202 protein-coding genes, 6 rRNA genes, 4 pseudogenes and 1 riboswitch (2 of these 213 only partly in view) are annotated in these 227,673 nt (G+C 70.3%); of the genes and pseudogenes, 96 read left to right on the forward strand and 116 right to left on the reverse strand.

Annotated features, from left to right (window positions below; genetic code table 11):
• The 4 genes in view from LIV37_RS22340 to LIV37_RS22355 are tightly spaced (at most 32 nt apart) and all read right to left on the reverse strand, a layout consistent with a single transcriptional unit that may run on beyond the window.
• Positions 1-735, reverse strand: partial view of an NADH-quinone oxidoreductase subunit D gene (locus LIV37_RS22340; RefSeq protein ID WP_020869378.1) — the 5' portion only. It extends 600 nt beyond the left edge of the window; the window shows 735 of its 1,335 coding nt (coding positions 1-735); the start codon lies at positions 733-735; the stop codon falls past the left edge of the window.
• Positions 735-1,478: an NADH-quinone oxidoreductase subunit C gene (locus tag LIV37_RS22345; RefSeq protein ID WP_020869379.1), complete on the reverse strand. Its 744-nt coding sequence runs from the start codon at positions 1,476-1,478 to the stop codon at positions 735-737. The genes LIV37_RS22340 and LIV37_RS22345 overlap by 1 nt, the downstream gene beginning before the upstream one ends.
• Entirely contained in the window at positions 1,475-2,029 is a 555-nt protein-coding gene (locus LIV37_RS22350) for a NuoB/complex I 20 kDa subunit family protein (RefSeq protein ID WP_020869380.1), read from the reverse strand. Before LIV37_RS22350 ends, LIV37_RS22345 begins: the two co-directional genes overlap by 4 nt.
• Before the next feature lie 32 nt (positions 2,030-2,061).
• A complete protein-coding gene (locus LIV37_RS22355; protein ID WP_020869381.1) occupies positions 2,062-2,421 on the reverse strand; it encodes an NADH-quinone oxidoreductase subunit A in 360 nt (119 codons plus the stop codon).
• Positions 2,422-3,133: 712 nt separating this feature from the next.
• On the opposite strand from LIV37_RS22355, the gene LIV37_RS22360 reads away from it, so the two are divergent.
• Complete coding sequence (locus tag LIV37_RS22360) at positions 3,134-3,949, forward strand: C40 family peptidase (protein WP_121824637.1); 816 nt, start codon at positions 3,134-3,136, stop codon at positions 3,947-3,949.
• 92 nt (positions 3,950-4,041) lie between these two features.
• Here LIV37_RS22360 and LIV37_RS22365 read toward each other — a convergent pair whose 3' ends face one another.
• Positions 4,042-4,461, reverse strand: a complete 420-nt coding sequence (locus tag LIV37_RS22365; RefSeq protein WP_020869383.1) for a CBS domain-containing protein — start codon at positions 4,459-4,461, stop codon at positions 4,042-4,044.
• A 270-nt stretch (positions 4,462-4,731) separates the two neighbouring features.
• On the opposite strand from LIV37_RS22365, the gene LIV37_RS22370 reads away from it, so the two are divergent.
• The gene (locus LIV37_RS22370; RefSeq protein WP_020869384.1) at positions 4,732-5,514 is read left to right on the forward strand and encodes a VOC family protein; all 783 of its coding nucleotides are present in this window, start codon (positions 4,732-4,734) and stop codon (positions 5,512-5,514) included.
• 180 nt (positions 5,515-5,694) lie between these two features.
• Here the strand turns inward: LIV37_RS22370 and LIV37_RS22375 are convergent, their stop codons facing one another.
• The 6 genes from LIV37_RS22375 to LIV37_RS22400 all read right to left on the reverse strand — a co-directional run bounded on the left by LIV37_RS22375 (position 5,695) and on the right by LIV37_RS22400 (position 12,345).
• On the reverse strand, positions 5,695-7,005 hold the full coding sequence (locus LIV37_RS22375; protein ID WP_020869385.1) for a geranylgeranyl reductase family protein: 1,311 nt from the start codon (positions 7,003-7,005) through the stop codon (positions 5,695-5,697).
• Positions 7,006-7,128: 123 nt separating this feature from the next.
• A complete protein-coding gene (locus LIV37_RS22380; RefSeq protein ID WP_121824636.1) occupies positions 7,129-7,821 on the reverse strand; it encodes a demethylmenaquinone methyltransferase in 693 nt (230 codons plus the stop codon).
• Positions 7,822-7,875: 54 nt separating this feature from the next.
• Positions 7,876-8,325 (reverse strand): imidazolonepropionase-like domain-containing protein, encoded by a 450-nt coding sequence (locus LIV37_RS22385; RefSeq protein WP_020869387.1) that lies wholly within the window; start codon positions 8,323-8,325, stop codon positions 7,876-7,878.
• Positions 8,325-9,524 (reverse strand): cyclic dehypoxanthinyl futalosine synthase, encoded by a 1,200-nt coding sequence (mqnC, locus tag LIV37_RS22390; protein WP_020869388.1) that lies wholly within the window; start codon positions 9,522-9,524, stop codon positions 8,325-8,327. Before mqnC ends, LIV37_RS22385 begins: the two co-directional genes overlap by 1 nt.
• 125 nt (positions 9,525-9,649) lie before the next feature.
• On the reverse strand, positions 9,650-11,446 hold the full coding sequence (locus tag LIV37_RS22395; protein WP_121824635.1) for a serine/threonine-protein kinase: 1,797 nt from the start codon (positions 11,444-11,446) through the stop codon (positions 9,650-9,652).
• Positions 11,447-11,526: 80 nt separating this feature from the next.
• Positions 11,527-12,345, reverse strand: a complete 819-nt coding sequence (locus LIV37_RS22400; RefSeq protein WP_020869389.1) for a menaquinone biosynthetic enzyme MqnA/MqnD family protein — start codon at positions 12,343-12,345, stop codon at positions 11,527-11,529.
• Positions 12,346-12,740: 395 nt separating this feature from the next.
• Between LIV37_RS22400 and LIV37_RS22405 the strand changes: the two genes are divergently transcribed.
• On the forward strand, positions 12,741-12,944 hold the full coding sequence (locus LIV37_RS22405) for a cold-shock protein (protein WP_014054052.1): 204 nt from the start codon (positions 12,741-12,743) through the stop codon (positions 12,942-12,944).
• Between the two features lie 132 nt (positions 12,945-13,076).
• Here LIV37_RS22405 and LIV37_RS22410 read toward each other — a convergent pair whose 3' ends face one another.
• Complete coding sequence (locus LIV37_RS22410) at positions 13,077-13,526, reverse strand: cupin domain-containing protein (protein ID WP_020869390.1); 450 nt, start codon at positions 13,524-13,526, stop codon at positions 13,077-13,079.
• Positions 13,527-13,711: 185 nt separating this feature from the next.
• Between LIV37_RS22410 and LIV37_RS22415 the strand changes: the two genes are divergently transcribed.
• Together LIV37_RS22415 and LIV37_RS22420 are read left to right on the forward strand one after the other, a co-directional pair.
• On the forward strand, positions 13,712-14,818 hold the full coding sequence (locus LIV37_RS22415; RefSeq protein ID WP_020869391.1) for an AraC family transcriptional regulator: 1,107 nt from the start codon (positions 13,712-13,714) through the stop codon (positions 14,816-14,818).
• A gap of 99 nt (positions 14,819-14,917) precedes the next feature.
• Complete coding sequence (locus LIV37_RS22420; RefSeq protein WP_020869392.1) at positions 14,918-16,087, forward strand: lipase family protein; 1,170 nt, start codon at positions 14,918-14,920, stop codon at positions 16,085-16,087.
• Between the two features lie 77 nt (positions 16,088-16,164).
• Here the strand turns inward: LIV37_RS22420 and LIV37_RS22425 are convergent, their stop codons facing one another.
• Positions 16,165-16,779 carry a TetR/AcrR family transcriptional regulator gene (locus tag LIV37_RS22425; RefSeq protein ID WP_020869393.1) on the reverse strand — a complete coding sequence of 205 codons (615 nt, stop codon included), beginning with the start codon at positions 16,777-16,779 and terminating at the stop codon, positions 16,165-16,167.
• 222 nt (positions 16,780-17,001) lie between these two features.
• On the opposite strand from LIV37_RS22425, the gene LIV37_RS22430 reads away from it, so the two are divergent.
• Positions 17,002-18,018, forward strand: a complete 1,017-nt coding sequence (locus LIV37_RS22430; RefSeq protein WP_020869394.1) for an alpha/beta hydrolase — start codon at positions 17,002-17,004, stop codon at positions 18,016-18,018.
• Between the two features lie 8 nt (positions 18,019-18,026).
• Positions 18,027-18,090, forward strand: a riboswitch (guanidine-III (ykkC-III) riboswitch).
• 33 nt (positions 18,091-18,123) lie between these two features.
• On the forward strand, positions 18,124-18,444 hold the full coding sequence (locus LIV37_RS22435) for a DMT family transporter (RefSeq protein ID WP_020869395.1): 321 nt from the start codon (positions 18,124-18,126) through the stop codon (positions 18,442-18,444).
• A 61-nt stretch (positions 18,445-18,505) separates the two neighbouring features.
• Here LIV37_RS22435 and LIV37_RS22440 read toward each other — a convergent pair whose 3' ends face one another.
• Complete coding sequence (locus LIV37_RS22440; RefSeq protein ID WP_020869396.1) at positions 18,506-18,640, reverse strand: hypothetical protein; 135 nt, start codon at positions 18,638-18,640, stop codon at positions 18,506-18,508.
• A gap of 67 nt (positions 18,641-18,707) precedes the next feature.
• Here LIV37_RS22440 and LIV37_RS22445 point away from each other — a divergent pair, with 67 nt between their 5' ends.
• Positions 18,708-20,147 carry a recombinase family protein gene (locus LIV37_RS22445; RefSeq protein ID WP_020869397.1) on the forward strand — a complete coding sequence of 480 codons (1,440 nt, stop codon included), beginning with the start codon at positions 18,708-18,710 and terminating at the stop codon, positions 20,145-20,147.
• 141 nt (positions 20,148-20,288) lie between these two features.
• Here the strand turns inward: LIV37_RS22445 and LIV37_RS22450 are convergent, their stop codons facing one another.
• The 4 genes from LIV37_RS22450 to LIV37_RS22465 form a co-directional block, all read right to left on the reverse strand.
• Complete coding sequence (locus tag LIV37_RS22450) at positions 20,289-21,692, reverse strand: replication initiator (protein ID WP_020869398.1); 1,404 nt, start codon at positions 21,690-21,692, stop codon at positions 20,289-20,291.
• 282 nt (positions 21,693-21,974) lie between these two features.
• Positions 21,975-22,172 carry a hypothetical protein gene (locus tag LIV37_RS22455; protein WP_020869399.1) on the reverse strand — a complete coding sequence of 66 codons (198 nt, stop codon included), beginning with the start codon at positions 22,170-22,172 and terminating at the stop codon, positions 21,975-21,977.
• Complete coding sequence (locus tag LIV37_RS22460) at positions 22,169-23,482, reverse strand: FtsK/SpoIIIE domain-containing protein (protein WP_020869400.1); 1,314 nt, start codon at positions 23,480-23,482, stop codon at positions 22,169-22,171. Before LIV37_RS22460 ends, LIV37_RS22455 begins: the two co-directional genes overlap by 4 nt.
• Positions 23,482-23,841, reverse strand: coding sequence for an SCO3933 family regulatory protein (locus LIV37_RS22465; protein ID WP_020869401.1), 360 nt, complete (start codon positions 23,839-23,841; stop codon positions 23,482-23,484). Before LIV37_RS22465 ends, LIV37_RS22460 begins: the two co-directional genes overlap by 1 nt.
• Positions 23,842-24,009: 168 nt before the next feature.
• Here LIV37_RS22465 and LIV37_RS22470 point away from each other — a divergent pair, with 168 nt between their 5' ends.
• Positions 24,010-24,780: a GntR family transcriptional regulator gene (locus tag LIV37_RS22470; RefSeq protein WP_020869402.1), complete on the forward strand. Its 771-nt coding sequence runs from the start codon at positions 24,010-24,012 to the stop codon at positions 24,778-24,780.
• A gap of 433 nt (positions 24,781-25,213) precedes the next feature.
• Here LIV37_RS22470 and LIV37_RS22475 read toward each other — a convergent pair whose 3' ends face one another.
• Positions 25,214-25,504, reverse strand: coding sequence for a hypothetical protein (locus LIV37_RS22475; protein WP_020869403.1), 291 nt, complete (start codon positions 25,502-25,504; stop codon positions 25,214-25,216).
• Positions 25,505-26,556: 1,052 nt separating this feature from the next.
• On the opposite strand from LIV37_RS22475, the gene LIV37_RS22485 reads away from it, so the two are divergent.
• Entirely contained in the window at positions 26,557-27,909 is a 1,353-nt protein-coding gene (locus LIV37_RS22485; RefSeq protein ID WP_121824632.1) for an NsdA family TPR-like regulatory protein, read from the forward strand.
• Positions 27,910-27,974: 65 nt separating this feature from the next.
• On the opposite strand, the gene LIV37_RS22490 is transcribed toward LIV37_RS22485, so the two are convergent.
• The 6 genes from LIV37_RS22490 to LIV37_RS22515 all read right to left on the reverse strand — a co-directional run bounded on the left by LIV37_RS22490 (position 27,975) and on the right by LIV37_RS22515 (position 33,179).
• The gene (locus tag LIV37_RS22490; protein WP_020869404.1) at positions 27,975-29,303 is read right to left on the reverse strand and encodes a dicarboxylate/amino acid:cation symporter; all 1,329 of its coding nucleotides are present in this window, start codon (positions 29,301-29,303) and stop codon (positions 27,975-27,977) included.
• 375 nt (positions 29,304-29,678) lie between these two features.
• Entirely contained in the window at positions 29,679-29,966 is a 288-nt protein-coding gene (locus tag LIV37_RS22495; protein WP_020869405.1) for a DUF4229 domain-containing protein, read from the reverse strand.
• Positions 29,967-30,075: 109 nt separating this feature from the next.
• Entirely contained in the window at positions 30,076-30,600 is a 525-nt protein-coding gene (locus tag LIV37_RS22500) for a GNAT family N-acetyltransferase (RefSeq protein WP_020869406.1), read from the reverse strand.
• 123 nt (positions 30,601-30,723) lie between these two features.
• The gene (locus tag LIV37_RS22505) at positions 30,724-31,383 is read right to left on the reverse strand and encodes a UdgX family uracil-DNA binding protein (protein ID WP_020869407.1); all 660 of its coding nucleotides are present in this window, start codon (positions 31,381-31,383) and stop codon (positions 30,724-30,726) included.
• Positions 31,384-31,493: 110 nt separating this feature from the next.
• The gene (mqnE, locus tag LIV37_RS22510) at positions 31,494-32,672 is read right to left on the reverse strand and encodes an aminofutalosine synthase MqnE (protein WP_020869408.1); all 1,179 of its coding nucleotides are present in this window, start codon (positions 32,670-32,672) and stop codon (positions 31,494-31,496) included.
• A 45-nt stretch (positions 32,673-32,717) separates the two neighbouring features.
• Positions 32,718-33,179 (reverse strand): Lrp/AsnC family transcriptional regulator, encoded by a 462-nt coding sequence (locus LIV37_RS22515; protein WP_020869409.1) that lies wholly within the window; start codon positions 33,177-33,179, stop codon positions 32,718-32,720.
• Between the two features lie 112 nt (positions 33,180-33,291).
• Here LIV37_RS22515 and LIV37_RS22520 point away from each other — a divergent pair, with 112 nt between their 5' ends.
• Positions 33,292-33,468, forward strand: a complete 177-nt coding sequence (locus LIV37_RS22520; protein ID WP_020869410.1) for a hypothetical protein — start codon at positions 33,292-33,294, stop codon at positions 33,466-33,468.
• On the opposite strand, the gene LIV37_RS22525 is transcribed toward LIV37_RS22520, so the two are convergent.
• The 3 genes from LIV37_RS22525 to LIV37_RS22535 form a co-directional block, all read right to left on the reverse strand.
• A complete protein-coding gene (locus LIV37_RS22525; RefSeq protein ID WP_121824631.1) occupies positions 33,465-34,139 on the reverse strand; it encodes a UbiX family flavin prenyltransferase in 675 nt (224 codons plus the stop codon). The genes LIV37_RS22520 and LIV37_RS22525 overlap by 4 nt on opposite strands.
• Before the next feature lie 81 nt (positions 34,140-34,220).
• The gene (gene mqnP, locus LIV37_RS22530; protein WP_020869412.1) at positions 34,221-35,144 is read right to left on the reverse strand and encodes a menaquinone biosynthesis prenyltransferase MqnP; all 924 of its coding nucleotides are present in this window, start codon (positions 35,142-35,144) and stop codon (positions 34,221-34,223) included.
• Positions 35,141-36,592 carry a menaquinone biosynthesis decarboxylase gene (locus LIV37_RS22535; RefSeq protein WP_020869413.1) on the reverse strand — a complete coding sequence of 484 codons (1,452 nt, stop codon included), beginning with the start codon at positions 36,590-36,592 and terminating at the stop codon, positions 35,141-35,143. Before LIV37_RS22535 ends, mqnP begins: the two co-directional genes overlap by 4 nt.
• Positions 36,593-36,682: 90 nt before the next feature.
• On the opposite strand from LIV37_RS22535, the gene LIV37_RS22540 reads away from it, so the two are divergent.
• Positions 36,683-37,165: a PLD nuclease N-terminal domain-containing protein gene (locus tag LIV37_RS22540; protein ID WP_020869414.1), complete on the forward strand. Its 483-nt coding sequence runs from the start codon at positions 36,683-36,685 to the stop codon at positions 37,163-37,165.
• Between the two features lie 85 nt (positions 37,166-37,250).
• Here the strand turns inward: LIV37_RS22540 and ccsB are convergent, their stop codons facing one another.
• The 7 genes from ccsB to hemL all read right to left on the reverse strand — a co-directional run bounded on the left by ccsB (position 37,251) and on the right by hemL (position 45,130).
• Positions 37,251-38,345: a c-type cytochrome biogenesis protein CcsB gene (ccsB, locus tag LIV37_RS22545; protein WP_020869415.1), complete on the reverse strand. Its 1,095-nt coding sequence runs from the start codon at positions 38,343-38,345 to the stop codon at positions 37,251-37,253.
• On the reverse strand, positions 38,342-40,177 hold the full coding sequence (gene resB, locus LIV37_RS22550) for a cytochrome c biogenesis protein ResB (RefSeq protein ID WP_020869416.1): 1,836 nt from the start codon (positions 40,175-40,177) through the stop codon (positions 38,342-38,344). Before resB ends, ccsB begins: the two co-directional genes overlap by 4 nt.
• Before the next feature lie 3 nt (positions 40,178-40,180).
• Positions 40,181-40,945, reverse strand: a complete 765-nt coding sequence (locus LIV37_RS22555; RefSeq protein WP_020869417.1) for a cytochrome c biogenesis CcdA family protein — start codon at positions 40,943-40,945, stop codon at positions 40,181-40,183.
• Between the two features lie 6 nt (positions 40,946-40,951).
• Positions 40,952-41,569 (reverse strand): TlpA family protein disulfide reductase, encoded by a 618-nt coding sequence (locus LIV37_RS22560; RefSeq protein ID WP_121824630.1) that lies wholly within the window; start codon positions 41,567-41,569, stop codon positions 40,952-40,954.
• 120 nt (positions 41,570-41,689) lie between these two features.
• Positions 41,690-42,877, reverse strand: a complete 1,188-nt coding sequence (locus LIV37_RS22565; protein WP_121824629.1) for a polysaccharide deacetylase family protein — start codon at positions 42,875-42,877, stop codon at positions 41,690-41,692.
• Positions 42,878-43,118: 241 nt separating this feature from the next.
• Entirely contained in the window at positions 43,119-43,805 is a 687-nt protein-coding gene (locus LIV37_RS22570; RefSeq protein ID WP_020869420.1) for a histidine phosphatase family protein, read from the reverse strand.
• Positions 43,806-43,813: 8 nt separating this feature from the next.
• Complete coding sequence (gene hemL / locus LIV37_RS22575; protein WP_121824627.1) at positions 43,814-45,130, reverse strand: glutamate-1-semialdehyde 2,1-aminomutase; 1,317 nt, start codon at positions 45,128-45,130, stop codon at positions 43,814-43,816.
• 117 nt (positions 45,131-45,247) lie between these two features.
• Here hemL and LIV37_RS22580 point away from each other — a divergent pair, with 117 nt between their 5' ends.
• The gene (locus LIV37_RS22580) at positions 45,248-45,796 is read left to right on the forward strand and encodes a hypothetical protein (RefSeq protein ID WP_223864596.1); all 549 of its coding nucleotides are present in this window, start codon (positions 45,248-45,250) and stop codon (positions 45,794-45,796) included.
• Positions 45,797-45,903: 107 nt separating this feature from the next.
• Here LIV37_RS22580 and LIV37_RS22585 read toward each other — a convergent pair whose 3' ends face one another.
• Genes LIV37_RS22585 through LIV37_RS22595 form a run of 3 tightly spaced genes read right to left on the reverse strand, consistent with a single transcriptional unit; the run spans position 45,904 to position 48,342 of the window.
• Entirely contained in the window at positions 45,904-46,440 is a 537-nt protein-coding gene (locus LIV37_RS22585) for a DinB family protein (protein WP_020869423.1), read from the reverse strand.
• Positions 46,441-46,486: 46 nt separating this feature from the next.
• The gene (locus LIV37_RS22590; protein WP_158634893.1) at positions 46,487-47,911 is read right to left on the reverse strand and encodes a caspase family protein; all 1,425 of its coding nucleotides are present in this window, start codon (positions 47,909-47,911) and stop codon (positions 46,487-46,489) included.
• On the reverse strand, positions 47,908-48,342 hold the full coding sequence (locus LIV37_RS22595; RefSeq protein WP_158634892.1) for an effector-associated constant component EACC1: 435 nt from the start codon (positions 48,340-48,342) through the stop codon (positions 47,908-47,910). Before LIV37_RS22595 ends, LIV37_RS22590 begins: the two co-directional genes overlap by 4 nt.
• Before the next feature lie 95 nt (positions 48,343-48,437).
• On the opposite strand from LIV37_RS22595, the gene LIV37_RS22600 reads away from it, so the two are divergent.
• A complete protein-coding gene (locus LIV37_RS22600; protein ID WP_020869425.1) occupies positions 48,438-48,770 on the forward strand; it encodes a YnfA family protein in 333 nt (110 codons plus the stop codon).
• Here the strand turns inward: LIV37_RS22600 and LIV37_RS22605 are convergent.
• A complete protein-coding gene (locus LIV37_RS22605; protein WP_020869426.1) occupies positions 48,760-50,097 on the reverse strand; it encodes a hypothetical protein in 1,338 nt (445 codons plus the stop codon). The genes LIV37_RS22600 and LIV37_RS22605 overlap by 11 nt on opposite strands.
• Positions 50,098-50,296: 199 nt before the next feature.
• Here LIV37_RS22605 and LIV37_RS22610 point away from each other — a divergent pair, with 199 nt between their 5' ends.
• From LIV37_RS22610 to LIV37_RS22625, 4 genes and pseudogenes are all read left to right on the forward strand, one after another.
• Entirely contained in the window at positions 50,297-51,052 is a 756-nt protein-coding gene (locus tag LIV37_RS22610) for an SDR family NAD(P)-dependent oxidoreductase (protein ID WP_020869427.1), read from the forward strand.
• Between the two features lie 161 nt (positions 51,053-51,213).
• Positions 51,214-51,450, forward strand: a complete 237-nt coding sequence (locus tag LIV37_RS22615; RefSeq protein ID WP_020869428.1) for a ferredoxin — start codon at positions 51,214-51,216, stop codon at positions 51,448-51,450.
• Positions 51,440-52,072 (forward strand): annotated as a pseudogene (locus LIV37_RS22620) (FAD-dependent oxidoreductase); the annotation flags it as partial. The gene LIV37_RS22615 and the pseudogene LIV37_RS22620, both read left to right, overlap by 11 nt.
• A 4-nt stretch (positions 52,073-52,076) precedes the next feature.
• Positions 52,077-53,138: pseudogene (locus tag LIV37_RS22625) on the forward strand (cytochrome P450); the annotation flags it as partial.
• Between the two features lie 48 nt (positions 53,139-53,186).
• Here LIV37_RS22625 and LIV37_RS22630 read toward each other — a convergent pair.
• The 5 genes and pseudogenes from LIV37_RS22630 to LIV37_RS22650 all read right to left on the reverse strand — a co-directional run bounded on the left by LIV37_RS22630 (position 53,187) and on the right by LIV37_RS22650 (position 57,542).
• Positions 53,187-53,720: a hypothetical protein gene (locus LIV37_RS22630; protein WP_020869429.1), complete on the reverse strand. Its 534-nt coding sequence runs from the start codon at positions 53,718-53,720 to the stop codon at positions 53,187-53,189.
• Between the two features lie 260 nt (positions 53,721-53,980).
• Positions 53,981-54,673, reverse strand: a pseudogene (locus LIV37_RS22635) (FhaA domain-containing protein); the annotation flags it as partial.
• A 275-nt stretch (positions 54,674-54,948) separates the two neighbouring features.
• A pseudogene (locus tag LIV37_RS22640) lies at positions 54,949-55,198 on the reverse strand (RtcB family protein); the annotation flags it as partial.
• A 49-nt stretch (positions 55,199-55,247) separates the two neighbouring features.
• Positions 55,248-55,769 (reverse strand): hypothetical protein, encoded by a 522-nt coding sequence (locus LIV37_RS22645; protein WP_148717811.1) that lies wholly within the window; start codon positions 55,767-55,769, stop codon positions 55,248-55,250.
• Between the two features lie 516 nt (positions 55,770-56,285).
• Positions 56,286-57,542 (reverse strand): RtcB family protein, encoded by a 1,257-nt coding sequence (locus LIV37_RS22650; RefSeq protein ID WP_020869432.1) that lies wholly within the window; start codon positions 57,540-57,542, stop codon positions 56,286-56,288.
• A 163-nt stretch (positions 57,543-57,705) separates the two neighbouring features.
• Between LIV37_RS22650 and LIV37_RS22655 the strand changes: the two genes are divergently transcribed.
• From LIV37_RS22655 to LIV37_RS22665, 3 genes are all read left to right on the forward strand, one after another.
• Complete coding sequence (locus LIV37_RS22655; RefSeq protein WP_243146178.1) at positions 57,706-58,650, forward strand: DUF3558 domain-containing protein; 945 nt, start codon at positions 57,706-57,708, stop codon at positions 58,648-58,650.
• Between the two features lie 147 nt (positions 58,651-58,797).
• Positions 58,798-59,502, forward strand: coding sequence for a hypothetical protein (locus tag LIV37_RS22660; protein WP_020869434.1), 705 nt, complete (start codon positions 58,798-58,800; stop codon positions 59,500-59,502).
• A gap of 97 nt (positions 59,503-59,599) precedes the next feature.
• Entirely contained in the window at positions 59,600-61,054 is a 1,455-nt protein-coding gene (locus LIV37_RS22665; protein ID WP_214663046.1) for a DUF2637 domain-containing protein, read from the forward strand.
• A gap of 82 nt (positions 61,055-61,136) precedes the next feature.
• Here the strand turns inward: LIV37_RS22665 and lysS are convergent, their stop codons facing one another.
• Positions 61,137-62,885 (reverse strand): lysine--tRNA ligase, encoded by a 1,749-nt coding sequence (gene lysS / locus LIV37_RS22670; protein WP_121824626.1) that lies wholly within the window; start codon positions 62,883-62,885, stop codon positions 61,137-61,139.
• A gap of 156 nt (positions 62,886-63,041) precedes the next feature.
• Here lysS and argS point away from each other — a divergent pair, with 156 nt between their 5' ends.
• A complete protein-coding gene (gene argS, locus LIV37_RS22675) occupies positions 63,042-64,829 on the forward strand; it encodes an arginine--tRNA ligase (protein ID WP_020869437.1) in 1,788 nt (595 codons plus the stop codon).
• Positions 64,830-64,907: 78 nt separating this feature from the next.
• On the opposite strand, the gene LIV37_RS22680 is transcribed toward argS, so the two are convergent.
• Entirely contained in the window at positions 64,908-66,401 is a 1,494-nt protein-coding gene (locus tag LIV37_RS22680) for an alpha/beta hydrolase (protein WP_020869438.1), read from the reverse strand.
• Positions 66,402-66,616: 215 nt separating this feature from the next.
• Between LIV37_RS22680 and LIV37_RS22685 the strand changes: the two genes are divergently transcribed.
• Complete coding sequence (locus LIV37_RS22685) at positions 66,617-67,204, forward strand: AMIN-like domain-containing (lipo)protein (protein ID WP_121824625.1); 588 nt, start codon at positions 66,617-66,619, stop codon at positions 67,202-67,204.
• A gap of 86 nt (positions 67,205-67,290) precedes the next feature.
• Here LIV37_RS22685 and LIV37_RS22690 read toward each other — a convergent pair whose 3' ends face one another.
• From LIV37_RS22690 to ilvD (LIV37_RS22705), 6 genes are all read right to left on the reverse strand, one after another.
• On the reverse strand, positions 67,291-68,172 hold the full coding sequence (locus LIV37_RS22690) for a D-alanyl-D-alanine carboxypeptidase family protein (RefSeq protein ID WP_121824624.1): 882 nt from the start codon (positions 68,170-68,172) through the stop codon (positions 67,291-67,293).
• 197 nt (positions 68,173-68,369) lie between these two features.
• Complete coding sequence (locus LIV37_RS22695; protein ID WP_020869441.1) at positions 68,370-69,737, reverse strand: MFS transporter; 1,368 nt, start codon at positions 69,735-69,737, stop codon at positions 68,370-68,372.
• Between the two features lie 490 nt (positions 69,738-70,227).
• Positions 70,228-70,359: a hypothetical protein gene (locus LIV37_RS51790; RefSeq protein ID WP_020869442.1), complete on the reverse strand. Its 132-nt coding sequence runs from the start codon at positions 70,357-70,359 to the stop codon at positions 70,228-70,230.
• A gap of 16 nt (positions 70,360-70,375) precedes the next feature.
• Positions 70,376-70,819 carry a dihydrodipicolinate synthase family protein gene (locus LIV37_RS52625; protein WP_121824623.1) on the reverse strand — a complete coding sequence of 148 codons (444 nt, stop codon included), beginning with the start codon at positions 70,817-70,819 and terminating at the stop codon, positions 70,376-70,378.
• Between the two features lie 77 nt (positions 70,820-70,896).
• Complete coding sequence (locus tag LIV37_RS22700; RefSeq protein ID WP_254807110.1) at positions 70,897-71,604, reverse strand: GntR family transcriptional regulator; 708 nt, start codon at positions 71,602-71,604, stop codon at positions 70,897-70,899.
• On the reverse strand, positions 71,601-73,244 hold the full coding sequence (ilvD, locus tag LIV37_RS22705) for a dihydroxy-acid dehydratase (RefSeq protein ID WP_020869444.1): 1,644 nt from the start codon (positions 73,242-73,244) through the stop codon (positions 71,601-71,603). Before ilvD (LIV37_RS22705) ends, LIV37_RS22700 begins: the two co-directional genes overlap by 4 nt.
• Before the next feature lie 139 nt (positions 73,245-73,383).
• On the opposite strand from ilvD (LIV37_RS22705), the gene LIV37_RS22710 reads away from it, so the two are divergent.
• The 3 genes from LIV37_RS22710 (at position 73,384) to LIV37_RS22720 (ending at position 75,676) form a co-directional block, all read left to right on the forward strand.
• Positions 73,384-74,067 carry a haloacid dehalogenase type II gene (locus LIV37_RS22710; RefSeq protein WP_020869445.1) on the forward strand — a complete coding sequence of 228 codons (684 nt, stop codon included), beginning with the start codon at positions 73,384-73,386 and terminating at the stop codon, positions 74,065-74,067.
• Between the two features lie 128 nt (positions 74,068-74,195).
• A complete protein-coding gene (locus LIV37_RS22715) occupies positions 74,196-74,816 on the forward strand; it encodes a nucleoside/nucleotide kinase family protein (protein WP_020869446.1) in 621 nt (206 codons plus the stop codon).
• Complete coding sequence (locus tag LIV37_RS22720; RefSeq protein WP_243146176.1) at positions 74,816-75,676, forward strand: LysR substrate-binding domain-containing protein; 861 nt, start codon at positions 74,816-74,818, stop codon at positions 75,674-75,676. Before LIV37_RS22715 ends, LIV37_RS22720 begins: the two co-directional genes overlap by 1 nt.
• Here the strand turns inward: LIV37_RS22720 and hemB are convergent.
• Genes hemB through LIV37_RS22745 form a run of 5 tightly spaced genes read right to left on the reverse strand, consistent with a single transcriptional unit; the run spans position 75,615 to position 81,562 of the window.
• A complete protein-coding gene (gene hemB / locus LIV37_RS22725; RefSeq protein ID WP_243146307.1) occupies positions 75,615-76,568 on the reverse strand; it encodes a porphobilinogen synthase in 954 nt (317 codons plus the stop codon). The two genes, LIV37_RS22720 and hemB, sit on opposite strands and share 62 nt — an antisense overlap.
• Positions 76,569-76,627: 59 nt before the next feature.
• Positions 76,628-78,292 (reverse strand): bifunctional uroporphyrinogen-III C-methyltransferase/uroporphyrinogen-III synthase, encoded by a 1,665-nt coding sequence (locus LIV37_RS22730; RefSeq protein WP_020869449.1) that lies wholly within the window; start codon positions 78,290-78,292, stop codon positions 76,628-76,630.
• Positions 78,289-79,278, reverse strand: a complete 990-nt coding sequence (gene hemC, locus LIV37_RS22735) for a hydroxymethylbilane synthase (RefSeq protein ID WP_020869450.1) — start codon at positions 79,276-79,278, stop codon at positions 78,289-78,291. The genes LIV37_RS22730 and hemC overlap by 4 nt, the downstream gene beginning before the upstream one ends.
• Positions 79,275-80,762, reverse strand: a complete 1,488-nt coding sequence (locus tag LIV37_RS22740) for a glutamyl-tRNA reductase (protein WP_020869451.1) — start codon at positions 80,760-80,762, stop codon at positions 79,275-79,277. The genes hemC and LIV37_RS22740 overlap by 4 nt, the downstream gene beginning before the upstream one ends.
• Positions 80,759-81,562, reverse strand: a complete 804-nt coding sequence (locus LIV37_RS22745; protein WP_121824622.1) for a redox-sensing transcriptional repressor Rex — start codon at positions 81,560-81,562, stop codon at positions 80,759-80,761. The genes LIV37_RS22740 and LIV37_RS22745 overlap by 4 nt, the downstream gene beginning before the upstream one ends.
• Positions 81,563-81,914: 352 nt before the next feature.
• On the opposite strand from LIV37_RS22745, the gene LIV37_RS22750 reads away from it, so the two are divergent.
• The 4 genes from LIV37_RS22750 (at position 81,915) to LIV37_RS22765 (ending at position 86,031) form a co-directional block, all read left to right on the forward strand.
• The gene (locus tag LIV37_RS22750) at positions 81,915-82,193 is read left to right on the forward strand and encodes a glutaredoxin family protein (RefSeq protein WP_121824621.1); all 279 of its coding nucleotides are present in this window, start codon (positions 81,915-81,917) and stop codon (positions 82,191-82,193) included.
• Positions 82,194-82,321: 128 nt separating this feature from the next.
• Positions 82,322-83,245, forward strand: a complete 924-nt coding sequence (locus tag LIV37_RS22755; protein WP_020869454.1) for an HAD family hydrolase — start codon at positions 82,322-82,324, stop codon at positions 83,243-83,245.
• Positions 83,246-83,762: 517 nt separating this feature from the next.
• The gene (locus LIV37_RS22760) at positions 83,763-84,569 is read left to right on the forward strand and encodes an ECF subfamily RNA polymerase sigma factor, BldN family (RefSeq protein ID WP_020869455.1); all 807 of its coding nucleotides are present in this window, start codon (positions 83,763-83,765) and stop codon (positions 84,567-84,569) included.
• A gap of 217 nt (positions 84,570-84,786) precedes the next feature.
• Positions 84,787-86,031 (forward strand): DUF5667 domain-containing protein, encoded by a 1,245-nt coding sequence (locus tag LIV37_RS22765; RefSeq protein WP_020869456.1) that lies wholly within the window; start codon positions 84,787-84,789, stop codon positions 86,029-86,031.
• 51 nt (positions 86,032-86,082) lie between these two features.
• On the opposite strand, the gene LIV37_RS22770 is transcribed toward LIV37_RS22765, so the two are convergent.
• The 11 genes from LIV37_RS22770 to LIV37_RS22820 form a co-directional block, all read right to left on the reverse strand.
• Positions 86,083-87,129 carry a lysophospholipid acyltransferase family protein gene (locus LIV37_RS22770; protein WP_020869457.1) on the reverse strand — a complete coding sequence of 349 codons (1,047 nt, stop codon included), beginning with the start codon at positions 87,127-87,129 and terminating at the stop codon, positions 86,083-86,085.
• Between the two features lie 14 nt (positions 87,130-87,143).
• Complete coding sequence (locus tag LIV37_RS22775) at positions 87,144-88,187, reverse strand: NAD-dependent epimerase/dehydratase family protein (protein WP_020869458.1); 1,044 nt, start codon at positions 88,185-88,187, stop codon at positions 87,144-87,146.
• Positions 88,188-88,399: 212 nt separating this feature from the next.
• Positions 88,400-88,498 carry a 30S ribosomal protein bS22 gene (locus tag LIV37_RS22780; RefSeq protein WP_003948845.1) on the reverse strand — a complete coding sequence of 33 codons (99 nt, stop codon included), beginning with the start codon at positions 88,496-88,498 and terminating at the stop codon, positions 88,400-88,402.
• A gap of 128 nt (positions 88,499-88,626) precedes the next feature.
• Positions 88,627-88,836 carry a helix-turn-helix domain-containing protein gene (locus LIV37_RS22785; protein ID WP_014053989.1) on the reverse strand — a complete coding sequence of 70 codons (210 nt, stop codon included), beginning with the start codon at positions 88,834-88,836 and terminating at the stop codon, positions 88,627-88,629.
• A gap of 129 nt (positions 88,837-88,965) precedes the next feature.
• Entirely contained in the window at positions 88,966-89,781 is an 816-nt protein-coding gene (locus LIV37_RS22790; protein WP_020869459.1) for a phosphatase, read from the reverse strand.
• Positions 89,782-90,159: 378 nt separating this feature from the next.
• Positions 90,160-91,332, reverse strand: coding sequence for an acetoin utilization protein AcuC (locus LIV37_RS22795; protein WP_121824620.1), 1,173 nt, complete (start codon positions 91,330-91,332; stop codon positions 90,160-90,162).
• Complete coding sequence (locus tag LIV37_RS22800; protein ID WP_121824619.1) at positions 91,301-92,509, reverse strand: MFS transporter; 1,209 nt, start codon at positions 92,507-92,509, stop codon at positions 91,301-91,303. Before LIV37_RS22800 ends, LIV37_RS22795 begins: the two co-directional genes overlap by 32 nt.
• Positions 92,510-92,533: 24 nt before the next feature.
• Positions 92,534-93,190, reverse strand: a complete 657-nt coding sequence (locus LIV37_RS22805; protein WP_020869462.1) for an HAD family hydrolase — start codon at positions 93,188-93,190, stop codon at positions 92,534-92,536.
• A 76-nt stretch (positions 93,191-93,266) separates the two neighbouring features.
• A 5S ribosomal RNA gene (gene rrf, locus LIV37_RS22810) occupies positions 93,267-93,383 on the reverse strand.
• A gap of 104 nt (positions 93,384-93,487) precedes the next feature.
• A 23S ribosomal RNA gene (locus LIV37_RS22815) occupies positions 93,488-96,609 on the reverse strand.
• 282 nt (positions 96,610-96,891) lie between these two features.
• A 16S ribosomal RNA gene (locus LIV37_RS22820) occupies positions 96,892-98,418 on the reverse strand.
• The 16S, 23S and 5S rRNA genes sit together here, the layout of an rRNA operon.
• 729 nt (positions 98,419-99,147) lie before the next feature.
• Between LIV37_RS22820 and trpS the strand changes: the two genes are divergently transcribed.
• Positions 99,148-100,167 carry a tryptophan--tRNA ligase gene (trpS, locus tag LIV37_RS22825; RefSeq protein WP_020869463.1) on the forward strand — a complete coding sequence of 340 codons (1,020 nt, stop codon included), beginning with the start codon at positions 99,148-99,150 and terminating at the stop codon, positions 100,165-100,167.
• Between the two features lie 28 nt (positions 100,168-100,195).
• On the opposite strand, the gene proC is transcribed toward trpS, so the two are convergent.
• Positions 100,196-101,005, reverse strand: coding sequence for a pyrroline-5-carboxylate reductase (gene proC, locus LIV37_RS22830; protein ID WP_020869464.1), 810 nt, complete (start codon positions 101,003-101,005; stop codon positions 100,196-100,198).
• Positions 101,006-101,313: 308 nt separating this feature from the next.
• Between proC and LIV37_RS22835 the strand changes: the two genes are divergently transcribed.
• Positions 101,314-101,700, forward strand: a complete 387-nt coding sequence (locus LIV37_RS22835; protein WP_121824617.1) for a hypothetical protein — start codon at positions 101,314-101,316, stop codon at positions 101,698-101,700.
• 178 nt (positions 101,701-101,878) lie between these two features.
• On the forward strand, positions 101,879-103,435 hold the full coding sequence (locus LIV37_RS22840; protein WP_020869465.1) for a SulP family inorganic anion transporter: 1,557 nt from the start codon (positions 101,879-101,881) through the stop codon (positions 103,433-103,435).
• Positions 103,436-103,552: 117 nt separating this feature from the next.
• Here LIV37_RS22840 and LIV37_RS22845 read toward each other — a convergent pair whose 3' ends face one another.
• On the reverse strand, positions 103,553-103,885 hold the full coding sequence (locus LIV37_RS22845) for an SH3 domain-containing protein (protein ID WP_121824616.1): 333 nt from the start codon (positions 103,883-103,885) through the stop codon (positions 103,553-103,555).
• A 119-nt stretch (positions 103,886-104,004) separates the two neighbouring features.
• Here LIV37_RS22845 and LIV37_RS22850 point away from each other — a divergent pair, with 119 nt between their 5' ends.
• Both LIV37_RS22850 and LIV37_RS22855 read left to right on the forward strand, forming a co-directional pair.
• The gene (locus tag LIV37_RS22850) at positions 104,005-106,404 is read left to right on the forward strand and encodes a protein kinase domain-containing protein (RefSeq protein WP_121824615.1); all 2,400 of its coding nucleotides are present in this window, start codon (positions 104,005-104,007) and stop codon (positions 106,402-106,404) included.
• Positions 106,405-106,479: 75 nt separating this feature from the next.
• Positions 106,480-108,696, forward strand: coding sequence for a protein kinase domain-containing protein (locus LIV37_RS22855; RefSeq protein ID WP_020869468.1), 2,217 nt, complete (start codon positions 106,480-106,482; stop codon positions 108,694-108,696).
• Between the two features lie 94 nt (positions 108,697-108,790).
• Here LIV37_RS22855 and ilvD (LIV37_RS22860) read toward each other — a convergent pair whose 3' ends face one another.
• The 4 genes from ilvD (LIV37_RS22860) to LIV37_RS22875 all read right to left on the reverse strand — a co-directional run bounded on the left by ilvD (LIV37_RS22860) (position 108,791) and on the right by LIV37_RS22875 (position 113,326).
• Positions 108,791-110,641 carry a dihydroxy-acid dehydratase gene (gene ilvD / locus LIV37_RS22860; RefSeq protein ID WP_121824614.1) on the reverse strand — a complete coding sequence of 617 codons (1,851 nt, stop codon included), beginning with the start codon at positions 110,639-110,641 and terminating at the stop codon, positions 108,791-108,793.
• 187 nt (positions 110,642-110,828) lie between these two features.
• Entirely contained in the window at positions 110,829-111,458 is a 630-nt protein-coding gene (locus tag LIV37_RS22865; protein WP_020869470.1) for a TetR/AcrR family transcriptional regulator, read from the reverse strand.
• Entirely contained in the window at positions 111,455-112,300 is an 846-nt protein-coding gene (locus LIV37_RS22870; RefSeq protein ID WP_121825328.1) for a sugar phosphate isomerase/epimerase family protein, read from the reverse strand. Before LIV37_RS22870 ends, LIV37_RS22865 begins: the two co-directional genes overlap by 4 nt.
• Before the next feature lie 96 nt (positions 112,301-112,396).
• Complete coding sequence (locus tag LIV37_RS22875; protein ID WP_020869472.1) at positions 112,397-113,326, reverse strand: Ppx/GppA family phosphatase; 930 nt, start codon at positions 113,324-113,326, stop codon at positions 112,397-112,399.
• A 212-nt stretch (positions 113,327-113,538) separates the two neighbouring features.
• Here LIV37_RS22875 and LIV37_RS22880 point away from each other — a divergent pair, with 212 nt between their 5' ends.
• Positions 113,539-114,402 (forward strand): DUF3109 family protein, encoded by an 864-nt coding sequence (locus tag LIV37_RS22880; protein ID WP_252505748.1) that lies wholly within the window; start codon positions 113,539-113,541, stop codon positions 114,400-114,402.
• Between the two features lie 558 nt (positions 114,403-114,960).
• Here LIV37_RS22880 and LIV37_RS22885 read toward each other — a convergent pair.
• Positions 114,961-116,664 carry an RNA polymerase sigma factor gene (locus tag LIV37_RS22885; RefSeq protein WP_254807111.1) on the reverse strand — a complete coding sequence of 568 codons (1,704 nt, stop codon included), beginning with the start codon at positions 116,662-116,664 and terminating at the stop codon, positions 114,961-114,963.
• A gap of 174 nt (positions 116,665-116,838) precedes the next feature.
• On the opposite strand from LIV37_RS22885, the gene radA reads away from it, so the two are divergent.
• On the forward strand, positions 116,839-118,263 hold the full coding sequence (gene radA, locus LIV37_RS22890) for a DNA repair protein RadA (RefSeq protein WP_020869476.1): 1,425 nt from the start codon (positions 116,839-116,841) through the stop codon (positions 118,261-118,263).
• 315 nt (positions 118,264-118,578) lie between these two features.
• Positions 118,579-119,637, forward strand: coding sequence for a DNA integrity scanning diadenylate cyclase DisA (gene disA, locus LIV37_RS22895; RefSeq protein WP_044581604.1), 1,059 nt, complete (start codon positions 118,579-118,581; stop codon positions 119,635-119,637).
• 51 nt (positions 119,638-119,688) lie between these two features.
• Here disA and LIV37_RS22900 read toward each other — a convergent pair whose 3' ends face one another.
• Positions 119,689-120,549: a hypothetical protein gene (locus LIV37_RS22900; RefSeq protein ID WP_121824612.1), complete on the reverse strand. Its 861-nt coding sequence runs from the start codon at positions 120,547-120,549 to the stop codon at positions 119,689-119,691.
• 292 nt (positions 120,550-120,841) lie between these two features.
• Between LIV37_RS22900 and LIV37_RS22905 the strand changes: the two genes are divergently transcribed.
• The 5 genes from LIV37_RS22905 (at position 120,842) to cseC (ending at position 125,379) form a co-directional block, all read left to right on the forward strand.
• Positions 120,842-121,768 (forward strand): HhH-GPD family protein, encoded by a 927-nt coding sequence (locus LIV37_RS22905; protein WP_020869479.1) that lies wholly within the window; start codon positions 120,842-120,844, stop codon positions 121,766-121,768.
• 234 nt (positions 121,769-122,002) lie between these two features.
• Entirely contained in the window at positions 122,003-122,614 is a 612-nt protein-coding gene (locus LIV37_RS22910) for a SigE family RNA polymerase sigma factor (protein ID WP_020869480.1), read from the forward strand.
• 26 nt (positions 122,615-122,640) lie between these two features.
• Positions 122,641-123,336, forward strand: coding sequence for a hypothetical protein (locus LIV37_RS22915; RefSeq protein WP_020869481.1), 696 nt, complete (start codon positions 122,641-122,643; stop codon positions 123,334-123,336).
• Positions 123,337-123,345: 9 nt separating this feature from the next.
• Positions 123,346-124,053, forward strand: a complete 708-nt coding sequence (gene cseB, locus LIV37_RS22920; protein ID WP_020869482.1) for a two-component system response regulator CseB — start codon at positions 123,346-123,348, stop codon at positions 124,051-124,053.
• Between the two features lie 6 nt (positions 124,054-124,059).
• Positions 124,060-125,379: a two-component system sensor histidine kinase CseC gene (cseC, locus tag LIV37_RS22925; RefSeq protein WP_121824610.1), complete on the forward strand. Its 1,320-nt coding sequence runs from the start codon at positions 124,060-124,062 to the stop codon at positions 125,377-125,379.
• A gap of 22 nt (positions 125,380-125,401) precedes the next feature.
• Here the strand turns inward: cseC and LIV37_RS22930 are convergent, their stop codons facing one another.
• The 3 genes from LIV37_RS22930 to LIV37_RS22940 all read right to left on the reverse strand — a co-directional run bounded on the left by LIV37_RS22930 (position 125,402) and on the right by LIV37_RS22940 (position 128,184).
• Positions 125,402-125,863, reverse strand: coding sequence for a VOC family protein (locus LIV37_RS22930; protein ID WP_020869484.1), 462 nt, complete (start codon positions 125,861-125,863; stop codon positions 125,402-125,404).
• A gap of 77 nt (positions 125,864-125,940) precedes the next feature.
• Positions 125,941-126,477, reverse strand: coding sequence for a helix-turn-helix transcriptional regulator (locus tag LIV37_RS22935; protein ID WP_020869485.1), 537 nt, complete (start codon positions 126,475-126,477; stop codon positions 125,941-125,943).
• A 69-nt stretch (positions 126,478-126,546) separates the two neighbouring features.
• Complete coding sequence (locus LIV37_RS22940) at positions 126,547-128,184, reverse strand: MDR family MFS transporter (protein ID WP_020869486.1); 1,638 nt, start codon at positions 128,182-128,184, stop codon at positions 126,547-126,549.
• A 160-nt stretch (positions 128,185-128,344) separates the two neighbouring features.
• Here LIV37_RS22940 and LIV37_RS22945 point away from each other — a divergent pair, with 160 nt between their 5' ends.
• Entirely contained in the window at positions 128,345-128,923 is a 579-nt protein-coding gene (locus LIV37_RS22945; protein WP_020869487.1) for a TetR/AcrR family transcriptional regulator, read from the forward strand.
• 52 nt (positions 128,924-128,975) lie between these two features.
• Here LIV37_RS22945 and LIV37_RS22950 read toward each other — a convergent pair whose 3' ends face one another.
• Positions 128,976-129,602 carry a M23 family metallopeptidase gene (locus tag LIV37_RS22950; RefSeq protein WP_121824609.1) on the reverse strand — a complete coding sequence of 209 codons (627 nt, stop codon included), beginning with the start codon at positions 129,600-129,602 and terminating at the stop codon, positions 128,976-128,978.
• A 322-nt stretch (positions 129,603-129,924) separates the two neighbouring features.
• Here LIV37_RS22950 and LIV37_RS22955 point away from each other — a divergent pair, with 322 nt between their 5' ends.
• The gene (locus LIV37_RS22955) at positions 129,925-132,981 is read left to right on the forward strand and encodes an NACHT domain-containing protein (RefSeq protein ID WP_020869489.1); all 3,057 of its coding nucleotides are present in this window, start codon (positions 129,925-129,927) and stop codon (positions 132,979-132,981) included.
• A 163-nt stretch (positions 132,982-133,144) separates the two neighbouring features.
• On the opposite strand, the gene LIV37_RS22960 is transcribed toward LIV37_RS22955, so the two are convergent.
• The gene (locus tag LIV37_RS22960) at positions 133,145-133,579 is read right to left on the reverse strand and encodes an ATP-binding protein (protein WP_020869490.1); all 435 of its coding nucleotides are present in this window, start codon (positions 133,577-133,579) and stop codon (positions 133,145-133,147) included.
• Positions 133,580-133,760: 181 nt separating this feature from the next.
• On the opposite strand from LIV37_RS22960, the gene LIV37_RS22965 reads away from it, so the two are divergent.
• Both LIV37_RS22965 and LIV37_RS22970 read left to right on the forward strand, forming a co-directional pair.
• A complete protein-coding gene (locus LIV37_RS22965) occupies positions 133,761-134,648 on the forward strand; it encodes a helix-turn-helix domain-containing protein (RefSeq protein WP_020869491.1) in 888 nt (295 codons plus the stop codon).
• Between the two features lie 10 nt (positions 134,649-134,658).
• Positions 134,659-134,853 (forward strand): DUF397 domain-containing protein, encoded by a 195-nt coding sequence (locus tag LIV37_RS22970; RefSeq protein WP_020869492.1) that lies wholly within the window; start codon positions 134,659-134,661, stop codon positions 134,851-134,853.
• 220 nt (positions 134,854-135,073) lie between these two features.
• On the opposite strand, the gene LIV37_RS22975 is transcribed toward LIV37_RS22970, so the two are convergent.
• Both LIV37_RS22975 and LIV37_RS22980 read right to left on the reverse strand, forming a co-directional pair.
• The gene (locus LIV37_RS22975; protein ID WP_121824608.1) at positions 135,074-136,042 is read right to left on the reverse strand and encodes a methyltransferase domain-containing protein; all 969 of its coding nucleotides are present in this window, start codon (positions 136,040-136,042) and stop codon (positions 135,074-135,076) included.
• Positions 136,043-136,379: 337 nt separating this feature from the next.
• The gene (locus tag LIV37_RS22980; RefSeq protein ID WP_020869493.1) at positions 136,380-136,967 is read right to left on the reverse strand and encodes a TetR/AcrR family transcriptional regulator; all 588 of its coding nucleotides are present in this window, start codon (positions 136,965-136,967) and stop codon (positions 136,380-136,382) included.
• A 119-nt stretch (positions 136,968-137,086) separates the two neighbouring features.
• On the opposite strand from LIV37_RS22980, the gene LIV37_RS22985 reads away from it, so the two are divergent.
• The 6 genes from LIV37_RS22985 (at position 137,087) to LIV37_RS23005 (ending at position 143,116) form a co-directional block, all read left to right on the forward strand.
• The gene (locus tag LIV37_RS22985; RefSeq protein WP_020869494.1) at positions 137,087-137,635 is read left to right on the forward strand and encodes an NAD(P)H-dependent oxidoreductase; all 549 of its coding nucleotides are present in this window, start codon (positions 137,087-137,089) and stop codon (positions 137,633-137,635) included.
• 75 nt (positions 137,636-137,710) lie between these two features.
• The gene (locus LIV37_RS22990; protein ID WP_020869495.1) at positions 137,711-138,844 is read left to right on the forward strand and encodes an NADH:flavin oxidoreductase; all 1,134 of its coding nucleotides are present in this window, start codon (positions 137,711-137,713) and stop codon (positions 138,842-138,844) included.
• A 111-nt stretch (positions 138,845-138,955) separates the two neighbouring features.
• A complete protein-coding gene (locus tag LIV37_RS22995) occupies positions 138,956-139,216 on the forward strand; it encodes an RNA recognition motif domain-containing protein (protein WP_020869496.1) in 261 nt (86 codons plus the stop codon).
• A gap of 101 nt (positions 139,217-139,317) precedes the next feature.
• Positions 139,318-140,616 (forward strand): LmeA family phospholipid-binding protein, encoded by a 1,299-nt coding sequence (locus tag LIV37_RS23000; RefSeq protein WP_020869497.1) that lies wholly within the window; start codon positions 139,318-139,320, stop codon positions 140,614-140,616.
• Positions 140,617-140,928: 312 nt separating this feature from the next.
• Positions 140,929-141,057 carry a hypothetical protein gene (locus LIV37_RS51795; RefSeq protein WP_020869498.1) on the forward strand — a complete coding sequence of 43 codons (129 nt, stop codon included), beginning with the start codon at positions 140,929-140,931 and terminating at the stop codon, positions 141,055-141,057.
• A gap of 115 nt (positions 141,058-141,172) precedes the next feature.
• Positions 141,173-143,116, forward strand: a complete 1,944-nt coding sequence (locus tag LIV37_RS23005; protein ID WP_243146305.1) for an ABC transporter ATP-binding protein — start codon at positions 141,173-141,175, stop codon at positions 143,114-143,116.
• A gap of 309 nt (positions 143,117-143,425) precedes the next feature.
• Here the strand turns inward: LIV37_RS23005 and LIV37_RS23010 are convergent, their stop codons facing one another.
• The 4 genes from LIV37_RS23010 to LIV37_RS23025 form a co-directional block, all read right to left on the reverse strand.
• Entirely contained in the window at positions 143,426-144,847 is a 1,422-nt protein-coding gene (locus LIV37_RS23010; protein ID WP_020869500.1) for a HAMP domain-containing sensor histidine kinase, read from the reverse strand.
• Positions 144,844-145,584, reverse strand: coding sequence for a response regulator transcription factor (locus LIV37_RS23015; RefSeq protein WP_020869501.1), 741 nt, complete (start codon positions 145,582-145,584; stop codon positions 144,844-144,846). The genes LIV37_RS23010 and LIV37_RS23015 overlap by 4 nt, the downstream gene beginning before the upstream one ends.
• 87 nt (positions 145,585-145,671) lie before the next feature.
• The gene (locus tag LIV37_RS23020; RefSeq protein WP_020869502.1) at positions 145,672-146,811 is read right to left on the reverse strand and encodes a S1C family serine protease; all 1,140 of its coding nucleotides are present in this window, start codon (positions 146,809-146,811) and stop codon (positions 145,672-145,674) included.
• Between the two features lie 97 nt (positions 146,812-146,908).
• Entirely contained in the window at positions 146,909-147,517 is a 609-nt protein-coding gene (locus LIV37_RS23025; protein WP_020869503.1) for a TetR/AcrR family transcriptional regulator, read from the reverse strand.
• Positions 147,518-147,633: 116 nt separating this feature from the next.
• On the opposite strand from LIV37_RS23025, the gene LIV37_RS23030 reads away from it, so the two are divergent.
• Positions 147,634-148,347, forward strand: a complete 714-nt coding sequence (locus tag LIV37_RS23030) for an SDR family oxidoreductase (protein ID WP_020869504.1) — start codon at positions 147,634-147,636, stop codon at positions 148,345-148,347.
• Between the two features lie 19 nt (positions 148,348-148,366).
• On the opposite strand, the gene LIV37_RS23035 is transcribed toward LIV37_RS23030, so the two are convergent.
• Together LIV37_RS23035 and LIV37_RS23040 are read right to left on the reverse strand one after the other, a co-directional pair.
• Entirely contained in the window at positions 148,367-149,389 is a 1,023-nt protein-coding gene (locus LIV37_RS23035; RefSeq protein ID WP_020869505.1) for a LacI family DNA-binding transcriptional regulator, read from the reverse strand.
• Between the two features lie 23 nt (positions 149,390-149,412).
• A complete protein-coding gene (locus tag LIV37_RS23040; protein ID WP_020869506.1) occupies positions 149,413-150,252 on the reverse strand; it encodes a response regulator transcription factor in 840 nt (279 codons plus the stop codon).
• 254 nt (positions 150,253-150,506) lie between these two features.
• Here LIV37_RS23040 and LIV37_RS23045 point away from each other — a divergent pair, with 254 nt between their 5' ends.
• Positions 150,507-151,472 (forward strand): alpha/beta hydrolase, encoded by a 966-nt coding sequence (locus LIV37_RS23045; RefSeq protein WP_121824607.1) that lies wholly within the window; start codon positions 150,507-150,509, stop codon positions 151,470-151,472.
• A gap of 20 nt (positions 151,473-151,492) precedes the next feature.
• On the opposite strand, the gene LIV37_RS23050 is transcribed toward LIV37_RS23045, so the two are convergent.
• The gene (locus LIV37_RS23050) at positions 151,493-153,451 is read right to left on the reverse strand and encodes an ABC transporter ATP-binding protein (protein ID WP_020869508.1); all 1,959 of its coding nucleotides are present in this window, start codon (positions 153,449-153,451) and stop codon (positions 151,493-151,495) included.
• Entirely contained in the window at positions 153,448-155,190 is a 1,743-nt protein-coding gene (locus LIV37_RS23055; protein WP_158634891.1) for an ABC transporter ATP-binding protein, read from the reverse strand. Before LIV37_RS23055 ends, LIV37_RS23050 begins: the two co-directional genes overlap by 4 nt.
• A 121-nt stretch (positions 155,191-155,311) precedes the next feature.
• Between LIV37_RS23055 and LIV37_RS23060 the strand changes: the two genes are divergently transcribed.
• The 7 genes from LIV37_RS23060 to LIV37_RS23085 all read left to right on the forward strand — a co-directional run bounded on the left by LIV37_RS23060 (position 155,312) and on the right by LIV37_RS23085 (position 159,703).
• Positions 155,312-155,587 carry a MoaD/ThiS family protein gene (locus LIV37_RS23060; protein WP_020869510.1) on the forward strand — a complete coding sequence of 92 codons (276 nt, stop codon included), beginning with the start codon at positions 155,312-155,314 and terminating at the stop codon, positions 155,585-155,587.
• Positions 155,588-155,598: 11 nt separating this feature from the next.
• Positions 155,599-156,948 (forward strand): hypothetical protein, encoded by a 1,350-nt coding sequence (locus tag LIV37_RS23065; RefSeq protein ID WP_121825322.1) that lies wholly within the window; start codon positions 155,599-155,601, stop codon positions 156,946-156,948.
• A gap of 85 nt (positions 156,949-157,033) precedes the next feature.
• Positions 157,034-157,720 carry an LmeA family phospholipid-binding protein gene (locus tag LIV37_RS23070; protein ID WP_020869511.1) on the forward strand — a complete coding sequence of 229 codons (687 nt, stop codon included), beginning with the start codon at positions 157,034-157,036 and terminating at the stop codon, positions 157,718-157,720.
• A gap of 211 nt (positions 157,721-157,931) precedes the next feature.
• The gene (locus LIV37_RS52630; RefSeq protein ID WP_351229977.1) at positions 157,932-158,012 is read left to right on the forward strand and encodes an Ms5788A family Cys-rich leader peptide; all 81 of its coding nucleotides are present in this window, start codon (positions 157,932-157,934) and stop codon (positions 158,010-158,012) included.
• A 157-nt stretch (positions 158,013-158,169) separates the two neighbouring features.
• On the forward strand, positions 158,170-159,009 hold the full coding sequence (locus LIV37_RS23075; RefSeq protein WP_020869512.1) for a sulfurtransferase: 840 nt from the start codon (positions 158,170-158,172) through the stop codon (positions 159,007-159,009).
• A 33-nt stretch (positions 159,010-159,042) separates the two neighbouring features.
• A complete protein-coding gene (locus LIV37_RS23080) occupies positions 159,043-159,330 on the forward strand; it encodes a DUF1416 domain-containing protein (protein ID WP_020869513.1) in 288 nt (95 codons plus the stop codon).
• Positions 159,331-159,445: 115 nt separating this feature from the next.
• Positions 159,446-159,703, forward strand: coding sequence for a DUF3099 domain-containing protein (locus LIV37_RS23085; RefSeq protein WP_014053929.1), 258 nt, complete (start codon positions 159,446-159,448; stop codon positions 159,701-159,703).
• Positions 159,704-159,916: 213 nt separating this feature from the next.
• On the opposite strand, the gene LIV37_RS23090 is transcribed toward LIV37_RS23085, so the two are convergent.
• Positions 159,917-160,282 carry a DsrE family protein gene (locus LIV37_RS23090; protein WP_014053928.1) on the reverse strand — a complete coding sequence of 122 codons (366 nt, stop codon included), beginning with the start codon at positions 160,280-160,282 and terminating at the stop codon, positions 159,917-159,919.
• A 272-nt stretch (positions 160,283-160,554) separates the two neighbouring features.
• Between LIV37_RS23090 and LIV37_RS23095 the strand changes: the two genes are divergently transcribed.
• From LIV37_RS23095 to ygfZ, 3 genes are all read left to right on the forward strand, one after another.
• Positions 160,555-161,118, forward strand: a complete 564-nt coding sequence (locus tag LIV37_RS23095) for a heme-binding beta-barrel domain-containing protein (RefSeq protein WP_020869515.1) — start codon at positions 160,555-160,557, stop codon at positions 161,116-161,118.
• 148 nt (positions 161,119-161,266) lie between these two features.
• Positions 161,267-161,776 carry a Fur family transcriptional regulator gene (locus tag LIV37_RS23100; RefSeq protein WP_121825321.1) on the forward strand — a complete coding sequence of 170 codons (510 nt, stop codon included), beginning with the start codon at positions 161,267-161,269 and terminating at the stop codon, positions 161,774-161,776.
• Positions 161,777-161,785: 9 nt separating this feature from the next.
• Positions 161,786-162,751 (forward strand): CAF17-like 4Fe-4S cluster assembly/insertion protein YgfZ, encoded by a 966-nt coding sequence (ygfZ, locus tag LIV37_RS23105; RefSeq protein ID WP_121824606.1) that lies wholly within the window; start codon positions 161,786-161,788, stop codon positions 162,749-162,751.
• 53 nt (positions 162,752-162,804) lie between these two features.
• On the opposite strand, the gene dtd is transcribed toward ygfZ, so the two are convergent.
• Entirely contained in the window at positions 162,805-163,230 is a 426-nt protein-coding gene (dtd, locus tag LIV37_RS23110; protein WP_121825320.1) for a D-aminoacyl-tRNA deacylase, read from the reverse strand.
• A 146-nt stretch (positions 163,231-163,376) separates the two neighbouring features.
• On the opposite strand from dtd, the gene LIV37_RS23115 reads away from it, so the two are divergent.
• Positions 163,377-164,015 (forward strand): RsiG family protein, encoded by a 639-nt coding sequence (locus LIV37_RS23115; protein WP_020869519.1) that lies wholly within the window; start codon positions 163,377-163,379, stop codon positions 164,013-164,015.
• 183 nt (positions 164,016-164,198) lie between these two features.
• Positions 164,199-165,446: a GNAT family N-acetyltransferase gene (locus LIV37_RS23120; RefSeq protein WP_020869520.1), complete on the forward strand. Its 1,248-nt coding sequence runs from the start codon at positions 164,199-164,201 to the stop codon at positions 165,444-165,446.
• 12 nt (positions 165,447-165,458) lie between these two features.
• On the opposite strand, the gene soxR is transcribed toward LIV37_RS23120, so the two are convergent.
• The gene (soxR, locus tag LIV37_RS23125; protein WP_121824605.1) at positions 165,459-165,920 is read right to left on the reverse strand and encodes a redox-sensitive transcriptional activator SoxR; all 462 of its coding nucleotides are present in this window, start codon (positions 165,918-165,920) and stop codon (positions 165,459-165,461) included.
• A 52-nt stretch (positions 165,921-165,972) separates the two neighbouring features.
• Here soxR and LIV37_RS23130 point away from each other — a divergent pair, with 52 nt between their 5' ends.
• Positions 165,973-166,611, forward strand: coding sequence for an NADPH-dependent FMN reductase (locus LIV37_RS23130; RefSeq protein ID WP_020869522.1), 639 nt, complete (start codon positions 165,973-165,975; stop codon positions 166,609-166,611).
• 90 nt (positions 166,612-166,701) lie between these two features.
• Here LIV37_RS23130 and LIV37_RS23135 read toward each other — a convergent pair whose 3' ends face one another.
• Both LIV37_RS23135 and LIV37_RS23140 read right to left on the reverse strand, forming a co-directional pair.
• Positions 166,702-167,445, reverse strand: a complete 744-nt coding sequence (locus LIV37_RS23135) for an ABC transporter permease (RefSeq protein WP_020869523.1) — start codon at positions 167,443-167,445, stop codon at positions 166,702-166,704.
• Positions 167,438-168,457: an ATP-binding cassette domain-containing protein gene (locus LIV37_RS23140; RefSeq protein ID WP_020869524.1), complete on the reverse strand. Its 1,020-nt coding sequence runs from the start codon at positions 168,455-168,457 to the stop codon at positions 167,438-167,440. The genes LIV37_RS23135 and LIV37_RS23140 overlap by 8 nt, the downstream gene beginning before the upstream one ends.
• A 121-nt stretch (positions 168,458-168,578) precedes the next feature.
• Between LIV37_RS23140 and LIV37_RS23145 the strand changes: the two genes are divergently transcribed.
• Together LIV37_RS23145 and LIV37_RS23150 are read left to right on the forward strand one after the other, a co-directional pair.
• The gene (locus LIV37_RS23145; RefSeq protein ID WP_020869525.1) at positions 168,579-169,328 is read left to right on the forward strand and encodes a TetR/AcrR family transcriptional regulator; all 750 of its coding nucleotides are present in this window, start codon (positions 168,579-168,581) and stop codon (positions 169,326-169,328) included.
• A gap of 89 nt (positions 169,329-169,417) precedes the next feature.
• Positions 169,418-170,239: an NAD(P)H-dependent oxidoreductase gene (locus tag LIV37_RS23150; RefSeq protein ID WP_167525801.1), complete on the forward strand. Its 822-nt coding sequence runs from the start codon at positions 169,418-169,420 to the stop codon at positions 170,237-170,239.
• Here LIV37_RS23150 and LIV37_RS23155 read toward each other — a convergent pair.
• The 4 genes from LIV37_RS23155 to LIV37_RS23170 form a co-directional block, all read right to left on the reverse strand.
• Positions 170,236-170,796 carry a GNAT family N-acetyltransferase gene (locus LIV37_RS23155; RefSeq protein WP_020869527.1) on the reverse strand — a complete coding sequence of 187 codons (561 nt, stop codon included), beginning with the start codon at positions 170,794-170,796 and terminating at the stop codon, positions 170,236-170,238. The two genes, LIV37_RS23150 and LIV37_RS23155, sit on opposite strands and share 4 nt — an antisense overlap.
• A 142-nt stretch (positions 170,797-170,938) precedes the next feature.
• On the reverse strand, positions 170,939-171,841 hold the full coding sequence (locus tag LIV37_RS23160; RefSeq protein ID WP_121824604.1) for an oxidoreductase: 903 nt from the start codon (positions 171,839-171,841) through the stop codon (positions 170,939-170,941).
• Positions 171,842-171,910: 69 nt separating this feature from the next.
• Entirely contained in the window at positions 171,911-173,200 is a 1,290-nt protein-coding gene (locus tag LIV37_RS23165; RefSeq protein ID WP_243146175.1) for an RNA polymerase sigma factor, read from the reverse strand.
• A 47-nt stretch (positions 173,201-173,247) separates the two neighbouring features.
• Positions 173,248-173,604, reverse strand: coding sequence for a YciI family protein (locus LIV37_RS23170; protein ID WP_020869530.1), 357 nt, complete (start codon positions 173,602-173,604; stop codon positions 173,248-173,250).
• A gap of 255 nt (positions 173,605-173,859) precedes the next feature.
• Between LIV37_RS23170 and LIV37_RS23175 the strand changes: the two genes are divergently transcribed.
• The 3 genes from LIV37_RS23175 (at position 173,860) to LIV37_RS23185 (ending at position 175,440) form a co-directional block, all read left to right on the forward strand.
• Entirely contained in the window at positions 173,860-174,273 is a 414-nt protein-coding gene (locus LIV37_RS23175; protein ID WP_020869531.1) for a helix-turn-helix domain-containing protein, read from the forward strand.
• 18 nt (positions 174,274-174,291) lie between these two features.
• On the forward strand, positions 174,292-174,975 hold the full coding sequence (locus LIV37_RS23180; RefSeq protein WP_020869532.1) for a hypothetical protein: 684 nt from the start codon (positions 174,292-174,294) through the stop codon (positions 174,973-174,975).
• 120 nt (positions 174,976-175,095) lie between these two features.
• Positions 175,096-175,440, forward strand: coding sequence for a DUF2516 family protein (locus tag LIV37_RS23185; RefSeq protein ID WP_243146304.1), 345 nt, complete (start codon positions 175,096-175,098; stop codon positions 175,438-175,440).
• A gap of 82 nt (positions 175,441-175,522) precedes the next feature.
• On the opposite strand, the gene LIV37_RS23190 is transcribed toward LIV37_RS23185, so the two are convergent.
• Positions 175,523-176,749 (reverse strand): PP2C family protein-serine/threonine phosphatase, encoded by a 1,227-nt coding sequence (locus LIV37_RS23190; RefSeq protein ID WP_020869534.1) that lies wholly within the window; start codon positions 176,747-176,749, stop codon positions 175,523-175,525.
• A 232-nt stretch (positions 176,750-176,981) separates the two neighbouring features.
• Between LIV37_RS23190 and LIV37_RS23195 the strand changes: the two genes are divergently transcribed.
• Positions 176,982-177,506, forward strand: coding sequence for an O-acetyl-ADP-ribose deacetylase (locus LIV37_RS23195; protein WP_020869535.1), 525 nt, complete (start codon positions 176,982-176,984; stop codon positions 177,504-177,506).
• Between the two features lie 17 nt (positions 177,507-177,523).
• Here LIV37_RS23195 and LIV37_RS23200 read toward each other — a convergent pair whose 3' ends face one another.
• Positions 177,524-178,603, reverse strand: coding sequence for a C40 family peptidase (locus tag LIV37_RS23200; RefSeq protein WP_020869536.1), 1,080 nt, complete (start codon positions 178,601-178,603; stop codon positions 177,524-177,526).
• Positions 178,604-179,074: 471 nt separating this feature from the next.
• On the opposite strand from LIV37_RS23200, the gene pstS reads away from it, so the two are divergent.
• From pstS to pstB, 4 genes are all read left to right on the forward strand, one after another.
• Positions 179,075-180,196: a phosphate ABC transporter substrate-binding protein PstS gene (gene pstS / locus LIV37_RS23205; RefSeq protein WP_020869537.1), complete on the forward strand. Its 1,122-nt coding sequence runs from the start codon at positions 179,075-179,077 to the stop codon at positions 180,194-180,196.
• Between the two features lie 115 nt (positions 180,197-180,311).
• Positions 180,312-181,301: a phosphate ABC transporter permease subunit PstC gene (gene pstC / locus LIV37_RS23210; RefSeq protein ID WP_020869538.1), complete on the forward strand. Its 990-nt coding sequence runs from the start codon at positions 180,312-180,314 to the stop codon at positions 181,299-181,301.
• The gene (gene pstA, locus LIV37_RS23215; RefSeq protein WP_020869539.1) at positions 181,298-182,362 is read left to right on the forward strand and encodes a phosphate ABC transporter permease PstA; all 1,065 of its coding nucleotides are present in this window, start codon (positions 181,298-181,300) and stop codon (positions 182,360-182,362) included. Before pstC ends, pstA begins: the two co-directional genes overlap by 4 nt.
• A 26-nt stretch (positions 182,363-182,388) precedes the next feature.
• Positions 182,389-183,165, forward strand: a complete 777-nt coding sequence (pstB, locus tag LIV37_RS23220) for a phosphate ABC transporter ATP-binding protein PstB (protein ID WP_020869540.1) — start codon at positions 182,389-182,391, stop codon at positions 183,163-183,165.
• Between the two features lie 136 nt (positions 183,166-183,301).
• Here pstB and LIV37_RS23225 read toward each other — a convergent pair whose 3' ends face one another.
• Complete coding sequence (locus LIV37_RS23225; RefSeq protein WP_020869541.1) at positions 183,302-184,300, reverse strand: inorganic phosphate transporter; 999 nt, start codon at positions 184,298-184,300, stop codon at positions 183,302-183,304.
• A gap of 8 nt (positions 184,301-184,308) precedes the next feature.
• Positions 184,309-184,929, reverse strand: a complete 621-nt coding sequence (locus tag LIV37_RS23230) for a DUF47 domain-containing protein (RefSeq protein ID WP_121824602.1) — start codon at positions 184,927-184,929, stop codon at positions 184,309-184,311.
• Positions 184,930-185,121: 192 nt separating this feature from the next.
• Here LIV37_RS23230 and LIV37_RS23235 point away from each other — a divergent pair, with 192 nt between their 5' ends.
• Complete coding sequence (locus LIV37_RS23235; protein ID WP_020869543.1) at positions 185,122-185,526, forward strand: metal-sensitive transcriptional regulator; 405 nt, start codon at positions 185,122-185,124, stop codon at positions 185,524-185,526.
• 280 nt (positions 185,527-185,806) lie between these two features.
• Here LIV37_RS23235 and LIV37_RS23240 read toward each other — a convergent pair whose 3' ends face one another.
• Complete coding sequence (locus LIV37_RS23240) at positions 185,807-186,046, reverse strand: hypothetical protein (protein WP_167525768.1); 240 nt, start codon at positions 186,044-186,046, stop codon at positions 185,807-185,809.
• A 199-nt stretch (positions 186,047-186,245) separates the two neighbouring features.
• The gene (locus LIV37_RS23245; RefSeq protein ID WP_020869545.1) at positions 186,246-187,163 is read right to left on the reverse strand and encodes a hypothetical protein; all 918 of its coding nucleotides are present in this window, start codon (positions 187,161-187,163) and stop codon (positions 186,246-186,248) included.
• A gap of 113 nt (positions 187,164-187,276) precedes the next feature.
• On the opposite strand from LIV37_RS23245, the gene LIV37_RS23250 reads away from it, so the two are divergent.
• Both LIV37_RS23250 and LIV37_RS23255 read left to right on the forward strand, forming a co-directional pair.
• Complete coding sequence (locus LIV37_RS23250; RefSeq protein WP_121825317.1) at positions 187,277-187,462, forward strand: hypothetical protein; 186 nt, start codon at positions 187,277-187,279, stop codon at positions 187,460-187,462.
• Between the two features lie 168 nt (positions 187,463-187,630).
• Positions 187,631-189,241, forward strand: a complete 1,611-nt coding sequence (locus LIV37_RS23255; RefSeq protein ID WP_020869546.1) for an FAD-binding oxidoreductase — start codon at positions 187,631-187,633, stop codon at positions 189,239-189,241.
• Positions 189,242-189,389: 148 nt separating this feature from the next.
• On the opposite strand, the gene LIV37_RS23260 is transcribed toward LIV37_RS23255, so the two are convergent.
• Both LIV37_RS23260 and LIV37_RS23265 read right to left on the reverse strand, forming a co-directional pair.
• Positions 189,390-190,103, reverse strand: coding sequence for a phosphatase PAP2 family protein (locus tag LIV37_RS23260; RefSeq protein ID WP_020869547.1), 714 nt, complete (start codon positions 190,101-190,103; stop codon positions 189,390-189,392).
• A 236-nt stretch (positions 190,104-190,339) separates the two neighbouring features.
• On the reverse strand, positions 190,340-191,347 hold the full coding sequence (locus LIV37_RS23265) for a bifunctional lytic transglycosylase/C40 family peptidase (RefSeq protein ID WP_037954960.1): 1,008 nt from the start codon (positions 191,345-191,347) through the stop codon (positions 190,340-190,342).
• Positions 191,348-191,571: 224 nt separating this feature from the next.
• Here LIV37_RS23265 and LIV37_RS23270 point away from each other — a divergent pair, with 224 nt between their 5' ends.
• The 7 genes from LIV37_RS23270 (at position 191,572) to LIV37_RS23300 (ending at position 199,859) form a co-directional block, all read left to right on the forward strand.
• Entirely contained in the window at positions 191,572-191,826 is a 255-nt protein-coding gene (locus tag LIV37_RS23270) for a DUF397 domain-containing protein (RefSeq protein WP_020869549.1), read from the forward strand.
• Positions 191,827-192,135: 309 nt separating this feature from the next.
• The gene (locus tag LIV37_RS23275; protein WP_009716148.1) at positions 192,136-192,444 is read left to right on the forward strand and encodes a hypothetical protein; all 309 of its coding nucleotides are present in this window, start codon (positions 192,136-192,138) and stop codon (positions 192,442-192,444) included.
• A gap of 319 nt (positions 192,445-192,763) precedes the next feature.
• Entirely contained in the window at positions 192,764-193,651 is an 888-nt protein-coding gene (locus LIV37_RS23280; RefSeq protein ID WP_020869550.1) for a DUF8175 domain-containg protein, read from the forward strand.
• On the forward strand, positions 193,641-194,948 hold the full coding sequence (locus tag LIV37_RS23285) for a hypothetical protein (protein WP_020869551.1): 1,308 nt from the start codon (positions 193,641-193,643) through the stop codon (positions 194,946-194,948). The genes LIV37_RS23280 and LIV37_RS23285 overlap by 11 nt, the downstream gene beginning before the upstream one ends.
• A gap of 2 nt (positions 194,949-194,950) precedes the next feature.
• The gene (locus LIV37_RS23290) at positions 194,951-196,507 is read left to right on the forward strand and encodes an SCO6880 family protein (protein WP_121825316.1); all 1,557 of its coding nucleotides are present in this window, start codon (positions 194,951-194,953) and stop codon (positions 196,505-196,507) included.
• Positions 196,508-196,606: 99 nt separating this feature from the next.
• Positions 196,607-198,010, forward strand: coding sequence for an ATP-binding protein (locus LIV37_RS23295; protein WP_214663724.1), 1,404 nt, complete (start codon positions 196,607-196,609; stop codon positions 198,008-198,010).
• A 1-nt stretch (position 198,011) separates the two neighbouring features.
• Positions 198,012-199,859, forward strand: coding sequence for a type IV secretory system conjugative DNA transfer family protein (locus tag LIV37_RS23300; protein WP_020869554.1), 1,848 nt, complete (start codon positions 198,012-198,014; stop codon positions 199,857-199,859).
• 185 nt (positions 199,860-200,044) lie between these two features.
• Here the strand turns inward: LIV37_RS23300 and rrf (LIV37_RS23305) are convergent.
• From rrf (LIV37_RS23305) to LIV37_RS23320, 4 genes are all read right to left on the reverse strand, one after another.
• Positions 200,045-200,161 (reverse strand): 5S ribosomal RNA (gene rrf / locus LIV37_RS23305).
• 104 nt (positions 200,162-200,265) lie between these two features.
• Positions 200,266-203,387, reverse strand: a 23S ribosomal RNA gene (locus LIV37_RS23310).
• Positions 203,388-203,669: 282 nt separating this feature from the next.
• Positions 203,670-205,196, reverse strand: a 16S ribosomal RNA gene (locus tag LIV37_RS23315).
• Between the two features lie 539 nt (positions 205,197-205,735).
• Complete coding sequence (locus tag LIV37_RS23320; RefSeq protein ID WP_020869555.1) at positions 205,736-206,287, reverse strand: MarR family winged helix-turn-helix transcriptional regulator; 552 nt, start codon at positions 206,285-206,287, stop codon at positions 205,736-205,738.
• A 159-nt stretch (positions 206,288-206,446) separates the two neighbouring features.
• Between LIV37_RS23320 and LIV37_RS23325 the strand changes: the two genes are divergently transcribed.
• Complete coding sequence (locus LIV37_RS23325) at positions 206,447-207,757, forward strand: MFS transporter (protein ID WP_020869556.1); 1,311 nt, start codon at positions 206,447-206,449, stop codon at positions 207,755-207,757.
• A gap of 130 nt (positions 207,758-207,887) precedes the next feature.
• On the opposite strand, the gene LIV37_RS23330 is transcribed toward LIV37_RS23325, so the two are convergent.
• Together LIV37_RS23330 and LIV37_RS23335 are read right to left on the reverse strand one after the other, a co-directional pair.
• Entirely contained in the window at positions 207,888-209,867 is a 1,980-nt protein-coding gene (locus LIV37_RS23330; protein WP_020869557.1) for an ATP-binding SpoIIE family protein phosphatase, read from the reverse strand.
• Between the two features lie 235 nt (positions 209,868-210,102).
• Positions 210,103-211,458 carry an NAD(P)/FAD-dependent oxidoreductase gene (locus LIV37_RS23335; protein WP_121824600.1) on the reverse strand — a complete coding sequence of 452 codons (1,356 nt, stop codon included), beginning with the start codon at positions 211,456-211,458 and terminating at the stop codon, positions 210,103-210,105.
• A gap of 321 nt (positions 211,459-211,779) precedes the next feature.
• On the opposite strand from LIV37_RS23335, the gene LIV37_RS23340 reads away from it, so the two are divergent.
• Positions 211,780-212,505, forward strand: coding sequence for a TetR/AcrR family transcriptional regulator (locus LIV37_RS23340; RefSeq protein WP_044572074.1), 726 nt, complete (start codon positions 211,780-211,782; stop codon positions 212,503-212,505).
• A 139-nt stretch (positions 212,506-212,644) separates the two neighbouring features.
• Here the strand turns inward: LIV37_RS23340 and LIV37_RS23345 are convergent, their stop codons facing one another.
• Positions 212,645-216,640, reverse strand: a complete 3,996-nt coding sequence (locus LIV37_RS23345; RefSeq protein ID WP_020869560.1) for an AfsR/SARP family transcriptional regulator — start codon at positions 216,638-216,640, stop codon at positions 212,645-212,647.
• Positions 216,641-216,963: 323 nt separating this feature from the next.
• A complete protein-coding gene (locus LIV37_RS23350; protein WP_020869561.1) occupies positions 216,964-219,051 on the reverse strand; it encodes an asparagine synthase-related protein in 2,088 nt (695 codons plus the stop codon).
• Positions 219,052-220,032: 981 nt separating this feature from the next.
• On the opposite strand from LIV37_RS23350, the gene LIV37_RS23355 reads away from it, so the two are divergent.
• The 6 genes from LIV37_RS23355 to LIV37_RS23380 all read left to right on the forward strand — a co-directional run.
• Complete coding sequence (locus LIV37_RS23355; RefSeq protein ID WP_020869562.1) at positions 220,033-221,496, forward strand: NsdA family TPR-like regulatory protein; 1,464 nt, start codon at positions 220,033-220,035, stop codon at positions 221,494-221,496.
• A 348-nt stretch (positions 221,497-221,844) separates the two neighbouring features.
• Positions 221,845-223,059 (forward strand): L-2-hydroxyglutarate oxidase, encoded by a 1,215-nt coding sequence (lhgO, locus tag LIV37_RS23360; RefSeq protein WP_020869563.1) that lies wholly within the window; start codon positions 221,845-221,847, stop codon positions 223,057-223,059.
• A gap of 508 nt (positions 223,060-223,567) precedes the next feature.
• Positions 223,568-224,350: a tRNA (guanosine(46)-N7)-methyltransferase TrmB gene (gene trmB, locus LIV37_RS23365; RefSeq protein WP_121825315.1), complete on the forward strand. Its 783-nt coding sequence runs from the start codon at positions 223,568-223,570 to the stop codon at positions 224,348-224,350.
• Between the two features lie 359 nt (positions 224,351-224,709).
• Positions 224,710-226,392: a PrsW family intramembrane metalloprotease gene (locus LIV37_RS23370; RefSeq protein WP_185058075.1), complete on the forward strand. Its 1,683-nt coding sequence runs from the start codon at positions 224,710-224,712 to the stop codon at positions 226,390-226,392.
• Between the two features lie 65 nt (positions 226,393-226,457).
• Positions 226,458-227,027, forward strand: coding sequence for a SigE family RNA polymerase sigma factor (locus LIV37_RS23375; protein ID WP_121824599.1), 570 nt, complete (start codon positions 226,458-226,460; stop codon positions 227,025-227,027).
• Positions 227,020-227,673, forward strand: partial view of a hypothetical protein gene (locus LIV37_RS23380; protein ID WP_020869567.1) — the 5' portion only. The gene runs 189 nt beyond the window's last position; the window shows 654 of its 843 coding nt (coding positions 1-654); it begins with the start codon at positions 227,020-227,022; its stop codon lies beyond the right edge, outside the window. The genes LIV37_RS23375 and LIV37_RS23380 overlap by 8 nt, the downstream gene beginning before the upstream one ends.

Here is a 227,673-nt window from a genome sequence, read left to right on the forward strand (position 1 = left end):
GAGGTCGAGGTAGCCCACGTCCTGCAGCCGGGCCTTGAAGATCGGGTTCCCGGTGGCGAGCTTGTCGTACTCGGGCAGGTTCTTCCGCATCGTCTTCAGAAGGGCCCGGATCTGGTCGACCGCACCGGGCGGCAGGTCCTGGGCGAGCCCGCCGGGCCGGATGTACGCGTGGTTCATCCGCAGACCGGTGATCAGCTCGAAGATGTCCAGGATCAGCTCGCGGTCCCGGAAGCCGTAGATCATGATCGTGGTCGCGCCGAGCTCCATACCGCCGGTGGCGATGGCCACCAGATGCGAGGAGAGCCGGTTGAGCTCCATCAGCAGCACCCGGATCACCGAGGCGCGGTCCGGGACCTGGTCCTCGATGCCGAGCAGCTTCTCGACGCCCAGGCAGTACGCCGCCTCGTTGTAGAAGGGCGTCAGATAGTCCATACGCGTCACGAAGGTGGTGCCCTGCGTCCAGTTCCGGAATTCGAGGTTCTTCTCGATTCCGGTGTGCAGATAACCGATTCCGCAGCGGGCCTCGGTGACCGTCTCACCGTCGATCTCCAGGATCAGCCGGAGCACCCCGTGGGTGGAGGGGTGCTGCGGACCCATGTTGACGATGATCCGCTCGTCGTCGGCCTTCGCCGCGGCGGCCACGACCTCGTCCCAGTCGCCGCCGGTGACGGTGTAGACGGTGCCTTCTGTGGTCTCGCGCGCGGAGGCGGAAGGCGTTGCATGGGGGGCAGTCATCAGCTGTACGACCTCCGCTGGTCCGGAGCCGGGATCTGGGCGCCCTTGTACTCGACGGGGATGCCGCCGAGCGGGTAGTCCTTGCGTTGCGGGAAGCCCTGCCAGTCGTCGGGCATCATGATCCGCGTCAGCGCGGGATGGCCGTCGAAGATCAGGCCGAAGAAGTCGTAGGTCTCGCGCTCATGCCAGTCGTTGGTCGGATAGACATCGACGATCGACGGGATGTGCGGGTCGTCGTCCGGAGCGCTCACCTCCAGCCGGAGCACCCGGCCATGGGTGATCGACCGCAGGTGGTAGACGGCGTGCAGCTCACGGCCCTTGTCGCCGGGGAAGTGCACTCCGCTGACGCCGGTGCACAGCTCGAAGCGGAGCGCCGGGTCGTCGCGCAGGGTCCGGGCGACCCGCGGCAGGTGCTCCCGGGCGATGTGGAAGGTCAGCTCCCCGCGGTCCACGACGGTCTTCTCGATCGCGTTTTCCGGGAGCAGCGACTGCTCCTCGAGCGCACCCTCGAGTTCGTCGGCGACCTCGTCGAACCAGCCCCCGTACGGCCGGGTGGCCTCGCCGGGCAGCCGTACGGGGCGCACCAGCCCGCCGTAGCCGGTGGTGTCGCCGCCGTTGTTGGCGCCGAACATCCCGCGCTGGACGCGGATGGGCTCACCCTGGTCGCCGCGGCGGCCGGGGAGGTTCTCGGCGTTGAGGTCCTTGTCCGGGTTGACCCCGTTGGACCCATTGGCCTCGGTCAACGCAGAAGCCCCTTCATCTCGATCATCGGCAGCGCCTTCAGCGCCGCTTCCTCCGCCTCACGGGCCGCACGCTCGCGATTGACGCCGAGCTTCTCCTCGCGGATCTTCTCGTGCAGCTTGAGGATCGAGTCCATGAGCATCTCGGGCCGTGGCGGACAGCCGGGCAGATAGATGTCGACCGGGACGATGTGATCGACGCCCTGCACGATCGCGTAGTTGTTGAACATCCCCCCGGAGGAGGCGCAGACGCCCATGGAGATGACCCACTTCGGGTTCGGCATCTGGTCGTAGACCTGCCGCAGCACCGGGGCCATCTTCTGGCTGACGCGCCCGGCGACGATCATCAGGTCGGCCTGGCGGGGCGAGCCGCGGAAGACCTCCATGCCGAAGCGCGCGAGGTCGTAGCGCCCCGCGCCGGTGGTCATCATTTCGATGGCGCAACAGGCCAGGCCGAAGGTGGCCGGGAAGACGGAGGACTTACGGGCCAGCCCGGCGGCCTGTTCCACGGTGGTGAGCAGGAACCCACTCGGGAGCTTCTCTTCGATACCCATGCGATGTTTCCCCTATCTCCTCTAGAGCCCCTTTAGTCCCACTCCAGGCCGCCGCGCCGCCACACGTAGGCGTAGGCGACGAAGACCGTGAGCACGAAGAGGAGCATCTCCACGAGCCCGAACAGGCCGAGGGCGTCGAAGGTGACGGCCCAGGGGTAGAGGAAGACGATCTCGATGTCGAAGACGATGAAGAGCATCGCCGTCAGGTAGTACTTGATGGGGAAGCGCCCACCGCCGGCCGGATGCGGAGTCGGCTCGATGCCGCACTCATAGGCTTCGAGCTTGGCCCGGTTGTAGCGCTTGGGGCCGATGATCGCGGCCATGAAAACCGAGAAGATCGCAAAACCTGCCCCGAGGGCTCCCAGTACGAGGATGGGCGCGTATGCGTTCACCGTCCTCGCTCCCTTCAGTCGACGATGACTGCTTGGCGGACCGCACGGACATGCCGCCGCCCCACGAAGATCGCGCACATGTGAGGCAGTTCACAAGCCCGTTTCGCCTGCATCCTATGCCCGTCGGTCTGTGATCTGCGACACGGGGTACGACAACGTCTTTGTGATCTCCACCACCTGACGAAGGATCATGAAGTCGGATGAGCGGTGATCTTGTACATGAAGCATCCGAACGGCCACGATAAGTGACATTCGGAGACGTCATCACAGGTGAGCGCGTTGCGCCCCTACCAAGACATGGTACATACATGCAAATTTGCTCTGGATGACGTCACCTGATATGCGCCTTCCATCCTCATGAGTGACCTTCGTCCCGGGACGATCGATCACGGGTTCGCGCACGTTCGCGATCAACGCTCCGCGCACGCGTTCACGAGCGGGTCGGGGCGAGTGAGGTATCCCACGCCCGAACGGGTTGTGGATCTAGATTTCATGGGAATCCTTTGTACGCGGGCCAGATCGGTGGTAGATCCCGCGCTGCCCCGGTTTAGCCGTCAAATGCCGTGCGTAGACACATGATCGCGAAATGCGGGCAAGCCAGCCGAGTGGGCCGTAGAGATCATTTGGCCCGGTTTTTGGGCGTGTGCACGTCAAATGTGGCGCACCCCACTTTTGTTGATCTGGGCCTTAGGGCCCTGGTAGCCAGTGACCTATGTCCCCAGTCGCACACATACCCAGCCACCGGAAGCCCCGCCGTGCCGCGTCGACGCGCGCGCTCCGCGCAGGGGTGACCGGTGGCTTCCTCACCCTCGCGGTGGCCGGTGCCGCCGTGCCCGCCTCCGCCACGGAGAACAACGCCGCTCCCGCCGAGTCCACCCTGGAGATGCCGACCGTCAGCGCCACGCTGGCGAGCACGGCCGCCCAGACCGCGGACGCCACCCAGCAGGCGGCCTCCGACTACGAGCTCCAGGCCCAGAAGGACCAGGCAGCCGCCCACGCGAAGATCGCCGCCAAGAAGGCCAAGGCGGAGGCCGACCGCAAGGCGAAGGAAGCCCGGGAGGCGGCTCGTAAGGCGGCCGCCGAGCGGGCGGCCGAGGCCAAGGCCCAGGCGGCGAAGGCGTCGCGCTCCGCCGAGCGCACCACGCTCTCCACCACCAGCGTCAGCAACGCCTCCGGCAATGCCGCGGCCCTGATCAGCTTCCTCAAGGCACAGCTGGGCAAGGCGTACGTGCTCGGCTCCAGCGGTCCGTCCTCCTACGACTGCTCCGGGCTGACCCAGGCCGCCTTCAAGCAGGTCGGCGTGAGCCTGCCGCGGGTCTCGCAGGACCAGTCCACCGCCGGCACCCCGGTCTCGCTGGACTCCCTGCAGCCGGGCGACCTGCTCTACTGGGGCAGCGCGGGCAGCGCGTACCACGTCGGCGTCTACGTCGGCGGCGGCAAGTTCATCGGCGCCCAGAACTCGAGCACCGGGATCGTCGAGCGCCCGCTGGACTACGACATGCCCACCGGGGCCGTGCGCGTCCTGTAGGACGCCCGCCGGTCAGCTGGATCCTGAGGCCGCCGTTCCCGCCGTGGACGGCGGCCTCACGTCCTTCCCTCCCTACTGCGCGTAGACCTTCCCTACTGTGCGTAGACCTTCTCCAGGAACTCTCCGAGGAGGTCGTCGCTGAGGTGATGGGCAAGATCCGCCTCGGAGATCATTCCGACCAGCCGCTTGTTCTGGTCGATCACCGGAAGCCTGCGGATCTTGTGCTCCTCCATCTCCCGCAGGACGTCCCTGACATCGGCGTCCGCGGGAATCCAGCGCGGGGTGCCCTTGGTGAGCGCCCCGACGGGCGTCCCCGAGGGGTCGGCGCTCTCCGCGATGCAGCCGACGACGATGTCGCGGTCGGTCACGATGCCGCACAGCCGCTCGTTGGCGTCGCTGACCGGCAGGGCCCCCACGCCCAGCTCCCGCATCAGCTGGGCGGCACGCAGCACCGTCTCGTTCTCCGGTACCCACTGCGCGCCCGGGTGCATGATGTCCGCTGCCTTCGTCATGGTGTACCTCCTGCCAGGCCCACCGGCGGTGGATCCGGCCCTGTGGGCCCCATCGGTCCGGCGTCGCCGCGGCTGGCGCACACGGCGCCCCCTGCCTTCATTGTCACCACCGCCGCGCGGCGACGTCATGTCGAGCCCCGGCGGCGGCTGTCGGTACCCGGTGCCAGACTGAGTAACGAGGCAGTCCCGGACAGAACGAGACACATCCCGGCAGAACACTCCCGCAGAACTCTCCTGCGCCTTCGCGCCCGACCGTCGAAGGAGCACCCCATGCTCACCACCGATTACGTCCCCGGCGCCCCCAACTGGCTCGATCTGGGCGCCCCCGAAACCGAAGCGGCCGTGGCCTTCTACGGCTCCCTGCTGGACTGGCGCTTCGAGTCGGCAGGCCCCGAAGCGGGCGGGTACGGCTTCTTCACCCTGGACCGGAAGACCGTCGCGGCCGTCGGGCCGCTCACCGAGGAGGGCGCGCGCCCCGCCTGGACGCCGTACTTCCACACCCCCGACGCCGAGGCGACCGCCAAGACCGTCGAGCAGGCGGGCGGCACGGTGCGGCTCGCTCCGTTCGACGTCTTCGAGGAAGGACGGATGGCCCAGTTCACCGACCCCGGCGGCGCCCGCTTCGCCGTCTGGCAGCCCGGCAGGACGGCGGGGCTGGACGCGGTCACCGACCCCGGCACCCTGTGCTGGACCGAGCTGCACTCCCCCGACCCCGCCAAGGATCTCGCCTTCTACCGCAAGATCTTCGGCTGGGACACCGAGGAGATGTCCTTCCCCGGCGGGTCGTACACGGTGCTGATGACGTCCGGCGCCGGCCGGGAGGGCTCCTTCGGCGGCGTCGCCCAGCTCCAGGAGGGGCATTCGACACCGCCGCAGTGGCTGCCGTACTTCGAGGTCACGGACTGCGACGCGGTGGTGGCCAGGGGGCAGGACCTTGGCGGCTCGGTGCTGATGCCCGCCATGTCGGCCGAGGGGATCGGCCGGATGGCCTGGCTGACGGATGCGGGCCGGGCGCCGTTCGGCGTCATAGCGAGCGGCGGCCCCGGCGCGTAGCGCTCCGCTGGGAGTGCCGCAATACGTCTGGAAGTGCCGCGATGCGTTGTCGGTCGGCTGCGGCGCCGTTGTGGCTGGGCGCGCAGTTCCCCGCGGCCCGTCGGGGCGCCGCCGTGGCTGGTCGCGCCCCGCGGCGGAGCCGCATATCGATACAGCCCCGCGCCCCTTCGGGCGCTGGTGTCAGGCGCGTGGGGTCACCTTGGTGAGGCCGTTGATGATGCGGTCCATGGCGTCGCCGCCCGTCGGGTCGGTCAGGTTCGCCAGCAGCTTGAGCGTGAACCGCATCAGCATCGGATGCGTCAGCCCGCGCTGCGCCGCCAGCTTCATGACCTTCGGGTTGCCGATCAGCTTCACGAACGCCCGGCCCAGCGTGTAGTAGCCGCCGTAGGTGTCCTTGAGGACCTTCGGGTAGCGCTGGAGGGCCAGTTCGCGCTGGGAGGCGGTGGCGCGGGCATGGGCCTGGACGATCACGTCCGCGGCGATCTGCCCGGATTCCATCGCATAGGCGATGCCCTCCCCGTTGAACGGGTTGACCATGCCGCCCGCGTCCCCGACGAGCAGCAGCCCGCGGGTGTAGTGCGGCTGGCGGTTGAAGGCCATGGGGAGCGCGGCGCCGCGGATCGGGCCGGTCATGTTCTCCGGGGTGTAGCCCCAGTCCTCCGGCATCGAGGCGCACCACGCCTTGAGGACCTCGCGCCAGTCGAGCTCCTTGAAGGAGGACGAGGTGTTGAGGACGCCCAGGCCCACATTGCTCGTGCCGTCGCCCATGCCGAAGATCCAGCCGTAGCCGGGCAGCAGCCGGTCCTCCGCGCCGCGCCGGTCCCACAACTCCAGCCAGGACTCCAGGTAGTCGTCGTCATGGCGGGGCGAGGTGAAGTACGTCCGCACGGCCACGCCCATCGGGCGGTCCTCGCGGCGGTGCAGCCCCATGGCGAGCGAGAGCCGGGTGGAGTTGCCGTCGGCGGCGACCACCAGGGGCGCGTGGAAGGTGACGGGCGTCTTCTCCTCGCCCAGCTTGGCCTCGACGCCGGTGATCCGGCCGGTGCGCCCGTCGATGATCGGGGCGCCGACAGTGCAGCGCTCGTACAGCCGGGCCCCGGCCTTACTAGCCTGCCGGGCCAGCTGCTCGTCGAAGTCGTCGCGCTTACGGACCAGGCCGTAGTCGGGGTACGCGGCCAGCTCCGGCCAGTCCAGCTGGAGCCGCACCCCGCCTGCGATGATCCGCAGGCCGCGATTGCGCAGCCAGCCCGCCTCCTCGGAGATGTCGATGCCCATGGACACGAGCTGCTTGGTGGCGCGCGGGGTCAGGCCGTCACCGCACACCTTCTCGCGCGGAAAGGCCGTCTTCTCCAGCAGCAGCACGTCCAGCCCCGCCTTGGCGAGGTAGTACGCGGTGGTGGAGCCGGCCGGTCCGGCGCCGACGACGATCACATCGGCGCTGCGCTCCGAGATCCCGGAGGACGCGCTCTCGGTGGGTGCGGTCTCGCTCACGCGGGGTCTCCCCAAGCCTCGGTAACGGCGTGCCGGTCGCGCCGGTCACTGGACAGCTGCAGTCTATGGGGGGCGCTGCTCCGGCACTCGCGAAGGGCCGCCCTGTCCCGGTTACCGGCCGCCTTACGGCTTGTACGCCCGGTGGAGGGCCACCACGCCGCCGGTGAGGTTGCGCCAGGCCGGGCGCTCCCAGCCCGCCGACCGCAGCCGGGCGGCGAGACCGGGCTGGTCCGGCCAGGCGCGGATGGACTCGGCGAGGTAGACATACGCGTCCGGGTTGCTGCTGACCGATGTCGCGATCGGCGGCAGTGCGCGCATCAGGTACTCGGTGTAGACCGTGCGGAACGGCTGCCATGTGGGGTGGCTGAACTCGCAGATGACGATCCGTCCGCCGGACCGGGTCACCCGCAGCATCTCGCCCAGCGCACCCTGGGTGTCCTGGACGTTCCGCAGCCCGAAGGAGATGGTGACGGCGTCGAAGGCCCCGTCCGCGAAGGGCAGCCGGGTCGCGTCGCCCGCCGTGAGCGGCAGCCCGGGATGGCGCTTCTTGCCCTCGCGGAGCATCCCGAGCGAGAAGTCGCACGGCACCACGTACGCGCCCGCCTCGCGGAACGGCAGCGAGGACGTCCCCGTACCGGCGGCCAGGTCCAGCACCCGCTCACCGGCGCGCGCGTCCACGGCCCGGGCGACGGCCTTGCGCCACTGCCGGGCCTGCCCGAGCGACAGCACATCGTTGGTGAGGTCGTATTTGGCCGCCACGTCGTCGAACATGGCGGCGACTTCGTGCGGCTGCTTGTCCAGGGATGCTCGGCTCACGCCCCCATTGTTCACCTCGCGGGCCCCGCGCCCCCGGCCGGGGCCCGGCGTGCCTCAGCGGCGCCGGTGCACCAGCCGCCCGGCCACCACCGTGGCGAGGCACGTTCCGTCCGCGTCGAAGACGGCCAGGTCGGCGCGGCCCGCCGGGGCGAGGGCGGGCGGGCGCGGCCGGTCCAGGACGGCGATGCCGCCCCGGTGGGCGGCCGCGCGCAGTTCGGCGTCGCCGAGGTGGTGGGCCAGGACGGCGGTCGCGCCCCGCCGCAGCAGGGCGTGGATCCGCTCCCGCGGGCTGGGCGCGTCCGGCACCGGGCCCTCGTGGACCAGGGCCGGACCGAGCTCCCCGGGCCACTCCCGCACCCGGGCCCGCGGATAGGTCTCGCGCAGCTCCGCCAGGGGGCCGATGGCCGTGATGCGGTCGCCGTCGACCGCGACGGCGGCGTCGTGCAGCGGCGCCGCGTCGCCGGGGGTGACCCGGACGACGGGCGCCGCGTGGAGCGTGAGCATCAGGACGCCTGGATCACCGTCAGCTCGGGGTGGGCCGTGCCACCGTCGATCGCCGTCGAGGACAGGTGCGAGACGACGTGGTCGTCGACCGGGTCGTTCGCCGGGTCGTCGTGCACCACCAGGTGCTCGTACGTCGTGGCGCGCTGTGCGGGGACCCGCCCGGCGGCGCGGATGAGGTGGAGCAGCTCCATCCGGTTGGACCGGTGGCGGGCGCCCGCCGAGGAGACCACGTTCTCCTCCAGCATCACCGAGCCGAGGTCGTCCGCCCCGTAGTGCAGGGCCAGCTGGCCGGCCTCCTTGCCGACGGTCAGCCAGGAGCCCTGGATGTGCGCCACGTTGTCGAGGAACAGCCGGGCGATGGCGATCATCCGCAGGTACTCGAAGACGGTGGCCTGCGTCTGGCCCTTCAGATGGTTGTTCTCGGGCTGGTAGGTGTACGGGATGAAGGCGCGGAAGCCGCCCGTCCGGTCCTGCACGTCGCGGATCATGCGGATGTGCTCGATCCGCTCGGCGTTGGTCTCGCCGGTGCCCATCAGCATGGTGCTGGTGGACTCCACGCCGAGGTTGTGGGCGATCTCCATGATCTCCAGCCAGCGCTCACCGGACTCCTTCAGCGGCGCGATGGCCTTGCGCGGCCGCTCCGGGAGCAGCTCGGCGCCCGCGCCCGCGAAGGAGTCGAGGCCGGCCGCGTGGATGCGGCGGATGGCCTCCTCGGCCGAGACGCCCGAGATCCGCGCCATGTGCTCGACCTCGGACGCCCCCAGCGAGTGGATCACCAGCTGCGGGAACGCCTGCTTGATCGCCGCGAAGTGCTTCTCGTAGTACTCCACCCCGTAGTCCGGGTGGTGGCCGCCCTGGAACATGATCTGCGTGCCGCCCAGCTCGACGGTCTCCGCGCAGCGGCGCAGGATGTCGTCGAGGTCGCGGGTCCAGCCCTTCGCGGTGTCCTTCGGAGGGGCGTAGAAGGCGCAGAACTTGCACGCCGTCACGCAGACGTTGGTGTAGTTGATGTTCCGTTCGATGATGTACGTCGCGATGTGCTCGGTGCCCGCGTAGCGACGGCGCCGGACCGTGTCGGCCGCGGCCCCCAGCGCGTGCAGCGGAGCCGAGCGGTAAAGGTCGAGCGCCTCTTGTGGGGTGATCCGGCCCCCGTCGGCGGCGCGGTCGAGGAGTGCCTGCACCTCTGCGTTTGCGGTCACCGGGGCGTACCTTTCGGAGGTTTATGGATGGACCGACCCAGAGTACGCCAGGGCCTGTACGGCTGTACGAGTACGTGTCAGGCACATCCGTAACCCCGGCACCCGCCGCATCCGTCGCTCCGCGCTCATTTGAGCTTGCGGAGGGTGCCCGTGGGATCGCCTGCCTGTTCGTCCTTCGCCTGGTAGCTGATCGTTCCGTCGGACGTGAGGGTGAACTGCTCGTCCGTGGAGGCGTCGCTGCACCCCTGCTGGGGCTCGGAGCCCTTGAGGCGCGCGTCGAGGTGGAGCTGTTTCGGGGCCGCCGAGACCAGCTTCCATGTGAAGTCGCAGCGCAGTACCGACAGCTTGACCCGGCCACTGGCGACCTCCCGCCCGGTGGGCCCCTGCCGGAAGGTGATGGTCAGGGCGCCCACCGGGATGCCCGAGTCGGAGGTCAGATCGCCCTGCCAGGTGCCGATGAACGCCTTGGACACATCACCCTTCTCGGATCCGGTGTCCCCGGCTCCCGGCTGCCGCTCCGTGGCGGACGGACGGGGTTTGGCGCCGGCGTTCTGGTCGGAACTGTCGTCGGAGCCGCCGGGGAGCACCTGGAAGAGCACGGCGGCGGTCGTCGCGGCGGCCAGCGCGCCCGCGACGGACAGCACCAGCGTGCAGCTCAGCGCCTTGGGGCGCTTCTTACCGCCGACGGCGGCGGAGAGCGAGACGCTGCGGCCGCCGCCCGGCTTCGACGGCGGCGGGGCGGGGAGCGGGTGGGCGGCGGACCGGTCCTCCCCCCGCGGCCTGTCGGCGTACGACTGCGGCCTGTCGGCGTACGACGGGTCGGGCGGGCCGAAGGCGCCCAGCACGGGCGCGGCCGGTCCCGGGGCCGGGGTGGGCGGCGGGGTCGGACGGTCCTCGGCGGGCGGGGCGGCGTCGGAGGGCTCGGCGGGCGGCTCCGTGACGGGCCACCCGGCGCCGGACGGCCGGGCATCGGCCGGCCGGGCATCGGCCGACTCGGGCGCGGACGGCGGGGCCACGGCCTCCGCCTCCAGGTCGAGCAGCTCCACCACCCGCCGGCTCACCCGCTCGACCAGCGCCCCCGGCAGCCAGCCCGGCCGCGCCAGCCCCGAGGCGCCGTCCTCCGGGGCGAGGCGCCGCACGATCTGCTCGGGGGTGGGGCGGTCGGCCGGGTTCTTGGCGAGGCACGCGGCGACCAGATCGCGCAGCTCCCCGGTCAGCTCGCGGCCGAACCGGGGCTCGTCGTGCACCACCTTGTACAGCAGCGCGGCCGAGGTGTCGCCCGGGAACGGCGGTTCACCGGTCGCCGCGTACGCCAGCACCGCGCCGAGCGAGAAGACATCGGCCGCGCCCTCGACGTTCTCGCCCAGGATCTGCTCGGGCGCCATATAGCCGGGCGAGCCGATGGAGGCGCCGGTCGAAGTCAGCGACACCGTGCCCTCGGTGGCCCGGGCGATACCGAAGTCGATCAGCCGCGGACCGTCGAGCGCGAGCAGCACATTGGACGGCTTGACGTCGCGGTGGACCAGGCCGAGGGCGTGCACCGCGGCCAGTGCCTCGGCGAGCCCCGCGCCCAGCGCCCGCACCGACGACTCGGGCAGCGGCCCCTCGTCGGTCACGGCCTGGTTGAGCGGAGGGCCCGCCACATAGCCGGTGGCCACCCACGGAATGCGTGCTTCCGGGTCGGCGTCCAGGACCGGTGCGGTGAAGGCACCGCCGACCCGGCGCGCGGCGTCGACCTCGCGCCGGAAACGGGCGCGGAACTCCTCGTCCAGCGCGAAATGGGCGTGCACGACCTTCACCGCGACCGTGCGCCCGCCCGCGCTTCGGCCCACAAAGACCCGGCCCATACCGCCCGAACCGAGCCGACCGAGCAGCCGATAGGCGCCGATGACCTGCGGATCGTCCGCTCCCAGCGGATCCATCGCGTTGCCTCCCCCTCCGTGCGCCGGTCCAGCTTAGGGGGTGTTCCGGCCATCCACCGCAGGTCGTGCGGCCGGGGAGGTCAGCTCAGCAGCTCGACCCGGACGTCCGCGGGGTACCCGGTCGTCGGCCCCGTACGGCGGGCGAACTCGGCGATGCCCTCCAACTGCGCCTGGCCGAGGCTGAAGTCGAGGGTGGTGAAGTACCGCTCCAGCACCGACGCCTCGAGTTGCTCCCAGCGCGCCGCCTGCTCGGCGACCTTGCCGACCTCCTCCAGCGAGAGGTTCCGCGAGGACAGGAACGCCTCGTGGACCTGCCGGACGATCTCCGGCTCCCGCTCCAGGTACTCGCGGCGGGCGGCCCACACCGCGAAGACGAAGGGGAGTCCGGTCCACTCCTTCCACATCTGGCCCAGGTCGTGGACCCGCAGGCCCAGCCGGGGCGCGTCATGGAGGTTGGCCCGCAGCGCGGCGTCGCCGATCAGCACCGCCGCCTCGGCCTCCTGCATCATCAGGCTGAGGTCGGGTGGGCAGGTGTAGTAGTCGGGGGCGAGTCCGTACCGCTCGGCGAGCAGCAGTTGGGCCAGGCGTACGGAGGTGCGCGAGGCGGAACCGAGTGCGACGCGCGCCCCGTCAAGCTGCTCGAGCGGCAGCTGCGAGACGATCACACAGGACATGACGGGCCCGTCACAACCCACCGCGATGTCCGGGAGCGCGACCAGATCGTCGGCATTGCGCAGATACTCCACCAGGCTGATCGGGCCGATGTCGAGATCGCCGCGGACCAGCAGGTCGTTCAGGGCGTCGGGAGACGCCTTGGTGAGGTCGAAATCCAGGAGGGATCCGGTCCTGGCGAGGCCCCAGTACAGCGGCATGCAATTGAGGTACTGGATGTGCCCCACTTTTGGCCGACTCAGCCGATGGCCGCCGGGCGGTCTGAGGCTTTCTGAGGCGTCCTGTGTACTCCGCGAGGGGGAACTCGGTGAATTGTCCACGTCTCGGAGGCTAGCCCCGCTCGCCCCGGGTAATGGCGGCGGGGTGGTCGGCCGGCCTTGCGCTGACCGACCGGTAAGCGCTCGACCTGCGATCTTATCCATCCTGGAGGCCAGGGAAACCCCTCGTTTTCGTGATCTTCGGCTCTTTCCTCGTGCACACGGAGCGTGCTAGGCTCGCCGCAAGTTGCAGTTTGGTTTCCTTGCAGTACAGAGCCTGCGGAGCATGTAACCGCAGGCTTTTGTAGTTTTCAGACTTCTTGCAGGTTCTGGAGCAGGGCAACCCTTTGGCCCAAGGAGGGCTTATGGCTACCGGAACCGTCAAGTGGTTCAACGCCGAGAAGGGCTTCGGCTTCATCGCCCAAGACGGCGGCGGCCCCGATGTCTTCGTTCACTACTCCGCGATCAACGCGACCGGCTTCCGTTCTCTCGAGGAGAACCAGGCCGTGACCTTCGACGTCACTCAGGGCCCGAAGGGCCCCCAGGCGGAGAACGTCAGCCCCGTCTGATCAAGCAGCACCACCCAAGGAGCCCTGCTCCCCGCCCAGCGGGGAGGCGGGGCTCCTGCCTTTTGGGGCTCCTGCCTTTGGGGCCCGTGGTTTCGGAGCCTGTGGCTCTCCGGGACCTGTGCCCGGATGTGATCAGTCCTCCAGCAGCCGGAAGTCGGCGAAGTCGAAGCCCGGGGAGACCACACAACTCACCAGGACCTCCTCGTCCGTCTCCGGACGGGCCGCCTGCCAGACGCCCGGCGGGATGACGACCTGGGGGCGCTGGCCGGAGGCGACATCGGGGCCCAGGAGCACCTCGGTTGGGGCCGCCGCCTCCGGGGTGTCGCCCGTACCGCCCAGCCGGAGCCGCAGCGGGCCGCCGCTGTGCCACAGCCACAACTCGGCCGAGCGCACCACATGCCAGCGGGACTCCTCACCGGGAGTCAGCAGGAAGTAGATCGCCGTGGCGGTCGCGCGCTCGCCGTCGTACCCCGGCGGCCGCACCGTGACATCGCTGCGCCAGGTCTCCCGGTACCAGCCGCCCTCCGGATGGGGCTCGAGACCGAGCCATTCGGCCGTCGCGGGCCGTCGGGTCGTGGCCATGTCGTTCCCCGCTCTCACACGTCCGTCCGGGCCCGTCGAGGATAGCCCGTGGGGACCGCACGCCCTTCTCCAGGCGCTCATACCGCCCCTGAAGCGCTCATGTCGTCCTTACGGTGCTCACGGCGCGTAGGGGCCCGGCGACGCACCGCTGACGCGGCGCGCCCGCTCGGGCTACGGTTTTGCCCATGGGGCACGGGCGGCGGACGGTGACGGTGCACCATGTGCGGGCCGCGCTGCGCGGTGCGCAGCGGCTCGGCCTCGACACCGTCCCCCTTCTCCAGCGGGCCCGGATACCCCCACTGCTGCTCACCGACGACCGCGCCCGCGTCTCGCCCGAGCAGTTCGCCCGGCTGGTGCGCGCCCTGCACCGGGCCACGGGGGACGAGTTCCTGGGGCTGGGGACCATCCGCAGCCGGCCCGGCACCTTCGCGATGATGTGCTACGCCTCCCTGGGCTGCCCCGACCTCGGCACGGCGGTGGAGCGCGGCGCCCGCTTCTACCGGCTCTTCCCGGGCGGCCCCAATCTGGCCCTGGAGCGCGGCGCGGGCCGGGGCCGGGAGGCGGTGTTCGCCCTGCGCGGCGGACTGGGCCCGCATGAGGACGCCCTCACGGCGGCCGAGAGCCATATCGTCGCCGAATGGCTCATGCTCATCTGGCACCGGGTCGCGGGCTGGCTGATCGGGCGCCGGATCCCGCTGCTGTGGGCCCAGTTCGCGTATCCCCCGCCCCCGTACGCCGAGGACTACGAGCCCTTCTTCGGCTGCCCGCCCCGCTTCGGGGCACCGCGCACCGCGGCCGGTTTCGACCGCCGCTGGCTGACCGCCCCCGTCGTCCAGGACGAGTCCACGCTCCAGACGCTGCTGCGGCACGCGCCCGCCGGGCTGCTCAGCCGCCGCGACTACGGCACGACCGTCGCCGAGCAGGTGCGGCACGCGCTCACGGGCGCGCTGCGGACGCGCGGCGGCCCGGCCGACGTGCCGGGGTGGCGGCCAACTCGCGCCCGGCACACCGCGCGGCTCCCGGAGTTGCCCGAGGTCGCCGCCCGGCTGGCGGTCAGCCCGGCCACGCTGCGGCGGCGGCTGCGCGAGGAGGGCACGTCCTTCCAGGAGCTCAAGGACACCGTGCGGCGTGACGAGGCGGTCAGCAGCCTGGCCGAGGGGGGCGAGCCCATCGCCGATCTGGCCCTGCGGCTGGGCTTCTCCGAGGACACGGCGTTCCACCGGGCATTCCGGCGCTGGACCGGGACAACACCGGGCGCATACCGACATGAGACGTGGAGTCAGCACATCTGAGCGCCGCGGTCAGCCACAGACACCCCGCTCGTCCCTACGGTCCTCGCAGAGCGACTCAGCATCGCCAAGGCGCACCGCCCGCACCGTTGGGAGAGCCGTATGCGCGTCCGCACCACCGTGCTCGCCAGCCTCGCCGCCCTCGCCCTGACCTCGGCGCTGCCCGCCGCCCCGGCCGCCGCCGCTTCGGGCACCCCGGCCGCCGGCACCGGCAGACCCGGTGACATCGTCACCTCCGCCCCCACCGTCTTCCACACCCGGCCCGGGGTGCCGACCGCCACCAAGGCATGGCACATCACCTACCGTTCGACCACCGCCACCGGCCGCCCCGACGTCGTCTCCGGCACGGTCCTCGTCCCCGACGACGGCAAGCGGGGCTCCCGGCCGCTCCTCACCTGGGGCATCGGCGCGGTCGGCCTCGCCGACGACTGCGCGGTGTCCGGCCGCTTCCCGCGGGGCACCTCGAGCGAGGCCCAGCTGATCGACCTCGCGCTGCGCCGCGGCTGGGCCGTGGCCGTCACCGACTACGAGGGCCTGGGCACCCCGGACGACCACACCTATACGGCCGGACGGTCCGAGGGCCATGCCGTCCTGGACGCGGCGCGCGCCGCCCAGCGGCTTCCGGAGGCCGGGCTCTCACCGGACGCGCCCGTGGGCATCATGGGCTACTCCCAGGGCGGCCAGGCGGCCGGCTGGGCCGCCGAACTGCATGCCTCGTACGCCCCCGAGCTGCGGCTCAAGGGCACGGTAGCCGGAGGCGTGCCCGCCGACCTCCCCACGACGCTGGAGTACAACGACGGCGGACCGGGCGCCGGGCTCGCCCTTATGGCGCTCACCGGACAGGACGCGGCCTTCCCCGCGCTGCGGCTCGACTCGTACCTCAACGACCGGGGCCGCGGCTATGTGGACTTCATGCAGCGGAACTGCGTGTCGCTCAGCACCATCGGCGGGCTCTTCCAGCACAGGTCCGAGGTGACCGTAAGGGACCCATTGGCCAGCCCGGCCTGGCAACTGGCGCTCCGCGCCTCCTTCTTGGGCACCCGCTCCCCCGACCGTCCCGTCTACCTCTACCAGGGCACGCTGGACGAGCTGATCCCGTACCGGGTCGGCGCTGCGCTGCGCGACCGCTGGTGCGCCCGGGGAGTGCCGGTGGAGTGGAAGGACTACCCACTGGACCATGTCACCACGGCGGTGACCGGGATACCGACGGCCCTGGAGTGGATGGCCGGACGGCTGGCGGACGAGCCGAGGCGGGGCGACTGCGCCGCATGAGGCCCGGCGGACGGGCCCGGCGCGGGGTAACCGCACCGTGTGGGCCCGGCTGACACCGTGGGACGCCGCCCCACCCGTCAGCCGACCCGCTCGGGCGACCACCCGTGCCCCTGGAGCAGATTCCCCAGCCCGGCCCAGGCGAAGTTCATCAGGGTGGCCGCGGCCTCCTTGGCCGACGGCCCACCCGCTCGCCCGTCCGCCGTCCAGTCCGCGAGCGACTCGGCCGCGCCCACCAGCGCGTGCGCGAGCCCGGACACCTCGGTGCCCGCGAGGGTCCGGGCGCGCGCCTCTCCGCGGGCCTGCTCCCGCGCCGCCGCGCCTATCAGCTGCGTCACGAACTCCACGATCTCCGCCCGCATCGCGACCACTTCGCGGGCGAAGGACCGCCCCTGCGTACGGGCCTGCACATGCAACAGCGTCCAGCCGTCGGGATGTTGGGCCGTGTGCGCGAAGAAGCCGCTCAGCCCGCTCCACAACTGCCGGTCGGCGGGCGCGTCCCGCTCCACGGCGGCCCGGACCGCCGTCACCAGCGCCGCCGCCTCCCGCCGTATGCACGCCGTGAACAGCTCGTCCTTGGAGTTGAGGTAGAGATAGACCAGCGGTTTGGAGACCCCGGCCAGCTCGGCGATGTCGTCCATCGAGGCGTTCTGATAGCCGCTGCGCGCGAAGGCCCGCACCCCCGCGTCCAGCATCTGCTGCTCCCGCACCGCCCGTGGTACGCGCTTGCTCCCCGTCGCCCCGCCCACGCAGGCCGCCCCCTTCGATCGTGCCCCCGCACACATATCGCGGACAAGCCTACGTGGGACCACCGTCAGCGCTCTTGCCACGGCCGCCCGACGACATCAAAGTTTCAACTGACCACGCACCGTGCCCCGTTCAGCTCCGTAACGCAGTGCCGCGAAGGAGAACGAACGATGCCGAACCGCCGTCGCACGCTCGCCGCGCTGACCGCGCTGGCCGCCGCACCGCTCCTCCCCGCCCGCGCGGAAGCCCGTTCCCCGGAGCCCGGCTCCTCGAAGGCCCGGTCCCCGGAAGACCCTGCCGGACGCACGGCGTCCACCCGACCGCGCCTCGTCGCCGCCCAGCGCGTCGACGAGCGCGTCCTGGACCTGACGATCGACTCGCCCGCCCTGGGCCGCGAGGGCCACGCCCGCGTCCTGCTCCCCACCGGCTACGACCGCAGACCCCACCGCCGCTGGCCCGTCCTCTACCTGCTCCACGGCTGCTGCGACCCGGGCCCCGGCTGGGAGGCATGGACCCGCAACACCGATGTCGAGGCCATCACCGCCGCCACCCCGGCCCTGATCGTCTCCCCCGAGGGCGGCCCCGCCGGCTTCTACTCCGACTGGTGGAACGGCGGCCACTACGGCCCACCCGCCTGGGAGACCTTCCACCTGGCCGAGCTGCGCCCCCTGCTGGAGCGCGCCCTGCGGGCCAACGGCCGCCGGGCGATCGCCGGGCTGTCCATGGGCGGCTTCGGCGCCCTCTCCTACGCCGCCCGCCACCCCCGCCTCTTCCGCGCGGCGGCCTCCTTCAGCGGCGTCATCCACACCACCCTGGACCCCGCCGGCGTCCAGGCCATCCTTACCGGCCAGGGCGCCGACCCGACGGCCCTCTGGGGAGACCCCACCGCCCAGTCCGCGCTCTGGGACGCCCACAACCCGTACGCCCTCGTCCCCCGGCTCCCCCGTGGCTACCCGCTCTACGTCGCCTGCGGCAACGGCACCCCGGGCCCCCTCGACCCGCCGGGCCGCCCCGAGGACGGCCTGGAGCGCGGCCTCGGCGAGATGGCCCAGCGCTATGTGCGCCGCGCCCGCGCCCGCGGCCTGGACATCACCGCCCACCTCTACGGCCCCGGCACCCACACCTGGCCCTACTGGGAACGCGAACTCACCCGCGCCCTCCCCCTGCTCACCGCCCGGCTCGTCTGACGCGGGAGGTTTGCTACGGTCGGGAGGACCCGACGAGACGCGCCGTACCGGGACCCGCAAAGACGACGCACCCCCGTAATCGAGAGACTTCACGGAGGTGCCGTCATGGCATGGGTCCTGCTGCTCACGGCCGGGCTGTTCGAGATCTGCTGGTCGATCGGCATGAAGCTGAGCGACGGCTTCACCCGGCTGTGGCCCAGTGTGTTCACCGTCGCCGGTCTGATCGTGAGCATGGGGCTGCTGAGCGTGGCGGTGAAGAGCCTGCCCATCGGCACGGCCTACGGCGTCTGGGTCGGCATCGGCGCGGTCGGCACCGCCCTGCTGGGCATGCTCCTCTTCCACGAACCGGTCACCCCGGCCCGGATCTTCTTCCTGCTCCTGCTGCTGGTCGCCATCGTGGGCCTGGAGGCCACGGCGGGCGAGTGAACGGCACGGTGCCCCCGGACCGAGGAGAGGTCCGGGGGCACCGCCTGTCGCCCGGCAGGTGTTACGCGGCGGCCAGCTGGGGCTCCGGCTCGTCGTGGTCGTCCAGCGGCGAGGCGCTGGCGTGGGCGTACGCCTCGTGGTCGAGGATCTTCTCGCGAGCCGAGACGATCACCGGTATCAGCGACTGCCCGGCCACGTTCGTAACCGCTCCCCGAGTATGTACGTTGCTCAGTGCGGGAGCGGCCAACGGAGGGGACACGAACATGGCCAGGCCGACGCGGGTGGGGATCTACGTCCGCATCAGCAAGGACCGCAAGGGGCAGGAACTCGGCATCCAGCGCCAGGAGAAGGCGTGCCGCGAACTGTGCGAGCGGATGGGGTGGGGCGTACTCAAGGTCTACCCGGAGAACGATACGTCGGCGTCGACGACGAGCAAGCGGCGGCGTCCCGCGTACACCGAGATGCTGCGCGACGCCCGCGAGGGGCTGATTGACGGCATCGTCGTCTACTCGATCGACCGTCTGACGCGCCGCATCACCGAGCTGACGTACTTCCTGGAAGAGCAGAAGGAACACGGTTTCGCCTTCGCCACGACAGAGGGCGAGGACACAGCGACCGCGAACGGGCGCATGATCCTGACGATCAAGGGCGCAGTAGCCCAGCAAGAGACTGAGCGCATGTCGGAACGGGTCAACAACTCCCTGCTCCAGCGTCGCGAGCAGGGCAAGCCCCACGCCGGTGGCAGCCGTCTGTTCGGCTTCAAGGAAGGGTCGAACTTGCAGGAGGTGGAGCCCGGGGAGGTGGAACTGATTCGCCTCGGCTACCAAATCCTCCTGGACCGGGGCACGCCCGGAGATGTGGCCCGTGCGTGGAACGAGCGAGGGGCACGGACCCCGGAAGCCGGAACCGCCTGGGACATCCAGAAGGTCAAGAGGGTGTACCGCTCGGAGCGCATCGGCGGCATCGTCTCCTACAAGGGGCAGGACATCGGAGACAGTGTCTACCCCCACCCGCTCACGCGGGAGGAGTGGGAGAACGTACAGACCATCCTTGACAGCCGTGCCACTCCCGCCCGGAAGGGCTCCGGGAAGCGAAAGCACCTGTACTCAGGCTTCCTGAAGTGCGGACACTGCGGATCGACCATGCGGATTCAGTGGGCGACCATCCAGGGGCGCACCTTCCGTCGGACGGCCTGCCACTCCTCCCAGGTCGGGGCCAATGGCGAGAGAGGATGCGGCAAGGTCATTCGTCGCTTGGACTGGATCGAGGCTCGTATCAATGAGGTAGTAGAGGCCGCGCTGGCGAAGCGGAGGCCGCAGGCGCAGGCAGCACCCTCCGAAGACCTGTCTGGCGAGATCAAGATCTTGGAGGAACGCATCCGAGGGCTGCGCAATCGTTGGAAGGAGGGACGGATGGAGGACGAGGACTACTACGACTCGTTGACCCACCTCCGCAGCGATCTGCAAACGCTCCGGACTCGCGAAGCGGCTTCGGTCGTCAGGGAGACCCGCACCGAGACTGATGCCCTGGCCGTGTGGAAGGACGAGGACATGCAGAACCTCGAACGCCGCCGGGCCATCGTGGCGAGTGTCATCGATCACGTCGAGGTCTTCAGCGTGGGCAGGGGGCGGAAGAAGCCTCCCGAGCTCGGCTCGATCAGGATTTGGCCGGTCGGGGCCGAGCCGGATGGTTCGCAGGGTTGATCTTCTTCACTTGATCGGCAAGGTAACCGTCCACCACGGCCGATAGCCGAGCGTCGTAGTCCGGCGGCGGTATCCACCGGGCCAGGATCTCGGCGATCCACTCCGGCGGCTCCTGAGGGTTGGTGCCTGTGGCAGGTTCTGTCACAGGCACCCGCCCCACTCCCGGCACGCGTCCCTGGCGGCTTCGCGGTTCAAGGCCAGGTCTTCAGCGATCCCAGCGGCGATGAGGGCCGCGCCGGGGGTGTGGCCGGAGCCGACGTAACGCCAATGGGCTTCCGTGATCAGGTCGGGATCGGCAAGTTCGGTCCCGCCAGATTGGTGGTCGGCTCGTTCGGCGCGCAGTGCGGTGTAGGTGGTGGAGTAGGCGCGGGATTTGGTGAGGATGTGGCCCCGGTAGCCGAGCGTGTGAGCCCAGGCGCGTAGCCGTAGCGGTTCCAGTTCGGGGAGGCCGCCGAGGCGCCAGCAGGCACGCATGAGGGCGCGCACGTGTGCCGACACGGGGGCGGCTGTGATGTCGTCGGGGGTGGTGATCTGGTGGTCGAGTCCGGCCCCGGTGTCGGTGGCCCCTTTGGTGACGTACTTGGCAACGTAGGCGGCTACCGCGTCATCAGCCAGGCCCTCACCGCTGCCGAAGGCCCGCAGCGGCCGGGCGTCGAGTTCGGCGCCCCAGCGCAGTTCGTGTTCCCCCAGGGCCGCGCTGAAGGGGGTACGGAGGCGTACGGCCGCAGCTGCGGTGCGGACCACGGCCGTGAGCACGTCGGCCGTTGCCCAGGCCGGGGGCGGATCATCCGGCCCGCGTGCGCCATCGAGCCGCACCACAGCGTGGATGTGGACGGCTGCGCGCTGTTGGTACTCGGCGACTTTGGCGTAGGAGATGCGCAGGCTGCGCCGCAGGCCGGTACGCGTGCGGCCGACGCGGGCCGCCAGGTGGTTGTACAGGTTGTCGGTGAACGCCTTCCACAGCCGTCCCGCGTGCGCGTGCCACAGGACGTGTGCCGGGTAGTCGTAGCAGTCGGGGCACAGCGGCTGTCCGGTGAGCGGGTCGTCTGCGTCGTGGACGGCCGGGCAGCCGAGGGGACGGCCGTGATCGCACCGCCCGCCGTCGCGTCGCGGTCGGCAGCGCTGGCCGTCGGCGGTGACGTGGTGGACGGGTCCGAAGCTGGGGGCCGTGAGGGTGAGGAAGAGCCGGGGCCGCTCCCGTACGTCCGCCGGTACGGTCTTGCCGCCGACGAGTCCGGTACGCACCAGGTGGAAGGTGTCGCCCGCGTGCAGGCGGGAGCAGGGGGCGCAGACGGTTTGGCGGCGGTTGCGGCAGCGGATCAGAAGCCGTTCGCCAGGCTCATCGCGGGTGTCGTAGTGGTGCAGTACCTCACCGGTGAGCGTGTTGCAAGTGGTGGTCGAGCCGGTGAGGTGGATCGGGTGAGCGCAGCCGCCGGTAGTGGCGATCTGCTCTACCCAGCGGTCGAAGCGGGGATCTTGGACTAAGCGGATCAGGTCTTGGTCAACTTCGGAGAGCTGACGCAGGCGCGCCGCACGGTCGAGCACGGCGCGCCTGTCAGCCGAGGTGATCTCGGCGGTGATGGTGGGGACCTCCCAGGGTGGGCCGCCGCAGCGGCACGGATGGATGTGGATGGGTGGGTGTCGTCCATGGCGATCACTCCCGTTCGTGAGCGGGGCCTGGTGGTGTGGGTTAGCGGATGGTGCCGGTGCCTCGGCAGCAGCGGCAGCGCCGCCGTCGGCCGGTGCGGGTCCTGCGGTAGCGCTCCCCCTTGCAGACGGGGCAGCGGACACGACGCATGGTCATCTGGTGGGGCCTCCCGAGAGTGTCTAGCCGTTGTGGGCGAAGCCGGAGAGGAGCCAGTTCACGAGGCCATCGGCGGTGAAGATGACGGGTGTCTGGCCCAGGTACATGCCGAACAGACCGATCAACAGCGCTTCCCACCACCGCACCTCACGGGAGCGGACCAGCAAGACCGTGGCGAGCCCGAACAGCAGCGCCAGCGGAAGAGCCGCAGACTCGCTCATGCGCTCTCACCTCCGTCCAGGTCTTCCAGGGCACGGGCGACCCCGGGCAGACGGAACGCCAGCCCCGCGTACTCGGCCGCCGTCACCTGGGCGGCGGCGGGGGTGGTCAGGTGAGACCGCCCGCGCATCCAGCCGCCTGTACCGCCCGTGGTTACGGCGACGCCCTGTTCGGCTTCCCCGATGGACTGCGCCACCGCCACGGCATCCTTGTTCAGGTCACCCAAGGTCATCTCGGCCGTTCCCGGATCGTTGACCCGATGGCAGACGCGGCCGCTCAGCTGGGCCCGCAGCGCCGTCACCCCCGGCCCGAGATCGGAGCCGACCCGCTGTCCGGCCACCACCAGATGCACCCCCAGCGCCGCCCCGAGTTGCGCCAAGCGGAGCAGATAGGTCGAGCACTGCTCAGCCTCGGCCCGCTGTTCCCTGGCCCCGTTGGTCAGGTACAGCTCGGCCATCTCATCCACGACCACGACCACCGGCACCGGGCGTTCCTTCTCCGGGAGCTCCCATATGGAGCGCGCCCCAGTCGCACGGCACGTGCGCATCCGGTCCTGGACATCGACCACCAGTGCCCCGAGCACGGCGACCGCTTCACTGCGGCAGGTAGCCAGAGCCGAGAGCCGCTGGGCGAACAGCCCCAGTTCCATGCCGCCTTTGCAGTCGATACCGACGATGGCGACGGGTTGCGGGGCCAGCTCGGTGATCAGCCGGGCGATCAGGGTGGACTTGCCCGTCCGGGTTGCGCCGACGATCAGCCAGTGCGGCACCTGGCGGAAGTCGATCACCCACGCGCCACCGGTCTCCAGCGCGCCGACCACCGCCGACAGCAGCGACCCAGGCACCTCCCCCGTGGGCTGCTCGGGGTGTTCCAGCGGATCAGCCGCCGTCGCGGTGATCAGCACGACGCCGCGTTCGGGAGAGACGACCCGCACCGCGTGCACCCGCCAGGCGTGCGCTAACGCCTCAGCCGCCGCCAGGAACGGAGCCGGAGTCTGCCCCGGATGCAGCCGCACCCGCACCGACAGCCCGTTCGGCAGCGGGCGGGGGATGGAGCAGCGGGGGGCGTGGGAGCGCAAGGGGTCCCCCTTGACTGCCAGGTCACCCAGCAGGCGACGGTTGGGCTTGTGGGAGACAGTGAGGTCATTGAGGTGAGCGACCTTGCGCCAGGTGACCATCACCCGCAGCGCGGTATGCGGGTACCCGGTCACGTACCAGCGCCAGTTGGGCCACCGCTCCGGCAGACGGGTGGCGAAGGCGAGCGTCCAGGCCAGTGCCACCAGCGCGAGGGGCAGGAGAAGCTGACTCAACATCACGCGCCACCTCCCTTACCCGCCGCCGTTGCCGACGAGGCGGAGGCCGGTACGGGGGTGATGGCAGCGGCGCGGAAGCTGATGCCGTGACGGTCGCCCATGGCCCAGGCGAACGCCTCCAGGCCCGTCACCCGCACCTCAGAGCCCTCCACGACTCCCTTGGGCTCTCCGGGGACGGCGATTTCGATCACCGAGACGCGCCGCCCGTCCTGCCGCACCGTCACGGCGACGGTGTAGATCGTGTTGCCGTCCCGGTCCTTCTTGACCTCCTTGCTCTCAAAGTCCGCGATCTTCGGTTCAGGCCCGACCGCGCACCGCAGTACGCCGAGTCGGGTGGTGTCCACAGGGATGGACTGCATGGGTTGTGGGCCTCCTTGACCAGTCAGACGCCACACGTCACGTGACGTCACTCGTGCTTACGAGTTTCGACTATGCCTGCCTTGACGGCGGGAGGCAAGTACTTATGCTTACGAGTGACATCAGCTCACGTCAGAACCGCAGACGACAGGTGACGAGGAGAGCCCGGCATGGGAGAGATCCAACGCCCCGGAGCGCTGTACCAGCAGGTAGCAGCCGAGATCCGCAGCGGCATCGCCGCAGGCGAGTACAAGCCCGGGAGCCCGCTCCCCTCAGAGGCCCAGCTCATCGAGCGCTACAAGGTCAGCCGCCCCACCGTCCGCAAGGCCATCGCCGCACTCCGAGCCGAAGGACTCATCGAAGTCATCCACGGCAAAGGCAGCTACGTCCGCGCCCTGCCCGCCCCGGCGGTCACCATCGAGCGCACCATCACTCGCAGCGGCAAGACTTTCCGCACCGGCCACCACGCATGGGAGCGGGCCGAGACTCCGGCCATCTACCGCACTGCGACGACCGCGATCACGGGCCCACTGCTCGAACTCGCCGAGGGGGAAGCCCTCTTCGGCGTTGACCGACTGCTGACCGACCCCGACACCGGAACCCGCGCACTACACAGCGTGCTGATCCCGCTCGCCACCGCCGACCAAGCCGAGCAGTTGGCAGAGGCTCCGGACACCGAACCGGAACAGATCTACGCCATTCTCACCGCCGCCGGACTCAAACTCACCTGGCACGAAACCGTGAGCGCCCGCATGCCCCTGCCCGACGAGCGCAGCACCCTGGACATCCCCGACGCGACCCCGATCCTCCACACCGCCCGCGTCACCCACGGCACCGACGACCGCCCGCTGATCCTCGAAGAACTCCGCGCCAGCGCCGACCGCGCCCAACTCGGCTACCGCGTCACCGCCGACAGCCCCCGCCAACTCCGCGCCGTCTGAGCCCCCGAGCGGCGAGGTGTCGAAACCTGTCTTCACTTACTCAAGGGCGCGCCTTGCGGCGCGCCGGGCGGTCTGGCCGCCCCGCCGGGCTGCGGCGTGGCCGCCGGTCCCGTCGGACGCCCACCGCCCGCACGGGTCAGCGCACCCGTGATCGTTCGCCGAGGAGCCGACCGCCGTTCGGGGCGAGGGCGTTGTGGCTGGGGCCGACGGCCTACGCGGCTTTTAGGCAGCCACCACGGGGCGAGCCTCTAAGAACAGGGGGCCGATCGGTCGCAAACGCGGGCAGGATCACAGACCCGCCCGATTCGCCGGGCCAGCGTAAGGCCCCCTGTTCTCTCGCCCCGTGGCAGCTCCCGCCCAAAAGCCGCTACGGCCAGCGGCGTGCCCACAGCGCGCCGATCCAGCACCGCACGCCCGCCACCGGCCACCCCGATCAGCCCGCCCTGCCCAGCCGGGCCGCCGTCACCCGCGCCAGCATCGCCACCTCACGCGCCGACGCCGCCGACAGCTCAAGCCGCACCACCCCGGAGCCGTCCGTGCCCGAAGCGGCACGCAGCCGCAGCCCTGCCGCCTCCACGCCGACGAGGCTCAGCGCGTCGCCCAGCTCGGCCGCAGCCTCCCTCGCATCCCGCCAGCCGCTCAGGTAGTCCACCCCGCGCACCCATATCCCCGCCTCCAGGTCTGCCGCCTCACCGTCGAACCCGTCGTCCCCAGGGCCGCACATTGGTCAAGTTCCCTTCTCTGCAAGCCACCTGACAAAGCCTCACCCGGGCACGTCGAGCGGAAGCACGACGACAGCCCCGGTACCATCGGGCACCGGGGTTCGTGATCGATCCCCAGCCGGACCACCCCAGGAGCTGACCAGGCGCAGGGGTGGTCCGGTGTTGCTTCTTCAGTTGTTGCGCGTGATTCCGTCCGAACCGACCTCAGTACTTCTGTCGGCCGCCCGGGTAACGAACCGGCTTACGGCACTCCGGCGCATCCTCAGGCGCAGGCTCACCGCCGAGCGCGTAACACAAGGCGGCATGCAACTGCTCTGCCTCCGCCACCGTCAGCACCAGCGGCGCAAGCGCGAGGTGCCTTCCGCAGCGGGCCACCGCCAGAGGCAGCACAAGGTGGCCGTCCTTTTCACGGCGCAGACCCCGCCCCGGCACTGGACCGACGTGCCACTCCTTCGAGGCCCCGGGCAGAGCCCTACTCATTCGGCCTCCCGCTCTCATGCGCAGAAGGGCCATCGGGGCGATCGTGCGGCTCACCGTCAGATAAGGCAGGCAGCCGCCCGCCCCGGCTTTCGGCGACCCTCAGTGTGTCCCGCAGCCCTTCACACAGGCGCTTGACCAAGAACCGCATCTCAACCTCGCCCGCTTGGGGGTCAGCAAGCAACATGCCCGCGCGGCCCAGGAGTTCAGATGCGGTGTGGAGTTGTACTGCCTCCATCTCGTCAGCCAGTTGCGACAGAGGACTGTCGCTGTCATCCGTCACCAGGTAACAGGGCCGCCCTGCCGTGTTCGGCCACGGCAGTAAACGAGGCCGCTTATTCATCGCGTGGTCACGTTGCCGGGTTTCCCTCGCGTTCACGACACGGACCGCCGTCTCTGATCACATCTGCCGAGACCCTCCCGGCAGGGTGACCCGAGGTTGCACCCCAGGTCCCGGCCGTCGCTCCCCCCTCTTGGGGACCCCCCTCGTGGGTACACTCGCGAGACGAGAGGGCACACAGATCAGAACGAAGATCGGACCAGAAGAGACGTAGGTCAATCACGATGGGGAAGTGAGATGACCGAAGCTGCACCGACACCGGCAGCTCTGCCGCCTCATGTACTAGAGCGCGCAGACGTGCGGTCGGCGATCGCCAACCATGACTTCGGCGAAGTCTTCAGACTGGCCAAGATCCACGGAAACATCAGCTACGCCAAGATCGCCGAGGCCGTCGGCTACAAGCGCGAGCACATCGGCAAGATGGCCCGGCCCGAGACCGACGGCAAGGGCGCTCGCCCACGGATCACTCAGTTCCACAAGATCCTTGAAGTGGTGGACGGTCTACGCATCCCCGGTCACCTCGCGGGAGTCGCCCCGCGCCCCTGGGAGCTGGAGCGACCCGCCAGGACCACTCACCTGGAAGATCCAAGCACCCTGATCTCACAGGGGGGCGCTGGCATCTGGGATATCGCGGAGATGCTGCGGCGCACGGAGATGTCCAGTATCAACAGCGCGGCCCTGGAATCGATCGAGGAAGGCATTGACCAACTGGCCCGTGCCTACCCCTACGCCGATGCCGACTACCTGCACGACCGCACCCGGAACGGCTTGCAATACGTCACCAAGCAGCTCGAAGGCCGGATGACCCTCCGCCAGCACCGGGAACTCCTCGTGGACACCGGATGGCTGTTCCTGCTGAACGCGTGCGTCCAGTACGACCGGGGCCAGCGCGAGGCCGCCAATCTCAGCAAGGCCGCCGCACTCCGGATAGGCGAGGAGGCAGGGCACAGCGAGATCAAGGCTTGGGCGTGGGAGATCGAAGCGTGGTTCGCCCTGACACAGAGCCGTTGGCAAGACATGCTCGATGCTGTCGAGGCCGGACACACGGCGGACCAGACACATTCTGTCGGCGTCCAGCTCTACGCCCACAAGGCACGCGCCGCCGCGCGCATGGGAGACGCCCGACTCGTACGCCAGTCCCTCGACGCCGGGCGTGCCAGGCTGGACCGACTTCCCAGGCCGGACCACCCCGAACACCACTTCATCATCGACCCGGACAAGTGGGACTTCTACGAGATGGACGCCTACCGTCTCCTCGGAGACGACGAGCGCGCCGCCACCCACGCCCGCTCAGTGATCCGCATCAGCACTGGCCCTGACGGCACCGAGATCTCTCCCATGCGCGCCGCAGAAGCCCGACTCACGCTCGGAGTCGCCGCCGCCCGCACGGGCGAGATCGAAGAAGCGATCGGCATGGGCACCACGGCCCTGGAAGCCGACCGCAAGTCCCTCCCGTCGCTGCTTTTAGTCGCCGACGAGTTGGACAAGGAACTGCGCGCCAGGTACCCGCGCGAGGCCGCTGCACGCGACTTCCATGAGCAGATCATGACCATCAAGCGCGGCACCGCCAGACCCGAACTTCCGTTCTGAACCCAGCGCACATGATCAGGGCCCCGCATCCTCATGGAGCGGGGCCCTGATCATGTGTGGGCAGGCTAGGCAGCAGCCGCGACCGGCTGCGGCTCGACGTCCGCGTCCTTCACGTCCACGCCCTTCACGTTGTTGTACGCGTCACGATCGAGGATTCCCTCACGCGCGGCCACCACCAACGTGCATACTGATTGTCCAGCAACGTTGGTGGCGGTCCGCATCATGTCCAGGACCGGGTCGATGGCCATCAGCAGGCCGACGCCCTCCAGGGGGAGGCCCAGGGTGGAAAGGGTCAGGGTCAGCATGACCGTGGCGCCCGTAAGGCCGGCGGTGGCGGCGGAGCCGATCACCGAGACGAAGGCGATCAGGAGGTAGTCGCCGACGCCGAGGTTCACGTCGAAGATCTGGGCGATGAAGATGGCGGCGATCGCCGGGTAGATCGAGGCGCAGCCGTCCATCTTCGTCGTCGAGCCGAAGGGCACCGCGAAGGAGGCGTACTCCTTGGGAACGCCCAGCCGCTCGGTGACCTTCTGGGTCAGCGGCATGGTACCGACCGAGGAGCGGGAGACGAAGGCGAGCTGGATGGCGGGCCAGGCGCCCTTGAAGAAGTTCAGGGGGTTGACCTTGGCGACCGTCGCGAGCAGCAGCGGGTAGACGCCGAACATCACCAGCGCGCAGCCGATGTAGATGTCGGCGGTGAAGGTCGCGTACTTGCCGATCAGGTTCCAGCCGTAGTCGGCGATGGCGGTGCCGATGAGGCCCAGGGTGCCCAGCGGGGCGAGGCGGATGACCCACCACAGGGCCTTCTGGAGCAGTTCGAGCACCGACTGGCTCAGGGTGAGGATCGGCTGGGCCTTCTCGCCGAGCTGGAGGGCGGCGACGCCCGCGACGGCGGCGATGAAGACGATCTGCAACACGTTCAGCTCGGTGAACGGGGTGATGACGTCCGTCGGCACGATGCCGGTGAGGAAGTCCAGCCAGGAGCCCGCGTGGTCGGGCTTGGCGCCGTCCTTGGGGGTCAGGTCGGTGCCCGCGCCCGGGTTGGTCACCAGGCCGATCGCCAGGCCGATGGCGACGGCGATGAGCGAGGTGGCCATGAACCACAGCAGGGTGCGGGTCGCCAGCCGGGCGGCGTTGTTGACGTTCCGCAGATTGGTGATCGAGATCAGGATCGCGAAGAACACCAGCGGGGCGACGGCCAGCTTCAGCAGCTGGACGAAGATGGTGCCGATCTTGTCGAGCGTGGTCACCAGCCAGCCGACATCACCGCTGCGGGCGATCCAGCCGAGCACCACACCGAGGACGAGGCCCAGCAGTATCTGCGCCCAGAAGGGCACCTTGGGCAGGCGGAAGGACGACGACCCCTGGGGGGACGCCTTGAGGGCGGACGACAACGGACACACTCCGGTGGAGGTAAGAGGGGGAGAAAGCCAGGAGTCCGTACGGGATCTCCGGCCGCTGTGCGCGAGATGGATCAGCGGCGACGACAGGCCGCGGACAGGCAGCGGCAAAGATCGATGTGCAGGCGCGCCACGAGCGGAACGCTCGCTGCGATGTGGGGCGCGGCTGCTGTCTTCATGACAAGTACGTTAACACCGCCGCTTTGGGGAACCCAAAGGAAATCTTTGACTTCCGGGGGTGCCTGAGGGCATCTGGGGGCGCCTGAGGGGCGAAAAGACATCAACGCCCCTTGCACCAGCGGAAACTGGCCCAAGGGGCGTCGGTGAAGTGTGTGGGGTGGTGTGAGGAGGGTTACAGGCCGGCGCCGGTCAGACGCCGTCCTCCTGGCTCTGGTTCGCCGCCAGCCGCTCCTTGGCGCGGTCCACCCTCTCGGCGACCTCGACTGCCATGGCGTCCCGCTGCTTGCGCAGCATCACCCAGCTGAGCGGCGCGGAGACGACCAGCGCGAGCAGCATCACCCAGAAGAGATTGGCGCTGCCGAGGCCGGAGGGCAGCACCCGGAAGTAGACCAGGCCCCAGATGGCCAGGAACGAGCCGACGAAGATTCCCAGGCGCATGAGGGTGTAGCGGAACGCGGCGCTCGGCGTGAAGGACACGACTCGTCCTCTCTCTCCTGGGAGTTCTGTGGGGAGTTCGCTTACGAGGTCTTCCGGGGGCTACCGCCGGAAGAATCCGTCCTCCCAGTGAACCACGGCCGGTTTCTGATCAATTCAGCGGCAGCCACATGGTGACGTCGTCCCGGAAGTCGTCGTCCGCGACCTTGATCGCGCCGGGCACCCGTCCGACCTCCTTGTAGCCGCACCGCTCGTAGAACAGGTCCGCCCCGCTGCCGCCGCGGCAGGTGAGCCGTATCCCCCGGATGCCGTCCATATCGCGCGCGGCGTCCTCGGCGGCCGCCATAAGGGCGCGGCCGTATCCCTTGCCCTGGTGGGAGGGGTGCACCATCACGGTGTAGAGCCAGCACCAGTGGCGCATCAGCCGGTGGGTGTTGAAGGTGAAGAAGGCGGTGGCGGCCACCGCGCCGTCCTCGTCGCGGCCGAGGAGCAGACGGGTCCGGCCCTCCGCCATCGCGGCGAGGTGCTTGAGCAGCTCGAGGCGTATGTCGTCCTTGACCACGGGCGGTACGAAGCCGACGGCGCCCCCCGCGTTCGAGACGTCGGTCCAGAGGGCGCAGACGGAGTCGAGCAGCTCGGGGGTGGTCTCGGGGTCGAGTTCACAGCGCAGGGGCATGCGATCGACGATACCCAGGAGGTCTGTCGGCGCCCCCGCGCGGCCCGAGCGCCAGCGCGGCCCGAGCCCCCGAGCGCCCCGCGCGCCCGCGCCCCGAGACCGTGCGCACCGCGGTCCGGCCGCTCAGCCCAGCGCCTCCCCCGCGACCCTCAGATCGGCCACCAGCCCCTCGTACACCGCGTCCCGGTCATCGGCCCGCAGCACCGCGGAGGGGTGGATCGTGGGGACGATCAGGGCGCCGCGCGCCGGTCCCGACGGGTCGCCCTCCAGCCGTGTGCCGCGCTGTTCGGTCACCCGGAACGACGAACCCAGCAGCGCCTTCCCGGCCGTGGCGCCGAGCGCCACGACCACTTCGGGCTCGATCAGCTCCAGCTCGGCCTCCAGCCAGGGCCCGCAGGCGGAGAGCTCGCGCAGGCTCGGCGGCTTGTGGATGCGCCGCTTGCCGCGCTCGGGGACGTGGATGAACTTGAAGTGCTTGACCGCGTTGGTGATGTACGTCTCGTCCGGGTCGATCCCGGCCTCGTCCAGGGCCCGGTCGAGGACCTTGCCCGCCGGGCCCACGAAGGGCTTGCCCTGCCGGTCCTCCTGGTCGCCCGGCTGCTCGCCGACGAGCACGACCCGGGCGGCCGGGTCCCCGGCGCCGAAGACGGTCTGCGTGGTGTCGCGGTGCAGCGGGCAGCCGTGGCATCCGGCCGCCGCTTCCCGGAGCGCGCCGAGGTCGGCGCCCTCCGGGACGAAGGGGGCGGCGGTGTACGCGTCCTCGGGGCTCTTCGTACCGGCCATGGCCCCCGAGTGCCCCGCCCGGCGGCCGTCAGACAGCGGCCGCCGGGCGGAGGGCGATACGGGTCACACCGGCGGTACGCCCGCGATGCGTGTCATGCCCGCCGTACGGATCACACCCGCATCGGCTGCGGGCTCTCGCGGCGGGCCTGGTCCGGGCCCTCGAACTCGCGGATGACCTCGTAGCGGGTGTTCCGCTCCACCGGCCGGAACCCGGCGTCCCGGATCAGGTCGAGCAGATCGTCACGGGTGAGCTTGTTGGGCGTCCCGTAGGAGTCGGCGTCGTGGGTGATCTTGTACTCGACGACCGACCCGTCCATGTCGTCCGCGCCGTGGTTGAGCGCGAGCTGCGCGGTCTGCACGCCGTGCATCACCCAGAAGACCTTGACGTGCGGCACGTTGTCGAAGAGCAGCCGCGAGACCGCGAAGGTCTTCAGGGCCTCCGCGCCGGTGGCCATGGTGGTGCGGGCCTGAAGGCGGTTGCGGATCTTGCCGTCCTTCATGTCCACGAAGTCGTGCTGGTAGCGCAGCGGGATGAAGACCTGGAAGCCGCCGGTCTCGTCCTGGAGCTCACGCAGGCGCAGCACGTGGTCCACCCGGTGGCGGGGCTCCTCGATATGCCCGTAGAGCATCGTGCAGGGCGTCTTGAGCCCCTTCTCGTGCGCGAGCCGGTGGATGCGCGACCAGTCCTCCCAGTGGGTCTCGTGGTCGACGATGTGCTGCCGGATCTCCCAGTCGAAGATCTCGGCGCCGCCGCCGGTGAGCGACTCAAGTCCGGCGTCGATCAGCTCGTCGAGGATCTCCGAGGCCGGCATGGAGGAGATCTTCTCGAAGTGGTGGATCTCGGTGGCGGTGAACGCCTTGAGGGAGACCTGCGGAAGGGCCTCCTTGAGCGCCTTGAGCGACCGCGGGTAGTAGCGCCAGGGGAGGGTCGGGTGCAGGCCGTTGACGATGTGGAGCTCGGTGAGGTTCTCGTTCTCCATCGCCTTGGCGAGGCGGACGGCCTCCTCGATGCGCATCGTGTAGGCGTCCTTCTCGCCGGGCTTGCGCTGGAAGGAGCAGTAGGCGCAGGACGCGGTGCACACGTTCGTCATGTTGAGGTGACGGTTGACGTTGAAGTGCACGACGTCGCCGTTCTTACGGGTGCGCACCTCATGGGCGAGACCGCCCAGCCAGGCCAGATCGTCGGACTCGTAAAGGGCGATGCCGTCCTCCCGCGAGAGCCGCTCGCCCGCGCGGACCTTCTGCTCCAACTCCCTCTTGAAACCCGCGTCGTGTGTGGTCCCCGTCACCCCGGTCGCCTCCCATACGTCTGCTGATGTCAGCCTTCGCCGAGACTACGCCTCGATGTCCTCGGGAAGCTCGCCGACCCGGTTTTCCCACTTCGTGGACAGCACGATCGTGGTCCGGGTGCGGGAGACGCCCTTGGTGCCGGAGAGCCGGCGGATGGTCCGCTCCAGGCCGTCCACGTCGGATGCGCGCACCTTGAGCATGTAGGAGTCGTCGCCCGCGATGAACCAGCAGTCCTCGATCTCGGCGAGTTCGCGCAACCGGTGGGCCACCTCCTCGTGGTCGGTGGCGTCCGAGAGCTGGATGCCGATCAGCGCGGTGACGCCGAGGCCCAGGGAGGCGGCGTCCACGGTCGCGCGATAGCCGGTGATCACCCCGGCGGCCTCCAGGCGGTTGATCCGGTCCGTGACGCTGGGCCCGGAGAGGCCGACGAGCCTGCCGAGCTCCGCGTAGGAGGCCCGGCCGTTCTCCCGCAGGGCCTGGATGAGCTGCCTGTCCACCGCGTCCATAAGCACGTACGCCTTCCATTATTCAAAGTTCGAGCGAGATTACATGTAGAATCTAAGGCATCAGGGCCACAAGCCCTGTAAATCTTTTAGGCGATCGACCATCCCTCAGGAGATGAGACTCACCGTGTACACGATCGAGGGCCTTGAGGCCCGCATGCTCGAGCTGCGGGACCTGGCCAACCGCTCGCGTGCAGCCCGTACCACCGACCGGCCCGTCTCCCGCGCGGCCCGCCGTGCGGCCGTCGTCGCGGCCCGCACCGCGCGCACCAGGCGGCGCTGGACCCGCTAGGCCGCTCCCCGGTCCCGGTCCCCACCGAGTTCCCCCTCCCACCGGCGGTACAGCTTGTGCGGCACCCCTGCCGCGTCCAGCACCCGCCCCGCGACGAAGTCCACCAGATCCTGGATGTGCGTCGCCCCCGCGTAGAACGCCGGCGAGGCGGGCAGCACCACCGCGCCCGCCTCGTCCAGCGTCACCAGAGCCTTCAGCGTCTGTCCGCTCAGCGGTGTCTCGCGCACCGCCACCACGAGCTTGCGCCGCTCCTTGAGCGTGACGCTCGCGGCCCGCTGGAGCAGATCCTTCGACAGCCCGAGCGCCACCCCGGCCACACACGCGGTGCTCGCCGGGACGATCAGCATCCCCTTGGCCGGATACGAGCCGGAGGACGGCCCGGCCGCCAGGTCCCCGGGCGCCCAGTGGGACACGTCCGCCACCTCGGCGGGCACCTCGAAGGCGTCGGGCGTGCCGTCCGCGCCGCGCGCCAGCCAGCGGCACAGATCGTCGCGCCAGTGGGCGTCCCGGAACCCGATCCCCGTCTCGTCCAGCAGCGTCAGCCGTGACGCCCGGCTGACCACCAGGTCGACCGCCTCGCCCGCCGCCAGCAGCGCGCGCAGCACCGAGGCGGCGTACGGCGTCCCGGACGCGCCGGACACACCGACCACCCAGGGACGGCGCCCGCTCACTTCTTCGTGCGGCCCGTACGGCTCATGCGGCCCGTAAGGCTCGTGCGGCGTCTCCACGTCACCGAGCCTATCCGGCGGGTCTCACAGGCCGAGGCCCCGCACCACCAGGTCGAGGAGCGCGCAGCAGAACAGGGCGATCCCGATGAAGCCGTTGACCGTGAAGAAGGCGCGGTTCAGCCGGGACAGATCGCCCGGCCGCACGATGGTGTGCTCGTACGCGAACGCCGCCGCGACGATCGCCAGCCCGGCCCAGAAGAACGCCCCGGCGTCCGTGGCCAGCGCGTACCAGACCAGCAGGGCCGTGGTGACCACATGGCAGACGCGCGCCCCGTAGAGCGCGCCCGCGATACCGAAGCGGGCCGGCACCGACCGCACCCCGTGCGCCCGGTCGGCCGCCACGTCCTGGCAGGCGTAGATCAGGTCGAAGCCGCCGATCCAGATGCCGATCGCGAGCCCCAGGACGGCCGCGTCCCACGACCATTCGCCGGTGACCCCGATCCAGGCGCCGACCGGGCCGATGGCCTGGGCCACGCCCAGGATGGCGTGCGGATAGTCGGTGAACCGCTTGCCGTACGGATAGACCACCATCGGCACCACCGCGATCGGCGCCAGCGCCAGGCAGAGCGGGTTCAGGAGCGCCGCCGAGCCCAGGAAGACGGCGAGCGCGATGAGGGCGCCGGTCCACGCGGTGCGCACCGACACGGCGCCGGTGACCAGCTCACGGCCGGCGGTGCGCGGATTGCGGGCGTCGATCTCGCGGTCGATGATCCGGTTGCAGGCCATGGCGAAGGTGCGCATGCCCACCATGGCGATCGTGATCAGCAGCAGCCGCGTCCAGTGGACGGTGCCGTCCCACAGGTGCATCGCGGTCAGCGCGGCGATGTAGGCGAAGGGCAGCGCGAAGACCGAGTGCTCGATCATCACCAGCCGCAGAAACGCGCGGACCCGGCCGGGCGGCGCCGGTTCGGGGCCGAAGAGATCGGGGGTCGCGGAATCGGCGCTCACAGCCCGTACTCCTTCCATCGCTTTGTCACCCGATCGGCGGTCTCCGGATCGGACATGACCATGCGCGGCCATCCGCCGTCGCGCGTATAGCCCTCCTCGGGCCATTTCGCGGTGGCGTCGATGCCCGCCTTACCGCCCCAGAACTGCTGGTACGAGGCGTGGTCGAGATGGTCGACGGGGCCTTCGACCACGGTCAGATCGCGGGCGTAGTCGGTGTTCCCCAAAGCGCGCCAGGAAACCTCGTGCAGATCGTGGACATCGCAGTCGGCGTCGACCACGACGATCAGCTTGGTGAGCGACATCATGTGGGCGCCCCAGATGGCGTGCATCACCTTCTGCGCGTGTTTGGGGTACTTCTTGTCGATCGAGACGATCGCGCAGTTGTGGAACCCGCCGGACTCGGGGAGGTGGTAGTCCACGATGTCCGGGATGATGATCTTGAGCAGTGGGAGGAAGAACCGCTCGGTCGCCCTCCCCAGCGGTCCGTCCTCGGTCGGCGGACGGCCCACCACGATGGACTGGAGCAGCGGCCGCCGCCGCATCGTCACACAGTCGATGGTCAGGGCCGGGAACGGCTCCTGGGGCGTGTAGAAGCCCGTATGGTCGCCGAACGGGCCCTCCGGCAGCGTCTTCCCGGGCTCCAGCCAGCCCTCGATGACGACCTCTGCGGCCGCCGGGACCTGGAGCGGCACCGTCTTGCAGTCGACCATCTCGACCCGCCGGCCCTGGACGAACCCCGCGAAGAGGTACTCGTCGATGTCGCCGGGCAGCGGCGCGGTCGCGGCGTAGGTCACGGCGGGCGGCGCGCCGAAGGCGATCGCCACCGGGAGCTTCTCCCCGCGCCGGGCGGCCACTTGGTAGTGGTTGCGGCTGTCCTTGTGGATCTGCCAGTGCATGCCGATGGTGCGGCGGTCATGGCGCTGGAGGCGGTAGAGGCCGAGGTTGCGCACCCCGGTCTCCGGGTGCTTGGTGTGGGTCAGGCCGAGGTTGAAGAACGACCCGCCGTCCTCGGGCCAGGTGAACAGCGCCGGAAGCTGGTCCAGATCGACGTCCTCACCGGTGCGGACCACCTCCTGGACGGGCGCCTCCTTCACCTTCCGCGGCGGCACATGGGCCACCGAGCCCAGCTTCCCGAACGCCTCGCGCAGGCCCACGAACCCCTGCGGCAGTTCGGGCTTGACCAGCCCGCCGATCTTCTCGCTGATCTCGTCGTACGAGCGCAGTCCCAGCGCCTTCAGGAGGCGGCGGTCGGTGCCGAAGACATTCATGGCCAGCGGCATCGCCGAGCCCTTGACGTTCTCGAAGAGCAGCGCGGGGCCGCCCGCCTTGTTGACCCTGTCGACGATCTCCCCGACCTCGAGATGGGGATCGACCTCGGCCTTGACCCTCTTGAGGTCGCCTTCCCTGTCGAGCGCCCGCAGAAAGGAACGAAGATCGTCATAAGCCATACGTCCCAGTATCCGGTACGCACTACCCTGGTCCCGTAACTGGGGGCCCGAGCCACCGCCCCGAACACCACACGCAGGGGGAATCGCCTCATGCTACGGGTGCTGATGATCCTGGTGCCGCTGGCACTGAGCATCTACGCGTTCATCGACTGCATCACCACCGACGAACAGGACATCCGCTATATCCCCAAGCCCATCTGGGCGATCCTCGTCCTGCTGTTCCCCGTCGTGGGCTCCGTCTCCTGGCTTATCGCGGGCCGCAAGCGCGCCGCCTCCGGAGGCACCGGCCGGCCCGGCGTCCGGCGCACGGGCGGCGGCGCGGGCGGCTGGGTCGCGCCGGACGACAACCCCGAGTTCCTCAAGTCCCTGAACGACAAGGGGCACAAGCACGACCCGAACGAACCGGCCGACACGCCCGGTGGCCGCGAGAGCGACGAGGAGCGGCTGAAGGACTGGGAGGCCGACCTCCGCCGCCGCGAGGAGGAGCTGCGCCGCAAGGGCGAGGGGCCGGGCTCCGGTTCGGGTTCCGGCTCCGGGTCCGGTCCGGAGGACACCCCGCCGGCCACGTCCTGAGGCGCGGCCAGGCGGCCGGAGAAGCGCGACGACGGCCGGTTCCCCCGACATGAGTCGGGGGAACCGGCCGTCGCGTTGTGCGGTGTCAGACCCCGGCGTAGGAGTGCTTGCCGGTGATGAAGATGTTGACGCCGTAGTAGTTGAACAGGTAGCAGCCGAAGGCGATCAGCGCCAGGTAGGCGGCCTTGCGGCCCTTCCAGCCCGCGGTGGCGCGGGCGTGCAGGTAGCAGGCGTAGGCGACCCAGGTGATGAAGGACCAGACCTCCTTGGGGTCCCAGCCCCAGTAGCGGCCCCAGGCGGCCTCGGCCCAGATCGCGCCCGCGATGATCGTGAAGGTCCACAGCGGGAAGATCGTGGCGTTGATCCGGTACGCGAACTTGTCCAGCGACGCCGCCGAGGGCACCCGCTCCAGAACGGACTTGGCGAACCGGCCGAACTGCTTGCCCTCCGGGTTCTCCAGCTGGACCTCGTAGCGGTCGCGGAAGAGGTAGAGCAGCGTGGCGACGGCCCCGATGTAGAGCGAGGCGCCGGAGACGATCGCGCAGCTGACGTGGATCCACAGCCAGTACGAGTGCAGGGCCGGAACCAACTGGTCGCTCGCGGTGTACAAGACAGAGACGGCGAGACCGAGGTCGAGGAGGACCGTGGTGACGAGGGGCAGCCCGATCCAGCGCACATTCTTCTTCAGCGCCAGCAGCACGAGATACGTGGCCACCGCGACCATGGCGAAGGTCGTGGAGAACTCGTACATGTTGCCCCACGGCGCCCGCTGCACCGACAGCGCGCGGAAGAGGACGCCCACGGCATGAAAGAGGAAGGCCAGTACGGTCAGGCCCACCGCGATCCGGCCGTACACATCGCCCTGTTCGGTGCCGCCCGCGGCGCCCGGTCCGTCCGGGACGTCGCGGCTGCCCGCCGCGGAGCGGGTGACGATCTTCGGCCGGTCCAGGACGGCGGTGCCACCGCCCTGCCCGCCGACCCGCACGGTCACCTTGGCGCGCTGGGCGGCCTCGGCCTCGGTGGTGATCGCGGCGGCGGTGCGGCCGACGGCGCTGCGGCTGCCGAACACCCACTCGGCGATATGCGCCAGGAAGGCGAGGGTGTAGACCGCCATCGCCGAGTAGATCAGCACGTTGCTGTAATGAGCCAGGTTCTCGTTGACTTCGGCGGCGAGGTTCACGCGCGCGCTCCTTCGGCAGGATCTGCGGGATCTGCGGTGTCGGATGCGGATTCCGAGGCGGAGTCCTTACCGGAATCCCCGGTGGAGTCCTTACCGGATTCCTTGGTGGAGTCCTCGGTGGAGTTCCGGTCGGGCTCCGGGTCGGGTTCCGCTTCCGGGGCCGGGGGTGCGTCCGTCTGGAGACGGACGGCCAGATCGGCGAGTTCTTCGGGCAGCTTGGCGTACTCACTACGGCCGAGCCCCGCCATCTCGACCACGGTGGTGCCGTCGTCGCCCGTCACCGCGCGCACCCACACCCGGCGGCGCTGGATGAACAGGGAGGCGGCCAGGCCCACCAGGGCGGCCACGGCACCGATGAGGGCGCCCTGGTCACCCGGCTTGTGCGAGATCTGGAAGCTGGCCCATTCCTTGACGCCGTCGAACGACAGCGTTCCGGCGCCGTTCGGCAGCTTCATGGTGTCGCCGACCTTGAGCGCCCGGGCGAACTTGGTCTTGCCGTCGGGCTCCAGGAACTGCTTCATCCGCGACTTGTCCAGCTGGTACACGCTCTGCGGAGTGCCGCCGTCCACGCCGAGGCTGCCGTGGTAGGCGGTCAGGACCAGCGTCGGATTGTCCAGCGCCGGGAAGACGGAGAACATGCCCTGGCTGCGTACCCAGGTCGGCAGGAACTGCCCCTGGAAGCCGATTTGGTCCTTCTTGCCGTTCTTGTCCCGATAGTCCGGGACCTTGATGACCATGCTCTCGGTGAGGTTGGCCCCGTCGATCGGCAGCCCGACCACCGGGCCCTGGTGCACCACATCGCCCTTGCCGTCCCGGATGGTGACGACCGGCGAGTAGCCGTGGTTCAGCAGGAAGACCTTGTAGCCCTGGATCTCCAGCGGCTCGTTCACCTTGATGGAGGTCTTGCGGCTGGCGCCGTCCGCGCCGTCCCAGTAGCTCACATCGGCGCGGAAGGTGCGCGGGGTCCGCATCTGCGGACCGCTGCGTTCATAGGTCGCGGTGAAGCGGTCCAGCTGGAAGCCGAAGGGGGCGAGATCGTCGCTGTTGAACAGCTGCCCCGTCTTGATGTCGTCGTACTGGGTGAGGCTGTTGGAGAAGCCGCCGCCCTCGGTGATCAGGCTGCTGCCCTCGGTCTTCCACAGCTGTCCGGCGGCGAAGGACACCAGCAGCACGATCAGCGCGCTGTGGAAGAGCAGATTGCCCACCTCGCGCAGATAGCCCTTCTCCGCGGCCACCGCGTCACCCGAGGCCTCGATGCGGAAGCGGCGCCCCTTCATGATCTTCCGGGCGGCCGCCAGCACCTGCTCCGGCTCGGCCGCACTGCGCCAGGTGGTGTACGCGGGAAGCCGGGTCAGCCGGCGGGGCGCGGCCGGCGGGCGGCCGCGCAGCTGGCCGATGAACTGCCAGGTGCGCGGCACGATGCAGCCGATGAGCGAGATGAACAGCAGGAGGTAGATCGCCGAGAACCACACCGAGCTGTAGACGTGGAACAGCTGCAGCTTCTCGTAGATCGGGGTGAGCGTCGGGTGCCGCTCCTGGAAGTCCTGCACCTTGAGCTGGTCGATGCTGGTCTGCGGGACCAGCGAGCCGGGGATCGTGGCGAGGGTGAGCAGCAGGAGCAGCAGCAGCGCCACCCGCATCGAGGTCAGCTGCCGCCAGAACCACCGGGCCCAGCCGAGCGGCCCCAGCGAGGGGACGTTGATCTCCTCGGCCGGGGCGGTGGACAGCTGCGACCCCGCGGCGCCGAGCTCGCGCTCCTCGGCGGTCGCGCCACCCTCGGGCGGCGCGCCGGCCTCCTTGCCGGCCGCGGTGTCGGTATCGGTGGTGGACATCGATCAGATCCCAACGTTGAAGCCCTGAGCCCAGGTCTGCATGGAGCCCATCATGGTGTCCCAGACACCTGTGAGCAGCAGCACCCCCAGGGCGACGAGCATGCCGCCCCCGGCTCGCATCACCCAGACGTAGTGCCGCTTGACCCACCCGAAGGCACCCAGCGCCCGGCGGTAGGCCACGGCGACCACCACGAACGGCAGTCCGAGCCCCACGCAGTACGCGGCGGTGAGCAGGGCCCCGCGCCCCGCACTCGCCTCATTGAACGCCAGGGCGTTGACGGCGGTGAGCGTCGGCCCCAGGCACGGCGTCCAGCCGACGCCGAACAGGGCGCCCAGCACCGGCGCGCCCGCGAGCCCCAGCGTGGGCTTGATGTGGAAGCGGAACTCCCGCTGTCCGAAGCCCCCCAGCACCCCCATGAAGGCGAGGCCCATCACGATCGTGACAACCCCGAGGATCTTGGAGATGGTCTCCTTGTGCTCCTGGAGCGTCCAGCCGAAGTTGCCGAAGAGCGCGCCCCCGGAGACGAAGACCGCGGTGAAGCCGAGCACGAAGAGCGAGGCGCCCGCGACCATCCGGCCGCGCTTGGCCTCGGCCAGATCCGTGCCCGTGACCCCTGTGACGTACGACATATAGCCGGGCACCAGCGGCAGCACACAGGGGGAGAAGAAGGAGACCAGTCCACCGAGCAGGGCGACCGGAAGCGCCAGCAGCAGCGCCCCGGTCAGGACGGTCTCGTTGGGATCGGTCGCGGCGGCCAGCGTGTTCACGAAAGGTCACTTCTCCGCGATCAGCGGGGTGACCATCGAGCGCAGGCGCTCCTCGCTGAGCGGCGTCAGAGCGCGGGCCGCGATCCTGCCCTCCCGGTCCAGCACGATCGTCGAGGGGATGGCCTGCGGGTTGAGGCTGCCCTTGGGGAAGCGCAGCATGAGCTTCCCGATCGGGTCGTACAGACTCGGGTAGTCGACGCCGTATTCCTTCTCGAACCTGAGCGCGGGGGCGCGGTTGGAGTCACGGGTGTTGATCCCGATGAACTGCACACCCTTGGCCTTGGTGTCCTTGGCCACCTTGGCGAGGTTCGACGCCTCGGCCCGGCAGGGGGCGCACCAGGAGCCCCAGACGTTCAGGACCACGATCTTGCCCTTGTAGTCCGCCACCTCCAGCGGCTTGCCCTCCAGGGTCTTGCCCGAGAGCTGGGGTGCGTCCTTACGGTTCTCCTTGGCGACGGTGTCCACGCCGCCCTTGCCCTGGACGAACTTGGTGTCGGCGGAGCCGCCCGAGGCGCCGCCCCCGCCGCAGGCGGTCAGGGACAGCGCGGCAACCGTGGCCCCGACGGCCAGCACAGTTGCGCGACGACGGGTCACGAGGCCCCGAGGGGCACGGCAGGCACTCATGTGAAAAGTTTCGCATGGCCCTTTTGGGGATCTTCGCCACCCCCCTCCGGGCGCCCGGCCGGGCCCCGCGGGGCCCCGCCCCCGGCTCACCCCTGGCTCGCCCAGCGCCCACCGGCGCCGTCAGCCGCCGTTCGCGCTCCACGCCTGACCCACGCCGAGCCCGCCCAGTTCGGCCAGGACCGCCGGGTCCTGTGCGTCCAGCCAGTCGGTGAGCTGCTTGAAGGAGACCAGCCGGACGTCCTTGTGCTTCTCGTCGGCCATGTGCTTGAGCGCTTCCTCGACGGCGTCCATATAGATGCCGCCGTTCCACTCCTCGAAGTGGTTTCCGATGAAGAACGGGGCGCGATTGGTCTCATAGGCCCGCTTGAAACCGGCTATGTACGCCTCGGCGGCCTGCTTGCGCCAGCCCGGGTAGTTCGCGGGCGGGGCATTGGTGGAATTCTGCGACTGGTTCGCCAGGATGTTGTAGTCCATCGACAGCACCTCGAAGGTGTGCCCCGGAAAGGGAATCTGCTGCAGCGGGAAGTCCCAGATGCCCTGCTTCTTCGACGGCCACACCTGGAGTCCGCCGGGCGAACTGGCGTCATAGCGCCAGCCGAGTTCCCGGGCGGTCGGCAGCAAATTGGTCTGGCCCTTCAGACACGGAGTGCGGCCGCCGATGAGCTCCTTGTGATAGTCGAAGGGCAGCGGATCCACATCGGTGAACCGGGTATTCGTCTTCCACTCCGTGACGAAGGACATGGCCTGGTCGATCTCGGACTTCCACTGCGCGGACGTCCAGTTCTCGACCGAGCCGCTTCCGGAGCAGAAGTGGCCGTTGAAATGGGTGCCGATCTCATGGCCCTCGAGCCACGCCTCGCGCACGTTCCGCAGCGTGGCCTTGATGTGGTCATCGGTGAGATAGCCGATGTCGGAGGCGCCCACCGGGTTGTTCGGCGGCCGGTAGAGCGACTTCTTGGACTCCGGAAGGCAGTAGATACCGGAGAGGAAGAAGGTCATGGTCGCGCCGTGGTCCTCGGCCAGCTTGCGGAACCGCGGGAAGAGACCGTTCCCGACCTCTCCCGCGCCGTCCCACGAGAACACCACGAACTGCGGCGGCTTCTGCCCCCGTTCCAGCCGCTCCGGCTTCGGGGCCTCCTTGCGCCGCTCACCGTGCGAAGTGGAGCCGTCACCGATCGGCTTCGCCTGGGTCGTCTTCGCGGGTTTCGGCGTACCGGATCCGGACCCCGAGGAACAGCCGGCGACGGCCAGTGATGCCGCCGCTCCCATACCAAGACCGAGGATCCCCCTCCGGCTGACCTCACGCATAACGTCCTCAATTCGCACTCGCCGTTCTGATTGCCCGGGGTGTCCGGACAACCCTGGAGATGGCGAGGCGAATAGCGAGGTTCCGAAAGAACGCGGTCAATTACACGGCGGACACAATGTCTCCATTCGGTGCCACCCCGCACGACCCGACGGCCACCCCACGGCCATGCGCCCGTCACGCACACCGCGGGCCGCACACGGCGGCCCGCACCCCCGGCCCGGCCGCGGCCGGGCGCACCGCTCAGGCGCCGTAGCCCTTGGAGGCCCCCTTCACCGGCTTGGCGCCCGCGCGCAGATGGGGCGGAACGAGATCACGGGCCGGTTCGCTGTAGCCCACCGAGACGATCCGGTCGCCGCGGAAGGTGAAGCTGGTGAGGCTGGCCAGCGTGCACTGCCGCCTGCGCGGGTCGTGCCACAGCCGCCGCCGCTCCACGAAGCTGCGCACGATCCAGATCGGCAGCTGATGGCTGACGCACACCGCCTCGTGCCCGCGCGCGGCGTCCCGCGCCCGGCCCAGCGCCGCCATCATCCGCACCACCTGGTCGACATAGGGCTCACCCCAGGACGGGCGGAACGGGTTGGTCAGATGGCGCCAGTTGCCCGGTTTGCGCAGCGCGCCGTCGCCGACACCGAAGGTCTTGCCCTGGAAGACGTTCGCCGCCTCGATCAGCCGCTCGTCCGAGGCCACGTCCAGGCCGTGCGCCTTGGCGATCGGCGCCGCCGTCTCCTGCGCCCGCTCCAGCGGGGAGGCGACCACATGGGTGATGTCACGGTCGGCGAGGTGCTCGGCGACCCGGTCGGCCATCTGCCGCCCCAGATCGGAGAGGTGGTAGCCGGGCAGCCTGCCGTAGAGCACGCCCTCCGGGTTGTGGACCTCGCCGTGGCGCATCACATGGACGACGGTGATGTCGTTCTCGCTCTGTGTCATGTCATCCATCATTCAGTGGCCTCGGCGGCGGCCCGCGCCGCCCCCGGCAGAGCCGCCGCCACCCGCTCCAGCGCCTTCTCGTCGTGCGTCGTGGAGACGAACCACGACTCGAAGGCGGACGGCGGGAGGTAGACGCCCTGGGACAGCATCGAATGGAAGAAGGCGGTGAAGCGGAACGCCTCCTGCGCCTTGGCCTTCTCGTAGTCGGTGACCTCGTCGGCGGTGAAGAAGACCGAGAACATGTTGCCCGCGACCTGGACCCGGTGCGCCACGCCCTCCTTGGAGAGCGCCTCGGTCACCATCGCCCGCAGCCGCTCGGAGGCCGCGTCGACCCGTGCGTACGCCGCGTCGTCCAGCAGCCGCAGCTGGGCGACGCCCGCGGCCGTGGCGACCGGGTTCCCGGACAGGGTGCCCGCCTGGTAGACCGGGCCGGCCGGGGCCAGGCGTTCCATGACGTCGGCGCGGCCGCCGAAGGCCGCGGCCGGGAAGCCGCCGCCCATGACCTTGCCGAAGGTCATCAGGTCCGGCTCCACGCCGTCCAGCCCGAACCACCCGGCCCTGGAGACCCGGAAGCCGGTCATGACCTCGTCGGAGATGTAGAGCGCGCCATGGTCGGCGCAGAGCTGCTTGAGGCCCGCGTTGAAGCCGGGCAGCGGCGGCACCACGCCCATGTTGCCCGCCGACGCCTCGGTGATCACACAGGCGATCTCCCCGGGGTGCGCGGCGAAGGCCGCCCGGACCGCCTCCAGGTCGTTGTACGGCAGCACCACGGTCTCCCCCGCCTGCGCTCCCGTCACCCCCGGAGTGTCCGGCAGCCCGAAGGTCGCCACCCCGGACCCGGCCGCGGCCAGCAGGGCGTCCACATGCCCGTGGTAGCAACCGGCGAACTTGATCACCTTCGACCGGCCGGTGTACCCACGGGCCAGCCGGATCGCCGACATCGTCGCCTCGGTGCCGGACGACACCAGGCGCACCTGCTCGACCGGGGCGACCCGCGCCACGATCTCCTCGGCGAGTTCGACCTCGCCCTCGCCCGGCGTGCCGAACGACGTACCTCGGGCGACGGCGGCCTGCACGGCCGCGGTGACCTCGGGGTGGGAATGGCCGAGGATCATCGGTCCCCACGAGCACACGAGGTCCACGTACTCGCGTCCATCGGCGTCGGTGAGGTACGGACCGTCCCCGGACACCATGAACCGGGGCGTACCTCCCACGGCGCGGAACGCCCGCACCGGAGAGTTCACGCCGCCGGGCGTCACGGCGGCCGCGCGATCGAAAAGCGTCTGCGAAACTGGGGCTGCGTACGGATAGCTCACGCACGCCATGTTGTCAGAGGCGGACGTATCCCCGCGGCCGGGCGTTTCACAGCTCTATGGTGGGGGAGGTCTCTGTGAACAGAGATCGGGTTGCGCGGTAATGGCCGCGAGTGGTCGGGTGGAGATATGCATCGCGGTGGCGAACTGGGTGAAGGGACTGACGACCGAGGCCCCGAGCGTGCCCGGCCCGGACGCCATCGGCGGGACGAGGCGGGCAGGGCAGGCAGAAGCGGGGGCCGCATGGGGGTGACCTACAAGTACTTCGGTGCGCCGGACGGCGCCACCGCGGCCAGGGTCCCCATCTCCATGCGCCCCGAGGAGCTCGGCGGCGATGAGCTCGGCCACGGCATGTTCACGAAGATCAAGCCGGAGACGGTGGCGGCGATGGTCCTCACCGGCATCGAGGGCGTCCCGCTGCACAAGGTCCCCCCGCTCGAACTGGTCGTCCTCCACCCGGACTACGCCGTCGTCAAACTCCCGATGACCGCCGTCGATCCGCTGCGCGGTGTCGGCGAGGAGGCCGTGGGCGCCGCGGCCTTCATCTGGTCCACGGTCCCCGACCGCGGCGGCCCCCGGGACGCCTTCACGGTCTATCAACTGCTTCACGAGTGGCAGGACTTCAGCCACCGGCTGCACGAGGCGGGGCATCAGCCGTACTGCCTGGTCTGGCCCTGAGCCGAGGGCCGTGGCCCTGAACGGGGGCTATGGCCCTGAGCCGGGGCCGTGGCCCTGAGCACGGGCCGTGGCTCCGAGCACGGGCCGTGGCCCTGAGGCCATGGCCCCTACGGCGCGGAGGCGGCGCGCAGCAGGCGGAGTTGGCCGATCTCGGTCGCGTTCTTCATCAGCTCGGCGTTCACCCAGGCGGCCATGTGGGCGATGGTGTGCTCGGGGTCCCGGTCCCAGGGGAACGGCGCCATGGCGTCCAGGTCCTCCTCGGTGAGCCGGTCCAGTACGGCCGTCCACTCCGCCCGCAGACCGCGCAGCCACTCGATGGCCGCCTTACCGTCGCCGGGCCAGCCGACCTCGATACGCTCCCGCGGCACGCGTCCCTCCGCGTGGTCGATGGTCACGCTCCACCACCAGCCGATATGCCAGGTCAGCCAGCCGATGGTGGGGACGGGCACGGGGTCGGGCTCGGTCTCCGCCCAGTCCGGCAGCCACGACCCGTCGGCGCCCTGCCGCACCGTCCAGCAGTGGCCCGTGGGCTCCCACAGGAAGTCCTCGGGCTCCAACCGCTCCAGGTGGTACTCGAAGAGCGACCAGGTCAGGTCGAACTGCCAGCGGAGTAAGGCGCGGCGGGAGGTCGTCGGAGTCGTCATCGGCCGACCCTGGCACACGCGTGGACGCGCGCAAAGGGAATTTCGTTCAGCGGGGCCCGCAGGCCGGGTGGTCGGAGTCCGGGCCGTCGCAGAGGAAGTAGCCCGTCCAGCGGTAGTGGCTGTCGGGCACGGTGCCCGGGCCCCGTTGCCAGATGGCCACCTGGTCACCGTTGGAGAACGTCAAGCCGCCCTGGTCGACCGTCGGTTCGCTCTCCAGCAGGGTGGCCAGGCCGTGGAGGAAGGACGCTTGGTCCGAGCGCTTCTCCCAGGACGCGATGACCTTGTCCGGGGCGGCGGCCGAGAAGCCCGTACCGTCGAAGCCCCCGCGGTCCATGGCCACTTCCATGGTGTCGAAGTCGCCCCGGCACGCCGCGTCGTGCACCGAGTCGACGGATGGCTCACGGCGTTGGGTGCCGTCTCCCGAGTCGAAGGTCGAGTGGGCCTTGCCGCAGCTCAGGCCCTTGCCGTCGGCCCCGTGCCCGCCGTCGCCGTTCGGCAGGAGCCAGAAGGTCAGGCCGACGGTGGCGGCGAGGGCCAGGGTGGCCGCGGCGAGGGCGCGTTGGCGTGTGCTCAGGCCGTGGGATTCGGGGGCGGCGTCGGTCTCGTCCGGTTCCGGGGGTTCCCGGCGGGGAGCGCGGTTGCGGGCGATGGAGATATGGGCGCCGCGGTCGCGGTTCAGCTGTTGGGGGCGCGGGCGGTTCTTGCGCATCAGGGCGCGGTCCACGCGGTCGTAGACGTCGGCCATGGTGAGCAACTCCGGCGCGTCCGGGTCGCCCTCTTCGAGGAGGGCGATCAACTCGCCGGTGAAGGCCGGGTACCGCTCCCCCGGGGGCGCCAGCGCCTGCTTGGTGGCGTGGGAGGCGGCGAGGACCGAGGTGCCTTCGACGTCGGCCAGCCGGATCGTGTCACCCCCGGCGGACAGATGGCCGCGCAGGGCGGTGCCGCTGAAGCAGCAGTCGAGGATGACGACCTTACGGCGGACACGGGTGGCGCTCAGCAGGATCTCGCGCAGGTCGTCGTACTTCACCGCGGTGAACGACTTGTCCTTCGTCGTCTCCGGTACGGCCAGGTGTAAGCCGCCGCTGAGCGGATAGAGCAGGCCGTGGCCCGCGTAGTAGACGACAAGCGTGTCCGTGGCCTCGGCGGCCGCGCGGTGGACGGCCTCCAGCATGCTGTCGCGCGTCGGCTGCGAGACGAGCGAGCAGTGCTCCTCAGGGAGGCCCCACACCCCCGGATCCCGGAACAGCTCGGCCAGCCGCCGACAGCCCGCCGCCACGGACGGCCGGTCGTCCAGATGCCGCCGCCGGTCCCGGGAGGCGGCCCCGCCCCGGGTGAAGGCATGGGCCTCGATGAGGACGGCCGGGGACGCCGAGGGGTCGGAGAGGCGTGCCGCCGGTGCCGTGGTCTCGCCCGTCGTACGGGAGGTGCGGGAAGTACGGAAGGTGCGGGAGGCACCGGAGGGCCAGGTCATGCCGGGTTCTCGGGGTGGTCGGAGTTCCCCGGGTGGTCGGAATCCTCCGGGCGGTCGGAGTTGTCCGGGGACTCCTCTGGGGGCCGGGAGCCCTCCGGGGACTCCAGTTGCCGGAGAAGGCGGCGGATCGTCTCCGGGTCGGTGCTCTCGACGCGCAGGGAGACGCCATCGCGTTCCACCCGGGTGTCCGCGCCGCGCGCCCGTGCGTCGCGCCAGGTGGCCGCGGCGAGCAGCAGATTGCCGAGGGACGTGAGGTTCGAGATGACGATGGAGATGGCCTCGAGGCCGCCCAGGGTGTCGTCGCGGTCCTCCACGTCCACCAGCGCCACCTCCGCGGCGCCCGCGACGTCGGGGTCCCCGGTCAGCCAGCGATAGAGGTCGAGGACGCCCGGAGACCCCTCGGTGGCGTCGACTCGAAGGCGGAACTGCACGGCACCCATCCCCCGGTGTGATCCTGTGGTGGGCGCCGATCGTAGCGTTCCGCTCCGCTACGGGGCCTCGCATGGGCGGGCCGTACCCTTCCCCCATGCTCATCGCACGTTCCATCGCTCTGTTCGCCGTGGCCGCGCTCCTGGAGATCGGCGGCGCATGGCTCGTCTGGCAGGGCGTACGTGAGCACAGGGGGTGGGCGTGGATCGGCGCCGGGGTCATCGCCCTTGGTGCCTATGGGTTCGTGGCCACGCTCCAGCCGGACGCGGAGTTCGGCCGCATCCTCGCGGCGTACGGCGGCGTGTTCGTCGCCGGATCGCTCGCCTGGGGCATGGTCGCCGACGGCTACCGGCCCGACCGCTTCGATGTGCTCGGAGCGCTGATCTGTCTGGCCGGAGTCGCTGTGATCATGTACGTGCCTAGGCGGTAACCATCGGCCGGCCGTGGCCGCCCTTGCCCTCATGGTCGCCGTGGTTGTCCTTGCCCTGCTTGCCGTGGTCACCGTGGTGGCCGTCCTGCTCCTGCTCCGTGCCGAGGACGCAGCCGGTGTCCGGGTCGATGAAGACGGTCGTGATGGTGTGGTCGCACTCGACCTCCACGACCCACACCTGCTTGACCTCCTTCTTGTGCGGGTCCTTGTGCTCGTCCTTGCGCTGCTCGTCCTTGCGCTGGTCGTCGTGGTGGCGCGGGTCCTTGTGGTCGTCCTTACGGCCGTCCTCGTGCTTGCCGTTGTGGTGCGGGTCGTCCTCGGGGCAGTCCACCAGCTCGGCGCTGACCGCCTGGCCGCCGACCTCGCATTCGGCGATCTCGACCGCCTCGGCGAGCGTCACCGGGTCGTTCTTCTTCTGGTCCTGCTGCTCCTTGTGCTCCTGGCCGTGGCGCACCTGGTCGTCCTCGTGGACGGGGACGGCGACGGGACGGACGGCACCACGGTCCTGGGCCTCCTCACCGGTCTGGGCGGCCTCGTACGGCTGCGCGGCCTGCTCGGGCTGAGCCACCTGCTCGGACTGCGACGCCTGCTCCGGCTGCGCGGCCTGCTCCGGCTGCGCTACCTGCTCGGGGCGCGCCGCGCTGCGGCCCTGGATGCCGTGCCAGTACTTCCCGGTGGGGAAGTAGCGGGTCGGGTCCTGACGGCCCTGGTCCTCGCGCTGGCCGTTCTCCTCCTTGCCGCTGTCCTCCTTACGGCTGTCCTCCTTGCGGCTGTCCTCCTTGCGGCCGCTGTCCTCACGACCGCTGTCCATCTTCTCGTCGTACCGGCCGTGGTCCTCGCGCTGGCCGTGGTCCTCGCGCTCGTCGCTCTCCTCGCGCGGGTCGCTCTCCTTCTTCTCGTACCGCCCGCCCTCGTCGTCACGGCCGCCCTGGTCGTCCCGGGCGTGGTCATCGTGGCGGCCGCCGTTGGGGTCCTCGTGGCTGTTCGCCTCGTAGCGGCCGTGCTCGTGACCGTTGTCCTTGTCCTCGTGACGGCCGTTCGGGTCCTTCGCCTCGTAGCGGCCGTGCTCGTGCTCGCCCTTCTTGTCCTCGTGACGGCCGTTCTCGTGGTTCCCCTTGTCGTGGTTCTCCTTGTTGTCACCGTGCGCCCGGTCCTGGGGACAGTGGTTGCCCTGGGACGAGTGCGGGTCGGGGGTGCTGCCCGAGGCCCATGCGGTTCCCGGGGCACCGGCGACCAGAGCCGCCGCCGCGATGGCGCCCGCCGAGGCCACGCCCCAGCGCCGGAAAGAACGACGGGACCGCTGAAGGAATCTGCTCTGCTGGGTCATTACCTGAATTCACTCCTTGGGCATGGGTGCTCCAACTACCGGCGCCGCGCCGGACGCAGTGCACCCTTCCCCGAGCCCGAGAGCCCCTAGCAGATTCCTATCTTCAGTCCCCCGGTTGGAGGTAAATCGGGCCGTCATATCCTGCGTATGGATCATGCGCACACACCACCGTTTGCGCCACGTCGCCACTGGAGGGCCGATGACCACCCGTACCGCAGTCATCACCGGCGCGAGCAGCGGGATCGGAGCCGCGACCGCGCGCCGCCTGGCGGCCGCCGGATTCCGCGTCGTCCTCGCCGCCCGCCGTAAGGAGCGCATCGAGGCGCTCGCCGCCGAGCTGACCGAGGCGGGGCGCCAGGCCGAGGCGTACGTCCTGGACGTCACCGACCGCGCCGCCGTGGAGTCCTTCGCCGCCGGTCTGGACCGCTGCGACGTCCTGGTGAACAACGCGGGCGGGGCGGTCGGCTCCGAGACCGTGGCCACCGCCGACCCGGCCGACTGGCGGGCGATGTACGAGGTCAACGTGGTGGGCGTGCTCCAGGTGACCCAGGCGCTGCTGCCCGCCCTCACGGCCTCCGGCGACGGCACGATCGTCGTGCTGTCCTCCACGGCGGGCCATGTGGCGTACGAGGGCGGCGGCGGGTACGTGGCGGCCAAGCACGGCTCCCACGCCATCGCGGCCACCCTGCGCCTGGAGCTGTGCGGTGAACCGGTGCGGGTGATCGAGATCGCCCCGGGCATGGTCAGGACCGACGAGTTCGCGGTGAACCGCTACCGCGGCGACGAGAGCAAGGCCGCGGCCGTCTACGAGGGCGTGGCCGAGCCGCTGACCGCCGACGACGTGGCCGACACGGTCGAGTGGGCGGTCACCCGCCCCTCGCATGTGAACATCGACATGATGGTCATCCGCCCCCGCGCCCAGGCCGCCCAGCACAAGGTCCACCGCGAGCGCTGAGCCCGCCCGCCCTCCACAGCCCCGCACAACCCCCTCACGGCCGTGCCGCAACAGCCCGCCGTCCCCCGTTCGGCTCAGTGTGTGTGCGCCGCCCCGGGGCGCTCCGATGCTGGCAGTGGCCGTCACCTCGCGGTGATTCCTCACGGTGAAGCGGAGGCGTCATGAGGGTTGTCGTCGATCTCAACCGGTGCCAGGGCTACGCGCAGTGCGCCTTCCTCGCGCCCGATGTGTTCGCGATGCACGGTGAGGAAGCGCTGCTGTACGACGCGCGGCCGGACGACGCGCGGCGCGCGGACGTGCTGCGGGCGGTGGCGGCGTGCCCGGTCAGGGCCATCACCGTGGAGGGCGCGGGCGGCAGGTGGACGGCGGACCGGGTGGGTGCCCCCGATGGCGCTTGACGGCTCCGTGGAGCGGCTCCGGCGCGAGGGCCACATCGTCGTCGTGGGTGCCTCCCTGGCGGGGCTGCGGGCCGCCGAGACGCTCCGGGAGGAGGGCTCCACCGGCACGCTCACCATGATCGGTGACGAGCCGTACGAGCCGTACGAGCCGTACGACCGTCCGCCGCTGTCCGAGCAGGTCCTGCTCGGCCTGGTGCCGGTGGACCAAACGGCCCTCCCCCGGCGCCGCGCGATCGACGCGCGGTGGCGGCTGGGCGTCGCCGCGACCGCGCTGGACATGGCGGCCAAGCGGGTGGCGCTCGCCGATGGCACCTCGGTGGAGTACGACCGGCTGCTGATCGCCACCGGTGTGCGCTCCCGCCCGTGGCCGAACGAGCTGGAGGCCGGACTGGACGGCGTCTTCGTGCTGCGGACCACGGACGACGCCGCCCGGCTGGTCCACCGGCTGCGGGCCGGGCCCCGCCGGGTGCTGGTGATCGGCGCCGGGTTCACCGGCTCGGAGATCGCCTCCGTCTGCCGTGAGCGGGAGCTGCCCGTCACGGTCGCGGAACGCGGCCCGGCTCCCCTGGTGGGCGCCCTGGGCGGCGTGATCGGCGAGGTGGCCGCCGAGCCACAGCACCAGCGGGACCCCGGTGGTACGGGACGAGTCCGGCCCCTACCTGGTCAGCACCTACTGGGAGATCCACAGCCTGCTCCACGACCCCAGGGTCAGCTCCGACGTCCGCCATCTCGCCCCCGGGGCGAGAACCGTCGCCGGCACCGACCTGCCGCCGAGCTTCATCCGGCTCGACCCGCCCGACCACGACCGGCTGCGCCGGCTGATCATGCGGACGTACGGTCCTCCGCACGCGCCCCGGCGCGTCTACGACCTGCGCGGCGAGATCTCCGGAATCGTCTCCGGCCTCATCGACCGCTTCCAGGGGCGGGACCGGATCGACCTGGTCGAGGGCTTCTCCTACCCCTTCCCCGTCACCGTGATCTGCCGTCTGCTCGGCGTCCCCCCGGAGGACGAGCAGCGCTTCCACGGCTGGGCCGACACCGTGGCCACCGCCATCGAGCCGCCCGCCGGCACGCCCGAGGAGCGACAGGCCCACCGGGAGACCGTCCGGGAGGCCCGGCATCAGCTCGCCGCGTATCTCTCCGGCCTGATCGACCAGCGCCGCCGCGCGCCCCGGGACGACATGATCTCCGGTCTGGCCACCGAGCGCGGGGCGGCGAGAGCCCGATGTCCCTGTCCGAGATGCTCAGCAATCTGACGCTGCTGCTGATCGCGGGCCATGAGACCACCGTCAATCTGATCACCAACGGGATGCTCACCCTGCTGCGCCACCCCGACGCCCTCAAGCAGCTGCGCGAGGACCCCGAGATGATCTACCCGCTGGTGGAGGAGCTGCTGCGGTTCGAGCCGCCCGTACAGCTGCTGCCCGAGCGCACCACGCTGGACGACATCGAGATCGGCGGCACCACCATCCCCAGGGGCGCCTCCCTGTGGCTCGCCCCGGCCTCGGGGAACCGGGACCCCCAGCGCTTCCCGGAGCCGGACCGCTTCCTTCCCGACCGCCCTGACCGAACTCGTGCGTCGGCTGGACAACCCGCGCCTCGTCCAGGACCCGCCCCCGTACCGCCGCAACGCCGTCCTCAGAGGGCCGCGGCACCTGGCCGTCGCCTACGACGGCCTCAGGCGTTAGGCGGTGCCCGACGGGTCTCGCCGCCTGCGGCACGGAAGGGCGCGCGACTTACACAGCGCCTTGCGGGGGCTGTGGGGGAGCAACCGCGGTGGCGGCCTCCCGGGCCGCCCGCTCCGATGCCCTGATGTCGCCCGCGTCACTGCGCCGCAGGACAAAGATTTTCGCGAGGGCGAGGAGACTCGGCCCACACAGACACGCCGACAGCCACGGCTGAGCGGGCGCAACCACGACACCGGCGCTGAGCAGCGCCAGCGACAGCACAACTCCGGATATCAGCCCGCTCATCCGGTACACATGACTACGTCGCCGCTCAGCGTCACGAGCGGCTCGTTCCCCCGCGGACTTCTCCATCGCGGCCGTCCGGCTCGCGGCGGCTTCGGCCGCGGCATGCCGCTGTTCCGCCAGGGCACGCTCATTGTCGAGCTGCTTCATGCGTGCCTGATGCTCCCGCTTGAGCTGGGGTTCAAGCGCCTTCAGAGCGATTTCGAGCTTTTCCGCCCCAAGAGCCTCGCCCCACTGCGCGGCGATAGCAAACCCGGCATGGATGCTCGGATCTGGAAGGTTGTCAGCCGGGTCTGTCACTCCTGTGCCCCTCCATCATCAGACCCCACAGGGGTGAATTGACGACCCGTCGGCTCAGGCGGGGGGCCCAGCCGAAGGAAGAGTCGCGCGAGCGCACTGTCCAGCGAATCGGCGGCCGGGATGATGTCTTCGACGTCATAGCCGCCGCGGGCGCCTTGGCCCATAGCCGGAATAGCCGGAACGGAGCGCTCGGGGCCTCGCGTCTCCTGCTGCTGGCCTCGCGTGTCCTGCTGGTCCATGCCGGGGGTGAGCGTTGGCTCCTCGGTTTGCCGGTAAACGACGGTGGTGGTGCCCATGACGATTCGCGAACCGTCGCGGAGCGTAGCGCGGGTGGTGTGCTGCCCGTCCACCACGATGCCGTTGGTGGACCCGAGATCCTGGATCGTCGTGGGCGTTCCGGTCCGGATCTCGCAGTGCCGACGGGAGACGCCGAAGTCGTCGATCCGCACATCGGCTTCGGTACCGCGGCCCAGCACCACCGTCGGGCGGGAGATCTGGTGGCGGGTGCCGTTGATCTCGATCCAGTGGCGCACCTGGGCGTGGGAGACCGGGGCAGGCCCGGGAGCCTGGCGGTCGGTGGAGCCGACGAGCGTACGACTGCGCACCCGGTACCGGCCGGTGCCGAGGTCGTTCGCCTCCTCCAGGCGGACCTCGACGCGGCCCATGAAGGCGTACCGCTGCTGATTGGCGTAGGCGTGCACCATGTCGGCGAGCTCGTCGCCGAGTTGGTCGGCGTAGGGGCTGAGGCGCTGGTGATCCGCCGCGCTCAGCTCCACGACGAAGTCGTTGGGTACGACGGTCCGGCCGCGGTTCCAGATCGTGGCGTTGTCGTCACACTCGCGCTGGAGCGCTCCCACGATCTCGACGGGCTGGAGCTCGGAGTGGAAAACCTTGGCGAAGCCGCCGCTCATCAGACCTTCGAGACGCTGCTCGAAGCGTTTCATTCCCCCCAATGAGCACCTCCCTGGCCGCGTGCCACCGGCCTCCTGCCCACCCGACAACGTGTCATCGCCGCCAGACTCGGACATACCCCGGCCGCCGCCGACGGGAACGTGGCATCACCACCACCGCAATCGCGCACCGCGCCACGTCGCAGGGCACTCGGCCGCAGCAGGCAGAAGCCCCGGACCGTCGCCGGTCCGGGGCCTGTCGATCACGTGCGGTCCGGTACGTACGGTCCGGTGTGTACAGTCCCGCACGTACAGTCCGGTACGTACGGTCCCGCAGCTCAGCCCTTCACGCACACCACCTGCTTGAGCCTCGCCACCACCTCGACAAGGTCCCGCTGCTGGTCGATGACCTTCTCGATCGGCTTGTACGCCCCCGGGATCTCGTCCACGACGCCGGAGTCCTTACGAACCGGTGCCCATCGAGCCCGGGATGATCCCGTAGTCCCCGCCCCCGGCGCGGATGGCGCCCTTACGGGTCACGAGAAGGTCCATGCCCTCGTAGCGCTCCTCCGCCACGTAGTTGTGGTGTCAAGAACTGCCCTCCACTCTGTCGGGGGGAGGCCAGCCGGTGTGGCGTTCAAGTCACGTCCACACAGGGGTCGTAGTCCTTCTTCTTGGAACAGGACTCGAACCGCTTGGCGTACTCCTTGACGGCTGACTCGAACACGTCCGTGGAGGAGACGATCGTCCACTCCGTTTTCACGCCGAGGTCATGGTCGAGCGTTAGCCGGGTTCGATCTTTGGAGAGGGTGCCCGTGACGACCCCATATTCGCTCAGGCCGTCGAACTCAAACGTGCTGGCCGACCCGCGCCCGTTGAAGTCGGTCTCTCTCCGGTACTCATGGCCATCGTCGCCGAAGCGCACCAGCGTGTACTTCCCGATCACCTGGCCGCCCTCGGGGTGGACCTGGAATGCCAGCATGGCGTGCTTGAGCTTGACGTACTTGCTGCCATCCACGGCCACGGCGACATACTTGCGGGGTTGGGCCGCCTGCGTCGTACTTGTGGCTCGGCTGTCGGCGGCCGAACTCGCGTTAGCAGCAGGTTGCTTGTCGCCGCCGGAGCAGCCAGCGGCCGATGCAACTAGCAGCGCGGTCAAACCCCCGATGCTGACAGCATGCATCCGCACGCGCAAGAGCAAACGCCGTAACTTCGTTACTCGACCCACGAGCCCCCCGGTGTTGCAGTCGCTGGTGTTACGTTCTATGGCCCAGCAAAGTAGCAGCGGCGCCGACTGGCGTCGACACTCGCTTCGTCGGTCGGCTTGCCACGTGTGAAGTTCTGTGCTGGCTTGACGGCAGCCGTTGAGGTGGTGGTCAGTGGTTGCTGTACAGCAGCGAAGTACAGCAACCACCGCAACCACAGCCGACCGCCACCAGCCTCAGCCGACCGGCTGACCAGCCCGACAGACCTCAGCGACCGCCCCGCGCGTAGTTCGCATCGAGGGGGTCAGGGGGTCAAGTCCCCCCAGGTCGACCGCAACAGCGCACCGCAGCCGCAGATCAAAGCCCTCGCCGAAGATATCCGGCGGGGGCTTTTACTCACGGTGACGAAGCGGGCAGACTTCCGGACCGTCGCCAGTCCGGGGGCCGTCGATCACGTGCAGTCCTGGAGTTCAGCCCTTCACGCAGATGACCTGCTTGAGCTTCGCGACCACCTGGACCAGGTCCCGCTGCTGCTCCATGACCTGTCCGATCGGCTTATACGCGGCAGGGATCTCATCCACCACACCGGAGTCCTTGCGGCACTCCACACCCCGCGTCTGCTCCTCCAGATCCCGCGCCGAGTACCTCTTCTTCGCAGCGTTCCGGCTCATCCGGCGGCCCGCACCGTGCGAGGCAGAGTTGAACGACCCGGGGTTGCCCAGGCCACGGACGATGTAGGACTCCGTTCCCATGGAGCCGGGGATGATCCCCCACTCCCCCGAGCCCGCGCTGATGGCTCCCTTGCGGGTAACCAGCAGATCCATCCCCTCGTACCGCTCTTCACTGACATAGTTGTGGTGGCAGCTGATCACACCAGGGCGGTACTCGACGGTCCTCATATGACCTTCGGCATCTTCCTGCTGGCAGCTGATCACCGGATCGAAGACCGGGCGGGCCTTCTTGAACTCCTTGCGCACCACGTCCTGGAAGAGCGCCATCATGATCGCGCGGTTGTACTTCGCGTACTCCTGCGCCCAGAAGAGATCGTGCCGGTACGCGGCCATCTGCGGGGTGTCCGCTATGAAGACGGCCAGGTCGCGGTCGACCAGACTCTGGTTGTGGGGCAGCTTCCGGGCCTCGCCGATGTGGTACTCGGCCAGCTCCTTGCCGATGTTGCGGGAGCCGGAGTGCAGCATCAGCCAGACCGAGCCCTCGTCATCGAGACAGAACTCGATGAAGTGGTTACCGGATCCGAGCGAACCCATCTGCTTGACGGCCCGCTCCTGGCGGAACCTGACCGCCTGGGCCACTCCCCCGAACCGGCTCCAGAAGTCGTCCCACCCCGTCGTCGGAAACGCGTGCAGCCGCCCCGGGTCCACCGGGTCGTCGTGCATACCGCGCCCCACCGGGATCGCCCGCTCGATCCGGGACCGCAGCCGGGAGAGATCCCCCGGAAGGTCGTTGGCGGTCAGCGACGTCTTGACGGCCGACATCCCGCAGCCGATGTCCACCCCGACCGCCGCCGGGCACACCGCGCCCTGCATCGCGATCACCGAGCCGACCGTGGCACCCTTCCCGTAATGCACATCCGGCATCACGGCGAGGCCCTTGATCCAGGGCAGGGTGGCCACATTGCGCAGCTGCTGCATGGCCACGCCCTCGACCGTCGAGGGGTCGGTCCACATCCGGATCGGCACCTGCGCGCCGGGCACCTCGACATACGACATGATGCACTCATTCCCCCGTAAAAGACTGATAACGCAAAAGCCGGGCCAATGCCTCATAGGCGGCGGGCGACCGGCAGGCACGGCAGTGCGTGCGATAGACATTGTGTCCAGCCACCGCCCGCGGGCGGCAAGGAGTTTTCCGTCGCTCGAAGGGACACGGACAGTGCAGCCAGCGCAGCGAAGGGCGTACGGACGGCGGGCCACCCCGGCCGTAGCCGTGCTCATCACCGTGCTCGCCGTCGCGGGGCTCGGCGGATGCACCGGCTCCGATTCGGCGACCGACCCGGACGACGGCGCCTCCGGCGACTCCGGGACGGCCGTCTCCGCCGAGCCCGGCCGCTATCGCACGCTGCCCGAGGCGTGCGGCGCGGTGAGCCGCAAGACCCTCCAGGCCCTGCTGCCCGGCGCCGAGCAGGACGACAAGGTGTACGACGGCCAGGCGGCCGTGACGTATGACATAGACCGCCGGGACGGCTGCCGCTGGAAGGTGGAGACCACGAGCGGCACGCGCTATCTCACGCTCGACTTCCAGCGGGTGGTCTCGTACGACCCCTCGGTCAGCGATGACGACCGGGCCCAGGAGACGTACGAGAAGAAGGCCGTCGCCGCCGACATCCCGGACGCCACGAGCACTCCCGCGAGCCCCTCCGGCTCGGAGAGCGGCTCGGGCGGCGACGCGGGCGGCGAGGGCGGCTCCTCCGCCTCCGCCAGTTCGAGCGCCGATGAGCCCGGCAAGAGCAGCAAGGGCGACAAGGGCGATGAAGCGGGCACGGGCGACAAGGCCGACGAGGGGGGCAAAAGCGCCGATAGTCCCTCCGCGGGCGCCGATGCGAGCGGCGGAAGTGACGAAAGTGACACCGACTCGGAGGACACCGCCCCGCGCCGGCTGGACGACCTCGGTGACGACGCCTTTCTCAACGACCAACTGATCACCAAGGACTCGGGTATCCACCGCGACATCACCGTCGTGTTCCGGTCCTCGAATGTGATCGCCACCATTGAGTACGACCAGTGGACGACCGACAAGAAGCACATTCCCAGCAGCCAGGAACTGCAGGAAAGCGCCCAGGACTTGGCCGATGAACTGACCGGTCGCCTCAACGAATAACGGGTCCTCGCCGCACCCCCGCGAGCCCCCCGGCCCCTCCCCGCGGAGACCTCGGAAATTGGGACGCCCGCGCGTCGGCCGCGTACCGTGCCGACTAATGACGCGGGCGGCACGTCCGCCCATCGACAGAGAATGAGCGAAGGACCCATGCACCGTTCAGCCCCGCGACTCGCCCGAATACTCGCCTGCGCGACCGTACCGGTGGTGCTCGTCGCCGGCTGCTCCTCCGGCTCGGACAAGAAGGACGACAAGAACGCCGGTGGCTCAGCGAGACCCAGCTCGCCCAGCGCTTCACCCACCGTCGCGGCAGCGAAGTTCGGCAAGCTGCCCGATGTGTGTTCCACGCTTTCCGGGAAGACGGTCGACGATCTCGTCCCCAAGGCGCAGAACAAGAAGGGCAAGGCCCTTCCCTCGGCCGACACCAATACGTCGGCCAGTTGCCTGTGGAGCGGCCTCGACAAGTTCGACTACCGCTCCCTGACCGTTTCCCTCAAGCTGTTCCACTCCGACCCGGGGCTCGGCTCCGGCGACAAGCGCGCCGGGGAATACGCCGCCCAGCAGGCGAGCAGGGCCGCCACCGCCGGCAAGGTGACCGACCCCAAGACCGAGAAGGTCGCGGGCATCGGCGACGAGGCGACCACGGTCAGCACCAAGGAGAAGAAGGACGGCGACGACTTCCGCGACCAGACGGTCGTGGCCCGCACCGCCAATGTCGTCATCACCCTCCAGTACGACGGCGCGGGCTATGAGACCGCCAAGGCCCCGGACGCGGCCGACCTGCTCAAGGACGCCAAGTCCGCGGCCAAGGAGGCCGTCGGCGCCATCGGTAAGGGCGCCAAGAGCGGGGCCTGACTCGCCGACACGACCCCTTCCCGCCCATGAGCCTTGACGTGTATGCGACTCTGATGCGGCTGTTGTTGAGGACGGGGAGGGGTCGCGGGTGGCCGCGATGCAACTGACACGGATGCACCGAATACTGGCCGGGGTGGTCGTCACCGGGGCGGTGGTGATCGCCGGGATCGGCTTCGCCGGTTCCTACGCCGCGGTGCGCGATCTCGCCCTCGACAAGGGCTTCGGCAAGTTCGCCAATGTCTTCCCGATCGGCATCGACGCGGGGATCGTGGTCCTGCTCGCGCTGGATCTGCTGCTCACCTGGATCCGCATTCCCTTCCCGCTGCTGCGCCAGACCGCCTGGCTGCTGACCGCGGCCACCATCGCCTTCAACGGCGCGGCCGCCTGGCCGGACCCGGTCGGCGTCGGCATGCACGGCGTGATCCCGATCCTGTTCGTCGTCTCCGTCGAGGCCGCCCGGCACGCGGTCGGCCGGATCGCGGACATCACCGCCGACCGGCACATGGAGTCGGTCCGCATCGCCCGCTGGCTGCTCGCGCCGGTGCCCACCTTCCGGCTGTGGCGCCGGATGAAGCTGTGGGAGCTGCGCAGCTACGAGGAGGTCATCAGGCTGGAGCAGGACCGGCTGGTCTACCAGGCCCGGCTGCGGGCCCGCTACGGGCGGTCCTGGCGCCGCAAGGCGCCCGTGGAGTCGCTGATGCCGCTGCGGCTGGCGCGGTACGGGGTGCCGCTGGCGGACACCGCACCGGCGGGGCTCGCGGCGGCCGGTCTGGACCCGTCCACGGTGTCGGCGACCGCGCTTCCCCCGGGCCGGTCGGCCGCGGCGGACGGGACGGGGCCCAAGAGCGCGTCCCTGGAGGCCCAGCCGGGCCCGTACGGCGCGCCGGGGGCCGTGGCGGACCTGGGGCCGCAGCAGCACCCCCAGCAGCCCCAGACGCAGGAACTGCCGCTCTCGCTGCCCCTGCCGGTGTACCAGCAGCCCGCCGGGCAGGGCCATGACGGCCGGAACGCCGTGCCCTTCGACCCGGCGGCCGCCCACCCCGCGCCGGTCGAGCAGCAGCCCCAGCAGCTCCAGCACCCGCAGCAGGCACAGCAGCCGCAGCAGCAGCTCCAGCCGCAGGACCAGCAGGTCCCGGGCCAGGCGCCGCATTCCGAGCAGCAGCCGCAGTTCCAGCAGCCCCAGCCCGCGCAGCCCCAGCTGACCGTGCCGGTCGGGCCCGGCGGCCGGGTGCGGCCGCTCGGCGGTGAGGGCGTGGGGAGCCATCAGGGCGTCTACGTACCGGAGCAGCGCGAGCCCGAGCGGTTCGCGTACGAGGAGCTGCAGCCGGAGCAGCAGCTGAACCAGCTGCCGGACGACGTGCCGCGCGAGGAGGTCTACTACGCGACCTTCCGCCAGTTCCTCGCCGACCACAGCCGGTACCCCTCCGCGTACCAGTTCGGGCAGCGGCTGCGGGAGACCTACGGCGTGACCGACCTCAGCAACAGCGAGCTTGCCGGGTACGTCGAGGACTTCAAGGAGCGCGTCCGCCTGGAGCGCGAGGCCATCCCGTAGCCATCCCGCAGCCGCCCCGGGAAGCCGGAACGCCGGGCGGCGGCCGTAGGGCCATCCGCCCGGCGCCCGGGAGTCGCGGAGGTCAGGCCGCGAGCAGCTTGCGCACCCGGTCCGCGCCCACCGCCAGCAGCAGCGTGGGCAGCCGCGGGCCGGTGTCCCGCCCGACCAGCAGGGTGTAGAGCAGCGCGAAGAACGACCGCTGGGCGACCTTCAGCTCCGGCGTCGGCTTGGCCTCCGGCGACAGCCCCGCCTGGATCTTGGGCACCCCGTAGACCAGCGTGGTGAGGCCGTCCAGCGACCAGTGGTCGTCCAGGCCGTCGAGCAGCAGCCGCAGCGACTCCCGCTCGGTGTCGCCCAGCGCGGCCAGCCGCTCCGTGTCCGGCTCGTCCCGGACCCGGGTGCGCTGATCGGCCGGGACCTGGGTGGTGATCCAGCGCTCGGCCTTGTCGAGCCGGGGCCGGGTCTCCTCCAGGGACTTCACCGGATTGTCGGGGTCGAGCTCACCGAGGATGCGCAGCGTCTGCTCGTCATGGCCGGTGGTGATGTCCACCACCGAGGCCAGCGTGCGGTACGGCAGCGGGCGCGGGGTGCTGGGCAGCTCGCCGGTGGCGGTGCGGGTCGCGCGGCGGTACGCGGCCGCGTCCGCGGGCTGGGCCGTGGACTCGGTGATCTTCCGCTCCAGCGCGTCCCACTCGTCGTAGGTGCGCTGGATCTCCTGGTCGAAGGCGATCTTGAAGGACTGGTTGGGCCGGCGGCGGGCGTACAGCCAGCGCAGCAGCGGGGCCTCCATGATCTCCAGCGCGTCGGCCGGGGTGGGCACACCGCCCTTGGAGGACGACATCTTGGCCATGCCGCTGATGCCCACGAACGCGTACATCGGGCCGATGGGCTGCTCCGCGCCGAAGACCTCGCGGACGATCTGGCCGCCGACCACATAGGACGAGCCGGGCGAGGAGTGGTCGACGCCCGAGGGCTCGAAGACCACGCCCTCGTACGCCCAGCGCATCGGCCAGTCGACCTTCCAGACCAGCTTGCCGCGGTTGTGCTCGCTCAAGCGGACGGTCTCGCCGTGGCCGCACGCGCAGGTGTACGCCAGCTCGGTGGTCTCGTCGTCGTAGGAGGTCACCGTGGTCACATCGCGCTCGCAGACCGAGCAGTACGGCTTGTACGGGTAGTAACCCGCCTCGCCCGCGCTGCCGTCGTCCTCGGCGGCCGCGCCCGAGCCCTCGGCGGCGGCCAGCTCGGCCTCGTCCACCGGCTTCTGCTGCTGCTTGGGCTTCTTGGCGCCTGGCTTGTCCTTGGTGCGGTACCGGTCCAGGACGGCGTCGATCTCCCGGCGGTGGCGCATCGCGTGCAGGATCTGCTCCCGGTACGCACCCGAGGTGTACATCTCGGTCTGGCTGATGGGGTGGAACTCGATGCCCATCTCCCGCAGCGCCTCGGCCATCGGCGCCTTGAAGTGCTCCGCCCAGTTCGCGTACGGCGAGCCGGGCGGGGCCGGGACCGAGGTGAGCGGCTTGCCGATGTGCTCGGACCAGGAGGGGTCGATCCCGGCCGGGACCTTGCGGTACCGATCGTAGTCGTCCCAGGACAGGATGTGAACGCACTCGCGGCCCCGGCGCCGGATCTCGTCGGCGACCAGGTGCGGGGTCATGACCTCGCGCAGATTGCCGAGGTGGATCGGGCCGGACGGGCTGAGGCCCGAGGCGACGACGACAGGTTTGCCCGGGGCGCGGCGCTCCGCCTCGGCAATGACCTCGTCGGCGAATCGGGAGACCCAGTCGGTCTCGGTGCTCTGAGCCACGGTCGGCACTTCCTTCCTAGCGGTCATGGCACCGCCCATTGTCCCAGACGGAACAGACCCCTCCGGATTCACCCACAGGGCCCGCCGGGCGAGCCCGGGTTGTCCACAGGCCGGGGAAATCGTTGGACCCGCCGTGAAATACTGGGTTGCCCATACCACCACTATCGGAATGGCACCTCATCCATGGCATCGGTCCTTTCCCTCGCCGCTACGGTCCATCAGCGCGTCGCGGACGCCCTCTCGGCTGCTCTGCCGGAGGCCGGCTCCGCGGACCCGCTGCTGCGACGAAGCGACCGGGCCGACTTCCAGGCCAACGGGATGCTGGCGCTGGCCAAGCAGCTCAAGGGAAACCCCCGTGAGCTGGCCGCCAAGGTCGTGGCGCACCTTCCGGTCGCCGCCACCTCGGCCGACCCCGATCCGGTGATCGCCGACATCGAGGTCTCCGGCCCCGGCTTCCTCAACATCACCATCGCCGACTCCGCGATCACCGCGACCCTCGCCGCCCGCGCCGCCGACGACCGCCTCGGCGTGCCGTTCGCGCAGGCGCCCGGCACCACCGTGATCGACTACGCCCAGCCCAATGTGGCCAAGGAGATGCACGTCGGCCATCTGCGCTCGGCGGTGATCGGCGACGCGGTGGTGCGGATCCTGGAGTTCGCGGGCGAGCAGGTGATCCGCCGCCACCACATCGGCGACTGGGGCACCCAGTTCGGCATGCTCATCCAGTATCTGATCGAGCACCCGCACGAGCTGGACCACAAGGACGCCTCCTCCGGCGAGGAGGCCATGTCCAACCTCAACCGGCTCTACAAGGCCGCGCGGGCGCTCTTCGACTCCGACGCGGAGTTCAAGGAGCGGTCCCGGCGGCGGGTGGTGGAGCTCCAGGCGGGCGACGAGGAGACCATCGCCCTGTGGCGGAAGTTCGTGGACGAGTCGAAGATCTACTTCTACTCGGTCTTCGACAAGCTGGACATCGAGATCCACGACCCCGACGTGGTCGGCGAGTCGGGTTACAACGACATGCTGGCCGAGACCTGCCGGCTGCTGGAGGAGTCCGGTGTCGCCGTGCGCTCCCAGGGCGCGCTGTGCGTCTTCTTCGACGACATCAAGGGCCCCGAGGGCAATCCGGTGCCGCTGATCGTCCAGAAGTCCGACGGCGGCTTCGGCTACGCGGCCACCGACCTCTCCGCGATCCGCGACCGGGTGCAGCACCTGAAGGCCGACACCCTGCTGTACGTGGTGGACGCCCGGCAGTCGCTGCACTTCAAGATGGTCTTCGAGACCGCCCGCCGGATCGGCTGGCTCAATGACCAGGTGCACGCCGTGCAGCTCGCCTTCGGCACCGTCCTGGGCAAGGACGGCAAGCCGTTCAAGACCCGCGCGGGCGAGACGGTGCGGCTGGAGGACCTGCTGGACGAGGCCACCGAGCGGGCCGCGGCCGTGGTCCGGGAGAAGAGCGAGAAGCTCGGCCTCACCGAGGAGGAGGTCCTCGAGCGCGGCGCCCAGGTCGGCGTCGGCGCGGTGAAGTACGCGGACCTGTCCACCTCCGCCTCGCGGGACTACAAATTCGACCTCGACCAGATGGTCTCGCTCAACGGGGACACCTCGGTCTATCTCCAGTACGCGTACGCCCGGATCCAGTCGATCCTGCGCCGCGCCGATGAGGGACAGCGGGCGCTGGCCCACCCGGAGCTTCCGCTGGCCCCGGCCGAGCGGGCGCTGGGCCTGCACCTCGACCAGTTCGGGGAGACGCTGCGCGAGGTGGCCGCCGGGTACGAGCCGCACAAGCTGGCCGGGTATCTCTACCAGCTGGCCTCGCTCTACACGACCTTCTACGACCAGTGCCCGGTCCTGAAGGCGGAGGGCGGCCCGGCCCAGGTGGAGAACCGCCTCTTCCTGTGCGACATCACGGCGCGCACGCTGGGGCGGGGCATGTCCCTGCTGGGCATCCGCACCCCCGAGCGCCTCTGAGCCCGCCGAACGTGAGGAGCCCCGCCCCGGAAAGACGGGGCGGGGCTCTCCGCGTTCATCGGTGGCTCGTCACAGGCGTCACCGGCAGAGCACATCGCGTTTCGGCCGCTCGCCGGTCAGCAGGAAGTCCGTCACCCTCCGGTCCGCGCAGGCGCTGCCGTTCTCCATGTACGCCGCGCCATGCCCCATCGCGTCCACGCTGACCATCCGGGCGCGGTCCCCATAAGAGCGCCGGAGGCCCCGCGCACCGCTGTACGGGGTGGCCACATCGCGCTTGTTCTGCACCAGCAGGACGTTCGACGGCCCCTGGCCGGTGATCCGCACCGGCTTGTCCCTCGGCTCGTCGTGCCAGAACGTGCACGGCGTGACGTTCACCGGCATGCCCGCGGTGAGCGGGTGGCTCTTACGGCTGGCGGCGACATCCCGCGCGTAGCCGGGCAGGGAGGTGGGCCACGCCACGTCGTTGCAGATGGTCGCGAGGGACACGGCCGCGGCGTCCTGCGGGGGGTCGGCCGGTGCCTCGGCGGGCGCCTTGCCCGCGTCCGCGTCGACGATCAGCCGGGCCAGGCTCTCGAAGTCGTCCCGGGAGTACAGGGCGTCCAGCACGGACTGGCGCAGTGCGTTGCCGTTCAGCTCGGGCGGGTTGGCGCCGGGCCACGGCAGCGGCTTCGCGTCCAGCCGGGCGGCGAGCTCCAGGACCCGCCGCCGCACCCCGTCGGGGGTCCCGGCGAGCCGCACGGGGCTGTCGGGGGCGGAGGCCCAGCGGGCGAAGTCGGGGAAGGTGTCCTCGACGCCCACGGCGTAGTTGGCCAGCCAGCCGCGCTCCACCCGCTCCGGGTTCGGGTCGTCATTGCTGTCCAGCACCCAGCGGTCGGTGTGCTCGGGGAACATCTGCGCGTAGACGGAGCCCACATACGTCCCGTACGAGACGCCCCACGCGGACAGCTTCCGCTCGCCGAGCGCCCGGCGGACGCTGTCGATGTCCCGCGCCTCGTTGACGGTGCTGATGGTGCGCAGCAGTTCGCCGCCGTTGCGGGCGCAGGTGTCGGCCATGCGGCGGCCGGTGGTGATGTTCCGCGTGATGTCCCCGCCGGGGGCGGGCCAGGGGCGGGAGGCGAGCAGCGAGAGATCGCCGGGGTTCAGATCGCATCCGGTGTGCGTGGACTTCCCCAGGCCGCGGGGGTCGAAGCTGACGATGTCGTACGCGTCCCGCACCGGCTTCGGCAGCCGCTTGCCGAGCGTGCTGGGCCGGTCAAGACCCGGCGATCCGGGGCCGCCCGGGATCAGCAGCAGAGTGCCGCGGCGGGCCTGCGGCCGTTCGCTGGGGATGCGGGAGACCGCGAGGGAGATCCGCTTGCCGCCGGGGTCGCGGTAGTCCAGCGGCACCTTGAGCGTGGCGCATTCCTGACGGGGGTCGAGCCCGGTGCCCTCGCAGGCGCCCCAGTCGGGCGCGGCGGCGGTCGGGTCGGCCGGCGGGTCCGGGGTCGCGTTCGCGGACGCGACCCCGAGGAGGGAGGCGGTGGCGGCGGTGGCGAGGGCCAGTGCGGCGGTTCTGCCGGTCGTCGGTCTCATGTGCGCAAGCCTTGTCGAACCGGCCCCGCCGTCCCATCCGGGCAACCGGCCGACCCGCTCGGGGGAAAACCCCCGGGCGACTGCCATGAGCACCCTCCGCGCACGTAGCATTCGGGACACATTTCCCGGACCGGGACAACCTCTCACCGCCCCGGCCCGTCCAACCCCGTGAATCACCTGTCATCAACGGACAACAGACCATTGGGGGCTCGACCATGCGACGGTGGGGGACCGCACTCGCGGCGATGGCGCTCGCGGGCGGCGCGCTGGCGGCGACGGCGGGGGCGGCCGCGGCCGTCACGCCGACCGCGGCCAAGGCGGCGACGACCTGTGAGACCGGCTGGGGCAGCGGCGAGAAGACGGCCCAGCCGGCGGGACACGCACCGCTGGGGGACATCAGGACGGGCCGGCACGCGTGCTACGACCGCATCGTGTTCGACGTGAAGGGGGCCACGGCCGCCGATCGCGTCGGCTACCGCGTGGGCTATGTGAACACCCTGTACCAGGACGGCTCGGGCGAGGAGATCCCGGTCCGCGGCGGCGCGATCCTGGACATCCATGTGTCCGCGCCGAGCTACGACCCGGGCAGCGGCGCGGAGTCGTACCCGGGGCGGGCGCGCAAGCCGCTGCCGGGCGTGGACGTCTCCGGCTACCAGACCTTCCGGGACACCCGCTTCGGCGCCAGCTTCGAGGGTGAGACCCAGGTCGGCCTCGGGGTGCGGGCGCGGCTGCCGTTCCGGGCCTTCCAGACCGACGGGCATGTCGTGGTGGACGTGGCGCACTCCTGGAACGCGGTGCGCTGAGCACGGCGCCGGGACGACGACAAGGGCCTGCCCCGCGGCCCGATGGGTTCGCGGGGCAGGCCCCCTCGCTGTGCCGCGGGTGACGGCTACCTGCTGAAGCCGTAGTCCATCAGCTTCTTCGCGTCCTTTGTGCGGTTGTCCACCGAGGTGGAGGCGAGCACGGTGCCGATCATCGTCTTCCCGCTCCGGGTGGCGGCGAAGACCAGGCAGTACTTGGCCTCCGGACCCGAGCCGGTCTTGACGCCGATGGTGCCCGAGTAGCTGCCCAGCAGGTTGTTGGTGTTGGTCCACGACATGTAGCGGTAGCCGCCGCTCTTCGTGGTCACCTTCTGCTTGGTCGACTTGGTCTTCACGACCGAGCGGAACGTGGAGTACTTCATCGCGCTGCTGGCCAGCTTGGTCAGATCGCGCGGCGTCGAGTAGTTGGCGCCGTGCCCGATGCCGTCGAACGAGTCGAAGTGGGTGTTCGTCAGCCCGAGGGACTTGGCGGTGGTGTTCATCTTCCCGATGAACGACTTCACCCGCGCGGCCCGGGTGGAGCCGGTGCCGAACTTGTCCGCCAGCGCGTACGCCGCGTCACAGCCGGACGGCAGCATCAGCCCGTACAGCAACTGGCGGACGGTGACCTTGTCGCCGACGATCAGCTTGGCCGACGAGGCCCAGTTGTTGTCGACGATGTAGTCGCTGTACGCCTTCTGGACCGTGACCTTGGCGTCCAGGTTCAGGTTCGGCTGCGCGAGCACCACCCGGGCGGTCATGATCTTGGTGGTGGAGCCGGTGGAAAGACGGCCGTCCGCGGCCTTGGTGAACAGGCTCTTCCCCGTGGCGTTGTTCATCACGAACCCGCCCTTGGCGGCGATCGTGGGACTTGCGGTCGTCGCGGCCTGCGCGGAGGCGGTGAACGCCCCCGCCGCCAGCACGGCTCCAGCGGTGATCGTGACCGCGGAAACGCGACGTAGACCCTTCATGCCGGTTTTCAACGTAAATATCTCCAAATGAACCTTATGTGCGGCCGCATCGTACGGTCGCTCACCGATGAGACGCGGGAGAGGGGTCGATAGATGTGCCTCTCTGCCGAGATTTCCAGGAAATTTCCCGGGCTGTACGCCTGGCGCCCCCGGCCACGGGGGGCGAGGAGGAACCGCGCAGAGAGTGCGGTTCACCGTCACATGACGTGATGCGTGGATCGAGGCTCAGCGTTGGCGGTCGCCGGTTCGGCCAGAGCAGCGGATTCGTGGAGGGCCAGGCCATGCGTCTCCGGGGCCCATCGCATCGAGATGCCTGCTCCGAGCAGGGTGATGGCCGCTGCCACGAGCATCGTCGGGCCGATTCCCCACGAGGTCAGGGCGAGCGGGACGAGATAGGTACCGATCGCCGCGCCGATCCTGCTCAGCGACGAGGCGAGGCCGACAGCGGTTCCCCGAACTTCGGTGGGGAACAGTTCGTTCGGGTAGATCCACTGGAGGTTTTGGGCGCCTCCGATGAGGACGGCGTAGGCGGCGAACAAGATAATGATCACGGCGGCGGGGGCGGAGGGGAACAGGCCGAGCACCAGAAGTGCCAGACCGGACCAGGTGAAACTGTGGATGATCAGGGCCCGCCGGCCCATGCGGTTGATGACCACCATGGCGAGGACACAGCCGACCACGAAGAAGACCGTGATCAGGGCCGAGCCGATGTTGGCCAGGTGGCCGTTGAGGTGGAGCGCGCCGAGGATGCGGGGTCCGAAGGCATACACCGCGAACAGCGGCACGATCGAGCATGTCCAAAAGGCACTGACGAACAGCATGCGTCCGACGTAGCCGGACCGCCACAGCAGCATCAGGCCGACGCTCTCGTGCTCTTCTTCGGGCAGGTCAGAAATGCTGGCCTGGTCGCCGAACACCTTGCGCATCACGGCATTGGCCTCGTCGACGCGCCCCTTCTTGGCCAACCAGCGCGGGGACTCGGGAGTGCCCAGCCGAAGCAGCACGATGAGGAGGGCAGGCAACGCGGCGCTGGCAAGCATCCACCGCCAGCCGGTGCCGTCGACGGTCAACAGGGCTTCGCCGACGACATAGGCGGTCGCCGCGCCGACGAACCACATCACCATCAGGCCGCCGAGGAGCGGGCCTCGGTAGCGGCGCGGCGTGAACTCGGCCAGGAGCGAGGTGGCGATCGGGTAGTCGGCGCCCACGGCCATGCCGATCAGCAGGCGCAGGACGAACAGCCATACCGGATCGGTGGCCCAGAACTGCGCCACCGAGCATCCGATGATGGCGATCAGATCGATGGTGTACAACACCTGCCTGCCGAACTTGTCGGTCAGGTATCCGCCGAGGAAGGCGCCGAAGAAGATGCCTATGAGGGCGGAAGCGCCGATCAGCCCCAGGGCGGCGTCGGAGAGATGCATCTGCGGCCCCAGTTGCACGATGGCAACGCCCACGACGCTCAGGATGTAGCCGTCGAGGAAGGGGCCTCCGGAGGAGTACAGGGCGAGTTTCCTGTGGAATCCGTTCAGCGGCGCATCGTCCAGGACGCTTGATGTTGTCATGGGGAACTCCTGTGCTGTTGCCGGGCGAGGAAGCCCGATCGGGCCGGGAGGAGGTGAGTGTGGTGCGGATGCGGCTCTCTTCGTGGCGCCTCGTGGCACCAGTCAGGAGGCTGAGGAAGTTCGGTCACCGTCGCCGTCCGCCCAGCGCGGAGAGGACGCGCCCATTGCGGAGAGGACGCGCCCATTGCGGAGATGACGCCGGTGTTCTCACGACCGGGCTTCACACCGGCCGGCACTTCGCCGGTCTCGGCGACAACCTCGGGCAAGCCGTCGGGGACGTACCCCGTCGACGCGGGCAGCTCGTGTTCCCCGATGCTGTCGACGATGGAGGTGTCGGCGCGTTGGGCGGTGCGGGGACCCGGAAGTGTGTTCAGGTCGCACGGGAGGAACGTCAGGTGTCAGGGGCAGCGGCGCTGTCCCGAGACGTACAGCAGGTCACCTGGTGTCCGCGACGGCCGATCGCGCACCACCGCGGCGTGCGGGAACGCTCCTACGCGACGTGCTCGACGTACGCGACGTGCTCGACGTACGCGACGTGCTCGACGTACGCGACGTGCTCGACGTACGCGACGTGCTCGACGTACGCGACGTGCTCGACGTACGCGACGTTTGCTGTGGTCACAGTGGCCTTGCAGGCTTCACTGGGGTAAGTGGGGTAACGCTCGCCGGGGCCGCTGCGTCGGAAGTGCCCGCGCCCCGCCTCCCGGATGCGGTCGACGAACTACGGCGGGACGACCAGTGCCGCGTCCGCACCGACCGCCCGGGTCGCGAGGGAGGCCGCCAAGGTTCCGCCGGTGCGGATTCCGCTGGGGCCCCGGGCGAGTTGGGCGTCCGGGCCGACGGCGTCGCCGGTCCAGGGCGCGCAGCCGCGTCTTCTCCTCCTGATCCAGCCGCGTCTTCTCGTTCCGTTCGGGGGCCCGGACCTCGCCGGTCGAGCCTTCGACGAGAACGCCATCGGCACCCTTGCCGAGGAGATGCCCCCCGTGCTCGACAAAGACCTCCTCGTCGATCTCGCCGGATGGGTGGAACGGCGTGACGGCGGCGACGATCGAGCCGCTCGGTGCGGGATTGCTGTTGTTCATGGTGGCGAACCCTTTCCAGGCGGCGATGCCCGATCCGGCAGCTGGGGGCGGCGCGGGCCGGACCGGCACAGCCCGCCCTAGTGGCCGTCGTCTGCCGACGGTTCGGGGAATCCGAGCACCGAGCTCCGGTTCTCCTCGATATGGCCGAGCATGGTCGTGCGGAATCGCTTCGCGTCGCGCCTCTCGAGCGCGTCGATGATCGGCCAGTGCGAGTCGCTCACCGACAGGCTCAAGGCGAAGGTCCGGTCACCGATCGACTGGAACAGCATCAGCTTGCCACTCAGGATGGTCCAGGTGCGCCTCGCGGTGTCGGTCGAGGCGATGTCCATCAGGTCCCGGTGGAACTGGAAGTCCAGGCTCACCATGTCGACGAACTCCCGGTCCTGTTCCGCCCGTCGCATGCGTTCGGTGACATCACGCAGGTGGCCGATCTGTTTGGGGGTGATGACCTCGCACAGGTCTTCGGCGGCCATCGTCTCCAGCAGCTCGCGGATGGCGAGCGCCGCGAGCGCTTCCCGCTGGTCGACCTCCACGACGCGCGCTCCGCGCTGCGGGATGAGCGTGATCATCCCTTCCTGCGCGAGCTGGCGGAGTGCCTCCCGGATGGGCCCGCGGGAGAGGTTCAGGGTCCGCGAGATCGACACCTCGTTGAGGCGTTCGCCGGGCTGGAAGTCGCCGTTCAGGATGGCCTGTCGCAGCGTGTCCGCCACCGATTCGAACAGCAGCTTGTGCTCGACCTTGCGCATCACCGCACCGTGCCTCTCCTCGTCCCGCCCGCCTGTCACTGGTTCGTTGTGACGGCGCCATCACATGCTTCCGATACCGACCGTGCGTAGCGTGCCAACACGCCCTTCTCCGGGACCTGACGGCCGGGCGACGGCGTGCGGGCCCGCAGGGTCGCCTCGTCGACGTCGATGTCGAGCCGTCCGTCAACAAGATCGATCGAGACCTGGTCGCCCTCCCGGACGAAGGCGATGGGCCCGCCGGAGGCCGCCTCCGGGCAGACGTAGCCGATGGCCGCGCCGTGCGAAGCGCCGGAGAACCGGCCGTCCGTGATCAGTACGACGGTCTCGGCCAGCCCCATGCCGACGATGGCCGCGGTCGCGCCCAGCATCTCACGGAAGCCGGGGCCACCCCGGGGGCCCTCATTGCGGATCACCACCACGTCGCCGGAATGGATCCGGCCGCCGTGGATGGCGACGATCGCGTCCTCCTCGTTCTCGAACACCTTGGCCGGGCCCGTGTGGCGCAGCAACTGAGCCGGAACGCCACCGCTTTTGACAATGGCGCCACTCGGGGCGAGCGAGCCGCGCAGCACGGTCAGCCCGCCCGTCGTGTCCAGCGGCTCGTCCAGCGGCGCGATCACGCCCTCGGTCCAGCCCGGGTCGGCGTCGGCGACCGGGCGGATCCGCGCACTGTCCTCCAGTAGCGGGGCCAGCTCGCGCAGGAGCGCCTGCACACCCCCGGCCCGGTGGAACTGCGGCAGCGAGACCTCGCCGGACGGGCGCAGCTTGACCAGCGTCGGCGTGCTGGCGGCGAGCGACCCGAAGTCGTGCCAGTCGAACTTCACCCCCGCCTCGTGCGCGATCGCCGGCAGGTGCAGCGAGATGTTCGTCGAGCCGCACACTGCCAGGGCCACCCGGGCCGCGTTCCGGATCGCCTCGGAGGTGACGACCTGGTCGATCGTGAGCTCCTTCTCGAGCAGGGAGACGATCTCGCGCCCGCTGGCGTAGGCGATCCGCAGGTGCTCGGCGCTGCCTGCCACGACGCTGCCCGCACCCGGGAGCGACAGGCCCATCGCCTCGGCGCACAGTGCCATCGTGTTGCCGGTGTACGCGCTCGCACCGCCCCCGGCGCCGGGCATCTGCGCCAGCTCGAGGCGGGCGAGCTGGGCCGCGTCGATCTCGCCGGCGTGCACGCGGCCGATACCCTCGAACACGGTCTCCCAGGAGAGCTCCTCCCCGTCGAGGACTCCGGTCTCGGTGGTGCCCGCGTAGACGTAGACGGTCGGCAACTCGCAGCGCAGTGCCCCCATGAGCATGCCAGGGGTCACCTTGTCGCCACCGGCGATCACGACCAGCGCGTCGAACGCGTGCGCCTGGACCATCAGCTCCACGGAGTCCGCGATCGTCTCCCGGGCAGGCAGGACATAGCGCATCCCCTCGCTGGCCTCGCTGAGGACGTCGGTCGCGTGGATGACCCCGAACTCCATCGGGGTCGCGCCCGCCGCAAGCACCCCGTCCTTGACCCGGCGGGCGACCCGCTCGAGGTGGACATTTTCGGCGGCGATCTCGTTCCATGCACAGGCCACGGCGACCAGGGGGCGCCGCAGCTCCTCCTCGGTGCGTCCGGTTCCGTAGAACCACGACCGGGCGAACGCACGGTCGGTGCCCTGGTACCGGACCCAGCTGCGGCGCGAATTCATCGGCTCCGTCTCCACTTCGTCAAGGCGTCAATCACTGTCCGACGACGCTAGGAGTGGACATGGAAAATGTCAACACTTTACTTTTTACAGCCGGGGCACGCAGAATCGCCCCCCAACCGATGACGCATATGGGAGAGCCATGCCGCCCCTGCACGACGTTGACACGATCGTCTTCGACATCCTGGGCACCCTCGTGGACGACACCGCGGGCCTGCGCGCCGCCCTGGCCGAGCTTGTCCCCGACCCCGGGCGGGTCGACGACCTGGTCACACTCTGGGGTCGCCACATCTCCACCGAGCACCGCCGGATCGTCGACCTCGAGCGGGCCTATGTGCCCGGCGCGGTGCTGGACCGCGAGGCCGCGCAGGTGGTCGTCGACGCCACGGGTCTGTCCGACCCGGCCGTCGTCGACACGCTGGTCCGCGCCGCCCGGCAGCGGCCCGCCTGGCCGGACTCCGCGGACGCGCTGGCCCGGCTCGGCGCCGACCACGAGCTGATCGGCCTGTCCAACGCGGATGTGACGGCACTGCTGCGGATGAACGCGGCCGCCGGTCTGCGCTGGCACACTGCGCTGTCCACACAGGCCGTCGGCACCTACAAGCCCGACCCGGCCGTGTACCAACTGGCGATCGACTGCGCGGGCGGGTCCCCGGACCGGATGCTGATGGTTGCCGCGCACGCCTGGGACCTGCGCGGCGCGCAGGCGATCGGCCTGCGTACCGCCTACCTCGAGCGGCCCGGCGGCGACCCGCCCGCCGCCGGGGACCGGTTCGACATGCACCTGGGCTCGCTCGCCGAGCTGACTGGCACCCCGCGCCCCTGACGTGATCCGGAGCCGCTGGGGGGGTCGTCACGACCCCGTCGGCCGGCTGCGATGTGCAGCAGGGACGAAGGCGAAAAGAGGGGAAGCTCACCACGACAGAATCTCCGAAACCGCCGAAAGCACCCGCCATGACTCCCCAGCAACTCCTTGAGCGTGCCCAGCGCCTGGCCGACGCAGGCGGCCGCCGCCTGCTCGGCATCGCCGGACCGCCCGGGGCCGGTAAGACCACCCTCGCCGCGTACCTGGTCGACGCCCTCGGCGCCGACCGGGCCGCCCTGGTGCCGATGGACGGCTTCCACCTCGCCGACGCCGAACTGCGCCGACTCGGCCTGATCAGCCGCAAGGGCGCACCGGAGACCTTCGACCCGTACGGCTACACCGCACTGCTGCGGCGGCTGCGGGCGCCGCGCACCGGGGAGGTCGTCTACGCGCCGGGGTTCGACCGCGAGCTCGAGCAGCCGGTCGCGGGCTCCATCCCGGTAGCGCCGGAGATCCCGCTGGTGATCACCGAGGGGAACTACCTGCTGCTCGACGAGGCGCCCTGGCTCCCGGTCCGCGAACTGCTGGACGAGACCTGGTGGGTCGACCTGGACACCGAGGAGCGGGTGCGCCGGCTGATCGACCGCCATGAGCGGTTCGGCAAGCCGCGCGAGGAGGCCGAGCGCTTCGTCCTCAGCTCCGACGAGGCCAACGCCCGGCTGGTCGCCCCCGGGCGGGCGGCCGCCGACTTCGTGGTCGGGGACCGATGATGACCGGCGCCCCGAATCTCGGAGCCGTCGACTGGTCCCTGCTCACCGTCTCCTTCGGCGCGATCACCGCCATCGGCCTGATCACCAAGCGGGCCGGCCACACCACCGGTGACTTCTTCCTCGCCGGGCGCTCAATGCCCAACCCTGGGCCCCCGCCCCGCCGGCCGGGGCCGGAGCCGGGGGCCACGCACGGGGCTTGGGCCGGGGCTGGGGGGCCGCGGCCGGGAGCCGCGGCCTCGGCGCGGCAGGGGTGGGTGGACGTCGAACTGGGCGTCCTCGGACCCCTGGACCCGGAGATCCGAAGCCGACCGCTCACCCGGATGACGATGGCCGGCATCGCCCGCGGCGGTCATCCCCTCTTCGACGGGCGGATCGACGCCCGCCGTTACGCCGCCGCCGACCACATCGGTATCTCCCGGCACGGCAAGCGCCTCGGCCCCATTGACAGCGCACTCGCCGAACGCGGACTGCGGCGCCGGATCGCGGTCGTCGTACCCAGCCACACGAGCGCGATGATGCTCGCCCGGGACACCGACCTCGTCGCACTCACCCTGGGCGACTGGCTCCCCGACGCCACCTCGGCCCTGGGGCTGCGCACCTTCGCCATCCCCTCGACCTGGCACCCGTCGACCTCGCCATGGCCTGGCACCCCCGCAACTCGGCCGACCCGGGGCACCGCTGGTTCCGCGACCACCTGGCGGCCACCGTCCTCGCCCCGTCGGCCACGGACCCAGGCCGATCAGGCACGGGAGACGGCCGCGCCGGGTGAGCCTCAGGCACGGCGGCGACGACTCCAGGTCAGCCGCCGGGCTGCTCCCCGCGGTTCAGCCGCTGGGCCACCTCGGTCGCCCAGTACGTGAGGATCATTCCCGCGCCCGCGCGCCGCACCGAGGTCAGCGTCTCCATGATGGCGCGGTCGCGGTCGATCCAGCCGTTGGCCGCGGCCGCCTCGACCATCGCGTACTCACCGGAGATCTGGTACGCGGCCACCGGCACGTCCACGGCGTCGGCGATCTGCCGCAGGATGTCCAGGTACGGCAGGGCCGGCTTGACCATGACCATGTCCGCGCCCTCGGCCAGGTCCAGCTCCAGCTCGCGCAGCGACTCGCGGGCGTTGGCCGGGTCCTGCTGGTAGGTCTTGCGGTCGCCCTTCAGCGAGGAGCCCACCGCCTCGCGGAACGGGCCGTAGAAGGCGGAGGCGTACTTCGCGGTGTAGGCGAGGATCGAGATGTCCTGGTGCCCGGCGCCGTCCAGTGCCTCGCGGACCACCCCGACCTGCCCGTCCATCATTCCGCTGGGGCCCACCGTGTGGACGCCCGCGTCGGCCTGGGCGCGCGCCATCTCCGCGTACCGCTCCAGCGTGGCGTCGTTGTCGATCCGGCCCTCGGCGTCCAGGACCCCGCAGTGGCCGTGGTCGGTGTGCTCGTCCAGACAGAGGTCGGACATGATCACGAGGTCGTCGCCGACCTCGGCGCGCACATCGCGGATCGCCACCTGGAGGATCCCGTCCGGGTCCGTGCCGGGGGTGCCGACCGCGTCCTTCTTGGACTCCTCCGGCACCCCGAAGAGCATGATCCCGCCGAGCCCCGCGGCGACCGCCTCGGCCGCCGCCTTCCGCAGCGTGTCCCGGGTGTGCTGGACCACGCCCGGCATCGACTGGAGCGGCACCGGCTCAGTCACGCCCTCGCGGATGAACGCGGGCAGGATCAGCTCGGCCGGGTGCAGCCGGGTCTCCGCGACCATGCGCCGCATCGCGGGCGTGGTGCGCAGCCGGCGCGGCCGCGTACCGGGGAAGCTGCCGTACGAGATGCTCAAGAGCGTGCCCTCCTTCGCGAACCAGGCCGTCGCTCGCTCGGGCGGGTGACCGGCTCCCCGGCCTCGATCGCGGCCTGCCGCCGCGCCGCCCCGAAGTCCGCGAGCGCCTCGGCCAGCTTGAGCACCGAGGGCTCGGGCGACAGCACATCCACCCGCAGTCCGTGCTCCTCCGCGGTCTTCGCGGTGGCCGGGCCGATACAGGCGATGACAGTGACATTGTGCGGCTTGCCCGCGATGCCGACGAGGTTCCGCACGGTGGACGACGAGGTGAAGAGCACCGCGTCGAACCCGCCGCCCTTGATGGCCTCCCGGGTCTCGGCCGGCGGCGGCGAGGCGCGCACGGTGCGGTACGCGGTCACGTCGTCGACCTCCCAGCCCAGCTCGATCAGCCCGGCGACCAGGGTCTCGGTGGCGATGTCGGCACGCGGCAGGAACACCCGGTCGATCGGGTCGAACACCGGGTCGTACGGCGGCCAGTCCTCCAGCAGCCCGGCCGCGGACTGCTCACCGCTGGGCACCAGATCCGGCTTCACCCCGAAGTCGATCAGCGACCTCGCGGTCTGCTCGCCCACCGCCGCGACCTTGATCCCGGCGAACGCGCGGGCGTCGAGCCCGTACTCCTCGAACTTCTCCCGCACCGCCTTGACCGCGTTGACCGAGGTGAAGGCGATCCACTCATAGCGCCCGGTGACCAGGCCCTTGACCGCGCGCTCCATCTGCTGCGGGGTGCGCGGCGGCTCCACGGCGATGGTCGGCACCTCACTGGGCACCGCGCCGTAGCCGCGCAGCTGATCCGAGAGCGAGGCGGCCTGCTCCTTGGTGCGCGGCACCAGGACCTTCCAGCCGAACAGCGGCTTGGACTCGAACCATGACAGCTGATCGCGCCGGCCGGCCGCGCTCTGCTCGCCGACCACGGCTATCACCGGCTGGGCGCCCTGCGGTGACGGCAGCACCTTCGCCGCCTTCAGCACCTGGGCGATGGTCCCCAGCGTCGCGGTCCAGGTCCGCTGGCGGGTGGTGGTGCCCGCGACGGTGACGGTGAGCGGGGTGTCCGGCTTGCGGCCCGCGGCCACCAGCTCACCCGCCGCGGCGGCCACCGTCTCCAGCGTCGCGGAGACCACGGCGGTCGCGTCGGACGAGCCGATCTCGCTCCAGCAGCGCTCGTCGGCGCTCAGGGCGTCCACGAAGCGCACATCCGCGCTGTGGGCGTCCCGCAGCGGCACCCCCGCGTAGGCGGGCACGCCCACCGCGGCGGCCACACCGGGCACCACCTCGAAGACGATGCCCTCGGCCGCGCAGGCGAGCATCTCGTCGGCGGCGTATCCGTCGAGGCCGGGGTCGCCCGCGACCGCGCGCACGACCCGCTTGCCGCCGCGCGCGGCCGTCATGACAAGATTGGCGCTGTCCCTGAGTACCGGGATGGTGGCGGTGCCTGACGACCCATCAGCGTCCGCCGGCTGCGGCGTGCCCTGAGCCTCCGCGGCCACGCCCGGCCTGACGTGCTGGCGCACCACGTCGAGCACTTGAGGGTCGGCGATCAACACGTCCGCGGTGGCGAGTGCCTCCACGGCGCGCAAGGTCAGCAGGCCCGGATCTCCGGGGCCCGCACCGAGGAAGGTGACGTGTCCGCAGCCGGGGTGATTCGGGGCGGTGGGGTTCAAAGTGCTCGCTCCCCCATAAGACCGGCCGCACCCTTGGCGAGCATCTCGGCGGCGAGTACGCGACCGAGGTCCGCGGCCCCACTGGGCGATGCGGGTACGGGACCGGTGGTGGACAGCTGCACCAGCGTCGTGCCGTCGAGCGTGCCGACGACGCCGCGCAGGCGCATTTCGGTGACAGCCTGACCGTCGCCCAACAGGTCGGCCAGCGCCCCCACGGGTGCGCTGCAGCCGGCCTCCAGGGCGGCGAGCAGGGATCGCTCGGCGGTCACGGCGACCCGTGTGGACGGGTCGTCGATCTCGGCGAGCCGGGCAGCGAGCGCCACGTTGGACGCGGCACACTCCACTGCCAGGGCCCCCTGGCCGGGGGCGGGCAAAACATGGTGGGCATCGAGCAGCTCGGTCGCCTCGCCGATCCGCCCCAGACGGATCAGACCGGCGGCGGCGAGCACCACGGCGTCCAGCCGTCCCGAGCGGACGTAGCCGATGCGGGTGCCGACGTTGCCGCGTATCGGCACGGTCTCGATGCCGAGGCCGAAGGAGCGGGCCCACGCGTTCAGCTGGGCCGCGCGGCGCGGGGATCCGGTGCCTATCCGGGACCCCGGCGGAAGCTGGCCGAAGGTGAGCCCGTCCCGGGCGATCAGCGCGTCGCGCGGGTCCTCGCGGCGCGGGACCGCGGCCAGCGTCAGCCCCTCCGGCTCCGCGGTGGGAAGGTCCTTCAGCGAGTGCACGGCCAGGTCGATCTCGCCCCTGAGCAGCGCCTCGCGCAGCGCCGAGACGAAGACGCCGGCGCCGCCGATCTGTGCGAGGTGCTCCCGCGAGGTGTCGCCGTACGTGGTGATCTCGACGAGCTCGACGGGGCGCCCGGTGACCTCGCGGACCAGGTCCGCGACCAGGCCGGACTGGGCCATGGCGAGCGCGCTGCGGCGGGTGCCCAGGCGCAGCGGCGGAGCGCCGCCGGAGGCGGCGGGTGAGGGGGTGGGGTTCATGCCCGGCCTCCCTTCGGATCGTTCGGTTCTGCGGTGCGGGCCGAGCCGTCGGCGCGGCTGACGGCGGCGACCGCCTGCGGATCGAGGTCGAAGAGCTCCCGCAGCGCGTCCGCGTAACCGGCGCCTCCCGGAGTGCTCGCGAGCTGCTTGACCCGCACGGTGGGCGCGTGCAGCAGCTTGTCGACGACCCGGCGCACGGTCTGCGTGATCTCGGCCCGCTGCTTGTCGTCCAGATCGGGAAGCCGCCCGTCGAGGCGGGCGATCTCACTGGCGACGACGTCCGCCGCCATGGTACGCAGCGCGACCACCGTCGGGGTGATGTGCGCGGCGCGCTGGGCCGCCCCGAAGGCGGCCACCTCCTCGGAGACGATGGCCCGCACCCTGTCCACGTCGGCGGCCATCGCCCCGGCGGACGAGCCCGGCGCGCCGGACGGCTCGGCGGCCGCCTCGGCGAGGGACTCGATGTCGACCAGGTGCAGCCCCTCGATCCGGTGCGCCGCCGCGTCTATGTCGCGCGGCATCGCCAGGTCGAGCAGCGAGACGTCCGCCGCGGCGGGGTGCGCCCCGGGCGGGCAGGCCGCGCGCTGGGCGAGCGCGGTGCGCAGCTCGGCGGCGCTCAGGACCAGCCCGGTCGCTCCCGTACAGGACACGACGATGTCGGCGTGCGGCAGCTCGGCGGAGACCCGGTCCCGGGGCACGGCGCGGGCCACCAGGCCCTCGCGCAACGTTTCCGCACCGACGGCGGCCTCGTCACCGGCAGGGGTGATCGCGGCCGGGGTGGCGGCGTGCTGCTGGGCCAGGGACTCGGCCAGGCGCAGCGCCCGCTCCAACGTCCTGTTGGCGATCACCAGTTCTGATACACCGGCGCGCGCGAGCGTCGCCGCGGCCAGCGAGGACATCGAACCGGCGCCGATCACCAGGGCACGCTTGCCCCGGGCCCACTCCGCCACCGGCGCGCCCTGGGCCAGCTGCTCCAGGCCGAAGGTGACCAGCGACTGGCCCGCCCGGTCGATCCCGGTCTCGCTGTGGGCGCGCTTGCCGACCCGCAGCGCCTGCTGGAAGAGATCGTTCAGCAGCCGCCCGGCGGTGTGCAGCTCCTGCCCCAGCGCCAGCGCGTCCTTGATCTGGCCGAGGATCTGGCCCTCGCCCACGACCATCGAGTCCAGCCCGCAGGCCACCGAGAACAGGTGGTGGACGGCCCGGTCCTCGTAGTGGACGTAGAGGTACGGGGTGAGCTCGTCAAGGCCGACGCCGGTGTGCTGGGCGAGCAGCGTGGACAGCTCGGCGACCCCGGCGTGGAACTTGTCCACGTCGGCGTAGAGCTCGATGCGGTTGCAGGTGGCCAGCACCGCGGCCTCGGTGGCGGGCTCGGCGGCGAGGGTGTCCTGCACCAGCTTCGCCTGCTCGTCCCCCACCAGGGCGGCGCGCTCCAGCACGCTCACGGGCGCGCTGCGGTGACTCAGTCCGACGACGAGGAGGCTCATGCCGGCATCACGGCGGGCACGTCCCCGTCAGGTCCTTGCCGGCCGCTGTCGGCGCCGGGGGCGCCGGAGGGCGCTCGATGGGGCGCCACGGGCGGCGGTGGAACCGCCCCCGCGGCCTCCTCGGGGGCGGCGACCTCCTCGCCCGCCTTGCGCTGCTCGTGGAAGGCGAGGATCTGCAGCTCGATCGAGAGATCGACCTTGCGCACGTCCACCCCGTCCGGAACGGACAGCACGGTGGGCGCGAAGTTGAGGATCGAGGTGATCCCGGCGGCCACAAGCCGGTCGCAGACCTGCTGGGCCGCGCCCGCCGGGGTGGCGATGACGCCGATCGAGACGCCGTTGTCCGTGATGATCTTCTCGAGCTCGTCGGTGTGCTGCACCGGGATGCCCGCTACCGGCTTACCGGCCATCGCGGGGTCGGCGTCGATCAGCGCGGCGACCCGGAAGCCTCGGGAGGCGAAGCCGCCGTAGTTGGCGAGCGCGGCGCCGAGGTTACCGATGCCGACGATCACAACCGGCCAGTCCTGGGTGAGCCCGAGCTCCCGCGAGATCTGGTAGACGAGGTACTCCACGTCGTAGCCGACACCGCGGGTGCCGTACGAACCGAGATAGGAGAAGTCCTTGCGCAGCTTGGCCGAATTGACGCCGGCCGCGGTGGCCAGCTCCTCCGAGGACACTGTGGGCACCGAACGCTCGGAGAGAGCGGTCAGCGCACGCAGATACAGCGGTAGCCGGGCGACGGTGGCCTCGGGGATCCCTCGGCTGCGGGTCGCCGGTCGGTGAGTTCGGCCAGTTGCCACGGTGCTCCTGCGGGTAGAGCGAGGCTGCGGGCGGCCGGGTGTTTCATGACCGCCCCATCGACAGCAGGCTATGTCTTTGTGAACGCGTGCACAAAGATGGTGTCCGTTTTGTCCTGGCAAAGTGACCGGTGTCACGCGCCCTATCGAGCCAGCCACGGAACCACTACCTGCGTCGCACCGTTCCCCGCGGGCTCGCTCGCCCCGCTGGGCCGCCGACGGGAGCACAGGCCCTCACTCCTCACCTTTTTACCCCCGGACAGCAACAAAACGCCCACGATCGTAATCGACCGGGAGCCCACTTCCGAACTCGTCGGCAGCGGGCCCGCTCACGCGAGCGGGCACACTTGTAGCCATGAGCCCGTTGCTGCGCCGCACCCCGCGGAAGAAGCCCACCGAGCGCACGGTCACGCTGATCGGCAAGCCCGACTGCCATCTGTGCGAGGACGCCGAGGCCGTGATCGAGGAGGTCTGCGGCGAGCTGGGCACCCCCTGGGAGAAGAAGGACATCACCCAGGACGAGGAGCTGTACCGCGCCTACTGGGAGCAGATCCCGGTGGTGCTCATCGACGGCGAGCAGCACGACTTCTGGCGGGTGAACCCCCAGCGGCTGCGCTCCGCGCTCGGCGGCTGATTCCGGCCCCCGCACCGGGCCCGTACCACCTTGCGTGCCTCCCCTTCACGCCTCCCTTTCGCCTAACCTGAATCGGCCCGACACCCGGGCTTGACGGGATGCGCCGGAGCGCTGGCTATGCTCGCCCCATGGCCGCACTGGGATGGTTCACCCGACGTCGACGACCCGCCACCGAGCGGAGCGTCCTCGCCGGAGAGGCATCGGCCGAGGCCGCGCGCAAGTCGTCGGCCGAGACCCCCGCGGCGCAGCCCCCCGCCGAACCGGAGTTCCCCGTCGTCGGGGACGAGCGGGCCGCCGCCTTCTTCGACCTGGACAACACGGTCATGCAGGGTGCCGCGCTCTTCCACTTCGGCCGCGGCCTCTACAAGCGGCACTTCTTCCGCAAGCGCGAACTCGCCCGCTTCGCCTGGCAGCAGACCTGGTTCCGGATGGCCGGGGTCGAGGATCCGGCGCACATGGAGGACGTGCGCAGCAGCGCCCTGTCCATCGTCAAGGGCCACCGGGTCTCCGAGCTGATGTCGATCGGCGAGGAGATCTACGACGAGTACATGGCGGACCGCATCTGGCCCGGCACCCGCGCCCTCGCCCAGGCCCATCTGGACGCCGGGCAGCGGGTCTGGCTGGTGACCGCCGCGCCGGTCGAGACCGCGACGATCATCGCCCGGCGGCTGGGGCTGACCGGGGCGCTGGGCACGGTGGCCGAGTCGGTCGGCGGCATCTACACCGGCCGGCTGGTCGGCGAGCCGCTGCACGGCCCGGCCAAGGCCGAGGCCGTACGGGCGCTGGCGGGGGCCGAGGGGCTGGACCTGACCCGCTGCGCGGCCTACAGCGACTCCGCCAACGACATCCCGATGCTGTCGATCGTGGGCCATCCGTACGCGGTGAATCCGGACACCCGGCTGCGCAGGCACGCCCGTGAGCACGGCTGGCGGCTGCGCGACTACCGCACCGGACGTAAAGCGGCCAAGATCGGCATCCCGGCGGCGGCCGGGGTGGGCGCGGTGGCGGGCGGCACGGCGGCCGCCGTGGCCCTGCACCGCCGGCGCCGCTGACCACCGGCGGCCAACCCTCGCCCAGGCTCCCGGTCCGGCCCCTGATCCCCCGCCTGACCTCCTACTGAGCCCTTTCCGGAGTGCCCCGTTCGGGCGGTGCTGACCGCCTGCGTACGACCGTGACCGAGGACGGTCAAGACTGACCGCCGATCGCGCTCCGTGACGACGTGCCCATCGATACACAGCGTCACCAACCGAACGCGCCCGCCCTGTTTCGGTCATTCCGCGCTTCCTACCCCACAGCGCCCCCGCCAGTCCCCTTACCGCCGCTTTGTCACAACACGCCACACAATCGCACAACCCACGAACGGTTCCGGTCAATTGGCGGTACACATTCGATACTTGATGCGTCATCAATCCATAACAGAGCGAACGGAAACGATGATTTGAACAACTGGGTGTAGTGCCGCCTGTACGAAGCGTTATTCTCCTTAGACGCAAATCGGTACCCACTCGTCCCTACGGCGGGTGACGGTCCCGTACTGCACGTGATGGAAGCTCTGCCTCTGGGAGTCCCGTGTACCCACACGTCGGGGTTGACGCCTCGGGCCTGGCTACGCTGCGCGCAACGGTCCTCGACTGTCTGCGCGGCTTCGTCCCCACCGCGTATGCCGTCCCCGCCCTCGCCACCCCACAGCCCGTCAGTCCAGCCGTCGGCACGGTCGACCGCCCCGGCCAGGCCGGTCCGTGCTACGCCCTGGCGGACGGCGGCGCCGCGGTCGGCAGACGCTCCCGCGGCTCCACCCCCACCGCCCGGCGCCCCGGCACCGACAGCGACAGCCGCCGCATGATGGACCTCGTCGAGCGCGCCCAGTCCGGAGAGGCCGAGGCGTTCGGCAGGCTCTACGACCAGTACGCCGACACGGTCTACCGCTACATCTACTACCGCGTGGGAGGCAAGGCCACAGCCGAGGACCTCACCAGCGAGACGTTCCTGCGCGCCCTGCGCCGCATCGGCACCTTCACCTGGCAGGGCCGCGACTTCGGCGCCTGGCTGGTGACCATCGCCCGCAACCTCGTCGCCGACCACTTCAAATCCAGCCGCTTCCGGCTGGAGGTCACCACCGGCGAGATGCTCGACGCCAACGAGGTCGAGCGCAGCCCCGAGGACTCCGTCCTCGAATCACTGTCCAACGCCGCCCTGCTGCAGGCGGTGCGAAAACTCAACCCGCAGCAGCAGGAGTGCGTGACGCTCCGCTTCCTCCAGGGCCTCTCGGTCGCCGAGACCGCCCGGGTCATGGGGAAGAACGAGGGTGCGATCAAAACGCTTCAGTACCGGGCCGTACGCACCCTGGCCCGGCTCCTCCCGGACGACGCCCGCTGACCGTCCGTAGCCTCCCGGCCACGGTCCGTCCGCCAGTGGGGAGGGCCTCCGGGCAGGGCGTAACCCGGGTGCTGCGCCGCTCGTTGTGGGGGATGCAGGCGCCTTGTGGTCGTAACCTGCTCGTGATCCACTCACTCGATCGGGTGGATGCGCGCATGGCACGGAACCCTCGGGTGTCCTGGGGAGTCGACCGTCACGACGAGAGGAGGTGCCGCCTGTGATCGCGAACGTATCGGCACACCGGCGGGCGAACGCCTTCGCCAAGGCCCTGGAGGCCCTGGAGGCCCTGGAGAGCAACCACCAGGCCGCCCGGGACGAGACGCCGCAGCAACAGCCAGGTTCCCCACCGGCGGAGAGCGCCGAGCGGAGACGGCTGCTGGCCCTGGCGAGCGGGCTGGGCGAGCTGCCGGCGCCGACATTGGACCCGGAGGTCCGCGCCACCCAGCGGGCGCAGCTGCTCGCCGCCATGGAGGCGGCCTTCGCCGAGGGGGCGCCGCGCGTGCCCGAGCAGCGCCGCCGCCCCAGTGGCGCCCACCGGGCCAAACCCCCGGTGGCAAGATTCCGCCCCCGTTCCCGCTGGTCCAAGGGGCTCGCGGCCGGGGGGCTCACGGTCGGCGTGGCGGCGGGCGCGTTCGGCGGCGTCGCCGCGGCCAGCTCGAACGCGCTGCCGGGCGACACCCTCTACGGGTTCAAGCGCGGAATGGAAGACCTCAAGCTCGAGATGGCGGACGGCGACGCCGACCGGGGCCGGATCTATCTGGACCAGGCCTCCACCCGGATGAGCGAGGCGCGCCGCCTGATGGAGCGGACCCGCACCGGCGATCTGGACCATGACTCGCTGGGCGAGATCCGCCGGGTCCTGGCCGGGATGCGCCATGACGCCTCCGAGGGCCACCGGCTGCTGCACCAGGTCTATGAGCGCGACGGCTCGCTCGGCCCGATCCAGCAGCTGTCCACCTTCTCCCAGGCCCACCGCGACGGCTGGAGCCGACTGTGCGAGCAGCTGCCGGTCCAGCTCATGGACGTCGGCGACGAGGTGAGCTCGGTCTTCGACGCCATAGACCAAGAGGTCGGTCCGCTGCGGGCGTTGCTGCCCACGAAGAAGGAGCAGCAGGCCCAGTCCGGCCCGCAGACCGGCCACCCGCCGCAGCGCGCGGGCGGGATGGACCCGGACGACCGCACGGCATCCGCCTCGGCCACCCCGAGCGGCAGCCGCACCGACGAGAAGACGGCCCCCGGCCCGCATCCGTCGTCCTCGGCGAGCACCCACAGCCAGAGCGGCGGCCTGGTGGGCGGAGCCGGCGACCTGCTGGAGCCGCCGCTCGGCGGCGGATCGAGCCCCAGCCCGTCCACGGGCAAGGGCGACCCGGGCGGCAAGCCGTCCCAGCCGGACATCACCATCCCCCCGCTGCTCCCGGACCTGCTGCCGGGCCTGAGCATCGACGGCGACGACACGAGGTGAAAAGGCCCTGGGGGTGGTGTACGGCGCACACCACCCCCAGGGACCAAGCGGTCAGAAGAACACCGACCGCCGCTGGACGAGCAGCTTATAAAGCGTGTGCTGGATCGTTTCTCGTACCTGGTCGGTCAGGTTGAACATCAGCATCGGGTCGTCCGCCGCCTCCGGCGGATGCCCGTCGGTGGGGATGGGCTCGCCGAACTGGATGGTCCACTTCGTCGGCAGCGGCACCGCGCCCAGCGGCCCGAGCAGCGGGAAGGTCGGCGTGATCGGGAAGTACGGAATGCCGAGCAGCCGGGCCAGGGTCCTCGCGTTCCCCACCATCGGGTAGATCTCCTCCGCGCCCACGATCGAGCACGGCACGATCGGCGCCCCCGCGCGCAGCGCCGTCGACACGAAGCCGCCCCGGCCGAAGCGCTGCAGCTTGTACCGCTCCGAGAACGGCTTGCCGATCCCCTTGAAGCCCTCCGGCATCACCCCGACCACCTCGCCGCGCTCCAGCAGCAGCTGGGCGTCCTCGGCGCAGGCGAGGGTGTGCCCGGCCTTGCGGGCCAGCTCGTTGATGACCGGCAGCACGAAGACCAGATCGGCCGCGAGCAGCCGCAGATGGCGCTTGACCGGGTGGTTGTCGTGCACGGCGACCTGGAGCATCAGCCCGTCCAGCGGCAGTACCCCGGAGTGGTTGGCGACGACGAGCGCGCCGCCGCTGTCGGGGATGTTCTCGATCCCCTTCACCTCGACCCGGAAGTACTTGTCGGACAGCGGGCGGAGCAGGGACATCAGCACCTGCTCGGTCAGATCGTGGTCGTAGCCGAAGTCGTCGACCTCGTAGTCCCCGGTGATCCGGCGGCGCAGAAAGCTCAGCCCGTGGGCCAGCTTGCGCTCCCAGTCGCCGCTGCCCGGGGCGGGCTTGGGCGGGCCGGGCGGCAGGGGCGGTACGGCCGCGGCCGCCGTCTGGGGGCGCTGTTCGAGCGCCTCGTCGCGCTGCTGCGGTACGGGCTTGAGCGAGCCCTGGGAGCGGCCGCCGCGGCCCAGCCGGGGGACCTTCTTCCGGGACGACCGGGGTTCCTCACCGAACGGAATGACCTTGGCGTCCGCCATGGTGGTTGCGCTCCTTAAGGCTGGGCGCCGGCGGGCAGCAGCGCGGCGAGCCGGTCGATGGTACGGGCGAGGGCCTCGGGCGGGAGCAGCCCGGGACCGCGGCTGTGCGCATAGTCCGCGAGGGCGCCGGCGGTGGTGTGCTCGGGTTCGAATCCCAGGGTCTCGCGCATCTGGGTGGTGGCCACGACCCGGCCGTGGGTGAGCAGCCGGACCTGCTCCGGCGAGAAGTCGGTGATGCCGAGGGACCGCAGCGCGGTGCGGGCCCAGCGCAGGGTGGGCAGCAGCAGCGGCAGGGTCGGGCGGCCGAGCCGCCGGGCGGCCTGGGAGAGCAGCAGCACCCCGTCTCCGGCGATGTTGAACGTGCCGCTGTTGAGCGTGGACCGGCGCGGCTCGGAGGCCGCGATCCGCAGCACCTCGATGGCGTCCTTCTCATGGACGAACTGGAGCCGCGGGTCGTAGCCGATGACGGTGGGCAGCACCGGCAGCGCGAAGTACTCGGCGAGCGGGGAGTCCGCGCACGGCCCCAGGATGTTGGCGAAGCGCAGCACGCACACCGCGACATCGGGGCGGCGCCGGGCGAAGCCGCGGACATATCCCTCGACCTCGACGGTGTCCTTGGCGAAGCCGCCGCTGGGGAGGGATTTGGGCGGGGTGGTCTCGCTGAAGACGGCGGGGTCGCGGGGCGCGGAGCCGTACACATTGGTGCTGGACTTCACCACCAGCCGCTGCACCGACGGGGCCTTCTGGCAGGCGCCGAGCAGCTGCATGGTGCCGATGACATTGGTCTCCTTGACCGAGGCGCGATTGCCGCGCGCGCCCAGCGGAGTGCCGTTGATATCCATGTGGACGACGGTGTGGACACCGTATTCGGCGAGCAGTTTCCCGATCGTGGGATGACGGATATCGGCCCGGACGAAGTCGGCGCCGCCGAGGTGGTGTTCGGGCGGTACGGCGTCCACCCCGATCACCCGCTCCACATCGGGTTCGCGCTGTATACGCCGGACGAAACGGCCTCCCAGCCGACGAGCGACACCGGTGACGAGCACGACCTTTCCCAAGATCAGCGCCTTCCTTCCCGCCCTCGTCCGAGCTGGGCTGTGCCGAACACCGTAACCGCTCGATCTTGCGCTGTGATGACCACTCGCCGCGCGGTGCGACGTTTTAAGCCGGGGCCAAAGGGGCGAACGTGGCTTCAGGCCGGTGCCACCCACGCACCGCAGCCCTCCCACCGGTGGTGGAAGGGCTGCGGGACGAACACAGCGTCGCTTGCTTACTTCTTGTTGCGACGCTGGACGCGCGTGCGCTTGAGCAGCTTGCGGTGCTTCTTCTTGGCCATCCGCTTGCGCCGCTTCTTGATAACAGAGCCCACGACTACCCTCGCTCACTTCGATTCACTCGGTGCGGGGCGTCCGAGCCCACACGACCTACATCGGGCCAGCCTACCCGGCGCCGAGCGAACCACGTAATCCGAGGGTCCTCCCCGGGCCCGGAAACGGCCTAGGCGGACTCCACCCCCACATACGATTCGCGGAGGTATTCATGAACCGCTTGCTCTGGGACCCGGAAAGACCTGCCCACCCGGATCGCCGGCAGATGACCACTGTGCACCAAGCGGTACACGGTCATCTTGGACACTCGCATCACCGAGGCGACTTCCGCCACGGTCAGAAACTGAACCTCGTTCAGAGGCCGTTCGCCAGCAGCCATGACAACACCTGAACCTTCCGCACATGTCGGGCACCGGCTTCCCCTCCGGTGACTCCTGGTCGCATGCGCGCTCCACCCCAGGTTAGGGGCGGGTGATGCAAGTGGGGAAGAGGAGTAGCGATCGGACGCCTACTGTGACAGACACGCTCGATTGAGTACATAGCGAGTAATCGGCCGGTAGTAACCAGACCGCACACCGTCATCAAGCGGAACGGCGACGGACACCCGCCCCTCGGCCTCCCCGACGAACAGCGCGGGGTCGTCCGTGTCCCCTGGCCCGATGGCCTCAAAGCCCAGCTGACCTGCTCCGCAGACCCATCCGTGGTCCCCGATGACAAGGCCCGGCAGAGGCCCGCCGGACGCCGCGGCACGGCCGAGGGCGACCCGAACCGGGAGCGGCGAATGGCTGTGGGCGCCCGGCTCACTCGCGGTCCGGCGAGCGCCGGGCGCCCGCACCATCGCGACACCTCGTACGTAGGTGAGCCGGTGAGTACGTACGCCGAATCGCGTCGTTATGTCGATACATCTACCCTGCGCGGGAGTGAGGACACGGCAGCCCGCCGCCGAGAGCGCCGACGCCAACGCGGCGTAGAAGCCGAGGAGACGGTGCGGATGGCCGGTGCCGAGGAGCACTGGGAGCCGGTCCCGGGCGGCCCCGCGCAGCCGATCCGCGAAGGCGTCCAGCGCGGCGATCGTCAGCTCCGGATCGATCACATCCGGCCCCGAAACATTGGCCGGATCGATCGAAACTCCGCATTTCTCGCCCATCAGGCCGAGCAATTCCATAAAGGACCAGTCGTGTTCGGGCTCCAACCCGAGCAGCACCCGGGGGTCCCGGGCCGCGAAGAGCCGATAGCGGCGCAGGCTCTCCTCCCGGCTCGTGGACACGGGCCCGGCGAGCCGCGCCGCCAGCAGATGCGCGCGCAGCGCCGCGGTACTCAACACACCACCGATGCTGGCGGACCCACCCCCTCGGCCGCCCGGATACGCGAACAGACCCCACGGTTGGCGTAACGGCCGCTACGAGGTGTCCGGCGGACCAGGGTCTTCCAGCCCCTCCAGGGGGCACCTCCCAGGGGTAGCTGGGGGAGATTGAGGAGCGGGGTCCGGGGCGGAGCCCCGTCTTCCAACCCCTCCGGCGCTCGAGGAGCGGGGCCTGGGGCGGAGCCCGGTCTTCCAGCCCCTCCGGCGCTTGAGGAGCGGGGCCTGGGGCGGAGCCCCAGTTGCGGGAAGGGGCGGGTAGGGGAAAGCAGCCCGCCGCAGGCATCACGATCCGCCGAACGCCCCTGGGCCGCAGCCGGTACACGGGCCGTGCTACGGGCTTTACGGCAGCAGCCCGTGGTGCGGGAAGACCGCCCGGCGCGTCGCCAGGATCGCCTGGTCCAGCCGGTCCGCGGGGTCGTACCCGGCCTCGTGGAAGTCCCGCCAGTCCGGCTCCCGCCCGTCCGTCATCCGCCGCGGCGCGTCCATCCGGGTCCGCCGGTACACCTCCTGGCGCCACTCCTCCGGCACCGGCGTGGTGGCCTCCACCGGCCGCCCGGCCGCGATCGCGACCAGATGCGTCCAGGACCGCGGCACCACGTCCACCACCGCGTAGCCGCCGCCCCCGAGCGCCACCCAGCGCCCGTCCGCGTGCTCGTGCGCCAGCCGGTGACAGCTCTCGGCGACCGCCCGCTGTGCGTCGACGGTCACCGCCAAGTGGGCCAGCGGGTCCTCGACATGGGTGTCCGCGCCGTGCTGGGTCACCAGCGCCTGGGGGCGGAACGCCGCAAGCAGCTCCGGGACCACCGCGTGGAAGGCCCGCAGCCAGCCCGCGTCCGAGGTCCCGGCCGGCAGCGCCAGATTGACCGCCGAGCCCTCGGCGCCCTCCCCGCCCGCCTCCTCCGGCCAGCCGGTCTGCGGGAACAGTGTCCGGGGGTGCTCGTGCAGCGAGATCGTCAGCACCCGCGGATCGTCCCAGAAGGCCGCCTGCACCCCGTCCCCGTGGTGGACGTCCACATCCACGTACGCGACCCGCTCCGCCCCCAGCTCCAGCAGCCGCGCGATCGCCAGCGCCGCGTCGTTGTAGATGCAGAACCCGGACGCGCCCCGGGGCATGGCGTGGTGCAGCCCGCCCGCGAAGTTCACCGCGTGCAGCGCCTCCCCGCGCCATACGTCCTCGGCCGCGCCCACCGACTGCCCGGCGATCAGCGCGGACGCCTCGTGCATCCCCGCGAAGGCCGGATCGTCGATCGTCCCGAGACCGTAGGAGCCGTCCGCCGCCTCCGGGGCGGCCGAGGCGCGGCGTACCGCCTCGATGTACTCCTGCCCGTGGACCAGGCGGAGGGTCGACTCCCCGGCCGGCTTGGCGGCCACCACCCGGACCGCCCGGTCCAGCCCGTACGCCTGCACCAACCGCATGGTCAGCGCCAACCGCACCGGGTCCATCGGATGCCCGGCGCCGAAGTCGTATCCGGTTACTTCCTCATCCCACATCAACTGTGCGCGGCCGCTCATGCCCGTCACCGTATCCGGCTGGTACAGGGCTGAACGACCTCGCGTACCGGATCGTCATCAGCACGAGCGCCATCGGCACCAGCATCGCCGCACGGTAGTTCCACGCCCCGCCGAGCGCGCCGACGAGCGGGGAGCCTATGAGGAAGCCCACGTAGTTGAAGATGTTGAGGCGCGCGACGGCGGCGTCGGAGGCCCCGGGGAAGAGCCGCCCCGCGGCCGCGAAGGTCTGCGGCACCAGTACGCACAACCCGAGCCCCAGCAGCGTGAACCCGGCCATCCCCACCCACGCCCCGGGCGCCGCCGCGACCACCGCGAAGCCGCCGCCGGCGAGCAGCGCCCCGGCCCGGACCACGGCGACCGCGCCGAAGCGCCGCACCCCGAGGTCGCCGAAGGAGCGGCCGAGCAGCGTGGTGACCATATAGACGTTGTACGGGACCGTGGCCAGCTGCTCGGAGCTGTGCAGCACGTCCTCCAGATACTTGGCGCTCCAGTTGGAGACGGTGGAGTCGCCGATGTAGGCGAAGGCCATGACGAGACAGAGCGGCAGCAGTACGCGCATGCTCGCGGTGGCCTCGCCCCGCACCACTTCGCTCGGCTCGGCGCCCTGGTGATCGACGTACCAGCGGCTGGCGACCAGCGCGACGGGCACGAGCGTGGCCACCAGCGGCGCGTAGAGCGTGGGCAGCGGCAGATCCCAGTGCGCCCCCGCCCAGGCGAGCGAGGCCCCGGCGATCCCGCCCAGGCTGTACGCGCCGTGGAAGCCGAGCATGATGCTGCGCCCGTACGCGCGCTGGAGGCTCACCCCGAGCATGTTCATCGACGCGTCGAGCGCACCGACCGTCAGCCCGAACACCGCGAGCGCCACGGCGAGCTGCCACACCGCCGTCCCCGATCCCGCGGACAGCAGGGCGAGGGAGACGATGGGCTGCACCACGCGGAGGACCAGCCCCGGACGCATCCGCTTGACGAGATGCTCGGTGGCGACACTGCCCACCCCGGCGAGGATCGGCACGGCGGCCAGGAAGAGGGGCAGCAGCCCATCGGATATCCCGTACCGGTCCTGGAGCGCGGGTATGCGCGTCACCAGCAGAGCGAAGATCGCGCCCTGGACGAAGAAGCTGATGGCCAATGAGGCCCGGCCCTGCCGGAGCCGGCGGCTCGGACGCGAATCCGTCATGGGCGTGGAGCGTACGGCCCCGGGCTACCTGTGGGTAGAGGTGAGCAGCCCTCGCAGTTCGGCCATCTCCACGAAGAGGCCCCGGGCCGCGGAGAGTTTGGCGGCGGGTGTCATGGCCGTGTAGCCGTACACATCCATCCCGGCGGCCAGGGCGGCCTGGACCCCGAGCGGGCTGTCCTCGACGACGGCACAGCGCTCGGGCGCCACGCGCATGCACTCGGCCGCGTGCAGGAACAGATCCGGGGCGGGCTTGCCCCGGCCCACGTCCTCGGAGCTGAAGATGTGGTCCTCACCGAAGAGGTCGTACAGCCCGGTCGTACGGAGGGCGACGCGGATGCGCTCATGGCTTCCGGAGGAGGCGACGCAGTACGGCACGCCGTCGGCCCGCAGCTTCTCCAGCACCTCGGCCACACCGGTCACCGGCCGCAGCTCGCGGCGGAAGGCGTCGAAGACCCGGCCGTGGAAGGTGGTGTCGAAGTCCGGCGGAAGCCGACGGCCCGAGCGCTCGAGGACCAGGTCGTGGATGCGATGCATGGCGGAGCCCATGTAGTCGCGTATGGAGTCCTCGTAACTGGTGGGGTGCCCCAACTCGGTGAGGTAGGCGGCGAGAAGCCGGTTGGAGATGGGCTCGCTGTCGACGAGCACTCCGTCGTTGTCGAAGATGACCAGGTCATAGCGCATATGGCCAGCCTACAAACAGAAATGAGAAAAGCCCGGTCAAGAGCCGAAGCTCCCAACCGGGCTTTTCATAAAATTTGTTCGGCGGCGTCCTACTCTCCCACAGGGTCCCCCCTGCAGTACCATCGGCGCTGAAAGGCTTAGCTTCCGGGTTCGGAATGTAACCGGGCGTTTCCCTAACGCAATGACCACCGAAACACTATGAAACACACCACCGGACCCACCCACACCCAAAAACATAGAAGTATGGGGGTCGGACGGTTCGTTGCTTCAGAACCAACACAGTGGACGCGAGCACCTGAGGACAAGCCCTCGGCCTATTAGTACCAGTCAACTCCACCGGTCACCCGGCTTCCATATCTGGCCTATCAACCCAGTCGTCTACTGGGAGCCTTAACCCATCAAGTGGGTGGGAGCCCTCATCTCGAAGCAGGCTTCCCGCTTAGATGCTTTCAGCGGTTATCCCTCCCGAACGTAGCCAACCAGCCATGCCCTTGGCAGAACAACTGGCACACCAGAGGTTCGTCCGTCCCGGTCCTCTCGTACTAGGGACAGCCCTTCTCAAGACTCCTACGCGCACAGCGGATAGGGACCGAACTGTCTCACGACGTTCTAAACCCAGCTCGCGTACCGCTTTAATGGGCGAACAGCCCAACCCTTGGGACCGACTCCAGCCCCAGGATGCGACGAGCCGACATCGAGGTGCCAAACCATCCCGTCGATATGGACTCTTGGGGAAGATCAGCCTGTTATCCCCGGGGTACCTTTTATCCGTTGAGCGACGGCGCTTCCACAAGCCACCGCCGGATCACTAGTCCCGACTTTCGTCCCTGCTCGACCCGTCGGTCTCACAGTCAAGCTCCCTTGTGCACTTACACTCAACACCTGATTGCCAACCAGGCTGAGGGAACCTTTGGGCGCCTCCGTTACCCTTTAGGAGGCAACCGCCCCAGTTAAACTACCCACCAGACACTGTCCCTGATCCGGATCACGGACCCAGGTTAGACATCCAGCACGACCAGAGTGGTATTTCAACAATGACTCCCCCCGAACTGGCGTCCAGAGTTCACAGTCTCCCACCTATCCTACACAAGCCGAACCGAACACCAATATCAAGCTATAGTAAAGGTCCCGGGGTCTTTCCGTCCTGCTGCGCGAAACGAGCATCTTTACTCGTAATGCAATTTCACCGGGCCTATGGTTGAGACAGTCGAGAAGTCGTTACGCCATTCGTGCAGGTCGGAACTTACCCGACAAGGAATTTCGCTACCTTAGGATGGTTATAGTTACCACCGCCGTTTACTGGCGCTTAAGTTCTCAGCCTCGCCGACCCGAAAGTCGACTAACCGGTCCCCTTAACGTTCCAGCACCGGGCAGGCGTCAGTCCGTATACATCGCCTTACGGCTTCGCACGGACCTGTGTTTTTAGTAAACAGTCGCTTCTCGCTGGTCTCTGCGGCCACCACCAGCTCAAGGAGAAAATCCCATCACCAGCAATGGCCCCCCTTCTCCCGAAGTTACGGGGGCATTTTGCCGAGTTCCTTAACCATAGTTCACCCGAACGCCTCGGTATTCTCTACCTGACCACCTGAGTCGGTTTAGGGTACGGGCCGCCATGAAACTCGCTAGAGGCTTTTCTCGACAGCATAGGATCATCCACTTCACCACAATCGGCTCGGCATCAGGTCTCACCCACATGAGAGACGGATTTACCTACCCCTCGGGCTACACCCTTACCCCGGGACAACCACCGCCCGGGCTGGACTACCTTCCTGCGTCACCCCATCACTTACCTACTACCACCTTGGATCAGCGGCTCCACCACTCCCCTCAACTCCGAAGAGATCAGGGCGGCTTCACGGCCTTAGCATCAGAGGATTCGATACTGGGCGTTTCAAAGCGGGTACCGGAATATCAACCGGTTGTCCATCGACTACGCCTGTCGGCCTCGCCTTAGGTCCCGACTTACCCTGGGCAGATCAGCTTGACCCAGGAACCCTTAGTCAATCGGCGCACACGTTTCCCACGTGTGTATCGCTACTCATGCCTGCATTCTCACTCGTGAACCATCCACAACTCGCTTACACGGCTGCTTCACCCGGCACACGACGCTCCCCTACCCATCACAGCCCCCGTTAGGGGTGCATGCTGCAATGACACGACTTCGGCGGTACGCTTGAGCCCCGCTACATTGTCGGCGCGGAATCACTTGACCAGTGAGCTATTACGCACTCTTTCAAGGATGGCTGCTTCTAAGCCAACCTCCTGGTTGTCTCTGCGACTCCACATCCTTTCCCACTTAGCGTACGCTTAGGGGCCTTAGTCGATGCTCTGGGCTGTTTCCCTCTCGACCATGGAGCTTATCCCCCACAGTCTCACTGCCGCGCTCTCACTTACCGGCATTCGGAGTTTGGCTAAGGTCAGTAACCCGGTAGGGCCCATCGCCTATCCAGTGCTCTACCTCCGGCAAGAAACACACGACGCTGCACCTAAATGCATTTCGGGGAGAACCAGCTATCACGGAGTTTGATTGGCCTTTCACCCCTAACCACAGGTCATCCCCCAGGTTTTCAACCCTGGTGGGTTCGGTCCTCCACGAAGTCTTACCTCCGCTTCAACCTGCCCATGGCTAGATCACTCCGCTTCGGGTCTTGAGCGCGCTACTGAATCGCCCTATTCGGACTCGCTTTCGCTACGGCTCCCCCACACGGGTTAACCTCGCAACACACCGCAAACTCGCAGGCTCATTCTTCAAAAGGCACGCAGTCACGACCGTGCTCCGAAGAACACGGCGACGCTCCCACGGCTTGTAGGCACACGGTTTCAGGTACTATTTCACTCCGCTCCCGCGGTACTTTTCACCATTCCCTCACGGTACTATCCGCTATCGGTCACCAGGGAATATTTAGGCTTAGCGGGTGGTCCCGCCAGATTCACACGGGATTTCTCGGGCCCCGTGCTACTTGGGTATCGCACAAGCAAGTTGCTGACATTTCAGCTACGGGGGTCTTACCCTCTACGCCGGGCCTTTCGCATGCCCTTCGCCTACATCAACAATTTCTGACTCACCCAGCCGCCGGCAGACGACTGAAGTACGAACCCACAACCCCGTACGCGCAACCCCTGCCGGGTATCACACACATACGGTTTAGCCTCATCCAGTTTCGCTCGCCACTACTCCCGGAATCACGGTTGTTTTCTCTTCCTGCGGGTACTGAGATGTTTCACTTCCCCGCGTTCCCTCCACATACCCTATGTGTTCAGGTATGGGTGACAGCCCATGACGACTGCCGGGTTTCCCCATTCGGACACCCCCGGATCAAAGCTCGGTTGACAGCTCCCCGGGGCCTATCGCGGCCTCCCACGTCCTTCATCGGTTCCTGGTGCCAAGGCATCCACCGTGCGCCCTTAAAAACTTGGCCACAGATGCTCGCGTCCACTGTGCAGTTCTCAAACAACGACCCGTACCCCGTCACCCACACCCTTGGCGTGGTACACCGGGACCGGCCCGAAGACACAAGCAGCATTCCTGCCCGCACCCTCAGACACCCAACAGCGTGCCCGACACCCTCGCCCCCCTCTATCACGTTCCACGCCGAAGCAGTACTAGCGACCAGAGCAGGCCAAGTGTGCCGAATAGTCAACGTTCCACCCATGAGCAACCGTGCAGGACATCTGCCCGCAGTCGGCTATGTGCTCCTTAGAAAGGAGGTGATCCAGCCGCACCTTCCGGTACGGCTACCTTGTTACGACTTCGTCCCAATCGCCAGTCCCACCTTCGACAGCTCCCTCCACAAGGGTTGGGCCACCGGCTTCGGGTGTTACCGACTTTCGTGACGTGACGGGCGGTGTGTACAAGGCCCGGGAACGTATTCACCGCAGCAATGCTGATCTGCGATTACTAGCGACTCCGACTTCATGGGGTCGAGTTGCAGACCCCAATCCGAACTGAGACCGGCTTTTTGAGATTCGCTCCACCTCACGGCTTCGCAGCTCATTGTACCGGCCATTGTAGCACGTGTGCAGCCCAAGACATAAGGGGCATGATGACTTGACGTCGTCCCCACCTTCCTCCGAGTTGACCCCGGCAGTCTCCTGTGAGTCCCCATCACCCCGAAAGGCATGCTGGCAACACAGAACAAGGGTTGCGCTCGTTGCGGGACTTAACCCAACATCTCACGACACGAGCTGACGACAGCCATGCACCACCTGTACACCGACCACAAGGGGGCACCCATCTCTGGATGTTTCCGATGTATGTCAAGCCTTGGTAAGGTTCTTCGCGTTGCGTCGAATTAAGCCACATGCTCCGCCGCTTGTGCGGGCCCCCGTCAATTCCTTTGAGTTTTAGCCTTGCGGCCGTACTCCCCAGGCGGGGAACTTAATGCGTTAGCTGCGGCACGGACAACGTGGAATGTCGCCCACACCTAGTTCCCAACGTTTACGGCGTGGACTACCAGGGTATCTAATCCTGTTCGCTCCCCACGCTTTCGCTCCTCAGCGTCAGTATCGGCCCAGAGATCCGCCTTCGCCACCGGTGTTCCTCCTGATATCTGCGCATTTCACCGCTACACCAGGAATTCCGATCTCCCCTACCGAACTCTAGCCTGCCCGTATCGAATGCAGACCCGGGGTTAAGCCCCGGGCTTTCACATCCGACGCGACAAGCCGCCTACGAGCTCTTTACGCCCAATAATTCCGGACAACGCTTGCGCCCTACGTATTACCGCGGCTGCTGGCACGTAGTTAGCCGGCGCTTCTTCTGCAGGTACCGTCACTTGCGCTTCTTCCCTGCTGAAAGAGGTTTACAACCCGAAGGCCGTCATCCCTCACGCGGCGTCGCTGCATCAGGCTTCCGCCCATTGTGCAATATTCCCCACTGCTGCCTCCCGTAGGAGTCTGGGCCGTGTCTCAGTCCCAGTGTGGCCGGTCGCCCTCTCAGGCCGGCTACCCGTCGTCGCCTTGGTAGGCCATCACCCCACCAACAAGCTGATAGGCCGCGGGCTCATCCTGCACCGCCGGAGCTTTCCACCACCAGACCATGCGGTCGGTAGTCATATCCGGTATTAGACCCCGTTTCCAGGGCTTGTCCCAGAGTGCAGGGCAGATTGCCCACGTGTTACTCACCCGTTCGCCACTAATCCCCGGCCGAAACCGGTTCATCGTTCGACTTGCATGTGTTAAGCACGCCGCCAGCGTTCGTCCTGAGCCAGGATCAAACTCTCCGTGAATGCTTCCGGGATATCCCGGCAACACATCACGAGAGCGGAACCACCGGAGGAATAATCCGATGGTTCACAGCGTCCTCGCTGTGTTCTTCTTCAAAGGAACCTCGTCCAAGAATGGACGGGGTATCAACATATCTGGCGTTGACTTTTAGCACGCTGTTGAGTTCTCAAGGAACGGACGCTTCCTTCGAAACCGTTTCACCGGCTTCTCCGGGCGCTTCCCTTCGGTGTTTCCAACCTTACCAGACCCGATTCCCGGTCGTTTCCGATCCGAATTCCGTTTCCGGCCCCCTGCTGGAGCGGGGTCTTTCGCGCCTTCCGGCGTGTCCACCACTTTAGCGGATTCCCCCCGGATGCTCATAATCGAGTTCCCCGGTCCGAATTCCGGCATACCGAAATCCATCCCGATGAGGGGCCGTGCAGTAGTGGTTTGCCGCCGGTGCGGCTCGATGGTTGCCGCGTTTCCCCGTAGGGCTCCGTGGCAACTCGGTGAACACTACACGACGCCCCGAGGACCATCAAACCCATGGCCGGACCCCCCGTCAGGGCGTACTGTCCATGGCATGACGAGCGCATGTGTTCACCCACGGTGGTGGGCCGCCTGACGGCGGCCGCCCCTTTCAGGCACATGCGCAACCACGGCCGCCGCTCCGGCGGCCGTTCGCGTTTCTCCCTCCCGCGAATCCCGGCCGACCGGGTCGGCGGTCCCGAGACAGCGGGAGACGCGGAGAGATGACAGAGACGAAGACGGCACGGCGCCGGATCTTCAGTGGGATCAAACCGAGCGGGCACCTGACCCTCGGCAACTACCTCGGGGCCGTACGCCGGTGGGTTCAGGAGGACCAGCACCGTGCCGACGCGCTGTTCTGCGTCGTCGATCTGCACGCGCTCACGGTGGAGCACGATCCGGCGCGGGTGCGGCGGCTCACCCGGCAGGCCGCCACGCTGCTGCTGGCCTCGGGGCTCGACCCCGAGCTCTGCACGCTGTTCGTGCAGAGCCATGTGGATGAGCACGCGCGGCTGTCCTATCTCATGGAGTGCACGGCCACCGACGGCGAGATGCGCCGGATGATCCAGTACAAGGAGAAGTCCGCGCGGGAGCAGGCGAGAGGGGGGAGCGTACGGCTGTCGCTCCTCACCTATCCGGCGCTGATGGCAGCCGACATCCTCGTCTACGGAACGCATGAGGTGCCGGTCGGCGAGGACCAGACGCAGCATGTGGAGCTGGCCCGGGATCTGGCGCAGCGGTTCAACCAGCGGTACGGACCGGTCTTCACCGTGCCCCGGGCCACCAATCCGCGGGTCTCGGCGCGGGTGATGGATCTGCAGGACCCGACCTCGAAGATGGGGAAGTCGCACGCGGAGACGGCGGGCATCGTCTATCTGCTCGACGAGCCGGATGTCGTGCGGAAGAAGGTCATGCGGGCGGTCACGGACAGCGGCACCGAGGTGCGGTACGACCGGACGGAGCAGCCGGGGGTGGCCAATCTGCTGGATGTGCTGGCCTCGTGCACCGATGGCAAGCCGGAGGTGCTGGCCAAGGAGTTCAGCTCGTACGGGGCGCTGAAGGGGGCCACGGCGGAGGCGGTGCTGGAGGTGCTGCGTCCGCTCCAGGCCCGGCACGCCGAGCTGTGTGCCGACCCGTCGTATGTGGACGGGGTGCTGCGGGCCGGGGCCGAGCGGGCGCGTGGGCTGGCCCGGCCCCGGGTGGACGAGGCGTATGCGGCGGTCGGGCTGCTGCCGCCCACCTGAGCGGAGCGGCTCTCCGTCAGGCTCTCCGTCAGCTGTTGCCGGAGGCGAGCTCGCGGCTGCGGTCGCGGGCCGCCTCCAGCGCGGCGATCAGCGCGGCGCGCACCCCGTGGCTCTCCAGTTCGCGGATGGCGTTGATGGTGGTGCCCGCCGGGGAGGTCACGGCCTCGCGCAGCTTGACCGGGTGCTGATCGCTGTCGCGCAGCATCACGGCCGCGCCGATGGCCGCCTGGACGATCAGGTCATGGGCCTTGTCGCGGGGCAGGCCCAGCAGGATGCCCGCGTCGGTCATCGCCTCGACGAGGAAGTAGAAGTAGGCCGGGCCGGAGCCGGAGAGCGCGGTCGCGGCGTCCTGCTGGGACTCGGGGACGCGGAGCGTCTTGCCGACGCCGCCGAAGATCGCCTCGGTATGGGCGAGGTGCTCCTCGGTGGCGTGGCTGCCCGCCGAGATGACGGACATGGCCTCGTCGACCAGCGCCGGGGTGTTGGTCATGACCCGGACGACCGGGGTGCCGGCGGCCAGGCGCGCCTCGAAGAAGGAGGTGGGGATGCCGGCGGCGCCGGAGACGACCAGCCGGTCGGCGGGGACGTGCGGGGCGAGCTCATCGAGCAGGGCGCCCATGTCCTGCGGTTTGACGGTGAGGATGAGGGTCTCGGCGGCCTTGGCGGCCTCGGCGTTGGAGACGGCCTCGACGCCGTGGCGCGACCGGAGCTCCTCGGCGCGCTCGGGGCGGCGGGCGGTGACCAGCAGGTCGGACGGCGACCAGCCACCTCGGATCATTCCGCTGAGAAGGGCTTCGCCGATCTTTCCCGTGCCGAGCACGGCGACCTTCTCCGTCATGGTGCGGCTCTCCTCATGCCTGTGCGGCTTGTGCGTGTGGTGCGTAGGTGTTCTCCGCCATCCTCGCACGGGTGGCGCATTCCCCCTGGCTCTTATGAATTTCTTATTCATTGTTCGATGAATTAATTTTACGCGCCATCCGGCGTGACCGGGAAGCGGCTTTGCGCCCGCGCCAACCAGGGCGCCCGGAACGAAACAGTCCTGTTCGATGACTCCGAGTTCACAAGTCGGTTACATATCGACTTGCAAATGGTCACGGTCTCATGGACACAATAGGGCTCGGTGTCTATACGTACGGGAAGGGGGCGATGGTGAGGACGATCCGGCATACCGCTCACGCACTGGTAACGGCGGTTGCCGTGTTGCTTGCCCTCTTCATCGCGGCCGATTCCGCGTCCGCGCAGGTCATCCATCCCGAAACGGTCAGCGCCACCGCATCAGCCGATCCGCGGCCGACCACCGAATCACTGGTGTCCGCGCACGGCGACCACGGAACTGAAGATTGCAAGGGGCTCCGCGGAAGGGCCCCGCTCACCGCTCCCACACCGAGCGGCAAATACGGATGTGTGTGCGGTTGCGATGCCGGTGTTCCGGTGCCGCGTGCCGCCATCTCCACATCGGTCACCGGGCGGCAAGCCGTTCCGGTGTCGAGATCGGGCGAACTGCCCGTCATCCTCCAGATCTTCCGCTGCTGAGAGCTACACCGCCGTAGCCCGGCGGTCCGTCTCACGCATATCTCAACGCTTTTCACGCGTCTCGCAGCAAGCGATCTCAACCGCCAGCGACCGATTCCATCGATCCCACTGACGTAGCGCTATGCCGTGCCCCCGCCTGCCCATGAGCCGGTGACGGGGCGCACTGGAGGCAACCCTCATGCGAAATCTCCTTGACCGTTTCCGTGGTGCCGGAGGCACCTCAGGCTCATCCGGCGCCGGAACCTTCCGCGCCGACTTCACCGCTTCTCTCGTCGTCTTCCTGGTGGCCGTCCCCCTGTGCGTGGGGGTGGCGGTCGCCTCCGGTGTACCGGCCGAGCTCGGCCTGATCACCGGCATCGTCGGCGGGCTGGTCACCGGCTTTCTGCCGGGCAGCAGCCTTCAGGTGTCCGGCCCGGCCGCCGGGCTGACCGTGCTGGTCTACGAGGCCGTGGAGCAATACGGCGTCGCCGCGCTCGGCGTCCTCGTCCTCATCTCCGGACTGCTCCAGCTGGCCATGGGCGCGTTCGGCCTCGGCCGCTGGTTCCGGGCGATCTCCGTCGCCGTGGTGCAGGGCATGCTCGCGGGCATCGGCCTGGTGCTGATCGCCGGACAGCTGTACGCGCTCGCCGACGCCAAGGCCCCGAGCAGCGGGCTCGACAAGATCTTCAGCATTCCGCGGCTCATCGGGGATGTGGCCGGTTCCCCGGACGCCATGAAGGCGGTCGCCGTGGGCGCCGGGACGGTCCTCGTCCTGGTGCTGTGGCCGCGCTTCCGCCAGGGCGCCAAGGTGCTGCCCGCGCCGCTGGCGGCCGTCGCGCTCGCGACGGCCGCGACCGCGATCTTCGACCTGCCGATCGCGCGGGTCGAGGTCAAGGGTCTGCTGGACGCCATCCAGCCGCCCGGCGGCGGTGAGTTCCAGGCCCTCGCCGAGGTGGGCGTCATCGGCACCGTGCTCGCGTTCACGCTGATCGCCTCGGCCGAGAGCCTGTTCAGCGCCGCGGCCGTGGACCGGCTGCACGACGGTCCGCGCACCGACTACAACAAGGAGCTGATGGCGCAGGGCGCGGGCAACACGGTGTGCGGTCTGCTCGGCGCGCTGCCGATGACCGCGGTGATCGTGCGGAGCGCGGCCAATGTGCAGGCCGGTGCGAAGACGAAGGCGTCGCGGGTGCTGCACGGTGTGTGGCTGCTGGTCTTCGCGGTGCTCTTCCCCTCGGCACTGGGCATCATCCCGGTGGCGACGCTCGCCGGTGTGCTGGTCTACTCCGGCTGGAAGCTGATCCCGACCAAGGATCTGGTGCCGCTGTGGAAGGCCCACCGGGGTGAGGCGATCATCCTGATCGTCACCGCCGGCGCGATCGTGATCACCAATATGTTCGAGGGCGTGATCATCGGTCTGCTGATGGCCGTGGCCAAGACCGCCTGGGAGACCTCGCATGTGCATGTCGAGGTCACCGGGCGCGAGACCGACGACGACGCCGACGGCGGCAGCACCGGCACCGACACCGGCGACAAGCCGCTGCACGTACGGGTACGCGGCAACGCGACCTTCCTCCGGCTGCCCAAGCTGCTGGACGAGCTGGAGGGGCTGCCCCGTGAGCGCGAGGTGGAGCTCGACCTGACCGGGCTGCGCCATGTGGACCACGCCTGCGAGATGGCGCTGGCCACCTGGACCGAGCGGCACAACGCGGTGGTCAAGCGGGGCGCCACCCTCGAGGAGCGGATCCGGGCGTAACCCATATAGAGAAGGGAGACCCCCTTTATATAGAGGGGAGACCCCCTTCCGTCGCCCGGCCCCCGGCGCCGCACTCGCGGTGCCGGGGGTCGGGCGCGCTCCGGCCGGGCTCGTGGGTCAGCCGCAGGGCACCGTGACGAAGCCGTCGCTGCCGGTCTTCACATACGCGTCGGAGACGTACTGACCCGGGGCGATGTTGTCCCAGATGTCCGAGGTGCCGTACGGGCCCGAGACCTTCTGGCCGTGCCGCTGGCAGCGGATCGGGACCCGGCTGTTGTACGGCAGCACCTTCACGAGCCGGTAGTTGGTGCCGGGACCGCTGCGAACGTTCAGCTGGTAGCCGGGCGCGACCGGATAAGTGATCGCTCCGGCGGTGGTTTCCACCGTGTCCGCGACGGTGTCCGTGCCGTCGGTGGTGGCTACGGTGTCCGCGGTCTCTTCGATGGCCATGGCGGCCCCTCCCCCGTTGAACTTCTTTCCGAAGTTGTGCACATGTCGTGTGAAGTGACACGACATGCGGAGGCTAACAAGGCTCGCACGTGTCATCGACTAGGCTCGCCGAGTCGCGAATGCGGCCGAATTCACGGGGGTGGGGCATGCCGCCGGTGCGCAGAGCCGGGACGGGCCCGGAAGCGGAGGATCCGGAATACGCCGGGCAGTACCAGCTCGAGGCGCGCCTCGGGTCCGGTGGCATGGGCGTGGTCCATCTGGCCCGCTCGCACTCGGGGCGGCGGCTCGCGGTGAAGGTCGTCCATGCCGGGTTGGCCGAAGACCCCGAGTTCCGGGCGCGGTTCCGGCAGGAGGTGGCGGCCGCCCGGCGGGTCAGCGGCGCGTTCACGGCGCCCGTGGTGGATGCCGACCCGGAGGGGCCGAGACCCTGGATGGCCACCCTCTACATCCCCGGCCCGACGCTCGCCGAACACGTCAGGCGGAGCGGGCCGTTGGCGCCGGACGAGATGGTGCGACTGGCGGCGGGGCTCGCCGAGGCGCTGCGGGACATCCATCGGGCGGGCGTGGTGCACCGCGATCTCAAGCCGAGCAATGTGCTGCTCGCGGCGGACGGCCCGAAGGTCATCGACTTCGGCATCTCCCGGCCGTCCGACAGCGAACTGCGCACCGAGACGGGGAAGTTGATCGGCACCCCGCCGTTCATGGCGCCGGAGCAGTTCCAGCGGCCGCGGGCGGTGGGACCGGCGGCGGATGTGTTCGCGCTGGGGTCGGTTCTGGTGCACGCGGCCACCGGGCGGGGGCCGTTCGAGTCCGAGAGTCCGTACATCGTGGCGTACCAGGTGGTGCACGACGAGGCGGATCTGGCGGGGGTGCCGGATGAGCTGCTGCCGCTGATCCAGCGGTGTCTGGCCAAGAACCCCGAGGACCGCCCCACGCCCGACGCCCTGATGACGGTCCTGCGCGCGGTCCGCGGCCCCCAGTCGCCGGTGCCGCGCGGACCCGTGCCGCTGGTGCCGCAGCAGCGCACGCCGGAGCCGCACTCGCTGCCGGGTGGACGCTGGGGGCAGGACGACGGCGCCACGGATACGCATGTGAAGGCGGACCCTGCCGCCTCTGCTGCCTCTGCCGCTCCTACTGCCCCTGCTGCCCCTGCTGCCTCTGCCGAAGCGGCGGCCCCCGATCATGTGGAGCCCGATCCCGCGGAGCCCGATACGCATGTGAAGCCGGCTCCCGCGCCCGAACCGGCCGCGGACCGGGCCGAGTCGGGAGCGGACCGGCCCGTGGCGCGGCGCCGGGGGATCCGGCGGTGGGCCCTCTCCGGGCTCGCGGCCGTCGTACTGCTCGGCGCGGGCACGGTCGTCGCACTGCGCCCGTTCGACGGTACGGACTCCTCCGGCGGCGGCCGGCCGCGGATCAGCGCGGCGACCGCGGAGGCGTGGCGCCCCTGGACGACCGGGCTGGATGTCGGAAAGGCCGCGGGCTCGGATGCGCGGCCCGCGTTCTGCTCGTACGGAGCGGGCGCGTTGTACTGCGCCCGGCACGGTGTCGAGACCGCCCGGGTCGATCCGGACGACGGCCGCGTGGTCTGGTCGCGGCCGTCCGCGGCGGCGCGCCCCGGTGACGGCGCGACGATCTCCGCTCCCGTGGTCGCGGGCGGTCTGGTGCGGACGGTGTCCCCGGACGGCGGGCGGCTGCGGGCGTTCGACCCCACGACCCACCGCGTCCGCTGGAGCCGCGATGTGTCCCGCTACCAGGGCGGGGTCTACTCCTCGGGCGACACCGTGCTGCTGGTCACGCCGGACGGCATGGTCACGGCGGTGAACGGGGCGACGGACAAGGAGCGTTGGAGCCATCGGCTGCCCGGCCACGCCCGGCCCGTCTTCTTCTCGTACGGCGACGGCCGCACCGCGTACGCCGTGACCACCGCGGGCGACGGCTCGCACACGCTGGTCACGGCCGTGGACACGGTGCGCGGTACGACGCGCTGGCACGCCTCGCTCAGCGGCAACCTCACCCCGGCCGGAAGCGGCCCCGATGGCGTGCTGCTGCTGACCGAGACGGACGCCCGGACCAGTACCACCGCCGTCGTGCGCTACGACCCGGAGCGGCGCGCGGCGCGGCGGGTCGCGCTGTCCGCGCCGGTGTCCGCGATCGACGCCGTCACCAGTGGTGACCGGGTGTACGTGCTGGGCACGGACGGCGGGTTGGTGGCCGTCGACACCGCGCGCGAGGGCACGGCGCGGGCGCGGCTCTGGCGCCTGGAGACCTCGGTCTCCAACGCCTCGCCGCTGGTGGCGGCGGACGGCAGGCTGTACTTCTCGGCGGCGGACGGCCGGTTGCTGGCCGTGGACGCCCAGCGGGGCGAGGTGATCGGCGAGACCCGCTCGCGCGGGGGCGCGGCCGGTCAGGGCTTCCTGGATCTGATGCCCGCGCCGGTGGTGGCGGACGGCAAGGTGTTCGCGACGGCCCCGGACGGCACGCTCTTCGCCGTCGACGGGCGGAATCCGGCCGGTTGGTGAGCGGCGTCACGGGCCCCCGGCGCCGGCCGGGCCTAGAGTGACCGCCGGATCGTGGGTCGGTGGGAGAAGGCGGGAATGGCACTGCGCGCCGGGGACCCGGAGTCCGTCGGAGGCTACGCACTCGAGCGGCGGCTCGGCCGTGGCGGGATGGGCACGGTGTATCTGGCCCGGTCGCCGTCGGGGCGGCGGCTGGCGCTGAAGGTGGTGCATCAGCAGTTCGCCGACGACGACGAGTTCCGGGTGCGGTTCCGGCAGGAGGTCGCGGCCGCCCGGCGGGTCAGCGGCGCGTTCACCGCGGCCGTCGTGGACGCGGACCCCGATGCCGTGCTGCCGTGGATGGCGACCTCGTACGTCCCCGGCCGGACCCTCGCCGAGCGGGTCGCGGCGGGCGGTCCGCTGCGCGGCGCGGAGCTGCGGCGGCTGGCGATCGGGCTGGTCGAGGCGCTACGGGACATCCACCGGGCGGGAGTGGTGCACCGGGATCTGAAACCGGCCAACATCGTGCTGTCCGACGAGGGCCCCCGCGTCATCGACTTCGGCATCTCCCGGGCGGCCGACCACCAGACGCTGACCATGACGGGCCGGGTCATGGGCACGCCCCCGTTCATGTCGCCGGAGCAGCTGCGCGATCCGCGCGAGGTCGGGCCGGAGTCCGATGTGTTCTCGCTGGCGACGGTGCTGGTGTACGCGGCGACCGGCCAGAGCCCGTTCGACGCGGACAGCCCCTATATGACCGCCTATCACGTGGTGTACGAGCCCCCGGCGCTGGACGCGGTGACCGGGCCGCTGCGTGACGCGGTCGCGGACTGCCTGAGCAAGGACCCGCCCGCGCGGCCCGGTCTTGACGAACTGCTTGAACGGCTGCGGACGCTGCCCGAGGACGACGGTGCCGACGGTGAGGGCGGTGCCGACCGTAAGGGCGATGCCGACGACCGTAAGGACGTCACGGAAGCGGACGGCGGCACTGGCGAGGGCGGCGAGGGCGACGCCGCCGTGCCGACCGAGGTCGGCCGCGCGCCGGGCCACGCCCATCTGACCCGCCGCCCCCTGGTGCTCGCCGCCGCGGCCGCGGGCCTGGTCGCCGCGATCGTGGGGACGATCGTCTTCCTCCGGGCCGGATCCGGACCCGAGGGCGAGCCGGATGCCCGCCCCACCACCCGCTCATCGGCGAACGGCTCGCTCCCATCCGGCTGGCGCCCCTGGCAGCGCACCCTCGCCGGGCCCGGCACCGACATCGTGACCAGCGCCAATGGCGCTCCGCGCTCGGTCAGCGGGCCGACCGGCCGCCGCTGTCTGCCCTCGGGCACGGATCTGTACTGCGGTGGTTCCGGGATCGCCCTGACGCGGCTGGACGTCCGGGGGCGGGTGGCCTGGCACCGGTCGGCGAAGCCGAGCGGGCTGATCGGAGTGGCGGGCGGTCTCGTGCTGGGCACCGTGGAGAAGTCGGACGGCACGGCCCGGCTGGAGGGCTACCGCACCAGCGACGGTGAGCGGGTCTGGCGGACCGACATCGGCAGCGCGTACCAGGGGGCGGTGTTCCAGCGGGGGGACCATCCCGCCGTGCTCACCCAGAGCTGGGACGAGGAGACCTTCCAGGCGGTGGACGTGCGCACCGGCCGCACGCTCTGGTCGCGCCGGGTCGGCCACGGGCTGAGCTGCGGTCCGGATGTGGTGGCCGGACGCCCCCTCGCGGACTGCGGACCGCTGGAGGACCGGGGCGACCCGGCCGTTCCGAGCGGGCTCTACACCCTCTCCCCCACCACGGGGGCGCCCCGGCGGATCGGCACCGTCTACGTGGGCTCCTTCCTCGCCGAGCGCTCGGGCGAACTCCTCTATCTGGAGCAGCGCGAACACGACACCGACGACTACACCGATCTGCTGTTCCTCGGCACGGACGGGGAACGGCAGCGCCGGGTGAAGCTGCCCGAGGGGCTCTCCGCCCAGCAGATCACGCCCGCCCTGGTGGGCGACACGCTCTACTTCGTCCGGCAGAACGGCGAGGTCACCGCCGTCACCACGACCGGAAAGCGGCTGTGGAGCAAGGCGACGCAGGTGGAGTGGCTGGGCCCGCCCGCGGTGTCCGGGAGCCGGAACGCCCTGTATCTGGCCACCGCAGCGGGCCGGGTCGTCGCGCTGGACCGCCGGGACGGCCGGGTGCTGTGGCGGACCAAGGCGCGTACCGACCCCGGTGGCATCCCCGCCGAGCTGACGCTGAGCGGGGACGCCCTCACCACGGTCTACGGATACGACACCCTGGAGGCGTCCGGGATGGACGTCAGCCGGGGCGGCTGAGGCGGAGGGACGTCAGCCGGGGCGGCTGCCGTGCGACGACACCCGCTTCGGCTGACCGCGCGCGGTCAGCCGAAGCGGCCGATACCGCGCGGACTCAGCCCAGTTGGCTGATGTCGCGGACCGCGCCCTTGTCCGCGCTGGTGGCCATCGCCGCGTAGGCACGCAGCGCGGTGGACACCTTGCGCTCGCGGTCCTTCGGGGCGTAGACGCCGCCGAGCTCCTCGCGGCGGGCCGCCAACTCCTCCTCGCTCACCAGGAGGTCGATGGAGCGGGCGGGGATGTCGATACGGATCCGGTCGCCGTCCCGGACCAGGGCGATCGTGCCGCCGGACGCCGCCTCCGGCGAGGCGTGCCCGATGGAAAGGCCCGAGGTGCCGCCGGAGAAGCGGCCGTCGGTGACCAGCGCGCATGCCTTGCCCAGGCCCCGGCCCTTGAGGAAGGAGGTCGGGTAGAGCATCTCCTGCATCCCGGGGCCGCCCTTGGGGCCCTCGTAGCGGATGACGACCACGTCGCCCTCCTTGACCTGCTTGCCCAGGATCCGCTCGACGGCCTCCTCCTGGGATTCGCAGACCACGGCCGGGCCCTCGAAGGTCCAGATCGACTCGTCCACGCCCGCGGTCTTCACCACACAGCCGTCGACGGCCAGATTGCCCTTGAGGACGGCGAGTCCGCCGTCCTTGGAGTAGGTGTGCTCCATGTCGCGGATGCAGCCGCCGGCGGCGTCCGTGTCCAGGGAGTCCCAGCGCTCGGACTGCGAGAAGGCGGTGGCGGAGCGCTTGCAGCCGGGGGCCGCGTGCCACAGCTCGACGGCCTCGGCGGACGGTGAACCGCCGCGCACGTCCCAGGTCTTGAGCCAGTCGGCGAGCGAGGAGCTGTGCACGGAGTGGACGTCCTCGTTCAGCAGCCCGCCGCGGAACAGTTCGCCGAGGATCGCCGGGATGCCGCCCGCACGGTGCACGTCCTCCATGTAGTACGTGCCGCCGGGGGCGACGTTGGGGGCGACCTTGGCGAGGCACGGCACCCGTCGGGAGACCTCGTCGATGTCCTTGAGGTCGTAGTCCAGACCGGCCTCCTGGGCGGCGGCCAGCAGGTGCAGGATCGTGTTGGTCGAGCCGCCCATGGCGATGTCGAGCGCCATGGCGTTCTCGAAGGCGGCGCGGGAGCCGATGGAGCGCGGCAGAACCGTCTCGTCGTCCTGCTCGTAGTGGCGCTTGGTGATCTCCACGACCGTACGGCCGGCGGTCTCGTAGAGCGCCTTGCGGGCGGTGTGGGTGGCCAGCACCGAGCCGTTGCCCGGCAGGGAGAGCCCCATCGCCTCGGTCAGGCAGTTCATCGAGTTGGCGGTGAACATGCCGGAACAGGAGCCGCAGGTCGGGCAGGCGTTGTTCTCGATGCGGAGGATGTCCTCGTCCGAGACGCTCTCGTTGACCGCGTCCGAGATCGCGTTGATCAGGTCCAGCTTGCGGACGGTGCCGTCGACGAGCGTGGCCCGGCCCGCCTCCATGGGGCCGCCGGAGACGAAGACGGTCGGGATGTTGAGCCGCATCGCGGCCATCAGCATCCCGGGGGTGATCTTGTCGCAGTTGGAGATGCAGATCAGCGCGTCCGCGCAGTGCGCCTCGACCATGTACTCCACGGAGTCGGCGATCAGGTCGCGGGAGGGGAGGCTGTAGAGCATCCCGCCGTGGCCCATGGCGATGCCGTCGTCCACGGCGATGGTGTTGAACTCGCGCGGAATGCCGCCCGCGGCGTGGATCGCCTCGCTGACGATCCGGCCGACCGGCTGGAGGTGGGTGTGGCCGGGCACGAACTCGGTGAAGCTGTTGGCGACGGCGACGATCGGCTTGCCGAAGTCCTCGCGCGCTACGCCGGAAGCCTGCATAAGGGCGCGGGCGCCCGCCATGTTGCGGCCGTGGGTGACAGTGCGAGACCTCAGCTCGGGCACGGTGCTCGGCTCCCTCGTGATACGTGCGTCCTGCGGATCGGATCGGAGTCTTCTGAGCCTACGCCTGTGTCCACGGATCCGGATGGTCCGTCCGGATCCAGAGACGGCCGGGTCACTGAGCGGAACAGGTCGATCAGCTCTCGGTCAGCGATTAGGCCCGTTCATGCCCCGACGATCAGGATTTCGATCAGCTCTCGGTCAGATAGCGCTGCAGAGTGGGCCCCACCATCGCCACGATGTCGTCCGCCTCCGCCGAGGCCATCGGCTCCATCCGGATCACATACCGCAGCATCGCGATCCCGATCAGATGCCCGGCCGCGAGCTGGGCCCGGAACTCGGGGTTCGGGACGTCCAGCTCACCCGCCATCCGCACCAGCACCCGGCGCTCGATCATGCCGCGCAGCACCACGGCGGCGGTCTCGTTGGTCAGCGCCGAGCGCATCACGGCGAGCAGCGGCAGCCTGCTGACCGGGTTCTCCCAGATGCCGAACATATAACGGGCCATCCGCTCGCCCGCGCCCTCCCGGCTGCCGTGCACCGCGTCCGGAACGCCCATGGCGGGAGCGAAGATCAGCTCGATGGCGGCCTCGAACACCTGCTCCTTGGTGCCGAAGTAGTGGTGGACCAGCGCCGGGTCCACCTCAGCGGCCTTGGCGATGCCGCGGATCGAGGTCTTGTCGTAGCCGCGCTCGGCGAACTCGTTGCGCGCCGCGATCAGGATCCGGTCCCGGGCGGCGGGGCCGTCGGAGGCGCTCGTACGGGCCGGGCGGCCGCGCTTGCGCGGGGGTGTGGCGGACCCGGATGCGGCGGCGGTCATGAACCGGGCACCGCCCTGCTCCGCCGGGTGGCCGAGGTCGGCGAGGCGAGGTGCAGCCGGGTGAAGGCCAGGGCCTCCGCCAGATCGGCCTCGCGCTCGGTCGTGGACATGGCACGCCGGGTGTTGACCTCGACGACCACATTGCCGTCGAAACCCCCGACCGCGAGCCGTTCCAGCAGCTCGGCACAGGGCTGGGTGCCGCGCCCCGGCACCAGGTGTTCGTCCTTGTTGGAGCCCTGGCCGTCGGCGAGGTGGAGATGGGCCAGCCGGTCGCCCATGCGGTCCACCATCTCCAGCGCGTCCGTACGGGCGGTGGCGGTGTGCGACAGGTCGATCGTGAAGTGGCGGTAGTCGTCCTGGGTGACATCCCAGCCCGGGGCGTACGCCAGCATCTCGCGGTCGCGGTAGCGCCACGGGTACATGTTCTCGACCGCGAACCGCACATCGGTCTCGTCCGCCATCCGCCAGATTCCGCGGACGAACCCGCGCGCGTACGCCCGCTGCCATCGGAACGGCGGGTGGACCACGACGGTGGACGCGTCGAGCTTCTCGGCGGCCGCCCTCGCCCGCTGCAGCTTCACCCACGGGTCGGTCGACCAGACCCGCTGGGTGATCAGCAGACAGGGGGCGTGCACGGCGAGGATCGGCACCTGGTGGTAGTCCGAGAGCCGACGCAGCGCCTCGATGTCCTGGCTGACCGGATCGGTCCACACCATGACCTCGACGCCGTCGTAGCCCAGGCGTGCCGCGATCTCGAAGGCCGTCGCCGTCGACTCCGGATAGACCGAGGCTGTGGACAGCGCGACCTTCGCATCCGGGATGCGCACCACTGGCTCTGTCACGAGGGACAGCGTACGGCGGCTGCTCTCCGCAACCGAACCGCGGCGGCCTTTGCGGCTGAACGGCCGCCGCATTCCGGCCCCGGCCACGCTCCGTGGTCAGGTGGGCAGATGGTCCAGGCGGCGGAGGATCACGCCCTCGCGCAGCGCCCACGGGCAGATCTCCAGCTGCTCCACGTCGAACAGGTCCATCGCGGCCTCCGCCACCAGCGCCCCGGCCGTGAGCTGTCCGGCCCGGCCCTCGGAGACCCCGGGCAGCTCGGCCCGCTCCTGGGTGGGCATGGCGGCCAGCTTCGGCACCCACTCCTCCAGCGCCCGGCGGGTGAGCCGGCGCTCCACGTAGAGCCCCTCGGCGGAGCGCGCGGCGCCGGTGATCCTGGCCAGCTGCTTGAAGGTCTTGGAGGTGGCCACCACATGGTCCGGCGCCCCATGGCGGCTGAAATCGCCGACGCTCCGGGCGATCTCGGCCCGCACATGGCGCCGCAGGGCCCGTACGTCCGCCGGGTCGGGCGGATCGCCGGGCAGCCAGGACCCGGTCAGCCGGCCGGCCCCGAGCGGCAGCGAAACCGCCGCGACGGGCTCCTCGTCCATGCCGTACGCGATCTCCAGCGAACCGCCGCCGATGTCCAGGACCAGCAGCCTCCCCGCGGACCAGCCGAACCAGCGGCGGGCGGCCAGGAAGGTGAGCCGTGCCTCGTCCGCGCCGCTGAGCACCTGGAGCCGTACGCCGGTCTCCTCGGCGACCCGGGCCAGGACCTCATCGGCGTTGGACGCCTCGCGGACGGCGGAGGTCGCGAACGGCAGGACGTCCTCGACGCCCTTGTCCTCGGCCGCCTCCAGCGCCTCCATGACCACCGCGATCAGGCGGTCGACGCCGTCGGAGCCGATGGCCCCGTGCCCGTCGAGGAGTTCGGCCAGCCGCAGCTCGGCCTTGTGCGAATGCGCGGGCAGCGGGCGCGCGCCGGGGTGGGCGTCCATCACGAGCAGATGAACCGTATTCGAACCCACGTCGAGGACACCGAGTCTCATGACGTGAACGCTACTGCTCCCACCTCGGTGTCATGCACAGGTCCTCCCACGTTCCCGCGGCATGAGCGCGCCTGAGCCGCGCCGGGGACGTGCGCGGTCCCCACCTCCGGGTTTTCGCCGAAGGCGCCTACCCTTGCACCGTGGCAAAGACGAAAAAGGCGAAGCAGGACAAACGCCGGAAGGCCGCCCTGGAGTGGGCGGCCGACGAGCCGATGCCGTCCGGGGCGGAGGGTACCGAGGACGCCGCGAGCGCCGAGGACGCCCCGGGCGCCGAGGACGAGGTCGGCCTGGACTTCGCCCGCGCATGGGTCGAATTCCCCGATCCGGCCGACGACGAGCAGCTCTTCCGATGCGATCTGACCTGGCTGACCTCCAAGTGGACCTGCATCTTCGGCCAGGGCTGCCAGGGCATCCAGGCGGGGCGGGCCAGCGACGGCTGCTGCACGCTGGGCGCGCACTTCTCCGACGAGGACGACGAGGCGCGAGTCGGACGCCATATGGCCCGGCTGACCCCGGAGATCTGGCAGTTCCACGACGAGGGGCACGCCTCGGGGTGGGTGCAGGAGGACGACGACGGCGAACGGCAGACCCGGCGCCACAAGGGCTCATGCATCTTCCAGAACCGGCCGGGCTTCGCGGGCGGCGCGGGCTGCGCACTGCACATCCTGGCCCTGCGGGAGGGGCGCGAGCCGCTGGAGACCAAGCCGGATGTGTGCTGGCAACTGCCGGTGCGGCGGTCCTACGACTGGATCGACCGGCCGGACGACAGCCGGGTGCTGCGGATCACCATCGCCGAGTACGACCGGCGCGGATGGGGGCCGGGCGGCCACGATCTGCACTGGTGGTGCACCTCTGCCACCTCGGCGCACGGGGCCGGGGAGCCGGTGTTCCGGTCGTACCGGCCGGAGCTCATGGAGCTGATGGGCAAGGCCGGGTACGACCGGCTGGTCGAGCTGTGCGAGCAGCGCATGGCGTCGTCGCTGCCGATGCTGGCGCCGCATCCGGCGGACCCAATGGTTCCGGCTGATCCGGTCGTTCCGGTGGACCCGGCGGACCCGGCGGACCCGGACGACTGACGAGGCCGTGCCGCCTGCGGCGGGCTGTTCCCCTCCCCGCCCCTTCCCACAACCGGGGCTCCGCCCCAGCCCCGGGGATCCGTGCCCCTGACCTGCCGTCGATCGCCTGCGGCGCCGTCGTGGCCGGTCGCGCAGTTCCCCGCGACCCTTCGGGCGCCTTCCTTCCGCACCCCCGGGCGTCCGGGGGCGCGGCCGCTGTGCCCTGACCTGCCGTCGATCGTCCGCGGCGCCATCGTGGCTGATCGCGCAGTTCCCCGCGCCCCTGTCGGGGCGTCCTCCGCGGGGTCCAGGGGCGCCGCCCCTGTGCCCTGACCTGCCGACAACCGTTCGCGGCACCATCGTGGCCGGTCGCGCAGTTCCCCGCACCGCCGGGCGTCCAGGGGCGGAGCCCCTGGCTGCGGCGCCGTCGTGGCTGGTCGCGCCCGCGAGGCGGAGCCTCGCATCGACACAGCCCCGCGCCCCGGGGGCCCAGGGGCGGAGCGCCCTGGTTACGGGAAGGGGCGGGGTGGGGAAGATTCCCCACCCCATCGCGTCCGGGCCATGCGAGAGCGCCTCGCGTCAGCGCTTCGCGGCGGGTGAACCGGACGGCGTCGGTGAGGGGTCGCTCGGGGACGGGGTCGGCTGGCCGGAGGGGTCCGTGGGGCTGGGGGGGGGGTCGGCGGGCGTGCCGCGGCCCTCGATCAGCACCACCGCGCCCGCCGGGTCCACCGAGACCCGCGCGCTCCAGTGCCCGGACGGCTCCCGGTCATGGTCCACCGAGACCGTGATGGTGGTGGAGTCGCCGGGCCGCAGCACCCCGGCCGGGTGGTTCAGCTGGAGCCAGGGCGCCCCGGCGGCGGCCGACCAGTGCACCGGTGAACCGCCGGACGCGGTGAGAGTGATTACGGTCACATCACCCTCGGGGTGCGCCGTGACCGTGAGCCGTCCCGGTCCTGGGGCGGGGCGGGAGGGTCCGGAGCCGTCCCCGGGGCGGCCGCCACCGTCCGGGCGGGACGCCTCGCCGTCCTTGTGCCCCGGCCGCTCCACCACACCGTCCGCGTCGATCACCTCGACCGACACATCCGGCGCCCCGCGGCCCGCCTCGGCGCCGCGCGGGCCGGAGCCGATCCGCGTGCCGGAACGGTCCTGCGCACTGCCGCCGGTCTGTTCGTACGAGCGCCGGGCGGGCCGGTCCTGACCGGCCGGGGCCTGGTCCGCGCCGTCCGCGTCGGCGGCGGCCACCGAGTCCGTGTCGCGCTCGTCACCGGCGAGCGGGGCGCCCCGGTAGGCGGCCCACAGGGCGAGCACCGGGGCCGCCACGACCGTGGCGACCACCGTCGTGGTCAGCACGCGGCTGCGCATCCGGCTGCGGCGGGCGGCCCGGTCCTGGGGCTCCAGCGGAAAGCCGCGCCGGTCGAACCGGGGCCCGGCGCCCGCGCGGGCGGGCCGTCCGCCCCGCGCGCCCAGCAGCGCGGCGTGCACGGCGGCGCGGGGGGCCTCCACCACCGGGAGCTCGGCGGGCGCGGCGGCCGTACCGGGCCAGGGCCCGTCGGCCGTGGCGCGCTCGGCCATCCGGCGGCACTCGCGGCAGTCGTCCACATGGCGCACCAGCTCGCGGCGGAGGGCGGCGGAGAGCAGCACCTGGGTGTCGCCCGCGAGCCGCGCGACCACCGGGCAGTGGCCGAGCTCGACGACGGCGAGCGCGGCGCGGGTCCGCTCCACCTCGCAGGCGGCGCTGGAGAGCAGGGCGCGGGTCTCCTCCTGGTCCTTGCCGAGCACGGCGGCCACCTCGGAGGGGCCCAGCCGGTGGCGCACCGCGAGTTCGAGCGCCTCGCGCTGCTCGGCGGAGGTCCCGGCGGCCTCCGGCCAGGCCAGCGCGGCCAGTTCGTGGCGGCGCTGGGCGGCGATGGGCTCGGGCAGCTCGGCCGCGGTGCCGTCGCCCGGGGTGTCCGTCCCCGTACGGCCGCGGCGCTCGGCCAGTTTGCGCAGACAGGCCCAGCGGGCGACCGCGTAGAGCCAGGGGCGGGACAGCTCGCCCTCCTCGGTCACCCGGCCGCGCCCCCGGCCGGTGCGGCGCTCGGCCACCGCCAGTACGTCGCCCACCGCGACGGCCGCGGCGTCGTGTTCGCACAGGGCCGACAGGCAGTACGTGAACAGGCCGTCCAGGTACGGCTCGTAGCGTTCCGGAGGCCGCTGGGGGCGGGTGGTGGTGGAGCGGGGCGCACGGCGCCGCGCCCGCTGTGCGCCGGGGGTCTGTGTCGAGTGCTCGGACCTGCTGCTCATCACCCGGCGACGGTAGGCGGATGATGCAGACTTCCTCGCGCCACTTGCACTGTTTTAACCCTTACGGGTGACCATCTCCCTCATAAGGGGACAGGTGTCCCCCTCCGGTGGCCACAACCTGATATGCGCCCGGGGCGGTTCGGCTCTGTCGGTGGGCGGCGCTAGCGTTACGGCATGGCTGCCCGTAGCTCCTCCCGCTCATCCGCCAAGGACCGGCCCTCCTACCGCTGTACGGAGTGCGGCTGGACCACCGCCAAGTGGCTCGGCCGCTGCCCGGAGTGCCAGGCGTGGGGCACCGTCGAGGAGTACGGGGCGCCCGCGGTGCGCACCACCGCGCCCGGCCGGGTCACCTCGGCCGCCCTGCCCATCGGCCAGGTGGACGGCCGTCAGGCCACCGCGCGGGGCACGGGCGTGGACGAGCTGGACCGGGTGCTCGGCGGCGGGCTGGTCCCGGGCGCGGTCGTGCTGCTCGCCGGGGAGCCCGGGGTCGGCAAGTCCACGCTGCTGCTGGACGTGGCGGCCAAGGCCGCCTCCGAGGAGCACCGCACGCTCTACATCACCGGTGAGGAGTCGGCGAGTCAGGTGCGGCTGCGCGCCGACCGCATCGGCGCGCTGAGCGAGCATCTCTACCTCGCCGCCGAGACCGACCTCGCCACGGTCCTCGGCCATCTGGACTCGGTCAAGCCCTCGCTGCTCGTCCTGGACTCGGTGCAGACCGTCGCCTCGCCCGAGATCGACGGCGCGCCGGGCGGGATGGCGCAGGTGCGCGAGGTGGCCGGGGCGCTGATCCGCGTGTCCAAGGAGCGCGGGATGTCCACCCTGCTGGTGGGCCACGTCACCAAGGACGGTGCCATCGCCGGGCCCCGGCTGCTGGAGCATCTGGTCGATGTCGTGCTGCATTTCGAGGGCGACCGGCACGCCCGGCTGCGGCTGGTGCGCGGGGTGAAGAACCGCTACGGGGCGACGGACGAGGTCGGCTGCTTCGAGTTGCACGACGAGGGCATCACCGGGCTCGCCGACCCCTCCGGGCTGTTCCTCACCCGCCGCGACGAGCCGGTGCCGGGCACGTGTCTGACGGTCACCCTGGAGGGCCGCCGGCCGCTGGTGGCCGAGGTGCAGGCGCTCACCGTGGACTCCCAGATCCCCTCGCCGCGCCGCACCACCTCCGGTCTGGAGACCTCCCGGGTCTCGATGATGCTGGCCGTGCTGGAGCAGCGCGGCCGGATCAGCGCGCTCGGCAAGCGGGACATCTACAGCGCCACGGTGGGCGGCGTGAAGCTGTCCGAGCCCGCCGCGGACCTCGCCGTGGCGCTCGCGCTGGCCAGCGCCGCCAGTGACACCCCGCTGCCCAAGAACCTGGTGGCGATCGGCGAGGTCGGGCTCGCGGGCGAGGTCCGGCGGGTCACCGGGGTGCAGCGGCGGCTGTCGGAGGCGGCCCGGCTCGGCTTCACCCATGCCCTGGTGCCGGGCGACCCGGGCCGGATCCCGGACGGGATGCGGGTGCTGGAGGTCGCGGACATCGGGGACGCGCTGCGGGTGCTGCCGCGGCGCCGGGAGCGTGGCGAGAAGGCGCGGGTGGAGGCGGACGACCGGGGCTGACATGGTGGGCGTGGCGTCACCGTAGCGGTGGCGGAAGCGTGGCCGAGTGCCCTGGTGAGGGCGTACGGCAGGGGTCGGTGAGCCGGGTGGCGCGCGGCCCAGGGGGAGTCGCGCTCCGCTTCGCGCCTACGGGCGTACGCCGGGAGACCCCACGGGAGGCCGGTGGCCGCCGGTAGACTTTGCCCTGGTCTCGCCCATACGTGGCCTCGCGCACCGGCATGGCGGGGCGACTCGTGGCACCGACAGACCTTGCGACGGAGGAGTGCAGTGGCAGCAGGCGACCGGGCAACGGCACCCGGCAAGGCCGACGGTCTGATGCGTGCCTCCCTGAGCGCGGTCGCGCCCGGCACGGCGTTGCGCGACGGCCTCGAGCGCGTTCTCCGGGGAAACACCGGCGGGCTGATCGTGCTCGGCACCGACAAGACCGTCGAGTCGCTGTGCACCGGCGGCTTCGTCATCGACGTCGAGTTCACCGCGACCCGGCTGCGCGAGCTGTGCAAGCTGGACGGCGCGCTGGTGCTCGACAAGGACATCACCAAGATCGTGCGGGCCGGGGTGCAGCTGGTGCCGGACGCGGCGATCCCCACCGAGGAGACCGGCACCCGGCACCGGACCGCGCAGCGCGTCTCCATCCAGACCGGCTTCCCGGTGGTCTCGGTCAGCCAGTCGATGCGGCTGATCGCGCTGTATGTGGACGGCCAGCGGCGGGTCCTGGAGGACTCGGCGGCGATCCTCTCCCGCGCCAACCAGGCGCTGGCCACCCTGGAGCGGTACAAGCTCCGCCTCGACGAGGTGGCGGGCACCCTCTCGGCCCTGGAGATCGAGGACCTGGTCACCGTCCGCGATGTGAGCGCGGTCGCGCAGCGGCTGGAGATGGTCCGCCGCATCGCCACCGAGATCGCGGAGTACGTGGTCGAGCTGGGCACCGACGGCCGGCTGCTCTCCCTCCAGCTGGACGAGCTGATCGCGGGCGTGGAGCCCGAGCGCGAGCTGGTGGTGCGGGACTACGTGCCCGAGCCGACCGCCAAGCGCACCCGTACGGTGGCCGACGCGCTCGCCGAGCTGGACCGGCTGACCCACGCCGAGCTGCTCGAACTCCCCATCGTGGCCCGCGCCCTGGGGTACACCGGCTCGCCCGAGACCCTCGACTCCGCCGTCTCGCCGCGCGGCTTCCGGCTGCTGGCCAAGGTGCCGCGGCTGCCGGGCGCCATCATCGAGCGGCTGGTGGAGCACTTCGGGGGCCTGCAGAAGCTGTTGGCCGCGAGCGTGGACGATCTGCAGATGGTGGACGGCGTGGGCGAGGCCCGGGCGCGCTCGGTCCGCGAGGGTCTCTCGCGGCTGGCGGAGTCGTCCATCCTGGAGCGGTACGTCTGAGGGGCCTTGGCCCCGGCCCCTGGACCCCGGGTCCAGGGGCGGAGCCCCTGGTCAGTCCTTCTCGAGGACGAAGGACACCTTGGCCGTCCCGAGCCCGTCCACCTTCACCTCGACCAGATACGTGCCCGGCTTGGCCGACGCGCTGCCCGACGGGGTGGCGCAGTGTTCGGCGCTGCGCTTGCGGTCCCATTCCACGGTGCGCTTGGTCTGGCCGGAGCCCTCCACCTCGACCAGGGCGGCGGCGCTGCCCTCCGGGCAGTCGTCGGAGGCCCAGACGTGGGCGTTGTGGGCGTCGGTGATGGTCAGCGAGGCCGCGGCGCGCCCGAAGTCGACCTTGCAGGAGCTCGACTTGGTGTTCTTCACGACGATCTCGAAGTTGGGCTTCTCCCCCGGCGCCCAGGTGTTCTTGACCTTGGAGTCCTTGACGCTGCGCACCGTCAGCTCCACGTCGCCGGGGCGGCAGTCCCGCAGGCTCGACCCGGCGGGCAGGCCCTGCCCGGTCCCGGTGCCGATGCCACCGCCCGCACCGCCGCCCGAGGAGCCGCCCGCGCCGCCGGAGCCGCTGCCGCCGCCCGCGCCACCGCCGCTCGCGTCCGCGCCGCCGTCGTCGGAGCCGCCGCCGCTGCCGCCGCTGCCGCCGGAGCCCGAGCCGCCGCCGTCCGACTCGTCGCGCCCGCCCGGCCGTTCGCTGTTGACCGGCCCGGAGGAGGAGGGGCCCGGGGTGATCGTGCTCGCGGGTCCCCCGCCGCCCGACCCCTTGCCCTCGTCACTTCCGCCACCTCCCGAACCACCCCAGCCGAAGGCCCAGATGACCACGAGAACGATGGCGATGAACAGGGCCAGCGCAACGGCCCTCCGCCGCCAGTAAATGGAGGAGGGAAGCGGCCCGATCGGATTGCGCAGAGATCCCACGCGGAAACTCTACGAGAGATCGGGAGCACTACCGGCCAATAACCCCCGCTCCAGGCCCTACTTTTCTCATGATCCGACCGGATCCGGCACATGAGGGGCCCCACAGACGTCCACAAGGCGCCCTGAGGCCACCCCGGGGGCACCGGAAGACCGCACCCGGGCGCGGTAAGCGGCCATCCGTTCCCGTACGGGCGCCGTATCGCACGATTTGGCAACGACTGGTGCGCGGCTCGACCCGAACGCCCGCGCCCTGAGCCCCGCGAGCCGTCCCGTCATGTCAGGATCGGATGCGATGACTGCCATTTCCGCTTCCACCGTCCCGGCCGCCGCATCCTCCGACCCCGACGGAGCCGTTCTGCACCGGCCCGTCATCGACTGGTTCGACGCGCACGCGCGCGACCTGCCCTGGCGCCGCCCCGAGGCGGGCGCCTGGGGTGTGATGGTGAGCGAGTTCATGCTCCAGCAGACCCCGGTGAACCGGGTGCTGCCGGTGTACGAGCAGTGGCTCGCCCGCTGGCCGCGCCCGGCCGACCTGGCCGCGGAACCGCCCGGTGAGGCGGTCCGCGCCTGGGGCCGACTGGGCTATCCGCGCCGGGCGCTGCGGCTGCACGGCGCCGCGGCCGCCATAAGGGAGCGGCACGGCGGTGACGTACCGCGTGACCACGCCCAGTTGCTGGCGCTGCCGGGGGTGGGTGAGTACACGGCGGCGGCCGTGGCCTCGTTCGCGTACGGCCAGCGCCATCCGGTGCTGGACACCAATGTCCGCCGGGTGTTCGCGCGCGCGGTCAGCGGTGCGCAGTACCCGCCGAACGCCACCACCGCCGCCGAGCGCAAGCTGGCCCGCGCCCTGCTCCCCGAGGCGGAGCCGACCGCGGCGCGCTGGGCGGCCGCCACGATGGAGCTGGGCGCGCTGGTCTGCACGGCCCGCACCCCGGACTGCGCTCGCTGCCCGATCGCCGCGCTGTGTGCCTGGCGGCAGGCCGGTTCGCCGGAGCACGAGGGACCGCCGCGGCGCGGCCAGACCTACGCCGGTACGGACCGCCAGGTGCGGGGCAAGTTGCTCGCGGTGTTGCGGGAGGCCGTGACACCGGTGCCGCAGACGACGCTGGACGAGGTGTGGGACGAGCCGGTGCAGCGGGCCCGCGCGCTCGACGGGCTCGTCTCCGACGGACTGGTGGAGCCGCTCTCGGGAGGCCTCTACCGGCTGCCGCTGACCTGAGGACATCCCTCGTCACGGCCCTGTCTGTGACAGACCTGTGACACGCCCAGGACCCGGTTCTGACACTGAGTCGGGCCGGGTTCCGTTGTTACACAACCTATGGGTAGCTGTGCGTTTGCCGAGGCGTAGTTGCGCATCGCGCCGCAACAGCGCCTCCGTAGCGTCCTTCCCGTGCCGAGCGAGAAGCCGGACACGTCAACGGCGGGGAAGACAGCGGGATGGAGGCTGCACATCATGAGCAGCAGCAATGTTCTGGACTTTGAGGAGTACGTGCGGAATCGGCAGGACGCGCTGCTGCGCAGCGCCCGTCGGCTGATCCCCGACCCGATCGAGGCACAGGATCTGCTCCAGACCGCCTTGGTGCGAACCTACGGGCGCTGGGACGGCATAGCCGACAAATCGCTCGCGGACGCCTATCTCCGACGCGTGATGATCAACACCCGTACCGAGTGGTGGCGCGCCCGCAAGCTGGACGAGGTGCCCACCGAGCAGCTTCCGGAGGCGAGCGTCGACGACGGCACCGAGCAGCACGCCGACCGCGCCCTGCTGATGGACATCCTTTCGGTGCTCGCTCCCAAGCAGCGCAGTGTCGTGGTGCTGCGACACTGGGAGCAGATGACGACCGAAGAGACCGCGGAGGCGCTCGGAATGTCGACCGGAACGGTCAAGAGCACGCTGCACCGGGCGCTGGCCCGGCTGCGGCAGGAGCTGGAGAGCCGCGATCTGGACGCCCGTGCGCTCGGCCGTCGGGACGGGGACACCAAGCCGGCCACCAACGTCCGGCAGCACACGGGTCGGGTCCGGCGCGCCCGCCAGGAGCAGGGGCAGGAACGGTGCGCGGCCTGACCAGGGCCTCTCCCAGCAGGACAGTCATGCTCACCGGCGGCGCGGTCGTGGGCCTCGCGGCCGCCGGCGGCTGGATGCTGGCCGGATGCGGTGACGCGAGCCAGGGGGTGCGCAAGGAGGGCCCGGCGAGCACCGAGTGGGCCTCGGCCGCCGCGGACTCCGGCGCGTACGCGGGGGGCCGTGGATCGAGCCGGCCGTCACCGGCTGCCGGGAAGAAGCTCGACGTGATCAAGCTGGTCAAGGCGGATCCGCGCGTCAGCGACGACCTGAAGACCAGCCTCAAGCCCTGCCCCACGGCCAAGGAGCGCGAGTCGAAGCAGGAGATCAAGGGCTATCCGGTGGACGTGACGTCCGGCCGGCTGACCGGCTCCGCCGATTCCGACCTGGTCATCAACGTCATGAGCTGCACCGACGGCTTCGGCATCGGCTCGTATGTGTACCGCAAGGTGGGCGACCGGTACGAGAACGTCTTCAGCGACGAGCAGCCGCCCGTCTACGCCGACGCCGCCAGGGACGAGCTGCGGGTGACGAAGCTCTCCTACACCTCCGGGGACTCGGTCTGTTGCCCTTCGAGCGAGACCGTGATCACCTACGGCTGGTCCGAGGGGGACCGCTCGTTCACGGTGCGGTCCCGCGAGCGCACCGACTACAGCAAGAATGTGCCCAAGGAAGAGGCGACCCCGGTGCCGACCGCGCGCGCCGACGACGGAACGGAAGGCTGAAGCGAGGCTGTGGCCGAGACCCATGTGCTCTTCGTCGAGGACGACGATGTCATCCGTGAAGCCACGCAGCTCGCCCTGGAGCGCGACGGCTTTCTCGTGACGGCCGCGCCCGACGGGCTGACCGGCCTCGAGCGCTTCCGGGCCGACCGCCCCGATATCGCGCTGCTCGATGTGATGGTTCCGGGCCTGGACGGGGTCAGCCTGTGCCGCCGGATCCGCGACGAGTCCACCGTTCCCGTGATCATGCTCTCCGCGCGCGCCGACTCCATCGATGTGGTGCTCGGCCTCGAAGCCGGCGCCGACGACTATGTGACCAAGCCCTTCGACGGCGCGGTGCTGGTGGCCCGCATCCGGGCCGTACTGCGCCGCTTCGGCCATGCCAGCGGCCCCGGCGGGCGAGGTGCGGAGCCCGTCCCCGAGGAGCCCGACGGCGGGGTGCTGCGCTTCGGCGATCTGGAGGTCGACCCCGAGGGCATGGAGGTCCGCAAGGACGGCCATCAGGTGGCGCTCACCCCGACCGAGATGCGGCTGCTGCTGGAGTTCTCGGCCGCGCCCGGCACCGTGCTCTCCCGCGACCGGCTGCTGGAGCGGGTCTGGGAGTACGGCTGGGGCGGGGACACCCGGGTCGTGGACGTCCATGTGCAGCGGCTGCGCGGCAAGATAGGCCAGGACCGCATCGAGACGGTCCGCGGCTTCGGCTACAAGCTCAAGGGCTGAGCGGCGTTGCGGCGGTTGGCACTGCGCACCGGCCTGCGGTGGAAGGTCAGCCTCGCCATCGCGGCCGTGAGCACGCTGGTGGCGGTGGTGCTGAGCCTCGTCGTCCACAACGCGGCCCGTGTGTCGATGCTCGACAACAGCCGCACCGTGATGGACGAGCGGGTGAAGGTCGCCCAGCGGTGGTACGAGCAGTCCCGGGTGCTGGGGTTCGGCGCCAAGCTGGACGACCCCCATCTGCCCGAGCAGCTGAAGAAGGAGGCGTGGCGCGGCCAGCGCGCCACCTATCTGGAGGACTCCGGCACCGGCACCCCCGAGGTGTGGGCCTCGGTGCCGCTGCGGAACGGCAAGGTGCTGTCCGTCCACACCAAGTTCCAGGACCGGTTCGCGGTCCTCAACGACCTGGACCGGGTGCTGATCATCGGCTCGGTGGCGGTGGTGCTGGGCGGTATCGCGCTCGGTGTGCTCATCGGCGACCAGCTGTCCCGGCGGCTGCGCAAGGCGGCCACCGCCGCCCGCAAACTGGCCGAGGGCGACTCCGAGGTGCGGGTGCGCGAGTCGATCGGCGGCCGGGTGCGCGACGAGACCGACGATCTGGCGCGTGCGGTCGACGGCATGGCCGAGGCGCTGCAGCAGCGGCTGGAGGCGGAGCGCCGGGTCACCGCCGATATCGCCCACGAGCTGCGCACCCCGGTCACCGGGCTGCTCACGGCCGCCGAACTGCTGCCGCCGGGCCGCCCCACCGAACTGGTGCGGGACCGGGCGCAGGCGATGCGCACCCTGGTCGAGGACGTCCTGGAGGTGGCGCGGCTGGACGGCTTCGCGGAGCGCGCGGAGCTCCAGGAGATAGCCCTGGCCGAGTTCATCACCCGCCGGGTCCGGGCGGTGGACCCCGACGCGGCGGTCAACGTGGTGCGCGACGCCCATGTCTCCACCGACCCCCGGCGGCTGGAGCGGATCATGGGCAATCTGCTGGCCAACGCCGCCCGGCACGGCAAACCGCCCTTCGAGGTCACCGTCGAAGGGCGGATACTGCGCGTCCGCGACCACGGCCCCGGTTTCCCGGAGGAGCTGCTGAAGGACGGGCCGAGCCGGTTCCGCACCGGCAGCAAGGACCGCGCGGGCACCGGGCACGGCCTGGGGCTGACCATAGCCGCGGGCCAGGCGCGGGTGCTGGGCGCCCGGCTGACGTTCCGCAACGCCGATCCGCTGATGGACAGCGGCGACGAGGCGGACGGGGAGTGCCCAGGCGCGGTCGCCGTGCTCTGGCTGCCGGAGTCCGCGCCCACCAACACCGGCAGCTTCCCGATCATCGAGGTGCCGGACTGAGCCGGCCCGGGGTACCCGGCGCTCAGCTCGAGGTGCAGCCGTCCCAGGGCTTGCTGAAGTCCATCTCCGCGCGGGGCTGGGTGAACGAGAACCAGTTGCCGGAGTCGTCGCGGAAGAGCGCCTCGGTGCCGTACGGACGCTCCTGGGGCTCCTGGACGAACTCCACGCCCCTCGCCTTGAGCGCCTCGTAGTCCCCGTGGATGTCGTCCGTGGTGAACACCCCGGCGCCGAGCACCCCCTTGGCGACCAGCGTCCGGAGGGCCTCGGCGGACTCCGGGTCGAGCCCCGGGGAGCTGGGCACCATCAGGGTCAGCTGCACATCCGGCTGGTCCTTGGCGCCGACCGTCAGCCAGCGCATACCGCCGCCGCCCTCGCCGATGCTCATGTCGGTGCGGACCTCGAAGCCCAGCTTCTCGGTGTAGAACTCCTTGGCCCGGTCCTGGTCGAGGACCCAGACGGTGACGATGGACATCCCCTTGATCATTGCTGCCTCCGGCGCTATCGGGGTGGGCGTGGGCCGCGCGCGTCGTCGCGACGTGGCCACGGTAGGCAGCGGCGGATTCATTCCGCTTCTTGAGAATTGCGGTCCTCGGAGCCGGGGGCGCGGGCGTCGGAGCCGGGGGTGCGGGAGCCGGGGGCGCAGGCGTCGGAACCGGGGGCGCGGGCGTCGGGGCCAGGGGCGCGGGCGTCGCGCCCGCCGTACCACAGCATCGCGTAACACCCCGGGATGACCGCCGCGGCCCGGCCGACGTACAGGTCCCGGTAGCCGCTGGGGGTGAGCCCGGTCTGCCTCTTGAAGCTCGTGGAGAAGGTGCCGAGGCTGCTGAAGCCGACGAGCGAGCAGATCTCGGTGACCGAGAGATTGGCCGAGCGCAGCAGCTCCTCGGCCCGCTCGATGCGGCGCCGGGTCAGATACTGCCCGGGGGTGGATCCGTAGGCACCCTTGAAGGCGCGGATGAAGTGGTAGCGCGAATAGCCGGCGTGCGCGGCGACCGCGTCCAGGTCGAGCGGCTCGGCCCAGTCGCGGTCCATCACGTCCTTCGCGAGGCGCAGCCGGCGCAGGTGCGCCAGCCGCGCCTCGTCCGGCGAGGTCACCATGGGTCCGATGCTGCCATGCCCCGCTGACAGCGGCCCCCTGATGGCGACCCCGCCCACCCGGACCGTTGGTCAGACGGTCTCGGCGATCGGTGCCGTCTCGGCCGCGGTCTCGTCACTACTGTCGGCCGGCTTGGCGGCGGCCCCGCGCAGCGGGACCTCCTTGACGAACCAGGCGGCGACGGCGCCGACGATGCTGATCAGCGCGCCCCACAGGAACACCTGGTGGGCACCGCTGGCCACCGCGTGGGTGTACGCGTCCCGGATGGGCGGCGGCAGCAGCTTGAGGCTGGCCGGGTCGAGCTGGGCACTCCCGGAGGTGATGGCCGCTGCCTTGCCCCCGCCCCGCTCGGTCATGGTGTCCCGCACCTGGTTGGTGAACAGGGCGCCGAGGATGGCGACGCCGAAGGAGCCGCCCAGGGTGCGGAAGAGGGTGGCGGAGGAGCTGCCCACGCCCATGTCCTTCATCTCGACGCTGTTCTGCGCCACCAGCATGGTCGTCTGCATCAGGCAGCCCATGCCCATGCCGAGCACCGCCATGAAGAGACCGGAGGTGAAGCGGGTGGTCTCGGTGTCCATCGTGGACAGCAGGAACATCCCGACGGTGATCAGGAGACCGCCGACGATCGGGAAGATCTTGTACTTGCCGGTCGCGGTGGTGACCCGGCCCGCGACCAGCGAGACGACCAGCATGCCCAGCAGCATCGGGAGCAGCAGCAGCCCGGAGTTGGTGGCCGTGGCGCCCTGGACGGTCTGCTGGTAGAGCGGCAGGAAGGTGGTCGAGCCGAACATCACGAAACCGGTGAGGAAACCGATCGCGGTGACCAGCGAGAAGTTGGAGTTCCGGAAGATGTGCAGCGGCAGTACGGGCTCGGCGACCCGCGTCTGCACGTACAGGAACGCGATGAGCGAGAGGACACCGACCGCCCCGAGCCCGATGATCTGGCCCGACCCCCAGGCGTACTCGTTGCCGCCCCAGGTGGTGATCAGCACGAGCGCGGTGATGCCCACGGTCAGCAGGGCCGCGCCGGTGTAGTCGATCCGTCCCTCGGACCGCTTCTTCGGCAGGTGGAGCACCGCGGTGATCGCCGCGAGGGCGATGGCACCGAGCGGGAGGTTGATGTAGAAGATCCAGCGCCAGCCGAGGTGGTCGGTCAGGGTGCCGCCGACCAGCGGGCCACCGATCATGGCCACGGCCATCACACCGGCCATGATGCCCTGGTAGCGACCGCGCTCACGGGGCGGCACCAGGTCACCGATGATCGCCATCACGCCGACCATCAGACCGCCCGCGCCCAGGCCCTGGATGGCCCGGAAGCCGATCAGCTCACCCATGCTCTGCGCCATACCGGACAGCGCCGAGCCAGCGAGGAAGATCACGATGGAGGTGAGGAAGACGCTCTTACGGCCGTACATGTCGCCGAGCTTGCCCCAGATGGGGGTCGAGGCGGCGGTGGCCAGGGTGTACGCGGTCACTACCCAGGAGAGGTGATCGAGGCCACCGAGCTCGCCGACGATGGTCGGCATCGCGGTGCCCACGATCATGTTGTCGAGCATCGCGAGCAGCATCGCGATCATCAGCGCGAATATCACCACGCTGGTGCTGCGCTGCTTGGGCTCGGCCTTGGCCGGGGGCCGCTGGGCCTCCCGGGCGGCCTGAGCCGGTGCCGAAGCGGATGACGCTTCGTCGTCTGATTGTTTGCGGACCATGTTCTCCGTCTCCCCCCTGGATGATGAGAGCCCTGACGCACACTTACTTGCCGCCCGGCTAGTTCAGTACAGTAGAGAAGGTAAGGCGCCAACTAGCCGGGCGTCAAGTAAGTTACGTTCGGCCTGCCGACGGCAGCCACACCACCATCAGGAGAGCACCATGGGCAGCACACCGCGGCGAGGCGACACCCGTCAGCGCATCCAGGACGTCGCCCTGGAACTCTTCGCCGAACACGGCTACGAGAAGACGTCGCTGCGCGAGATCGCCGAGCAGCTCGAGGTCACCAAGGCGGCCCTCTACTACCACTTCAAAACCAAGGAGGACATCGTCCACAGCCTGTTCCAGGACCTGGGACGGCCGATGGACGAGCTGATCGCCTGGGGCGAGCAGCAGCCGCGCACCCTGGAGACCAAGCAGGAACTGCTGCGCCGCTACAGCGCGGCCATGGACATCGGCGAGCCGCTGATGCGCTTCGTGCAGGAGAACCAGGCGACGATGCGCGACCTGAGCATCGGCCAGATCTTCAAGAGCCGGATGCTCGCGATGTCCGCCCTGGTCCGGGACCCCGAGGCGCCCCTGGTCGACCAGGTCCGGAGCGTCACCGCGCTGTTCAGCATGCATGCGCGGATGTTCGCGCTGCAGACGGTCGAGGGCGACCCCGAGGACAAGCGGAAGGCTGTCCTGGAAGTCGCCCTCGATCTGATGAAGCAGGCGCATACGCCATCGACCCACGGATGACGCATGTGGTCAGGCGTGAGCGTCAGACCCTGACGCCTCAGACCTTGACGCCTCAGACCTTGACGCCGTGGTCGCGGAGGAACTTGAGCGGCTCGACGGCGGAGCCGTAGTTCGGCGTCGTACGGATCTCGAAGTGCAGGTGGGGGCCGGTCGAGTTGCCGGTGCTGCCGGACAGGCCGATCTGCTGGCCGGTGCTCACGGACTGCCCGATCCGGACGTCGATCCGGGACAGATGGGCGTACTGCGAGTACGTCGCGTTGTCGTGCTTGATCACGATCGCGTTGCCGTACGCGGGGCCGTCACCGGCGCCGTTCGGGCCCGCCTTGACGACCACACCGCCGTGCGCCGCGTGCACCGGGGTGCCGGTCGGCACGACGAAGTCCTGACCGCTGTGGTTGTGCGACCAGAGGTTGCCCGCCAGGCCGAAGGCGGCGCCTATCGAGAACTTGTCGACCGGGGTCTCCCAGGCGTTCGCCGCCTTCGCGGGGGCCTTCGGGGCAGGCGCCTTCGCGGCGGCCTGACTGACGGACGGGGCGGCGGCGGCAGTGCCCGTCCCCACGGCGAACGCCGTGCCGGCGCCGAGCGCGAGCGAGGCCCCCAGACCCATGGCGACCACGGCGGCGCGCCCCCTGGACACGGACGTAAGCGAGAATCGGCGGTTTGTGGCGCGCGGGGCCATGGGAAGTACCTCCAGAAGCGTCTTCGGAACGCCCCTTGTTATCCCGTTCTCGTTAATAGGCCAAGGTGTTCTTCTACTAAGTGGGTACGTAGCGAATTACTTATGAGGAGCCGTATCCCACGCGGAATTCCCAGAAACTCCTGTCACACCTCTGACCTGCGAGATCCCCTATTTTCCGTAGTAGACCCCGGACGGCCTGTGCGGGATGTCACCTTCGCAGGGACTTTCGGATGTCCGGTTCGGGACCAAGGGCCTTACCCCGCTGTACGCTGTCGGCGGCCCTCCGCGGCCGGGGGGACACGACTACCGGGGGGAATGGGACGTGGATCCCGCAACCATCGGCGCTCGGCTCGCGTCGAGCGTCGTCACACCGCTCATCAAGAGGCTGTTCGTCAAGGAGGGGCCGGGCGCCGGGCTGGTGAACCAGCCGGTCCGCATTTCCTCCCTCATCTCGTTCCGGGGCGAGAAGCGCACCCTCACCGAGAAAGACCTCACCAAGCTGGCCGCCGAACTGGTCGCACAGGCCACCCGGCACGCCGGCCCCGGCGAGCGGCCCTGCCCCGCCGACGAGGACGAGCTCGTCGCCGAGAAGCTGGCCACCACGCTGTACGCGCTCGGCGACCTCGACATGAACGACGTCCAGGCGGTGCAGCTCGGCCACCGCGGACTGGCCCATGAGCTGACCCACGCCACCCGTACGCGGGGACGGGACACGCTGCACCTCAGCCAGGGCGGCGAGGCGCTCCACGAGCGTCTGCTGGACACCGCCTGCCTGCACATCCTGCACTTCTTCACCCAGCGTTCGACCTTCGTCGCCCGCTCCCTCGTCGAGCAGAGCGGCCAGCTCAGCGACCTCATCACCAAGATCGACATCCTGATCGAGCGCATCCCGTCGCAATCCGCGCAGGACGCGGGGTTCGAGCGGCGGTACGCCGAGTACATGATCGGCAAGCACTCCACGCTGACGATCGTCGGGATCGACCTGAGCCTCGCGGAGGCCACGTGGCCGCTGGACGCGGCGTATCTCAGCCTGGAGGCGGTGCCGTCCGATGAGCAGCGTCCGCTGAGCGCGTTCGGGCCGCTCGGCGACGAGGCCCCCGCCGAGCCACAGCACACCGCACTCCCCGCCGTCCTCCCCGCCGACCGGGCGCTCTCCGGCCATCAGCGGGTGCTACTGCGCGGAATCGCGGGCTCCGGCAAGACCACGCTCGTGCAGTGGCTCGCCGTCTGCACCGCGCGGCAGGAATCGCTGCGCGGACTGGAGCAGCTGATCGGCCGCGTCCCGTTCGTCCTCCCCCTGCGCACGATCGCCCGTCAGGAGTCCCTGCCCTCCCCGGCCTCCTTCCTCGCCTCCGTCCACAACCCCCTGGACGGCGCCCAGCCACCCGGCTGGGCCGACCGCGTCCTGACCGCCGGGCGCGGGCTGCTGCTGATCGACGGCATCGACGAGATCCCCGAGCGCGACCGCGAGCGCACCCGCGCCTGGCTGGCCGACCTCCTCATCGCCTACCCGGACAATCTGTGGCTGGTCACCTCCCGCCCCTCGGCCGTCGCCGAGGACTGGCTGGGGGCGCAGGACTTCGCCGAGTTCACGCTGTCCCCGATGAGCCGCGAGGACATGGCGGCGTTCATCGAACGCTGGCACGAGGCGGCGCGCCAGACCTGCCGTACGGAGGAGGAGCGGACGACGCTGAACGCGTACGAGTCGGCCCTGCACACCGCCGTCCGCACCAAGCAGGATCTGAGCCGGCTCGCCACCAACCCCCTGATGTGCGGCCTGATCTGCGCCCTGCACCGCGCCCGCCGCGGCTATCTGCCGCCGGGCCGCAAGGCGCTGTACGACGCGGCGCTGTCGATGCTGCTGACGCGGCGCGACACCGAGCGCCACATCTACGCGCCGGGCGACGTCCAGCTGGACGAGGAGCCGCAGATCCAGCTCCTCCAGCGGCTCGCCTACTACCTGATCCGCAACGGCGAGGCCGAGCTGGACCGCGACCGCGCGGAACACCTCATCGAGGAGGCCCTCCCCTCCGTCCCCGCCGCCCGGGACCTGGGCGACGCGCCCGCCATCCTGCGCCATCTGCTGCTGCGCAGCGGGCTGTTGCGCGAGCCGTCGGTCAGCGCGGTGGACTTCGTCCACCGAACCTTCCAGGACTACCTGGGCGCGAAGGCGGCGGTGGAGGCATGGGACGTCGGCCTGCTGATCCGCAACGCGCATGACGCGCAGTGGGAGGACGTCATCCGCATGGCGGTGGCCCATGGGCGGCCCCGCGAGCGGGCGGAGCTGCTGCGCAAGCTGCTGGAGGTGGCACGGCACGAGAACAGCGCCGAGTCGGCACTTCGGCTGTTCCTGCTCGCCATGGCCTGCCTGGAACACGCGCCCGATCTGGACCCGGCGATACGGGACGAGGTCACGCGGAACGCGATGGAGTTCGTCCCGCCCATGACCATCCCCCGAGCCCGGGAGCTGGCCACGGTGGGCCCCCTGGTGCTGGGGCTCCTTCCGGGGCCGGAGGGGCTGACGGACGAGGTGGCGGAATGCTGCGTGGTGACGGCCTCACGCATACCGGTGGACGCGGCGATCCCCTATCTGGCGAGGTTCGCCGACCACCCGGCGGTCGGGGTACGCGCGCAACTGGCGTCGAGCTGGGGGCGGTACGACACCGAGCGGTACTTCCACGAGGTGATCCTCCGCCTGGACCGGGACGACCTGTACTTCGTGGCCGAGACCATGGAGCATCTGCGGCTGCTCCTGGACACGGGTCCGCGTCCGTGGCTGATCCTGCGCGGGGATTTCACGGCGGACGAGATCAGGGACAGCCTCGACGGGGAAGAGGTGACCCGACTGCGGCTGAACGGAAATGAGGTGATGAGCGACCTCGGCACCGCGCTCGGCCACCTGACGAACCTCGAAACGCTCTATCTGACCGGCTGCTTCGCGGCCCGCGACCTCTCCCCCCTGGGCGAACTCCCCCTCCACACCCTGGTCTACGAACCGCCGGGCCCGGCGGGCCGGACCTTCTTCCCCAAGGGCCTGGGCGAACTGACGGCCCTGGACCGGCTGAAGATCGTCATCGACCAGACGGGTGTCCACCCCCGCCACTTCCCGCCCCGCATCACCTGGCTGGATCTGAGTGCCCGGGCCGAAAGCCTGGACGCCACCTGGCTGGCCATGGCGTTCCCCCGACTCCGCCACCTGAACGTCGCGCTCCTCCATGGCGCCGACAGCCCCCTCGACCTGTCCCCGCTCGCCGCCCTCCCCGACCTGGAGACGGTCACGATCAACGTGGAGGTCAGCGGTGCCGCAGCATTGCCCGGCGTCACGGTGACGGCTTCTTCCGCCTTCGCTCGGCCTTCAGCAGGCGCTGGTAGTCCGTGAGCACGCGCAGTAGCGCGAAGCCCGTGCCGAGGGGGATGGTGCCGAGTTCCAGTTGCGGTTGGCGGGGGTCGCTGAGGTCGGCCCGTACGTCGGGGAGCCGGACGCCGTGGGCGGCGAACTCGTCACGGAGGATCGTGGCGACCCGCTCGGCGGGGGTTGGGGTTCATGTGGGGCTTTTCGTGTGCGTGGGCGGGACGTTGAACTCGAACCACACCGCTTTGCCGGTGCCCTCGGTGGGTTCGTCGGTGGTCATGCCGCAGATGTCGGAGAGGGCCGTGACCAGGAAGAGGCCGCGTCCGTTGGTCTCATCGGTCGCGGCTCGGCGGGGCGAGGGCAGTCCGGGGCTGTCGTCGTGGACGGTCACCCGGACGCGGTCGTGCTGGACGGTGGCGGCCATCCGTACGTCGCCCTTGCCGTGCCGGTGGACGTTGGTGACTAACTCCGATGTGCAGATCGCTGCCGCGTCGGCCAGTTGGGGAAGTCCCGAGGCCGCGAAGATCCCGCGCACGAAGTCGCGGCACAGGCGGGGTGAGGTGGGGAGGGCGGGGGCGGAGAGGGTGTAGCGGTGCGGGTTTTCCGGGTGTGCGTGTGCTCCCATGCGACGCCTCCGTGGCGCTTCGTGAACGGGCATCGTGCGGCCCAACACAGCTCCGCTGTGTGACTGCCACCACACACACGGTAGAGCTGAAGGATGACAAGTTCAACCTGATCGCGAGAATGAGTGGACCGACCCATCCCCTGACGGCAGACTGTGGGCCACACCCTGAGGAGAGACCCCGTTGGCACTGCGAACCAACCCCACCGAGAGACAGCGCCGCCTTGGCGCAGAGCTGCGAAGGTTGCGCGAGCAAGCCGGGTTGACGCTGCATGAGGCGGGCGCGCTCATCGACATGGGTCGCGTGCACCTGACGCACATCGAGGGCGGCCGCACGGCGATCCCGAGCGACCGACTGCGTCGTCTTTGCGAGGGCTACGGGTGCACAAGTGCTCCCTATATCAAGGCGCTCGTCGGCATGGCCGACAGCAACGGCAAAGGCTGGTGGTCCGCGTACCGCAAGAGCTTCCCGCAGTCCGCGCTTGACCTCGCCGAGCTTGAGTCAGGCGCCACGGCCATGGAGAGCTACGAGACGCTTCTGATCCCGGGGCTGCTTCAGACCGATGCATACATGCGGGCCCTCTTCCGCAGCACTCGCCCGGACGCCACCCAGGACGAGATCGACAACCTCGTCCGCTTCCGCAGGGCCCGGCAAGACGTCCTGGGCGCCGGCTCCTCGACCACCTTTCACACCGTGATCCACGAAGCAGCGCTTCGCATGGAGGTCGGCGGCTCGCAGGTCATGCGAGGGCAACTCACCCGCCTCATCCGGGCGTCGATTCTTCCCACGGTCACGGTTCAGGTACTGCCGTTCGACGTCGGCGTACGCGGCTGGTACAGCACGCCTTTTCTGCTGCTCAGAACAGGTGTGCCGGGCTTGGAAACAGTCGTCGCCGATCACCCATCCGCGCGGCTGCGCCTGGCAGATGCCGAGTCCGTGGCGCATTACGGCGCCACTTTCAAAGAGCTCAGCGAAGGCGCACTGCCGCCAGTTGTGGCGGACGAATCCCCCATGCTCCACGAGAAGCGTGACTCGTGGGGCCTCATCCAACACATCCTGTACACCCACTGAGGAAGGCAGCATGCCGCAGACCACATGGCGGAAGTCGTCGTTCAGCGAAGGCCAAGGCGACAACTGCGTAGAACTCGCCGCCGCAGGCAATGGCATCCGCATACGCGAGAGTGACGAGCCCGACGCGGTGGTCTGTACGACGCCCGCCGCGCTCGGCGTGTTCATACGCGCCATACAGGCTGGCCGCCTCGACCGCACCCTCTGAGCGCGGGCCGGATGTCAGGCGCGGGCATCGTCTCGCGCGCTTCGCGCGATTGAGCAGCGGCGGGCGGGGGCCGGGGCGTAGGGCGCGTTGCGGGCCGCCGGGCCGGTGGGGGTCCGTGCTGTGACGGCCATCGCGCGCGGGGGTCGATGCCGATCCCGAGCGCGGTCCGGTGGGGCGGCCCCTCCGGGTACCCTCTCCGAAAACACTTGACCTGAAGCAACTACCTTGTCAAAGGTTTTCGTGAGAGGTACCCCCTGCGGCGTCGCCGTGGACGCGAAGTCCGGCAACGGGCCTCGCCCCCGCACACGGATGCCGCCACCGGCGGTCGCTCCCACCGGCCCGGCGGTCGGCGGTCGACCCGACGCCCCCACCCCCTGCCCCGCTGCTCAATCGCGCGAAGCGCGCGAGCGGCGCCGCACCCGACCGATGCGGCACCCCCGGCATCGATGCGCGGACGCGCGCGTTGGCCCCGCACCGCCATGAACGTCACCGCGCCCGCGAACCGGCCCTCGGCGCGGCTGTCCGAGACGGTCAGCCGGGCGAGGCCGTGCGAGCAGAACGCGGTCCGGAAGGGGGCCAGGATCAGGCCGCCGGGCCGCACCTGCTCCGCCCACGCCCATGGGATCGTCGTCACCGAGGCCGTCGCCACCAGCCGGTCGTACGGTGCGCCGCCGCGCCAGCCCCGCTCGCCGTCCGCTTCGAGCACCGTCACCCCGCCGTACCCGGCCCGGTGCGGCCCGGCTCGTGCACCGTCGGCCACGTCCGGGTCGATCTCCAGGGTGGTCACTCGCTCAACGCCCACCCGCTCGGCCAACAGCGCCGCGTTGTACCCGGTGCCCGCCCCGATCTCCAGCACCCGATGCCCCGGCCGCAGGTCCAGCTCGGCGAGCATGGTCACCACGGCAGCCGGTGCCGAGATGGAGCTGGTGGGCACATGGCCACCGGCAGGGGCAGGGGCCCCGTCGTCCACCTGGGTGGCAATGGCCTGTGCGGGGTCGTACACCATGCGGGCCCACCGGTCCGGGTCGTCCTCTCGGCGGAGCGGCCGGTATACGCCACCGTCCACCACCCATACGGTGCCGGGGACGAACTCGTGCCGCGGGACGGCCTCGAACGCGCGCCGTATCCACGGCTCGTGGATGTCGAGCGTCTCGGCCGCGCGCGCGTGGAGCCCGCCCGGGTCGGTCACTTGCGGTGGGTCCTGCCGCCCGGCCTGGAGACATCCGGATGCTGTCCGTCCGAGTCCCGCGGGCTCGGCTGCTTCGGCTGTGGGTCCGGTGTGGGCGGCTTGCCGTGCGTTCCCATGTCGGACCCCCTCGCATCGTTGGTCAGGCAACCAGTGTGGGCTTCGCCCATCGAGGGGCAGTAGAGCGCGGTATGCACCAACAGGGGCGTAAGGCGCGTTGCCGGCCGACGGGCCGGTGGGTGCGGCCCCCCGGGTACCCCTCTCGAAAATGCTTGATCTGCCGCAACTAATGCATCAAGCGATTTCCAAGGGGGCCCGGCACGGCCGGTCAGGCCCGGGCTCAGGCGCGACGAGGTTCGTCGCAGGCCGTCCAAATGAGGCGACGGGCGAGCTCACCGGTGCGCTGGGCGGGGCCCTGGGGGCCAAGGACGGTGGCGGTGACGTAGACGCCGTTGAGGACGAGGAGTAGATCGTCGGCGAGCTGTTCGGGGTCGCGAGCACGGGCGTCGGCTGCCAAGTCACGCATCCAGTCGCGGACCCGTTGCTCGTGGGTGACCGCCACACGGTTCGCGGGGTGTTCCGGGTCGGGGAACTCGGTGTGGGTGTTGAGCATGGGGCAGCCCCGGAAGGTGGGCAGTCTGGTCTCCTCGATGACGGCCGTGAAGATCGCGAGGAGCTTCTCGCGCGGGTCGTCGGCCTGGTCGGAGGCCTGACGCATGCGCTCGAACCAGGCGTCGGCGCGGTCCTGTGTGTAGGCGCTGGCGAGAGCGTCTTTGGTGGGGAACTGGCGGTAGACGGTGGCGTTGCCGACCCCGCTCTCCTTGACCACCAGGTCCATACCGACAGCGCGGATGCCGCGCTGGTAGTACAGGCGGCTCGCCACGGCCAGGACGTGGCGCCGGTTCTCCTCCGCTGTCTTGCGAGCCATGGTGCGCTCCTTCCGCTTCGCTGGGCACGGCCTCAGCTTGACAGACGGATCGTTCCGTCACAAACTCCGGTACGGAACGATCCGTCACAAGAAGCGACCACAGTCAAGGATCAACCTCTATGCGCACCCTGGTTGTCGTTGCCCACCCCGACCTGGCCTCCTCCCGCATCACCGCCCGCCTGGCCGAGGCCGTGAGCGACCTCGCACACGTCACCATCCACGAGCTCGGCCCCGCCTGCCGCGACGGTCGCTTCGACATCGCCCGTGAGCAGCAACTGCTGCGCGACCACGACCGGATCGTGTGGCAGTTCCCCTGGTACTGGTACTCCGTCCCCGCGGTGCTCAAGGCCTGGATCGACCAGGTCCTCACCCACGGTTTCGCCTACGGCGGCAGTGGCTCCGCACTGCGTGGCAAGACCCTCCAGCTGGTCACCTCCACAGGCGGGCCGGAAGAGTCGTACGCTGCCGTCGATCCCACTTCCCGTTTCACGATGGCCCAGCTGCTGGCACCCCTCGACGCCACCGCCCGCCTGATCGGCATGCGTCTCGCCGAGCCGCTGGTTCTGCACGGCGCCCGTACCGTCTCCGACGAGAACCTCGCCGTGCACGCCAAGCGCTACCGCGAGCTTCTCGGCTCTGCGGAGGCGGCCTCCGGTACTTGCCTCTGACGTTGACGTCAGGTTTTAGCTTGGCCGGGTCGCGCGATTCCGCGCGGTGGTGACGTCCGGTCAAGGAGTATTCACGTGTCCATAAGCAGTAGTGCCGAGCGCGCGGCCGAGGTTCTGTCCCGTCCGTTCACCGTGGGTGGGCTCACCGTGCGCAATCGGATCGCCATGGCGCCGATGACCCGCATGTTCTCGCCCGGGGGCGTACCCAATGCCGACGTCGTGGCGTACTACGCGCGCCGGGCCGCCGCCGGGGTGGGGCTGATCATTACCGAGGGGACCTATGTCGACCACCCCTCGGCGGGGCTGAGCGGCAGCGTGCCGCGGTTCTACGGGGAGGACGCCCTGGCCGGGTGGGCCGAGGTCGTGGAGCAGGTGCATCGCGCGGGTGGGCGGATCGCGCCGCAGATCTGGCATGTGGGGGTTTCGCGGGAGGAAGGGGCGCCCCCGTACCCCGAGGCGCCCGTGCTGAGCCCGTCCGGTGTCGGGCTGAACGGGCAGCCGGTCGGGCAGGCGATGACGCAGGGCGACCTGGACGCGGTGATCGCCGCCTTCGCCGACGCGGCCGCCGCCGCGGAGCGGATCGGTTTTGACGGGGTCGAACTGCACGGGGCGCATGGGTACTTGATCGACCAGTTCCTGTGGGGCGCCACCAACCGCCGTACCGACGCCTACGGCGGCGACCCGGCGTCCCGGGTCCGCTTCGCGGCCGAGCTGGTGGCGGCCTGCCGTAAGGCCGTCTCCGCCGAGTTCCCGATCATCTTCCGTACGTCCCAGTGGAAGCAGGACCATTACGACGTGCGGATGGCCGAGACCCCGCAGGAGCTGGAGGCGCTGCTCACGCCGCTGGCGGAGGCGGGGGTGGATGTCTTCCACTCGTCCACCCGGCGCTACTGGACGCCGGAGTTCGAGGGCTCGGACCTGAACTTCGCGGGCTGGACGAAGAAGCTCACCGGGAGGCCGACGATCACGGTCGGTTCGGTCGGCCTCAACCAGGACTTCTTGCCGACGTTCGTGCCGGGGACCGGCAGCGGGCCGGCTCAGGTGGCGGACATCGAGAATCTGCTGGACCGGCTGGAGCGGGACGAGTTCGACCTCGTGGCCGTCGGGCGGGCCCTGCTCGCCGACCCCGAGTGGGCCGAGAAGGTGCTGACCGGACGCGCGGACACGCTCGTGCCGTACTCCGTGGAGCAGCTCGGCACGCTGCGCTGAGTCGTATGGGATGACCGGTTCAGCCCATGTGGATGGCCGGTTTCGTACCTCGCTGAGAGGATTGAGCCGGTTCGCTCCTCTGGGAACCACGGAGAACAAGGAGAGCCGGTCATGTCCAAACGACTGCATGTGGGCAACTTGAGCTACCAGACGACGACACGGGACCTGGCGACCCTGTTCGGGCAGTTCGGCGAGGTGCTGGACGCGACCGTGATCACCGACCGGGAGAGCGGCCGCTCGCGGGGGTTCGGGTTCGTGGAGATGGACGAGGTGGCCGCGGAGAAGGCGATGGCCCAGCTCGACGGCTGCGAGATGGACGGCAGGGCGGTGACGGTCACCGAGGCCAGGGCGGTCTCACGCGGCACGCGCTGAGAAACGGCGCGTGTACGGAAGGCGAAATCGGAACGTGCCGTTCGCCACGTATCGCCGCTAGGACTTGCGGGTGGGGCAGTGTGCCGTGGTGGTATTGATTGATGCGATCCCCCACACGCATACCTTCACCCCAGTCCCCACATCCTCACAGCGGTTCACCTGGTGTTCACTACCGGAACCCCTACGAGGAACTGGCCGAGCTGGCCGACCCGTACGATCCGGACGACCCGCTGGGCCTCGGCCTGACGTCGGACGATGACGACGACGCCGACCTCGGCGGGCGCAGAGACAAGCCGACCGCGTCGGGCTCCGGGGACGACGGACCGGGTTGGTCGCCGCCCAACCACCGCCGCTCGTCCCGGCGTCGGCGCGGCCGCTTCCGGGCGGTGCCGCGCACCGCGAAGGCGCTGATCGGGCTGGTCGTGCTGGCGCTGCTGCTGGTGCTGGGCGACCGCTGCGCGGTGATGTACGCCGAGCGCAAGGCCGAGCAGGAGCTCCAGAAGAAGCTGAACCTGGCCACGGCACCGAACGTGACCATCCACGGCTTCCCGTTCCTCACCCAGGTGCTGGGCAAGGATCTCCAGCAGGTCGACATCGCCGTACCGGACGTGGCGGCCGACCGGGTCTCGCTCGCCGAGGTGCGCGCCCAGGTCCAGGACATCCGGATCGTGGGGGATCTGCCCAGCTCCTTCAGGGGCGCGACGGTGGGCCGGATGAAGGGCGATGTGCTGCTGTCCTTCGAGGACCTCAGCCGTGAACTGGGCGCCTCCCAGGTGCGGTTCCGGGCCCTGGGGCCCAGCTCGGTGCGCGCGGACGGGAAGCTGCCGGTCGCGGGCCAGCAGGTGTCGCTGCACGCCCAGGCACATATCGGACGCCAGGGAGACCGCGGGATCTCCACCAGCGTCACCGATATGCGGCTGGACATCCCCGGGATCGCCACCTACCGGCCCGGCCCCGAGCCGCGCCCCGGGCTGTATCTGCACAAGAAGGCGGCCAAGCAGATCAGCGAGGACTCCGAGAAGGCGCGGGCGCTGCTGTCGATCCCGTCGGTGGCGGAGAAGCTCGGGGTGTCGCCGGTGGAGGCGGGGCAGGCGCTGAACGACGAGCAGAAGCTGGACGAGATCACGGACTCGCCGCGGTTCGTCCCCGCGCTGCTCGCGGTCAACCTCGTCCAGGCGGCCAACGAGCATCCCCAGCTGGCGAGGAAGCTCGGCATCGATCCGACGGTGGCGGCGGCGCTGGCGCGGATGAAGGTGCCGGAGCTGACGAACAAGCTGGAGCTCTCCTTCCAGCTGCCCGAAAAGGCCAAGGGCATCCGGTTGGCGAACATCGGCGTGTCTCCGGAGGGGATTCGGGCCGATCTGGCCGGTACGGGGCTGAATTTCGGAAAGACCCGCTAGAACCGGCTGAACTCACCGAACACATTCGGCTTTTGCGAAAGGGGCTGGTGGCACCCGCCATCAGCCCTTTCGCATGTCCGCAGATCCCCTCTCGCCTGCCCACGTACCACCTTGCGCAGGCGCTTCGCGCGGGACGCGGCAGGCCACCGCGCGGTTCCAGCTCCCGCGTAAAAATTCCTTGAGACCGTTCTGGGCAAACGCACAGCTCAGTCCGATCTCGCTCACGGATATCGCTCCTAATGTCTTCCGTGTCGAAGCCGAATTACGGTTCCGGCAAAGGAAAAGAAACAGCGAATTCCGAAAGGCACCATCATGAGCTTCCACAAGATCGTCCCGGTCAAGCCCGCCCGCAAGGCCGAGCCGAAGAAGAAGCACCACGCCCCGAAGCCGGCTCCGAAGAAGGGCCCGAAGAAGCCCCACCGCCGCCCCATCGGCGGCTGACCCCACGCACATCGAGAGGGGCGGGTCCACGGCAGCGCGCCGCGGGCCCGCCTCGGCCTTGTCCGGAGCCGAGCGGGAGAGACCGACCGTGACCCCTTACGAAGACCAGCCCACCATGCAGCTGCGCGCGCTCGGGTCCGACCCGGCGGCCACCGGCCTGGGACGGCATCGGCGCCTCGGGCGGTCGCGTCCTTACGGACGTCATCAGCCGAAGGCGGCCCCTCAGCTTCCCGAGGAGTACCCGCCCGTCGACGCGGGGGACGGTGAGCCCGGCGGCGAGGGGGCCGCTCCGCGGCTGGCCGCGCGACAGGCGTTCCGCCGGTTCTGGCCGCTCACCGGGAGCGACCGGCGCTGGCTGGTGCTCATCTGCGCCTGTGTCATCGCCGCGGCGCTCGCCGAGACCGCCGCGATCCTCCTCTTCTCCGATCTGACCGACAACGCCCTGCGGCAGGGTGCGCTCAGCGCCTTCTGGGTCCCCGCCGCGCAGTGGCTCGCGGTCGCGGTGCTCGGCGCGGGCGTCGGCTATATGGGCAACTCGCTCGCCGTATGGACCGCCGAACGGTTCGTACTGCGGCTGCGGGCCCGGGTCTTCGCGCATGTGCAGGATCTGCCGCCGCACTTCTTCCAGCGCCACCGCCAGGGCGATCTGGTCGAGCGGCTCACCGGGGACGTGGAGGCCATCGAGCAGATGGTGGTCTCCGGGGTGGTGAGCACCGTCTCCGCCGTCTTCAGCACGGTCTTCTTCTCCGTGGCCGCCTTCCGGCTGCGCTGGGACCTGGCGCTGGTCACCTTCGTCCTGGCGCCGCTGTTCTGGCTGGCCGCGCGGCGCTTCTCCGGGCGGATCGGCTCGGTCGCGCGGGACGAGCGGGTCGCCGACGGCGCGATCACCTCCGTCGTCGAGGAGTCGCTCGGCAACATCGTGCTGACGCAGGCGTACCACCGTAAGGACGCCGAGGAGCGGCGGCTGGACCGGGAGGCGCGGGCGTGGCTGCGGGCGTCGGTGGCCGGTGCCCGGATGAGCGAGCTGTACGAACAGTTGGTCGAGGTCATCGAGACGCTGTGCGTGCTCGCCGTGATCGGGCTCGGCGCCTGGGAGATCTCCCAGGACCGGATGACCATCGGCCAGCTGCTCGCCTTCGCCGCCTTCCTCGGCTATCTCTACCCGCCGATCCGCAACCTCGGACAGCTCGGTCTCACCCTTACGGCAGCCACCGCGGGCGCCGAGCGGCTGGCGGAGATCCTCGACGCCGAGCCCGCCGTGAGCGATCCGCCGCCGGGGGCCGCGATGGCGCCGTGGCGGGTGCACGGCACGGTGGAGTTCGACGGTGTCGGCTTCCGCTACCCCGGGGGCGACCGGCGCACCCTGGCCGGGGTCTCGTTCGCCGCCCGGCCGGGTGAGTTCGTGCTGATCACCGGGGCGAGCGGGGCGGGCAAGTCCACCGTCTCCAAGCTGCTGACCCGCTTCTACGACCCGGCGGAGGGGTTCGTACGGCTCGACGGCGTACCGCTGTACGCGATGCCGCTGGGCTTTCTGCGGACGCATGTGACGCTGCTGCCGCAGGAGACCCTGATCCTGCACGAGACCATCCGCGAGAACATCGCCAGCGGCCGCCCCGGGGCCACCGAGCACGAGATCGTCCGGGCGGCGCGGGACGCCGCCGCGCACGACTTCATCGCGGCGCTGCCCGAGGGCTACGACACCCGGATCGACCCGCATACGGCACGGCTGTCCGGCGGACAGCTCCAGCGCGTCGCCATCGCCCGCGCGATGCTGCGCGACGCGCCCGTCCTCGTCCTGGACGAGCCCACGACCGGTCTGGACGCGCTGGCCGCGCGGCGGGTCGTGCGGCCGCTGCGACGGCTGATGTCCGGCCGTACCACGATCATGATCACCCACGATCTGAACCTGGCGCCGGACGCGGACCGCATCCTGGTGCTGGACCACGGGCGGGTCGTGGAGACGGGCACACACCACGAACTGCTGGCGCTGGGCGGCGCGTACGCGCGGCTGCACGGCTCCGGGGACGGCTCCCTGACCGGAGTTTCCGGCGGATCGTGACGCCTGCGGCGGGCTGTTCCCCTCCCCGCCCCTTCCCTCAACTGGGGCTCCGCCCCGGACCCCGCTCCTCAAGCTCCCCCAGCTACCGCTGGGAGGTGCCCCCTGGAGGGGCTGGAAGGCGGGGCTCTGCCCCCAGACCCAGGGTCCAGGGGCGGAGCCCTGGCCCGGGGTCTGGGGCAAAGCCCCGGCACGGCGTCTGAGGCGCAGCCCCAGCATGGGGTCTGGGGCGCAGCCCCAGTTGCGGGAAGGGGCGGGGAGGGGAAAGATCCGGACCAGGCCGGACCGGACCCGGGCCGGATGGGGCCGCGCTCAGCCCAGGTCGATGCCCGGCGGAGCCATAGGCGCGCCCGGGAGTCTGAGCCAGGCGACCGTGCCGCCGCCCGGGGCCGGTTCCAGCCCCACCTGGCCGCCCGACTGCTGGACCGTACGGGCCACGATCGACAGGCCGAGGCCGGAGCCGGGCATGCTGCGGGCGGACGGGGAGCGCCAGAAGCGCTCGAAGACATGCGGCAGTTCCTCGGCGGGGATGCCGGGGCCGTGGTCGCGCACCCGTACCTCTCCGCTTCTGAGGACGACGTCGACCACACCACCCGAAGGGCTGAACTTAACGGCGTTGTCGAGCAGATTGACCAGCGCCCGCTCCAGGGCGGTCGCCTCGCCGCGGACGTACCAGGGCTCGATCGAGGCGTTGATCGTGAGATGGGTGCCGCGCAGCCGGGCCCGCTCCAGGGCCGTCCGCACCACCTCGTGCAGTGCGACCACCTGTGGGGGGCCGCTGCCGGGCAGCGCGTCGGGCCGGGACAGCTCCTGAAGGTCGCCGATCAGCGCCGCCAGTTCGGTCATCTGCGCCTTGACGCTCCCCATGAGCGCCTTACGGTCGGCGGGCGGCAGCGCGCGGCCGGTCTCCTCGCTGCGCGCGAGCAGCTCGATATTGGTCCGCAGCGAGGTCAGCGGGGTGCGCAGCTCATGCCCGGCGTCCGCGATCAGCTGCTGCTGACGGTCGCGGGACGAGGCGAGGGCCGCCGTCATGGAGTTGAAGGACCGGGACAGCCGGGCGATCTCGTCATCGCCCTCCGTCGGGATGCGCACGGCCAGGTCCTCGGTGCGGGCCACATGCTCGACGGCCTCGGTCAGCCGGTCCACGGGTTTGAGCCCGGTCCTGGCGATCCACAGGCCCGCCGCTCCCGCGCCTACGACGCCTACCCCGGCGACGAGGGCCAGGACCAGCGCGAGCGTGCCCAGTGGATGCGCGACCTCGCTCAGCGGGCGGGCCATGGAGACGGCGATCCCACGCGGCAGCGGGCTGCCGGGGCCGGAGGCCGGCCGGTAGGTGAACACCCGCATGTCCTCGCCGCCCGCGCCCGTCGCGTCGTGCAGCGCGCTCGGCCGCTCCCCGACGGCCACGGCCACATCGGCGGTGGTCACCGGCAGCTTGGTCGCGCCGGGCTGGGTGCAGCGGCTCCCGTCGGCGAGCACGATCTGCACGGAGTACGAGCCGAGGGCGTGCGGGGTGCGGTCGTCGGCGCCGTCGGGGCTCTGGCACGCCTCCAGGATGCTCAGCACATTGCGCTCGTCCACCGTGACGTTGCGCAGCGACGAGTCGAGTTGGCCGCTGAGCTGTTCCCGGACGATCAGCCAGGACGCGAACGCGGACACCGCGACCGCGACCGCGACCGCCATGGCGGTCAGCAGGGCCAGCCGCGAGCGCAGCGGCAGTCTGCGGAACCTCACGAGGGCTCGCCCTCCGCGGGCCGCAGGACGTACCCCACCCCGCGTACGGTGTGCACGAGCCGCGGCTCGCCGCCCGCCTCGGTCTTACGGCGCAGATACATCACGTACACGTCCAGCGAGTTGGACGACGGCTCGAAGTCGAAGCCCCACACCGCCTTGAGGATCTGCTCGCGGGTGAGCACCTGGCGCGGATGCGCCAGGAACATCTCCAGCAGGGTGAACTCGGTCCGGGTCAGCTCGACGCGGCGCGCGCCCCGGGCGACCTCGCGGGTCGTCAGGTCCATCCGCAGATCGCCGAAGGCCAGCACGTCCCCCTCTGGCAGCGGCACGCCCTGCTGAGCGGCATAGGTGCTGCGGCGCAGCAGGGCGCGGATGCGGGCCAGCAGTTCGTCCAGTTCGAAGGGTTTGACGAGGTAGTCGTCGGCGCCCGCGTCGAGTCCGGTGACCCGGTCGCCGACCGTGTCCCGTGCGGTGAGCATGAGGATCGGCAGCGTCACCCCGGTGGCGCGCAGCCGCCGTGCGGCGGTCAGCCCGTCCATCCGGGGCATCAGCACGTCGAGCACGATCAGCTCGGGGTCGTAGGAGCCGACCTTGCCCAGCGCGTCCAGTCCGTCCACGGCGGTCTCGGTCGCGTAACCCTCGAAGACGAGGCTGCGCTGAAGGGCTTCCCGGACGGCCGGCTCGTCGTCGACGATCAGGATGCGGGCCGGCTGATCGCCGTGGTCGGCGGGGCTCATGGGTCGGTTTCCTCAAAGCGGGTGACGGGTGGGCGGGGAGGTGGCCGCGGCGGGCTGTGCGGCGCTGCTGCCAGCCTCGCACGTCCATCAGGTGTTGCTGTCGCTTCCGCCCGCGCGCAGGGTGGCGAGATCGGACTTGACGGTGTTGATCGGGATCGAGAAGCCGAGGCCGACGCTGCCCGCGCTGCTGGAGCTCTGGTCCGAGGCCGCGGAGTACATCGCGGAGTTGATCCCGATGACCTGCCCGCTCATATTGATCAGCGCGCCGCCGGAGTTGCCGGGGTTGAGCGAGGCGTCGGTCTGGATGGCCTTGTAGGTGGTGGTCGAGGAGCCGACGTCGCCGTTGTACCGGCCGCCGCCGAACTCGAACGGCCACTGCCCGCCGCCGCCCGGCCCCTGACCGCCCTGCCCCTGCCCCTGCCCCTGCCCCTGGCCCTGGCCCTGGTCCGTGGAGACGGTGACGTCACGGTCGAGCGCGGAGACGATGCCGCTGGTGACGGTGCCGGTGAGACCCTCCGGCGAGCCGATGGCCACGACCTGGTCGCCCACCGTGACCTTGCTGGAGTCGCCGAGGGACGCGGCCTTCAGCCCGCTCGCGCCCTCCACCTTGATCAGGGCGAGGTCCTTCTTGCTGTCGGTGCCGACGACCGTCGCGGTCTTCTTGCTGCCGTCGCTGAAGGTCACCTTGATCGCGTCGGCGCCGGAGACCACGTGGTTGTTGGTGATGATCTCGCCGCCGCTGGTGATCACCACGCCGGAGCCGGTGGACTGGCCGCTGGTGCCGCTGGCGCTGACCTCCACGATGCTGGGGCTGACGGCCGTCGCGACGGCCGAAACCCCGCTGTGGCTACTGGAGTTGGCGTTGACCACGGGGGTGGAGACCGTGGTGTCGGACTTCTGGGTGGCGTTGGTGACCAGCGCGGCCGCCCCGCCGCCCACGAGCGCCGAGACCGCCGCCACGGCCGCGATCAGCGCGACCGGCCGCGAGACCCGCGCCCTGCGCCGTCCCCCGCCCCCGTGCGCCCCCTCACTCGCGAACGCGCCGCCGTCCTCCCCCGCGCCGCTCCCGCCACTGCCACTGCCGTCACCCGGCCATACGGTGACCCCGGACGGCGTGGTGACCGGCTGCTGAGGCTGGTACGCGGGCGGATCGGGATACCCCGCACCGCCGCCGTACGCGTAGGGATAGGGCTCGTCTGCGCCGCTGCGGCGTGTGCTGTCCGTCATGTCTATGACTCTGCGGCCGGAGTATGAGAGTCCCGTGAGTGCCCGCTGAGAACCCCACCAGAAGTCGGTATGCCCGACATAAGGATGTCGCCGCGGGTCAGCCGCGCACCGCGGCCAGGCACTCGTCGTACAGGTCCAGGATGTCGCCCTTACCGTCGTTGTCGACCCACGCCATCGATGCGGCGTCCAGGCACGCGAACGCTGTCGCGAGCACCGCGCGGGCCCTCGGATCCGCGCTGCCGACAGCGGCGCCCATGCGCGCCTCGACGAGCGGCAGCAGCTCCTCCTGGAACCGCAGCCGCTTCTCGAGCCAACCGGCCCGCAGCGAGGCGGTGTTGTGCAGGAGGCGGAACCGCTCCAGGGCCTGTTCGCGGCTGTCGTGCAGGGCCAGCACGGCGGCGACCCCGGCACGCAGGGCCTCCCAGACACCGGCTTCGGCGGGCTGTTCGCCGATCGTGTCCGTCAGGACTTGCCCGAACCGGCCCTGGTCGCCGCCGAGAAGGTCTTCCTTGGCGCCGAAGTAGCGGAAGAGGGTGCGCTGGGAGACGCCGGCCTCCCGGGCGATCTGGGCGATGGTCGTCTCGTCGTAGCCCTGCTCGGTGAACAGGCGCAGAGCCGTCTCGAGAATCTCCTGGGAGGCCAGCTGCCGCGTCCGGTCCCACAGCGTGGCCGGTGCGTCCGGCGCCGTCCTGCCTTCCTGCTTCATGCCACCAGACTAGCTCAGCACTGCCAGACTGACACTCACACTACTTCTGGCAGTCTCTGCCAAGCTGACGTACGCTGCCAATGAATATCCCCCGGCACCACGCAAAGGAACGCATCATGTCCGCATCCGCAGCTCTGATCACCGGTGGCACCAGCGGCATCGGCAAGGCGACCGCCGAACTGCTCCACTCCCGCGGCTACCGCGTCATGGTCACCGGCGTCGGCAATGTCGCCAACGCCGGACTTCCCGAGGACGTCACGGTCGTCCGGGCCGACGCACGGTCCCTGCCGGACCTCGACCACGCGATGGACCGGGCCCGCCGCCGATTCGGCTCCCTCGACCTGCTCTTCCTCAACGCGGGCATCTCCCGCCCCGGTCCGCTCGAGTCAACCGACGAAGACGCCTTCGACGCCCTGTTCGACATCAACGTCAAGGGCGCCTTCTTCACCCTGCAAAAAGCGCTCCCGCTCCTCAACGAGGGCGCCTCGGTCGTGTTCACCGTGGGCGCGGGCGAAGGGATCGGAGCCGCCATGACCGCCGCCAAGGGTGCTCTGCTGCCCCTCATGCGGGCCCTCGCGCTCGAACTCGCCCCCCGCCGCATCCGCGTCAACGCCGTCAGCCCGGGAATGATCGACACCCCCGCCTACGGCAAGTTGGGCGTCTCCCGGGAAATGCTCGACTCCTGGGCCCGGGACGTCCCGCTCGGCCGCGTCGGCGCTCCCGCCGACATCGCGGAAGCCGTGGCCTTCCTCGCCTCGGACGCCGCCGGCTACATCACCGGCGACAACCTCACCGTCTCCGGAGGCATAGGCGTACACACCCGCCCCTGACGAGCGGTGGCGCGAAGCGCTACGCGCAGCCGCAGGAGTGGCGGACCACCAGAGCGGAGGGGAACTGCTTGACGCGTTCGCGGCGGGAGCCGGAGAGCCGGACGCCGTCGTCCAGGACCAGGTCGACCGCGGCGCGCGCCATCGCGGGGCGGTCGGAGCCGACCGTGGTCAGCGGGGGGTCGGTGAGGTGGGCTTCCTTCACGTCGTCGAAACCGGCCACCGCCAGCTCGCCGGGGACATCGATCCGCAGCTCACGCGCCGCCCGCAGCACGCCGAACGCCTGGTCGTCGGTGGCGCAGAAGATGGCCGGGGGCCGGTCGGGACCGGCGAGCAGTTCGAGTGCGACCTTATAGGCGTCGTAGCGGTTGTAAGGGGCCTGGAAGAGCCGGCCGTCGACCGGCCGCCCGGCCTCGCGCATCGCGCGGCGCCAGCCCTGCACGTGGTCGGTGACCGGGTCGCCGACGGTGGGGGTTATCTCGGTGCCGCCGAGGCAGGCCACATAGTCATGGCCGTGCTCCAGCAGATGCCGCACCGCGAGCTGCGCGCCGCCGACGTCGTCCAGCACCACCGCCACGTCGTCGATCGCCTCGGGCCGCTCGTGCAGCAGCACCACCCGGGCGTCCCAGGCCTCGATCTCCGCCGCCGCGTTCTCGCTCGGGCCCTGGCTGATGAGGATCAGCCCGGACACCCGCATCCCCAGGAAGGCGCGCAGATAGTGCACCTCGCGCTCGTCCAGGTAGTCCGAGTTGCCGACCAGCACCATCTTTCCGCGCTCGGCGGCCGCCTGCTCGACGGCGTGCGCCATCTCCGCGAAGAACGGCTGCCGGGCGTCCGGAACGATCAGCCCTATGAGATCGGTCCGGCGGCTCGCCATCGCCTGCGCGACCCGGTCCGGCCGGTAGCCGAGCTCCTTGATCGCGGCAAGCACCCGCTCGCGCGTGGCCGGGGCGACCGGCCGGGGTCCGTTATTGATGACGTAACTGACGACCGCGGTCGACGTTCCCGCAAGCCTTGCCACATCATCCCGCGTCACCTTGGCCACGCGCGAAGTCTACGCGGGTCCAGCTAGCTGTTGGCCGGTCGTGCGGCAGCGGTCCTCGCCGCGGAGCCCGCGGAGCCCGCAGAGCCCGCAGAGCCGGCCGCGCCGTCGGGGGGCCCGCCCCGCCCCGCGCCGCCCGCTCCGGCGTCCCGCGCCGCGCCCTTGGCCCGGGCCTCCTCCGCGGCGCGCTCGACCTTCTCCGGCGCGACGAAGCGGTAGCCCACGTTCCGCACCGTGCCGATCAGGGACTCGTGCTCCGGGCCCAGTTTGGCGCGCAGCCGCCGGACGTGGACGTCCACGGTGCGGGTGCCGCCGAAGTAGTCGTAGCCCCAGACCTCCTGGAGCAGCTGCGCCCGGGTGAAGACCCGGCCCGGGTGCTGGGCGAGGTACTTCAGCAGCTCGAACTCCTTGAATGTGAGATCGAGCACACGCCCCTTGAGCTTGGCGCTGTAGGTGGCCTCGTCGACCGACAGATCGCCGTTGCGGATCTCCATCGGACTGTCGTCGGTGGTGATCTGCTGACGGCCCATGGCCAGCCGCAGCCGGGCCTCGACCTCCGCCGGGCCCGCGGTGTCCAGCAGGACGTCGTCGATGCCCCAGTCGGCGGTGACGGCGGCGAGCCCGCCCTCGGTCACCACCAGGATCAGCGGACAGCCGGGGCCGGTGGACCGCAGCAGCTGGCACAGGCTGCGCACCTGCGGCAGATCGCGGCGGCCGTCGATCAGGATGACGTCGGCGCCCGGGGTGTCCACCAGGGCCGGGCCTTCGGCGGGGGCCACCCGCACGCTGTGCAGCAGCAGGCCGAGGGCGGGGAGCACCTCCGTCGAGGGCTGGAGTGCGTTGGTCAGCAGCAGGAGGGAACTCATCGTCCATCACCTGCCCCGGCCGTCTTCTCGAGGTTGTGCACGCTTCGCTCGCCCATTACGTCGGTTCCTCCTCGGTCCCTTGCGAGAGGGGCACCTCCCAGGCCGTGCCTGGGGGAGTCTGCGGCTACTACTTCGTACAGTCACGCTCCGCGCCCTTGGAGCGACGGTGCGCTCAAACGCGCACCCCGCCCTGAAAGCACAAAAGGACCCGGGGGCTACGTTGCCCGGATCCTCTTCACGACAGAATAACCCACATGACATGCGCCGGAGAGGCTCAATCTGCTCCCCGTTGTCCTTCCACGGTCACCGCGGGGGAGCAACGGGCCATGCTGCTGACCGATGACGGGGTCTCGATCGAGGCGCGCTACGAACCTTCCCCGGCGGTCGGCACCGAACCCTCCGACCACCTCGCGCTGGTGCTCGGACACGGCTTCTCCGGCGCCCTGGAGCGCCCCGCGCTACGGCGGGTGGCATCGGTGTTTCACCAGCGTACGGCCGTGATCACGTTCTCGTTCCGGGGCCATGGGCGATCCGGCGGACGGTCCACGGTCGGCGATCGCGAGGTGCTGGACCTGGCCGCCGCGGTGCGCTGGGCGCGCCGGCTCGGACATCGGCGGGTGGCCACGGTCGGCTTCTCGATGGGCGGCTCGGTGGTGATCCGGCAGGCGGCGCTGTACCGGAAGGTCGATGAAATCCAGCCGTTGCAAGACGTACACCAGGGGGAGCGCACGGGGCGCTCGGCGGGGCGCACGGACGGCGTGCGCACGACCCCCGGGGACGGGGCCCACGGCGAGGTGACCGCCGCGTCCGCCGGGCCGGCCGACGGCGCCGCGCCCGATGCCGTCGTCGCCGTGAGCTCACCCGCCCGCTGGTACTACCGGGGCACCGCGCCCATGCGGCGGCTCCACTGGGCGATCACCCGGCCGACGGGGCGGCTGGTCTCCCGCTACGGGCTGCGCACCCGGATCGACCCCCGCGGCTGGGCCGTCGATCCGCTGTCCCCGGTGGCCGCGGCGCCGCTGATCGCGCCGACGCCGCTGCTGATCGTGCACGGCGACCGGGACCCGTATTTCCCGCTGGACCATCCGCGGATGCTGGCGTCGGCGGCGGACCCGTCCACCTCGGAGCTGTGGATCGAGCCGGGCTACGGCCACGCCGAGACCGCCGCCTCCCCCGGCCTGCTGACCCGCATCGCCGACTGGGCCGCGGCCCACGCCTGAGCCCGTCCCCCTGCCGCCGCCTATTCGGTTTCCGCGACCGGCTCGGCGAACTGGGACGCGTAGAGCCGCGCGTACGCACCGCCCGCCGCGAGCAGCGCGTCGTGCGAGCCCTGCTCCACGATCCGCCCCGACTCCATCACCAGGATCACGTCCGCGTCCCGGATGGTCGACAGCCGGTGGGCGATCACGAAGCTCGTACGGCCGCTGCGCAGCGAGGCCATCGCCCGCTGGATGAGGACCTCGGTACGGGTGTCGACCGAGCTGGTGGCCTCGTCCAGCACCAGGATCGACGGCTCGGAGAGAAACGCCCGCGCGATCGTGATCAGCTGCTTCTCACCGGCGCTGACATTGGAGCCCTCTTCGTCGATCACCGTGTCGTAGCCGTCCGGCAGCATCCGTACGAAGCGGTCCACATAGGTGGCCTTCGCCGCCGCCACGATCCTCTCGGAGCTCGCCCCCTCCGCCCCGTACGCGATGTTCTCGGCGATCGTGCCGCCGAACAGCCAGGTGTCCTGGAGCACCATCCCGATGTGGGAGCGCAGCTCCTCCCGTGACATCTCGGCGATGTCCACCCCGTCCAGCGTGATCCGCCCGCCGCTGACCTCGTAGAACCGCATCAGCAGATTGACCAGCGTGGTCTTCCCGGCGCCGGTCGGCCCGACGATGGCCACGGTCTGGCCCGGCCGCACCGACAGCGAAAGGCCGTCGATGAGCGGCGTGTCCGGCTGGTAGCGGAAGGCGACCTCCTCGAACGCGACCTGCCCGCGCACCACCTCCGGCCGCCGCGCGTCCACCGGCTCCGCGCTCTGCTCCGGCGCGTCCAGCAGCTCGAAGACCCGCTCGGCGGAGGCCACCCCCGACTGCACCATGTTGGCCATGGAGGCCACCTGGGTGAGCGGCTGGCTGAACTGCCGGGAGTACTGGACGAACGCCTGGACATCGCCGATCGACAGCGCGCCGGAGGCCACCCGGAGCCCACCGACCACGGCCACCAGCACATAGTTGAGGTTCCCGATGAACATCATCGACGGCTGGATCAGGCCGGAGATGAACTGGGCCCGGAAGCCCGCCCCGTAGAGCTTGTCGTTCTGCTCCCGGAACGCCTGCGCGGACTCCTTCTCCCGCCCGAAGACCTTCACCAGCGCATGGCCGGTGTACATCTCCTCGATGTGGGCGTTGAGCTTGCCCGTGGTCTTCCACTGGGAGACGAACTGCGGCTGGGCGCGCTTGCCGATGCGCGTCGTCACCCACACCGAGACCGGGACGGTGATCAGCGCCACCAACGCCAGCAGCGGCGAGATCCAGAACATCATCGACAGCACGCCCACGATCGTCAGCAGCGAGGCCATGATCTGACTGAGGGTCTGCTGGAGCGTCTGCTGGATGTTGTCGATGTCGTTGGTGGCGCGGGAGAGCACCTCGCCGCGCGACTGCTTGTCGAAGTACGCCAGCGGCAGCCGCGCCAGCTTGTGCTCCACGTCCTCGCGCAGCCGGAAGACCGCGCGCTGGACGACGACGGTCGCCACCCGGGCCTGGACCAGGCCCAGGAGCGAGGCGGCCAGATACAGCGCCGCGACCCACAGCAGCACGACGCCGACCGCGTGGAAGTCGATGCCCTGGCCCGGGGTGACGTCCATCGAGGCGACCATGTCGGCGACCGTGCCCTGGTCCTTGTCGCGCAGCCACTGGACGGCCTGCTCCTTGCTGACGCCGTCGGGCAGCTGCCGTCCGACGATGCCCGCGAAGATCAGGTCGGTGGCCGCACCGAGGATCTTCGGGCCCACCACCGCGAGCCCGGTGCTGACCGTGCCCAGCGCGAGCACCAGCAGGACGATCCCGCGCTCAGGGCGGAGCCGGGCCAGCAGCCGGCGGCTGGAGCCGCGGAAGTCCATGGACCGCTCGGTGGGCTGCCCGCCCATGAAGCGGCCGGGCCCGGCGGCGGGCGCCGGACCCCTGCGGGGCGCCGAAGTGCCGCTCATGCCGCCTCCTCCTCGGTGAGCTGGGAGAGCACGATCTCGCGATAGGTCTCATTGCCGGCCATCAGCTCGCCGTGGGTGCCCGCGCCGACGATCCGCCCCGCGTCGAGGACCACGATCAGATCGGCGCCCCGGATCGTGGACACCCGCTGGGCGACGATGACCACCGTCGCGTTGTCCGTCTCGTCCGCGAGCGCCGCCCGCAGCCGGGCGTCGGTGGCGTAGTCGAGCGCGGAGAAGGAGTCGTCGAAGAGGTAGACGGACGGCTTGCGGACCAGGGCGCGGGCGATCGCCAGCCGCTGCCGCTGACCGCCGGACACATTGGTTCCGCCCTGGGCGATCGGGGCGTCGAGACCGCCCTCCATGGCCGCCACGAACTCCCGTGCCTGGGCGGTCTCCAGGGCCCGCCACAGCTGCTCGTCGGTGGCGTCGGGGTCGCCGTACCGCAGGTTGGAGGCGATGGTGCCGGCGAACAGGTACGGCTTCTGCGGGACCAGCCCTATGGTCCGGGTCATCACCTCGGGGTCGAGGTCGCGCACATCCACCCCGTCGAGGTGGACGCTGCCGTCGGTCGCGTCGAACAGCCGCGGCACCAGCCCGAGCAGGGTCGACTTGCCGCTGCCGGTGGAGCCGATGACGGCGGTGGTCCGGCCGGGCCGGGCGGTCAGCGAGATGTCGCGCAGCACGGGCGCGTCGGCGCCGGGGTAGCGGAACTCCACGCCCCGCAGCTCCAGCAGCCCCCGTCCGGTGTCGGCGGGCGCGGGCGCGACGGGCACCAGCGGCGGTACGACGCTGGTCCCGGTGTCCAGCACCTCCTGGACGCGCTCGGCGCACACCTCGGCCCTCGGCACCATCATGAACATGAAGGTGGCCATCATCACGGACGACAGGATCTGCATCAGATAGCTGAGGAACGCGGTCAGCGCGCCGACCTGCATCCCGCCGCTGTCGATGCGGTGCCCGCCGAACCAGACGACGGCCACGCTGGAGACGTTCACCACCAGCATCACGGCCGGGAACATCAGCGACATCAGCTGCCCGGCGCGCAGCGAGACATCCATCAGACCGGTGTTGGCATCGGTGAAGCGGTCGCGCTCATGGGCGTCGCGGACGAAGGCGCGGATGACCCGGATCCCGGTGATCTGCTCGCGCAGCACCCGGTTGACGGTGTCGATGCGCTGCTGGACGTCGCGGAACAGCGGCCGCATCCGGCGGGCGATGAGCGTGACCACGAGGCCCAGGGCCGGAACGATGAGCAGGAGCAGCCCGGACAGCGGCACGTCCTCGTTGAGCGCCATGACCACACCGCCCACGCACATGATCGGCGCCGAGACCATCAGCGTGAAGGCCATCAGGCACAGCATCTGCACCTGCTGGACGTCGTTGGTGGTGCGGGTGATCAGGGACGGCGCCCCGAAGTGGCCCATCTCCCGGGCGGAGAAGGACTGCACCCGGTCGAAGACGGCGGCGCGCACATCGCGGCCGAGCGCCATGGAGGTGCGGGCGCTGAAGTAGACGGCTCCCGCGGCGCACACGATCTGGACGAGGGTGACGGCGATCATCAGCCCGCCGACACGGAGGATGTAGCCGGTGTCGCCCTTCACCACTCCGCTGTCGATGATGTCCGCGTTCAGCGCGGGCAGGTAGAGGGTGGCGAGGGTCTGCACCAGCTGCAATAAGACGATCAGCGTGATCGTTCGGGTATAGGGCCTCAGATGCGCTTGTATCAGTCGTACCAGCACACGGAAACCTTAAGTGACGCTCGCCCCGAACCGGCCGTATTTTCGACGAACCGCGCGTGGTCCCGGGCGCCGTCCCGCACCCGTCATCATGGAGGCGGCAGATGACGGGAAAGGGATCGCGATGGCGATGATGAGCACGCCCGCCGGGACCATCCGGTACTGGGCCGCGGCCCGCGCCGCGGCCGGCACCGCGGAGGAGCCGTACACCGCGTGGACACTGGCGGAGGCGCTCGACGCGGCCCGACAGCGGCACACCGCGCGACCGGAGTTCGCACGGGTCCTGCTGCGCTGTTCGTTCCTGGTCGACGGAGCCCCGGCCGGCACCCGAGACCACAAGACGATCCAACTCGCCGAGGGCGGCACGGTCGAGGTGCTCCCGCCGTTCGCAGGAGGGTGAACCCCGAGCTCATGAGCAACCAGCCGCACCAGCCCAACGAGCCTCATCAGCCCCACGAGCCTCATCAGCAGCAAGGGCAGCAGCCGCAAAGTCAGCAGCCGCAGCAGCCGTACCCCCCGTACGGGTCGTACGAGGCTCCTTATGGGGGATACGACCAGAGCGGGCATCCTTACGGCGGCCATGGCCAGGGTGCGCAGCAGCAGGCCGACTGGCAGGGGTACGCGGGGTATCCACAGCAGCAGGGGTACGCCCAGGCCCAGCCGCCGCAGTACCAGCACCCGCAGCAGCAGTACCAGCAGCAGCCGTACGAGGACCCCTACGCCGCCGCCCAGCACGGGCAGCAGGGCCATCAGGGCCAGCACGGGCAGCACGGGCAGCAGCCGCACCAAGGACATCAGGGGCACCAGGCGCACCAGGCGCACCAGGGCCAGTACGCCCAGGGCTGGGATCAGCAGCAGCACCCGTACCACCAGCCCCCCGACCCGTCCCAGGCGCCGCCTCAGCCCCCGGTGCAGGCACAGGCCCCGGCGCAGGCGCAGACACAGGCCGCGACCGCGACCGCCGAGCCGCCCGCCCCGCAGCCGGACCGGCCGCTCACCGCCGCCGAGAAGGCCAAGGCCGAGGGCCGTCCGCAGATCGTCCACCCGGGGTTCGTCCCCGCCGCCCTGACCTCCGTGCTCGCCGCCCTGCTCGCGGCGACCGCGCCGCTGGGCCGCCCCGCGGTCGCCGTCGCGGTGGTGGCGCTCCAGGCCGTCACGGCGGCGGGCTGGTTCCGGCTGAACGGCATGTGGCCCGCCCGGCAGGGCATCGCGCTCGCCTTCGCGGGCGGTCTGGCCGCCGACATCGGCCTGCTCGCCACCGAGCCGTCGCACGCCCCTACGGTCGTCATCGGCACCATCGGCGTCTGGCTGCTGCTGGTGCTGATCCTCCAGCTGCGCAGCCACGCCTCCCCGGACGAGCGGCTGTACGGCCTTACGGCCGCCGTGGCGGCCACGGCCCTCGCCGTGCTCGCGGCCGGCCATCTGGCCGCCGTCGCCGAGTCCTCGGACGCCGTGGTGGTGGGGGCGGCCGCCGTCGCCGTGGCCGTGCTCGTCCGGGCGCTGCCGCTGCCGACGGCCGCCGCGGTCGTGGTCGCGCTGGCGGCCGCCACGGGCGCCGGGGTCGGAGCCGGGCAGCTCACCGGAACGGGCACGTCCACCGCCGCCCTGCTGGGGTTCGCGGCCGGGGCGTGCGCGCTGATCGGCCACCGGGTCGCCAGCTACGACTACCCCTCGCGCTTCGTCCACCTGACGGCCGGCGTGGCGCTGCCGCTCGCGGCCGCCGCCCCCGTGGTCTATGTGATCGGCCGCGCTCTGGGCTGACTCCCCGGCTCCCGCTCACCCGCTCCGGATAGGCTCGCAGCCTCAGGCGCGAGGGCCTGAGAGAGAGCCTGGGGGACCCACGCACATGCGCGCACTACGCATCACACTGATCGTCGTCGTGATACTCGGCGGCCTCTTCGTGGCCGCCGACCGCATCGCGGTGTACATGGCCGAGTCCAAGGCGGCCGACAAGATCAAGAGTTCTCAGGGCCTGACCACGACGCCCAATGTCTCGATCAAGGGCTTCCCGTTCCTCACCCAGGTCGCGGGCAAGGAGCTGGACGAGGTCGACGTCGGCGTGGACGGGCTGACGACGGACGCGGGCGACGGCCGCAGCGTCCGGGTCACCGAGCTCGACGCCCAGCTGCACAACGTCCGCATCTCGGGCAACTTCTCGTCGGCCAGCGCCGACCGCGCCACGGGCTCGGCCCACATCAGCTACGCGGACCTCTCACAGGCCGCCGGTCCGGGCATCACGGTCGCCTCCGACCCGTCGGGCAGCAACAAGGTCAAGATCACCGGCAGTCTGCTGGGCTTCAGCCTCACCGCCCACTCCCAGGTCACCATCGTGAACGGCAACACGATCCGGCTGCACGCCGAGTCCATACCGGGCGGCAGCATCCCCCAGTGGGAGGACAAGGTGCGCGAGAAGACCGACATGGAGCGGAAGATCGAGGGACTGCCCACCGGTATGCGGCTGGAGAAGGTGGAGACCTCCAAGGACGGCATAGACGTCTCGGTCGCGGGTAACAACGTCCAGCTGACGGGCTGACGCGATCAGTACCAGGGGCGTCGGATCACGTCCCTGGTCCATTCACTGAGACGATCATGTCCGCGCATATGGACGTTCCTGCCCGCCGCAGGCCCCTCCGGCCGCGCCTCCCGGCCGTCCACGGTTCTCTTATCTCAGACTCCGGACGATAACGTCTCATCATGCGACACACCGGTGACATGCCCGCCTGTCCGTCCCTACGATCGGACCCATGAAGCGACAGGCGGATCTCACGAAGCGGCGGGCAGTCGACCTGTGCCGCGTCGCCGCCATGCTCTGTCGCCCCGTCTGAATGGGACGTGGTCCGTACACGCCACGGACCGGCCCCCCTCTTCGGCCCGTCAGCCGGGCCTTCCCGCACCTTCGCTCGTACGCTCGCCGCACGCCCCCGCGCGGCGCCGCGTCGTGAGCGTGCCCGTACCGCCGCAACTGCCCCGGAGGAGAGAAACATGAGCCGCAGTGACGTCCTGGTGGACGCCGACTGGGTCCAGGCCCGTATCGACGACCCCAAGACGGTCATCGTCGAGGTGGACGAGGACACCTCGGCCTACGACAAGAACCACATCAAGAACGCCATCCGGATCGACTGGAAGCAGGACCTCCAGGACCCGGTGCGCCGTGACTTCGTCGACCAGGCCGGCTTCGAGAAGCTGCTGTCGGAGAAGGGCATCGGCAACGACGACACGGTCGTCCTCTACGGCGGCAACAACAACTGGTTCGCGGCGTACGCCTACTGGTACTTCAAGCTCTACGGCCACCAGGACGTCAAGCTGCTCGACGGCGGCCGCAAGAAGTGGGAGCTCGACTCCCGCGACCTGGTCGCCGAGGTGCCGGCCCGCGCGCAGACCGAGTACAAGGCCAAGCCGCAGGACACCGCCATCCGCGCCTTCCGCGACGAGGTCGTGGACGCCATCGGCTCGCTGAACCTGGTCGACGTGCGCTCCCCCGACGAGTTCTCCGGCAAGCTGCTCGCCCCGGCCCACCTCCCGCAGGAGCAGTCGCAGCGTCCGGGCCACGTCCCGAGCGCTCGCAACATCCCGTGGTCGAAGTCGGCCAACGACGACGGCACCTTCAGGTCCGACGACGAGCTCAAGGAGATCTACGAGGGCGCGGGCGTGGACCTGTCGAAGGACACCATCGCCTACTGCCGCATCGGTGAGCGCTCCGCTCACACCTGGTTCGTCCTGCACGAGCTCCTGGGCCAGACCAACGTCAAGAACTACGACGGCTCCTGGACCGAGTACGGCTCGCTGGTCGGCGTGCCGGTCGAGCTCGGCTCCGACAGCTGACCCCTCTCCCCCGAAACGTAAGGACAGACATCCATGTGTGGAGCCAAGGCCGGCGGCCCCGACGCCTCGACGATCAAGCCCGGTGAGACCACGATCCAGGGTTCGGTGACCCGCGACGGCGAGCCCGTCGCCGGTTACGTGCGGCTGCTGGACAGCACCGGCGAGTTCACCGCCGAGGTCCCCACCTCCGCGACCGGGCAGTTCCGCTTCTACGCCGCGGAGGGCACATGGACGCTGCGCGCCCTGGTTCCCGGCGGCACCGCGGACCGCACCGTCGTCGCCCAGAAGGGCGGGCTGGCGGAGGTCGCCATCGCCGTCTGACGCGATACGACGCGTCGTGACTCACGGCCGGAGGGCCGCACCCCGGGGTTGGACGCCTCGGCGGGGTGCGGCCCTTCGTCTATCGGCGCGGCGGTCCCGGACGTACGCTGGACATATGTACGCGCGACGCCGCCACGCATACTTCTTCCTGATGGGCGCGTGTCTGACGCTCTTCATCTCGGCATGGGCCTTTGTGCGCCTGTGGTCCGTCCCCGCCGCGGTCGCGATGTGCATCGTCGCCATGGTGATACCGCCCCTGGCGGCGATCGTCGCCAATCGCCGGGGCCCGGACGACCGGTGGTGGGACGAATCGGGGGACGAGGAGTCCGACCGGTGGTGGCGGGAGCTGGACGAGCACAACCACCGGCATTGACCACGTTCCGGCCAGGCCTCGGCCGCGGGCATCCCCGCCCCGTGGCAGGGGCTCAGCCCTTTGGCAGGGGCTCAGCCCTGAACCCCGGGGCCTGGGGCGGAGCCCCAGTTTCGGGAAGGGGCGGGGAGGGGGCAGCATCGATATGCGGCTCCGCCGCGTGGCCCGCCGCAGGCGCCAAGATCCGTCGGGCACCACCGAGTACACGAGCGTCCGCTAGTACACGAGCGCCTGGACGCCGTCCGGCATGATCTCGCTCACGAAGACCTGAGCGCCCGCGATCCGGGCACCTTCGATCAGATCCTTCTCCTCGATCTCCCGCCGCGCGGCGCATTGTGTGCACACCGTGATCGTCCCGCCGCCCGTAAGGATGCCGTCGATCAGATCCGGAAGCGGCGCGGCATGCGGAAGCTCGAACTCCGCAGCCCGGCCCGGCAGCGCGAACCACGTCGACTCACCGGTCAGCCAGAGCGAGACCTCGACCCCGCTCGCCGCGGCCACCGCCGCCACCGTGAACGCCTGAGAGCAGCGCTCGGGAGCGTCCGCGCCCGCCGTCACCTTGATCACCAGCTTCTTCGCCATGCGTCAACCTTAGGCTCGGCACCCGGGGCCCGGCGCCGCGCGGCCACCTGTCTCCACCGGCCGTCCCGGCGGCGACTAGACTCGGTGCCGTCCATCATCTGTTCCGAGGAGCGCGCTCGTGCTTGAGGCAGTCTTCACCACCCTGATGATCCTGGTCGCCGTGGCCACGCTCGGCTTCGCCGCGCTGACCTGGAAGAAGCTGTACCAGGGCCAGCGCTGAACCGCTCCCGCCCCGCCACCACGGCTCGACTCTCGACAGATCGCCTGAATTCATGATCCAGATTCCGTCCGACCTCCACCCGGACCTCGTGCCGCTCGCCTTCCTCCTGGGCAACTGGGAAGGGGCCGGCGTCTCGGACTTTCCCGGGGCCGAGAAGTGCAACTTCGGCCAGGAGGCCACCTTCACGCACGACGGCCGTGACTTCATCGAGTACATCTCGCACACCTGGGTGCTGGACTCCGAGGGCAAGAAGGTCCGCCCCCTGGAGACCGAATCCGGCTACTGGCGGATCGACAAGGACCGTAAGGTCGAGGTCGTGATGAGCCGGGACCAGGGCATCATCGAGGTCTGGTACGGCGAGCTCGCGGAGGGCAAGCCGCAGATCGACCTGGCGACGGACGCGGTGGCGCGCACCGCCCACGCGGCCCCGTACTCGGGCGGAAAGCGGCTGTACGGCTACGTCAACAGCGATCTGATGTGGGTCGGCGAGAAGGCCACCCCCGAGGTCGAACTGCGCCCGTACATGTCCGCGCATCTGAAGAAGGTCGTGGACCCCCGGGAGTGGGCCAAGGACCTCAAGGACCTGCCGGACGACGGGATCGCCTTCTTCCGCTGAGCCGGCCCCCGCTGAGCCCTCGCCGAACCCCCGCCGAACCCCCCGGCTCGCGCCTTCCGCCCTCCGCCGAGCCAGGCTGTCGCGTGCCCACGTCCGGTTCTCCCCGGTGCGTCCCGCCGGTCACCGCGGGCCCGCCTACACTTGCACCGTGGCGACCACCGACTGGAAGAGCGATCTGCGGGAGCGCGGCTACCGTCTGACCCCGCAGCGCCAGCTCGTGCTCGAAGCCGTCGATCATCTGGAGCACGCCACTCCGGACGAGATCCTCACCGAGGTGCGCCGCACCGCGAGCGGCGTCAACATCTCCACGGTCTATCGCACGCTGGAGCTGCTGGAGGAGCTGGGCCTGGTCAGCCATGCCCATCTCGGCCACGGCGCCCCCACGTACCACCTGGCCGACCGGCACCATCACATCCATATGGTGTGCCGGGACTGCACGGATGTGATCGAGGCCGATGTCTCCGTGGCCGACGCCTTCACCCGGCAGCTCCGGGCGGACTTCGGCTTCGACACCGATCTGAAGCACTTCGCGATCTTCGGCCGGTGTGCCTCCTGCTCCGCCCGGCAGCGCGCCGGAGGGGCCGGTGGAGACCCCGGACAGCTCGCTGGAGACGGCGCCGAAAACGGCTCCGGTGAGGGCCGAGCCCGCAGGTCGTAGGCTGAGTTCATGAAGAGCCCTTTGCTGTCGCTGCCCGGCGCCGTCCCCGGCGAGGGCCCCGACGAAGACGTCGCCGCCCACTACGGCGACCTGTTCCGCGAGCAGCGCGCGCTCGCCGACGGCACCGGCTTCGTGGACCTCTCGCACCGCGGAGTGGTCACGGTCAGCGGTGCCGACCGGCTCAGCTGGCTGCATCTGCTGCTCACCCAGCACGTCAGCGAACTACCGCCGGGCCAGGCCACCGAAGCCCTGATCCTCTCCGCCCACGGCCACATCGAACACGCGCTCTACCTCGTCGACGACGGCGAGACCACCTGGGCCCATGTGGAGCCCGACAGCCAGCGCGATCTGATCGCCTACCTGGAGAGCATGAAGTTCTTCTACCGGGTGGACATCGCGGACCGCACCGACGAGTACGCGGTCGTCCACCTCCCGGCGGGCAGCATCACCGAGGCCCCCGAGGACGCCGTCGTCCGCGAGACCCCGCACGGCCGGGACCTGTTCCTGCCGCGTGAGCGCCTTACCGCCTTCGCCGAGGAGAGCGGCCCGCCGATCGGGGTGCTGGCGTACGAGGCGCTGCGGGTCGAGGCCCACCGGCCCCGGGTCGGCCTGGAGACCGACCACCGCACCATCCCGCACGAGCTGGGGTGGATCGGCTCCGCCGTCCACCTCCAGAAGGGCTGCTACCGCGGCCAGGAGACCGTCGCCCGGGTGCAGAACCTGGGGAAGCCACCACGCCGGCTCGTCTTCCTCCACCTCGACGGCAGCGAGGTGACGCTGCCGACCCACGGCGCGCCCATACGGCTGGCCTCGGAGGGCGAGGAGGGCCGCCAGCTGGGGTTCATCACCTCATCGGCCCGCCACCACGAGCTGGGGCCGATCGCGCTGGCGCTGGTCAAGCGGAATGTGCCGGTGGACGCGGACCTGATCGCGGACTCCACGGCCGCCGCACAGGAGACGGTCGTGGAGCCGTGAACCCGCCGCCGGTCCGCCGGACCCCACGGTTCGGCTAGACCTCGACGGTTCGGCTAGACCTCGACGAGCACCGTGAACGGGCCGTCGTTCGTGAGCGAGACCTTCATGGCCGCTCCGAACCGGCCCGTTTCCACGTGTGCGCCCAGCTTCCGCAGCTGGGCCACGACCTCGTCGACGAGCGGTTCGGCGACCCCGCCGGACGCCGCCGCGTTCCAGGTGGGACGGCGCCCCTTACGGGCATCGCCGTAGAGCGTGAACTGGCTGATGACCAGCAGCGGAGCGTCCAGGTCCGAGCAGGACCTCTCGTCGTGGAGCATCCTTACGGACCACAGCTTGCGGGCGAGCTGGGCCGCCTTCTCCGGGGTGTCGTCATGTGTCACCCCGACCAGTACGCACAGCCCCTCACCGACGATCTCGCCGACCGTCTCGCCGTCCACGACGACGCTCGCCCCGTCCACTCTCTGTACCACAGCACGCATGGCGACCATCATGCCGTGCGTCCATCCGGGGCCGATCGGGTGGAGAGGCGCTGCACAGGGAGCATCACTGGTGGCACGATGCGTGCAGGCGGTGCAGGCGGGCAGGAACTGCGGGAACGACGCATCGCTGGAGGGGACGGACATCAATGACCACATCGGGCACCGGCCAGCCCATGGCCACCGAGGGCCTGCTGCCGCCACGGCCGCCGAACCAGCGCGGCGGGCGGCTGGCCGACTCCGCCGCCGTGACGGCGCCGGCCGTGACGTCCACGTCGGCGGCGGCGAGCGGTCTGAACGCTCTGCGGCTGCCGGAACTGCGGGCGCTGCGCCGCTCGGCACAGCGCGAGGAGGCGGATCTGAGCTATCTGCGCAGACTGCTCCAGGGGCGGATCGACATCCTCCGCGCCGAGCTTGGCCACCGCCGTGACCCGGCGCCCGCGGCGGCCGCGGCCCAGCCGCCCGCCGGGCTGGTGGACCGGCTGCCGGAGATCCTCGCGGATCTCCCCTCACGGCACCGCTCCTCGGCCCGCCATGTCACGCTCGGGACGCCGCAGGACGCGGAGTACGAGCGGCTGGCCGAGGAGATGCTGGCCGAGGTGGGCCTGTCGGATATGCGGGCCCGTACGGACGAGGAGCTGCACGGCGCGATGGCCCGCCTCGTCGGCCGTGAGCAGCAGGTGTCGCGGCGGCGGCAGGAGCTGCAGCGCACGGCGGACGGCTGCAGCGCGGAGATCGCCCGCCGGTACCGCGAGGGGGAGGCGCAGGTGGACGACCTGCTGGCGTAGGCGGCGACGGGCTGTCGGGAGCGTGCTCGCGGGTGCTCGGGGAGCTGTTCGCCGGGGCCTCGGGAAGCTGTTCGCGGGGTCCTCGCCGAGCTGTCCACAGGGTGCGGTGTGATGAAAAGACCTGGTCCGGAGGGTGTGGAAATCGGCGTGCGGCCGGTGGCGGCCGACGCTTAGCGTGTGCGCATGGCCCTCGAACTCCGCACCCCACTCCCCGATTCCGACCTCGCCAACTGGACCGTCGCGCTCAACACCGGCTTTCTGCGTCCGCCGGAGGCGCCGAAGGAGGAGGTGGAGCTGCGGCGGGAGCACATCGATCTGTCCCGTACGCAGGGGGTCTTCGACGGGGACCGCTGCGTGGCCACCTTCCGCAGCTTCGCACAGCGGCTGACGGCGGTGGGCGGGGCGGATGTCCCGGCCGACGCGATCAGCAATGTCGCGGTGTCGGCCACCCACCGCCGCCGGGGGCTGCTCAACCGGATGATGGAGCACGATCTGCGCGCCGCCAAGGAGCGGGGCGAGGCGGTGGCCACCCTGATCGCGGCCGAGTACCCCATCTATGGGCGGTACGGCTTCGGACCGGCCACCTGGATCACCGAATGGCAGGTGGACGTCCCCCGGGCCGGTCTCGACCCGCGCCACTCGGCTCCGGTGGACGGCGGCCGGGTCGACTTCGCCGACGCCGACGAGGTGCGGAAGCTGGGCCCCGCCCTGCATGAGCGGCTGCGCGCCACGCAGCACGGCGTCATCGACCGCTCAGACCACTGGTGGCGGACCAGCACCGGTCAGCGGCAGTACCCCAACCGCCCCTGGACCGAGCCGTTCTATGTGCTCTACCGCTCCCCCGACGGCTCGGTGGACGGACTGCTCGCCTACACGGTGGACGACCGCTGGGAGAGCAACAAACGACCGCACAACACCGCCACCGTGCACGAGCTGACCACGGTCACCCCGGCCGCCGAGCGGGCACTGTGGCACTTCCTGCTCTCGGTCGACTGGGTGACCCGGGTCAACACCGGCCGGCGCGCCCCGGACGACCTGCTTCCGCTGCTGCTCGGCGATCCCCGTGCGGCCCAGGTCACGACGTACGCCGACTGGCTGTGGCTGCGCCCGCTGGATGTGCCCCAGCTGCTGGAGACCCGTACGTACCCGGCCGAGGGCTCGCTGGTGCTCGAGCTGCGCGACACCGCCGGGCTGGCCGGGGGCCGCTACTTCCTGGAGGCGGGCCCCGACGGCGCGGCGTGCGCGACCACGGGCCGTACGGCCGATCTGACCATGGACATCGGCGAGTTGAGCACCCTCTGGCTGGGCGACGAGTCGGCGGTCCGGCTCGCCTCGCTGGGCCGGATAGCCGAGGAGCGCCCGGGCGCCGCGGCGCTGGCGGACCGGCTGCTGCGGACCCCGCGCCGCCCCTGGTGCCCCGACGTCTTCTGAGCCGCCCGGTGCTCAGCAGCTGGACTTCAGCAGCCTGCGGGCGCCCGTGCCCTGCTCGCCCAGCCGGTCGTAGGGGTTCGCCAGCGCGCACTTGTCGATCGACAGACAGCCGCAGCCGATGCAGTCGGTGAGGTGGTCGCGGAGGTTCTCCAGCTGTTCGATGCGCTCATTGAGGTCCGCGTGCCAGCACTCCGAGATCCGGGCCCAGTCCTCCTTGGTGAGGACGTGGTCCTCGGGGAAGAGCCCGAGGACCTCCCGGATCCTCCCCAACGGGATGCCGACGCGCTGCGAGGAGCGGACGAAGGCCACGCGGCGGAGGGTGTCGCGGGTGTAGCGGCGCTGATTGCCGGAGGTGCGGCGGCTGTGGATCAGCCCCTCGCGCTCATAGAAGCGCAGCGCGGAGGCGGGCACCCCGCTGCGCTGCGCGAGATCGCCGACCGTGAGCTCATGGGTCTTCCAGGTCAATTGCGTCATAGTGCCGAGGTTAGCTTGACTTCAACCTTTGTTTAAGTCCGAGGCTCGTCCCATGACGACAGACACCGCCGTCCTGACGGCAACCACCACGCCCGCATCCGCCACCGACACCGACTCCCCCATCCGGCTCGCCATCATCATCGGCAGCACCCGCGACGGCCGCTTCGGTCCGAAGGTCGCGGACTGGTTCGCCGGTCATGCGACGCTCCGCTCCGATATGACCGTCGACGTCGTGGACCTGGCCGAGACCCCGCTGCCCACGGACCTCACCCACCGGCCCGGCCCCGAGGACGTCGCGGCCCTGGAGGCCGTGACGCCCCGGCTGGACGCGGCCGACGCGTTCACCGTGGTCACGCCCGAGTACAACCACAGCTACCCCGCCTCCCTGAAGAACGCGATCGACTGGCACTTCACCCAGTGGCAGGCCAAGCCGGTCGGCTTCGTCTCCTACGGCGGCATCTCCGGGGGCCTGCGCGCGGTCGAGCATCTGCGGCCGGTCTTCGCCGAGGTCCACGCCGTGACCGTCCGGGACACGGTCAGCTTCCACAACGCGGGCGGGCTGTTCGGAGCGGACGGCCGGCTGAAGGACCCCGAGGGCCCGGACACCGCCGCCGGGGCGATGCTCGACCAGCTCACCTGGTGGGCGCGGGTCCTGCGCACGGCCCGCACCACCCACCCGTACGGCAGCTGATCCGCCCGGCGGCGCCGACCCCCGTTGACGGCGCCGCCGGGAACGCGGCTCAGCGGCTCAGCAGTTCAGCCGGTGCGGCGGTTCCTCGGCTCAGCCGGCGCGGCGGCGGAAGAGCACGCCCGACAGCCCGGTCGCCACCGCCAGGACTCCCCCGCACCAGACCAGGGCCTGCCAGGCGCTGTCGCCGACCGGCCGGTCCAGCAGCAGCCCTCGCAGGGCCTCGATGACCGGGGTGACCGGCTGGTGCTCCGCGAATCCGCGCAGCCAGCCCGGCATGGTGTCGATGGGCACGAACGCGCTGCTGGGATACGGCAGGAACATCATCATGAAGGTGAACCCGCCCGCCGCCTCCGGTGACCTGGCGATCAGGCCGAAGCAGGCCGACAGCCAGGAGATGGCGAGGATGAACATCAGCAGGATCCCGGCCACGGCCAGCCAGTCGAGCGGACCGGCGGCCGGACGGAAGCCGATAAGGAAGGCCACTCCGAAGACGATCGCGGTCGCGACCGTGTTGCGCAGCACGCTCGCGGCCACATGACCCGCCAGGACCGGCGTGCCGCCGATGTCCAGCGACCGGAAGCGGTCGATGATGCCACCGGCCATGTCATTGGTGACGGTGACCGCCGTATTGGCCGAGCCGAAGCCCGCGCACAGCAGCATCACCCCGGGGACGACATAGGTGACGTACTCGGTGCCGGTGTGGATGGCGCCGCCGAAGAAGTAGACGAACACCAGCATCAGCATGATCGGCAGCAGCATGGCGGTGAGTACCGCGTCGAGATTGCGCCTGCTCAGCCGGATGGTGCGGCCGGTCAGAACGATCGCGTCAGACACCGGCCGTCTCCTTCTCGCCCGCGGCGCTCTCTCCCCCGGCGCTACGGCTTTCGCCCTCGTCGTCACGGCTCCCGCCCCCGGCGCCGTGGCCGGTCAGGGCCATGAAGACATCGTCGAGCGTGGCGCTGTGCACGGTGAAGCGGTCCACCGCGCGCCGGCCGGGGTCGATCTCGTCGAGCAGGGTCCGCACATGGGCCGCGCTGCCGTCCGTCGCGACGCCCAGCGTCAGCCGGTCGGCGTCGCTCCGGACGAGCCGTACGCCGAGTTGGCGCGCGACCGTCCGGTACGCCGCGGTATCGCCGAGCGTCAGGTCCAGCCGCTGCCCGGCCACGCGCTCCTTGAGCTGGGCCGGGGTGCCCTCGGCCACCACCCGGCCGCCGTCCACCACGGCGAGGCGCTCGGCGAGCTGGTCGGCCTCCTCCAGGTACTGGGTGGTGAGGAAGACCGTCACACCGTCCGTCACCAGCCCCTTGACCACCTCCCACATGGCCTGTCGGCTGCGCGGGTCGAGTCCGGTGGTCGGCTCGTCGAGGAAGATCACCTCGGGGTGGCCGACCAGGCCCGCGGCGAGGTCGAGTCGGCGGCGCATCCCGCCCGAGTAGGTGCCCACGGTGCGGCGGGCGGCGCCGGTGAGGTCGAAGCGCTCCAGCAGTTCGTGTGCGCGGCCGCGGGCCTCGGCGCGGCCGAGCCGGGTCAGCCGCCCCATCATCCGCAGGTTCTCCTCGCCGGTCTGCATCTCGTCCACCGCTGCGTACTGCCCGGTGAGGCTGATGGCGCGGCGGACCCGACGGCGGTCGGCGACGACGTCGAAGCCCGCGACGCGGGCCCGCCCGGAGTCCGGTGGCGTCAGCGTGGCCAGGATCCGCACGGTCGTGGTCTTGCCCGCCCCGTTGGGGCCGAGCAGCGCGAAGACGCTGCCGGGCGCGACCGACAGATCGACGCCCCTGAGCACCTTCACCGCCCCGTAGGACTTCTCGAGGCCGTTCGCCTCGATGGCTGGTCGATGGGCCATGATTCCCCCGCTCCTCTTTCTGTGTATGCCATACACGCTACTGCGTAGGGTATACACAACTCTAGGATGGCGGTCAATCGAGCCACCATCAGCGCACGTAGACACGGAGGGTCCCGAGGCCATGGCCACCGAGGACAACGGCACCGGCCTGCCGGCGAGCATCGAGGCCGCCTGGGGACTGCGGGAACGCCCGGGCAAGGGGCCCCGGCCCGGGCTGACCCTTGGCCGGATCGTCGACGCCGCCGTCGGCATCGCCTCGGCGGACGGTCTCGGCGCGGTCTCCATGAGCCGGGTCGCGTCCGAGCTGGGCGTCTCCACGATGTCCCTGTACCGCTATGTCTCGGCCAAGGACGAGCTGCTGACGCTGATGGAGGACGCCGCCTACGGCCCACCCCCGCCCGGCGAACCGGCGAAGGACTGGCGGACCGGATTCACCGACTGGGCCTGGGGACTGCGCACCAGCGTCGCCCGCCACCCGTGGGTGGTGAACGTACCCGTAAGCACCCCGCCCTCGACGCCCAACTCGGTGGCCTGGATGGAGCGCGGACTGGCCTGTCTGCGCCGCACCAACCTCAGCGAGGGCGAGAAGGTCTCCGTGCTGATGCTGGTCAGCGGCTTCGTCCGGAACGAGGCGCGGATGACCTTCGACATCCTGGCGGCCCACCGGCGCAAGGGGCAGAGCCTCGAGTCCTCGATGGCGTCCTGGGCCAGGCTGCTGGAGAAGCTGACCGACGCCGAGCGCTTCCCGGCGGTGACGGCGGCCCTGCGGACGGGGGAGTTCGACACCCCGGGCGGCCCCGACGACGAGTTCGTCTTCGGCCTGGAGCGGATCCTCGATGGTGTGGAGGCGCTGATCAGCGCGCGGAGCTGACCGCCCGGCTCGGGACTGGCCAGATTCTTGTACATCCTGGCCATCCGGCCACTCGTCGGCCCCGGGGCCGATTTCCGAGCATGGTGGGCATGAACGTGCTGTGGATATTCGCCCACCCCGAACAGCGCTCCCTCAGCGGGGCGTTGCGCGACGAGGGGCTGCGCGCCCTGCGCGAGGCGGGCCATGAGTACCGGCTGTCCGATCTCTACGCGATGCGCTGGAACCCCGTGGTGGACGGCGCCGACTTCCGGCATGACGCGGACGAACGCCTCATCGTCGGGGCCGCCTCACGGCGCGCCCATGACGCGGGGACGCTCAGCGAGGACATCCGCGCCGAGCAGGAGAAGATCGCCTGGGCCGATGCGCTCGTCGTGCAGTTTCCCCTGTGGTGGTACGGCATGCCCGCCATCCTCAAGGGCTGGTTCGACCGCGTCTTCGTCAAGGGCTTCGCCTACGGGGTCATCGGACCGGACGGCCGCACCCTGCGCTACGGGGACGGCAAGCTGGCCGGTAAGCGCGCCATGGTGGTGCTGACCGCCGGGGCGCCCGAGGCCACCATGGGGCCGCGCGGTGTCAACGGCGAGCTCGGCGATCTGCTGTTCCCGCTGCACCACGGCACCTTCTGGTACAGCGGGATGTCCGTGCTGCCGCCATATGTGGTGTACGGCGCGGACCGGGTCCCGCCCGAGGCGTACGAAACCCATGCCGCCGAGCTGCGGAAGCGGCTGTCCGCCCTGCCGACCGAGGAGCCGATTCCGTTCCGCCGACAGAACGGCGGCGACTACGACGAGCGCCTGGTGCTCCGCCCCGACCTCCTGCCGGGCCGCACCGGCCTCTCCGTGCACTACGCGCCACCCCGCACCCCGGCCGCCGAAGGCGCCCAGAACACCGAGACCGCCCCGAACGGCTAAGAGGGCGGCCACAGCTCCAGCCGCCATTCGTTGCACCGCATCATCGTCCCCACCGGATACTCGAACTCGCACTCGCCGAGCAGCGTGAACCCGGCCTTGCGGCACACCCCGTTCGACGCGGGGTGGCCGACGGACGGATACGCGTGCAGATACCGATGGGTCCGCTGCGCCGCGGCCGCCCGCGCAACCTCCCTCGCGGCCGCGGCCGCGATCCCCCGCCCCTGGAACGGCGGCAGCACGGCCCAGCCGGTCTCGTACACCGACTCACCCCGCCACTCCCGCTCCCAGTACCCGATGCTGCCGGCCGTCTCGTTCCCCTCGCCCCCCTCGTTCCCCTCGTTCCCCTCCGGCAGCACGATCCGGTACATCCGCCCGGCGCCCGGCCCGGTCAGCTCGGCATACCGCCGGTGGCGTACCAGGAGCTGCTCCTCGCTCTCCGGCCCGCCCAGATGGCTCGTCATCTCCGGGCTGTTGACGCGGCGCAGCAGCCCGAGGCAGAGCGCGCTGTCCTCCCACGGCTCGAGCCGCACCCGCACCCCGCTCGCCCCACCGGACATGCACCACCTCCCGCCGTCGGCGCACTCTGCGCCCGCCTTCCGTTCATTCGACCACGGGGGTAAGACAACGGCCTCGCGCCCAGGTCACGGCCCGTCCCACCAGTCCAACCAGTCCCATCCGCCTCGCCCGGCCCGCCCGGCGTCAGTCCGCCGACGCCACCGGCTCCAGCAGCGCCATGTCGTCCTCGCCGAGGGCGATCCGCGCCGCCGCCATGTTCTCGTCCAGGTGAGCCAGTGAGCTGGTGCCGGGGATCTGGATGATCGCGGGCGAGCGGGCGAGCCCCCAGGCGAGGGCGATCTGATGCGCGGTCGCGCCCTGCCGCTCCGCGACCGTCCGCAGGTTCTCGTTCTCCAGGCCGGTATGGCCGCCGCCCAGCGCGAAGAACGGCACATAGGCGATTCCGGCCGCGGCGCACTCGTCCACCAGCGCCCCGTCTCCCTGGTCGAGCACCCCGAACCGGTTCTGCACCGCCGCCACGGGCGCGATCGCGCGGGCCTCGGCGAGCTGCTCGGCGCTCACATTGCTCACCCCGAGCTCCCGCACCAGCCCCTCCTCCCGCAGTGCGGCCAGCGCGCCGAACCGTTCCCCGATCGGCACCCCGCCCACCGCCTTCAGCCGCCCCACCCGCAGGTAGACCAGGTCGAGGGCGTCCACGCCCAGCTGCCGCAGGTTCTCCTCCACCAGCCCCCGCAGCTGCTCCGGCCGCGCCTCCGCGTACATCTCCCCGGTCGCGGTGCGCAGCGGCCCGATCTTGGTGGCGATGGTGAGCTGCTCGGGGTAGGGGTGCAGGGCCTCGCGCAGGATGTCGTTGGCCCGCTCGGTGGCGGAGAAGTAGAAGGCGGCGGTGTCGATATGACGGGCGCCCAGCTCCACGGCGCGCCGTGCGACCGCCACGGCCGTGGCCCGCTCGACGGCGGGACCGCCCCACCGCCCCGGCAGCTGCATGGCCCCGAAGCCCAGCCGATCGGCCGGTGATGAGAGAGGTGATGAGAGATGGGAAGACGAAAGCGAGGAAAACGCGGATGAGGAAGAGGATGAGGTCATGGGGCAGCATGCGCACCTTTTCGCCCCGACCACAAGATCAGCCCCGCACCACAAGATCAGCCCATCGGCTCAGCCCGACGACCGCTCCAGCAGCAGCGCCCGCTCACGGGCGTTACGGGTCAGGCCCGCCGCGCGGGCGAACTCCGCCCGGGCCTCCGCATGCCGCCCCAGCCGCTCCAGCAGATCCCCGCGGACGCTCGGCAGCAGGTGGTAGCCCTTGAGGGCCGGTTCCTCCGCCAGCGCCTCGACCAGTTTCAGACCCGCCGCGGGCCCCTCCGCCATCGCGACGGCGACCGCCCGGTTGAGCTCCACCACCGGGGACGGGGTCAGCGCCATCAGCCGGCCGTAGAGGGCGGCGATGGCCGTCCAGTCGGTGTCCTGGTAGCGGATCGCCCGGGCGTGGCAGGCGGCGATGGCGGCCTGGAGGGAGTACGGGCCCTGGCCCGCCCGCTGGAGGGCCTCGACACCCCGGCGGATGAGCAGGCGGTTCCACTTGGTGCGGTTCTGGTCGGCGAGCAGCACCGGCTCACCGCCGGGGCCGGTGCGCGCCCCGATCCGGGAGGACTGGAACTCCAGCAGCGAGACCAGGCCATGCGCTTCGGGCTCCTGGGGCAGCAGCCCCGCCAGCACCCGCGCCAGGCGCAGCGCGTCCTCACACAGGGCCGGGCGCACCAGATCGTCGCCCGCGGTCGCGGAGTAGCCCTCGTTGAAGACGAGGTAGATGACCTCCAGGACCGAGGAGAGCCGGGCGGTCCGGTCGTCGCCGTGCGGCACCTCGAAGGGGACCTCGGCCTTGGCGAGGGTCCGCTTGGCCCGGACGATGCGCTGGGCGACCGTCGGCTCCGGGACCAGGAACGCGCGGGCGATCTCCTCCGTCGTCAGCCCGCCCAGCAGCCGCAGCGTGAGCGCTACCCGGGCCTGGGTGGACAGCACGGGATGGCATGCGGTGAAGATCAGCCGCAGCAGGTCGTCGTCGATGTCCTCGGCGGTCCCGGCGAGATCCGCCGGATCGGGCGGTGAGACGTCCTCCAGGGCCCGCCCCACCTCCGCCAGCTTGCGCGCGTAGGTCTCCTTACGGCGTACGAGGTCGATCGCGCGGTGCTTGGCGGTGGCCATGAGCCAGGCGCCCGGATTGTCCGGCACACCCGACTCCGGCCACCGCTCCAGCGCGGTGACCAGGGCGTCCTGCGCGAGTTCCTCGGCCAGTCCGACGTCCCGCACGATGCGGGCGACGCCGGCGATGATCCGCGCGGACTCGATCCTGAAGACCGTTTCGACCGTTCTGGCGATGTCAGCCGTTTCGCCGCTCAGGGCGCTTTCAGCTGGTTTCGCCGCATCGGCCGGGTTTGCTGCCGTCACGGCCACCATCAGAGCAGCCGTAAGGGGACGGAGCAAGCATTACCGGCTCAGGGCTCGACAACCTCACGGACCTCGCAGGTGATCGTCCAGAACTCCTCATGGACCCGCAGGAACCGCTTGGTCCACTCCAGGGCCTCGGCCTTGTCCTTGGCCTGGAGCAGGGCGTAGCCGCCGATGACCTCCTTGCTCTCGGTGAAGGGGCCGTCGGTGCAGCTGATCTTTCCGCCGGACCAGGTGACCCGGGTGCCGTCGGAGGTCGGGGTGAGCCCGGCCGTGTCCAGCATGACCCCGGCCTTGGTCATCTCCTCGATCAGCTCGCCCATCCGCTCCATGAGCTCGGGGCTGGGGCCCTCGGCGGGGGCGTTCTGCTCATCGACGCGGATCATCGACAGATAGCGCGGCATGGTGGTGACTCCTTGCGAAACGGGATCGAGATTTCGGAGCGGAGGCCGGGGGCTCGCCCCGCCTCTCACCCCTGCGTCGAACGGGCACCGCCCGGATCGACAGACCTCACGAACTTTTTGACGAGGTCACCCCCGACGAGGTCACCCCCGACGAGGTCGCACCGACCGGGTCACACCAGCGGGCCCCGCATGACACGCACCACTATTGCAAGCAAATGCTTGCAATAGTTAGCACACCTGTTGCAGCATCGAGGCATGGCATCACTCAACGTCGGCAACCTCGGCGGGTTCCTGCGCGAGCAGCGGCGCAGTGCGCAGCTGTCGCTGCGGCAGCTGGCCGATGCGGCCGGGGTGTCCAATCCGTACCTCAGCCAGATCGAGCGCGGGCTGCGCAAACCGAGCGCCGAGATCCTGCAGCAGCTGGCGAAGGCACTGCGGATATCCGCCGAGACCCTGTACGTACAGGCGGGGATCCTCGACGAGCGGGACCGCGAAGAGACCGAGGTGCGCAGCGTGATACTCGCCGACCCCTCGATCAACGAGCGGCAGAAGCAGGTCCTGCTGCAGATCTACGAGTCCTTCCGCAAGGAGAACGGGCTCCAGACCGCCTCGGACGACGCCTCCGACACCCCCGACGCCGGCGCCGACGTCGCCGCACCCTCGAACTGATCCGGGAGGACCATCACCATGGCCATCACCGACGACGTACGCAAGACCCTCACCGACCCGACCCCGCTGTACTTCATGGCGGGCACGGCCGACATCGCCGCCCAGAAGCTCAAGGAGGTGCCGTCGTTCGTCGAGAAGATCGTCGCCGAGGCGCCGGAGCGCCTGAACGCGGTGCGCAACACCGACCCCAAGGTCGTGCAGGAGCGGGTCTCCCAGCAGGCCAAGGGAGCCCAGGACAAGCTCACCGAGATGCTGGGCACGCTCGACACCGACATCAAGCGGCTGCGCGACACGGCGCAGGAGCTCGCCCTTCAGGGCGTGGGCCGGGCCGCCGAGCTGGCCGTGAAGGCGCGGGAGCGGTACGACGAGGTGGCCGAGCACGGCCAGGACGTCGTGCGGACCTGGCGCGGTGAGGCGGCCGACGAGGTCGTCGACATCGCCGACGCGATTGAGCCCAAGGGGGAGCGGGACGGCCACGCCGCCCGGTCCAAGGCGCCGGCGCAGTCGGTCGCCATGGACTCGTCCAAGGAAGCGCCGAAGGCCCCCGCCAAGCCGGCCACCCCGGCCGCGTCGAGCGGCGCCGGCCACTCGGGCGCCCAGTCGTCCGCGGCCTCGTCGGCCACCCAGGCCAAGAAGGCCCCGGCCCGCGGAAACAAGCCCGCCACCGCCGCCAAGAAGCCGGAGCCGAAGTCGGCAGGCTGACGCGCGCACGTCCACGACCGGGCCGGGTACGCCGGGTATACCCTGCGTGCCCGGCCCGGTGGGCGGGTACGGTGGCCCGCAGAGACGCTTCCCATACATATCTTCTAGGCGGTGGACGGCGTGCTGGTTGAAGGCTTCGGCAAGCTGATGTACTGGGTCTCCTGGGCCCTGCTCCTCTTCAGCCTCTTCGCCTTCGTCGACTCGGCGATCCGCCGGGAGGACGCGTATCGAGCGGCGGACAAGCAGACCAAGGCATTCTGGTTGATCATCCTCGGCCTCGCGGCCGCGGTGAACTTCTTCATGGGGATCCTGGACTTCCTGCCGATCATCGGGCTGATCGCGACGATCGTGTACGTCGTCGACGTCCGCCCCGCGCTGCGACAGGTCTCCGGCGGTGGCCGCCGCTGGCCGCGCGGCCGCGGCTCCAGCTCAGACGGCCCTTACGGACCCTTCAACGGCCGATAGGCCCTTACGGGCCCTTTCAGCGGCCGGTGGCGGGCGACGGCCGGCGGCGGGTCCGGGCGGCCTCATAGCGGGCCGCGGCCGGTCAGCCGCGGTCCAGCAGCAGCACCGCGAGATCGTCGGTCAGCTCCCCGCCGTTCAGCGACCGCACCTCGGTGACGGTCGCGTCCAGCAGCTCCTCGCCGCGCCGTCCCTCCGCGACCTGGCGCGCCACGATCTCGACCATCCCCTCCTGGCCGAGCCGCTGCACCCCCTGCCCGACGCGGCCCTCGATCAGCCCGTCGGTGTACATCATCAGGCTCCACGCCCCGCCGAGATCGACCTCGCGGCGCGGCCAGCGGGCGTTCGGCAGGAGGCCCAGCGCCGGGCCGTTCTCGTCGGTCGGCAGCAGCCGGGGCGCCATGCTCGGGCGGATCGCCAGCGGTGAGGGGTGCCCGGCCAGGCAGACCCCGGCCCGGCGGCCGTCCGGGGTGATGTCGACCGTACACAGTGTGGCGAAGATCTCATCGTCGGCGCGTTCGTTCTCCAGCACCTGCTGAAGGGTGCCGAGCAGCTGATCGCCGCAGAGCCCGGCGAAGGTCAGGGCGCGCCAGGCGATCCGCAGCTCGACGCCGAGGGCGGCCTCGTCCGGGCCGTGCCCGCAGACGTCGCCGATCATCGCGTGGACGGTGCCGTCCGGGGTGCGGACGGTGTCGTAGAAGTCGCCGCCGAGCAGGGCGCGGCTGCGGCCGGGCCGGTAGCGGGCGGCGAAACGCAGCCCCGAGCCGTCCAGCAGCGGGGTGGGCAGCAGTCCGCGCTCCAGCCGGGCGTTCTCCTGGGCGCGCAGCCGTGACTCGGTGAGCTGGCGCTGGGCGAGGTCGGAGCGTTTGCGCTCGACGGCGTAGCGGATGGCGCGGCTGAGGATCCGGCCGTCCAGCTCGCCCCGGAAGAGGAAGTCCTGGGCACCCACCCGTACCGCCTCGGCGGCGCGCTCGGCGTCGTCCTCGGCGGTGAGCACGAGGACGGCGTGCGAAGGCGCGAGCCTCAGCACCTCGCGCAGCGTGGCCAGCGAGTCCGCGCCGTCGTGGCACGGTCCCGGCAGGGCCAGGAGGATGCACTGCACCCCGTCGGTGAGCAGCCGGCTGGCCTCGGTGAGGTTGCGGGCCGTACGGATGCGGACCCGGTTACCCTCGGTGTCCAGCATCTCGGGAACGTTGAAGGCACCGGACGGATCGTCCTCGATCACCAGCAGGGTGAGCCCGTTGTCGGGCAGGGTGGCGGGACCGGCCGACTGGGCCGGTGCCTCCCGTTGCCTCGGCACGGGTACGGACATCGCTCGATTCCTTCCCTCCCCCCGAGGGCGCGCCCCGCCGACGGTGGAGCGCACATGGGATCCCGGTACGCACACCGACTGGTCGGTTTCAGCGACGTCAGAGCGCGGGTACCGGATACTGCCAGGCGACCTTAGCGCTAGGCGGCGGTTTCACGGAATGACCTCCAGGCACCGACTTTTGTCATATGCCGCACGTCATGCGGCACTTGGCGGCCCGGGAGACAATCCCGGGATGACGAACATCACGCTGGCGCTGGGCGATATCACCGAGCAGAGCGTCGACGCGGTCGTGAACGCGGCCAACTCCTCCCTGTTGGGAGGGGGTGGCGTCGACGGAGCCATCCATCGGCGGGGCGGACCCGACATTCTGGATGAATGCCGCGATCTGCGCGCATCTCACTACGGCAAGGGGCTTCCGGCCGGTGCGGCGGTCGCCACCACGGCCGGCCGGCTGCCCGCCCGCTGGGTGATCCATACGGTCGGACCGGTCTTCTCCACGACCGAGGACCGCTCGGCCACCCTCGCCTCCTGCTACCGCGCGTCACTGCGGGTCGCCGATGAACTGGGCGCCCGTACGGTCGCCTTCCCGGCCGTCTCCACCGGCGTCTACCGCTGGCCCCTCGACGACGCCGCCCGGATCGCGCTCACCACCGTGCGCGATACGGACACTTCGGTCACCGAGGCCCGTTTCGTCCTCTTCGACCAACGCGCGTACGGCGCCTTCGAGACGGCCCTCAACGAGCTTCCGCCGGCCTGAGCCCCTGGTGGCCGCCGCTACCTCGCATCCGGCCGCACCACGCCCAGGATCGGCATCGAACCCGCGCCCGCGACCGTCACCTGGCGGCCGGGGCGGGGTGCGTGGATGATCGCGCCGCTGCCCACGTACATCCCCACATGGCTCGCGTCCCGGAAGTAGATGATCAGATCACCCGGGCGCATGTCCTTCGCGCTCACCTTCGGCAGCAGCCGCCACTGCTCCTGCGAGGTCCGCGGGATCGCCCGGCCGGCCGCCGCCCACGCCCGCTGGGTCAGCCCCGAACAGTCATAGGTGTTCGGGCCCACCGCGCCCCACACATAGTCCTTGCCGAGCTGATCCTTCGCGAAGTCGACCGCGCGGCCGCCCCTCGCGGTGGCACCGCCGCCGAGCTCCCGCAGTATCCCGGTGTCCAGCCACTTCGCCTGTGCGCCACGGGCCTTGTCCTCCTCCAGCCGGCGCAGCCGCTCCCGCTCGTCCTTCGCCAGCCGGGACTCCAGCCGCTGCGCCCGGGCCAGCTTGCGCAGGATCTCCTTCTTCGCGGCCGCCTTCTTCGCCCGGCTCCGGTCCAGCCGTTCCCACTCCTGGGAGGCCGACTCGGCGTACCGGTCCAGCGCCACCTGGGTGCGCGCCAGACGGCCGATCAGACCGTGGGTCGCCTTCTCACCCTTGCGCGCGAGCGTGACGCCGTCGAGGAAGTCACCCGGGTCGCCGTTGAGGAACAGCCGCGCCTCCGCGGGCATCCCGCCGCCCCGGTACTGGGCCCGGGCCATCGCCCCGGCCCGCTTGCGCAGTCCGGCCATCTCCTTCTGGGCCTTCACCACGGCTCGGGCGATCCTCAGGATGGACTTCTCCTGCCGGGCCTGTTTCTCCCGCGCCAGGTTGTACGAGTCGGTGGCGGACTCCGCCTTGCGGTAGAGCCCCTCGACCTCCTTGCGGACCGCCTCCAGACTCCGGTCCCCGCTCCCGCCGCCACCGGTCCCGCCACCGGCCCCGCCGCCCGGCGTCGGCCCCGGCTCGCCGGGCGCGGCGTACGCCGTCTCCGGCACCGCCGACAGTCCCAGCGCGCAGACGAGCGCGGTGGCCGCGGCGACGCTCACACCCCTCCCTCTCCCGTCCCGCCTCACCCGCGGTCTCCTCTCGTTCGGCTGCGGCCGTGCGCGCTCCTGTCGTTCTCGCGCGCCAGACCTGACGTACCGGCACGTAGGGACGGATAGTGACATGCCGTACCGCAATCCGACAGAGACACGCGGCGGTTACGCCGCCGGCCACCCCGATCCGGTTCACCGGACGGGTGCCGCACAGGTGTCGGACGGACCTCGGGCGGCCTCCGCGAGGGGGTAGCCCACGCCGCGATCCAGCCGTGACCTGGCCGTGACATGGCCACCACACTGACGGCCGAGGTTCACCGTCCGTTTACTCGCCCCCTCAGGCCGCTTCACCTGATCTGCCTAATTTCGGCCCTACTGAGCGTGAGCCGAGTACGGCTCCGGCGCACGCCACAACAAGTGCGCTCCACCCAACTCGCGCGCCGTCCCCCAACCGGCGGCTTCTGGAAGGAACTCCCGAAAGTGAAGCTTCAGCGCAAGAACCGGCTTCGCGCCATCGCCGCCGGTGCCCTCGCTGTCTCCGGCGCCCTTGTCCTCACGGCGTGCGGCTCCGACAACAACAGCGGTGGTGGCGGTGGTGACTCCAAGGCCGCCTCCAACATCAAGTGCGACGGCAAGGGGCAGCTGCTGGCCTCCGGCTCCTCCGCGCAGAAGAACGCCATGGACCTGTGGATCAAGACCTACGGGGCGGCGTGCAAGGACACCAAGCTCAACTACAAGGCCACCGGCTCGGGCGCGGGCATCCAGGAGTTCCTGCAGGGCAAGACCGCCTTCGCGGGTTCCGACTCGGCGCTGAAGCCCGAAGAGGTCAAGTCCTCGGAGAAGGTCTGCAAGGGCGGCAAGGCCATTGACCTGCCGATGGTCGGCGGCCCGATCGCGGTCGGCTTCAACGTGCCCGGCGTGGACAAGCTGACGCTGAACGCCGAGGTCCTCGGCAAGATCTTCAACTCCGAGATCAAGAAGTGGGACGACCCCGCGATCAAGGCGCTGAACAAGGACGCGAACCTTCCGAGCCTCAAGATCCAGGCGTTCCACCGCTCCGACGAGTCGGGCACCACGGACAACTTCACCAAGTACCTCAAGGCCGCCGCGCCCAAGGCGTGGCCGCATGAGCCGGGCAAGGCGTGGGAGGGCGAGGGCGGCCAGTCGGCCGACGGCTCCTCTGGTGTCTCCTCGCAGGTCAAGCAGGTCTCGGGCTCGATCTCGTACTTCGAGCTCTCCTACGCGACCGCGAACAGCATCAAGACCGTCGACCTGAACACCGGCGCCTCCGCCCCGGTCCAGGCCACCGTCGAGAACGCCTCCAAGGCCATCTCCGAGGCCAAGGTCAAGGGCACCGGCAGCGACCTGGCCCTGGACCTGGCCTACGACACCAAGGCTGACGGCGCCTACCCGATCACCCTGGTCACCTACGAGATCGCCTGCGACAAGGGCAACAAGGCGAGCACCCTCCCCGCGACCAAGTCCTTCCTGACCTACGTCGCCAGCGAGGACGGCCAGACCTCGCTGAAGGAGCTGGGCTACGCCCCGCTGCCGGCCGAGATCGCCAACAAGGTCCGCGAGAGCGTCAAGAGCCTCTCCTGACCCGAGTGCGGCTGACTCCGTCGTGGTGATCGCCACGACGGAGTCAGCCGCATCGTCCGGTGCACCGCCGCACCAGGAGCCTCCTCCGCGGCAGGCTCCGCAGACCGGAGAACCCATGAAAACGGATATAGAACCCACATCATCAGCCGCAGAGTCACCATCGAAGGTCAGGACCCGCTCCACCGGCCGCGCCGGTGACAAGATCTTCCTCGGCCTGGCCCGGGGTTCCGGTATCGCTCTGCTGGTGATCATGGCGGCCATCGCGGCCTTCCTCACCTACCGCGCCGCCATCGCGATCTCCAAGGACGAGGCCAACTTCCTCACCTACTTCGAGTGGAACACCGGCTCCTCGCCGATGCGGTTCGGCATCGCCGTCCTCGCCTACGGCACGGTCGTCAGCTCGATCATCGCCATGCTCATCGCGGTCCCGATCGCGGTGGGCATCGCGCTGTTCATCTCGCACTACGCGCCGCGCCCGCTGGCCACCCCGGTCGCCTATGTGATCGACCTGCTCGCCGCGGTCCCCAGCATCGTCTACGGCCTGTGGGGCGCGCTCTTCCTCGTGCCGCATCTGACCGGCCTGTACACCTGGTTCGACGACTACCTGGGCTGGACCGGGGTCCTCAGCTACCAGGGCGGCCCCGCGCGCTCCCTGTTCACCGTCGGCATCCTGCTGGCGATCATGATCCTGCCGATCGTCACCAGCGTGAGCCGCGAGGTGTTCCGGCAGGTCCCGAGGATGCACGAGGAGGCGGCGCTGGCGCTCGGCGCCACCCGCTGGGAGGTCATCCGGATGGCCGTCCTCCCGTTCGGCCGCTCCGGCATCATCAGCGCCTCGATGCTGGGCCTGGGCCGCGCGCTCGGCGAGACCATGGCGGTCGCCACCGTGCTGTCCCCCAACTTCCTGATCGAGACCAGCCTGCTGGACGGGGGCGGTGGCACCTTCGCCCAGAACATCGCCAGCCGCTTCAAGGAGGCCGGCAACGACGGCCGTGACGCGCTGATCGCCTCCGGTCTGGTGCTGTTCGTCATCACCCTGCTGGTCAACGGCGCCGCGCGAATGATCATCGCCCGCCGCAAGGAGTACTCGGGGACCGCCGCATGAGCACTGTCGTTGACAAGAACGCCGCGCGCCACGGCTCGAGCCTCCAGCAGGCCCGGCTGCCCGGGTGGGCCCCGTACGCCCTGGTCGTGGTCTCGCTCGCGCTGGGAGCGGGCATCGGCACCGCCCTCGGGATGGGCAACCCGTTCCAGATGGGCCTGCTCGCCGCCCTGGTCTTCATCGTCGCCTCGTACGCCCTCGGCGCCGCGGTCGAGGGCAGCCGTCAGGCCAAGAACCGGCTCGCCACCAGCCTGGTGTGGGTCTGCTTCCTGCTCGCCGTAGTCCCGCTGCTCTCCCTGATCTGGGAGACCATCGACCGGGGCCGGACGGTGCTCGACGGATACTTCCTGGCCCACTCCATGGAGGGCGTGCAGACGATCCTGCCCGGCGGTGGCGCGTACCACGCGATCATCGGCACCCTGGAGCAGGTCGGCCTCGCCGCGCTCATCGCCGTGCCGATCGGGCTGCTGACCGCCATCTACCTGGTGGAGTACGGGCGCGGCCGGCTCGCCAAGGCCGTCACCTTCTTCGTCGACGTGATGACCGGCATCCCCTCGATCGTCGCCGGTCTGTTCATCCTCAGCTTCTGGATCATCATTCTCGGCTTCAGCTACTCGGGCTTCGCCGGCGCCATGGCGCTGGCCATCCTGATGATGCCGATCGTCGTCCGCTCGACCGAGGAAATGCTCAAGCTGGTCCCGGACGAGCTGCGTGAGGCGTCCCTCGCGCTCGGCGTGCCCAAGTGGCGCACCATCCTCAAGGTGGTGCTGCCCACCGCGATCGGCGGGATCACCACGGGTGTGATGCTCGCGGTCGCCCGTATCGCCGGTGAGTCCGCCCCCATCGTGCTGCTGGTCTTCGGTGCCACGGGGATCAACAACAACCCGTTCGAAGGCGCCCAGTCGTCGCTGCCCTACTACATCTACGAGCAGTGGCAGCTCGGCAACGAGGCCTCCTTCAACCGGGCCTGGGCAGCGGCGCTCGTGCTCATCGCCTTCGTCATGATCCTGAACCTGGTGGCCCGCGGCATCGCCCGCTGGAAGGCCCCGAAGTCCGGCCGCTGAGGCCAAGAAGAAGAGAAGTGATTCACATGGCCAAGCGCATCGACATCAGCGGGCTCACCGCCTACTACGGCACCCACAAAGCCATCGAGGACATCTCGATGACCGTCGAGCCCCGCTCGGTGACCGCCTTCATCGGCCCGTCGGGCTGCGGCAAGTCCACCTTCCTGCGCACCCTCAACCGGATGCACGAGGTCACCCTCGGCGGACGTGTTGAGGGCAAGGTGATGCTCGACGACGAGAACCTCTACGGCTCGGGCGTGGACCCGGTCTCCGTGCGGCGCACGGTCGGCATGGTCTTCCAGCGCCCCAACCCGTTCCCGACGATGTCCATCTTCGAGAACGTGGCCGCCGGGCTGAAGCTCAACGGCTCGTACAAGAAGAGCGAGCTCGGACACGTCGTCGAGAAGTCCCTCAAGGGCGCCAACCTGTGGAACGAGGTCAAGGACCGGCTCAACAAGCCGGGCGCCGGGCTCTCCGGCGGTCAGCAGCAGCGGCTGTGCATCGCCCGCGCCATCGCGGTCGAGCCCGATGTGCTGCTGATGGACGAGCCCTGCTCGGCGCTCGACCCGATCTCGACCCTCGCCATCGAGGACCTGATCGGTGAGCTCAAGGAGCGCTTCACGATCGTCATCGTGACGCACAACATGCAGCAGGCGGCGCGCGTCTCGGACCGTACGGCCTTCTTCAACCTGGCCGGTGTCGGCCAGCCGGGCAAGCTCATAGAGATCGACGAGACCGAGCGGATCTTCTCCAACCCGTCGGTGCAGGCGACCGAGGACTACATCTCCGGCCGCTTCGGCTGACCAAGGCCCCTCGCACGACCGGCGAGGACAGAACGTCCTGCGGTGCTGCATGGCGGTGCCACCGCAAGACGAAGGGCCCGCCCCTGGCTCCCGGGGGCGGGCCCACTTTCATGGGTCCGGTCTTGTTGTGCGGCGGTCAGCCGAAGGCCAGGTTGACGATCCAGTAGCTGAGCGCGGCGACTCCGGCCGCCGCGGGCATGGTGATGAACCAGCCGAGGACGATGTTCTTCGCGACCCCCCAGCGGACCGCGCTCACCCGCTTGGTCGCCCCCACGCCCATGATCGCCGAGGTGATGACATGGGTGGTCGAGATGGGCGCCTGGAACATGAACGACGCCGTGTACATGACGCCTGCCGCCGTGGTCTCCGCCGCGAACCCCTGCGGCGGGTCCAGCTCGATGATCCGCCGTCCCAGCGTGCGCATGATGCGCCAGCCGCCCGCGTAGGTGCCGAGCGACAGCATCGCGGCGCAGGAGATCTTCACCCACACCGGAATCGCGTCGCCTTCGTCCTCGACACCCCCGATGACCAGGGCCATCACCACGACACCCATCGTCTTCTGGGCGTCCTGGAGGCCGTGGCCGAGCGCCATGCCCGCCGCCGAGACGGTCTGCGCTATCCGGAAGCCGCGCTTGGCCTTGTGCGGGTTCGCGTTACGGAAGATCCAGAGGATGACCACCATCACGAGGTAGCCGAGCACCAGGCCGACGATGGGCGAGAGGATCATCGGGATGACGACCTTCTCCAGCACCCCGTCCCAGTGGACCGTGCTGGCCCCCGCGAGCGCCGCGCCGACCAGCCCGCCGAAAAGCGCGTGCGATGAGGAGGACGGCAGACCGTAGTACCAGGTCACCATGTTCCAGGTGATCGCGCCGACCAGTCCGGCGAACAAGATCATCATGCCTTGGTCGCCGGTGGGGGTGGCGATCAGGCCCTCGCTGACGGTCTTGGCGACACCGCTGCCGAGGAAGGCACCCGCGAGGTTCATCACGGCGGCCATAGCGAGCGCCGCCCGTGGGGTCAGCGCCCGGGTGGAGACCGAGGTCGCGATGGCGTTGGCCGAGTCGTGGAAGCCGTTGGTATAGGTGAAGAACAGCGCGACCGCGATGGTCACGACAAGCGCGAAGGTGTCCATGCCCGGGCTCAGGACTCCTTGACGGCGATGGTCTCGACCGTGTTGGCCACATGCTCGAAGGCGTCCGCCGCCTCCTCCAGCACATCGACGATCTGCTTGAGCTTGAGCACCTCGATGGCGTCGTACTTACCGTTGAAGAGGTGGGCCAGGAGCTTGCGGTGGATCTGGTCCGCCTGGTTCTCCAGCCGGTTGACCTCGATCCAGTACTCCGTGAGGTTGGTCATGGTGCGCAGGTTCGGCATCGCCTCGGCGGTCAGCTCGGCCGCCCGCGCCAGCACCTCGATCTGCTGCTCGACGCCCTTGGGCAGCTCTTCGACCTGGTAGAGGACGACCAGGTCGACGGCCTCCTCCATGAAGTCCATGATGTCGTCGAGGGACGAGGCGAGGCGGTAGATGTCCTCGCGGTCGAACGGCGTGATGAAGGAGGAGTTCAGCTGGTGGAAGATCGCGTGCGTGGCATCGTCCCCCGCGTGCTCCGCGGCCCTCATCCGCTCCGAGATCTCGGCACGAGCGGAGGAGTCCGCCCCGAGCAGTTCCATCAGGAGCTTGGAGCCGGTCACGATGTTGTCCGCGGACGCGGCGAACATGTCGTAAAAGCTCGTCTCCCTGGGGGTCAGACGAAAGCGCACTGGGGATCCTCGGAATGCAGCGGATGGGGACTCGACGATGCTAGGCGCATCTTCCGGCCACGGTAACCGGCGATCCCAGTGTCGCCCATTGGGCAGAGTGCTCAGCACGGGGGCCCGGTTCGACCGGAAAAGGCGATACCATATACCCACTGGGGGTATATGCGGACATAGCGTAATCAACGGGAGGAAGCCATGACGACCTCGGCGGCCGACACCACCGCGCCCACCGACGGCGACGAGCGGGGCCAGGCGTCCGGGCACACCTCCGCCCAGGACTCCGTACCCCACGGTGGGCATGGATACGCCAAACAAAAGGATCAGCATCTGAAGCGGCTGCGCCGGATCGAGGGCCAGATCAGGGGACTGCAGCGGATGGTCGAGGAAGACGTCTACTGCATCGACATACTCACCCAGGTCTCGGCGAGCACCAAGGCGCTCCAGTCCTTCGCCCTCCAACTGCTCGAGGAGCATCTGCGCCACTGTGTCGCCAGCGCGGCCGTGGAGAGCGCCGCCCAGGGCGAGGCGGAGGGCACCGGAGAGGTCGACGCCAAGGTGGCCGAGGCCACGGCGGCCATCGCCCGGCTGCTGCGGACCTGAGCGCGGGTGCGGGGCGCAGCCGGGTGGACGGTGGACGGGCCGTCCCCGGGCCAGCGCCGGTACGGGCCCGTTCGCGGGCGTGGACATGACCGCCCGCGGGCGTGGAGATGGCCGTCCGAGGGCGTGGAGATGACCGCCTGCGGGCGTGGACCGTCCGCTCGCCTCTCGCCGGACGGGGCCGCTGGGCGCCTCGCCGGACGCCCCACTGGGCGCCCGCCGGCGAGACGGCGGCATCGACGTTGCCGGAGGGCGTCCGCTACGGGTTGCCAGAGGGCGTCCGCTACGGGGCGTCCGGGCTCCCTGCACCGGCCTCCGGGGCGGCCTTCGTCTCCTCGGCGCGCTGCGCCTTCTCCGCGCGCTTGACCTTCTCGGGGCGCTTCCTGTCCTCGGCGCCCCTACCGTTCGCCTTGGCGCCCGTGGTCCCCTCGGCCGAATCTGATCGGTCGGCCCGCACCCGGAGCACCTCGTCGATACGGTCCGTACTGAGCCTGTCCTCGTCCGCGCTCGACGCAGCGATCATCAAGTCACCATAGAGATCGATTTCGACGAGGGCCACGGGGTCCGGGCCCGACGAGCCGCGACGCGCAACCACGTGTTTCACCTCCTCCAGCGAGCACCTGCGAGCACTTTCGAGCAGCGGCTTCCCAGCGTAGGGATCGGTACACACTCCGCGCATGGCACGGATGGGCCATTTCGAAGGGCAAAGCGAGCCCCTCCGACTACTTCTGAGGTGATCCGACCTTCCCTGTGTAGATATCCGTGGGCTTGGGGAGCTCAACCTCGGCGGGGGCCCCGAAGTCGTACAGCTCCGTGGTGGACGCGACCCCCAGCTCGCCACGCCGCCGCCCGGCGGCGTCCGGGCTCTCCGCCGCCTTCCGGCCGTCGGCCCGGCTGGTCACCGTGAACCGGTGGCGCACCTCGCGCAGCCGGCCGAGCCCGTCGAGATACGCGTCGAAGCGCACCGTACTCTCGTGGAACCCCCTGGCCGCGGCCACCAGTGAGCCGCGCGCGCCCTCCGGCGCGGCCCGCGCCGCCCGGCCGATGTCGGTTGTGCCGCGGTAGTGGCGCACCAAGTCTCCGCCGAGTCCCTCCTCGCCGACCAGGCTGGCCTTCCGCACCCCGCGCAGCAACTCGGCGGCGGTCAGCGGATCCGTGGCCCCGCCGGTGACCAGATTCCCGTCGGGAATGTCCGTCGTATCCACCCGCACCCATTTGTCGCGGGGAATGCCCGCACCGCGATTGCGCATGAAAAGCGCCCCGGAGGTCAGGAGTTCGGTGATCGGCGCGTGCTCGGCGGTCCCCATCGCGTCCCTCGGCAGCAGCAGCCGCAGCCGTCCCAGCCGCTTCTCGAAGTCGTACGCACCGGCGCCCCGGATGGACACGCGGGTGCCGCCCGTCGCCGTCTCCATGGTCGTACGGACCCTTGAGCTGCCCGATTTGACCAGCACGTCCGCGGCCCGGTGCAGCGCCGTGACCGCACTCTCGCGCGCGCTGCCGCCCGGTCGTTCATCGGCCGCCGTCTCGGTGGAACAGCCGCTCACGGTCGCCAGCGACACGGCCAGCAGGCCACCCGACACGACTCCGGCGACCGCTCTCACCCGTCTCCGTACGCCGAGCCCGCGCTGCTGGAACACCATCGACCGCCGACCCCCTGGCCACGCTCGTCCCGCTTGGTACTTGCTCGTTTAACGATTCACACCGGTAGCTCGTCACGGCCAGGTAGCGTGGTCATGTGCTCGACTCAGGCGACATGGGCCCCGGCCGGAACCGCACCACCACCGTGGAGCGGGGCTCGTTCTCCATCGCCCGCTGCACCTGCGGCTGGTCCGGTCCGGCCCGTCGCGCCAGAGCCCTCGCCCGTGATGACGCGGCGGACCATGCGACGGCCCGTCACACCCGGTCCGGTACAAGCGATTCTCCGGACTCATCCGATTAGTCCGGATCAGGCTCGTCCGATTGGCGCGGGTTGTCCGTCCCCCGACAACTCTTCGGCCACGAGCGGAACCACACCCCCCGGTCGACCCCTCTGACCAAAAGACCGGGCCGGCTTCACGGTGGCCCGGTCGACGGTTGAGAGCAGCGTCGACAGGGAGGGGACACCGCCATGAACCGGCGGACACTGCTGGCAGCGGGCACGGGGCTGGCGGCCACCGCCACGGGGGTCACCGCGTGCAACGATGACGCGGGGAAGGCCGGCGGTGACACGGACCAGGTCGGCTCCTCCTCCGCGTCGGACGCCCGTTCGGCCTCGGCGAGCGGCAGTCGCCGCGCCGTCGACGGCAAGCCCAAGTCCGCGGACTGGAGCGCGCTCGGCAAGGACCTCCAGGGCGGCCTGGTGCGCCCCGGAGACTCCGACTACACCTCCGCCAGCCGGCTCTACAACACCCGCTTCGACCATCTGCGCCCCGCCGCCGTCGCCTATATAGAGAACACCTCGGACATCTCCGCCTGTCTGGACTTCGCCCGGCGCCATGGCGCGCCCGTCGCGATCCGCAACGGCGGTCACTCCTACGCCGGCTGGTCGAGCGGCGACGGCCGTCTCGTCATCGACGTCTCCGCGCTCTCCTCGATCCGTACCACCTCCGGCGAGGCGCGGATCGGCGCCGGGGCCAAGCTCATCGACGTCTACACCAAACTGGGCGCCCAGGGGGTCACCGTCCCCGGCGGCTCCTGCCCGAGCGTCGGCATATCCGGACTGACCCTCGGCGGCGGCCACGGCGTGGTCTCCCGGGCGTACGGACTGACCGCCGACAGCCTTACGGGGGCCACCATCGTCACCGCGGACGGCAAGGCCCTGGAAGTTTCCAAGAGCCGCGAGGCCGAGCTGTTCTGGGCGCTGCGCGGCGCGGGCAACGGCAACTTCGGCGTCGTCACCGAACTGCGCTTCCGTACGCATGACGCGGCCGACGGCGTGACCTGTTACATGTCATGGCCATGGTCCAAGGCGGCGAAGGTGCTGAGCGCCTGGCAGAAGTGGGGCCCGGACCAGCCGGACGAGATCTGGTCGGCACTGCATCTGTCGGCCGCCCCCGGGCGCACCCCCACCGTCTCCATCAGCTGCTTCTCGCTCGGCACCTACGGCGCGCTGCAGAACGCGGTGGACAAGCTCGCCGACGGACCGGGCGGCCCCGGCCCCGCCACGCAGGTCAGCCTGCGCCGCCGCGGCTACGTCGACGCCATGCGGATGTACGCGGGCTGCGGCGACACCTCCACGGCCAACTGCCATCTGCCCGGCGACAAGCCCGGCCGCAGCACCTCCGGGGTGCTGAACCGCGAGACCTACGCGGCGCGCTCGGACTTCTTCGACCGCTCGCTGAGCCAGGCGGGCGTCCGGGCGATGCTGGACCAGCTGGAGCGCTACGGGCGGCGCACCGGCGGCGGGGGCGCGGTCAGCATCGCGCTCACCGCGCTCGGCGGGGCGGTCAACCGGGTCTCGTCCACGGCCACGTCCTTCGTCCACCGCCGCTCGCGGTTCCTCGCGCAGTACACCGCGTCCTGGGCGGCGGGCGGCTCGGGCACCGCGGGCAACGCCTGGCTGGACGGCGCCCATAAGGCGATGGCGCGGTACGCCTCCGGGGCGGCGTACCAGAACTACACGGACGCGTCGCTGAAGGACTGGCGCTCGGCGTACTACGGCTCGGCCGCCGACAAGCTGACGCGGGTGAAGAAGCGTTACGACCCGGACCGGCTCTTCGACTTCCCGCAGGCGCTGTGAGGTCTTCCCCCGCCGGGGACCCGCGGGCCCTCGGAGGTGCGACGGCTACTGATCCGCGGAGCGGCGGCTGATCCGCGAGATGACAGAAGGCCCGGCGGCTGCCGGGCCTTCTTCGTATCCGAGTTCGTGGCGTCCGTAAGGGTGCCGGCTAGGCCGCCAGATCCTTGTTCCCGTGATCGCCGCCCACCGAGCGGGACCCGGCGAGCTCCGCGCGTGCCTCGTCCGCGTCCTGCTCGGCGGCGGCGGGCTCGGCCCGTACCAGGCGGCCGACGCGCGAAGCCGCGACCGCCGTGGTCAGCGGGGTCAGCAGCATCATCGCGAGAGGCGCCAGCAGCAGTGTGACCGCCGTCCCCAGGGCGAACCCGCCGATCACATCGGTCGGGTAGTGGACGCCCATATAGACGCGGCAGAACCCTTCCAGCAGGGCGAGCCCTATGGCGGCAACCCCATAGGCCCGGTGAGCCATGAAGACGCCGACGGCGACCGCCATGGTCAGCGTCGCGTGGTCGCTGACGAACGAGAAGTCGGTCTTGCCCGCCACCAGGACGTCGAGCCCCTGATGGTCCTTGAAGGGTCTGGGCCGCTCGACGAAGCCGCGGATGGGAATGTTGGCGACCAGCGCCAGCCCGGCGGCCAGCGGGGCCCACACCAGCCCGGCGACGGCGGACGGCGCCTCCCGCTGCCGCTTCCGGACGCTCCACCAGGCGGCCAGGGTCACCAGGGCGAGCCCGATGATGATCCCGTACTCGCCTACGAACTCCATGACGCGGTCGAACCAGTGCGGGGCGTCCTTCGCCAGCCCGTTGATGTCGTAGAGAAGGCTGACATCGGGGTTCGACCCGTCCAGTGCGAGTCCAGCCATATGCCGTGGCCCCTTATCTCTTGCCTGTCACTACGTGCAGCTGCCGACCCCCCGTAATGCCTTGCGAGCCGTGGCAACGCGACCGGCGCCGGAGAGTCCGCCGTCGATCCACGCTGATCCACGCCTCGATCCACCTCCAGGGAACGCCCTCTTCTCGCCAGGGGTTCCGTACTCCACCCAACGATCACCGGGACGTTATCGAAGGGTGACCGATCGTCGCAGCTCAGGGGGAATCCTTACGCGGGGTTCGCCCGCGGCAGCGCTTTCGCGCCATCCTGGGTCACCCGTGTAGCACCGATGTAGTCGGGCGAGTCGATCTTGTCAAAACGGATCACCGCACCGGTGTAGGGCGCGTTGATCATGTAGCCGCCGCCCACATAGATCCCCACATGGTGGATCGATCTCGGATCGTCGAGGTCGTAGGCGAAGAAGACCAGATCCCCGGGGAGCAGCTCGCTCCGCTTGGGGTGCGGTCCGGCGTTCCACTGGTCGTTGGCGACGCGCGGCAGATCGATGCCGACCGTCTTGTACGCCGCCTTCGTCAGCCCCGAGCAGTCGAACCGCCCGCCCTCCTCCGGCGTGCCGTTCCCGCCCCAGAGATAGGGCTTGCCGAGCTGCTTCTGCGCGAAGTAGATCGCCCCGGCCGACTGCTGGGAGGGCTGGACCTTCTGGATCGGCGCCTCGAAGCTCTTGGCGAGGGTGGTGATGGTCTTCACGTAGTTCTGGGTCTCGCGGTAAGGCGGCACCCCGCCGTACTTGATCACGGCATAGGCGCCCGCGTTGTACGAGGCCAGCATGTTGTGCGTCTGATTGCCCGGCACATCCTTGACGTACTTGGCGAGCGAGCAGTCGTAGGCGGCCGCCGACGGGATCGCGTCCTGCGGGTCCCAGATGTCCTTGACGCCGTCCTTGTTGCCGTCGACCCCGTGCGAGGCCCAGGTGGCGGGGATGAACTGCGCTATCCCCTTGGCGTTGGCCGGGCTCTGCGCCTTCGCGTTCCAGCCGCTCTCCTGGTAGAGCTGCGCGGCGAGGAGCGCGGGGTTGATGGCCGGGCAGGAGTTCCCGTACCGCTGGATGAGCGGTTCGTACGTGGCGGGAACCGCGCCCTTGGCCAGCCCGACGGCCTTACCGCCGGCACCGCCGACGAGGTCCGCCGCGACCATGTAGGTACCGACGACGAGCAGCGCGACGAAGGAAAAGGAGACTCCGAGACCGACACTGACACCCAGCCAGACCTTACGCACCCGGCCATCCTCCCCCATCCACCCGCCATGCGAACGCGTTTCCGCTCGCACGGCGAAAATCAGCCGCTCCCCAGCCGAAACCATACGATCGCCGCCGACGCGCGCCCCCTTGTGCGCCGCCGACCCGCCCCGCACGCCCCACCACCCCATCTCGGCCGCCTCTCGCGGGGCCGGGGAACGCGTAGAGTCCAGCCGTCCGAGCACCACGACCCTGGGGACCTCAGATGACACGGCTCGACTGGCAAGAGCTCGACTGGCAGCGGGCCGCACCCGCCGACCTCCCGGAGGGCACCGCCTACCTCGAGGTGGCCGTGGGGCCCGACGACCAGATCCTGATGCGCGAGAGCAACGACCCGGAGACCGTCGTCGTCACGACCCGGGCCAAGTGGGACGCGTTCATCAAGGGCGTCAAGGCGGGCGAGTTCGACGACTTCGCGGACCTTACGGAGACGGAGACCGACGGGCCCCCGGGGAAGTGAGGGCGGGGCGCGGCGGGCGGAAGCGCTCGGCGCGGGCGCACTGACGCCCCCCGCCGAGGGGACCACCTGTCAGCCCCTCACGGATCGTTGCCCGACGCTCACCCGCGTGATACACAGAGTGACCATACGACACTCCGTTGACATGCCTCCCACAGGCGCCGGACGGGCGTGTCCCACAACACGCACGAGATCCGCCAAGAAATGCCGCCAAGTCGACATGCGGAAGCGGATTCATCAGCGAAGATAGAGGCTGACCCACGCCATGCCGGCGAAGAGACACAACAACCCACAAGGGGCGGTGAGTTCATCATGTTCCTAGCGGCCGAAAAGGGCGACATCAACACCATCATCGGCGGAATCGCCCCAGACTGGGGTCCGTTCGGCAGCCTGGGCAGCGAGGCCCGCGTCATGATCGAGGTCGTGATGGCGGTCGCACTGCTGCTGTGCTTCGGCATCGCCATCTGGGGCGCGGCCAAGCAGCGGATCGGCGCGACGGCCCTGCGGGACACCTTCAGCGCGGAGCAGGGCAAGGGGCTGATCGTCGCGGGCCTGACCGGTGTGTTCATCATCGGATCACTGGGCACGCTCTTCACGATCGTGTACGGCATGGCCATCTAGCCGCGTCCCCGCCCGCCCCCGAGCCGCCCCTCCGCGCGGGGCGCACACCCCGGCCGCAAGCCTCCGCTCCCGATTCCCCCTACCGGCCCCACACCCCGTACCCGAGGCTGCTCCCCGATGCCCGCTCCCGCTCACCACGCTGAGGTCGTGTCAGCTTGATGTCCACTCACACCAGCGCGCCCGAGCGTCAGTCCTCGCCGTTACCGTCGTATGCGGGTGACGGAAGAGGGACCATGGATGACGCGGTCGGCAGAATCGGCGGGATCGGCGGGATCAGCAGCCTTGGCAGGCTCGGCACGGGTGAAGGGGCGTACGCAGGATGAGTCTCGGCGGCGACGACGGATACGGCGGTGACTACGAGGGCCACGAGGCGCGCCGCGGACGCGGCGCGGCCCCCGAAGGCCACCTGACGCGCACCCGCCTGCCCGAGGGCGACGGCGACCCCTACGGCCCACCCCGCCGAGCCCCCGGCCGCGCCAAGCCCAGCCGCAACCTGATCACCGTGGTCAGCGTCATCGTCCTCCTCCTCGCGGCCATCGCCTTCGTCAACCGCGGCGACAGCAAGGACAGCGACTCCAGCGGCGGCGACACCAGCGAGGGCGGCACCGAGGCCCACCCCACCGCCCCCACCGGCGAGCGCCCGGTCGACGGGAAGAACGCCACGACCGACATCGCCTCGGGCTTCGCCAAATCGGAACAAGGCGCCCAGAGCGCGGCGGCGAACTACGCGGTGGCGCTCGCATCCGCCGACATGGCCAAGTCGGACCGCCGTCACCAGCTCGTTTCCCAGATCTTTACGAGCGACAGAGTGAACGGGCTGCAGAAGAAGCTGGACCGGGCCTACTCCAAGAGCTTCCTGGAGAAGCTCGGCCTGGACGCGAACGGCAACGCGGGCGACGGCATGACCTATGTCTCGCGCGCCGCCCCCATCGGCACGAAGACGACCATTTCCACGGATACCGCCGCCACCGTCGAGGTCTGGTGCACCGGCGTGTTCGGCACGGCAGGAGAGGGATCGAAGAACCCGGTAGCCAACGACTGGTTCACCATGACCGTCAAGCTGCGATGGGTGAACAAGGACTGGAAGGTCGAGAGCTACTCCCAGAAGGACGGCCCTGCCCCGGTCAACAGCGACAACACCGCGTCGACGGCTGATGAGATCGCCAAGGCTGTGCAGCAGTACGGAGGGTTCACGTATGCCCGGTAAGCCGCGCAAACGCATCGTCACGCTCGCCGGGGTGGTGGTGGCGGTCCAGACCTCCGTTGTGCTCCTCGCCACGCGGGCCGCCGCCGCACCGTCGCCGAGTCCGTCCGACGACAGCGACTGTGACCTGCTCACGGGCTCGGCCAAGAAGTACTGCGAAAAAGGCGACAAGAGTGGCGGCCCCCCCGACCCCTCCAACCCCCTCGACCCCGCCGCCTCCCTCGCCCGCGGCTGCGCCGACGCCGCCTCCTGGCTCGTCGGCAAGCTCTCCAAGCTCGTCAAGGAGACGGCCAACGTCGACTTCACCAACGAGGCCTTCCTCCGCCAGTACGCCGTCGTCTTCGCCGCCTCCACCGTCCTCACCCTCATCCTCTGGCTCCTCGCCGTCGCCAAGCGCGCCATCCGCGGCGTCCCCCTCGGCGAGGCGCTTTCCGAGGCCATAGGTTTTCTCTGGCTGACGGTCCTGGCCTCCGCCTTCACCCCCCTCATCCTCTATACGGTCGTCACCGCGACCGACGCCGTCACCGACGCCATCGCCTCCGGCACCGGTGCGGACAACGACGCCTTCTTCGGCTCGTTCTCCCAAGCGCTCAAGCGGGACGAGGACATCGGCGGCGGCCCGATCATGCTGATCGTCGTCTCGCTGGTGACGATCCTCGCCGCCGGCGTCCTCTGCCTCGAGCTCGTCATCCGCGCCGCCCTCCTCTACGTGGGCGCGCTGCTCGGCACCGCCGTCTACGCGGGCCTCGTCGACAAGAACATGTGGGGGCATGTGCGCCGCTGGGCGGGGATCATGATCGCCGTGATCCTCGTCAAGCCGGTGATCATCACCGTCCTGGCCCTCGCCGGCGCGCTCTCCACCAACGGCGACAAGCCCGACGCCTTCTCGGCGGTGGTCTCCGGCCTGTCCATCATCATCCTCGCCATCTTCGCCAGCGCGATGATCTACCGCTTCGTGCCCGGCTTCGGCGATGAGATCGTCAAGGCGCGCAGCGCCAGTTCCGACCCCGCGTCCCGCCAGGCCGCCGCCGTCATCACTTCCCCCGCCGCCCTGGTGAAGCAGGGCATCAACACCCACAGCGCCCGCGGCGGGGGCGAGGCCGGCGCCGCCCCGGGGCAGGCCAAGCCCGCCAACCCCGTCTCCGGCGGTGTGGCGGCCCACAGCACCCGCCCCAGTGGCGGGGGCGGCGGGGGAGCCTCCCCCGCGCCCGCCAGCCGCACCGGCCACACCGGAGGCTCCGGCGGCGGCTCCGCCACGAACCGCAGCTCCGGCAACAACTCGGGAGGTGACCGGCGGTGACGATCGACGCCCAGTCGCACCCCATCGCGCCCCGTCGCACATATCTGATCGGGCGCCCCCGCCCGAACGCGATCGTCGGCAAGAACCGCGAGACGGGCGAGATCGGGCTGATCATCGCGGGGGCGTTCATCGGGATGATGTGCGGGCTGCTGGTGCCGGTGCTGATGTTCCGCATCACCGCCCTGGTCGGCTTCCCCACCCTCGCCCTCGCCGCCGTGTACGTCCCGTACAACGGGCGGACGTTCTACCGCTGGTTCGAGATCAACCGCTCCTTCAAGCGCAGCGTCCGTAAGGGCACCACCGCCTACCGCTCCGGCGCCGCCGAGGCCGGCACCCGCCTGCACGGCCGTGAGATCGAGGTCGGCCCGCCCCCCGGCATCGGCCGGATCAACTGGCTGGCCGCCCCCTTCGGCCCCGACGAGATCGCCGTGCTCCTGCACGCCGACCGCCGCACGGTCACCGCCGCCATCGAGATCGAGGGCCCCGGTGTCGGCCTGCGCGACAGCGAGGACCAGGAGGCCCTCGTCGACCGGTTCGGCACGCTGCTCAAGCATGTGGCCAACGGCGACGGCTTCGTGACCCGGCTGCAGATTCTGGCCCGCACCCTCCCCGCCGACCCCGACGCGCACGCCAAGGACGTCGAGCGGCGCGGCGACGACCAGGCCCCCAACTGGCTCAAGGACTCCTACGACCAGCTGCAGTCCATGGTCTCCACCTCCTCCGAGCAGCACCGCGCCTATCTCGTCGCCTGTATGCACTACACCCGCGACCTGGCCGCCGAGGCCCAGGCCATCGCGCGCGCCGCCCGCCACAGCGGCGGCGGCCGACGGCTCGACAAGGACGCGGGCCTCGCCGTGGTGATGGCCCGTGAGCTGACCGACATCTGCGCCCGGCTCGCCGAGGCCGACATCCGGGTGCGCCAGCCCCTCGGGCAAGGGCGGCTGGCCTCGCTCATCCACTCCATGTACGACCCGGACCACCCCATCGACCACATCCAGGCGATGACCAAGCGGAACGCCTGGCCCGCCGAGCTGGACGCCATGGAGCCCACCTACCTCCAGGCCAAGACCCGGGAGTCGAGCACCCGTGAGCCCTGGTGCCACTCCACGGCCTGGGTGAAGGAGTGGCCCATGACGCCCGTCGGGGTCAACTTCCTCGCCCCGCTGCTCGTCCACACGCCCGATGTCATCCGTACGGTCGCCGTCTGTATGGACCTCGAGCCCACCGAGGTCGCCATCGAGCGGATGCTCACCGAGAAGACCAACGACGAGGCCGAAGCCAGCCGCGCCGCGAAGATGAACCGCACCGTGGACCCGCGCGACATCGCCGCCCACGGCCGGCTCGACCAGCGCGGCGAGGACCTCGCCAGCGGTGCCGCGGGCGTCAACCTCGTCGGCTACATCACCGTGTCCTCCCGGTCGCCGGAAGCCCTCGCGCGCGACAAGCGGACCATCCGCGCCTCGGCGGGGAAGAGCTACCTCAAGCTGGAGTGGTGCGACCGCGAGCACCACCGGGCCTTTGTGAACACGCTGCCGTTCGCGACCGGCATCCGTCGATAGAGCAGACAGAACAGAGCAGACAGAGCCGATACAGCCCATAGAGCTGATAGACACGACTGGGACGACAGGGACGATAGGGGCTCCGCCGTGGCCGATCCGATGAGCGCCATCACCGATGCGTTCACCAGCTTTCTCTTCGGAAAGGTGGAGACGACTCGGCTGCCCGTACGCACCTCCACCGGCCAGGCCCAGGCGGTCTATCTCCCCACCGCGGCCCCCGGCCTCGGCGACTCCGGCGTGGTCATCGGCCGTGAGGTCTACTCCGGCAAGGGCTATATCTACGACCCCTTCCAGCTCTACGGCCAGCAGCTGCCGGCCCCCCATTGGCTCGTCCTCGGCGAGTCCGGTAACGGCAAGTCGGCCCTGGAGAAGACCTACGTCCTGCGGCAGCTGCGGTTCCGCGACCGCCAGGTGGTGGTGCTGGACGCCCAGGGCGAGGACGGCGTCGGCGAATGGAACCTCATCGCCCAGGAGCTGGGGATAACGCCCATCCGGCTCGACCCCATGGCGGCCCTGGACGGCGGCATCCGTCTGAACCCCCTGGACCCGGCGATCACCACGACCGGTCAGCTCGCCCTGCTCCGCACGATCATCGAGGTCGCGATGGGGCACGGGCTCGACGAGCGCTCCGGGTTCGCCCTGAAGGTCGCGCACGCCTATGTCAACGAGACCGTCGTCGACCGTCAGCCGGTGCTGACCGACATCGTGGAGCAGCTGCGCCACCCCGAGGAGGAGTCGGCGGCGGCGATGAACGTCGATATAGACGACGTACGCGCCTGGGGCCTCGATGTCGCCCTGGTGCTGGACCGACTGGTCGACGGTGATCTGCGCGGTATGTTCGACGGCCCCACCACGGCCGGAATCGATCTGGACTCACCCCTGATCGTCTTCGACCTGTCCCATATCGATCGCAACTCGATCGCGATGCCGATCCTGATGGCCATCGTGGGCGTCTGGCTGGAGCACACCTGGATCCGTCCCGACCGTAAGAAGCGCATCTTCCTGGTCGAGGAGGCGTGGCACATCATCAACTCGCCCTTCGTCGCCCAGCTCTTCCAGCGGTTGCTGAAGTTCGGCCGACGGCTCGGCCTGTCGTTCGTCGCCGTCGTCCACCACCTCTCCGACGTGGTCGACGGCGCGGCGGCGCGGGAAGCCGCGGCCATCCTCAAGATGGCCTCCACCCGGACGATCTACGCCCAGAAGGCGGACGAGGCACGGGCCACCGGCCGCGTCCTGGGCCTGCCCCGCTGGGCCGTCGAGATCATCCCCACGCTGTCCCCCGGTATCGCGGTATGGGACGTCAACGGCAACGTACAGGTCGTCAAACACCTGATCACCGAGGCCGAGCGGCCCCTCGTCTACACCGACCGGGCGATGACGGAGGACGCGCTGGCCGTACGGATGGCGGCCGACGCGGAGGCCGAGGAGCGCGCCGCCGCGGCGATCGAGGCGGCGGAGGCGGACACCTACGGCGGGCCGTCGTACGGATCCACGGTGGCGTGAGATGGCAGCGGGACAGAATCACGGCGAACCCGCGGAACGCGGCATTCCGGACGGCCTGCTGATCGGCGCCATCGCCCTCCTGCTGGGCACGCTCGGGCTGATGTGGTCGGCGACCGGGCTGGCCGGGCTCTTCGCCCGCGGCGCCTGGCCGGACAACCTGACCTTCATGCGCGCACCGGTGGCCCTGCGCCATCTGCTGCAGGAGCCCCAAGACCTGGCGGCGGCCTGGCCCGACACCCCGAAGGACCAGCTGTCGGGGTACGGGCTGTTCTGGGGCATCTTCATCAGTGAGCTGATGGTGCTGATCGTCCTGACCATCTTCGTGATGGGCACACTGGCCCGCTACCGGACGGTCCGCGCCCAGCGCCGCGTCGCCCGCGCGACCGCCCGCGCGGAGGCGGCGGAGGCGAAGCGGCTCGGCCTTACGGACACGAGGACCGCGAAGGGCGGCATCGAGCCCACGCCCGTCAACGGTACGGGCGTGGAGGCGGCCCCTGGCGTCCAGGCGCCACCACCAGTCCCCGGCCCCGGAAGCGTCTCAGCGGCCCCAGGAGCCGCCTCCACCAGACCTCCTGAGGGTTCGCCCGGCACCGCCGCTCCAGACCGCCCCAGCGGGCTTCCCACACCCGGCCCGGCCGAGGCGGTCCCCGGCGACGGCGTCATCGCACCCGTCGCCGGTCACCGCCATCCGACCGAGGCCGTCGCCGCCGAAGCATCCACCGGAACGGGCCCCGAACCGCATCCGTACATCGCCGAGCAGAGAGCCGACGCACAGGTCACCCCCGCCGGGAGCGCGACCACTCCCCCGGCCCAGGACGACCTGTACGCCCCGCTCGACCCGACAGCCGCACCACAACAGCTCCCCACCCCCCGCAGCGGCCCGCTGACCTCGGCCACTCTCCCCGGCGGCGAACTGGCCCGGTCCCGCGTCCTCTTCGGCGCCCAGCGCGGGGAGTCCGCGGCCCACACCGTCCTGGAGGCCGTCGGCCCCGTCCTCGTCGTCACCAGCGATCCCAAGCTCTGGGCCACGACCAAGGACGCCCGCACCAAACTCGGCCCCACTCACGTCTTCGACCCCTCCCATGTGCTCGACACCCCCGCCCGGCTGCGCTGGAACCCAGCGGCGGACTGCGGCTCCCGCGATATCGCGGCCGCCCGCGCCACCGCCCTCCTCGCCCCCGTACGGCCCATGCACGCCATGGACCGAACCCTGGCTGAGGCCGCGGAGACGATGCTGCGGTGCTGGCTGCACGCCGCCGCGGTGGACGGCCGGCCGTTCCGCCATGTGCACCGCTGGGCGCAGGGCAACTCAGCCCACGAGCCCGTGAAGATCCTCCGTACGCATCCCAAGGCGGCGGGCGGCGCGGCCGGCGAGCTGGAGGCCACGCTCACCGCCCACCGCGAACGCCGCGACATGGCCCAGGAACTGACCGCCCGTGCCCTCGGGGCGCTCTCGTCGATCCATATCCGGGACGCCTGCAATCCGGGACGCGCAGACACGCTCGCACTGGAGTCATTCGTCGCCGAAGGGGGAACGCTCTATCTGATGGGCGAATCCATCGAGGACCCCCGAACCCAGCCGGGTGCGATGCCACTGTTGACCGCACTCGCCTCACACGTGGTCGAGCACGGCCGGCGCATGGCCGAACGGTCATCCTCCGGTCGGCTCGACCCACCACTGACCCTCGTCCTGGACGACGTCGCCGCCGTGGCCCCGCTCCCGGCGCTCCCCGACCTCCTCGCCCAGGGCGCGGACCAGGGCCTGCCCACACTGGCCCTGATGCGCTCCCAGGAACAGGCCCGAGCCCGCTGGCCGCACCGCTCCCTGGTGGGCCAGGAGTCGCACTGACGGCCCGCCCACCCACCCCGTCGGGCCTGCCCTTCCGGCAGGCCCGTGCCCCGGCACGCTCTGGTAGCCAGCTGGAACGCCTCTTCGTGTATAGCTTTCGTGCACAGCTGGGGACGGAAATGGGAGCTGAACGCAAAAATGCCTCGGTCCCGAGCACATAATGCTCGGGACCGAGGCTAAATATTGTTCGGCGGCGTCCTACTCTCCCACAGGGTCCCCCCTGCAGTACCATCGGCGCTGAAAGGCTTAGCTTCCGGGTTCGGAATGTAACCGGGCGTTTCCCTAACGCAATGACCACCGAAACACTATGAAACACACCACCGGACCCACCCACACCCAAAAACATAGAAGTATGGGGGTCGGACGGTTCGTTGCTTCAGAACCAACACAGTGGACGCGAGCACCTGAGGACAAGCCCTCGGCCTATTAGTACCAGTCAACTCCACCGGTCACCCGGCTTCCATATCTGGCCTATCAACCCAGTCGTCTACTGGGAGCCTTAACCCATCAAGTGGGTGGGAGCCCTCATCTCGAAGCAGGCTTCCCGCTTAGATGCTTTCAGCGGTTATCCCTCCCGAACGTAGCCAACCAGCCATGCCCTTGGCAGAACAACTGGCACACCAGAGGTTCGTCCGTCCCGGTCCTCTCGTACTAGGGACAGCCCTTCTCAAGACTCCTACGCGCACAGCGGATAGGGACCGAACTGTCTCACGACGTTCTAAACCCAGCTCGCGTACCGCTTTAATGGGCGAACAGCCCAACCCTTGGGACCGACTCCAGCCCCAGGATGCGACGAGCCGACATCGAGGTGCCAAACCATCCCGTCGATATGGACTCTTGGGGAAGATCAGCCTGTTATCCCCGGGGTACCTTTTATCCGTTGAGCGACGGCGCTTCCACAAGCCACCGCCGGATCACTAGTCCCGACTTTCGTCCCTGCTCGACCCGTCGGTCTCACAGTCAAGCTCCCTTGTGCACTTACACTCAACACCTGATTGCCAACCAGGCTGAGGGAACCTTTGGGCGCCTCCGTTACCCTTTAGGAGGCAACCGCCCCAGTTAAACTACCCACCAGACACTGTCCCTGATCCGGATCACGGACCCAGGTTAGACATCCAGCACGACCAGAGTGGTATTTCAACAATGACTCCCCCCGAACTGGCGTCCAGAGTTCACAGTCTCCCACCTATCCTACACAAGCCGAACCGAACACCAATATCAAGCTATAGTAAAGGTCCCGGGGTCTTTCCGTCCTGCTGCGCGAAACGAGCATCTTTACTCGTAATGCAATTTCACCGGGCCTATGGTTGAGACAGTCGAGAAGTCGTTACGCCATTCGTGCAGGTCGGAACTTACCCGACAAGGAATTTCGCTACCTTAGGATGGTTATAGTTACCACCGCCGTTTACTGGCGCTTAAGTTCTCAGCCTCGCCGACCCGAAAGTCGACTAACCGGTCCCCTTAACGTTCCAGCACCGGGCAGGCGTCAGTCCGTATACATCGCCTTACGGCTTCGCACGGACCTGTGTTTTTAGTAAACAGTCGCTTCTCGCTGGTCTCTGCGGCCACCACCAGCTCAAGGAGAAAATCCCATCACCAGCAATGGCCCCCCTTCTCCCGAAGTTACGGGGGCATTTTGCCGAGTTCCTTAACCATAGTTCACCCGAACGCCTCGGTATTCTCTACCTGACCACCTGAGTCGGTTTAGGGTACGGGCCGCCATGAAACTCGCTAGAGGCTTTTCTCGACAGCATAGGATCATCCACTTCACCACAATCGGCTCGGCATCAGGTCTCACCCACATGAGAGACGGATTTACCTACCCCTCGGGCTACACCCTTACCCCGGGACAACCACCGCCCGGGCTGGACTACCTTCCTGCGTCACCCCATCACTTACCTACTACCACCTTGGATCAGCGGCTCCACCACTCCCCTCAACTCCGAAGAGATCAGGGCGGCTTCACGGCCTTAGCATCAGAGGATTCGATACTGGGCGTTTCAAAGCGGGTACCGGAATATCAACCGGTTGTCCATCGACTACGCCTGTCGGCCTCGCCTTAGGTCCCGACTTACCCTGGGCAGATCAGCTTGACCCAGGAACCCTTAGTCAATCGGCGCACACGTTTCCCACGTGTGTATCGCTACTCATGCCTGCATTCTCACTCGTGAACCATCCACAACTCGCTTACACGGCTGCTTCACCCGGCACACGACGCTCCCCTACCCATCACAGCCCCCGTTAGGGGTGCATGCTGCAATGACACGACTTCGGCGGTACGCTTGAGCCCCGCTACATTGTCGGCGCGGAATCACTTGACCAGTGAGCTATTACGCACTCTTTCAAGGATGGCTGCTTCTAAGCCAACCTCCTGGTTGTCTCTGCGACTCCACATCCTTTCCCACTTAGCGTACGCTTAGGGGCCTTAGTCGATGCTCTGGGCTGTTTCCCTCTCGACCATGGAGCTTATCCCCCACAGTCTCACTGCCGCGCTCTCACTTACCGGCATTCGGAGTTTGGCTAAGGTCAGTAACCCGGTAGGGCCCATCGCCTATCCAGTGCTCTACCTCCGGCAAGAAACACACGACGCTGCACCTAAATGCATTTCGGGGAGAACCAGCTATCACGGAGTTTGATTGGCCTTTCACCCCTAACCACAGGTCATCCCCCAGGTTTTCAACCCTGGTGGGTTCGGTCCTCCACGAAGTCTTACCTCCGCTTCAACCTGCCCATGGCTAGATCACTCCGCTTCGGGTCTTGAGCGCGCTACTGAATCGCCCTATTCGGACTCGCTTTCGCTACGGCTCCCCCACACGGGTTAACCTCGCAACACACCGCAAACTCGCAGGCTCATTCTTCAAAAGGCACGCAGTCACGACCGTGCTCCGAAGAACACGGCGACGCTCCCACGGCTTGTAGGCACACGGTTTCAGGTACTATTTCACTCCGCTCCCGCGGTACTTTTCACCATTCCCTCACGGTACTATCCGCTATCGGTCACCAGGGAATATTTAGGCTTAGCGGGTGGTCCCGCCAGATTCACACGGGATTTCTCGGGCCCCGTGCTACTTGGGTATCGCACAAGCAAGTTGCTGACATTTCAGCTACGGGGGTCTTACCCTCTACGCCGGGCCTTTCGCATGCCCTTCGCCTACATCAACAATTTCTGACTCACCCAGCCGCCGGCAGACGACTGAAGTACGAACCCACAACCCCGTACGCGCAACCCCTGCCGGGTATCACACACATACGGTTTAGCCTCATCCAGTTTCGCTCGCCACTACTCCCGGAATCACGGTTGTTTTCTCTTCCTGCGGGTACTGAGATGTTTCACTTCCCCGCGTTCCCTCCACATACCCTATGTGTTCAGGTATGGGTGACAGCCCATGACGACTGCCGGGTTTCCCCATTCGGACACCCCCGGATCAAAGCTCGGTTGACAGCTCCCCGGGGCCTATCGCGGCCTCCCACGTCCTTCATCGGTTCCTGGTGCCAAGGCATCCACCGTGCGCCCTTAAAAACTTGGCCACAGATGCTCGCGTCCACTGTGCAGTTCTCAAACAACGACCCGTACCCCGTCACCCACACCCTTGGCGTGGTACACCGGGACCGGCCCGAAGACACAAGCAGCATTCCTGCCCGCACCCTCAGACACCCAACAGCGTGCCCGACACCCTCGCCCCCCTCTATCACGTTCCACGCCGAAGCAGTACTAGCGACCAGAGCAGGCCAAGTGTGCCGAATAGTCAACGTTCCACCCATGAGCAACCGTGCAGGACATCTGCCCGCAGTCGGCTATGTGCTCCTTAGAAAGGAGGTGATCCAGCCGCACCTTCCGGTACGGCTACCTTGTTACGACTTCGTCCCAATCGCCAGTCCCACCTTCGACAGCTCCCTCCACAAGGGTTGGGCCACCGGCTTCGGGTGTTACCGACTTTCGTGACGTGACGGGCGGTGTGTACAAGGCCCGGGAACGTATTCACCGCAGCAATGCTGATCTGCGATTACTAGCGACTCCGACTTCATGGGGTCGAGTTGCAGACCCCAATCCGAACTGAGACCGGCTTTTTGAGATTCGCTCCACCTCACGGCTTCGCAGCTCATTGTACCGGCCATTGTAGCACGTGTGCAGCCCAAGACATAAGGGGCATGATGACTTGACGTCGTCCCCACCTTCCTCCGAGTTGACCCCGGCAGTCTCCTGTGAGTCCCCATCACCCCGAAAGGCATGCTGGCAACACAGAACAAGGGTTGCGCTCGTTGCGGGACTTAACCCAACATCTCACGACACGAGCTGACGACAGCCATGCACCACCTGTACACCGACCACAAGGGGGCACCCATCTCTGGATGTTTCCGATGTATGTCAAGCCTTGGTAAGGTTCTTCGCGTTGCGTCGAATTAAGCCACATGCTCCGCCGCTTGTGCGGGCCCCCGTCAATTCCTTTGAGTTTTAGCCTTGCGGCCGTACTCCCCAGGCGGGGAACTTAATGCGTTAGCTGCGGCACGGACAACGTGGAATGTCGCCCACACCTAGTTCCCAACGTTTACGGCGTGGACTACCAGGGTATCTAATCCTGTTCGCTCCCCACGCTTTCGCTCCTCAGCGTCAGTATCGGCCCAGAGATCCGCCTTCGCCACCGGTGTTCCTCCTGATATCTGCGCATTTCACCGCTACACCAGGAATTCCGATCTCCCCTACCGAACTCTAGCCTGCCCGTATCGAATGCAGACCCGGGGTTAAGCCCCGGGCTTTCACATCCGACGCGACAAGCCGCCTACGAGCTCTTTACGCCCAATAATTCCGGACAACGCTTGCGCCCTACGTATTACCGCGGCTGCTGGCACGTAGTTAGCCGGCGCTTCTTCTGCAGGTACCGTCACTTGCGCTTCTTCCCTGCTGAAAGAGGTTTACAACCCGAAGGCCGTCATCCCTCACGCGGCGTCGCTGCATCAGGCTTCCGCCCATTGTGCAATATTCCCCACTGCTGCCTCCCGTAGGAGTCTGGGCCGTGTCTCAGTCCCAGTGTGGCCGGTCGCCCTCTCAGGCCGGCTACCCGTCGTCGCCTTGGTAGGCCATCACCCCACCAACAAGCTGATAGGCCGCGGGCTCATCCTGCACCGCCGGAGCTTTCCACCACCAGACCATGCGGTCGGTAGTCATATCCGGTATTAGACCCCGTTTCCAGGGCTTGTCCCAGAGTGCAGGGCAGATTGCCCACGTGTTACTCACCCGTTCGCCACTAATCCCCGGCCGAAACCGGTTCATCGTTCGACTTGCATGTGTTAAGCACGCCGCCAGCGTTCGTCCTGAGCCAGGATCAAACTCTCCGTGAATGCTTCCGGGATATCCCGGCAACACATCACGAGAGCGGAACCACCGGAGGAATAATCCGATGGTTCACAGCGTCCTCGCTGTGTTCTTCTTCAAAGGAACCTCGTCCAAGAATGGACGGGGTATCAACATATCTGGCGTTGACTTTTAGCACGCTGTTGAGTTCTCAAGGAACGGACGCTTCCTTCGAAACCGTTTCACCGGCTCCTCCGGGCGCTTCCCTTCGGTGTTTCCCAACCTTACCAGACCCGATTTCCGGTCGTTTCCGATCCGAATTCCGTTTCCGGCCCCCTGCTGGAGCGGGGTCTTTCGCGCCTTCCGGCGTATCCACCACTTTAGCGGATTCCCCCGGATGCTCATAATCGAGTTCCCCGGTCCGAATTCCGGCATGCCGAAATCCATCCCGATGAGGGGCCGTGCAGTAGTGGTTTGCCGCCGGTGCGGCTCAAGTGCTGGCCAGAGAACCGTTACGGCTCCGTGGCAGCTCGGAGTACATTACGGATCGCCCGGACCGGTGTCAACCTCGGTTGGGCCAAATGCCTCAGTCGAGGTCGCTCAGCCGTCCCTCGGCGTCGGGCTGGTCCTCTTCCACCCGGCGCAGCACGCGGGTCAGCATCTCGCCGAGGGCTCCGCGCTCCTGGCTGGAGAGGTCCTGGAGAAGGTCCGCTTCGAAGACCGTGGCCTGGCGCATCGCCTCGACCCACTTCTCCCGGCCGTCCGGGGTCAGCTCGACGATGACGCGGACGCGGTTGTCCGCATCACGCTCACGGGTGACCAGGCCCTCGTTCACCATGCGGTCGATGCGGTGGGTCATGGCGGCGGGGGTGAGGCCCAGCCGCTTGGCCAGGTCGCCGGGGCCCAGGCGGTAGGGAGCCCCGGACAGGACGAGCACCTTGAGGACCTCCCACTCGGAGTTGCTGATCCCCAGCGTGGCCGATTGGCGGCCGTAGGCGACGTTCATTCGCCGGGTGAGCCGGCTGAGCGCGCTGACGACCTGCTCCACCTGAGGGTCCAGGCCCTGGAACTCGCGCTGGTAGGCCGCGATCTGCTCTTCGAGGCTCAGCAGGTCGTCCGGGTCGGGGGTCTCCGCCATGTGAAGAGTATGACACGAAACTCATTGGTGCTGAAGTCCTTCACTCTGTACTCTTAAGCATTGAAGTTTAGCTTCGAAGTCTTCAGACATCGATCCTCCGGGCTGACCAGCAGGTCAGGCCCGTTCTCCTTTGACCCTCCTCGACCTAGGTAGGTGAGTGTGACCACCGCGATGGGCGCAGCGCTGCGCCGTATCCAGCTGGGCAACGCGCTGAGCGCGTTCGGCAACGGCTTCACGGTCCCGTTCCTCTTCGTCTATGTGGCGCAGGTGCGGGACCTCGGTGCGAATACCGCGGGCATGGTGCTCGCGACGTTCGCCGTGGCCGCGCTTGCCGTGCTGCCCTTCATCGGTCGGGTGATCGACCGGCGAGGGCCGCTGTCCGTTGCCGTCGCGGGCGCGGTCGCCGCCGCTGTCGGATCGATGGGGCTTGGGCTGGCGGCGAGCGAGCCGCTGGTGATCGCCGCGGCCGGCGTGCTGGGCGCGGGCATAGCGGCCATACAGCCGGCGCTGGCCACGCTGATCGTCTGGTGCTCGACGCCGATCACCCGGTCGCGGGCCTTCGCCACCCAGTTCTTCCTCGGCAATCTGGGCCTCGGCGTCGGTGGACTGCTCGGTGGGCTGCTCGTGGACACCTCCGCCGCCTCGAGCTTTGTGCGGCTCTTCGCGATCGACGCGGTGATGTTCCTGGTGCTCGGCGCGGCGGTGGCGACCGTAAGGCTGGAGCGGACGCCGGTGTTCGACGACCCGGTGCCGACCGCCGATGAGCGGCTCGGCGGCTCCGGCGGCTGGCGTGCCCTGCTCGGCCACCGCGCCATGGTGCAGCTGTGCGTGCTGGGCTTCGTCATGTTCTTCGCCTGCTACGGCCAGTTCGAGTCCGGGCTGTCGGCGTTCGCGGTGGACGTCGCGCGGATATCGCCGTCGATGCTGGGCATCGCCCTGGCCGCGAACACGGCGGCGATCGTGCTGGCGCAGTTCGTCGTGCTCAAGCTGGTCGAGCGGCGGCGGCGCAGCCGGGTGATGGCGCTGGTCGGGCTGGTCTGGACGGTGGCGTGGTGCGCCGCCGGGACCACCGGGCTGATACCCGGGAGCCAGGCGGTCGGCGTCACCGCGATCATCTCGGCGTACGCGCTCTTCGGGCTCGGTGAAGCGATGCTGTCGCCGACCGTCGCGCCGCTGGTCGCCGATCTGGCGCCGCCGTCGGCACTCGGTCAGTACAACTCGGCGTTCGCGCTGGTCAAGCAGCTGGCCCTGGCGGTGGGCCCGGCGGCCGGCGGGCTGATGGCGGGTGCCGGGCTGTATGGGGCGTACATCGTGACGCTGGTCGTCTGCTCGCTCGGCATCACCGCGCTCGCGCTGATGCTCGGCAGCCGGCTCACCGCCGAGCAGGACAATCCGCTGCGGGCGGTCGCCGGGGCCGCGGTGCCCGCGCCGCGGGCGGCCTCATCGGACGAGGTGATCACCGCGGCCTGAGCCGCCCGTCCGCTCCGCCATCGCCCTGGCGCGGCGAAGGAGCCAGTCGGCTCCGCCGTGCCAGGGCGATCTGTCGGCCGGGGGGGCGGTCGTGTCCCCGCTCAGGCCCGGGCTGCCGGGCCCCGTGGAGCTAGCCCGCCGGCAGGGCGAACTCGCACCACACCGCCTTGCCGCCGCCCGGTGTGCGGCGTGAGCCCCAGGCCGAGGCGATGGTCGCGACGATCGAGATGCCGCGTCCGGCCTCGTCCACCGGTTCGGCCCGGCGGCGGCGCGGCAGGTGCTCATCGCCGTCCGTAACCTCGATGATCAGGCGGCGGTCGGTGCGGCGCAGCCGGAGCCGCATGGGCGGTGTGCCGTGCTGAAGGGAGTTGGCGACGAGCTCACTGGCGGCGAGCACGCCCAGATCGCGCAGCTCCATGGGGAAGCGCCAGCTGGCGAGGACCCCTGAGGCGAAGGCCCGGGCGCGCGGTGCGGCTTCCACCCCACCGAGGAGCTCCAGCGCGGCGTTGTGGAAGAGCTCCGCGTCATGCCCCGTACGGGCGGGGTGCTGGAGGACCAGCACCGCCACATCGTCGTCGTGCTCCGCGGTGATGCCCAGGGCCCTGATGAGGCGGTCGCACATCACCTGGGGCGAGCCGGTCGCGCCCGCGAAGACGCGCTCGAGCGCGGCCACTCCGTCGTAGATGTCCTTGTCGCGCCGCTCCACCAGACCGTCGGTGTAGAGGACCGCGCTGGCCCCGGGGCCGAGTGGGACCGAGCCGGTGGTGTGCAGCCAGCCGCCGGTGCCGAGGGGTGGTCCGGTGGGCTCGGATGCGCGGCGCACGGTGCCGTCCGGGTCGCGGACCAGGATCGGCAGATGGCCCGCGGAGGCGTAGACGAGGCGGTTCTCGTTGGGGTCGTGGACGGCGTAGACGCACGTGGCGATCTGGTGGGGGTCGATCTCGGCGGCCAGGCCGTCGAGGAGCTGCAGCACCTCGTGCGGCGGGAGGTCGAGCCGGGCGTAGGCCCGGACGGCGGTGCGCAGCTGGCCCATGACGGCGGCCGCCCGCACACCGCGGCCCATGACGTCGCCGATGACGAGGGCGGTGCGGCCGGCGCCCAGCGTGATGACGTCGTACCAGTCGCCGCCCACCGCCGCGTCGGTGCCGCCGGGCTGGTAGGTGGCGGCCACCCGCAGATCGTCGGGCTGCTCCAGCTCCTGGGGGAGGAGGCTGCGCTGGAGGGTGACGGCGGCCTCGCGCTGGAGGCGCTCGCTGGCGCGCAGCCGCTCCGCGGATTCGACCTGGTCGGTGACGTCGGCGCCGAAGACGAGCACGCCGCGGACCGGCTCGGTGGCCGTGTCGGTATCGGTGGCGGTGCCGGTACCGACGGTCTCGGTGGCGAACGCCTCCGGCACGGCGGCGGCCTTACGGACGACGCCTTCCCGGACCGAGCCGTCCACCGGCGTCCCGTCCACGGGCGTTCCGTCCACCGGCGTTCCGTCCACGGCCCCCTCCCTCGCCCGCTCGTCCGCCGGCCGCGCGGGGGCGACGACCTTCGGCGCGGCCATCTCGATCGGGGAGCAGGTGAAGGTGTAGTAGCCGTGGCGGGACCGGCCGGGGCCGGGGGCCGCGCCCTCCTGCCGCGGCCCGGGGGTGGTCGCCGGGCCGCCCGCGGGCACCCGCCGGGACTTGACCGTACGGGGCTTGCCGCTGCGCAGGACCTGGTCCATGAGCGGCAGCAGCCCCAGCTCTCTCAGCTCGGGCAGGGCCTGGCCGGCGGGCGTGCCGGGGGTCCGGGAGCCGAAGAGCTTCACATAGGTGTCGTTGAGGTAGGCGATGCGGTGCTCGGGGCCGTAGACCACCGCGACCAGCGCCGGCACCTGGCCGAGGAGGTCATGGGCGGACAGCCCTTCGAGGGTCGGGACGGCGGCGGGAGGCGCGGCGTCGGAAGGGGCGGCGGCGGGAGGCTCACCGCGCCCCGAGGGGTCGGCGCTCTCGCCCCGGGCCGCCGGGACGGACCCGCCGCCCGCGGCGGCCGCGGACTTCGGCCGCCGCGCACCGCGGTCTGCCCGGGCGGCGATGCGTCGCTGGGTTCGGGGGAGCCGGGCGCTCCAGCGCGTGAAGTTCACTGCGGATTACCTCGTGGGGTGGTGGCTGAGCGGCGCGCCGGCGCGGGATCGGGGAGATGGGTGCGGGTACGGGGGACGGCCCCCAGGGGAATGCAGCAAACTTCCGAATCCTCGCGATTGTCACTCTTTGCAGATACGAGCCCACCCATGGTCACACGACCAGTGTGGCCGACCGGACTGACATCCGTGAGACGCCGATCGTGGGAGGGGAGTTCCCGGCTCCGCCCCGATCGGCTCAACTGGCGCCGGGATGGCGACCGGTGTCCGCGGCGAGTTTGAACTCGGCGCGCGGGTTCTCCAGCGACCCCAGCGACACGATCTCGCGTTTGAACAGCCCCGACAGAATCCATTCGGCCAGCACGCGTGCCTTACGGTTGAACGTGGGCACCCGGCTGAGGTGGTAGACGCGGTGCATGAACCACGCCGGGTAGCCCTTCAACTTGCGTCCGTAGACGTGTGCGACGCCTCTGTGGAGCCCCAGGGAGGCCACAGAGCCCGCGTACTTGTGCTCGTAGTCCGTGAGCGGCTGGCCCGCGAGCGCGGCGGCCACGTTCTCGGCGAGGACCTTGGCCTGGCGCACGGCGTGCTGTGCGTTGGGGGCGCACTCCGTACCGGGCCGGTCGGCCGTCAGGTCGGGCACCGACGCGGCGTCCCCGGCCGACCAGGCGTGTTCCGCGCCGTCAACCTGGAGGGCCGCGGTGCATTTGAGCCGGCCGCGCTCGTTCAGGGGCAGATCGGTGGCGGCGAGGATCGGGTGCGGTTTGACGCCCGCGGTCCACACGAGCGTGCGGGTGGGGAAGCGCGAGCCGTCACTCAGTGCGGCGATCCGGTCGACGCAGGAGTCCAGGCGGGTCTCCAGCCGGACGTCGATATTGCGGCCGCGAAGCTCTCGGACGGCGTACTTGCCCATCTCCTCGCCGACCTCCGGAAGGATCCGGTCGGTGGCCTCGACGAGGATCCACTTCAGGTCTTCGGGGGCGATGTTGTGGTAGTAGCGGACGGCGTACCGGGCCATGTCCTCGAGCTCGCCGAGCGCCTCGACGCCCGCGTATCCGCCGCCGACGAAGACGAAGGTCAGCGCCGCGTCGCGGACGTCCGGGTCCCGGGTCGAGGAGGCGATGTCCAGCTGTTCGAGGACGTGGTTGCGCAGGCCGATTGCCTCCTCGACGGTCTTGAAGCCGATGCCGAACTCGGCGAGGCCGGGGACCGGGAGGGCGCGGGACACGGATCCGGGGGCCAGGACCAGCTCGTCGTAGTGGATGTCGACCGTGCCGGTGCCCTCTTCCTCCGTGGCGAGGGTTCTCACGGTCGCGGTGCGTTTGCCGTGGTGGATCGCGGTGGCCTCGCCGATGACGACCGTGCAGTCGGGCAGGACCCGCCGCAGCGGCACCACCACATGGCGGGGCGAGATCGATCCGGCCGCCGCCTCGGGCAGGAACGGCTGGTAGGTCATATACGGCTCGGGGTCGACCACGATGACTTGCGCCTCGCCGTGCCTCAGCTCCCGCTTCAGCTTTCGCTGGAGGCGCAGCGCGGTGTACATCCCGACGTAGCCACCACCGACAACGAGAATGCGCGCTGGTTCCTTCACCCTCCCATGAGGCACGCGCGACCGTGGTTTGTCCACAGGCCCGACGAATTGTGTGACCGGACGGCTCGCTCGGCCCCGAACCGCGGAATCGGTTACACGTACGAAATGTCCGCAGGTCAGCCCCGGGATAGGTGGGGGCAAGCGGGCGGATAGCCGGAAAGAGGTGGTCTGCTGCTCTGATCGGGGGGCGTTCTGTCCCGAGCTACCCTCTTCTTTCTTGACCTGCGCTCAACTATGTTCGTACTTCGTCGGGGTTGTGACTGCCTCGACAGTCTGGGCGGGGAGTCTCCGGGGGGAGACATCATTACCGGGGGATCACTTATGCACCTTCAGGGTTCGTCATGGTCCGCAGCCGTCGCGTCGTCGGACGGAAACGGCGGACGGAACACACCGCTGCGCGTGGACGCGCAGCGCAATCTGGAGCACGTCCTGCGGGCGGCGCGCGAGGTCTTCGGTGAGCTGGGGTACGGGGCTCCGATGGAAGACGTGGCGCGCCGGGCGCGGGTAGGGGTGGGCACCGTCTATCGGCGGTTCCCCAGTAAGGACGTGCTGGTGCGCCGGATAGCCGAGGAGGAGACGGCAAGGCTGACCGATCAGGCGCGAGCGGCGCTGGGTCAGGAGAACGAGCCGTGGTCGGCGCTGGCCCGGTTCCTGCGTACTTCGGTGGCGTCCGGCGCGGGCCGGCTGCTTCCGCCGCAGGTGCTGCGGGTCGGAGTCGACGTCGAGACCGAGATCCGGCTGCCGCAGCAGCGGCAGGCGGCGTTAGCCGCACCGGCTCAGCCGGAGCTCCGGCTGGTCGAGCGGCCGATGGTCGCTGAGGACGAGCCGGACGACGCGGGCGCCGCGGCGCTGCTGGAGGTCGTCGGGCAGCTGGTGGAGCGGGCACGGGCCGCGGGTGAGCTTCGCCCGGATGTCACGGTCGCCGATGTGCTGCTGGTGATCGCCACGGCGGCGCCATCGCTGCCGGACGCGGCACAGCAGGCGGCGGCCTCGGCCCGGTTGCTGGACATCCTGCTGGACGGGCTGCGGTCACGCCCCATGGGGTGATGCCGTCGGCTCCGGAGCGGGACGCGTTCTCGTCTTCGCGCGCCGGTTCCAGGGGGTGAGCGGCGCGTCTCGCCTCCTCCGTACGAGTGACGACATATGACGGTCGGCCGGGGCGTCGCGCCTGCTGCTCGTGCCCGCGTCAGCGGGCGGGCGGCGGTGCGGCGCCCCGGTCGGCGGCTTTGGGGGCCACGTCGGCGGTGGCGGCCCGGTCGGCGGTTGCGGCCGAGTCGGCCTGCTCATCGGCGGCGTCAGGGGCAGTGGCATCGGTACCAGTGGCATCGGCATCGCCGACGTCGAGAGAGCTCAGCGCCTCGTCGAGCAGGCGGAGGGCCTCCTCGGGGGCCAGAGTCGTGCTCTCGGTGCGCAGCTTCTCGACCGCGTCCTGGCCCAGCGCCTCGCTCGCACGCGCCGCGGTCGCGCCGACGTCCCCGGCCACCAGCGGTGAGCGCGGCAGCCGACCGCGCCAGCCGTCGGCTGCGCCCAGCAGCCGCGTGGCGAGCCCCTCGTGCCCGCATCCCGCCAGGAGCTCTGCCGCCGACTCCGCCTGATGGGCCAGCAGCAGCTCCATGGAGTTCACCGCGAGGCCCTCGCTCAGCGTGTTCCGCAGCTTGCGCAGTCCGCCGGCCAGATCCCCCTCCAGGCCGGTGATACGGGCCTCCAGGCCGTTGGCCACGACCCAGAACTGCGGTGGCGAGGTGCCGCGCAGCGCACGCTCTCGCGCGGCGTCGCAATACGTCCTGGCCCGCGCCAGATCACCGCGTACCAGCTCGGCCTCGCTGCGCACGATGTCGTTGAAGGCCAGCACGTCCTGGGTGCCGCAGCGCTCCGCTTCCTCCTCTGAGCGCTCCACCAGCCTCAGCGCGCCCTCCACATCCCTCCCGTGGACGGCGAGGTCGGCGAGGCGGGTGTAGAGGAACGGCACCTCGGTGTGGGCGCCGAGCTCCTGCGCGAGCCGCGTCGCCCTCTCATAGGCGGCCCTCGCCTCCTCGAACCGGCCGCGATGGGTGGCGATCTCGCCACGCGCGCCCTCCACCTGGGCGAGCATCCAGCGGTCGCCGACCCGGGCGGCCAGCTCGCGCAGCTCGGCCAGGTCGTCGCCGGCGCTCTCGACGCCGCCAGGCATGTCGATGGCGAGGTGAGTCCGGTACATCAGCGAGACGCCGAGCGCCCAGTCGTCGCCGTATGCCCGGCAGTCGGCCACGGTCAGGTCCATGAGCGGCAGCATCTCGCCGCTGAAGCCCTCGATGACGAAGGCCGTGAACGGCCACAGCAGACCGGGGAAGCACGCGCGGCGGGGCCCTGGATGGCTCGCGTAGGCGTCGCGCATGTGTACCGCGGCGTCCCGGGTCTCGGGATCGCCCAGATCCGGGCCGGTGCCCTGCTCGGCGAGCAGGAAGAAGAGCAGCAGCCGCAGGTCCATGAACTGCCAGTACCGGGTGGCTTCATCGTCGACGCCGTCCTCGCCGTCCGGTACCCGGGCCGGGATGAGCGGGAACTGGTCGAGGGGATGGCCGCCGCCCGGTGCCCGATCCGCCTCGCCGTCCGTGCCATGGGCGCGGCTCTCCAGGGCCAGGGCACGGCCGACCCATGCGGCGCCCTCGTCCCGGTAGTTGCGCAGCCACCAGAACCACGCCAAGTCGCGGATGAGCGCGAAGACGGTGCCCTCGTCGGCGGTGGTCAGGGAGCGGTGCAGCGCTGCCCGGATGTTGTCGAGGTCGGTCTCGACGAGGCGCAGCCAGGGCAGTTGTCCGGCGGAGCGCAGACGGGGCTCGGCGGTGCGGATGAAGTCCCGGAAGTGGGCGGTGTGACGGGCCACGGCGGCCTTGTTGTCGGTGCGGGCCGCGGCGTCCTCGGTGGCGCGCTCACCGACGTACTCGTTGATGGTCTCCAGCATCCGGTAGCGGGGCTCGCCGCCCGCCGGGCCGGAGGACTCCGCCGCCGGACCGTGCGACGGATGGTCGACGATCAGCAGCGACTTGTCGACCAGCGCCCCGAGCAGTTCCAGCACCTCGACGGGCGCGATCCTGGCCTGGGGGCGCGTATGAGAGCGCGTGGGGGCGCGCGTCGCGGCGTACGCAACCGTGTCGCCCAGTGCCGACGTGCCCGCCGTCGCATCCGTAAGGGCGTCACGAATGCCGACGCCTTCCTCGATGACGCCATCGGCGTCCGTGCCGTCCGTGTGACCCGTGCCGCCGCTGTCCGTGCCGTCCATGCCGTCCATGCCGTCCGCGCTGTCCGTGCCATCCGTAAGGGTGCTCGCGCCGGGCGGGGTGTCCGCGCACACCGCCTCGGCCGCGGACAGGGTCCACCCGCCCGCGAAGACCGACGCACGGCGCAGCATGGTGCGCTCACGCTCGTCGAGGAGGTCCCAGGACCACTCGACGACGGCCCGCAGGGTCTGCTGGCGGGGCAGCGCGGTTCTGCTGCCGCTGGTCAGCAGGCGGAAGCGGTCGTCCAGCCGGTCCGCGATCTGGCGTGGGGTCAGCAATCGCAGCCGCGCCGCGGCCAGCTCGATCGCCAGTGGCAGACCGTCCAGGCGGCGGCAGATCTCCGCGACCGCGGCCGCCGTGCCCGGGTCCGCCGCCGGGTCGAAGCCGGGCCGTACGGTGGCGGCGCGCTCGGCGAACAGCTGGTGGGCGGGGGCGGGCGGCAGCGGCTCCACCGGCCTTATGGTCTCGCCGGGCACCCCCAGCGGCTCCCGGCTGGTGGCGAGCACGGTCACCCCCGGGCAGTGCGCGAGCAGGGTCTCGGTGAGCCGGGCCGCGGTGTCGATGACGTGCTCGCAGTTGTCGAGCAGGAGCAGCAGCCGACGGTCGGCGCAGTACTCGACGAGCCGACTCGTCGGATCCCCGCCGTCCGCGCCCGTGGTACGGCTCTCGAGCCCGGAGGCGAGCAGCATGGTCTCGCGGCGGCCGACCGCGCTCAGGACGGCGCCGGGGACGGCGGAGGGCTGGTCCAGCGGGGCGAGTTCGGCGATCCAGACGCCGTCCGGGTAGCCGTCCGTCAAGGCCCCGGCGGCCTCCTCGGAGAGCCTGGTCTTACCTGAGCCGCCGGGGCCGGTGAGGGTGACCAGCCGGGCGCCCTCCAGGTCGCGGAGGATGTCGCCGATCTCATTCTGGCGACCGACGAAGCTGGTGAGGCGGGCTCTGAGGTTGCCGTGCGGCAGCCGCGGCACGGCGGTGCGCGGGCCCGCCTCCCGGCCGTCGACGCGGCTTCCCGCCCCGCCGTCGGCACCTCCGCCCCCGGCCCGGCCGCCGAACGCGCCCCTGGCCGCCCCGCGGCCGTCGATCGCCGTACCGTCCGCCCGGGTTCCGCCCCCGCTCCCCTCATGGCCGTCGGCCCTCGGCGGAGCGGCCTGCGCGGTGGGCTCCCCGCCGCGCGGCTCCTGGAGGGTCGACTCGGCGTCCGTCGTCAGCAGCCGTCTGTGGAGCTCCTTGAGCTCGGTTCCCGGGTCGGTGCCGAGGCGGTCGGCGAGGATCCTGCGGACGTCCTCGTACGCCGCGAGGGCGTCGGCGGAGTGACCGGCCGCCCGCAGCGCGCGGATCAGCTGGGCGTGGAACGTCTCGTCGAGCGGATGGTCCGCGACGAGCTCGCGCAGCTCCGGTATGACATCCGTAGGGCGGTCGAGCGCGAGGTCCACGTCGATCCGGCGGTGCAGCGCGGTCAGCCGGAGCGCCTCGGGGCGGGCGGCGGCCGCGTCCCGGTCCGGCAGGTCGGCGAGGGCCGGGCCGCGCCACAGGGCGAGCGCCTTACGGAGGGTGGCGGCGGCCGTCTCGAGGTCGTCGGCGTCCAGGGCGCGTATGCCCTCGTGCGTCAGCCGCTCGAAGCGCAACAGGTCGACGTCGTCCTGGGGCGCGGCGGTCGCGAGGCGGTAGCCGCCGGGTGAGGAGATCACGGCGTCCCTGCCGATGGCGCGGCGCAACCGGCCGACGAGCGCCTGGAGCGCGGCGGGCGCGTCATGCGGAGGGTCCTCGGCCCACACCTCGTCGATCAGGACCTCTACGGAGGCCGGGGCGGTGCGTGCGGCCCTTACGGCGAGCGCGGCGAGCAGCGCGCGGATCCGGGGACCGCCGAGGGGGAGCGGGTCGCCGTGGTCGTCGCGCGCTTCGGTGGTGCCGAGGATCAGATACCGCACAGGGCCATTCTCCTAGGTTGCGGATTGCCGCTGGGGAGATGGTGCGGAGCGGCGGCGGAGGGGGCCATTCGTTTTCGTCCGCCGTAAGGACACCGGCCTTCTCGTCCCCTGTAGGAACGCCGGCTTCTCGTTCCCCGTGAGGACGCCGAGTTCCGGCGCCCGGCAAGCGTCCCGGCTCCCTGAGGGCACGGAGCAGACACCCCGGCTCCCTGAGCGCTGGGGGCAAGCACCCCGGCTTCCTGGGCGTCAGGGGCCATGTCCCGTAGGACTCCCCGGGGCGAGAGGTCACAAGGCGGCCTCGTGCCGCCTCGGTGCGGAAGCCGTCACAGGCTCGGCCGCGGCACCACTCCGCCCGCCACGGCCCGCTGGCGTGGCGCCGCGGTGCCCGTCCAGCAGGTGCCGCGGCGGGCCAGCAGGCGCCGCAGCCAGACTTCGGTGGAGACGAGCTCGGCCAAGCCGTCCAGGGGCAGCCGCTCCCCCTGTGCGGCGGCGCGCAGCGCCTTACGGACGACACGGGCCTCGATCAGGCCCGCGTCGGCCAGCAGCGGCGCGTCGAAGAGAGTCATCAGCTCGCCCGTCCAGGTACGCATGCCGGTCCGTACGGCGGCGGTGTGGGCGGCGTGGGAGGTGGCTCCCCAGCCGGGGGGAAGCTCCCGGATGCCCGCTCCGGCGAGGACCGAACGCAGCACCGCGGCGCGCGCCCCCGGTTGCACCCGAAGCGCTTCGGGGAGCGCGCGGCAGGCCCGTACGACCTGGTTGTCGAGGAAGGGCGCGTGCAGGCGCTGGCTGCGGATCTCGGCGGCCTGCTCGAAGACGCGGTGGTCCGCCGCGTAGCGGGCGAGGGCGGCGTCCGCGCGGCGCTCCCCGGGGCGGCGCAGCAGCACGGGGCGCACGGCCGCCTCCTCCAGCCGGACGGACACCTCGGCGAGCGTCTCCCCGGTGAGCCAGCGGGCGGCGGGCCCGGGGCGGCACCACGTCAGGGCGGCGAGTGAGGCGGATACGGCGCCGGGGCCGTGCAGCGCCTGTTCGTCGATGAAGTGGCGCTCCATAAGGCGCGCGGCGGCCTCCTGGACGCCGTCGCGGTAGGAGGTGCGGGCAAGTCGGCGGGCGGCACGGTAGACCGTGAAAGGCACGAAGAAGGACTGCGCGGAGGGGCCGTCGGCCTTGGCGAGCGCCGTCGCGGGGCGCAGCAGATGGCGTCTGCGGCGGTCGAGCAGCAGGTCCGCGAGGCGCGCGGGGTGGGCGTCGAGCGCCTGGCGGGCGCCGTGCCCGATGAAGTGGTCGGCGCTGCCCGCGGCGAGCCGGCGCCGGTGGCGTTCGGCGATGACGAGGGAGGGGCCGGGCTCGTCGGTGAGGGCGCCGGTGTCGAGGCCCGCGTACGGCAGGGCGTCCTCGCCCGCGGCGACGACCACATGGTGCAGCCGTGGATTGGCGGCGATGGCTCCGGCCCGTTCGAGTTCGGCCTCGCGGGTGCGGGCGCCGCCCGCCGTGGCGAGGTCGTTGAAGGTGACGGCCAGGAGCCGTTCGCCCGCCTCGGTGCCGTGCCCGAAGAGGGTGCCGGGCATTCCGGGGAGACCGGCGGCGAGCAGGGCGAGCGTGGCGGAGGCGCTGCCTCCGGACAGATCGGCGCCGATGCCGGGGGCCGGGGCGCCGCGGGCGGCCCGCCGCTCGGCGGGCCCCATGCCGGGCACCGGGCCGGGGTCGAGGTCTTCGGTCTCGGGGGCGTGGCGCGGGGCGGTGAGCCGGGCCCGTACGGCCTCCACGAGGGCGTCCCGGACCGCGTCCACGGCCTTGTCCTGGTCGAGTGGGGGCGCGGCGACGGCGAGGGACGCGGTGGGCTCGTAGCCGGTGATGTCGCGGGCGCCGTCGCGCAGGATCAGCGCATGGCCCGGGGGGACGCGTCTGACGCCCATATAGGGCGTGCCGTCGCCCATGGCCTCCGGGGAGTCGGGGCAGGCGAGCAGCGCGCCGAGGTGGCCGACGTCGAGTTGGGCCTCGATGAGGTCGGCGAGCGGGAGCGCGGCCGTGGCGTAGGCGGTGCCGCCGCCCCAGTCGGTGTGGAAGACGGGCCGGGCGCCGGCGAGGTCGCCGACGATGGTGACGCGGCGGCCGACCTGGGCCACGGCCGTGTAGCTGCCGGGCCAGGCGGTCAGATGGCGCAGCGCGCCGCCGCGGGCGGCGAAGAGTCCCACCCGCAGTTCCTCGTCGGAGGCGCCGCAGCAGCCGAAGACCGCGAGGCGGGTGAAGGGGTCGGTCTGGACGACGCGTACTTCATCGGGGCGCCAGTCGCCGACCGCCCACAGCGGATCGGGCTCGGACCACAGGAGTTGGGCACCGACCGGCTGGATCGCACGGCCCTCCGAGGAGACCGGGCCGGATGCGGTACTGCTCCACCCCACCAACCACCGCATCGCCGCCTCCACAGGCTGTGGGCATCCAGGGCAACCAAGAAGTAGGTGCCATCATGCACAGCATGTTGACGGTTTCGGCATCGAACCAGACAACAACATGGATCTCCTGGATGTCCTGTGACCACAGATGACCGCAGGAATCGCAGAGTTGATCCCGGGGGGTGGCGCCTCTCACAAAGGCATCCGTAAGGAGCCCGCCGAGGGAACCACCGCCGGTAGCGACCCACCGTTCCGCCATGGCCCATGCTGCCACGATTGGGGCGCACAAGAGCGCAAGGGCATCGATGAGTGTGCGGAGCAGCGCACAAAAGGCGCACGAAGGGGCGCACGGAAAGACCGCCGCCCGAGCGCCAATCCGCAGACCACACGGGGGCCTTACCGACCGGTGCCGCGACGGCCACCGCGCGCGGCGACATCCGCGGCATGTGCTAGGCAGCTCACCACTCCGGGGGAGAACTGGGCGGAATCCCTCCCGAATCCGGGCGCGATCTACGCGGAAGAGGGCTTCCCGCGTCGGGCCTCCCCCTCCCCGGCCCGACGCGGGAGCCCGGCCGTGAGGGTCGATATTCAGCCAAATTGCCGTGGCGCTCTCGTTGGTCTTGCGGACGACCTGTACGGACTCAACTTCCGCCTCTCGCGCCCCCGACACGACAGTCCGGGAGGCGGCATTCGCCTCCCGGACCGTTCCGCCACCCGCGGGGAATGAGGCGGCGGCGTCCCCCAGCCCACTGGATCCAGTACAGCGGGCCGACCCACGCAGGACCCATCGAAACGTCCCCGCCGCGACTGAGACAGAGCGCACACCCGGGCGCACAGCCACACACACCGGGAGCACACGTCACGCCCCGCACGCCCGTTCGTACAAGAATCTCGCCATCCGGGACACCACCTCTTAACGGTCGGGATGCGGCGAACTACGCTGGGTTTACGAATGCCCCGCGCTTATGCCGGGGCGGCCGTCGGTGCTGTCGAGGGGTGCGCATGTCCAGGGAGCCACGCGGGCCGAACGAAAAGCTCGGCACCGTTCTCGCCCTCGCTGGGATCAGCAATGCCGGGCTCGCGCGCAGAGTCAACGACCTCGGCGCCCAGCGTGGCCTGACGCTTCGCTACGACAAGACATCCGTCGCGCGCTGGGTGTCCAAGGGCATGGTGCCCCAAGGCGCCGCGCCACACCTCATTGCGGCTGCGATCGGGAGCAAACTCGGCCGCCCCGTCCCCCTGCACGAAATCGGCCTGGCCGATGCCGACCCGGCCCCCGAGGTCGGGCTTGCCTTCCCGCGCGACATCGGCCAGGCCGTCCGCTCCGCGACCGAGCTCTACCGGCTGGATCTCGCGGGTCGGCGCGGTGGCGTCGGCATCTGGCAGAGCCTGGCCGGATCTTTCTCAGTAAGCGCGTACGCCACCCCTGCCTCGCGCTGGCTCATATCCCCCGCCGACAGTTCGGTGGCCCGCGAACCCAAGGACGCCGAGGACGGAACCACCGCCGCGAGCACCACGGGCGCGGCGGCGCCGGACGCCATACCGCCGCAGCGCGTCGGCCACAGTGACGTCACCAAGCTGCGCGAGGCCGCCGAGGACGCGCGCCGCTGGGACTCCAAGTACGGCGGCGGCGACTGGCGTTCCTCCATGGTCCCCGAGTGCCTCCGGGTGGACGCGGCGCCCCTGCTGCTCGGCTCGTACAGCGACGAGGTCGGCCGCTCCCTCTTCGGCGCCACCGCCGAACTGACCAGGCTCGCCGGGTGGATGGCCTTCGACACCGGCCAGCAGGAGGCCGCACAGCGGTACTACATCCAGGCGCTGCGCCTCGCCCGCGCCGCGGCCGACGTCCCCCTGGGCGGCTATGTGCTGGCGTCGATGAGCCTCCAGGCCACCTACCGGGGCTTCGCCGACGAGGGCGTGGACCTGGCCCAGGCCGCCCTGGAGCGCAACCGCGGCCTGGCCACCGCACGCACCATGAGCTTCTTCCGGCTCGTGGAGGCGCGCGCCCAGGCCAAGTCCGGGGACGGACCCGCCTGCGGGGCGGCCCTGAAGTCCGCCGAGGGCTGGCTGGAGCGCTCGCGGGCGGGCGACCCCGATCCGTCCTGGCTCGACTTCTACAGCCATGAGCGGTTCGCGGCCGACGCCGCCGAGTGCTATCGCGATCTCCGGCTGCCGCGCCAGGTGCGGCGCTTCACCGAGCAGGCGCTGGCCCGGCCGACGGAGGAGTTCGTACGGTCGCACGGGCTGCGGCTCGTGGTGTCCGCCGTCGCCGAACTGGAGTCCGGCAATCTGGACGCGGCCTGTGCGGCGGGCGCCCGCGCCGTGGAGGTCGCCAACCGGATCTCGTCCGCGCGCACCACTGAGTATGTGCGCGACCTGATGCGGCGCCTCGAGGCGTACCGCGACGAGCCGCGCGTCGCCGAGCTGCGCGAACAGGCCCGGCCGCTGCTGGTGACCCCGGCGTGAGCGGCATGGGATCGCATGCGCGCGGCATGGGAGCGGGCGCACGCGGCAAGGGATCGCATGCACGCGAAATGGGATCGGATGCGCGCGGTACGGGATCGGATGCGAGCGACCGCGATGAGTGGTGAACGACCGGGGATGAGCAGCGACGCGAAAGCAGCCCGGAATAAGCAATTCAGAGCCGAGTCGCCCGGAATGGCCGATTCGGCATGAATCGATCCACATGACCGGTGGACCTAGCCCGGGCCCTAGTCCTCACATGGGTTTCGGGCCCTTGTCAGTGGCGCAGGTCATGATAGGGATCGACGGTCGGGCGACTGGACGGTGTGGCGCGTGGGGAGGTGACATGGCGTGACGGCGTTGGACTGCGACGTGCTGGTGATCGGGGGCGGGATCGTCGGCATGTCGACGGCGTATGCGATCACGCGCGCCGCGCCCGGCACCCGCGTGACCGTGCTCGAGAAGGAAGCGGGCCCGGCCCGCCACCAGACCGGGCGGAACAGCGGCGTGATCCACAGCGGTATCTACTACCGGCCGGGATCGCTCAAGGCGCGGTTCGCGGTGCGCGGCGCCGCGGAGATGGTGAAGTTCTGCGCCGAGCACGGCATCCCGCACGAGGTCACCGGCAAGCTCATCGTCGCCACGGAGCGCTCCGAGCTGCCGAGGCTCCACGGCCTCGTCCAGCGCGGCAGGGAGAACGGCATTCCGGTGCGCGAGCTGGGCCCCGCTCAGATCGCGGAGTACGAACCATGGGTGCGCGGCCTCGCCGCGATCCATGTCGGTACGACGGGCGTCTGCGACTTCGGCGCGGTGGCCGCCCGGCTGGCCCGGCTGGCCCAGGACGCGGGCGCCTCGGTGCGGTACGGGGCGCAGGTGCGCACCATAGGCCGGCGCCCCTCCGCGGTCGCGGTGCGCACGGCGGACGGCACGGTGCTGCGCGCGCGGGCCCTGGTCAATTGCGCGGGGCTGCACTGCGACCGCGTCGCCCGGCTGGCGGGCGACGACCCAGGCATGCGGATCGTGCCCTTCCGCGGTGAGTACTACGAGCTGGTGCCCTCCCGCGCCTCGCTGGTGAACGGTCTGGTGTACCCGGTGCCCGACCCGGCGTTCCCGTTCCTCGGCGTCCATCTGACCCGCGGCATCGACGGCGGCGTCCACATCGGGCCCAACGCGGTGCCGGCCCTCGCCCGCGAGGGGTACGCCTGGCATACGGTGCGCCCGCAGGAGCTGGCCGGCACGCTGGCGTTCCCGGGCTCCTGGCGGATCGCCCGCCGCCACTGGCGGTACGGGGCGGGTGAGCTGCGGCGTTCCCTGTCCAAGCGCGCCTTCACCGACGCCGTGCGCCGGCTGCTGCCGGATGTGACGGCCGACGATCTGATAGCGGCCCCGGCGGGCGTGCGCGCACAGGCGGTGCTGCCGGACGGCACGCTCGTGGACGACTTCCTCATCTCGCAGTCGCCCCGGATCGTCCATGTGCTCAACGCCCCGTCGCCCGCGGCCACGGCCTCCCTGCCGATCGGCCGCGAGGTCGCCCGGCGAGTGCTGGAGACCCTGCGGACGGGGTGACGGGGCGGGTGGGGTTGAGGGGGTAGGGGCCGGTCCCCATCCGGCCGGGGCCACCGCCGCCGTACGGCCGGGGGCCGTTGCCGGGTACGGGCCGGGTCCTGCGGGCCTGCGCCTGTACGGGCCGGGGACCGCCACCGTACGGACCAGGGACCGCCACCGTAAGGGCCGGGCCGCACCGCCGAGGCACAGGGCCGAACCCAACCGCCGCCGTACGGCCGAGCCGAACCGCCGAGGCACGGGCCGGGACCCGCCACGGCCGTACGGGCCGAGCCCAACCGCCACCGTACGGTGGAGCCGAACCCCGCCGCCGTACGGCCGAACCCAGCGGCACCGTACGGCCGAGCCCAACCGCCGAGGCCCGGGCAGCACCCGGCCACCCACCCCCACCGGGTCGGGCACGGCAGACCCTCCCCGCCCACGCCCACGCCCACGCCCACGCCCACGCCCACGCCCACGCCCGTAGAATCGAAGCACTGTGTCCGAGAAGCCCACCGCCCCCGATTCCCACATGGAGCGCGGCCTGCCCGCCCCCCGTGACCGCAGCGAGCCGATGTTCCCCGGCGGCCCCGCGGCCGACCCGGCGGGCTCGCACCACGAGCGCCGCATCCGCTCCTTCCGCCCCCGCCGCGGCCGGGTGACCCCGGGCCAGGGCGAGGCGCTGCGCCGTCTGTGGCCGCAGTGGGGCCTGGACATCGACGGGCTGAGCCGTATCGACCTCGGTGAGTTGTTCGCCACAGAGGCGGGCCCGCGCCCGGACCTCCCCGTCGTCCTGGAGATCGGCTTCGGCATGGGGGAGGCCACCGCGCAAATGGCCGCCGCCGACCCCGGCACGGGCATCCTCGCCGCCGATGTCCACACCCCCGGCCAGGGCAATCTGCTCGCGCTCGCGGAGCGGAACGGCCTGGACAACGTCCGGGTCGCCAACGGCGACGCGATCATCCTCCTCCGCGAGATGCTGCCCCCCGCCTCGCTCTCCGGGCTGCGGGTCTTCTTCCCCGACCCCTGGCCCAAGAAGCGGCACCACAAGCGCCGCCTCATCCAGCCCGAGTTCATCGAGCTCGCCGCCACCCGGCTGAAGTCCGGTGCGCCGCTCCACTGCGCGACCGACTGGGAGCCGTACGCGGAGCAGATGCTGGAGGTCCTCGCCGCGAGCCCCGCCTTCGACAACTCCCAGGCCGACGGCGGCTACACCCCGCGCCCGGACTTCCGGCCGCTCACCAAGTTCGAGGGCCAGGGGCTGGACAAGGGGCACCTCGTCCACGACCTGGTCTTCCGCCGCAACGACACATAACGACCGCAAGGGGATGGGCATAACCCCTGAGTCCCCCTCCCCCTTTCGTTAGGGTCGGTTGAGTGCATCAGTCCCCGCCCCCGCAAGAGCCGCCCGAACCACGACCGGCCACGCCTCCGTACGAGGCGCCGCAAGGAGCGCGGCACGAGGCATCACACGGCGTACCGCACGGGACACCGCAGGACGACGCCCCGCACGGGGACGCACCGTACGAAGCGGCGCAGACAGCGCCGCACGTCGGCGCCCCGCACGCCGACGCCCCGTACGGCACGCCCTACGGCTCTCCGTACGGTGACCAGCACCCGTGGCTGCACACCGGCGCCGCACCGGCGGGCTGGCCGCAACCGCCCCGCCAGCGGCTGTGGGGTCCGGGCGGCCGCCTCGCCCGCGTCTGGCACAACAAGGCGCTCAGGGCCACCGCGCTCACCGGTCTGCTCTCGCTCTCCGGCCTGATCATCCTGGCGCTGGTGCGCGAGCAGACGGGCACCAAGGGCTTCCTGGTGGGGCTCGGTCTCGCCGTCCTCCCCGCGCCGCTGATCATCGCGGTCTTCCGGTGGCTGGACCGCGTGGACCCCAAACCCTGGCGAAACCTTTTGTTCGCCTTCGCCTGGGGGGCGTGCGCGGCGACGCTGGTCGCGCTGATAGCCAACGGCTTCGCCACCGAGTGGCTCATGACGACCGTGGACTCCTCGTCCCCGACCGGCCAGGCCGACGCCGACACCTGGGGCGCCACCTTCGTCGCGCCGTTCGTGGAGGAGAGCGCCAAGGCGGCCGCCGTCCTGCTGCTCTTCCTCTTCCGCCGCCGTGACTTCAACGGGCTGGTAGACGGGGTCGTCGTCGCCGGAATCACCGCCACCGGTTTCGCCTTCACCGAGAACATCCTCTACCTCGGTTCGGCCTTCGTCAGCGACCAGACGCTCGGCTACTCCGGCATCCGGTCGACCACGGCCGCGACCTTCTTCATCCGCGCCGTGATGTCCCCCTTCGCGCACCCCCTCTTCACGTCGATGACGGGTGTGGGCTTCGGCATAGCCGCCGCGGCGGCGCGGCACCAGCGCGTCCGCCGCGTCCTCATACCGATCGCGATGCTGCTGACGGCGATGGTCCTGCACGGCGTCTGGAACGGCTCGGCGACCCTCGGCGGCTACGGCTTCCTCATCGTCTACGCCCTGTTCATGGTCCCGGTGTTCGGGCTGCTGACCTGGCTGACGCTCTGGTCCCGCACCAAGGAACTGCGCGCGATACGGGAGCAGCTCACCGCCTACCAGACGGCCGGCTGGCTCACCCCGCCCGAGCCGCTCGCGCTGTCCTCGATGCGCGCCCGCGGGATCGCCCGCGACCTCGCCCGCCGTACCCATGGCGCGGCAGCGGCCCGTACGGTCGGCGAGTACACCGCCTTCGCGACCTCGCTGGCCCTGCTGCGGCGGCGCGCGTACCGGGGTACGGCGGGGCCGGACTTCACCGCGCGCGAGAAGGAACTGCTGGACCGGCTGTGGGAGCGGCGGGAGACCGCCCAGCCCGCCCTGGCCCACGCGGCGCTCTCGGTGCCGCTCCCCCGGCCCCGCCACGTACCCCGGCCGGCCCCGGGCACGATGCCCGCACCGTTCTGGCCCGCGGGGCCGTACGGCGGCGGGTACGCGTACGGCTACGGAAGCGGCCAGGGCTACGGCCACGGAAGCCCCGCGTCCGGCTACGGCTATGGGGGCCCAGGACCCGGCCACGGCTATGGCGGCCCCGGATCCGGCACCGGCCACGGGAGCCCCGGGCCCGGCTACGACCCCGGCTCCGGTGCCCAGGCGCAGTACGGGCCCCACCCCACTTACGCACCGTGGGGCGCCCCTCCCCCGCACGGCCCGCAGCCACCGCGAACGCCACAACCACCGCAGACCCAGCAAGCACCGCACGCGCCGCGGCCTCCGCAGACCCCGCGGCCATCGCAGACCCCGCAACTACCGCGGAGCCCGCTCCCGCCCGCGAATTCGGCGACGCCCCACACCTCCCCCGTGCCGTACGGATCCGGCGGCCCCGAAAGTCGTCTGTAACCTCCCGCCCCTTTCGGACGTGTTCCTACATAGAAGCGGGGAGCACGCGGGGGCGCGGGGGATTCATGTCAGAACCATCACCTTCATTCACACCATCCGATTTCGACCAGTTCTACACGGCTACGGCGAAGCGGCTCGTGGCCGCGGTCTACGCGGCGACGGGCGATCTCGCCGAGGCCGAGGACGCGGTGCAGGAGGCCTATGCCCGGGCGTGGCAGCGCTGGGACCGGCTGACCGCCGAGGGTGATCCCACGCCGTGGGTGCGCACCGTCGCCCTGCGCCTCGCCGTCAGCTCCTGGCGCCGCGCCCGTAACCGCATGCGGGCCCACTTCCGTCATGGCCCGCCCCCCGATCTCCCCGATCTCGCCCCGGACCGGGTGGCGCTGGTCCATGCCCTGCGCGGACTGAAGCCCGAGCAGCGTACGGCCGTGGTCCTGCATCACCTTCTCGATCTGTCCATTGAGCAGGTGGCCCGGGAGACGGGCGTCTCCCCCGGCGCCGTGCGCACCCGGCTGAGCCGTGCCCGCAAGGCCCTCGGCTCCTATCTGGCCGACGCCGAAGCCGACACCGAGGCACCGACACCGTCCCCCCATCCGCCCGTCTGCCACCCCAAGGAGGTGCCCTCCCATGGCTGATCTGGACGAGCGCCTGCGCGATATCGCTCGCGATGTCGAGCCCTCCATACGTCTGGCGGGCCCGGAAGCCGTGCGTGCGCGGGGCCGTCGGCGCCACGTACGGCAGCGCACCGCGATCGCCGCCGCGGCCGTCCTGGCGGTGGCCGCCGTGACCGCGGGCTCCTGGCGGCTGCTGCCGGGCGACGACTCCACCCGTACGCTCCCGGCGGCCCCGCCCGCTCCGCGAACGGATCACGTCCCGGGGGCGCCGATCCCCGCGAGCGCCCTCCTTCGTCCCTCGGCGCTGCCGTTCGACGCGATGACGCGCTGGAAGACGGCGGACTCCACCATCAATTCCACCGACAACGGCCGGGCACCGCTGCTCGACCTCTCCCCCAGCTGCCACCTCGACGGTCCGCGCCCCCTCGCCCAGCGCACCCGCGACTACCAGGGCCGCAAGGCGGAGCAGGCGCGTCACACCATCAACGCCTATGCGAGCGACGGCGAGGCCGCGAAGGTCTTCGCCTCCCTCGAGGAGACGCTGAAAGACCGATGCGCCCGCCCCAAGGCGCTGGGCACCACCTCGTCACCCAAGCTCGCGGCCGACCAGCCGACCACCATGACCTACGGCTGGCACTCGCCCCGCGCTCCGCATGACGCCCAGGTC

It is taken from the genome of Streptomyces rapamycinicus NRRL 5491, from assembly GCF_024298965.1.
Taxonomy (GTDB): domain Bacteria; phylum Actinomycetota; class Actinomycetes; order Streptomycetales; family Streptomycetaceae; genus Streptomyces; species Streptomyces rapamycinicus.

Bases quoted from the DNA above. Each gene is read 5' to 3' on its own strand.
- LIV37_RS22350 (WP_020869380.1), bottom strand. From the start codon at position 2,029: ATGGGTATCGAAGAGAAGCTCCCGAGTGGGTTCCTGCTCACCACCGTG.
- LIV37_RS22360 (WP_121824637.1), top strand. From the start codon at position 3,134: ATGTCCCCAGTCGCACACATACCCAGCCACCGGAAGCCCCGCCGTGCC.
- LIV37_RS22365 (WP_020869383.1), bottom strand. From the start codon at position 4,461: ATGACGAAGGCAGCGGACATCATGCACCCGGGCGCGCAGTGGGTACCG.
- LIV37_RS22370 (WP_020869384.1), top strand. From the start codon at position 4,732: ATGCTCACCACCGATTACGTCCCCGGCGCCCCCAACTGGCTCGATCTG.
- LIV37_RS22385 (WP_020869387.1), bottom strand. From the start codon at position 8,325: ATGCTCACGCTCCACGCGGCGCCCGTCGTCCGGGTCACCCCCGGCGAC.
- LIV37_RS22395 (WP_121824635.1), bottom strand. From the start codon at position 11,446: ATGGATCCGCTGGGAGCGGACGATCCGCAGGTCATCGGCGCCTATCGG.
- LIV37_RS22405 (WP_014054052.1), top strand. From the start codon at position 12,741: ATGGCTACCGGAACCGTCAAGTGGTTCAACGCCGAGAAGGGCTTCGGC.
- LIV37_RS22410 (WP_020869390.1), bottom strand. From the start codon at position 13,526: ATGGCCACGACCCGACGGCCCGCGACGGCCGAATGGCTCGGTCTCGAG.
- LIV37_RS22415 (WP_020869391.1), top strand. From the start codon at position 13,712: ATGGGGCACGGGCGGCGGACGGTGACGGTGCACCATGTGCGGGCCGCG.
- LIV37_RS22420 (WP_020869392.1), top strand. From the start codon at position 14,918: ATGCGCGTCCGCACCACCGTGCTCGCCAGCCTCGCCGCCCTCGCCCTG.
- LIV37_RS22425 (WP_020869393.1), bottom strand. From the start codon at position 16,779: ATGCTGGACGCGGGGGTGCGGGCCTTCGCGCGCAGCGGCTATCAGAAC.
- LIV37_RS22430 (WP_020869394.1), top strand. From the start codon at position 17,002: ATGCCGAACCGCCGTCGCACGCTCGCCGCGCTGACCGCGCTGGCCGCC.
- LIV37_RS22435 (WP_020869395.1), top strand. From the start codon at position 18,124: ATGGCATGGGTCCTGCTGCTCACGGCCGGGCTGTTCGAGATCTGCTGG.
- LIV37_RS22445 (WP_020869397.1), top strand. From the start codon at position 18,708: ATGGCCAGGCCGACGCGGGTGGGGATCTACGTCCGCATCAGCAAGGAC.
- LIV37_RS22455 (WP_020869399.1), bottom strand. From the start codon at position 22,172: ATGAGCGAGTCTGCGGCTCTTCCGCTGGCGCTGCTGTTCGGGCTCGCC.
- LIV37_RS22460 (WP_020869400.1), bottom strand. From the start codon at position 23,482: ATGTTGAGTCAGCTTCTCCTGCCCCTCGCGCTGGTGGCACTGGCCTGG.
- LIV37_RS22465 (WP_020869401.1), bottom strand. From the start codon at position 23,841: ATGCAGTCCATCCCTGTGGACACCACCCGACTCGGCGTACTGCGGTGC.
- LIV37_RS22470 (WP_020869402.1), top strand. From the start codon at position 24,010: ATGGGAGAGATCCAACGCCCCGGAGCGCTGTACCAGCAGGTAGCAGCC.
- LIV37_RS22475 (WP_020869403.1), bottom strand. From the start codon at position 25,504: ATGTGCGGCCCTGGGGACGACGGGTTCGACGGTGAGGCGGCAGACCTG.
- LIV37_RS22485 (WP_121824632.1), top strand. From the start codon at position 26,557: ATGACCGAAGCTGCACCGACACCGGCAGCTCTGCCGCCTCATGTACTA.
- LIV37_RS22500 (WP_020869406.1), bottom strand. From the start codon at position 30,600: ATGCCCCTGCGCTGTGAACTCGACCCCGAGACCACCCCCGAGCTGCTC.
- LIV37_RS22505 (WP_020869407.1), bottom strand. From the start codon at position 31,383: ATGGCCGGTACGAAGAGCCCCGAGGACGCGTACACCGCCGCCCCCTTC.
- LIV37_RS22515 (WP_020869409.1), bottom strand. From the start codon at position 33,179: ATGGACGCGGTGGACAGGCAGCTCATCCAGGCCCTGCGGGAGAACGGC.
- LIV37_RS22520 (WP_020869410.1), top strand. From the start codon at position 33,292: ATGAGACTCACCGTGTACACGATCGAGGGCCTTGAGGCCCGCATGCTC.
- LIV37_RS22535 (WP_020869413.1), bottom strand. From the start codon at position 36,592: ATGGCTTATGACGATCTTCGTTCCTTTCTGCGGGCGCTCGACAGGGAA.
- LIV37_RS22540 (WP_020869414.1), top strand. From the start codon at position 36,683: ATGCTACGGGTGCTGATGATCCTGGTGCCGCTGGCACTGAGCATCTAC.
- resB (WP_020869416.1), bottom strand. From the start codon at position 40,177: ATGTCCACCACCGATACCGACACCGCGGCCGGCAAGGAGGCCGGCGCG.
- LIV37_RS22560 (WP_121824630.1), bottom strand. From the start codon at position 41,569: ATGAGTGCCTGCCGTGCCCCTCGGGGCCTCGTGACCCGTCGTCGCGCA.
- LIV37_RS22565 (WP_121824629.1), bottom strand. From the start codon at position 42,877: ATGCGTGAGGTCAGCCGGAGGGGGATCCTCGGTCTTGGTATGGGAGCG.
- LIV37_RS22570 (WP_020869420.1), bottom strand. From the start codon at position 43,805: ATGACACAGAGCGAGAACGACATCACCGTCGTCCATGTGATGCGCCAC.
- hemL (WP_121824627.1), bottom strand. From the start codon at position 45,130: ATGGCGTGCGTGAGCTATCCGTACGCAGCCCCAGTTTCGCAGACGCTT.
- LIV37_RS22580 (WP_223864596.1), top strand. From the start codon at position 45,248: ATGCATCGCGGTGGCGAACTGGGTGAAGGGACTGACGACCGAGGCCCC.
- LIV37_RS22585 (WP_020869423.1), bottom strand. From the start codon at position 46,440: ATGACGACTCCGACGACCTCCCGCCGCGCCTTACTCCGCTGGCAGTTC.
- LIV37_RS22590 (WP_158634893.1), bottom strand. From the start codon at position 47,911: ATGACCTGGCCCTCCGGTGCCTCCCGCACCTTCCGTACTTCCCGCACC.
- LIV37_RS22600 (WP_020869425.1), top strand. From the start codon at position 48,438: ATGCTCATCGCACGTTCCATCGCTCTGTTCGCCGTGGCCGCGCTCCTG.
- LIV37_RS22605 (WP_020869426.1), bottom strand. From the start codon at position 50,097: ATGACCCAGCAGAGCAGATTCCTTCAGCGGTCCCGTCGTTCTTTCCGG.
- LIV37_RS22610 (WP_020869427.1), top strand. From the start codon at position 50,297: ATGACCACCCGTACCGCAGTCATCACCGGCGCGAGCAGCGGGATCGGA.
- LIV37_RS22615 (WP_020869428.1), top strand. From the start codon at position 51,214: ATGAGGGTTGTCGTCGATCTCAACCGGTGCCAGGGCTACGCGCAGTGC.
- LIV37_RS22650 (WP_020869432.1), bottom strand. From the start codon at position 57,542: ATGTCGTATGTCGAGGTGCCCGGCGCGCAGGTGCCGATCCGGATGTGG.
- LIV37_RS22660 (WP_020869434.1), top strand. From the start codon at position 58,798: ATGCACCGTTCAGCCCCGCGACTCGCCCGAATACTCGCCTGCGCGACC.
- LIV37_RS22665 (WP_214663046.1), top strand. From the start codon at position 59,600: ATGCAACTGACACGGATGCACCGAATACTGGCCGGGGTGGTCGTCACC.
- lysS (WP_121824626.1), bottom strand. From the start codon at position 62,885: ATGACCGCTAGGAAGGAAGTGCCGACCGTGGCTCAGAGCACCGAGACC.
- argS (WP_020869437.1), top strand. From the start codon at position 63,042: ATGGCATCGGTCCTTTCCCTCGCCGCTACGGTCCATCAGCGCGTCGCG.
- LIV37_RS22680 (WP_020869438.1), bottom strand. From the start codon at position 66,401: ATGAGACCGACGACCGGCAGAACCGCCGCACTGGCCCTCGCCACCGCC.
- LIV37_RS22685 (WP_121824625.1), top strand. From the start codon at position 66,617: ATGCGACGGTGGGGGACCGCACTCGCGGCGATGGCGCTCGCGGGCGGC.
- LIV37_RS22690 (WP_121824624.1), bottom strand. From the start codon at position 68,172: ATGAAGGGTCTACGTCGCGTTTCCGCGGTCACGATCACCGCTGGAGCC.
- LIV37_RS22695 (WP_020869441.1), bottom strand. From the start codon at position 69,737: ATGACAACATCAAGCGTCCTGGACGATGCGCCGCTGAACGGATTCCAC.
- LIV37_RS52625 (WP_121824623.1), bottom strand. From the start codon at position 70,819: ATGAACAACAGCAATCCCGCACCGAGCGGCTCGATCGTCGCCGCCGTC.
- ilvD (WP_020869444.1), bottom strand. From the start codon at position 73,244: ATGAATTCGCGCCGCAGCTGGGTCCGGTACCAGGGCACCGACCGTGCG.
- LIV37_RS22710 (WP_020869445.1), top strand. From the start codon at position 73,384: ATGCCGCCCCTGCACGACGTTGACACGATCGTCTTCGACATCCTGGGC.
- LIV37_RS22715 (WP_020869446.1), top strand. From the start codon at position 74,196: ATGACTCCCCAGCAACTCCTTGAGCGTGCCCAGCGCCTGGCCGACGCA.
- LIV37_RS22720 (WP_243146176.1), top strand. From the start codon at position 74,816: ATGACCGGCGCCCCGAATCTCGGAGCCGTCGACTGGTCCCTGCTCACC.
- hemB (WP_243146307.1), bottom strand. From the start codon at position 76,568: ATGCGGCGCATGGTCGCGGAGACCCGGCTGCACCCGGCCGAGCTGATC.
- hemC (WP_020869450.1), bottom strand. From the start codon at position 79,278: ATGAACCCCACCCCCTCACCCGCCGCCTCCGGCGGCGCTCCGCCGCTG.
- LIV37_RS22740 (WP_020869451.1), bottom strand. From the start codon at position 80,762: ATGAGCCTCCTCGTCGTCGGACTGAGTCACCGCAGCGCGCCCGTGAGC.
- LIV37_RS22750 (WP_121824621.1), top strand. From the start codon at position 81,915: ATGAGCCCGTTGCTGCGCCGCACCCCGCGGAAGAAGCCCACCGAGCGC.
- LIV37_RS22755 (WP_020869454.1), top strand. From the start codon at position 82,322: ATGGCCGCACTGGGATGGTTCACCCGACGTCGACGACCCGCCACCGAG.
- LIV37_RS22770 (WP_020869457.1), bottom strand. From the start codon at position 87,129: ATGGCGGACGCCAAGGTCATTCCGTTCGGTGAGGAACCCCGGTCGTCC.
- LIV37_RS22785 (WP_014053989.1), bottom strand. From the start codon at position 88,836: ATGGCTGCTGGCGAACGGCCTCTGAACGAGGTTCAGTTTCTGACCGTG.
- LIV37_RS22795 (WP_121824620.1), bottom strand. From the start codon at position 91,332: ATGAGCGGCCGCGCACAGTTGATGTGGGATGAGGAAGTAACCGGATAC.
- LIV37_RS22800 (WP_121824619.1), bottom strand. From the start codon at position 92,509: ATGACGGATTCGCGTCCGAGCCGCCGGCTCCGGCAGGGCCGGGCCTCA.
- LIV37_RS22805 (WP_020869462.1), bottom strand. From the start codon at position 93,190: ATGCGCTATGACCTGGTCATCTTCGACAACGACGGAGTGCTCGTCGAC.
- trpS (WP_020869463.1), top strand. From the start codon at position 99,148: ATGACAGAGACGAAGACGGCACGGCGCCGGATCTTCAGTGGGATCAAA.
- proC (WP_020869464.1), bottom strand. From the start codon at position 101,005: ATGACGGAGAAGGTCGCCGTGCTCGGCACGGGAAAGATCGGCGAAGCC.
- LIV37_RS22835 (WP_121824617.1), top strand. From the start codon at position 101,314: ATGGTGAGGACGATCCGGCATACCGCTCACGCACTGGTAACGGCGGTT.
- LIV37_RS22840 (WP_020869465.1), top strand. From the start codon at position 101,879: ATGCGAAATCTCCTTGACCGTTTCCGTGGTGCCGGAGGCACCTCAGGC.
- LIV37_RS22845 (WP_121824616.1), bottom strand. From the start codon at position 103,885: ATGGCCATCGAAGAGACCGCGGACACCGTAGCCACCACCGACGGCACG.
- LIV37_RS22850 (WP_121824615.1), top strand. From the start codon at position 104,005: ATGCGGCCGAATTCACGGGGGTGGGGCATGCCGCCGGTGCGCAGAGCC.
- LIV37_RS22855 (WP_020869468.1), top strand. From the start codon at position 106,480: ATGGCACTGCGCGCCGGGGACCCGGAGTCCGTCGGAGGCTACGCACTC.
- LIV37_RS22865 (WP_020869470.1), bottom strand. From the start codon at position 111,458: ATGACCGCCGCCGCATCCGGGTCCGCCACACCCCCGCGCAAGCGCGGC.
- LIV37_RS22875 (WP_020869472.1), bottom strand. From the start codon at position 113,326: ATGAGACTCGGTGTCCTCGACGTGGGTTCGAATACGGTTCATCTGCTC.
- LIV37_RS22880 (WP_252505748.1), top strand. From the start codon at position 113,539: ATGCCGTCCGGGGCGGAGGGTACCGAGGACGCCGCGAGCGCCGAGGAC.
- LIV37_RS22885 (WP_254807111.1), bottom strand. From the start codon at position 116,664: ATGAGCAGCAGGTCCGAGCACTCGACACAGACCCCCGGCGCACAGCGG.
- radA (WP_020869476.1), top strand. From the start codon at position 116,839: ATGGCTGCCCGTAGCTCCTCCCGCTCATCCGCCAAGGACCGGCCCTCC.
- disA (WP_044581604.1), top strand. From the start codon at position 118,579: ATGCGTGCCTCCCTGAGCGCGGTCGCGCCCGGCACGGCGTTGCGCGAC.
- LIV37_RS22905 (WP_020869479.1), top strand. From the start codon at position 120,842: ATGACTGCCATTTCCGCTTCCACCGTCCCGGCCGCCGCATCCTCCGAC.
- LIV37_RS22910 (WP_020869480.1), top strand. From the start codon at position 122,003: ATGAGCAGCAGCAATGTTCTGGACTTTGAGGAGTACGTGCGGAATCGG.
- LIV37_RS22915 (WP_020869481.1), top strand. From the start codon at position 122,641: ATGCTCACCGGCGGCGCGGTCGTGGGCCTCGCGGCCGCCGGCGGCTGG.
- LIV37_RS22930 (WP_020869484.1), bottom strand. From the start codon at position 125,863: ATGATCAAGGGGATGTCCATCGTCACCGTCTGGGTCCTCGACCAGGAC.
- LIV37_RS22935 (WP_020869485.1), bottom strand. From the start codon at position 126,477: ATGGTGACCTCGCCGGACGAGGCGCGGCTGGCGCACCTGCGCCGGCTG.
- LIV37_RS22940 (WP_020869486.1), bottom strand. From the start codon at position 128,184: ATGGTCCGCAAACAATCAGACGACGAAGCGTCATCCGCTTCGGCACCG.
- LIV37_RS22945 (WP_020869487.1), top strand. From the start codon at position 128,345: ATGGGCAGCACACCGCGGCGAGGCGACACCCGTCAGCGCATCCAGGAC.
- LIV37_RS22950 (WP_121824609.1), bottom strand. From the start codon at position 129,602: ATGGCCCCGCGCGCCACAAACCGCCGATTCTCGCTTACGTCCGTGTCC.
- LIV37_RS22960 (WP_020869490.1), bottom strand. From the start codon at position 133,579: ATGGGAGCACACGCACACCCGGAAAACCCGCACCGCTACACCCTCTCC.
- LIV37_RS22970 (WP_020869492.1), top strand. From the start codon at position 134,659: ATGCCGCAGACCACATGGCGGAAGTCGTCGTTCAGCGAAGGCCAAGGC.
- LIV37_RS22980 (WP_020869493.1), bottom strand. From the start codon at position 136,967: ATGGCTCGCAAGACAGCGGAGGAGAACCGGCGCCACGTCCTGGCCGTG.
- LIV37_RS22985 (WP_020869494.1), top strand. From the start codon at position 137,087: ATGCGCACCCTGGTTGTCGTTGCCCACCCCGACCTGGCCTCCTCCCGC.
- LIV37_RS22995 (WP_020869496.1), top strand. From the start codon at position 138,956: ATGTCCAAACGACTGCATGTGGGCAACTTGAGCTACCAGACGACGACA.
- LIV37_RS23000 (WP_020869497.1), top strand. From the start codon at position 139,318: ATGCGATCCCCCACACGCATACCTTCACCCCAGTCCCCACATCCTCAC.
- LIV37_RS51795 (WP_020869498.1), top strand. From the start codon at position 140,929: ATGAGCTTCCACAAGATCGTCCCGGTCAAGCCCGCCCGCAAGGCCGAG.
- LIV37_RS23005 (WP_243146305.1), top strand. From the start codon at position 141,173: ATGCAGCTGCGCGCGCTCGGGTCCGACCCGGCGGCCACCGGCCTGGGA.
- LIV37_RS23015 (WP_020869501.1), bottom strand. From the start codon at position 145,584: ATGAGCCCCGCCGACCACGGCGATCAGCCGGCCCGCATCCTGATCGTC.
- LIV37_RS23020 (WP_020869502.1), bottom strand. From the start codon at position 146,811: ATGACGGACAGCACACGCCGCAGCGGCGCAGACGAGCCCTATCCCTAC.
- LIV37_RS23025 (WP_020869503.1), bottom strand. From the start codon at position 147,517: ATGAAGCAGGAAGGCAGGACGGCGCCGGACGCACCGGCCACGCTGTGG.
- LIV37_RS23030 (WP_020869504.1), top strand. From the start codon at position 147,634: ATGTCCGCATCCGCAGCTCTGATCACCGGTGGCACCAGCGGCATCGGC.
- LIV37_RS23040 (WP_020869506.1), bottom strand. From the start codon at position 150,252: ATGAGTTCCCTCCTGCTGCTGACCAACGCACTCCAGCCCTCGACGGAG.
- LIV37_RS23045 (WP_121824607.1), top strand. From the start codon at position 150,507: ATGACATGCGCCGGAGAGGCTCAATCTGCTCCCCGTTGTCCTTCCACG.
- LIV37_RS23050 (WP_020869508.1), bottom strand. From the start codon at position 153,451: ATGAGCGGCACTTCGGCGCCCCGCAGGGGTCCGGCGCCCGCCGCCGGG.
- LIV37_RS23060 (WP_020869510.1), top strand. From the start codon at position 155,312: ATGGCGATGATGAGCACGCCCGCCGGGACCATCCGGTACTGGGCCGCG.
- LIV37_RS23065 (WP_121825322.1), top strand. From the start codon at position 155,599: ATGAGCAACCAGCCGCACCAGCCCAACGAGCCTCATCAGCCCCACGAG.
- LIV37_RS23070 (WP_020869511.1), top strand. From the start codon at position 157,034: ATGCGCGCACTACGCATCACACTGATCGTCGTCGTGATACTCGGCGGC.
- LIV37_RS52630 (WP_351229977.1), top strand. From the start codon at position 157,932: ATGAAGCGACAGGCGGATCTCACGAAGCGGCGGGCAGTCGACCTGTGC.
- LIV37_RS23075 (WP_020869512.1), top strand. From the start codon at position 158,170: ATGAGCCGCAGTGACGTCCTGGTGGACGCCGACTGGGTCCAGGCCCGT.
- LIV37_RS23080 (WP_020869513.1), top strand. From the start codon at position 159,043: ATGTGTGGAGCCAAGGCCGGCGGCCCCGACGCCTCGACGATCAAGCCC.
- LIV37_RS23085 (WP_014053929.1), top strand. From the start codon at position 159,446: ATGTACGCGCGACGCCGCCACGCATACTTCTTCCTGATGGGCGCGTGT.
- LIV37_RS23090 (WP_014053928.1), bottom strand. From the start codon at position 160,282: ATGGCGAAGAAGCTGGTGATCAAGGTGACGGCGGGCGCGGACGCTCCC.
- LIV37_RS23095 (WP_020869515.1), top strand. From the start codon at position 160,555: ATGATCCAGATTCCGTCCGACCTCCACCCGGACCTCGTGCCGCTCGCC.
- ygfZ (WP_121824606.1), top strand. From the start codon at position 161,786: ATGAAGAGCCCTTTGCTGTCGCTGCCCGGCGCCGTCCCCGGCGAGGGC.
- dtd (WP_121825320.1), bottom strand. From the start codon at position 163,230: ATGCGTGCTGTGGTACAGAGAGTGGACGGGGCGAGCGTCGTCGTGGAC.
- LIV37_RS23115 (WP_020869519.1), top strand. From the start codon at position 163,377: ATGACCACATCGGGCACCGGCCAGCCCATGGCCACCGAGGGCCTGCTG.
- LIV37_RS23120 (WP_020869520.1), top strand. From the start codon at position 164,199: ATGGCCCTCGAACTCCGCACCCCACTCCCCGATTCCGACCTCGCCAAC.
- soxR (WP_121824605.1), bottom strand. From the start codon at position 165,920: ATGACGCAATTGACCTGGAAGACCCATGAGCTCACGGTCGGCGATCTC.
- LIV37_RS23130 (WP_020869522.1), top strand. From the start codon at position 165,973: ATGACGACAGACACCGCCGTCCTGACGGCAACCACCACGCCCGCATCC.
- LIV37_RS23140 (WP_020869524.1), bottom strand. From the start codon at position 168,457: ATGGCCCATCGACCAGCCATCGAGGCGAACGGCCTCGAGAAGTCCTAC.
- LIV37_RS23145 (WP_020869525.1), top strand. From the start codon at position 168,579: ATGGCCACCGAGGACAACGGCACCGGCCTGCCGGCGAGCATCGAGGCC.
- LIV37_RS23150 (WP_167525801.1), top strand. From the start codon at position 169,418: ATGAACGTGCTGTGGATATTCGCCCACCCCGAACAGCGCTCCCTCAGC.
- LIV37_RS23155 (WP_020869527.1), bottom strand. From the start codon at position 170,796: ATGTCCGGTGGGGCGAGCGGGGTGCGGGTGCGGCTCGAGCCGTGGGAG.
- LIV37_RS23160 (WP_121824604.1), bottom strand. From the start codon at position 171,841: ATGACCTCATCCTCTTCCTCATCCGCGTTTTCCTCGCTTTCGTCTTCC.
- LIV37_RS23170 (WP_020869530.1), bottom strand. From the start codon at position 173,604: ATGCCGCGCTATCTGTCGATGATCCGCGTCGATGAGCAGAACGCCCCC.
- LIV37_RS23175 (WP_020869531.1), top strand. From the start codon at position 173,860: ATGGCATCACTCAACGTCGGCAACCTCGGCGGGTTCCTGCGCGAGCAG.
- LIV37_RS23180 (WP_020869532.1), top strand. From the start codon at position 174,292: ATGGCCATCACCGACGACGTACGCAAGACCCTCACCGACCCGACCCCG.
- LIV37_RS23190 (WP_020869534.1), bottom strand. From the start codon at position 176,749: ATGTCCGTACCCGTGCCGAGGCAACGGGAGGCACCGGCCCAGTCGGCC.
- LIV37_RS23195 (WP_020869535.1), top strand. From the start codon at position 176,982: ATGACGAACATCACGCTGGCGCTGGGCGATATCACCGAGCAGAGCGTC.
- pstC (WP_020869538.1), top strand. From the start codon at position 180,312: ATGAAAACGGATATAGAACCCACATCATCAGCCGCAGAGTCACCATCG.
- pstA (WP_020869539.1), top strand. From the start codon at position 181,298: ATGAGCACTGTCGTTGACAAGAACGCCGCGCGCCACGGCTCGAGCCTC.
- pstB (WP_020869540.1), top strand. From the start codon at position 182,389: ATGGCCAAGCGCATCGACATCAGCGGGCTCACCGCCTACTACGGCACC.
- LIV37_RS23225 (WP_020869541.1), bottom strand. From the start codon at position 184,300: ATGGACACCTTCGCGCTTGTCGTGACCATCGCGGTCGCGCTGTTCTTC.
- LIV37_RS23235 (WP_020869543.1), top strand. From the start codon at position 185,122: ATGACGACCTCGGCGGCCGACACCACCGCGCCCACCGACGGCGACGAG.
- LIV37_RS23240 (WP_167525768.1), bottom strand. From the start codon at position 186,046: ATGATCGCTGCGTCGAGCGCGGACGAGGACAGGCTCAGTACGGACCGT.
- LIV37_RS23245 (WP_020869545.1), bottom strand. From the start codon at position 187,163: ATGGTGTTCCAGCAGCGCGGGCTCGGCGTACGGAGACGGGTGAGAGCG.
- LIV37_RS23250 (WP_121825317.1), top strand. From the start codon at position 187,277: ATGGGCCCCGGCCGGAACCGCACCACCACCGTGGAGCGGGGCTCGTTC.
- LIV37_RS23255 (WP_020869546.1), top strand. From the start codon at position 187,631: ATGAACCGGCGGACACTGCTGGCAGCGGGCACGGGGCTGGCGGCCACC.
- LIV37_RS23260 (WP_020869547.1), bottom strand. From the start codon at position 190,103: ATGGCTGGACTCGCACTGGACGGGTCGAACCCCGATGTCAGCCTTCTC.
- LIV37_RS23270 (WP_020869549.1), top strand. From the start codon at position 191,572: ATGACACGGCTCGACTGGCAAGAGCTCGACTGGCAGCGGGCCGCACCC.
- LIV37_RS23275 (WP_009716148.1), top strand. From the start codon at position 192,136: ATGTTCCTAGCGGCCGAAAAGGGCGACATCAACACCATCATCGGCGGA.
- LIV37_RS23280 (WP_020869550.1), top strand. From the start codon at position 192,764: ATGAGTCTCGGCGGCGACGACGGATACGGCGGTGACTACGAGGGCCAC.
- LIV37_RS23285 (WP_020869551.1), top strand. From the start codon at position 193,641: ATGCCCGGTAAGCCGCGCAAACGCATCGTCACGCTCGCCGGGGTGGTG.
- LIV37_RS23295 (WP_214663724.1), top strand. From the start codon at position 196,607: ATGAGCGCCATCACCGATGCGTTCACCAGCTTTCTCTTCGGAAAGGTG.
- LIV37_RS23300 (WP_020869554.1), top strand. From the start codon at position 198,012: ATGGCAGCGGGACAGAATCACGGCGAACCCGCGGAACGCGGCATTCCG.
- LIV37_RS23320 (WP_020869555.1), bottom strand. From the start codon at position 206,287: ATGGCGGAGACCCCCGACCCGGACGACCTGCTGAGCCTCGAAGAGCAG.
- LIV37_RS23340 (WP_044572074.1), top strand. From the start codon at position 211,780: ATGCACCTTCAGGGTTCGTCATGGTCCGCAGCCGTCGCGTCGTCGGAC.
- LIV37_RS23350 (WP_020869561.1), bottom strand. From the start codon at position 219,051: ATGCGGTGGTTGGTGGGGTGGAGCAGTACCGCATCCGGCCCGGTCTCC.
- LIV37_RS23355 (WP_020869562.1), top strand. From the start codon at position 220,033: ATGTCCAGGGAGCCACGCGGGCCGAACGAAAAGCTCGGCACCGTTCTC.
- trmB (WP_121825315.1), top strand. From the start codon at position 223,568: ATGGAGCGCGGCCTGCCCGCCCCCCGTGACCGCAGCGAGCCGATGTTC.
- LIV37_RS23375 (WP_121824599.1), top strand. From the start codon at position 226,458: ATGTCAGAACCATCACCTTCATTCACACCATCCGATTTCGACCAGTTC.